This is a genomic window from Leifsonia shinshuensis, assembly GCF_014217625.1.
GTDB lineage: Bacteria > Actinomycetota > Actinomycetes > Actinomycetales > Microbacteriaceae > Leifsonia > Leifsonia shinshuensis_A.
The window spans coordinates 1,628,458-1,857,410 of record NZ_CP043641.1 but is presented as its reverse complement, the minus strand read 5'-3'; the positions used below and the strand labels follow the sequence as shown (position 1 = coordinate 1,857,410).

Sequence of the window (228,953 nt, the reverse complement as noted above, 5' to 3'; positions counted from 1 at the left end):
GTCATCCCGACCTGCTCCGCGATGTCGCCGAGCGTGCCGTTGGTGGATCCCTTGGTGCCGAACGTCTCGATCGCCGCCCGCAGGATCTCTTTGCGCTTGCGCTCGGTCTCCGGGCGCGTACCGGTGCTGGTGCCGTTGGTGGCCATTTCCGTCGCTCCTGCCGTGCTGGTTGCGGCCGAGCTTACCAGCCAGTAACCTCACCTCAACCAACTTGCTTTCTGACCAGTAAGCAAGTTACTGTCAGCCGACATTCCGCAGCACCAGGGCACAACGGATGTGCCCGCCACGAAGGAGAAGCAATGAGGCTTAGGAAGTACCTGATCACGGCATCGGCGATCGCCGCCGTCGGCGCACTCGCGCTCACCGGCTGCTCGTCCGACGGCAAGTCCGGCGCGAGCGGCGCCAGCACGGGCTCGCTCACGGTCGCGAAGCCGGATGGCGCGGCCATCCTCGCGACCCAGATCAACAACCCGTTCATCACCACCGGCTCTGGCATGTCGCTCGGCTACGACCGGATGATCTACGAGCCCCTCGCGATCGTCAACCCGGTCGGCAAGAACGAGACCACCCCGTGGCTCGCCTCGAAGGTCGTCTGGAACGCCGACTACACCCAGCTCACCGTCACCCCGCGCAGCAACGTGAAGTGGAGCGACGGCAAGGCGTTCACCGCGGACGACATCGTCTTCACGTACAACCTCATCAAGAACACCCCGGCGCTCGACCTGGGCGGCCTCAAGCTGACCGACGTCAAGAAGGACGGGAACAACGTCGTCCTGAACTTCAGCGAGTCGAAGTTCGTCAAGCAGGGCGACGTGCTGCAGGTCCCGATCGTTCCCGAGCACCAGTGGAAGTCCGTCGCGGACGCCACGAAGGACCCGGTGACCAAGGCGGTCGGAACCGGCCCCTACACGATCAAGACCTTCTCGTCGCAGGGCGTCGTCCTCCAGGCGCGCACCGACTACTGGGGCGGCACCGTCCCGGTGGCGCAGCTGAAGTACCTCGAGTACAACGACAACACCGGCCTCCTCCGCGCGCTGCAGAGCGGCGAGACCGACTGGGCGCAGATCTTCATCACGGACTACCAGAAGAACTACGTGGACAAGGACCCGAAGCACAACGTGTTCTGGGGCGCCAACGTCCTGAGCCCGGACATGATCGTGGTCAACACGGCGAAGGCGCCGTTCAACGACGTCGCCCTCCGCAAGGCGGTCAACATGGTCATCGACCGCAAGGCGCACGCCGTCACGGCGCGCAGCAACGCCGGCCCCGAGCTGACCAACGTCACGGGCATCCCGCAGCCGACCGGTGACCAGTACATCGCGTCCGACTACAAGGACCAGACCTTCAAGATCGACGTCGACGGCGCCAAGAAGGTCCTCACCGACGCCGGCTACACCTGGAAGTCCGGCGCGCTGACCGACCCGTCCGGCAAGCCGGTCTCCTTCACCCTGCAGGACCCGCAGGGCTGGAACGACTACGTCACGGGCATCCAGCTCGTCGCCACGCAGCTCAAGACCACGCTCGGCATCGACGCGAAGGTCGCCACTCCGGACGCCGACACCTGGTTCGCCAACGTCGCCTCCGGCAACTTCGACGCCGTGCTGCACTGGACCGGCTCCGGCTCCAACCCGTGGCACATCTACGACGACACCATGAACAGCAGCTACCTCGACCAGGCCGCCGACGGCAAGGTCTCGGACAACTTCGGTCGCTACAGCAACCCGGAGGCGACGGCCCTGCTCAAGGAGTACGCGCAGGCGTCCGACGACAGCGCCCGGACCGCGGCACTGGACAAGCTGGAGAAGATCTTCGTGGACGACGTCCCGGCGATCCCGATCGGCACCCACCCGCAGCTCGCCCAGTACAACACCCGGAAGTTCGTCGGCTGGCCGAGCGAGAAGGACCAGTACGCGACCGCCGACCCGACCCAGCCGTCGGCCGTCCAGGTGCTGATGAACCTGAAGCCCGCGGGCAAGTAGTCGCCGAGCGCGACCTCACCCCACCCGTCCGGGGTGGACGACGGCCTCGTGCCGCCGTCCGCCCCGGGCGACCCGCGGACAGCATGAAAGCGACGCCATGACAGACTCCCTTCTCTCCGTGCGCGACTTCTCCGTCGTGTACGACGTGGACCCGCCCGTCGCGGCGGTCAAGAACGTCTCCCTCGACATCAAGCGCGGCGAGATCGTCGGTCTCGCCGGCGAGAGCGGCTGCGGCAAGACGACCCTGGCGTACGGGGTCCAGCGCCTGCTCAAGCCGCCGGCCGTGATCACCGGCGGCAGCGTCGTCTTCCACGACGAGGGCGGCGACGACATCGACATCAACGCCCTCGACGCGGAGCAGATGCGCCGCTTCCGCTGGGACAAGACCTCCATGGTGTTCCAGGGCGCGATGAACGCCCTCAACCCGGTCGCCACGATCGGGTCGCAGCTCGAGGACGTCTTCCTCGTGCACCGCCCCGAGATGAGCCGGGCCGAGCGCAAGGCGGCGGTGGCCGAGCTGCTGGAGATCGTCAAGGTGGGCGGCCAGCGGATGCGCTCCTACCCGCACGAGCTCTCCGGCGGCATGCGCCAGCGCGTGATGATCGCCATGGCGCTCGCCCTCCGGCCGCAGCTCATGGTGATGGACGAGCCGACGACCGCGCTCGACGTGCTCGTGCAGCGCGAGATCCTCAAGCAGATCTCCCAGCTCCGCCACGACTTCGGGTTCTCCGTCGTCTTCATCACCCACGACCTCCCGCTGCTGCTGGAGATCAGCGACCGGATCGCGATCATGCGCGACGGCGAGATCGTGGAGCTCGCGACCGCCGAGCAGATCTGGACGAACCCGCAGCACGAGTACACGCAGAAGCTGCTGCAGTCGTTCCCCCGCCTCACGGGAGAGAGAGGAGTGGTCGTCCGATGACCACGCTCGAGTTCAAGAACGTCACCAAGATCTACAACGTCCGTGGCTCCGGGCAGCTGAAGGCGCTGGACGACGTCAGCTTCACGCTGGGCCAGCGGCAGACGATCGGCCTGGTCGGCCAGTCCGGCAGCGGCAAGTCCACGATCGCGAAGATCCTGACCCAGCTGGAGACGCCGACGAGCGGGCAGGTGCTGCTGGACGGCGCCCCGATCCCGCGCTCGGGCAAGCGGCTGCGGCAGTACCGCCAGCAGCTGCGGATGGTCTTCCAGGACCCGTTCGCCTCGCTGAACCCCTCGCACACGATCCGGCACCACATCGAGCGCCCGCTGCGCCTGGACCACGTCGTCCCGAAGGGCGAGGTGGACGACGAGGTGCGCCGCCTGCTGCGCCGCGTCCAGCTGGACGCGGACGCCGTGATCGACCGCCGTCCGCACGAGCTCTCCGGAGGCCAGCGGCAGCGCGTCGCCATCGCCCGCGCCCTCGCCTCCCGGCCGACGCTGCTGGTGGCCGACGAGCCGGTGTCGATGCTCGACGTGTCGCTGCGCGTCGGTGTGCTGAACCTGCTCGCCGACCTGCAGCGCGAGGAAGGGCTCGGGGTGCTCTACATCACCCACGACCTGGCCACCGCGCGGCACTTCAGCGACGAGATCATCGTCCTCAACCAGGGCAGGATCGTCGAGCACGGCCCCGCCGACGACGTGATCCTGCGTCCGAAGGACCCGTACACGCGCGAGCTCCGCGCCGCGTCGCCCGACCCCGAGAAGCACTTCGGTGCTCTGACCGCCCAGACTGCAGGAGGTGCGCAGTGAGTGCCGAGACGACGACGTCCGCCGGCCTGACCTCGGCCGATTCCGTTCCCGTCGACCCGACCCTCGTCGGCACGACCGCGACCAGGGCCGAGGGCCGTGGGCCGCGCGTACCGTGGCGGTTCATCGGCGGCCGCGTGGCCTTCTACGTGTTCACCCTGTGGGCGGCCATCACGATCAACTTCTTCATCCCGCGCCTGATGAAGGGCGACGCCGTCTCCTCCTACATGGCGCGCAGCCAGGGCCAGCTGACCCCGGACGCCGAGAAGGCCCTGCGGCTGCTGTTCGGCGTCGACAAGTCGGTGCCGCTCTGGCAGCAGTACCTCGACTACTGGAACATGCTGCTGCACGGCAACCTCGGGGTCTCCATCTCGACGGGTATGGCGCCCGTGGGCGACGCGATCGCCTCCGCCCTGCCGTGGACGCTCGGCCTGGTCGGCTTCGCCACCGTGGTCTCCTTCCTGATCGGGACGAGCCTCGGCGCGGTGATCGGCTGGAGGCGCGGCGGCAAGCTGGACGTCTTCATCCCGATCACGACGTTCCTCGGCACGATCCCGTACTTCTGGCTCGGACTGATCTTCATCGCGATCTTCTCCAGCACGCTCGGCTGGTTCCCTGCCGGCCACGCGTACGAGCTGGGCGTCGACCCGGGCTGGAACGCCGACTTCATCGGCCAGGTCGTCTCCCACGCCGCGCTGCCGATGGCCACCATCGTGGTCGTCTCGGTCGGCGGCTGGGTGCTCGGCATGCGCAACATGATGCTGACGGTGCTGGACGAGGACTACATCACCGTGGCGCAGGCGAAGGGCATGCCTGACCGGCGCGTGCTGTGGCGGTACGCCGCCCGCAACGCGGTGCTGCCGCAGATCCAGAGCTTCGCGCTCGCGCTCGGCTTCATCGTCAGCGGCACGATCGTGATGGAGATGGTGTTCTCCTATCCCGGCATCGGCCTGCTGCTGCTCAACGCGACCAACGCGAAGGACTACGCGCTCATGCAGGGCATCTTCCTCGTGCTCGTCCTTGCCGTGCTGATCGCGAACATCATCGCGGACATCGCGTACGCCATCCTCGACCCGCGCACCCGCCAGACGGAGGCCTGATCATGACCCTGCCGCAGACTGCATTCGTCCAGGCTCAGACGCCGGAGCCGCTCGCGCCGAAGAAGACCACCTTCTGGTCGCAGCTCAAGGCCTCCCTGGCCATGTTCAGCAACCCGAAGTCGGCCACCGGCCTGATCATCCTGGGCGTGTTCGTGCTGGTCGCGATCTTCGCCCCGCTGATCGCGCCGTACGACCCGGAGGCGCAGAACCTGAAGGAGACCCTGCAGCCGCCGTCGTTCGCGCACCTGCTCGGCACGACCCACATCGGCCAGGACGTCTTCAGCCAGCTCGTCTACGGCACGCGCGGCGTGCTCGTCGTCGGCTTCCTGGCGACGATCATGGCCACGGTCGTCGCGATCGTCGTCGGCGTGACCGCCGGCTACCTGCGCGGCTGGAAGAGCGAGTCGCTGTCGGCGCTGTCGAACGTGTTCCTCGTCATCCCGGGCCTGCCGCTGATGATCATCGTCGCGTCGCAGTTCCAGGACCCGCCGCTGGCGCTCATCGCGGCCGTGCTCGGGCTGACCGGATGGGCGTGGGGCGCGCGCGTGCTGCGCGCGCAGACCATGTCGCTGCGCAACCGCGACTTCATCCAGGCCGCGCGGGCGAACGGCGAGCCGCTGCACCGCGTGATCCTGGTGGAGATGCTGCCGAACCTGCTGGCGATCATCGCCTCCAGCTTCGTCGGCACCATGACCGCCGCCGTGCTCGGTCTGACCACGCTCGCGTTCATCGGTGTCATCCCGGTGTCCAACCTGAACTGGGGGACCATCCTGTTCTGGGCGCAGCAGAACAACGCGTTCCCGGACTACTGGTGGTGGTATGTCCCGGCCGGCCTCTGCATCGCGCTGCTCGGCGTCTCCCTCGCCCTGATCAACTTCGGCATCGACGAGTACGTGAACCCGCGCCTGCGCTCGGCGGGCGAGCGGGCCCGTGCGATGAAGCGCAAGGGCATGAACCTCAACGCCGCCGTCACCCAGGTGCGCACCACCTCGACCACGACAGCCTCGACCCCGGCCGCCTCGGCTGCAGCCTCCCCGGAAAGCAACACTGTATGACCTCGCTCCTCCCGTCCACGACCACCGAACCAGCAGAGGAGACCCTTCCGTACCAGGACCCGTCGCTGACGACCGCCGAGCGCGTCGGCGACCTCCTCGGCCGCATGACGGTGGAGGAGAAGGTCGGGCAGATGCTCCAGCTCGACGCGCGCGACGACCTGGCGGACCACGTCCTGCGCCGCCACGTCGGCTCCATCCTGCACACCTCCCCGGAGCGCATCCTGGAGGCCAACCGGCTCACCGCGCAGACCCGGCTTCGGATCCCGCTGCTGGTCGGCGAGGACTGCATCCACGGCCACTCGTTCTGGCCCGGCGCCACGATCTACCCGACCCAGCTCGGTATGGCCGCGTCGTGGGACGCCGAGCTGATCGAGCGCGTCGCCCGCGCCAGCGCGGAGGAGGTCGCCGTCACCGGTGTGCACTGGACCTTCTCGCCCGTGCTGTGCATCGCCCGCGACCTCCGCTGGGGCCGGATCAGCGAGACCTTCGGCGAGGACCCGTTCCTCATCGGCGAGCTCGCCAGCGCCATGGTCCGCGGCTACCAGGGCAGCGGGCTGGACGACCCGACCGCGATCCTCGCCACCGCCAAGCACTTCGCCGGCTACTCGGAGACGCAGGGCGGCCGCGACGCGAGCGAGGCCGACATCTCGCGGCGCAAGCTGCGCAGCTGGTTCCTGCCGCCGTTCGAGCGGGTCGCCCGCGAGGGCTGCCGCACGTTCATGCTCGGCTACCAGAGCACCGACGGCGTGCCGATCACGGTCAACGACTGGCTGCTCAGCGAGGTGCTGCGCGGCGAGTGGGGCTACACCGGCACGCTCATCACCGACTGGGACAATGTCGGCCGCATGGTCTGGGAGCAGAAGATCCAGCCGGACTACGCGCACGCCGCCGCGGCCGCCGTGAAGGCCGGCAACGACATGGTGATGACGACCCCGCACTTCTTCGAGGGCGCTCTGGAGGCGGTCGCGCGCGGGATGCTCGCGGAGGACGCCTTCGACGCCGCGGTCGCCCGCATCCTGACGCTGAAGTTCGACCTCGGCCTGTTCGAGGACCCACGCCTCCCGTCGCCCGACCTGGACCTGGTGGTCGGCAGCGCGGAGCATGCCGAGCTCAACCTCGAGATCGCGCGCCGCTCGATCGTGCTGCTGGAGAACGACGGCACGCTGCCGCTGGCCGCGTCCTCGCCCCTCCGCGTCGCGCTCGTCGGCCCGCTCGCCGACGACGCGCAGACCCAGCTCGGCGACTGGGCCGGCGGCTCCGGCCAGGCCGGCTGGCTGGACGGCCAGCCCCGCGAGATGATCACGACGGTCCTCGACGGCCTGAGCGCCATCGGCGGCTGGACCGTCACGCATGCCCGCGGCGCCGACATCCTCACGCTGGAGGACGACCCGCGCGGCTCGACCTTCCCGGACGGCCAGCCACGGCCTCCCGTGGTCGTGCCGTGCGTGCCGGACGAGCGCTTGATCGCGGAGGCCGTCGCCGCGGCAGAGGCGTCCGATGTGGTGGTCGCCGTCGTCGGCGACCGCATCGAACTCGTCGGCGAGGGCCGCTCCACCGCGACCCTGGAACTGATCGGCGGCCAGATCGCGCTGCTGGACGCGGTGATCGCGACCGGGAAGCCGGTGGTGGTGGTGCTCCTGGCCTCCAAGCCGCTCGTGCTGCCGCCGTCGGTCGCGCGTGCCGCGGCCGTGCTGTGGGCCGCGAATCCCGGCATGAAGGGCGGCCAGGCTCTGGCGGAGATCATCGCGGGCGAAGTGGAGCCGTCCGGCCGCCTCCCGATCTCCTTCGCCCGTCACGTCGGCCAGCAGCCGACCTACTACAACCAGATCCGCGGCCAGCACGGCGACCGGTACGCCGACCTCACCCAGTCGCCCACGTGGGCGTTCGGCGAGGGCCTGTCCTACACGACGGTGACGTATGAGGACCTGACGCTCGCCGCCACGTCGCTCGCTCTCGGCGACGTCATCGACGCGTCGGTGACGGTGACGAACACGGGTGCGCGCCCGGTGCGCGAGACCGTGCAGGTGTACGTGCGCGACCAGGTCACGAGCGTGAGCTGGGCCGACAAGGAGCTGAAGACGTACCGCCAGGTCGACCTGGCGCCGGGGGAGTCGGCGCGGGTGCGCCTGACGCTGCCGGTGGCCGAGTGCACGATCGTGGACGCGGCGGGGGAGCGGCGTGTGGAGGCGGGCGGGTTCGAACTGCTCGTGGGGCCGTCGTCGCGGGATGAGGTGCTGCTGGGGGCGGGGTTCGAGGTCCGCTGAGATACGCCCGCGGGCGCGGCGCCGGCCGTCAGGCGCCCGCGGGCGTGCTGGACGGGCCGGCGTCGGGCTCGCCGTCGTACTCGTCCCCGACGCGGACCTCGTCGAACACCCCGTGCGACACGACCGCGTGACCGTGATGGCGACCGTCGTCGATGTCGAGTACCCAGCTGTCCGGGGTGACGACGACGTGCTCGCCGCGGCCGCCGTTCGCGGCGAAGCTGCCGTGCGCGGGCGAGAATCGCTTGGCTGTGATGAGGCCATGCATCCGCGTCGAGCGCCGGATGTTGCGCTGCATGAGCCAGAACACGATGACGCAGAACACGGCGAAGGCTCCGAACGGGATGAGCACCGGGGTCACGGTGCTCACCCTAGCGAGGCCTGACCCCGGCGCTTCCGGACCCGGCGGGACGGTGCTAGCTTACATTTAGTAAGCACGCTGATTACCTGCCTGGAAAGGGACTCGCCGTGACCGGAACCCGCACGCGCTGGCTCGGACTGGTGTTCATCAGCGTCGCCGTGGCGCTCATCATCGTGGACTCCACGATCGTCAACGTCGCCATCCCCTCCATCGTCACGGAGCTGAAGGTCGACTCCACCGGCGTGCAATGGATCCAGGAGTCCTACACGCTGGTCTTCGCCTCCCTGCTGCTGGTGTTCGGCACCCTCGCCGACCGGTTCGGGCGCAGGCGCATCCTCCTCATCGGCGTCACGGTCTTCACGCTCGCCTCCGTGGCGGCGGCGCTGGCGCCGACCGGTGCGTTCCTCATCGGCTCGCGGCTGGTGCAGGGCGTCGGCGGCGCGATGATCCTGCCCACGACGCTCTCGCTGATCAACGCGACGTTCCGGGGTCGCGAGCGGGCGATCGCGTTCGCCGTCTGGGGGTCCACCATCGGCGGGATGACCGCCCTCGGACCGCTGCTGGGCGGCTGGCTGACGACGGCGTTCTCCTGGCGGTGGGCGTTCGGGATCAACGTACCGCTCGGGGTGATCATCGTGGTGGGCGTGCTCGCCACGGTCGCGGAGTCGCGCGACACCGCGCACGCGGGGCGGGTGGACTGGCTCGGTGCTCTGCTGTCGGTGGTCGCGAGCGCGAGCCTGGTGTTCGCGCTGATCGAGGGCCGCACCTACGGGTGGTGGTTCGTCGACACGGCGCCGCGGATCGGCGACTGGACCTGGCCGTTCCAGCTGTCTCCCGTGCCGATCGCCTTCGCCGTCGCCGTGCTCGCGGGGATCGGGTTCGTGCTCCGCGGCCGCGCCAGGATGAAGGCGGGGAAGAGCACGATGCTGGCGCTCGGGCTCTTCCGCATCCCGTCGTTCCGCAACGGCAACATCGCCGCCATGATCGTCTCGCTCGGCGAGTTCGGCATCATCCTCGCGCTGCCGATCTGGCTGCAGAACATCCTCGGCTACAGCGCACTCGACACCGGCCTCATCCTGCTCGCCCTCGCGATCGGCTCCTTCCTGGCCAGCGGTTTCGCCGGAGCCTTCGGCAACCGGATCGCGCCCGTCGTCATCGTCCGCATCGGGCTCGCCGCCGAGATCGTCGGGGTCGCCGGCCTCGGCTTCGTCATCTCGGACGCGACGCCGTGGGGAGCGCTGATCCCCTTCTTGTTCGTCTACGGCTTCGGTGTCGGGCTGGCGACGGCGCAGCTGACCGGGGTCGTCCTGAAGGACGTGCCGGTGGAGCAGAGCGGTCAGGGCTCCGGCACGCAGAGCACCGCCCGGCAGATCGGGTCGGCGCTCGGCATCGCGATCCTCGGCACCATCCTGTTCGGCACGACCAGCCTGGTCCTGGGCGCGAAGCTCGACGACCGCGGCGTCCCCGCGCAGCAGGCCGATCCCCTCGTCTCGGCGGTGGTCGACAGCTCGGGCGCGGCCATCGCCCGGCTGGAGGCCAACCCGCGCACGGCGCCGGTGGCCGCCGACGCCAAGGTCGCGTTCAGCGACGGCACCCGGTACGCGGCGTTCTCGGCCGCCGGATTCCTGGTGGTGGGTCTCCTGGCGACCCTGTCGCTGGGCGGGGCGTCGGGAGGCGGGGCGGCGAGGACCGCCGAACCGGAGGAGCGGGACGATCCGGCCCGCGAGGAGCAGACCACATGAGCGCCGGGCAGGCGGCCCCGCGACCGGCGACAGCCCGTCAGCAGAGCACCGCCGACGACATCGCGTTCGCGCTGGAGCAACTGCTCGATCGGTTGGACCGCCCGCCGACGCTCGAGGAGGTCCAGGCCATCACGGCCGACCTCGGCCGCCGCGAGCGCTCGGTGCTGGCGCAGTTCTTCACCCGGCTGAGCGCCGCGTCGTAGCCGCTCCGGGGCGCCCCGGCGTCAGTCGCGCGCCTCCTGCACGTCGCGTGCCTTCAGCGTCCGGTACGTGGTCACCGGATGCGTGCCCAGCACGATCTTGCCGCGCGCGTGCAGGTTCTGGAGGTCGTCGTACGCCGAGGCGAGCTCGGTCAACGGGTAGTACCCGGAGATGAGCAGGGTGAACGCGTGCTCGTCGGCCAGGTGGGCCAGTCGCGCCAGCAGAGCGGTCGCGTGCGCGACGGAGTCCGGGTCGTCCTGCAGCAGGCTCAGCTCGGTCTCGCGGCGGTCCGCGCTCGACCGGTAGCGCGACGCGGGCACGCCGAGCGCTTCGGCGAGGGCACGGCCGTCCTGCCCGAAGTTGTCGATCAGGACGGTGACGCCGTCGGGGGCCAGCTCGCGGATCCGCTCCTCGATCCCGGCGCCGTATGTCACCGGCCGGATGCCGACCTGCCGGAGGTAGTCGAAGTTGCGCTCGCCGCAGGTGCCGATGACGCGGGCGCCCCGTTGCTTCGCGAGCTGCGCCTCGATGCTGCCCACTCCGCCGGCCGCGGCGGAGATCACCACCGTGTCGCCCGGTCCGACGCGGAGGTCGTCCAGGGTGTCGAGCGCGGTCGCGCCGGCGAGGAACAGGCCGCCTGCGGTCTCCCAGCTCACGCTCGGGGGTTTGCGGACGAGGGCGCCGACGGGGGCGATGACGTGCGACGCGTGCGCACCCTGGCGCAGGTGGCCGATCACCTCATCGCCCCGGCGGAACCGTCCGTCGGCGTCGCCGGCCACGACGATTCCGGCGAAGTCGCTTCCGGAGCCGCGCGGGAACGGCACGTCGGCCCACGCCTCCTCCCGTCCGCTGCGGATGAAACCGTCGATGTGGTTGACGCCGGCCGTCACGACCTCGACGAGGACCTCGTCGTGGCCGGGTGACGGCATCCGCCTGGTGCGCTGCTGAAGGACCTCGACCTCGCCGTTCCGGTCGTACTCGAAGGTCGTCATCTCGTCGTGCCTGCTCACCGTCGCCCTCCTTCGCCGCGGTCGGTCCGTGCACTGCCGAGAATATCGCTAGCCAAGTAAGAATCTATACAATCTACGTTTCTTCACAGCTTGGCCGAAGACGTGCCGTCGTCCGCCGCGAACGGGACGCTCCCGGCGCTGCAGTACGAGCCGGGGCTGTGCACGGTGTGGGCGATCCGCAGCTCGGTCTCGTCGTCGCCGCTCGAGGCGGGGCGGAGGCTGTCGGAGATGTGCCACTGGAACCCGTCGGCGCCCGGATTCGCCCGCTCGTGCTCCCGCAGTGCGACGGGGACGAGCCGCAGGCGCCGGTCGATCCACTCGGCGTCCCAGGGGCCCTCGTCGATGATCTGCCCTGCGGCGCGGAACTCGTAGTAGATCGTGCGCCGCAGGCGGTTGCCGACGACAGCCTCCGACCCGTGGACCACCATCACGTCGTGCACGAGGACGTCGCCGGGCTCCAGTTCGGCCTGGATCACCCCCGGGGCGTCCCAGCCGTACTCCTCCTCGAGCTGGCAGACGTCGACGGGCGCCTTGTGCGAGCCGGGCGCCACGCGCAGCGCCCCTTCGCCCGCGCGCGACGGGTCCAGGTAGACGTCGATGTTGAAGATGCGTCGCGTGCGCGGATGCACGGCGTCCTGGTGCCAGTTGATCGCGGCGCCGTCGCCGGCCTTCTTGAACACCAGAGACTCGTAGGTGGGGACGAAGTCGGGCCCGGCCAGGCTCTCGGCGATGCCGAGCACCGCCGGGGAGCCGAGGAGTTCCAGCGACGCCGCCTGGTTCTTGTTGTGCAGGTAGTCGACGCGGAACATCACACGCCCGGTCGGCCGTTCGGCGTACGTGTAGTCGGCGCCGCGTCCGTCGTCCGCGGGGAGGGCCGCGCCGTCCGCGATCCACTGGTCGGCTGCGTCCTGCAGCCGCGTCAGCAGTTCAGCGGGGATGCGGTTGCGGAGGATCAGGTAGCCGTCCTCGTCGAAGCGGGCGATCTCCTCGTCGGTCAGGTGGTACGGGCGGGTGGGAATCGGTGTCTGGATTGTCATGACTCCGACGGTAGGGAGGATGATCGCAGAGTTCTTCCTATGATCGAGAGCGTGATGTCCGGAAAAATGATGTCCCCTGCCGCTGGAGACCCGTCGTCGTTCGGCTTCTCCGTGTGGCGGGGCGCGCCGGGGTCGATGGAGCGCGCGCACACGCACGACGATGTCGAGCTGAACGTGGCCACCGGCAGTCTGGAGTACGTGATCCGCGGCGAGCGGGTGGTCGTCCCGCCCGGCGTCGTCCTGCTGTTCTGGGCGTCGCAACCGCACCAGCTGGTGGGCTTCGAGCGGGACGCGGAGGTCACCTGGCTCACCGTTCCGCTTCGCACGCTGCTCGGCTGGCAGCTGCCGGCCGGCTTCGTCGAACGCTTCCTCCGCGGCGGGCTCACGCTCGTGGAACCCGGCGCCGGGTCGTTCGACGCCGCAGCCCTGGATCGATGGCGGCACGAGCTCGCGGAGGGCGGCTTCGCAGCCGAGACGGCGCGCAAGGACATCGAGGTGCACGTGCGCCGCGTCGCCGTCTCCGCGGGGGAGGCCCAGCGGGACGGCGGCGCGGGCGCCGACGGCGATCGCGCCGCAGCGGTGGTGGCGCGGATGGCCGCGTTCGCCGCGGAGAATGCGCACCGCAACCCGCGCGTCGCCGAGGTCGCGGCAGCCGTCCACCTGCATCCGCAGTACGCGATGACGCTGTTCAAGCGGGTGCTCGGAGTCTCCATCGGCAGCTATCTGACCACCTGCCGCATCCACGACGCGCAGCGGCTGCTGGTGACGACGACCGATCCCGTCGCGCTCGTCGCCGAGAAGGTCGGCTACGGCTCGCTCAGCCAGTTCTACGACAAGTTCCGCCAGGTGACAGGCTGCAGTCCGGCGGTCTATCGTCGGGGACGGGTCGAGAGCGGCTGAGGAGGCCGCCTCGGCGCACGGAGTCAGATGATGGTCAGCAATACCGAACGCCTCGCCAGCCGGCTGCTGGAGTCCGCCCGCGTGCACGAGCAGGCGTCGCACCGGATCGCGCCCACCGACGACATCGAGGCCGTCCGGGCCCAGATCCGCCGATCCGCCCGGGAGGCCGGCATCCGCATCCGCACCGGGATCGTCGACGGCGCTCTCGTCGTGGTCCGTGCGGACGCCGCGCTGTGGCACGAACCCACGTCGGTCATGCGGGCGAAGCTGACTCCGGGCGACTAGCGCGCCGCACGGGGCAGCGGCCGGCTCACGCCGAGCGCCGCCACACGACGGTGGTGCCGAGGATCGTCCCGTCGGCCGGTGTGTCGAGTCGAGCGATCTGGTCGAGGACGAGCTGCGCCGCGGCCCGGCCGAGTTCGGTCGCCGGCTGGTGGACGGTCGACAGCGCGGGCTGGCAGCGGAGGGCCCACGCACTGTCGTCGAAGCCGACCACGCCGATGTCGCCCGGCACGCTCTTGCCCGCCTCACGCAGGGCGTCCAGTGCGCCGGCGGCGATCGCGTCGGAGGCGGCGAAGACGCCGTCGATGTCGGGCTCGCGCTCCAGCAGCTCCCGCATCCCCTCGACGCCGGCGCCGTGGCTGTACAGCGGGAACTCGACGACCAGCTCGGGATCGTAGAGCTCGCCGAGCGCCTCCCGGAAGCCCGCCAGCCGGTCGCGACCGGAGTCGCGGTCGAGCGCGCTGGCGATCATGCCGACCCGCCGGCGGCCGGTCGCGACCAGGCGCTCGCTGATGGATCGCGCCGCGCCGACGTTGTCGATGCCGACGTAGGCGATGCCTTCGATGCCCGGTGGGTGCCCGACGAACGCCGCCGGGATGCCGATCGCGGCGACGGCCTGGCCGATCGGGTCGCCGGCGCGCGCGGAGATGATGATCACGCCGTCCACGAAGCCGCCGCGGAGGTATTCGGCGACGCGGTCGCTGTCGCGCGTCGAGTCGATGATGAGCGTGACGAGCTGGTAGTCGGCCTGGGAGAGCACGGCGTTGATGCCCAGGAGGATGGTGCCGATGTTCGGGTCCTCGAGGAACAGCGAGTGCGGCTCGTGGACGATCAGGGCGACGGCGCCGGACCGGCGCGTCTTCAGGTTGCGTGCTGCCGTGTTCGGCACATAGCCGACTTCCACGATCGCAGACTCGACTGCGGCCCGCGCTTCGGGGGAGACGTACGGCTCGCCGTTGATGACGCGCGACACCGTGCCCCGCGACAGCCCGGCGGCCCGTGCGACATCGTGGATCGTCGCTGCGCGCGGGCGGGCCGCCTCGGAGGTCATACCGTCACTTTAGCTTGACAACGGCACGAGACGGCGCATAGTCTGTGCACGTTCCCAGACCGTTTCGGTTTGTTCAGTTCCGGATGGTCTGGGAACGTTCACAGATTTGACGAGGAGGTCACGATGTCGTCGAGCAGCACGATCGGCTCCGCCCTTGCGGCGCTGACGGCGTCGGGGCGCGCGGAGAGCCGGCTGGCGTTCGGGTGCGACTACAACCCCGAGCAGTGGGACCCGTCGGTCTGGGCCGAGGACATCCGCCTGATGCGCGAGGCAGGCGTGACCATCGTCGCCATCAACGTGTTCGGCTGGGCGCAGATCCAGCCCCGGCCAGACGTCTTCGACTTCTCCGGCCTGGACGCGATCATCGAGCTGCTGCACGAGGCGGGCATCGGGATCAACCTCGGCACCGGAACCGCCTCCCCGCCGCCCTGGCTCAGCACGAAGCACCCCGAGATCCTGCCGGTCGACGCGGACGGCGTGCGGGCGTGGCCCGGCGGCCGACAGGCGTACTGCCCCAGCTCGCCGGTCTTCCGCGCTGCGGCTCAGCGCCTGGCGACCGAGGTCGTCACCCGGTACGGATCGCACCCCGCCGTCCAGCTCTGGCATGTCTCCAACGAGCTCGGCTGCCACAACGCGCACTGCTACTGCGACGTCTCCGCTTCGGCCTTCCGGGACTGGCTCCGCGCCAAATACGGGACGGTCGATGCGCTCAACACGGCGTGGGGCACCACCTTCTGGAGCCAGCGCTACGGAGCCTGGGAGGAAGTCCTCCCGCCGCGGCACACGCTCTCCGCCGGGAACCCGGCCCAGGCGCTCGACTTCGCGCGGTTCAGTTCCGACGAGGTGCTCGAGTGCTACCGGATGGAGGAGCGGATCATCCGCCGGCTCAGCTCCGTGCCGGTGACGACGAACTTCATGGTGACCGCGCACATCCGCAACCAGGACTACTGGCAGTGGGCCCCGTACATGGACGTGATCGCCAACGACCACTACCTCGACCACCGCCTCCCGGACCCGCACCAGGAGCTCTCCTTCGCCGCCGACGCGACGCGCGGTCTCGCGGGCGGAGATCCGTGGCTGCTCATGGAGCAGGCGACCGGCGCCGTCAACTGGCAGCCGCGCAACATCACGAAGGTGCCAGGCGAGCTGATGCGGAACACCTTCGCCCACGTCGCGCGCGGCGCCGACGGAGTCTGCTTCTTCCAGTGGCGGGCCTCTGCGCAGGGCACGGAGAAGTTCCACTCCGCGCTGCTCCCGCACGCCGGCACGGACAGCCGCAAATGGCAGGAGGTCCTGGAGCTGAGCCGGGCGCTGGGCTCCGTGCGTGAGCTGGCCGGCACCCGGGTCGTCGCCGATGTCGCGCTGGTCTTCAGCTGGGAGGCGTGGTGGGCCACCGACCTCGACTCGCACCCCTCGGAGGAGCTGCGCTACCTGGAGCAGGTGCACGCCGCCTATCGCGCGCTCTGGGAGGCGGGCATCACCGTCGACATCGTGCGCCCCGGGGCCGACCTCTCGGCGTACCGGACGGTGGTGGCGCCCTCGCTCTATCTCGTCCGCGACGACGAGGTGAAGGCCGTGACGGACTTCGTCGCGGGCGGCGGAACCGCCGTCATCACCTTCTTCTCCGGGATCGTCGACCAGGACGACCGCGTGCGGCTCGGCGGTTACCCCGGCGCCTTCACGAACCTCCTCGGCCTCCACGTCGACGAGTTCTTCCCGCTCGCCGCCGGCGGCAGCGTGACCCTGGACGACGGGGCCACCGGAACCGTCTGGAGCGAGCACATCGTGCCGGGCGCCGCCGATGTCGTCGCGACCTACGCGGACGGACCGCTCCCCGGCTCGCCCGCGGTCACCAGGAACACCTTCGGCGGCGGCTCGGCCTGGTATGTCGGCACGGCGCTCGACCGGCCCCACCTCAGCGGCCTGCTCGCGCGCGCCGCGCAGGAGGCGGGCGTCGACGTTCCGGCCGACCACGGGGACGGAGTCGAGCAGGTGCTGCGACGCGGGCCCGACGCCGACTACCGCTTCTACATCAACCACAGCGACGAGACCCGGCCTGCCCGGGCCGCGGGACTCGAACTGCTCACCGGCGCGGCCGTCGACGGGCTGGAGCTCCCGCCCGGCGCCGTCCGCGTCGTGAAGACGAAACGCGAAGAGTGAGGAAGGACAGCCGATGACGACGATGTCACCCCCGACGGCGACCACCACGAGCACACGGACAGGACGGTCGCGGCGCCGCACAGCGAGCCTGTGGCGCGCCGTGCTGATCTTCGTGGCCCCGTTCGGGATCCTGTATGCGCTCTTCTACGCGGTCCCGATCGGATACGCGATCTACCAGTCGCTGCTGACCGTGCAGCGGCAGGGCACCTTCGGCCCGGCCACCCAGGTCTTCGGCGGCCTCACCCAGTACGTGCAGGTCTTCCAGGACACGGCGTTCTGGGGCTCCGTCGGACGGGTCCTGATCTTCGGCGTCGTGCAGGTGCCGGTGATGCTGCTGCTGGCCCTGGTCTTCGCGCTGCTGCTGGACTCCCCGCTGCTGCGCGGCAAGAAGTTCTTCCGGCTGGCGTTCTTCGCCCCGTACGCCGTCCCCGGCGTGATCGCGGCGATCATGTGGGGCTTCCTCTACTCGCCGTCGCTGTCGCCGTTCAGCGACCTGACCAAGAACGTGGACTTCCTCGGCGCCGACCTGGTGCTCTGGTCGATCGCGAACATCGTCACCTGGGTCTACGTCGGCTACAACATGCTGATCATCTACTCGTCGCTCCTGGCCATCCCGCAGGAGATCTACGAGGCGGCGAAGCTGGACGGCGCGAACAACTGGCAGGTCGCCGTCCGCATCAAGATCCCGCTGGTGATGCCGGCGATCATCCTCACCGCCGTCTTCTCGATCATCGGCACGCTCCAGCTGCTCGCCGAGCCGCAGACCCTGCGCTCGTTCAGCACGGCGATCAACAGCACGTACACGCCGAACCTCGCGGTCTACACGACGGCGTCGATCCCGAACTACAGCCTGGCGGCCGCGATGTCGGTCGTGCTGGCGCTGTTCACCTTCGTGCTCTCGTTCGTGTTCCTGCGACTGACCAACAGGAGGGCGTTCGCATGACCACCATCACCGAGGCGACCCGCCGCATCAAGCGCAGCGACGCCGCTCCCCGCGGGGCGGGCCGCGAGAACCCGGTCTCCCGTATCGGCGCCATGCTCGTCATGGCCGTGTTCACCTTCTACTTCCTGATCCCGATCTGGTGGCTGCTGGTCTCCTCCACCAAGACCCGCGGGGAGTTCACCACCACCGCCGCGCTGTGGTTCACCCCGAACGGGTTCTCCACGCTGATCGGCAACATCGGCACGCTCTTCACCTACGATTCGGGCGTCTACGTGCACTGGGTGGTCAACAGCGTCCTGTATGCCGGGGTCGGCGCGTTCCTCGGCACCCTGATCGCCGGGATGTGCGGCTACGCGCTGGCCAAGTACCGGTTCCGCGGCCGCGAGGTGCTGTTCAACGTGGTGCTGGCGGGTGTGCTGGTGCCCGCCACCGCGCTGGCGCTGCCGCTGTTCCTGATCTTCTCCCAGGTGCAGCTCACCAACACCTACTGGTCGGTGTTCCTGCCCAGCATCGTGAGCCCGTTCGGGGTGTACCTGGCGCGGATCTTCGCCTCCGCCAGCGTGCCGGACGAGCTGCTGGAAGCCGCCCGCCTCGACGGCTCCGGCGAGGTGCGCACCTTCTTCACCGTCTCGGTGCGGCTGATGTCGCCCGCGCTGGTGACCATGTTCCTGTTCCAGTTCGTCGCGATCTGGAACAACTTCTTCCTGCCGCTGATCATGCTGCGGGACCAGACCCTGTTCCCGGTCACGCTCGGCCTCTACGCCTGGAACAGCTCGATCGGCCAGGCCCCGGAACTGCGATCACTGGTGATCGTCGGAGCCTTCGTGTCGATCATCCCGCTCATCGTCGCGTTCCTGAGCCTGCAGAGGTTCTGGTCCGGCGGACTGGCCGCGGGAAGCGTCAAGTAACCACACCGTTCACAATCACAAAAGGACACATGATGAAAGCACGCACCAGGATGGTCGCCGCCGCCGTCGGCCTCACCGCCGCGCTGGCGTTGACGGCCTGCTCCGGGCAGGGCGCCAGCAGCACGAGCACCGCGGCGTCGGGCGACTGCAAGCCCTCCTCCGGCAAGGTGAACCTCACCTTCACCACGTGGGTTCCCGGAATGGACAAGGTCGTCGACCTCTGGAACAGCAAGAACCCGAACATCCAGGTCAAGTTCCAGACCGGTCCCTCGGGCAACGCCGGCACCTACCAGAACTTCTTCAACCAGATCAAGGCGGGCAATGCGCCCGACCTCGGCCAGGTCGAGTACGACGCGCTGCCGAACTTCCGGGTCCAGGACGGCCTCACGAACATCGCCGCCTGCCAGTCGGTGAGCGGCGCCCAGAGCAAGTTCGTCGACTGGACCTGGAAGCAGGTCACCTTCGGCGAGAACAACGCCGTGTACGCCATCCCGCAGGACACCGGCCCGATCGCCCTGTTCTACCGCAAGGACCTCTTCCAGGCGGCGGGCATCCCGGTGCCGACCACCTGGGACGAGTACGCCAAGGACGCGGCCCTGATCAAGGCCAAGGGCGCCTACATCACCAACTTCCCGAAGACCGACGTCAACTGGTTCGCGGGCATGGTGTGGCAGGCCGGCGGCCAGTGGTTCAAGAACGACGGCAGCACCTGGAACGTCAACCTGACCGACGACAAGTCGACGCAGGTCGCGAACTACTGGCAGAAGCTGATCGACGCGGGCGAGGTCTCGAAGCTCGCCTCGTTCTCCGACGACTGGAACAAGTCGTTCGACGACGGCCAGCAGTGGACGTGGGTGTCCGCGGTCTGGGGTGCCTCGACCCTGGAGACCGGCGCTCCGAACACCGCGGGCAAGTGGGCCGTGGCCCCGATGCCGCAGTGGTCGGCGGGCGACAGCAAGGCCGGTGACTGGGGCGGTTCCTCCACCGCGGTCCTCAAGGGCTCCAAGCACCCGTACGAGGCGGCCAAGTTCGCGATGTGGCTGAACACCGACCCCGAGGCCCTCGCGCTGGAGAACAAGCTCGGCGGTCTGTACCCGGCGGCCAAGTCCGGCGCCGACCTGCCGGCCTTCACCTCCGGCCAGGCCTTCTACGGCGGCCAGAAGATCTACGACGTGTTCAAGCAGGCCTCCAGCCAGGTCGACCCGAACTTCACCTGGGGTCCGACCATGACGCAGACCTACACGGACGTGTCCGACGGCTTCGGCGCGGCGCTCGGCGGCTCCGGCACGCTGCTCGACGCGCTCAAGACCGGTCAGCAGAAGACGATCGACGCGCTGAAGGCCCAGTCGATCCCCGTGAAGGGATAGCCGCTCCCAGCCGCGTATTCCGGCTGCGCGCCGCGGGCGTCGAGGTTCTCCTCGGCGCCCGCGGTTCGGCGTTGCCGCGCCTCCCGCACTGGGGAGCCGGCCTCGGACCGGTCGGCGACCTCGAACCGTGCAGGTGACGGCGGTCGAGGCCGGCTGATACCGCGTCCGGTTCAGCGTCGGTACGGCTCGACCGTCATCCACCGGCCCGCGTGTGCGCCGAGCCGGTCGCTCTTGATCGGCCGGAGCCCGACGGCCGTCTCCGTCGGCGCCACCTGGAGCAGGTACTCCTCCCATTCGGCGGGATCGGACGGCGCGACGAGGTCCGGGTACAGCCCGCGATTGCGGCCGCTGAGCCGGATCGCGTAGCGCCCCCGCTCCGAGGCCGCCAGGTTGGGCGGCCGTTCGGCGGGGTCGACGGGTTCGATGTTGTCCAGCAGCAGCTCTCCGGTCGGGGCCTCGATCACGGCTTCCCCGACGACCTCCCACGCATCCGACCGGCCCGGCGGGAGCTCGCCGCGACCGTAGGCCTGAATCCGGAGCCGGAAGCATCCGAACGCGATCCCGGTGAACGCGAGCAGCGACGTCGTCTGCCGCATGAACACCTCTGAGGTCTCGATCGGCATCGGATCGCCGTGCTCCTCGCCGGTCAGGATCCCGAAGCACCCGCCGTCCACGACGTGGCGGAAGACGCCCTCCAGGTCGATGACCGGGTCGTTCCCGCTGAGATCGGCCACGCGCTCAGGCTACAACCGCGCCGCGATGCACGACCACCACTGGGACGACAAACCGATCTCCGCGCTCCGCGGTCACAGTCCGTAATCTGTGCTGTCTCGGCTCGCCGGGTGCCGCGTATCCTGCCTCGCGATCACCCCCGACAGGCGATGACGAGATGAGGCGCAGTGTCCGATCGAGAAACCGAGCGACGACGAGCCCTGGTGTTCTTCGTGGGTTTGAGTTCGTGTCTCATTCTGGTCGCCGTCGCGAGTCTGACGCTCTCGCCTGCGGCCGCGGCGCCGGGAGTCACCGTCTCTGCGCTGGTGCTGCTGGCCGGGTCCGCCTACGGCTTGGTCGCGTCGATCGTGCTGCTGGCACGGCGCCGCGGCGTTGCGACGTCCGACAGTGGGACGCCGGCGTCGGAAAGCGCGGAGAAGTAGCGGTTCCGGGCGATGGCGACGAGTTCCCAGTCCGTCATCCGGTCGGGGTGGAGCAGGGGCTCCGTGACGATGTCTGCTGCCGACCGCTGGGCGAGCCGGTGAAAGTATCCGGGTGCGAGGAGGTAGCTGGCGGCGACGACGCGTCCCGGGCCGTCGGCCGCAGCCCGGGCGACCGCGCTGTCGAGGGACGGCTGCGCCGCGCTGAGGAAGCCGACGGTCACCGGGCGCAGGCACGCGACGCCGAGGAGCAGGCCGGCTTCCAGCCCGTCGTCGACGCCCGCGCGGTCGCTCGACCCTGCGGCAGCGAGCACGATGCGGTCGTCCCTGCCGAGTCCGGCCTCCTGGAGCCGGCGCCGCAGGATCTGCGCGAGCCGTGGGTCGGGGCCGAGCGCCCCGGCGACGATGGCGCGCTCCCCGAACGGCGCCGCGGCCTTCCGGAGGTCGTGTCCGAGGTGGTAGCCGCGGGACAGCAGGAGCGGCACGATCACGACCGTCGCTTCGGCCGGGAGGGCCGCCAGTGCGGAGGGGACGTCGGGCTGCTGGACGTCGACGAACGCATGGGCGGCGACCTCCGCGTCGACGGCGTCGTGGACCGCCTCGGCGAAGCGCGAGACCGCCCGCTGGCCCAGCGAGTCGGAGGTGCCGTGCGACACGGTGAGAATGGCGATCATGGCGGCTCCGGTGGTCGGGGATGGCGGGGCGGACGCGCCTCGGCCAGGCTCGTCCAGGATGCCTGAGCACCCATACACGATTTCTGGATTGCGTCCATTTATTACCTCCGCCCTTCCGTCGCGTCGTGAGTCCGGCCTAGGTTCCCTACTCGATCCGCCCCGCAGCGGAGGAGGGAATTCCCGTGACGATCTCGGAACAGCACACCGCACGGACGGCCGCTCGGCCGCGCCGGTCGGACGCCCGGCCGAACGGCCAGTGGGCGGTCGACGGGAAAGCGCCGCTGAACGGCAACGAGGCCTGGAAGCAGGAGGACGGCGGTCTGGCCGTCCGCGAGCGCATCGAGCGCGTCTACGCCGACGGCGGCTTCGCCTCCATCGACCCGACCGACCTGCACGGCCGCTTCCGCTGGTGGGGGCTCTACACGCAGCGCAAGCCCGGCATCGACGGCGGCAAGACCGCGACCCTGGAGCCGCATGAGCTCGAGGACGAGTACTTCATGCTGCGAGTCCGGATCGACGGCGGCCAGCTCACGACCGGGCAGCTGCGGACCATCGCGGGGATCTCGACCGAGTTCGCGCGCGACTCCGCGGACCTGACCGACCGGCAGAACATCCAGCTGCACTGGATCCGGGTGGAGGACGTGCCGGAGATCTGGCGGCGGCTGGAGTCCGTGGGCCTCAGCACCACGGAGGCGTGCGGCGACGTGCCGCGGGTCTTCCTCGGCTCGCCGGTGGCGGGTATCGCAGCGGACGAGCTGATCGACCCGACGCCGCTCATCCAGGAGATCGCCGACCGGTTCCTCGGTGACCCGGAGCTGGCCAACCTGCCGCGCAAGTTCAAGACCGCGATCAGCGGCCACCCCAGCCAGGACGTGGTCCACGAGATCAACGACGTCTCGTTCGTCGTGGTCGAGCATCCCGAGCTGGGCGTCGGCTTCGACCTGTGGGTCGGCGGCGGCCTCTCCACGACGCCGCGGCTGGCCGAGCGGCTGGGCGCGTTCGTCCCGGCCGAGCGGGTTCCGGAGGTCTGGCACGGGGTCGTGCAGATCTTCCGCGACTACGGCTACCGCCGGCTGCGCAACAAGGCCCGGCTGAAATTCCTGCTCGCCGACTGGGGAGTGGAGAAGTTCCGCGAGGTGCTGGAGACCGAGTACCTGGAGTCGCCCCTCGCGGACGGCCCGGCCCCGGCGGCGCCGACGACCGCGGGCGACCACGTCGGCGTCCACCGGCAGAGGGACGGCCGCTACTTCATCGGTGTCACGCCGTTCGTCGGCCGGGTCTCCGGCACGACCCTCGGGCAGCTCGCCGACCTCCTGGAGCGGCACGGCTCGACCCGGCTGCGGACCACCCCGCACCAGAAGATCCTGGCCCTCGACATCCCCGAGGACGCCGTCGAGCAAGTGGTCGCCGAACTCGACGACATCGGGCTGAGCGCCAAGCCGAGCGTGTTCCGCCGCGGCACCATCGCCTGCACCGGCATCGAGTTCTGCAAGCTCGCGATCGTGGAGACGAAGGTCACCGCGACCGTCGCCGTCCAGCAGCTGGAGGACCGGCTCGCGGGCCTCGACCTGCCGACGCCGCTCAGCCTGCACGTCAACGGCTGCCCGAACTCCTGCGCTCGCATCCAGACCGCCGACATCGGACTGAAGGGCCAGCTGCTCCCGGACGGGAACGGCGGCCAGGTCCCCGGATTCCAGGTGCACCTGGGCGGCGGGCTCGCCTCCCGCGATCGCGACGAGGCCGGCCTCGGCCGCACGGTCCGCGGCCTGAAGGTGACGGCCGACGGGATCGCCGACTACGTGGAGCGCGTCGTGAGGCGCTTCCTCGCCGACCGCGGCGACACCGAGACGTTCGCCGAATGGGCGCACCGAGCCGACGAGGAGGCGCTGCAGTGACCGCGACCAATCTGGGCAGCCTGCCCGTCCGGCCCGCCGGACTCCGTCAGGTGGACGAATTGCGCACTCTCGCCGAGCGCGGTGCCCGCGAGCTGGAGGACGCGACGGCCGAGCAGATCGTCCGCTGGGTGGCCGACAACTTCGCCGTCGAGCGCACGGCCGTCGCCTGCTCGATGGCCGACGCCGTCCTCCCGCATGTGGTCGCCTCCGCGCTTCCGGGCGTGGACGTGCTGTTCCTCGACACCGGCTACCACTTCGTGGAGACCTACGGCACCCGCGACGAAGTCGCCCGCGCGCTGGACGTGCGCGTGGTCGACCTGAAGCCGAAGCAGACCGTCGCCGAGCAGGACGCCGAGTTCGGCGCCGAGCTGTTCGCCCGCGACCCCAACCTGTGCTGCGCCCGTCGCAAGGTCGAGCCGCTGCAGCGCGCGCTCACCGGCTACGAGCTCTGGTTCACAGGCGTCCGCCGCGAGGAGGCGCCGACCCGCACCGCCACGCCGTTCGTCTCGTGGGACGAGAAGAACGGCCTGGTGAAGGTCAACCCGCTCGCCGCGTGGACGTTCGACGAGCTCCTGGACTACGCGACCGCGAACGCGGTGCCGCTGAACCTGCTCCTGTCCAACGGGTACCCCTCGATCGGCTGCGAACCGTGCACCAAGCCGGTGGCCGAGGGGGAGGACCCGCGCTCGGGCCGCTGGGCCGGGTTGGCCAAGACCGAATGCGGGCTGCACCAGTGAGCGCCGTCCTGAGCGCGACGCCGGCGGCCTCCCTCGACCTCATCGACCAGCTGGAGGCGGAGTCCATCCACATCATCCGCGAGGTCGTCGCGGAGTTCGAGCGGCCGGTGCTGCTGTTCTCCGGAGGCAAGGACTCCGTGGTGGTGCTGCACCTGGCCGCGAAGGCGTTCTGGCCGGCGCGCGTGCCGTTCTCGCTGCTGCACGTGGACACCGGGCACAACTTCCCGGAGGTCCTCGACTTCCGCGACGCGACCGCCGAGCGGTTCGGCATCCCGCTGGCGGTCGCCCGCGTGCAGGACTACATCGACGACGGCCGGCTCACCGAGCGCGCCGACGGCACCCGCAACCCGCTGCAGACCGTCCCGCTGCTCGACGCGATCGAGGCCGGGCGCCACGACGCCGTGTTCGGCGGAGCCCGCCGCGACGAGGACAAGGCGCGGGCCAAGGAGCGCATCCTGTCGCTGCGCGACGGCTTCGGCCAGTGGGATCCGCGCAACCAGCGGCCGGAGCTGTGGAGCCTGTACAACGGCCGGCACACGCCCGGCCAGCACGTGCGGGCGTTCCCGATCAGCAACTGGACCGAGCTCGACGTCTGGCGCTACATCGAGCGCGAGGGCATCGAGCTGCCACCGCTCTACTACGCGCACGAGCGCGAGGTGTTCGCCCGCGACGGGATGTGGCGCGCGATCGGCCCGGTCTCCCCGTCCGACCGCGGCGAGACCGTCGAGCGGCGGCTGGTGCGCTACCGCACCGTCGGCGACATGAGCTGCACGGGCGCCGTCGAGTCCGACGCGCGCGACGTGGCCGCGGTGGTGCGGGAGGTCGCGGCCTCCACTCTCAGCGAGCGCGGCGCCACCCGCGCCGACGACCGCATCTCCGAGGCCGCGATGGAAGACCGGAAACGGCAGGGATACTTCTGATGACTCTTCTCGACGACGACACCCGCACGGGCGCCCACCCAGCGACACCGACGGCGGCGACCGGTGCCGCGACCCGCGGCACGCTCTTCCGCTTCGCCACCGCCGGCTCGGTGGACGACGGCAAGTCGACTCTCGTCGGCCGGCTGCTGCACGACTCCAAGGCGATCCTGTCCGACCACCTCGCGGCGGTCGAGCGCACCTCCCGGGAGCGCGGCTTCGGCGGCGAGGCCGGCGGACTCGACCTCGCCCTGCTGACCGACGGATTGCGCGCCGAGCGCGAGCAGGGCATCACGATCGACGTGGCGTACCGCTACTTCGCCACCGACGCCCGGTCGTTCATCCTCGCCGACTGCCCTGGCCACGTGCAGTACACGCGCAACATGGTCACCGGCGCGACCACCGCCGACGCGGTCGTGCTGCTGGTCGACGCCCGCAACGGCGTGCTGGAGCAGTCCCGCCGCCACCTCGCGGTCATCAGCCTGCTGCGCGTGCCGCACGTGATCGTCGCGATCAACAAGATCGACCTGATCAGCTTCAACGCTGACCGGGTGCGGCAGGTGACGGAGGAACTGGTCGCGGTGACGACGGAGCTCGGCATCGCCGACCTCCACGTCATCCCCGTGTGCGCGGTCGACGGCGACAACGTCGCCGAGCGGTCCGCGCGAACGCCCTGGTACGACGGCCCGGCGCTGCTCGAACTCCTGGAGGCGCTGCCCAGCGCCGACCGGCTGGAGGCTGCGACCGACCCGCTCCGGCTGCCCGTCCAGCTCGTGCTCCGGCCGCAGGGCGCCCTCGCGCCCGGCCTGGACGCGACCGAGTACCGCGACTACCGCTCGGCGGCCGGCCGCATCGCCTCCGGCGCCGTGCACGTGGGCGACCGGGTCAGCGTCCACCCCGGAGGCGCGACCTCGGTCGTGACCCGGATCGACGTCGCCGGCCGCAACGTGGACTCCGCCGTCGCCCCGCAGTCGGTCGCGGTCAGCCTGGCCGACGATCTCGATCTCGCCCGCGGCGCCCTGCTCGGCGCGGCCGGCACCTTGCCGGAGCCGCGCTCGGCGATCACCGCCGAAGTGTTCTGGCTGGACCCCTCTCGCGGAGTCGCCGGCGCCCGGCTGCTGCTGAAGTGGGGGACCGCGACCGTCCAGGCGCGACTCACCGCGATCGAGGGCCGCCGCGACCTGACGTCGCTGCGGGTCGTGGCGGCCGAAGCCCTGGAGGTCAACGACATCGGCCACGTCGCCCTCCAGCTCGCCGAGGCGCTCCCGGTGGAGCCGTACGCGGCCAACCGCGAGACCGGCGCCTTCCTGCTCATCGACCCGCAGTCCGGCGCGACCCTCGCCGCCGGCATCGTCTCCTGAAAGGACCCCGCATGCGCACCTCGCTCCGCACAGCCGCCGTCCTCGCGCTCGCAGCGGCCACCGCCGCCCTCACCGGGTGCGCGGCCTCCGCCGCCAGCGCCGACGCCGCCCCGGCAACGACCATCCGCGTGGGCTACTTCGACAACGTCACCCACGCGCCCGCGCTGGTCGGCATCCACGACGGTCTGCTGCAGGACGCGCTCGGCAAGACGAAGCTGCAGACCACGCAGTTCAACGCCGGTCCTGCGGAGATCGAGGCGCTCAGCGCAGGCGCGATCGACGCCGCCTACATCGGCCCGAGCCCGGCGATCAACTCCTACCTGAAGAGCGCGGGCCAGTCGCTCAGGATCGTCTCCGGCGTCGCGACCGGAGGCGCAGCGCTCGTCGTGAAGAGCACCATCACCTCGCCCGGCCAGCTCCGGGGGAAGACCATCGCGACCCCGCAACTCGGCAACACCCAGGACGTCGCCCTGCGCTACTGGCTGACCAAGCAGGGCCTGCGCACCTCGCTGACGGGAGGCGGCGATGTCACCGTCTCGCCGACCGACAACGCGCAGGCGCTCACCCTCTTCCAGGCCGGGAAGATCGACGGCGCGTGGGTGCCGGAGCCGTGGGTGTCGCGGTTCGTGCTCGACGGGAACGCGTCCGTCCTGGTCGACGAGACGTCGCTGTGGCCCGGCGGCACCTTCCCGACGACCGTGCTCGCGGTCTCCACGGCGTTCCTGAAGGCGCACCCCCAGACGGTGAAGGCGCTCGTGAAGGGCAACGCCGACGCGGTCGCCGCGCTGAAGGACCCCGCCACGGTCGGCAACGACATCAACGCGCAGCTCAAGACGGACACCGGCAAGGAGCTGCCGACCGGTGTGCTCGTCCGGGCGCTCGACCACGTCGCCTTCGACACCGACCCGGACGCCGGCGCGTTCCCGACCCTGGTCGCGCACGCGAACGCGGTCGGACTGGCGACGAAGGGCTCGCTGAAAGGCCTCTTCGACCTGACCGCCCTGAACACGGTCCGCAGCGCCGCCGGCCAGCCGGCGGCCTCGGCAGGCGGCCTGGGGTAGGACCATGAGCGACATCGACCGCGCAGCCGTCGTCCTGACGGGAGTGGGCAAGCGCTTCGGCGCGCACGCGCCCGTCGTGCTCGACGGGGTGGACCTGAGCGTCGGCGACGGCGAGTTCGTCTGCCTGCTCGGCGCGTCCGGCTGCGGCAAGTCGACCATCCTGAACCTCATCGCGGGACTCGAACAGCCGACCACCGGCGACCTCGTCGTTCCGAGCGGTCCCGTCGCCATGATGTTCCAGGATGCGGCACTCCTGCCCTGGCTGTCCGCACGCCGCAACGTCGAGCTGGCCCTCGACCTCACCGGTATGCCCCGCGACCGCCGCCGCGCGCGGGTCGACGAGCTGCTCGCTCTGGTCTCGCTGTCGCACGCCGCCGACCGCCGCCCGCACGAACTCTCCGGCGGGATGCGGCAGCGCGTCGCCCTCGCCCGGGCGCTCGCACAGGACCGGCATGTGCTGCTGATGGACGAGCCGTTCGCCGCGGTCGACGCGATCACCCGCGACCTGCTCCACGTCGAGCTGGAGCGGATCTGGCGGCAGACCGGCCGCACCATCGTCTTCGTCACCCACAACGTCCGGGAGGCCCTGCGCCTCGGGCAGCGCATCGTGCTGCTCAGCTCGCGGCCCGGCCGGGTCGCAGCCGAGTGGGAGGTCCCGGCCGCTGTCCGCGACGGCGCCGACCCGCTGGAGACCGCCCGCCTGGACGACGAGGTCACCCGTCGGCTGCGAGAGGAGCTGATCCGCAATGCCGCCTGAGACGACCGCAACCCCGACCATCGAGCGACCGGGGTCCGAGACCGCCGAGCTGCACGTTCTGGAGGCCGGGCTCGACTCCCTCCAGACCACCCGCGACGCCACGCCGGGCCGCGCCCGCCGGATCGCGCGAGCCGTCGTCCCGACCACCGTGTTCGTGCTCGCCGCACTCATCGCGTGGCAGCTCTACACCGTCATCGCGCACCCGCGCCCCGACCTCTCTCCGGGCCCTGGCGACGTCCTCTCCGCTCTCGGCAGCGCCGCGGCCTCCGGCCATCTGGCCACGGCAATCGGCACGAGCCTCGGCCGCGGCGGCTTCGGCTTCCTGCTCGCGATCCTGATCGCCACCCCGCTCGGCCTGTTGCTGGCCGAGGTGCGCTGGCTGCGCCGCGCCGTCGGCCCGATCCTCTCCGGGCTCCAGGTGCTGCCGTCGGTGGCCTGGGTGCCCGCCGCGATCCTCTGGTTCGGGCTGACCGACGCGGCCGTGTACTTCGTCGTGCTGCTCGGCGCCGTCCCGTCGATCGTGAACGGTCTCCTCGCCGGCATCGACCAGGTGCCGCCGCAGCTGCGCCGCGTCGGCGTCGTCCTCGGCGCGAACCGGCGCCAGCAGCAGACCCGGATCCTCTTCCCCGCCGCACTGCCCGGATACGTCGCGGGCCTCCGGCAGGGCTGGGCGTTCGCCTGGCGCTCGCTCATGGCGGCCGAGATCATCGCGGGTTCGCTCGGCTTCGGGCTCGGGACCATGCTCGAGCAGAGCCGGGAGCTCGCCGACCTGCCGAGCGTGCTGGCGACGATCCTGACCATCCTCGTCGTCGGGATCGTGATCGAGCTGGCTGTCTTCGCACCGATCGAGCGGACGCTGCTGCGCCGCCGCGGCCTGACCGGAGGGACCCGATGAACACGCAAGCCCGCGGCTCCGTCGCCCTGGTCGGCGGCGGCCCCGGCCACCCCGACCTGATCACCGTGCGCGGCCGGCAGCTGCTGACCGCCGCGGACGTCGTCATCGCCGACCGGCTCGGCCCGCGCGCGCTGCTCGACGACCTCGGCCCCGACACCGAGGTCATCGACGTGGGCAAACAGCCGCACCACCACCCCGTCCCGCAGTCGCGGATCAACGAGCTCCTGGTCGAGCACGCGCGCGCGGGCAGGCGCGTCGTCCGCCTCAAGGGCGGCGACCCGTTCGTCTTCGGCCGCGGCGGCGAGGAGGCCGAGTTCTGCCGCGCCGCCGGCATCCCGGTGGAGGTCGTCCCTGGCGTCACCAGTGCCATCGCAGTTCCATCCATCGCCGGCATCCCGGTCACCCACCGCGGCGTCGCCGCCGGGTTCACCGTGCTGTCGGCGCACACCGACATCGACGAGGTGCCAGGCGGCGCCGAGCACACCGTGGTCCTGCTGATGGGCGTCTCCGGCCTCGCGGCCACGGCTGCGACCCTCGCCGCCGGGCGCCGCGGCGCGGACTGCCCGGTCGCGATCGTCGAGGACGGCTACGGCGACGGCCAGCGCGTCACCATCGGAACGCTCGGCAGCATCGCCGCCGACGCGGCCGCGCGCGGCGTGCGCTCGCCGGCCGTGATCGTCGTCGGCGACGTCGTCCGGCTGGCCGATCCGGACCTCCTCCCCATCCCCGCAGCACAGCACCGCACCGTCTAAGAGAGGCACACCCCATGTCCCGACCGTTCCGCGTCGCCGTCGTCGGCGCCGGACCCGCCGGAATCTACGCCGGCAACATCCTGCGCACCCGCGCCGCCGAGTCCGGCATCGACGTCCGCGTCGACCTGTTCGAGTCGCTGCCCGCGCCGTACGGGCTCATCCGCTACGGCGTCGCGCCCGACCACCCGCGGATCAAGGGCATCGTGACCTCCCTGCACGACATGCTCGCCGACGGCTCGGTGCGCCTGATCGGCAACGTGGAGGTCGGCGCCGACATCACCGTGGACGAGCTGCAGTCGCTCTACCACGCGGTGATCTTCGCCACCGGCGCCCAGCGCGACGCGGTCGTCGACCTGCCGGGCATCGAACTCCCCGGCAGCTTCGGCGCCGCCGACTTCGTCTCCTGGTACGACGGCCACCCCGACGTGCCCCGGCACTGGCCGCTCGACGCGACGCAGCTCGCCGTGCTCGGCAACGGCAACGTCGCGCTCGACGTCGCCCGCGTGCTCGCCAAGCACCCGGCCGACCTGCTCGCCACCGACATCCCGGCGAACGTCCACGACGGGCTGCTCGCCTCGCCCGTCGAGGACGTGCACGTGTTCGGCCGCCGCGGCCCGGAGGACATCAAGTTCACCCCGATCGAGCTGCGCGAGCTGGGCGAGGTGCCCGGCGTCGACATCGTCCTCTCCGACGAGGACTTCGACCGCGCCGGCGACGACGTGACGACCGGGGAACGGCGAGCCGCCGGCAACCAGGCCAAGGTCATGGCGCGCATCCTGCAGTCGTGGCGCGACCGCGAGCCCTCGGGCGCGCCCCGCCGCCTGCACCTGCACTTCTGGCACCGGCCGGTCGAGCTGCTCGGCGAGGAGGCCGTCACCGGCATCCGCTTCGAGCGCACCGAGCCGGACGGCGAGGGTGGGATCCGCGGCACCGGCGTTCACGTCGACTACGACGTGCAGGCGGTCTACCGGGCGATCGGCTACCGGGGCACACCCGTGCGGGACGTGCCGTTCGACGAGAGCGCCGGCGTCATCCCGAACGACGGCGGCCGCATCCTGGACGGCGGCGAGCCCGTGCTCGGGCTGTACGCGACCGGCTGGATCAAGCGCGGTCCGGTCGGCCTCATCGGTCACACCAAGGGCGACGCCGGCGAGACCATCGAGAAGCTGCTCGAGGATCACGACCTCCTCGCCGACGCCGTCCGTCCTGGCGAGGACGCGGTGCTCGACTTCCTCGAGTCCCGCGGCGTCCGCTACACCACCTGGGAGGGCTGGCTGGCGCTCGACGCCCACGAGCGCGCCCTCGGGGAGGGCTTCGCCGGCGACGTGGAGCGCGAGCGGGTGAAGGTCGTGCCGCGTGACGAGCAGGTCGCGATCTCCAACCGCGAGGTGATCGTCCGATGACGTATGTGATCGCGCTGCCGTGCGTGGACGTGAAGGACCGCGCCTGTATCGACGAGTGCCCGGTCGACTGCATCTACGAGGGGGAGCGTTCGCTCTACATCAATGTGGAGGAGTGCGTCGACTGCGGCGCGTGCGAGCCGGTCTGCCCGGTCGAGGCGATCTACTACGAGGACGACCTCCCGGAGGAGTGGGCCGACTATCACGCCGCCAACGTCGAGTTCTTCACCGAGCTCGGCAACCCGGGCGGAGCCGCAAAGGTCGGCCCGCAGCCGTACGACCACCCGCTGATCGCGGCGCTGCCGCCGCTGGCCGAGTCGTCGCAGGTGGGCGTGCATGCCTGATGTCGTCGTCATCGGCGGCGGCCCGGCCGGGCTGTCCGCCACCCTGAACCTCGCCCGCGCACTGGTCGACGTCGCCCTGGTGGACGCGAGCCGCCCGCGCAACTCGGCCACCCTCCGCTCGCACGGCTTCCTGACCAGGGACGGCATCCGGCCCACCGAGTTGCGCTCGCTCGCCAAGGCCGAGCTGGCCGTCTACGAGAACGTCGAGCACGTGGAGCGGCGGGCGGTGACCTCCGTGCGGAAGGAGGGGGACGGATTCCTGGTGGAGATCGCGGGCCGGGCGCCGGGGGAGCAGTGCACGGTCTCCGCCGGCGCCGTCCTGCTCACCACCGGCCTGACCGAGACGCTGCCCGCGCTGCCGAGCATCCGCTCGTACTACGGGATGAGCGTCTTCAGCTGCGTCGCGTGCGACGCCTGGGATCTTCGTGGCAAGCCGCTCGCGCTCATCGGCGAGACGCCCGACCTCGCCCGCCGCGCCGTGCACCTGGCGCGCTGGACGACCGAGCTCACCGTCTTCACCAATGCCGCCGGAGTGGTCACCGCCGACGAGGAGACCGCGCTGAGCGCGCTCGGCATCCGCGTCGAGCGCGGTCTGATCGCCGACCTCGAGGGTGAGCGCGGGGCCGTCAGCTCCGTGCTCCTGCACGACGGCAGATCCATCCCGATCGAGGGCGGCTTCGTCCGGCCGCAGTGGACCGTCGCGACGAGCTTCATCGACGACATCCACCCCCAGCAGTCGGCCGACGGCTTCCTGATCACCGACGACGGCGGCAGGACCTCCATCCCCGGTCTCTACGCAGCGGGCGACGTGGCGGCTCCCGGGCCGCAGCAGATGATCATCGCCGCCGGCAACGGCGCGCGCACCGCCGCCGCCATCGTCGACGACCTCCAGGGCGTCACCGCCTTCGCGCCGCGGCCGCTCGCCGGCCGCCCCTGACCACACCCCGCATCCGACACATCCACGAAAGAGAGACCATGCCCACGAACGTCTACGAGGACATCACCGCGGCCGTCGGCCGGACGCCCCTGGTCAAGCTGAACCGGCTTGCTGCCGACGGCGACGCCACCGTGCTGGTCAAGCTGGAGTTCTTCAACCCGGCCGGGAGCGTGAAGGACCGGATCGGCGTCGCGATCATCGACGCCGCCGAGAAGTCCGGCGCGCTGCGCCCGGGCGGGACGATCGTGGAAGGCACCAGCGGTAACACGGGCATCGCGCTCGCGATGGTCGGCGCGGCCCGCGGGTACAAGGTCATCCTCTCGATGCCGGAGACGATGAGCAAGGAGCGGCGCGTGCTGCTGCGCGCGTTCGGCGCCGAGATCGTCCTGACGCCCGGCCCGGAGGGCATGCGCGGGGCGGTGGAGGCCGCTCAGCGGATCGTCGCCGAGACGGACAACGCGATCTGGGCGCAGCAGTTCGCCAACGAGGCCAACCCCGCCATCCACCGCGCCACGACGGCGGAGGAGATCTGGGCCGACACCGACGGCGGCATCGACATCCTGGTGGCCGGGATCGGCACCGGCGGCACGATCACCGGCGTCGGCCGGCTGCTCAAGGAGCGCAAGCCCGAGGTGCAGGTCATCGCGGTGGAGCCCGTCGACTCCCCGATCCTGTCCGGCGGCAAGCCCGGCCCGCACAAGATCCAGGGCCTCGGCGCGAACTTCGTCCCGGAACTGCTCGACACGAGCGTCTACGACGAGGTGATCGACGTGGCGTTCCCCGACTCGATCGAGACCGCCAAGCGGCTCGCGGCCGAGGAGGGCATCCTCGCCGGGATCTCGTCCGGCGCGATCGTCTGGGCGGCGCTCCAGGTCGCGGCGCGGCCGGAGAACGCGGGCAAGACCATCGTCGCCATCGTCGCGGACACCGGCGAGCGCTACATCTCGACGGCGCTGTGGGAGGACCTGCTCGACTAGCTTGTGGGCCCACGCGCACCCTCCTATCGTTGCGGGTGTCGCGCACGGTCGATCTGGGGCGCCCTGCCTCCCGTGCCGGCGGGAGGTGGGTGCGCTGTGGATCAGATGAGCGGAATGATGTCGATGATGAGCGAGTCGGCCCAGGGGCCGATGGCCGGCATGGACATGACGATGATGCAGCGATGTATCGAGGCGTGCTCGGCGTGCGAGCAGGCGTGCACGATGTGCGCGGGCTCGATGTCGATGGACGGCATGTCCGGATCGGCGATGTGCATGAGCTGCGCCGAGATGTGCAACACGATGATGCGCATGATGCTGCGCCCGATGCCGACGAACGGCGGGGACATGGCCGCGATGATGGCGATGCTGCAGGCGACGTCGGCGATGTGCCGGGCCTGCGCGGACGACTGCGGGGGGATGGGCGACAGCGCGTCTGCGACGATGTGCGCTCAGGTCTGCAGGAACTGCGCCGACGCGTGCGACGCGATGATGGCATCCATGAAGCCGATGATGGCGTCGTAGCCCGGGCTACGCGGCTTCAGTCGAGGGCGAGGCGCACATTGAGGAGCTCGTCGCCGGCCGCGAGCACGCCGTAGAGCGTGTGGACGGCGACGGGCGCGCCCGGTGCGAGCACCTCGCGCAGGTCGTCGTAGTGCCAGCCCCGGAGGATGCCGCCGTCGAGGTCGGCGAGCTCGATCCAGCCGTCCTCGCCGGCGGAGACGACGAACACGTCCACCCAGTGCGACGGGGTGGCGATCGCGGCCTGGCGTGCGATCGGGTGCAGGGCGTACCCGTCGTCGAACATGTCCGCGCCCTGCCCGGAGGCGGCCCGGAGCAGGGCGTCCTTCGCGGTGGGGCTGGGCTGACGGGTCACGATGTCCTTCTCACGGTCGGTGGTGTCGCGCGCGGTGCGCGACGTTGCAGCGAGTGTAGGCGGGTACGGCGGCGCGGTCACGGGAGGCCGTCACGCGGCGAAACAAGACGCACCCAGCGGTCGATGCGATGTGGGCCGTGGTGGGCTGCGTCCCGTATCCGGTTCGCAGCCCACCGGTGTGTGTTCAGGCGACGATGACCCCCAGGACCTCGTTGAGGGCCTCGGTGCTGCTGGGGTGGGTGTAGATCGCGGACTTCAGTTCCGTCGCGGTGACCTTCTGCCGCATCGCCAGCGCGACGAGGTTGATGATCTCCTGTGCGTCGATGCTGAGGATGGCTGCGCCGAGGATCTGATCGGTGTCGGCGTCGAGGATGAACTTCATCACGCCGCGGGTCTCCTCCACCGTGTAGGCGCGGGGCATCGCGACGATGTCGGCGACCAGCTCGCGGGCCACTCTGATGTTCCGCCCGTCGGCGCGCGCCTCCCGCTCGGTCAGCCCCACCGTCGCCAGCGGAGGCGTGATGAACAGGGTGCGCGGCACGGCGACACGATCGGCGGTCGACCGGCCGCCCGCCCCGAGCAGCTGGTCGATCACGATGCGCGCGTCGTCGAGCGACACGTACGTGAACTGCGGCCCGCCGTTGACGTCGCCGAGGGCGAAGATGTGCGGCTGGCTGGTGCGCAGGTGCTCGTCGACGACGATCGCGCCGCGGCTCGTGGTGGCGACGTCGGCGGCGGCGAGGTTCAGTCGCTCCGTCGCGGGGCGGCGGCCGGTGGCTGCCAGGAAGGCGTCTGCTGCGACCTCATGTGTGGCGCCGTCCTTGGTGTAATGGATGGTCGCCGCGTCGGCCGTGTCGGTCACGCCGGTGACCACGGCGCCGGTGACGAGGGTGATGCCGTCTCCGGCGAGGATGCCGGTCGCGACGTCCGCGACGTCGTCGTCCTCCTTCGGCAGCAGGCGGTCGGCCGCTTCCAGCACGGTGACCTCCGACCCGAAGTGGCGGTAGATGGAGGCGAACTCGAGGCCCAGGTAGCCACCGCCGATGATGACGAGGTGCTTCGGGAGGGCGCCCGCCTTGGTCAGCTCGGTGCTACTGACGGCGTGCGGGCTGGAGGCCAAGCCCTCGATCGCCGGGACGATGGGCTCCGAGCCGGTGTTGATGAGGATGGTCGGCGCAGTGACGGTGATCTCGTCCTGCCCCTGCCCGACGGCCACGGTGTGGGCGTCGACGAAGCGGGCGGGCCCGGTGATGACCGTGGCGGTGTCCTTGCCGTCGAGCGCCTCGAAGTTGCCTGCGCGGAAGGCCGAGGTGAGCGCGCGCACGCCCTCGATCGAGTTGGCGAAGAACTCCTGCGCCTCGTCCTCCAGCCGCTTGGAGTTGGAGTAGTGCACCAGCATCTTGGTCGGCACACAGCCGACGTTGGGGCAGGTGCCGCCGTACATCTCCTCCGACTCTTCGACGAGGATGACGCGCTTGCCGGCGTCGGTGAGCGCGTGCGCCGCGGTCTTGCCGCCCTTGCCGAATCCGATGACGAGAACGTCCGCTGTGAGAGCTGTTGTGGTGTCCATAGATCTCAGTGTCCCTGGATAGCGAGATACGAATTGGTTCCACAAGCTCAGAAAGATGCTCTAGAGTCTCAGAATGGATGGGATCAGCCGACTCCTGCGCATGGCGCGCCTCGAGGCGACCCTCGACAAGCGCTGCCGGCTGGCCGGGTCGACCCGGATGGAGGTCGATCCCGAGGGGGCGAGGGACATCCCGTTCCATGTGCTCCTGGAGGGGGAGTGCACCCTCGAGGTCGGCGGAGAGCTCTACCCGATGAAGGCGGGCGACGTCGCCGTCATCCCGTCGGGAGGCGTGCACCGGATCCTGACCGCGGGGACCGGGGCGGTCCACGGCACGGTCGAGCGTCGGGGCACCTCGCTCGCTTTCACCTCGAGCGCCGAAGGCGGCAGCCCGGTGATGGATCTGTTCTGCGGCCACTACAACGTCGGGGCCGGCGCAGGCGCGATCCTGTTCGGCTCCCTGCCCACGCCGACGCTCGCCTCCGTTTTCGACTCGGAGGATGGGCGTGCCGCCCTCACGCGGCTGGCGGAGCTGATGCGGTCGGAGGCCGAGCACGACACCGAGGGGTCCGCAGCGATCATGTCGGCCCTCTGCACGGTGCTGATCGCCCTGGTGTTGCGGACGTCGGGCACGGCGGGCGGCCGCGCGCGACTGTGGACGGCGAACCCCGACGACCAGCTCGGCGGCGTCATCCGGCGGATCCTGGCAGAACCGGGCGAGGACTGGTCGATCATCGCGCTCAGCCGACAGCTGGCGATGTCGCGCGCGACGTTCATCCGTCGCTTCTCCGCCGGGACGGGGATGACCTACGGCGTGTTCCTGACTCGGGCGAGGCTGATGACGGCGGCGGACCTGCTGGTCAGCTCTGATTCGACGATCTCCACCATCGCGGCACGGGTCGGCTATCAGTCCGAGTCCGCCTTTTCCCGCGCCTTCCGCACCGCGGTCGGTGAGACGCCCGCCCGGTTCCGGAGACAGCAACGACAGCTCTCGACGGACTCGTCGTGAGGTCGTTGGAAATGTGATTCAAGGAAACTGGCGGAGAATGGGGGATTCGAACTCCCGGACGACGCTGCGCGCGCACCCCGGCGACGCCTCACTCAAAACTGGCGGAGAATGCGGGATTCGAACTCCCGGTGACGCTGAGCGCGCACCCCGGTGATCAAACTGTGGCGGAGAATGGGGGATTCGAACCCCCGAGGGCTTGCACCCAACACGCTTTCCAAGCGTGCGCCATAGGCCACTAGGCGAATTCTCCTGGGTCGCCACCACCCCTGCGGGCGACGGCTCACAATATCTTAGCGGACGCCGGAGGCCCCGATGTGCACGGCCTCCCAGGCGCACCCGCTAGACTGTTCTGCGGCTCCCCACGTGGCGCCATCCAGGCCAACTCCCCCAGGGCGGAAACGCAGCAAGGGTAACCGGGCTCTGGCGGGTGCGTGGGGGGTCTTTTTCGTGTTCAGGCTCCCGTCGCATGCGCCGCGTAGAGTGTGGGCAGCACAGCAGCTGACCACCATCCTCCAGATTGTTCTACGCTTTGTAGAATGACACTCCGACGAGTCGAGGTGCGCGTATGACCGAGCAGGAATCCGTCGAGCACGGGATCGCCGAGCTCGCCTCCGAGGCGTTCGTCGTCGGGTTCCCGCTCGTGTTCGATCTGGAGCAGGTCGGCCGCTTCCTCCACGACGGGCTCGGCGCGGTTCCGCCGACGCCGTTCAACGCCTTCGGGCACGCGCGCACGCTGGCCGGCCCGGAGACCACGTTCGTCTCGGTCAACAACGACACCCTGTACTCGATCGCGCAGCTCGACCTGAGCGTCGGGCCCATCCTGCTCACCGTCCCCGCTGTCGGTGACCGGTACTACGTGCTCCAGTTCGTCGACGCCTGGACGAACAACTTCGCCTACGTCGGCACGCGCGCGACCGGGTCGGTGGCGGGGGAGTTCCTGCTCGTCCCGCCGGGATGGGACGAGGAGCCCGGCGAGAACGCCACCGTGATCCGCTTCCCGACCCGCGTCGGCACGATCGTCGGCCGCTGGGCGGTCGCCGGCGCGGACGACCTCCCCGCCGTGCACGCCCTCCAGGACGCCACCGCGCTCACCCCGACGCTGGAGACCTTCGCACCGCCGGCCGGCATCCCCGCGGTGGAGGCCGGGCCGACGGACGCGCTCACCTTCTTCGAGCGGATGCGGGTGTGGTCGCAGGAGTTCCCTCCCGCGGATCACGACCGCGACGCGCTCGCGACGTACGAGCCGATCGGCCTGACCGGGTCCACGCCCATCGCCGACCTGCCCCAGGAGGTCCGCGACGCGCTGGAGGAGGGCTACGCCGTCGGCAAACAGGCGCTCGAGTCCTCCCTGCACTCGATGGTGCCGACGACGGACGGCTGGCAGGTGAACCTCCACGTCTTCGACTACAACACCGACTTCTTCGAGGTCGGCGCCCTCGACGGCCGGGAGTGGCGGCTCACCGACCCGACCACGCGTTACGCCCGCCGCGCCGCCGCCGCGCTCGGCGGACTGTGGGGCAACCACGCGTACGAGGCCGCATACTTCCCGACCTACGTGGACGCCGCGGGCGAGCAGCTCAGCGGCGCGCACGTCTACCGGCTGCGGCTGAGCCCGACCCCGCCGGTCGGCGCGTTCTGGTCGCTGACCATGTACGACCTCCCGCACTACTACCTGGTCGAGAACCCGATCGGACGCTACTCGATCGGCGACCGCACGCCGGGGATCGTCTACGACGACGACGGCGGACTGACCATCACGATCAGCGCGGCACGGCCGGCCGACGCGACGGCCGCCGCCAACTGGCTGCCGGCGCCGGAGGGGGAGTTCCGTCCGCTGCTGCGGATGTACGCGCCGGGTGCCGCCGTCCTCGACGGCGGCTACCGGCTCGCGCCGATCGAGCGCACAGACAACATGACAAGCACAGACGACACGACAAGCACAGACCGCAACACAGACGAGGAGACCCGCTGAAAGTGGCCCGTTCGCTCTACATCACCTCCGCGGAAGGACACACCGGCAAGTCGACGGTGGCGCTCGGCGTTCTGGAGTCGCTGCGGCACTCCGTCGAACGCGTCGCCGTGTTCCGGCCGATCGCCCGCTCCGCCGTCGAACGGGACTACGTGCTGGAGCTGCTGCTCGACCGTGTCACCGCCGACCTCTCCTACGAGGAGGCGATCGGCGTCACCTACGACGACGTGCACACCGACGCCGACGCCGCGCTCGGCGAGATCGTCCGGCGGTTCCGGGCGGTGGAGGCGCGCAGCGACGCGGTCGTCATCCTCGGCTCCGACTACACCGACGTGGGCAGCCCGACCGAGCTCGGCTACAACGCCCGCATCGCTGCGAACCTGGGTGCACCCGTCCTCCTCGTGCTGGGCGGCCGCATCGGGCAGGGCTTCGGCGAGCGGCTGGGCCAGGCCGAGCCGCGCTCGCCCGAAGAGCTCCGCCAGCTCGCGGAGCTGGCGCTCGCCGAGCTGCGCCAGGAGCACGCCGGCGTCATGGCGGTCATCGCCAACCGCGCGGACGGCGACCGGCTGGACGCGATCGTGGCGGCCGTCAGCAGCGCAGTGAAAGCCGCGGGCCCCGCTGTCGCCTCCGGCCCCGACCTCCCACCGGTGTGGGCGATCCCGGAGGACCTCTTCCTGGTCGCGCCCAGCATCCGCTCGATCATGGAGGTCACCGGCGGCGAGCTGATCGCCGGCGACGAGGCCCTGCTGGCGCGCGAAGCGCTCGGCGTGGTCGTCGGCGGCATGTCGATGAACAACGTGCTGCCGCGGCTCGTGGAGGGCTCGGTCGTCGTGGTCCCTGGCGACCGCACCGAGGTGCTGCTCGCCGTGCTGATGGCGAACGCGTCCGGCACCTTCCCGTCCATCGCGGGCATCGTCTTGAACGGCGGCTTCGACCTCCCGGAGCCGATCCAGCGGCTGCTCGCCGGCCTCCGCTCTCCGCTGCCGATCGTGCGCACCGGTCTCGACACCTACGACACCGTCGTGCGGATCACGCACGCGCGCGGCCGGCTCGCCGCCGACTCGCAGCGCAAGTACGACACCGCGCTCGCCCTGTTCGAGCGGCACGTGGACGCGGAGCGGCTGCTCGGCCTCCTCGACGTGTCCCGGCACGCGGTGGTCACGCCGCTGATGTTCGAGTACGACCTCATCGAGCGCGCCCGCGCGGCCGACAAGCACATCGTGCTGCCGGAGGGGGAGGACGACCGGATCCTGCGCGCCGCCGCCACCCTGCTGGCCCGCGGCGTCGCGCGCCTGACCATCCTCGGCGAGCCGTTCGAGGTGCGCTCGCGCGCGATCGAGCTGGGCGTGGACATCGGCAGGGCGGAGGTGCTGAGCCCGTTCGACGACGTGCTGCGGCTGCGCTTCGCGAACGAGTACGCGAAGCTCCGCGCCCACAAGGGCATCACGGTCGACCAGGCCGCGGACACCGTCACCGACTCCTCCTACTTCGGGACGATGATGGTGCACCTCGGCCTCGCCGACGGGATGGTGTCGGGCGCCGCGCACACGACGGCGCACACCATCCGGCCGGCGTTCGAGATCATCAAGACCACCCCGGGCGTGTCCGTGGTCTCAAGCGTCTTCCTGATGGCGCTGGCCGACCGGGTGCTCGTCTACGGAGACTGCGCCGTCGTCCCCGACCCGACCGCCGAGCAGCTGGCCGACATCGCGATCTCGTCGGCGCGCACCGCGGAGCAGTTCGGCATCGACCCGCGCGTGGCGATGCTGTCGTACTCGACCGGCGACTCCGGAGCGGGCGCCGACGTGGACAAGGTCCGCACCGCGACCGAGCTGGTCCGGGAGCGGGCTCCGCAGCTCGCCGTCGCGGGCCCGATCCAGTACGACGCCGCCGCGGATGCGGCGGTCGCTGCCGCGAAGATGCCCGGCTCGCAGGTCGCGGGCCGTGCGACGGTGTTCATCTTCCCGGACCTCAACACCGGCAACAACACGTACAAGGCGGTGCAGCGCAGCGCGGGAGCGGTTGCGATCGGCCCGGTCCTCCAGGGGCTCCGCAAGCCGATCAACGATCTGTCCCGCGGTGCGACGGTGGACGACATCGTGGACACCGTAGCGATCACCGCGATCCAGGCGGCGCTGTCATGAGCGCCGTGCTGGTGGTCAACAGCGGCTCGTCGTCGCTGAAGTACCAGCTCATCGACGCCGGGAGCGAGGAGGCGCTGGCCTCGGGGCTCGTCGAGCGGATCGGGGAGTCCTCCGGCCACATCCGGCACACGGGCCCGGGCGGCAGGTGGGAGACCACGCTCGCGATCCCGGACCACACCGCGGCCTTCCGGGTGATGCTCGACGCGTTCGAGGCCGAGGGCCCGAGCCTGGACGACAACCCGCTCGCCGCGGTCGGGCACCGCGTGGTGCACGGCGGCAAGCGCTTCTTCGAGCCGACGATCGTCACCGACCTGGTGGAGATCAACATCGAGGACCTCTCCGACCTCGCCCCGCTGCACAACCCGGCGAACCTGCAGGGCATCCGCGCGGCGAAGAAGGCCTTCCCGGACGTGCAGCACGTCGCCGTCTTCGACACGGCCTTCCACCAGACGCTGGCGCCGGAGGCCTACACCTACGCGATCGACGCGGCGCTCGCCGAGAAGCACCGCGTGCGCCGCTACGGCTTCCACGGCACTTCGCACAAGTACGTGTCCGGCGCGGCGGCGGACTTCCTCGGCCGGCCGGTCGGCGAGCTCAAGCAGATCGTCCTCCACCTCGGCAACGGCGCGTCGGTCTGCGCGGTCGACGCCGGCCGCTCGGTCGACACCTCGATGGGGATGACGCCGCTGGAGGGCCTGGTCATGGGGACCCGTTCCGGCGACCTCGACCCGGCGGTGCTGCTGCATCTGGCCCGCCGTGCCGGCCTCGGCATCGACGACCTCGACGAGCTCCTGAACCGGCGCAGCGGCCTGCTCGGACTGTCCGGCCACGGCGACATGCGCGACGTCCGGCATGCGGCGGAGTCGGGGGACGCCGCCGCCCGGCTCGCGCTCGACACCACGGTGCACCGGCTCAAGCACTACATCGGCGCGTACACGGCGGAGCTCGGCGGCCTCGACGTGCTGATCTTCACTGCGGGAATCGGCGAGAACGACGCCCGGCTGCGCGCCGAGGTGTGTGCGGGCCTGGACGTGCTCGGCATCCGGCTCGACCCGGATCGCAACACCGGGTCCTCTCACGATGCGCGCGTCATCTCGGCCGACGACTCCCCGGTCGCGGTGCTGGTCGTCCCGACCGACGAGGAGCTGGAGATCGCCCGCCAGTCGCTGCAGGCGGTGGGCGCGGGCTGAGCGGGGGCGGGTGCACGATGCGGCGGCGCGGCGCGGAAGCCGGGCGGGACGGCGGGACCACCCGGGAGGCCGCACTGCGGCCGTCGCTGCGGCCGGCGCTCGCCGCCTCCCTCGCCGCCGCGCTGGCCGTCGGCGTCGCCCTGACCGGCTGCGCCACTGATGGCGACCAGGTCGGCCCCCGGTTCATCACGCCGCCGCTGATCCGCTACAGCTCGGTGCTGTGGCCCGTCCCGCTGGAGCTGATCGACGCCCAGCCGGGCAGCCGGGTGCGCATCACGGCCTCCCTCGACGCGTCCCGCGGCACCTGGACATCGGCGGCCAGTTACGACGTCGGCGCGGACGGGACCGTCGACCTGGCACGCGACAAGCCGCTGTTCGCACCCTTCGCCGAGCCCGACTCCGCCGGGCTGTTCTGGTCGCTGCGCGGCCCGTCGCTCGGGCCGGTCGACCTCGCTCAGCAGTGGATGCACGACACCAACCCGGTGACGCTGACCGCGAGCGACGGCGACCGGGTCGTCGCCCGGCGCACCTTCCGGCTGGAGGGGCTCGGCGGCACCCTGCGCGGCCGCACCGTGTACACGCACGACCTCGTCCCGGCCGGTGACGGCGCCGCCCTCCCGCCGCACGAGACCCACGAGGACCAGCCGGTCGGCCGGTTCTACGACGCGTCCTCGATCGAGCGGCCGACCGGCCCGGCTGTGCTGATGTTCGACGACCCGTCGCCGGGAGCGTCGGCGGACTTCACTGCCGCGTTGCTCTCGCAGTTCGGCGCCTCGGTGTTCGTCGTGCCGATGACCTCGGCGGACGGCGTGCACGTGTCCACGGTGACCGACGCCGGGACGATCTCCGCGATCCTGGACTGGATGGACCGGCTCGCGGCCGTCGACGCGCGCCACATCTTCGTCTACGGCACGGGAGCCTCTGAGCAACTCGCGATCTGGGCGGCGAACCGGTTCCCGACCCGCCTGCACGGGCTGTTCGCGGGCGCCGGACCGGCCGAGCTCCTCTGCCTCGCCGGCTCGAGCGCGTCGCCGGTGTTCGAGGGCAGCGTCGGCGTGCCCTGCGAGCGCAGCCCGGGCGTCGGGACGACGGCCGCGCCGCCGCTGGTCGGCGTGAACGGGCCGGTGGTGCTGACCTGCGGGGAGGAGGACCGCGTGTTCCCCGGCGCGTGCGACGTGCAGCTGGAGCTCACCGGCACCCGGACGCCGCGCGCGGGCGACAAGCTGCTGGTGGGCTCCCACGCGGCACACGCGGTGACCGTGCCGCCCGGCCTCCCGATCGCCCTGCCGGCGCCGGGCGACGGCTCGGGCGCCGACGGCCAGGCGACGGAGCAGGCGCGGATCCAGTTCTGGAACGCGGTCGGGCAGCTGCTGCTGCAGGCGGTGCTGTCGTGAGCGCGCAGCGCGGGGGAGGGGCGCGTGGAGGCCGGGCACGGGGCCTGCGCGCCGTCGTCGCCGCCGTCGCCCTCCTCGCGATCGCCGCGCTCACCGGCTGTGTCGCCCCGGCCGGCGGCTCCCACATCGTCGTCGCCCGTTTCGGCAACGCCACCGCCGACCCGGTCGTCGTCTCGCTCACCGGACTGAAGCCGGGGGAGGACGTCGTCCTCCGCGCGACCGCGACCACGACGGAAGGCACCTGGACCTCTCGCGCCCTCTACGCGGTGCCGCCCACCGGCCGCGTCGAGCTGTCCTCCCAGCAGCCGATCACCGCCCCCTACGTCCGCCCGGACGCCGCCGCGCCGTTCTGGAGCATGACCGGGCCGTCGCTCAGCCAGTCCCAGCTCGAACGCGCCTGGGCGGAGGGCGCCGTCCGGATCGAGCTGACCGCCGAGCAGCAGGGCGCAAGGGTCGCGGTCGCCGAGGTGCCGCGCTCGCCGCTGGCGGCCCAGAGCGTCGCGCGCGAGGTGTCGGCCGACGATCTCGCCAGGGCGGCGGACTCCGCGGGCGCCGCCCTCTCCGCCGACGAGCGTCAGGCGCTGCCCTCCGGCACCCTGTACACGCCGTTGCCGACGCTCGTGCACCCGCGTCCGGGCGTCGTCCTCATCGACGGCGACGACGACGCGGCGTCCGGCGCCTTCGCCGCGCGCCGCATCGCCGCGATCGGCTTCCCCGTGCTCGTCCTGCCCGCCTTCGGGCCGGAGGGCCAGATCCCCGGCTCGGCCGCCCTCTCGGTGGAGGCCTTCGACGAGGCCCGCGCGTGGCTGGCGCGGAATCCGGGCGTGGATCCGGACCACCTCGTCGTCTACGGCACCGGCCGCGCCGCCCCGCTCGCGCTCTGGTTCGCGGCGAGCGAGCCGCAGAGCGTCTACGGCGCGATCGCCGCGAGCGGGCCGACCGCCGAGCTGTGCGCGTCGTCGTCCGGCGCGCCCACGCTGCTCGACCAGGGCCGCCCTGTGCCGTGCGCAAGCCCGAACAGCCGGATCGCCGACACGCCCATCCTGCCGCTGAACCGCATCCCCGGGCCGCTGCTGCTCGCCTGCGGCACGGCCGACGAGCAGCTTCCGAGTGCGTGCGACTGGACCCGCGCCGGAGCCGACGAACGTGGTCCGCGGGCGGCGGGGGAGACGCTGATCGCCCAGGGCGCGGCGCACGAGCTGACCGCGCCGCCGATGCTGCCGATCGGGCTCGGCGGACTCCCGCCGGCCACGGCGCAGGCAACGGAGGACGCCAGGGTGGCATTCTGGTCGCGGGTGACCGCGCTGCTGGAAGGAGCCATCGGACCGTGAACCCCGGAAGACCCCGCCGTGCCGGAAGGCCCCGCTCCGCCGCGCGCCGCGTGCTCGCGGCGCTGGCCGGCGTGGTACTCGCGGCGGTCGCCCTCGTCGGTTGCGGCGCGCAGCCGGGGACGACGGGGCCGCGCTTCGCGCTGAGCGTTAACCCGAGCCCGGTGTGGCAGCCGGTCGGCATCCAGGTCCTCGCGCTGCCTCCCGGCCAGGAGGTGACGATCCGCGCGTCACTGGTCCCCGGCGGGCTGTGGTCGTCGCAGGCGGTCTATGCCGTCCCCGCCGACGGGGTGGTCGACCTCGCGCGGGACGTCCCCCTTGAGGCTCCCTTCACCGGTGCGGACGGGATGGGGCTGTTCTGGACGATGCGCAGCAGCACGGGGGAGGCGGCGACCTCCGACGTGACCTGGGGCGGTTCGTCCTTCTCGGTCGACCTCCAGGCGACGGTCGGCGGCCGGCGGGTCGCCGAGACACGGGTGCAGCGCACCGGGCTGACCGTGGCGGCGCCGTCGCGCGCGGTCTTCGACGACGGGATCACCGGCGACTACTTCCAGCCGAGCAGCTCGGCGGAGGGCGTGCGCCCGGGGATCATCGTGTTCGACGGCACCGATCCGGGAGAGCCGACCGGCGTGCTCATCTCGGCGACGCTGGCGGCCTTCGGGTTCCCGACGCTCGACCTCTCCACCTACGGCTCCGCGGGGCAGCTCGACCCGCTGCGCAGCCTCCCGGCCGAGCGCTTCCTGTCGGCGGTGAGCTGGCTCCGGGCGCAGCCGGGCGTCGACGACCAGCGCATCTTCGCGTTCGGGACCTCGCGCGGCGCGCAGCTCGCGCTGTGGGCGGCCTCCGCGTACCCCGGCACCGTCTACGGGGCCATCGCGCCGGGCGGCACGACCGGGCTGATCTGCCCGTCGCCGGTGCCGAGCCCGGCCGTGACGGTCGGCGGAGCGTGGGTGCCGTGCACGACGGGCACGCACGACCCAGCGCCCGCTGCGGTGCTCGACATCCAGCGCATCCCCGGCCCGGTCGTGCTCGGCTGCGCGGGACGCGACGAGGAGATCGCCAACGGCTGCGCGTGGCTCGACGCGGCCGCGCGCAAGCGGCCGCTGCGGGAGGGCGACGCCTACTTGAAGGCGGCCGGCGCGACGCACCTGTTCTACCTGCCGCCGTACACGCCGCTGCTGCTGCCGGACGCTCCTGCGGCGCAGCCCACGGAGCGCGCGAGGGAGGCCCTCTGGGCGGACATCATGGCCGCGCTGACGGCGCCGTCGTCGGTGCCGGGGCACTGATCCCGGGCGGTGCGCGGGCCCTCCCGCACGGCATTGCCCGGGAGTCTTCGCCGCACGGCCGGAATGTCGGCGGCGGCAAGTAGCATGTGTGGGTGGTAACCGCTTTGTATCGCCGCTATCGGCCCGACACCTTCGCCGAGATGATCGGCCAATCGCAGGTGACCGAGCCGCTCATGACGGCGCTGCGCACCAACCGGGTGAACCACGCCTACCTGTTCTCCGGGCCGCGCGGCTGCGGCAAGACCACCTCGGCCCGCATCCTCGCGCGCTGCCTCAACTGCGCAGAAGGCCCCACCGACACCCCGTGCGGAAAGTGCGAGAGCTGCGTCGAGCTGAGCCGCGACGGCTCCGGATCGCTCGACGTGGTGGAGATCGACGCCGCCAGCCACAACGGCGTCGACGACGCCCGCGACATCCGCGAGCGCGCCATCTTCGCCCCCGCCCGCGACCGCTACAAGATCTTCATCCTCGACGAGGCGCACATGGTCACGCCGCAGGGCTTCAACGCCCTGCTGAAGATCGTGGAGGAGCCGCCGGAGCACGTGAAGTTCATCTTCGCGACGACCGAGCCCGAGAAGGTCATCGGCACCATCCGCTCGCGCACCCACCACTACCCGTTCCGGCTGGTCCCGCCCGCGCAGATGCTGGAGTACGTCCAGCAGCTCTGCGACAGCGAGGGCATGACGGTCGCGCCGGGCGTGCTGCCGCTGGTGGTGCGCGCCGGCGGCGGCTCCCCACGGGACACGCTCTCGCTGCTCGACCAGCTCATGGCCGGCTCGGAGGGCAGCAGCATCGAGTACGAGCGCGCGGTCGCGCTGCTCGGCTACACGCACGCGTCGCTTCTGGACGAGGTCATCGACGCGATCGCGGCGCGCGACGCGGCCGGAGCCTTCGCCGCGGTCGACCGCGTCATCCAGACCGGGCAGGACCCACGACGTTTCGTGGACGACCTCCTGGAGCGGCTGCGTGACCTGATCGTGGTCGCCGCGACGAGCGTCGACGGGGCGGCCGCTGTGCTGCGCGGTGTCCCGCAGGACGAGCTCGACCGGATGGGCGTGCAGGCGATGAAGTTCGGCGCGGCCGAGCTGAGTCGCGCGGCGGACATCGTGAACGCCGCGCTGACCGAGATGACCGGCGCGACCTCGCCGCGCCTGCACCTGGAGCTGATGATCGCGCGCGTGCTGGTGCCGTCGAGCGACGAGAGCGAGCGCGGGGCGCTGGCGCGCGTGGAGCGGCTGGAGCGCCGGGTCGGGGTGAGCGACGCGGGCGGCGGTGCGCGGGAGGCGGCTGCGCCGGTGGCTGCTGCTGCTCCGGTGGCTGCTGCTGCTCCGGTGGCTGCGCCTGCTTCCGCTCCGGCTGCAGCTCCTGCGCCGGCCGCGCCGGCGACCGCTCCGGTCGCTGAGGCCGCGCCCGTCGCGAAGCCTGCGAAGACCGCGGAGCCGGCTCCCGAGCCCGTCGCCGCACCGGCGGCTCCCGAACCTGCGCCCGCTGCTCCGGCCGCGCCGGCCGCCGTCGGCGCCGTGAGCACGCAGCAGGTCAAGGACTCGTGGCCGCAGATCCTCGACGCGGTCCAGCGCGCCAAGCGCAGCGCGTGGATGGTCGTGTTCACGGCCCAGGTGCGCTCCCTCAACGAGGACGTGCTCACGCTGTCGTTCCCGAGCGACAACGACGTGCAGAGCTTCCGCCAGCCGCAGACGCAGGGCGGTCAGAGCGTGAGCGAGTACCTGCGCCAGGCGATCATCGACATCCTGGGCATCCGGGTGAAGTTCATCGCGCGCGCCGACGGCGCCCCGTCCAGCAGCGGCCCGGCCCGGCCGTCGGCCGGCGCGCCCTCGGCTCCCGAGGCCCCGACCTGGCCCGGCGCCGACGGCGACGGACCGGCTCCCGCCCGCCCCTCGTCGTCGGGTTCCGCGGCGGCGGGTGCCTCGGCGTCGTCGCGGCCCCCCGGCAGCGCCTCGTCGACCATCCCCGCTGCCTCCCCGTCTGCGTCCGCGTCCGTCACCGAGTGGGCGACCGTCGCCATCCCGGCGTCGGCGCCCGCGGCGGTCGCCACGCTGGAGCGTCCGGAAGCCCCCGCGGCTCCCGCCGCCCGCGCTGCCGCTCCCGCTGCGCCGGCCCCGTCGTCCTCCGGGCTGCCCGACGACCTCCCCCCGGACGACCTCGAAGCGCCGGAGGAGACCGAGCCCCCGTACGAGTCGGCCGTCCCTGAGGAGCCCGCGGGCGACTGGTCCGCCGCGCCCGCGGAGTCCGCCGCCGCGCCTGCCCGCGCCGCTGCGCCCGAGCGCCCGGCGGCCGAGCGGCCCCAGGCCCGCCCCACCCAGGAGCGCCCCACCCCGGCCGAGCGGTCAGCCCCGGCCGAGCGCTCCGCCCCGGCCTCCGGCGCCCGCACGCCCACCTTCCAGGCCCCGCAGCGCTACGGCGAGGCGGTCGTGCGCGAGATCCTCGGCGCGCGGTTCCTGGAGGAGCAGCCGGCGCCTCCCATGAACGGCATGAGGTAACGGCGTGTACGAGGGAATCGTCCAGGAGCTGATCGACGAGCTCGGCCGGCTTCCGGGGATCGGGCCGAAGTCGGCGCAGCGCATCGCGTTCCACATCCTGCAGACCGAGAGCTTCGACGTCACCCGGCTGGCGGAGGTGCTGCTGGAGGTGCGCGACAAGGTGCGCTTCTGCGAGATCTGCGGCAACGTCTCCGAGCAGGCCACCTGCTCGATCTGCCGCGACCCGCGCCGCACGCCCGACGTCATCTGCGTGGTCGAGGAGGCGAAGGACGTCGTCGCCATCGAGCGCACGCGCGAGTTCCGCGGGCTCTACCACGTGCTCGGCGGCGCGATCAGCCCGATCGACGGCGTCGGCCCCGACGACCTGCGCATCCGGCAGCTCATGCAGCGCCTCGCCGACGGAACCGTCCAGGAGGTCATCATCGCGACCGATCCGAACCTGGAGGGGGAGGCCACGGCGACCTACCTCAGCCGACTACTGACCACGCTCGAGATCCGGGTCACCCGGCTCGCCTCCGGCCTCCCGGTCGGCGGCGACCTCGAGTACGCCGACGAGGTCACCCTCGGCCGCGCCTTCGAGGGCCGCCGCCAAGTCTCCTGACCCCTCCCTCCCTCTCCCTCTCTCTCCTTCCGCCGAAGGGCACGTAAACGCCCCTAAAACGGCCCGGAAGGGGCGTTTACGTGCCCTTCGGCGTTCCGTCACATGGCGGGGGCGGCATATCTTCGGCCGGTAGAATGGGTGCTTCCGTGAACCCTGGAGTGCCTGTGGCCCTGATCGTTCAGAAATACGGCGGCTCGTCCGTCGCCGACGCCGAGAGCATCAAGCGCGTCGCCAAGCGCATCGTCGAGACGCGCAAGGCGGGCAACGAGGTCGTCGTCGCCGTCTCCGCGATGGGCGACACCACCGACGAGCTGGTCGACCTGGCCCACGAGGTCACGCCGATCCCGGCGCCGCGCGAGCTGGACATGCTGCTCACGGCGGGCGAGCGCATCTCGATGGCGCTGCTCGCGATGTCGATCAAGAGCATGGGCTACGACGCGCGCTCATTCACGGGCAGCCAGGCCGGCATGATCACCGACGCCCAGCACGGCGCCGCGCGCATCGTGGACGTCACCCCTGGCCGCATCAAGGAGGCGCTGGACGAGGGCGCGATCGCCATCGTCGCCGGCTTCCAGGGCTTCAACCGCGACACCCGCGACATCACCACCCTCGGCCGCGGCGGCTCCGACACCACCGCCGTCGCCCTCGCCGCCGCGCTCGGCGCCGAGGTCTGCGAGATCTACACCGACGTCGACGGCGTGTTCACCTCCGACCCCCGCCAGGTCCCGCTCGCCCGCAAGATCGACCGCATCACCAGCGAGGAGATGCTGGAGCTCGCGGCCGCGGGCGCCAAGGTCCTGCACATCCGCGCGGTGGAGTACGCCCGCCGCCACAACGTGACCCTGCACGTGCGCTCCTCGTTCTCGAACCGGGTGGGCACGTACGTCCTCAACGAAGCAGCTGCGGCCGAGGCCGCGAAGAAGGATGGAATCGTGGAAGAGCCGATCATCTCCGGAGTCGCCACCGATCTGAGCGAGGCGAAGATCACCGTCGTCGGCGTGCCCGACGTCCCGGGCAAGGCGGCGCAGATCTTCAAGATCGTCGCGAAGGCCAACGCCAACGTCGACATGATCGTGCAGAACGTGTCCGCTGCGGCCACCAGCCTCACGGACATCTCGTTCACCCTCCCGAAGTCGGAGGGCCAGCGCGTGCTGACCGCGCTGAGCAGCGAACGCGACGAGGTCGGCTACCAGGCCCTCCAGTACGACGACCAGATCGGCAAGCTGGCGCTCGTCGGCGCCGGGATGCGCACCAACTCGGGCGTCTCCGCGAAGCTGTTCGAGGCGCTGTACGTCGCCGGCATCAACATCGAGATGATCTCCACCAGCGAGATCCGCATCTCGGTCGTCACCCGCGCCGACACGGTGGCGGAGGCCGCTCGGGTCGTGCACACCGCCTTCGGGCTGGACGGCGACGAGAAGGCGATCGTCTACGCAGGCACCGGCCGCTGAGCCGCCGCGGGAATGGCACGCACCGCCATCCCGTTCCCTTTCTTCAGACCACGACCCCGAAGGACACACCATGAGCGAGACCACTCCCGGCCTTGACATCGCCGTCGTCGGCGCCACCGGCCAGGTCGGCGGCGTGATGCGCCAGCTGCTGGAGGAGCGCGACTTCCCGGTCAAGAGCATCCGCTTCTTCGCCTCGTCGCGCTCGGCGGGCACGAAGCTGCCGTTCCGCGGCGAGGAGATCACGGTCGAGGATGTCGAGACCGCCGACGTCTCCGGCATCGACATCGCGCTGTTCTCGGCCGGCGCCACCGGCTCGAAGGCGCACGCGCCCCGCTTCGCTGAGGCCGGCGCCGTCGTCATCGACAACTCCAGCGGCTGGCGGATGGACCCGGACGTGCCGCTCGTGGTCTCCGAGGTCAACCCAGAGGCCATCGACGACGCGCGCAAGGGCATCATCGCCAACCCCAACTGCACCACCATGGCGGCCATGCCCGTGCTGAAGGTCCTGCACGAGGAAGCCGGCCTCCAGCGCCTCATCGTGAGCACCTACCAGGCCGTCTCCGGTTCCGGCCTCGCCGGCGCCGAGGAGCTGGCCGGCCAGATCCGCACGGCGGTCTCCGACGAGAACCTGCTCCAGCTGGTGCACGACGGCTCGGCCGTCGCCATGCCCGACCCGGTCAAGTACGTCCGCCCGATCGCGTTCGACGTCATCCCGCTGGCCGGCTCGATCGTGGAGGACGGGTTCAACGAGACGGACGAGGAGAAGAAGCTCCGCAACGAGAGCCGCAAGATCCTCGGCCTCCCGGAGCTGCTGGTGAGCGGCACCTGCGTGCGCGTGCCGGTCTTCACCGGCCACTCGCTGTCGATCAACGCCGAGTTCGCGTCGCCGCTCAGCCCCGAGCGCGCCACCGAGCTGCTGTCCGATGCCCCTGGTGTGAAGCTCACCGACGTCCCCACCCCGCTGGAGGCCGCCGGCCAGGACCCGAGCTTCGTCGGCCGCATCCGTGCGGACGAGGGCGCCCCGGAGGGCCGCGGCATCGCGCTCTTCATCAGCAACGACAACCTCCGCAAGGGCGCAGCGCTCAACGCCGTCCAGATCGCAGAACTGGTCGCCGAGCGCCTCGCAACCCGCGTCGCCGGCTGACCCACCTCCGCCGAAGGGCACGTAAACGCCCCTAAAACTTCGTTTTGAGGGCGTTTACGTGCCCTTCGGCGTCTCTTCGACGCCGAGGCGGCCGGCGGCGACGTCCTGGTGCGCCAAGCGGCGCAGCGCCGCGACCACCGGGTCGTAGAGGGCCGTGCCGAGCACGGCGTAGCCGAGCTGCGCCTCCCGGCCGCCCTCGTCGGGCATCCGGCTGAGGTCGTACTCGGCCATCGCGCGCAGATGCTCGGCGTACACCTGGAGGCGCTCGTCCGTCATCGGGATGCCGCCGGCCTCCACCGCCTCGAGCGCGCGCTCCAGCTGGGCGACGGCGGCGTACCGCTCGTCGTAGACCTGCCCGATCGCCGCGATCGCCGCCTCGGCGCGCGGATACGGCGGCTGCGCGTCCTCCAGGTACGGCGGCAGCGCGGCGACGGCCTGCCCGAGCGCGTCGAACAGCCCTGGCGCGGAATCCTCCGGCCCGTCGATGAGGTCCAGGATCTCCTTCACCCGCCCCAGCGGCAGCCCGGCCACGTCCGACAGCGCCCGGATCAGCCCGACCCGCCGCACGTGCTCCTCGCCGTACTCCGCGCGCGTCGCGCTGACCGCCTCGCCGGCCGGCAGCATGCCCTGCCGCAGGTAGAACTTGACCGTCGCCAGCGGGACGCCCGTCCGCTCGACCAGCTCCGAGATGCGCATCCGATCACCTGCCCCTTGACTCTGGATACTAATACTATCTAGTCTTTGGATACTGACACTATCCAACCTGGCATTCAACTGAGGAGCCGTCATGCTGCTGCAACCCGCCAGCGCCATCACCGCCGGCATCGTCCTGCTCACCGTCATCGGAATCGCCTACGGCGGCACCTTCATGCTGCGCGTCGTCACCGGCAAGCAGGGGGCCAACGACCTCCAGAAGTCGTTCTTCCGCGCCGGCCACGCGCACGCCGGCGTCCTCGTCATCCTCGGCCTCGTCACCCTGCTGCTGCTCGACGCCGCCAAGGTCACCGGCTGGATGCACTGGGGCGCGATCGGCGTGCTGGTCACCGCGATCCTCATCCCGGCCGGGTTCTTCTTCTCACCGCTCGGCCGCGACCCGCAGAAGCCCAACGGAGCGATCGCGCTGGTCTGGATCGGGTTCGGCGTCCTGCTCGTCAGCATGGTCGTCTGCGGCATCGCGCTGATTGTCGCCGGAGCGTCCGCGGCCTGACCGGATGTCTCGATATCGAGACAGATCCCCGCGCGACGACGGGGGATGAGCCCACTCACCGTAGGATTGTCTGGTGAGCACTGACCCCATCGACGTCGTCCTGATCGGCGGCGGCATCATGAGCGCGACGCTGGGCTCCATGATCCAGCGCGTCCAGCCCGACTGGACCATCCGCATCTACGAGTCCCTCGGCGAGGTCGCCCAGGAGAGCTCGAACCCCTGGAACAACGCGGGAACCGGCCACGCCGCCCTCTGCGAGCTCAACTACATGCCGGAGGCCGCCGACGGCAGCGTCGACCCGGCCAAGGCCATCAGCATCAACGAGCAGTTCCAGCTCAGCCGGCAGTACTGGGCCTCCCTGGTCGCCGCGGGCCACCTGCCCGACCCGCGCACGTTCATCAACGCGACGCCGCACATGACCTTCGTGCGCGGGCGCGACAACGTCCGCTACCTCCGCAAGCGCTACGAGGCGCTCAAGGACCAGCCGCTGTTCGAGGGCATGGAGTACTCGGAGGACCCGGCCACGATCGGCGAGTGGACCCCGCTGCTCACCAAGAAGCGCAACGCCAAGCAGCGCATCGCCGCCACCCGCCAGACCGCGGGCACGGACGTCGACTTCGGCGCGCTCACCCGCGCGCTCGTCGACGACCTGGTCGCGAACGGCGCCGACCTGGCGCTCAACCACAAGGTCCTCAGCATCAAGCGCACCGCCGACAAGCTCTGGAAGATCCGCGTGCGGCACGAGGTCGGCCACACGCCGCACGAGGCGCTCGCGCGCTTTGTGTTCGTCGGTGCCGGCGGCGGCGCCCTGCACCTGCTCCAGAAGTCCGGCATCCCCGAGATCAAGGGCTTCGGCGGCTTCCCGATCTCCGGCCAGTTCCTCCGCACCTCCAACCCGAAGATCGTCGCGCAGCACCAGGCGAAGGTCTACGGCAAGGCCGCGGTCGGCGCTCCGCCGATGTCGGTCCCGCACCTCGACACGCGCGTCGTGGACGGCGAGACCTCGCTGCTCTTCGGCCCGTACGCCGGCTTCAGCCCCAAGTTCCTGAAGAGCGGCAGTTGGTGGGACCTCCCCGGTTCGGTCCGCGCGGGCAACCTCGGCCCGATGCTCGCGGTCGCGCGCGACAACTTCAGTCTCATCAAATACCTGGTCGGCGAAGTCCTCGCCAACCGCGCGAAGAAGATGAAGGCGCTGCAGGAGTTCATGCCGACCGCGAAGTCGGAGGACTGGGAGCTCATCACGGCGGGCCAGCGCGTCCAGGTGATGAAGAAGGACCCGAAGAAGGGCGGCGTGCTGCAGTTCGGCACCGAGGTGATCGCCTCCGCGGACGGCTCGATCGCCGGCCTGCTCGGCGCCTCGCCCGGAGCGTCGACGGCCGTGCCGATCATGGTCGACCTGCTCAAGCAGTGCTTCCCCGACCGCTACGCGGGCTGGCTGCCGACGCTGAAGAAGCTCATCCCGACGGTCGGCACCACGCTCAACGACCGCCCGAAGGAGGCCGAGCGGGTTCTCACCGAGACCGCGTCGGTGCTCGACCTGGCGGAGAGCCCCGCCGGTCAGGTCGTCCGGGCCTGACTCCTGGCCGTCCGCAGCCGATCCGTACCCAGCGGTACGGATCGGCTGGACAGCCGTGCCCGCGACCTGTTATGGTCGTGGACGCTATGAAGTAGAACCTCTTCTCGTCCCGCGCCCGAGGCGCCGTTGCACGAGCGACCCCCGAGGTCCTGCGCCGCCTGGTCATCCAGCACCGGGCGCTCCGGCGCACTCGTGACGGAAGTCCGCCCGGCGGGAGCCTGCTCCGTGATGGAGCGCCCGGAAGGTGGTTCACTTTTGCCAACACTCACTCTCACTCCACTGCGCGCCGACGGTGTCTCCGTCAGCTACGGCGACAGGCGCGTGCTCTCGGATGTCTCCCTCACGGTGCCTCCCGGCGCACGCATCGGCCTGATCGGCGAGAACGGCGCGGGCAAGTCCACGCTGCTGCGCGTGCTCGCCGGCGCCGAGATCCCGGACTCCGGGGTCGTGTCCCGGCCGCGACGGGTCGGCTTCCTCTGGCAGGAGGTCCGGTTCCGGCCTGCCGACACGTTCGCCACGCTGATCGAGGACGCCCTCGCCGAGGTGCGCGCCATCGAGCGCGAGCTGGAGGCCGCCGCGACCGCGCTCGCGGGGGACGACCCGGCCGCGCACGCACGGTACGACGCCGCCCTCGCGGCGGCCGAGCTCGCCGAGGTGTGGTCGATCGACGCGCGTCGTGACGCCCTCCTCGACGGCCTCGGTGTCGGCGCCATCCCGCTGGGCCGGCGGCTGGACGAGGTCTCGGGAGGCCAGCGCAGCCGGTTCGCGCTGGCCGCCCTGCTCCTCGGCCGGCCGGAGGCGCTGCTGCTCGACGAGCCGACGAACCACCTGGACGACGCGGCGGCGGCGTTCCTGGAGTCGCAGCTCCTCGGCTGGCACGGCCCGGTGCTCTTCGCGAGCCACGACCGTGCGTTCCTGGACTCGGCGGCCACCGGCCTGCTCGACCTGGACCCGACGCGCACCGGCACGACGGTGTTCGGCGGCGGCTACAGCGCCTACCTCGCCGAGAAGGCCGCGGAGCGGCGCCGCTGGGAGAAGCAGTACGCGGACGAGCAGGCCGAGCTGAAGGAGCTCAAGCACGCGGTCGACGTGACCGCGCGCTCGATCGCGTGGTCGGGCAAGGTGCGCGACAACGACAAGTTCGTGAAGTCGTACAAGGGTAACACCCTGGACCGGCAGATCAGCCGGCGCGTGCGCAACGCGGACGGCCGGCTCGACGAGCTGACCCGCACCCAGGTGCGCAAGCCGCCGAAGCCGCTCGGCTTCTCCGGGATCCCCGCGGGGTTCCAGGCGGCGAGCGAGGAGGGCGGCTCGCTGCTGCAGGCGGACGACCTCCACGTGCCGGGGCGGCTCCGGCTCGACCGGTTCGCGGTGGAGGCGCAGTCGCGGGTGCTCGTCACCGGAGCGAACGGCGCGGGCAAGTCGACGCTGCTCTCGGTGCTGGCGGGGCGGATCGTGCCGCTCGTCGGCACGGTTCAGCGCCGGCGCGGGCTGCGGGTCGAACTCCTCGAACAGGACGTGCGCTTCGCGGACCCGACGCAGACCCCGCGGCGGATCTACGAGCTGGCGCTGGGCGAGCGGCGCGCGGAGACCGTCCCGCTCTCGGGACTCGGCCTGATCGCGCCGCGCGACCTCGACCGGGAGGTCGGAACGCTGTCCGTCGGGCAGCAGCGCCGCCTCGCACTGGCGCTGATCATGGCCCGGCCGCCGCACGTGTTCCTGCTCGACGAGCCGACCAACCACCTCTCGCTCACCCTCGCGACCGAGCTGGAGGAGGCCCTCGGCGGGTACCCCGGCGCCGTCGTGGTGGCGAGCCACGACCGCTGGCTGCGCGAGCGCTGGTCGGGGGAGGTGGTGTCGCTGCGGAGCGCCGCGCCGGGTGACGCTTGACGAAGATTCGAACATACGTTCGAATGGTTCCATGAGGTGGAGCGGGCAGGAGCTGGCGGTGGAGACGCCGTCGGCCCTGCCCGGTCTCGCCCGGCTGAACAACCTGGTGCGATCGGTCCGCACGCCCGAGTTCGCGGGCGTCACCTTCCACGAGATCCTGGCGAAGTCGGCGCTCAACAAGATCCCGGGCGGGGGAGGGCCGATGCCCTTCGGCTGGACGATCAACCCGTACCGCGGCTGCTCGCACGCGTGCGTATACTGCTTCGCTCGTCCCACGCACAGCTATCTGGAGCTCGACCAGGGCAAAGACTTCGACCAGGAGATCATCGTCAAGGTCAACGTGGCCGACGTGCTGCGCAAAGAGCTGACGAAGCCGAGCTGGGGCCACCACGCGGTGGCGCTCGGCACCAACACCGACCCGTACCAGCGGGCGGAGGGGCGCTACGCACTGATGCCCGGCATCATCGACGCGCTGACCGACTCCGGCACGCCGTTCAGCATCCTCACCAAGGGGTCGCTGCTCCGTCGCGACCTGGACCGGCTGGCCGAGGCGGCCAAGCGGGTCCCTGTCGACCTGGCCATGTCGATCGCGGTCTACGACGATGAGCTGCAGCAGTCGGTGGAGCCGGGCACGCCGACGACCAAGGCGCGGCTGGCGACCGTGACCGCCGTGCGCGAGCACGGCCTCGACTGCGGCGTCTTCCTGATGCCGATCCTCCCGTACCTGACCGACACGCGTGCCCACCTCGACGAGGCGCTGCGCCAGGCGAAGGAGGCCGGGGCCACCAGCGTGCTCTACACCGCGCTGCACCTGAAGCCCGGGGTGAAGGAGTGGTACTACCTCTGGCTGGGCCGGGAGCACCCCGAACTGCTGCCGAAGTACCGCAGCATGTACGGCCGCGGCACCTACGCGCCGAAGGAGTATCGCGCGTGGCTGGCCGCGCGCATCAAGCCGCTCATCCGCGCACACCGCCTCGAGCGCGGGCAGGAGGACCCGCTGACCGGGGGCGTGCGGTCCTCGGCGCTCGGGATGCTGCGCGACGGCGAGGGGGAGCGGCGCGTCGTGGGCCGTGCTGCCGGAGACCGTGCTGCCGGAGACCGTGCTGTCGGGGGCCATGCCGCGGCGGATCGCGTCGCACCCGAGGAGGTCGCGCCCGAGGCTGCCTTGGTGACGCTCGGGGTGCAGCCGACGCTGTTCTGAGAGCGAAGCTGCGCGCGGCAGGCGTCTCCCCCACTTCGCGGGGTACAACACGCCGACGCGTCCGGGGTACACAGTGTGCACGATCGCTGCCATAATCCCCACTGGGACGCCGCCGACGCGTGGTTTCCCACCGGCGCCCCCACCGTCGGTTCCTCTCGCGCCGAAGGAGTCCGGTGTCGCTCGGCCTTCCCAGCCACCTCTCCAGGGCGGCGAACTCCCGTGCGCTGGCCACCGCGGCGCGGTGGGCCGCGCTGGTCTGCCTGGTGATGGCGGCGCTCAACGTCGCGGTCTCGACCGTCGGCGGGACGACAGGCGCGGCCTCCTGGATCAGCACGCTCGTCCTGCTGCCGATGATCGCGCTGCTCCTCCTGCTGTCGCGCGGCCGGACCGTCCTGCTCACCCTCGCCTACCTGCTCGTCGGCTCGGTCTGCACCTACTTCTACGTCTACCTGATCTTCGGCAGCACGCCCGCGTACCAGGACACCAACCTGCTCGTCGTCGCCCTCCCCGTCGTCGCGATGACCCTGGTCGGCGGGACGGGGACCGGCTCCCTGGTCGGCGTGCTCTGGGCGACTCTGGGGTTCGCGCTCGCAGAAGCCGCCGTCTTCCTCGGGGCGACCGCGGCGGGGCGCGACTTCCGGCCGGACGCGATCTCGCTGAGCGCCTACCTGCTGCTGATCGGGGTGCTCGCCTTCGACGGGCTCACCCGCGGCTCGCGCTCGCGGACGCAGGGCGCCATCCACCGCGCGGTCCGGGACGCCCGGCTCGTCGATCTGCGCCGTGAACTGCTCGCCGAGTCCACGGCCGACCTCCACGACACCGTCCTCAGCGAACTGGTCGCCGTCGCCGCGACCGAGCCGGGCGAGCTGCCGCCGCGGCTCCGGCAGCGTATCGAGTCCGACCTCCACCGGCTGGGCGTCGCCGGGCTCCCGGCCGACGACCAGGCGCCGCCCGGCGAGGACGCCTGGTACGACAGCGAACTGCGCAGGGCCATCGAGGACGCGCGCGACGAAGGGCTCGCCGTCGACGTCTCCGGCGAGCGGGAGGCCGTCGCCCTGCTCACCCCGGATGCGCGCCGCGCCGTCGGCCTCGCCGTCCGGCAGTGCCTGGTCAACGTGCTCCGCCACTCCGGAAGCGCGACCGCCGAGGTCGCGTTCTCCTGCGGGGACGCCTCCGTCTCCGTCATGGTGGTCGACGGCGGGCGCGGTTTCGCGGTCGCCACCGCCCCCGGCGCCGACCGGCTCGGCCTCCGCCAGTCCGTCCACGACCGTGTCAGCAAGGTCGGCGGCACCGTCACCGTCTACTCCGCCGAGGATGTCGGCACGACCGTGATCATGACCATCCCCGTCGCGGAGGCCGCATGAACCAGGTGCTGTCCGAGACGATCGTCCACTACCGGTCGCTGCCCGTCGAGCGCACGCCGCAGCGCCTGGACCCGCTCGGCGTGCAGTCCGCGTGGCTCCTGGTGCCGCTGCTCGGGATCGTCGCGCTCGCCGACGCGGTGTTCTCGACGCTGCTCCACCACGACCAGCTCCCCCATCACCCCCTCGCGGTGTGGGCCATCGTCGTGCTGCTCGTGGCCGTCGTCGTCGCGGCGATCCGGACGCACCCCGGCCTCGCGCCGGTCGGACTCTGGTCGCACCTGGCGATCGTCGGCGTCGCCCTGGTCGGCGCGTGCCTGTTCGAGGCGGCGGTCTGGGGTCACAACCAGCGCATCCAGGACGACTGGGGGCAGCTCGCTGTCGCGCTGCTGCTGACCGCGATGCCGCTGTACCGGCCGGTCGGCGAAGTGCTCGCGGTCGCCGCCTTCGCGGCGGTCGTGCTCGGCGCGCTCGCCGCGGCGCAGGCCTCCTCGCTCCTGATCGCCAACCAGCCGCTCGTCTACGCCACGGTGGCTGCGACGCCGATCCTCGCCCTCGCCTTCGGCGGCGCGGGCTACGCGTGGACCATGACCGGCGAGACGCTGCGCTGGCGGGAGGTCGCGCGAGCGGGCCAGCTCCGGCTCGACGCGGAGCTGAGGCAGGTCGCGGCGCGGATGGTCGCGCAGGAGCGCACCACGGCGCTGAACGCCGAAGCCGTCCCGTTCCTGACCGAGCTGTCCGCCCGCGGCGTCGTCACCGACGACGACAGGCGCCGGGCGCGGGCGATCGCCGAACGGCTCCGCGCAGCCGCCGTGGAGGCCGTCGAGCGCAGCTGGCTCGCCGAGACCGTCGCCCTGGCACTCGCGCGCCGCGGCGATGGCGCGGAGGCCGGCCAGGCCTCCCGCGTGCACGACCCCGACCGGCTGGAGCAGGTCCTGAGCGACGAACATCGTGCGATCGTCGGCGCGCTCATCGGCACCATCGCCGCCCTCCCCGGCCTCGACCCGCGGACCCTCGCGGTCTCCGTCGCCCAGCCGGGCTCCCCGGTGTTCGTGCTCACCGCACAGGTGAGCGAGCCACGGCGCGAGCTGCGTTCCGACCTCGTCCCGTACCTCAGCGCGCTGCAGTCGGCGTCCATGGTGGCCTCGATGCGCGTTCGCGAGGGCGGCCTCACCGTCCGCTTCGCCTATCCTGAGAGGCGAGCACCATGAGCACCAGCACAGCACATCCCGGATCCACTGCACCTCCCATCCGGCTCGCCATCCTCGACGACCACGAGATCCTCCTCGACAGCCTCGCCGCCTGGATCGAGCGGAACGCCCCCGACTTCGACCTCGTCGTGCGGGCGGGGAGCTGGCTGGAACTCGTCCACAGCGACGCGTTCCCGACCGACCTCGTCATCATGGACCTCCAGCTCCGGGAGTCCGTGTCGATCGGCGCGCGCGTGCGCACCTGCCGCGCGGCCGGGGCGAAGGTCGTCGTCCTGAGCGCCGTCGACACGCAGGAGGACCGCGACGCCGCCCTCGCCGCCGGCGCGGTGGCATACGTCACCAAGACCCAGCCGATGGCCGAGCTCATCGCCGCGGCGCTCGCCGCGATGGGCAGGGACAGCGCCGCGGGGGAGAAGGAGCCGGCGCAGGCCTGGCGCCCCCGCCCGACCGTCCCCGAGGCCTCCCGGCCGAAGCTGAGCGACGGCGAGCGGCAGGCGCTCGTGCTCTACGCGGACGGCCGGACGACCTCCGAAGTCGCCCGTGCGATGAACGTGCAGTACGAGACCGCCAAGACCTACCTGCGCCGGGTGCGCGAGAAGTACGGCAAGGTCGGGAGGCCGACGAGCTCCCGTGCCGACCTCATCCGCCGCGCCGCGGAGGACGGCTACCTCACCTGAGCCTGCGGCGCCCGCATAGGATTGCTCCGTGGCAAAACTGTATTTCCGCTACGGCGCGATGAACAGCGGCAAGAGCACCGCCATGCTGCAGGCGGCGTACAACTACGAGGAGCGCGGGCACCGGGTGCTGCTCGCGAAGCCGGCGATCGACACCAAGGGCGACATGGGCATCCTGTCGCGGCTCGGCGTCACCCGTCAGGTCGACTTCCTGATCGCGCCGGAGACGGACGCGTACGGCCGCTTCCAGCAGCACCGCGAGCGCACGCTGAAGCGGCACGGCCGCGACGTCAGCGCGCTGCTGGTGGACGAGGCGCAGTTCCTCACCGAGGCGCAGATCGACGATCTGCTGCGGATCGCGCTGCTGGACGACGTCCCCGTGCTCGCGTACGGCATCCGCACCGACTTCCAGACGGTCGCGTTCCCGGGCAGCAGGCGCCTCCTGGAGGTCGCGCACAGCCTCGAGGAGCTCAAGACCATCTGCCGCTGCGGCCGCAAGGCGATCTTCAACGCACGCAAGATCGACGGCGTCTTCGTCTTCGACGGCGACCAGGTCGCCATCGACGGCGCCTCGGTGAGCTACGAGGCGCTGTGCGGCAACTGCTACCTGGACGAGAGCCAGGGCGTCCTCAACAACGGCCGCCGGCACTGGCCGGTGTCCGCGACCACCGCCTGCGACACCGAACCGGACCCGGACTTCACCTGATGCGCATCTCCGTCATCGGCGTCGGCTACCTCGGAGCCGTCCACGCCGCAGCCATGGCCGACCTCGGCCACACCGTCGTCGGCGTCGATGTCGACGAGGCCAAGATCGCCGCGCTCTCCGAGGCGCGCGCGCCGTTCTTCGAGCCGGGCCTTCCCGAAGTGCTCGCCTCCGCGACCGCCAGCGGGCGCCTGCGCTTCACCACCGACTTCTCCGCCGTCGCGGACGCGGACGTGCACTTCGTCGCCGTCGGCACGCCGCAGTCCGCGGAGGGCGACGCCGCCGACCTCCGGTTCGTGGACGCCGCGTTCGCCTCCCTGCTGGAGCACGTCTCGCCCGGCGATGTGATCGTCGGCAAGAGCACCGTCCCGGTCGGCACGGCCTCCCGGCTCGCGGAGCTCGTCGCCGAGCGCGTGCCGGGCGCGACGCTCGCCTGGAACCCGGAGTTCCTCCGCGAGGGCTTCGCCGTCAAGGACACGGTGAGCCCCGACCGGCTCGTCTACGGTGTGCCGGAGGGCGAGGATGGCGCACGCGCCGCCCGCATCCTGGACGAGGTCTACGCCGGCGCCGTCGCGAACGGCACCCCGGTGATCGTGACCGACTACGCCACGGCGGAGCTGGTGAAGGTCGCCGCGAACGCGTTCCTCGCGACGAAGATCTCCTTCATCAACGCGATGGCCGAGATCGCGGAGGCCACGGGTGCGGATGTGACGCAGCTCGCGGACGCGATCGGTCACGACGCGCGGATCGGTCGGCGCTTCCTCAACGCGGGCGTCGGCTTCGGCGGCGGCTGCCTCCCGAAGGACATCCGCGCGTTCAGCGCCCGCGCCCGGGAGCTCGGCCGCGGCGACTCCGTCCGGTTCCTGGACGAGGTGGACAAGATCAACCTGCGCCGCCGCGAGCGGGTGGTCGACCTGGTGCGCGAGGAGGCCGGCGGCCTCGACGGCGTGCGTGTCGCAGTCCTGGGCCTGGCCTTCAAGCCGCACTCGGACGACATCCGCGACTCGCCGGCCCTCGACATCGCCGTGCGCTTGGCGGAGGGCGGCGCGGTCGTCACCGCGACCGATCCCGAGGCCATCGCGAACGCGCGCCGCCGTGCGCCGCAGCTGACCTATGTGGAGTCCGCCGCCGAGGCGGCCGCGGCCGCGGATGTCGTGGTGCTGATCACCGAGTGGCCCGAGTTCACGGAGCTCGACCCGGAGGAGCTGGGCGCGCTGGTCTCCCGGCGCCTGGTCATCGACGGCCGCAACGCGCTCGACGCCGACCGGTGGCGTGCCGCGGGGTGGCGGTTCCGGGGCCTCGGGCGCTAGGCGCGCGGCCGCACTAGCGGGCGACGCCCGTTGACAGTGACCTTCGCCCCTCGTTCGGGGGGTCGTCAAAGCCTGGGGCAAAAAGTGAGGATTTGTTATCTTTAGGTCATGTCCAACGGTCTCGCGGAGGACGACGTACCTCCGGTTCGCGAGGAGGAACGGCGCCGCCGCCCGATCCTCGTCGCCGTGCTGCTCGTCATCCTCGTCCTCCTGCTCGGCGCCGCCTGGATCGGCTTCCGCGCGTACCTCGCCCGCGGCGAGCTGAAGGACGCGCTCGCCGACGTCCAAGCCGCCCGTTCCGCCGTGGAGTCCGGCAACACGGCCCAGGCGCGCTCGATCGCGGCCGACCTCTCTCGGCATGCGCGCTCGGCCGCGGACCTGACCAGCGATCCCATCTGGCGCGCGGGGGAGGCCGTACCGTGGTTCGGCTCCGACCTGGCTGCCGTCCGCACCGTCGCCGCCGCGACCGACACGCTGGCGAGCCAGGTCGTCGAGCCGCTCGCCTCGGCCGCGGCCGCGGTCGATCCTCGCCAACTCACGCTCTCCCACGGCCGCATCGACCTCGCACCGCTCATCGCCGCAGGGCCGGCCGTCGAGAAGGCCGAGACCGGTTTCGTCGCGGCGCAGCGCCAGATAGACGCGATCGACGAAGGGCAGCTGGTCAGCCCGGTGAGTCGCGCGGTCACGAAGATGCGGACCATGCTCGACGCGGCGGGAGGTCAGCTGGAGGCGGTCGCCAACACCGCGCGGCTGCTGCCGGGCATGCTCGGGGCCGACGGGCCGCGCACCTATCTCGTGGTCGCACAGAACCCCGCAGAGATCCGGGCCACCGGCGGGCTGATCGGGTCCGTCACGGAGATCCGCACCGACCACGGCGCCATCACCCTGGCCGCGCAGTCCGCGTCGTTCGGGCCGTGGGCGCAGCCCGTCTTCGACGTTCCTGCCCCCACGACGGCTCTGTTCGGCACCGTGGTCGGCCGATATCTGCAGGATGCGAACGTGACGCCCGACTTCGCGCTCGCCGCGCGCACGGCGTCGGCGATGTGGGTGCACGAGCACGGCGGCGTCGTCGACGGCGTCATCGCCCTCGACCCCGTCGTGCTCAGCGGGCTGCTGCGCGCCGCGGGCCCGGTCTCGCTGCCGACGGGCGACACGCTCACGGCCGACAACGCCGTGCAGCTCCTGCTCAGCGACGTCTACCACCGCTATTCCAACCCGGCCGATCAGGACGCGTTCTTCGCCTCGGCCGCCGGAGCGGTGTTCGCCGAGGTCGCCGACGGCGGCGCCTCGGGCTCCGCGCTGGTCGACGTGCTCGCGCAGGCGGGTGCGTCCGACCGCGTGCGGATCTGGAGTTCGCGCCCTGCCGAGCAGCGGGTCCTGGCTGACACGACCCTGGCGGGCGGTCTCCCGGTCTCCACGCCCGACAACGCGGCGCTGGGCGTGTACTTCAACGACGCAACGGGCGGCAAGATGGACTACTACCTCGGGAGCTCTGTCTCGGCCGGCGCGAAGGTCTGCCGCGCCGACGGGAGGGTGACGTCGCGGGTGGAGGTGACGCTGAGCAACCGGGCTCCGGCGAACGCCGCCACGACTCTCTCGGACTACGTCACGGGAGGCGACCTGTTCGGGGTCGCGCGCGGCTCCATCCTCACCAGGATCGCTTTCTACGGACCCCAGGGCGGCCTGCTGGGGGGAGTGCGGAGCGGCGGCGCCGGCCTGCCCTCCGTGACCGGCAGTGACGGAGGCCGCCCGGTGGCGGTGGTGGAGGTGGAGCTCACGCCGGGCGAGTCGAAGACGGTGGACGTCGAGTTCCTGGGCACGGCGCAGAAGCGGCCGGGGGTGACGGTCGCCGTCACGCCCACCCTGAATGGCGATGGAACCACCCCCGTTATGGGGGCACCGAAGGCCATTGGGACCATCGCAGTCCCCTGCACGCCGGGTGTAAAGTGAGAATTAGTCAGTAAAACCACGTACGTCGTCCGAGGGGAACGTGAGCCCGATGCTGAAGAAGATTCTGGCGGCCGCTGTCGTCACCGCGGGACTGCTTCTCGCCGCACCTGCGGCGGCCAACGCTGACGACTACACGAGCGGCGCGCCATGCAGCGTCGACGTCAGCACCATCCAGGCGGGCGACACGGCCACCGTCACCTGCATCCCGGGGACCTGGGCGTCCAGCGAGCTCATCACCTGGACCGGCAGCGGCTTCGACGGCGCGAACATCCACATGGCCAGCTCCGTCACCTTCACCAAGCATGCCAACGCGGACGGGAGCGACGTCCTGCACGTGACGCTGCCGTCGACCGCGAACGGCGTCTACACGATCACCGGCGTCGGCGCCGCGAGCGGCCACGTCTGCTCGGTGTCGGTCACCGTCCTGCCCGCCGACACGACGGCGACGACCGTCAACGACCCGGGCAACTCCGGCCTCGCCGACACGGGCTCCGTGATCGCCGAGTGGTCGATCTGGGTCGGGGGAGGCCTCCTGATCGTCGGCCTCGTGAGCGTCGCCATCGCGGCGTGGATGCGGAAGGTGCGGTCGTCCTGACCCGCAGGGTCCCGTCCCCGACGGAATGACGGGAGGGCGGCAGCGGTTGCCCTCCCTGTGACCTCCACCAGCATCCCGCTCAACGTCCTCGACCTCGCCAGCCGGCCCGCCGGCGGCAGCAACGCCGACGCGGTGGCCGGGACGGTCCGCCTCGCACAGCAGGCGGAGCGTCTCGGCTACCGCCGCTTCTGGGTGGCGGAGCACCACGGGATGCCGGCGATCGCCTCCAGCGCGCCGGCCGTCCTGATCGCGGGCGTCGCGGCGGCGACCGAGCGCATCCGGGTCGGCTCCGGCGGCGTGATGCTCCCCAACCACGCGCCGCTGGTCGTCGCGGAGCAGTTCGGCACCCTCCGCGCCCTGTACGGCGACCGCATCGATCTCGGCATTGGCCGAGCGCCCGGCACCGACGGCGCCACCGCCATGGCGCTGCGGCGGAGCGCGGAGGGCCTCGGCGTCGACGACTTCCCGCAGCAGCTCCTCGACCTCTTCGGCTTCTTCTACGGCGGCATGAGCGACGCGAACCCCTTGCACAGCATCACGGCGGTGCCGGGACTGGGCGACGCCCCGCAGGTCTGGCTGCTCGGCTCCAGCGGCTACAGCGCACAGGTGGCCGCCGCCCTCGGCCTCCCGTTCGCCTTCGCCCACCACTTCGCGGGCGAGAACACGGAGGCCGCCCTGGACCTCTACCGGTCGCGGTTCGAGCCGGGTGAGCAGCTGACGGAGCCGCACGCCATGATCGCCGTCAACGTCGTGTCGGACGACGACCCGGAGCAGGTGCGCGCTCTGTCGCTGCCCGGCCAGCTTTCGTTCCTGCGGATGCGCCGCGGGCTCAAGCCGCAGCCGGTGAGCGTCGAGGAGGCCCTGGCCTACGAGTTCAGCCCGGCGGAGGAGGAGTTCATCGCCGCCCGCAACGCCCGCCAGGCCATCGGGACGCCGGACCACGTGAAGGCCCGCCTGGACTCGTTGATCGCCTCCACCGGCGTGGACGAGCTGATGATCTCCTCCGGCGCTGCGACGGTGGAGGGCCGCATCCGCTCGCTGGAGATCGTGGCGGGGCTGTACCCGCAGGCGTGACGGGGCATTCCCGGACGTAACCGCCTCCATGACGGACCATGACAGCCGGAGGGGCGCTCCGGGAGGGCCGGGGGTAGCGTTGGGCGCATTCCCGACCCCCACCCAGCGAAGGCGGTACCCCGCATGGCACACGCACCCCACGTCGTCGGCGTGAGCGGCAGCCCGACGGCGCCCTCCCGCACGACGGTCCTCGTCGACGAGGTCGCACGCTCGTTCGCCGAGGCGACGGGCGGGACCTCCACGACCATCGAACTCGCACCCCTGCTCGGCGAGCTGGGCGCCGCCCCGTTCCGCAGCGGCCTGAGCCCGCGGGTGCAGGAGGCACTGGAGGCCGTGGAGTCCGCCGACGTCATCGTCGTCGGCTCGCCCGCCTACCGGGCCACCTACACGGGCCTGTTCAAGCTGTTCTTCGACCACATCGGCCAGTACGCCCTGGTGGACAAGCCGATCGTCCTCACCGCGACGGGCGGCAGCGACCGCCACGCCCTGCTGGTCGAGCACCAGATGCGCCCGCTGTTCGGCTTCTTCCAGTCCCTGACCCTGCCGCTCGGCATCTACGCGAGCGAGTCCGACTTCACGGACTACGCGATCTCCTCCGACGACCTCCGCGAGCGGATCAACACGACGGTCTCCCGCACACTGCCCCTCATCCGCTCGCACATCGACCCGGAGTCGCTGTACGCGACCGCGGACTTCGCACGGCCGGATGCGTTCTGAGTTCTGAAACGACAAGAGCCGGTTCGAATTATCGAACCGGCTCTTGCTATTGGGTCGGGGTGACAGGATTTGAACCTGCGGCCTCTTCGTCCCGAACGAAGCGCGCTACCAAGCTGCGCCACACCCCGGTGGCCCGAAGGCCTCATCTAGGATACACGAGCCCGAGGGGTGCAAATGACCACTCGGCTCACTCCGACGCCGTCAGCGTGACCAGCGTCGCCTCCGGCCGGCAGGCGAACCGGACCGGCGCGTAGATCGACGTGCCGAGGCCGGCCGAGACGTTGAGGTACGCCGCCCGGAACGCGTGACGCCAGATGCTCAGGCCCTTGACCTGGGAGCGCGGGATGTCGCAGTTCGTGACCAGCGCGCCGAAGCCGGGCACGCAGACCTGACCGCCGTGCGTGTGCCCGGCGAAGATCATCGAGGCGCCGTAGGTGACGAAGGCGTCCAGCACCCGGCGGTACGGGGCGTGCACCACGCCGAGCGTGACCGTGGCGCGCTCCGAGCGCGGCTCGTCGGCCGGCCACGTCGCGTCGTCGGAGTACGGGTCGTCCTCGCGGAGCTCGTCCAGCGCGCCCGGGATGGCCTCCACCCGGTCGGCGTGGATGTGCGGGTCGTTCACGCCGAAGAACTCGAGGTGCGTTCCGCGGATGTCGAGGGCGCCGGCGGCGTTGTTGAGGTTCAGCCAGCCGAGGCTCTCGAAGTACGCGGTGAGGGCCTTGTCGTCGAGGCGCGGCGCCGTCGACGCGGATCGCTTCGACGGTCCGAGGAAGTACTTGAACGGATTCTTGAGCTGCGGGCCGTAGTAGTCGTTCGAGCCGTGCACGAAGACACCCGGGATGCCCTGGAACGCGTCGAACGCGGCGCGGATGCCCTCCAGGCCGTTCTCGTGGCTGAGGTTGTCGCCCGTGTCCACGATGAGGTCCGGCTGGAACCGGGCGAGCTCCCGCACCCACTCCTGCTTGTCCGCCTGCCACGGCGCCATGTGCAGGTCGGACAGGTGCAGCACCCGGATCGGCTTGGCGCCGCGCGGCAGCACCGGGACGCTCACCTCGCGCAGCGTGAACGCGCGCCGCTCCACGAGCGAGCCGTAGGCGAACGCAGCAGCGCCCGCGCCGGCGAGCACCGCGAGTGCGGCGCCCACCGGCCGGAAGCCCGAAGCCCGCGGCACTAGCCGCCCGCTCCCGGTCCGGGAGTGGGGGTGCTGCCCTTCTGCAGTGTGAGGCTCACCTGGGTGCCGGCCTTCGCGGGCGTGCCCGCGCCGGGATCCATTGCTTGGACGATGTCGTCGGGAGAGGCGCCGCCGCCGACCTTCACGCCGAATCCGGCGTCCGTCAGCGCCTTCTGCGCGTCGGAGAGCTTCTGCCCGACGACGTTCGGGAGGGCGACCAGCGATCCATTGCTGGTGTAGATCGTGACGACGGTGCCCTTGCCGACCGAGGTGCCGGCCGCCGGGTTGGTCGAGGAGACCGTGCCCGCCGGTGCTGCGGAGTCCTGGGGGCCGCCGTCGGCGCTGTCGAGGCCGAGGCCGCTCAGGATGGTCTTCGCCTCGTCCGGCGACTTGCCGGTGAGGTCGGGGACGGCGACCTGCGCGCCCTGCACGAGCTTGCTGCTCGGGGTGGGGAAGGAGTCGCCGCCGTACTTGCCGACCGCCGCCGACATCATCGTGCGCATCACCGCGGTTCGGGCGATGGCCGGGGTCGTGCCGTGCGTCGGATAGATCTTCCGCATGTCCTGGTCGCCGGTGACATTGCCCACCCAGTAGGCGCCGGCGACCTTGGTGGTGGACGCGACGAGCCAGAGCTGGTTGTTGTTGTCGGTGGTGCCGGTCTTGGCGAGCATGTCCTTGCCGGTGGTGTTCATCCCCGCGGCCGTACCGGGGCTGACCGTGACCTTCTGCATCGCATAGGCCATGCCCGCGGCGATGGCGGGATCCACGGACTGCGTGCACTTCGTCGCCGGCGGCTTGATCTCCTTGCCGCCGCCGTCCACGATCTTGTCGATCGCGATCGGTGTGCAGGTCACGCCGCCGTTCGCGATCCCGGCGAACGCCGTCGCCATGGTGATCGGCGCGATCGTGTTGGTGCCGAGCACGCTCGCGGGGTTCGTGCCGAGCGGGTCGTTTGTCGCCGTGTGCACGCCGAACGCCTCAGCGGTGTCGCGGATCTTGCACATGTCCAGCTGCGACGCCATCGAGACGAAGGCGGTGTTGATCGAGAGCTGCGTCGCCTGGATGGCACTGCGCGTGCCCTCCTCGCCCGAGCTGTCGTTCGTCGGCCAGCGAGTGCCCGTCGAGCCGTAGCTGCCGCCCGGGAAGCAGTAGCCCTTGAAGGTGCCGCTCGGGTAGGTGCGGATGTTCGCGTTGACCGTCTCGTAGAGCGAGTGGCCTTCCTTCAGCCACTCCGCCAGGGTGAACGTCTTGTACGTCGATCCGACCTGGAAGCCGCTCGAGCCGCCGTAGTCGCGGTCGGTCGCGTAGTTGATGCTCGTGTACTTCTTGCTCGTGCTGGCGAGCTCCGCGTCCTCGGTGAACACCTTGTTCTGCGCCATGTAGAGAACGCGGCCGGTGCCCGGCTGCACGCCGACCAGCACGCCGCCGATGTCGGTCTTGTACTCCATCGGCACGTACGAGTTGAGGGTGTCCTGCGCGACGTTCTGCAGGTCGAGGTCGAGCGAGGTGTAGATCTTGTAGCCGCCGCGGAGGAAGTTCGCGCTGCGGGTGTCGTCGTCCTTGCCGAACGACGGATCGTTGAGGATGATCTTCTGCACGTAGTCGCAGAAGAAGGCAGCGTTGCCGGCCGTCTGGCAGCCACGGTTCGACGGCGTGATCACCGGCTGGATCGGGGTCTTCTTCGCGTCGTCGTACTGCGTCTTGGTCAGCTTCTTGTACTCGTACATCTTGCCGAGGATGTAGTCGCGGCGATCCTTGTTCGCGGCATAGCCGTTGGCCGCGCCGTTCGTCTTCGAGTCGGGGTTGTCGATCTTGAGGCCGGTCGGCTCGTTGACGATCGCGACCAGGCTCGCCGCCTGGGCGGGCGTCAGCGCAGCAGCCGTCGTGTTGTAGTAGTAGCGGGCCGCGGCCTCGATGCCGTAGACGGTGCCGCCGAAGCCCGCGATGTTGAGGTAGCCCTCGAGGATCTGGTCCTTGGTGTACTTCTTCTCCAGGCCGATGGCGTACTTCATCTCCTTCACCTTGCGGTCGGGAGTGACGCCCGTCGAGTCGTCGACGCAGCTCTGGTACGTCTTCTTCTCCGCGGCGGTCTTGACGGGCATGGCCTCGCACTTCTGCAGCAGCACGTTCTTGACGTACTGCTGAGTGATCGACGAGCCGCCCTGCACGCCGCCGCCGGAGACCGTCGACAGCACACCGCGCATGGTGCCCTGGATGTCGACGCCGCCGTGGCTGTAGAAGCGCGGGTCCTCACCGGCGATGGCGGCGTCCTTGACGGCTTGCGACATCTGGTCGAAGCCGACCGGCAGCCGGTTCTGGGAGTAGAAGGTCGCGAGCGGGACGTCCTGGTCGCCGTTCTTCGCGTAGATGGTCGTCGGCTGGGCGAGCTGACCGACCTGGAGGTACTCGGGAAGACCCTCGAACACACCGATGCCGTTGTTGGCGGCCATGCCGGTCACGGCGATCGCGGGGGTGACGGCAGCGGTGACCAGAAGACCGGCCACGGCACTCATGCCGACGAACGCGCCGACTGCTCCGAGCACACCTCTAGCCTGTGGTTTTTGCGCAGACATAGGATCAATGTAGGCGATGAACCTGTTAAACCCCCCGAATGAAAAGAGCACCATGCTGCGCTGGGAATACCTTACGACTCCTCTCATGATCCATAACACGGCCGCCATCCTCAACAACTGGGGCTCGGAGGGGTGGGAGCTGGTGCAGGTCGTGACCGGCCCCGAGGGCGGTCTGGTCGCCTACCTCAAGCGTCCGGTGCCGGCCGAGGACGCCGCCTGATGGCCGCGATCGAGGCTCGCCTGGCCGAGCTCGGGATCGACCTCCCGGCCGTCGTGCCACCCGTCGCGGCCTACACGCCGGCCGTCGTCGACGGCGGACACGTCTACACCTCCGGCCAGCTCCCGATGGTCTCCGGCGCCCTCCCGGCGACCGGCAAGGTCGGGGACGGGCACGGCCTCGTTCCGGCCGACGACGCGAAGGAGTACGCCCGCATCTGTGCGCTGAACGCGCTCGCGGCCGTCAAGAGCGTCATCGGCTCGCTCGACCGCGTGACGCGGGTCGTGAAGGTCGTCGGCTTCGTCGCGTCCGACCCGTCGTTCACGGGCCAGCCCGGTGTGATCAACGGTGCGTCCGAAGTGCTCGGCGAGATCTTCGGCGACGCCGGCGTCCACGCCCGGTCCGCCGTCGGCGTCGCGGTCCTCCCGCTCGACGCGCCCGTCGAGGTGGAGATCATCGTCGCCTACGAGTGACACCCCCTGACAACGAGAACCGCCGCGGATCGCAGTGATCCGCGGCGGTTCCCGTTCGTGCGTTCTCGTCGTGCCTAGGTGAGCTTCGCCTGGATGGAGCTCATCACCGCGGTGTCGGCGAGCGTGGTCGTGTCGCCGACCTCCCTGCCTTCCGCGACGTCCTTCAGCAGACGTCGCATGATCTTGCCCGAGCGCGTCTTCGGCAGCTCCGTGACGATGAAGATGTCGCGCGGGCGGGCGATGGCGCCGATCTGCTCGGACACGTGTTTGCGCAGCTCCGCGGCGACATCCATCGCCTCGGCGGCCTCCAGCTGGTTCTGCTTGATGATCACGAACGCGACGACGGCCTGGCCGGTCGTCTCGTCCGCCGCGCCGACCACCGCGGCCTCCGCCGTCAGGGGATGCGCGACGAGCGCGGACTCGATCTCCGCCGTCGAGAGGCGGTGGCCCGAGACGTTCATCACGTCGTCCACCCGGCCCATCAGCCAGATCTCGCCGTCCGTGTCGTAGCGGGCGCCGTCGCCGGCGAAGTACTTGTCGCCGAACTTCGACCAGTACGTCTCCACGAAGCGGTCGGGGTCGCCCCAGATGCCGCGCAGCATGCTCGGCCACGGCTCGGTGACGACGAGAAGGCCGCCCTGGTCCTTGCCGACGGGCACGCCGGCCTCGTCGAGGATGTCGATCGAGATGCCGGGCAGCGGCACCTGGGCGCTGCCGGGCTTGAGCGTGGTCACGCCGGGCAGCGCGGACACCATGATCGCGCCGGTCTCGGTCTGCCACCAGGTGTCCACGATCGGGGTGGAGCCTCCGCCGATGACGTCGCGGTACCACATCCACGCCTCGGGGTTGATCGGCTCGCCCACCGAGCCGAGCACGCGCAGGCTCGACAGGTCGAACTTCTGCGGGTGCTGGCGACCGATCTTCATGAAGGAGCGGATGGCGGTCGGAGCGGTGTAGAAGATCGAGACCTTGTACTTCTCGATGATCTCCCACCAGCGGCCCGGGTGCGGCGTCTCGGGGGTGCCCTCGTAGAGCACCTGGGTCGCGCCGTTCGCGAGCGGGCCGTAGACGACGTACGTGTGGCCGGTGATCCAGCCGACATCGGCGCTGCACCAGTAGACGTCGGACTCCGGGTGGAGGTCGAAGACGTTCTTGTGCGTGAACGCCGCCTGGGTCAGGTAGCCGCCCGAGGTGTGCAGGATGCCCTTCGGCTTGCCGGTCGTGCCCGACGTGTAGAGGATGAACAGCGGGTTCTCGGCGGGGAAGGCCTTGGCGACGTGGTCGGCGTCGACGAGAGCGATCTCGTCCTGCCACCACAGGTCGCGGCCCTCGGTCCAGGCGACCTCGTTCTCGCCGCGCTTGACGACGAGGACGTGCTCGACCGAGGACTCGCCGTTCGCGAGCGCGGCGTCGACGGCGTCCTTGAGCGGGAAGACCCGGCCCTTGCGCCAGCCGCCGTCGGCGGTGATGACGAGCTTGGCCTCCGCGTCGTCGATGCGGGACCGGAGCGACTCGGCGCTGAACCCGCCGAAGACGACGGAGTGGACCGCGCCGATGCGCGCGACGGCCAGCATCGCGATGACGGCCTCCGGGATCATCGGCAGGTAGATCGCGACGCGGTCGCCGGCCTGGATGCCGAGGCTCGTCAGCAGGTTGGCCGCCTTCTTCACCTCGGCGGTCAGCTCGGCGTAGGTGATCGAGCGGGTGTCGCCCGGCTCACCCTCCCAGTGGATGGCGACGCGGTCGCCGTTGCCGGCCAGCACGTGGCGGTCGAGGCAGTTGAAGGCGACGTTGAGCTCGCCGTCGTCGAACCACTTCGCGAACGGCGGGTTCGACCAGTCGAGGGTGCGCGTGAACGGGGTGTGCCAGTGCAGGAGGTCGCGCGACTGATCGGCCCAGAATCCGAGCCTGTCGGACGCCGCGCGTTCATAGAGCTCGGCCGTCGCGACCGCGTCGGCGGCGAACTCCTCGGTGGGCGCGAACCGCCGGGCTTCGTGCAGCAGGTTGTCGATTGTGTTGCTCATGGGGAGTCTTTTCGCTCCTTTGCGATGCTGTTGTTCGAGTCGTGGCGCGACAATCCCTGACTCTACAACCCCCAGGTAGCGGCCTCCGAGCAGACTTGCGTTTGCATTGATTCTGCGTAAACTAGGCAGCGGCCGAATGATAATTCTGGCGTGCGGCGCAATCGATTCCCCCCAATCATGCGCCGCAGTGGCCGCACCTGTTCCCCCCAATAGGTGCGGCCCCCCTTTTTTTAACCCGCCGGTTCACAATCTGGTTGTCCGCGGCGGCCTGTGGATGAAGCGGGTTCTCCACTGATCTCCGGCTTCGCCGCCGTGCGCTCTTCGGTCTTCGTAGCGTCGTGGGCATGAGGAATTCGAACGAGTGGAGTACGCCGTCGATCGCCCGGGCGGGGGTGGTCGGTCCGCATGTGCGTGGTGTGAGTGGTGCGCGCGGTGCGCCGGTGAGGGTGCCGCCGAGGCCACCGGTACGCGGGGCTGGGGTGTTGCCCATGGTCTTGCCGCCATCGGGGACCGGGTCGTCACCGATTGGCCCGCCATCGATGAGCGCGCCGCCACCGCGGACGGCGCCGCCTCCCGCGCACACGGCGGCCGCCCCGGACTTCTGGGAGACCTTCGGACCGCTGGCCCCGTACCTGATGCGCGCCGGCGTCACCGACCTCTTCGTCACCGGCGACGGCGTGCTGTGGTCCGACGGCGGCCCGCGCGGGCTCCACCGGGTGGACGGCTGGCCGCCCGACCTCCACGCCGCCCGTCGGCTGGCCACCCGGCTGATCGCCACCGGAGGGCGTCACATCGACGAGGCGACCCCGTTCGTGGACGTGCGAATTCCCGGCGGTGTGCGCGTCCACGCGGTGCTCCCGCCGATCTCGACCGGAGGAACACTGCTGTCGATCCGCATTCCGGCGGCTGCTGCCCTCACCCTGGACGACCTCGTCGGCGCCGGTTCGCTGACCTCCGACGGCGTCGCCCTGCTCCGCGCGGCGGTGACCGCCCGGGCGAACATCCTGGTGACCGGGGCAGGCGGCGCGGGCAAGACGACACTGTTGGCGGCGACCCTGGCCCATGCGCCTCCCACCGAGCGCATCGTGCTCATCGAGGATGTCGCCGAGCTCCGCATCCCGCACCCGCACGTCGTCGGCCTGCAGACGCGCCAGCCGAACCTCGAGGGCGCCGGCGGCGTTGGCCTGCGGCGACTGGTGCGGGAGGCGCTCCGGATGCGACCGGACCGGCTCGTCCTCGGCGAGTGCCGCGGAGAGGAGGTGGCCGACCTCCTCTCCGCGCTGAACACGGGCCACGACGGCGGGGCGGGAACCCTGCACGCGAACTCGCTGGCGGACGTCCCCGCACGGATGGAGGCTCTCGGCGCGCTCGCCGGCCTGGACGACATCGCGACCGCCCGCCAGACGATCAGCGCCATCGGGATGATCGTCCACGTCGAACGGGTCGGCGACCGGCGCCGCGTCGCCGGCTTCGGCCGGTTCACGACATCGCCGGACGGCCGCCTGGCGGTGGTGCCGTATGAGTGAACGACGGAACGCGGCACGCGGCCGGGGCGGCCGTCCCGCCGACGACCTCCTTTCCAGTTCGGTGGAGGCCCTCGCTGTGCTCCTGGACGCGGGCATCGCACCCCGCTCGGCGTGGCAGTACGTGGCCGCGGAGGCCACGCACCCGGCCGTCGCCCGGGCGGCGCGACTCGTCGCGGAGGGGACGGCGCCCTCCGAGGCGCTTGCGGCGGCGGCGCGGCCCGGCGCGACTCCCGGTGCACACGTCGGAAGAGCGGCGTCCGGCGCTGCGGCGCGGCGTGGCCTGGCGCGTGGCGGCTACGGCGGCGGAGCGACGTTCGGGCTTGCCGGGCGGCATGGCCGGGCGTCCGGCGGCCATGCCGAGCACGCGGCGCTCGGCGTTGCGGCGTGGCGCGGCCCGACGTCGGCGCGCGAGCCCGCGGCCACACACAGCACCTCGGCGCAGCAGAGTCACGGAACCGCGGGCGACGCCGGCATGGCCGCGGTGGCGGCGGCATGGGGCGTCGCCGAGTACGCCGGAGCCTCGATCGCGCCCGCTCTGCGCGGCGCAGCCGAGGCCCTGCGCGACCGTGCCGGAGCGGAGCGGGACATCGCGACCGCTCTGGCCGGCCCCCGAGCCACCGCACGGCTGATGTCCTGGCTTCCGGCCGTCGGCGTCGCCATGGCCTACGGGATCGGCGTCGACGTCATCGGCACGCTGGTCACCGGGCCGCTCGGCTGGGTCGCGGCGATCTCCGGCGGCGGCCTGCTCGTCGCCGGGCGGTCCTGGACCCGCAGTCTGATCCGGTCGGCATCGCGGGCGGGGCCGGTGCCGGGGATCGAGCACGATCTGACGGCCATCGCCTTGGCCGGGGGACTGTCGGTGCCGGCAGCCCGGGCGACGATCGCCGACGTCGCACGCCGCGTCGGGCTCGACCTCGTCGCGGAGGGCGACACCTCCGTCGACCGGGTCCTCCGGATCGCGGAGCGGGCAGGCGCGCCCGCGATCGAGCTGCTGGCCGCCGAAGCCAGGCAGGAGAGACGGACCGCCCGCGCCGACGGGCGGCGGCGCGCGGAGCTTCTCGCCGTGCGACTGCTGCTCCCGCTCGGCGTGTGCGTGCTGCCCGCGTTCGTGCTCCTCGGCGTTGTGCCCGTCATCCTGGCGATGATGTCCTCCACCATCGCGGGCCTGAGCTGAGTTGTCCACGGATTCGGGGGCGACGAACACCGCGGAACCGGCGGACGAGACGATCGAATCAGGCCGGCGGAGGTCGGCGGAACCGAACACGAAGGAGAGAGAAATGCGAGAGATCATTCACCGGCTGCGCTGGGAGGACCGCGGAGCGAGCACGGCGGAGTACGCCGTCACGACCATGGCGGCGGTCGCCTTCGCCGGCGTGCTGCTGATGCTGCTGCGCGGCGACGAGGTGAAATCCATCCTCACCGAGCTGGTGCGGCGAGCACTCACGGTCGATGGCTGACGACGGAGAGCGCACGGGCGGTCGACGCGTGCGTCGGGCCGGCGTCGGGTTCGACGGCGGGAGGCCGCACGACGGGAGGCTGCACGGCGAGCGGGGGAGTGTGACGGCGGAGTTCGCGGCGGTCCTTCCCGCCGTCCTGCTGTGCCTGGCGCTCTGCGTCGGCGCGATCCAGGCGGCGGCTCAGCAGGCGCGGCTGCTCGATCACGCGGCGGCCGCGGCGCGCCTCCTCGGACGCGGGGACGCGGCGCCCCGGCCGCCCGAGGGCGCCGCGCGCCAGGTCGGCTCCGCCGGCGGGCTGCTGTGCGTGACGGTCACGGCGCCCAGCGCCGCGGGCGGCCTCGGCGCACTCGGGCTGACGGTGTCGGCCCGCTCGTGCGCGCTCGATGACGCGGCGCCGGATGAAGAGGTGGAGGAATGATGGGGCCACCCGTACCTCTGGGCCGGGGCGAGCGCGGGGCCGGATCCGTCCTCGCGCTCGCCGTGGTCGCGGTCACCGTCACGGTCACGCTCGCGGCCGTGGGTGTGACGGGAGCGTGGGGCGCGAGCCGGAAGGCCGCGGTCGCCGCCGACGCCGCCGCTCTGGCCGCGGCGGACGCGGCGGTGGGCCGGACGGCAGCCGAGCCGTGCGGTCTCGCGGAGACGGTGGCACGTGCCAACGGCGCGACCGTGACGGACTGCGTCCTGGCCGGAGTCGTCGTGCGCGTCGAGGTCGCGGTTCCGTACCACGGCTGGGAGGCGTCCGCGTCGGCCCGGGCCGGACCTCCGGGCTCGCGCTGATCGCGCTGCGCGGCGGCCTCAGCCGGCGTCCCGCGACGTCAGTCGAACACCGTCTCCACGTACCGGTACGCCACCGCGCTCGGGAGCGACGCGCTCGGGTCGTCGGACGCGTACTCCGTCTCCGAGGCGGAGCCGCGGACGTAGAGGTAGTGCTTTCCGCCGGACGGGGCGGCAAGCTTCAGGCGCGGCTGCGGGTCGCCCGAGTCGAGGAAGGAGATCGCGATCGTCTTGCCTTCCAGGGGGCCGTCGATGAGCTTGGCGGTGTACGTCGTCATTGATGTCGTTGCCATGATCACATTGTCCTCCCGGCGCTCCAGGAGCAACAGGCCCCGCGCCCGGAGAGCGCCTCAGCCGCCACTCCGAGACCGTCCCGGCCGCCGGCCCCTCCCTTCCGCTCGGGCGAACGGCGCCGCCGGCGATTAGGCACACAAGCGGCCTAGGTGTGTATGGTTTGCCTGTTGGGCCGTGCGGCCCACGCTCGCCGCCCTCTGTGCGGCGCTCGGGGGAGCGCGCTTCGGACCAGTGAGGTCCCTGCGAACACAGTTGCTATATAAGAGGAGTCAAGTGCCTGGCACGAAGAAGCTCGTCATCGTCGAGTCTCCGAACAAGGTGAAGTCCATCGCCCAGTACCTCGGCGAGGGCTACGAGGTGATGGCATCCGTCGGACACATCCGCGACCTGATCGAGCCCAAGAACCTTCCGCCCGAGCTGAAGAAGGGGTCGCTCGGCAAGTTCTCCGTCGACGTGGAAAACGAGTTCGCTCCCTACTACGTGGTCTCCGACCAGAAGAAGAAGACCGTCGCCGACCTCAAGCGCGCCCTCAAGGACGCCGACGAACTCCTGCTCGCCACTGATGAGGACCGCGAAGGGGAGGCCATCGCCTGGCACCTGGTCGAGGTCCTGAAGCCCAAGGTCCCCGTCAAGCGGATGGTGTTCCACGAGATCACCCGGGAGGCCATCGAGAAGGCGCGGGACAACACGCGCGAAATCGACACCGCCCTGGTCGACGCACAGGAGACCCGCCGCATCCTCGACCGGCTCTACGGCTACGAAGTGTCGCCCGTGCTGTGGCGCAAGGTCGGTCCTGGGCTCTCCGCCGGCCGCGTCCAGTCCGCCGCCACCCGGCTCGTCGTGGACCGCGAGCGCGAGCGGCTCGCGTTCGTCGCGGCCTCCTACTGGGGGCTCACCGCCCAGCTGCTCCCGGAGGACGCCACGGCGTTCGAGGCCAGGCTCGCCCGGCTGGACGGCGAGCGCGTCGCCACCGGGCGCGACTTCGACGACCACGGCCGGCTCACCTCCGGCGCGACGATCCTCGACGAGACGTCCGCGCAGGCGCTCGCCGACGCCGTGCGGCAGCAGACCACGGCCGTCACGGTCTCCAAGGTCGACTCCAAGCCCTACTCACGTCGGCCGGCCGCGCCGTTCACGACCTCCACGATGCAGCAGGAGGCCGCCCGCAAGCTGCGGTTCTCCGCCCGCCAGACCATGAGCGTCGCACAGACCCTCTACGAGAACGGGTACATCACCTATATGCGCACCGACTCCGCGTCGCTGTCGCAGCAGGCGACGAACGCGGCGCGCGCACAGGCGGCGAAACTGTACGGCGCGGAGACCGTCCCGGACAAGCCGCGCGTCTACGCCTCCAAGAGCAAGAACGCGCAGGAGGCGCACGAGGCGATCCGTCCCGCGGGCGAGGTCTTCCGCACGCCGGCCGAGCTCGAGAAGTCGCTCCGCGGTCCCGAGCTGCGGCTCTACGACCTGATCTGGAAGCGGACCGTCGCCTCCCAGATGGCCGACGCCAAGGGCCAGACCGCCTCGGTCACCGTCGAGGCGCGGATCGGCGAGGGGCAGCTCGACGGCACCGTCGCCGAGTTCACGGCCAGCGGGACGGTGATCACCTTCCGCGGCTTCCTCAACGCCTACGAAGAGGGCCGCGACGAGGAGCGCAACGCCGACGCGAGCGGCGACGCGAAGCTGCCGCCGCTCACTCCGGGTCAGACCCTCGGCGTCCAGGACATCGCCGCCGACGGCCACGAGACCACCCCTCCGCCGCGCTACACCGAGGCGAGCCTCGTGAAGGCGCTGGAGGAGCTCGGCATCGGGCGTCCCTCCACGTTCGCGAGCATCATCTCCACGATCATCGACCGCGGCTACGTCACGCAGCGCGGGCAGGCGCTCGTGCCCAGCTGGGTCGCGTTCTCCGTGGTGCGCCTGCTGGAGGACTACTTCGGCGACCTCGTGCAGTACGACTTCACGGCCGAGATGGAGGACGACCTCGACCGCATCGCCGACGGCGAGGCGGAGCGCGTCGACTGGCTGAACAGCTTCTACTTCGGCAGCGACAAGCACAAGGGTCTGCGCCGGGTGATCGACAACCTCGGCGAGATCGACGCCCGCAGCATCAACTCGATCGCGATCGACGACGACGTGACCCTGCGCATCGGCAAGTACGGCCCGTACCTGGAGGTGCAGGAGGCCGGCGCCGCCGAGGACGCGACGCCCCGCCGCGTCAACCTCCCGCCGGACCTCGCCCCCGACGAGCTGACGCCCGCGAAGGCGAAGGAGCTCATCGAGGCTCCGGTCCAGACCGACCGCGAGCTCGGTGTGAACCCGGAGAGCGGCAAGCTGGTCCTCGCCAAGGACGGCCGGTTCGGGCCGTACGTGACGGAGGCGGACCCCGAGCCCGAGCCCGAGGTGGACCCGCAGACCGGCGAGGTCGTCGAGCCGAAGAAGACCGCGAAGAAGGCCGCCGCCAAGCCGCGCACGGCCTCGCTGTTCAAGTCGATGGACCTCGCGACCATCGACCTCGACACCGCGCTGAAGCTGCTCGACCTGCCGCGCACCGTCGGTGCCGACCCGGAGACGGGCACGGAGATCCAGGCCGCGAACGGCCGGTACGGGCCGTACCTGAAGAAGGGCACGGACACCCGTTCGCTGCCGAGCGAGGACGACATCTTCGGGATCGACCTGGCCGGCGCCGTCGAGCTGTTCGCGCAGCCGAAGTACGGCAACCGCCGGGCGTCGAGCGCGCTCAAGGAGTTCGACGCCGACCCGGTCAGCGGCAAGCCGATAAAGATCAAGGACGGCCGGTTCGGCGCGTACGTGACCGACGGCGAGACGAACGCGACCATCCCCCGGGGTGAGACGGTGGACGAGGTCGACTTCGACCGCGCCGTGCAGCTCCTGGCGGACAAGCGTGCGAAGGGACCGGCCAAGAAGCCGGCCGCCAAGCGCACGACCTCGCGGACGAGCGCGGCGAAGACGGCGACCAAGTCGACGGCGGCGAAGACCACGGCGGCGAAGACGACCGCAGCGAAGACCACGGCGGCGAAGACCACGGCGGCGAAGACCACGGCGGCCAAGACCACAGCCGCCAAGGCCAAGGCCGCGCCCAAGACCGGCGCTTCGACCCGCGCGGCGGCGAAGAAGTCCGCCGAGTGAGCGAGTCGCGCACCGGTCTGTTCATCACTCTGGAGGGCGGCGACGGCGTCGGGAAGTCGACGCAGGCCGCCCTCCTGGAGGAGTGGCTGCGCGACCGCGGCCGCACCGTCCTGCGCACCAGGGAGCCGGGTGGCACCGACGCCGGGGTGGAGATCAGGGAGATCGTCCTGCACCACCGCGGCGACATCGCGCCGCGTGCTGAGGCGCTCCTCTACGCGGCGGACCGCGCCCACCACATCGCGACCGTGGTGCGTCCGGCCCTGGAGCGCGGCGAGGTCGTCGTGCAGGACCGCTACATCGACTCGTCCGTCGCCTACCAGGGCGCCGGCCGGGTGCTCGACGCCGGCCAGGTGCGCGACCTCTCGCTCTGGGCTGCCGAGGGGCTGCTGCCGGACCTCACCATCCTGCTCGACCTCGACGAGACCGCGGCCCGCGCCCGGCTGGACACGTCCCGGACCCGCTACGACCGGCTGGAGGCCGAGCGCTCGGAGTTCCACGCGCGCGTCCGCGCGGCCTACCTCGGGCTCGCCGAGGCGGAGCCGCAGCGGTTCCTCGTCGTGGACGCAGCACGCCCCGTCGACGAGATCGCCGCCGACATCCGCAGCCGCTTGGAGGACCGGGTCTGACCGGCGCACCGGCAACGGCGCCCGCATCGGCACCAGCATCGGCCGCCTCGACCCCGGAGCCCGCGCTGTCCTCCGTGCCCACTAGCCTGGAACGCATGGCGGTGTGGGACGACCTGACGGGTCAGGACGAGGCGATCGCCGTCGTCCGTTCCGCCGCGGAGTCGGCCACTGCCACCGGTCCCGCCGCCGAGGCCGCCCGCGGCATGACCCACTCGTGGCTCATCACCGGCCCGCCCGGGTCCGGCCGCTCCAATCTCGCCTACGCGTTCGCCACCGCCCTGCTCAGCCCCGGGAACCCGGAGGGCGACCTCGCCACGCAGCGCCAGGTGGAGGCCCGCACGCATCCCGACCTCGCGGTGCTCAGCACCGAGCGCGTCATCATCGCCATCGAGGAGGTGCGGTCCCTGGTCGCGAGCTCGCAGTTCGCGCCGTCGGTCGGGCGCTACCGCGTCATGGTCATCGAGGACGCCGACCGGATGACCGAGCGCACCTCCAACGTCCTGCTGAAGGCGCTGGAGGAGCCCCCGGAGCGCACGGTCTGGATCCTGTGCGCGCCGAGCGACGCCGACCTGCTGCCGACCATCCGGTCGCGCGTCCGCACCGTGCGGCTGAAGGTCCCGGACGTCGCCGACGTCGCGCGGCTCATCGAGCGCCGCGACGGCGTCGACAGCGCCGCCGCCGAGCGCGCGGCCCGCCACGCGCAGAGCCACATCGGAATGGCGCACCGCCTCGCCACCAACGAGGAGGCCAGGCGCCGCCGCGAGCAGACGCTCGACCTCGCGCTCGGCATCCGCTCCGTCTCCGGGGCTGTGCTCGCCGCCGCGACCTTGCTTGAGGTGGCCGGCGCCGACGCGAAGGCGATCACCGAGGAGCGCGACGCCGAGGAGCGCGAGCACGCCCTCCGCTCGCTCGGCATCGAGCCGGGCGGGGCCATCCCGCCCGCGCTGCGCGGCCAGCTGCGCCAGCTCGAGGAGGACCAGAAGCGCCGTGCGACCCGCAGCCTCCGCGACGGCATCGACCGGATCCTCACCGACCTGCTCTCGCTGTACCGCGACGTGATGATGCTGCAGCTCGGCAGCGGCAGCGAGCTCGTGAACGCCGAGCTGGGCGACCGGCTGACCGCACTCAGCGCACGGACAAGTCCTGCCGCTACGCTCTCCGCGATGGATGCCGTGACGACCGCCCGCGAGCGGATCGACGGCAACGTCGCTCCCGCGCTGGCCCTGGAGGCCATGCTCACGACGATCCTTCGCGGCTCGGCCGCGCGAAAGGGGACAGACCTGTGACCATCCGAGAGGGCCGCCCGGCCCGCCGGCGGGCCGCTCGCACCGTCTTCGTCGCGATCGCCGCCGTCGTCGCGCTGACGCTGACCGGCTGCGTCACCTGGTTCATTCCTGCGAAGTCGTCCACGACCTCCACGCCGGCGCCCGAGAAGGTCGCCGCGGCGCTGAAGCCGTTCTACGAGCAGAAGCTGGTCTGGTCCGACTGCTCCAGCGGCAAGCAGTGCGCGACCGCCAAGGCCCCGCTGACCTGGAACGACCCGTCGGCCGGTCAGGTCTCCCTCGCGCTCATCCGGCAGCAGGCCAAGGGCACCAAGCAGGGCTCTCTCCTGGTCAACCCGGGCGGCCCAGGCGGCTCCGGCTACGACTTCGTCAAGGACTCCGTCGACTACGCGACCGACAAGACGCTGCAGAGCCACTTCGACATCGTCGGCTTCGACCCGCGCGGAGTCGGCCACTCGACCGCGGTCAAGTGCTACAACGCCCAGGAGATGGACACCTACCTCTACGGGATCACCCCCGGACAGCGCGGCTCCGACCAGTGGATCGCCGAGAACACCACCGTCGCCAAGGACTTCGGCGCCGCGTGCGCCACGAACACCGGCGCCCTCCTCGACCACGTCGACACCGTGAGCGCGGCGCGCGACCTCGACCTCTTGCGAGCGGTGCTCGGCGACACGAAGCTCAACTATCTCGGGTACTCCTACGGCACGTATCTGGGCGCGGTGTACGCCGACCTCTACCCGGGCAAGACCGGGCGGCTCGTCCTCGACGGCGCCCTCGACCCGGCGGCGAGCAACTTCGACGTCACGAAGGTGCAGGCGCAGGGTTTCGAGAGCGCGCTCCGCGCTTACCTGAAGAGCTGCCTCGCGAAGAAGGACTGCCCGTTCACCGGCACGGTGGAGGACGGGATGAAGACCATCTCCGACTTGCTGGCCTCCGTGGAGCACAGCCCGATCCGCAACTCGGACGGCCGGGAGCTCGGCGCCAACACGCTCGTGACGGCGATCATCTACCCGCTCTACGACGCGACCGCCTGGTCGTACCTGAGCAGCATGTTCGCCGACGTGATGAAGGGCAACGCGTCCGTCGCCTTCACGCTGGCCGACGGCTACAACAGCCGCAACAGCGACGGCACGTACTCGGACAACTCGACCGAGGCGTTCATGGCGATCAACTGCCTCGACTACAGCTACGACGCGGACCCCGCCACGATGCGGGCGCAGGCGGCCGAGCTCGCCGTCGCGGCGCCGGTGATCGGCCCGTACATGGCCTACGGCGACATCGGCTGCGCCACCTGGCCATACAAGACCACCGTGCAGCGCGGCCCGATCGCGGCGAAGGGCTCGGCGCCCATCCTCGTCGTCGGCACCACCAACGACCCGGCCACCCCGTACGTGTGGGCGAAGAACATGTCGTCCGAGCTGGAGAACGGCCACCTGCTCACCTACAAGGGCGAAGGCCACACCGCCTACAACAAGTCGAACTCGTGCGTGAACAACGCGGTGGACGACTTCCTGGTGGGCGGCACCATCCCGCCGAAGGGCAAGACCTGCTGACGCCCGGGCCCGGGATGCCGGCACCGCCGCCGCGGTGAGTGGTGCAATTTTGCAGACGGTGAAATAATCGGACTCGTGACTGTAGAGATCGGGACCGCGGAGGGCGAGCTGGGCCTCCGCGAGCGCAAGCGCATCGCGACGAGACGCGCGATCCAGCTCGCCGCGCTCGAGCTCGCCAGCGAGCGGGGCTTCGACCATGTCACGGTCGACGAGATCAGCCACGCGGCGAACGTCTCGCCGCGCACGTTCTTCAACTACTTCCCGTCCAAGGAGTCCGCGATCATCGGCGAGCTCCCGGAGCTCCCGGACGAGGAGAGCATCGAGCGCTTCATCGAGGCCGGACCGGCCGAGCCGATCCTGGACGGGATGGGCAGGCTCCTGATCGCCGCGATCGAAACGGGAGGCCTCGACGGCGACCTGGACGGCGCCCACGCCGGCGAGAACGCGGCCAGCGCGAAGGAGCTGCACGCCCTCCGCCGCGCGCTCCTGAAGGGCAACCCGGAGCTGTTCGCGCAGCGGATGGCGAGCATGCACAAGTTCGAGGACGCCCTGAGCGCCGTCGTGCAGCGCCGCCTGGCGCACGACGAGCCAGAGCTCGCCGGCGACGAGGAGGTCCTGCACCAGCGGGCGCGCCTCGTCACCTACGTGGCGTTCGCCGGCATGCGGCACGCCTGGTCGTGCTGGGCCGACCACGGCGGCGTCGAGCCGCTCGCGGACCGCCTCCGCAGCTCGTTCGCGCAGCTCCAGGCCCTCGGCGGCCAGCTCAGCTGACCGGCTCGCGCGGTCCGGGCGGTGGTCGAAAGCACCCCGCGGGATCGGGTAAGCTATCTGACTGTGCCCGGGCGCGAGTCCGGCCACGCCGCCCTAGCTCAGTCGGCAGAGCATCTCACTCGTAATGAGAAGGTCAAGGGTTCGATTCCCTTGGGCGGCTCCAGCAGAACCCCCGGCAAGACGTCGTCTTGACCGGGGGTTTCGTCGTCTGCGGGGTCATCCCGGGGACGCTCCCCGCTCCTCGCCGATTGGCGCTCTCAGGGAACGCCGGTACTATACCCGGATGCGCGAACCGGACCAGCGCGACTCCGGTGTGCCCGACAGCACCGAGTCTGATTCGACGAACACCCCGACAACTGTTCTCCACACCGGGGACTCCTCTGCGACGAGCGAGCCCGGGAGCGGAGCGACCCCTGGAGGCCGTCGTTCGGCGCGTGACGCGCGCGCAGGCGGCGCACTCTCCGGAGCGGCGGCGGGCGTGCTGTCCGCCATCCGCTCGCACCCGACGGCGTGGATCGCCGCCGGCGCCGCCGCGGCGTTCGTGATCCTCGGCGCCGGGAGCGTCGCGCTCGGCGCGACCGTCGGCGCGGCGCCCGCCGGTGCCGCCGCCGCTGCGCCCCCGACGCACTCCGCGACTCCCACGCCCACCCCGACTCCGACGCCCACCGCCGACCCGACGCGGCCCGTGCCCGCGGCGCAGCCGGCCGCGAGCCGCATCCGCACCTGCTCGGTGGCCTCCCTCGCCCAGGACGGCCGGCTCGGCAACCTGGAGGCGCAGGTCGTCAACGCGAAGACCGGCCAGGTGCTCTTCGACCGCAACGGCGGCAAGCCCGGCCCGACCGCGTCCGTGCTCAAGACCTTGACCTCGGCCGCCGCACTCGCGACGCTCGGCCCGGACTACCGCGTGCAGACCACGGTCGTCGCCGGCAGCGTCCCCGGCCAGGTCGTCATCGTCGGCGGCGGCGACGTCACCCTGTCGCGGCTCCCCGGAGGCCAGGGCGCCTTCTACACGAACGCGCCGTCCATCCAGGATCTCGCCACTCAGACCAAGCAGGCGCTCGGCGGTCAGCCGGTGACCTCCATCGTCGTCGACACGTCGCTGTTCGGCGGGCCGATGTGGCAGCCGAGCTGGGACGAGCACGAGGAGCGCGTCGTCGAGGGCTCGACGCCGTACATGTCTGCCCTGATGGTGGACGGCGACCGGGACAACCCCGGCGCGGTCGAGTCGCCGCGCAGCACCGACCCGACCGGTCGCGCTGTGCAGTACTTCCAGCAGTACCTCGGCACCAACGTCCCGGTGACGTCCGGCTCCGCCCCGGCGGGCGCCCGGCAGCTCGCGGCGGTGCAGTCGCAGCCGGTGACGACCCTGATCGACCAGGCGATGACCTACTCCGACAACACGATCATGGAGGAGCTGGCGCGGCTCGTCGCGATCAAGACCGGCGCGGGCAACACCTTCGACGCCGAGAACGCGGGCGTGCTGGCGGGGCTGAAGGGCTACGGCATCGACACGACCGGCATCCACATCGCCGACGGCTCCGGCCTCAGCGCCGACAACGCGGTGCCGCCGTCGTACCTCACCCAGCTCTTCATCAAGGTGCTCAACCGCCAGAACGGGCTGGGCGTCGTCTACGACGGCCTGCCGGTCTCCGGCCGGACGGGGACGCTCGGGCCGGGCTACAGCCGGTTCACCGGGGCGAACTCGGTCGCGGACGGCTCGGTGCACGCCAAGACCGGCTGGATCAACAACGGCTACACGCTCTCCGGAATCATCGACGCGGCCGACGGCACGCAGCTCACCTTCGCTGTGTACGCGCTCGGCCCGGTGAGCGACAATGCCAAGCAGGCGATCGACACGCTGACGACCGGCTTCTACAAGTGCGGGGACAACCTCACCAACGGGTAGCAGGGGTGTCGGCCGAGCCCGGATCAGGCGACCCGGATCCAGCGAACAGGGGAGGCGGCGATGGGCAAGGCGCTGTTCATCATCGACGTGCAGAACGACTTCACCGAGGGCGGCGCTCTCGGCGTGGACGGGGGAGCGGCGGTGGCGGCCGCCATCACCGAGCACCTCCGCGCGCACGCCGACGAGTACGCGGTCATCCTCGCCAGCCGCGACTGGCACGACCGCGACAACGACAACGGCGGCCACTTCGCGACCGACGCCGAGCCGGACTTCGTGAACACCTGGCCCGTGCACTGCGTCGCGGGCACGGACGGCGCGGAGTACCATCCCGCGCTCGACACCTCCCGCGTCGGCTACCACATCCGCAAGGGCCAGGGTGTGCCGGCCTACTCGATCTTCGAGGGCAGGACGGAGGCCGGCTCGTCGGTGCACAACCTCCTGGACGAGCACGGGATCGACACCGTCGAGGTGGTCGGGATCGCGACCGACTACTGCGTGCGGGCCTCCGCGCTCGACGCGCTGAACCACGGCCAGAAGGTGCGGGTGCTGACCGCGCTGGTGGCTGGGGTGGCGGCCGAGTCGTCGGAGGCGGCGCTGGCGGAGCTGGCGCACGCGGGGGCGGAGCTCGTCTAGCGCGCGACCCGCGCGGTGTGCGCCCGGGATACGCACCGGGCCGGATACGCACTATGCTGATTGCTAGCTTGGTTAGCTAATTGCAGAAGGCGAGGGACGCGATGTCGGGGAAGCCGTCGGTGTGGCTGCGGGTGGTGGTGCCGGCGGCGCTCATCCTGGTCTGGCTCGTTCTGGCCGGCCTCGGCGGCCCAACCTTCGGCAAGCTCTCCGGGGTCTCCAGCAACGACCAGGCCGCGTTCCTGCCGGCCAGCGCCGAGTCGACCGAGGTGCAGGACTGGCAGAAGCGGTTCACGGACTCGCAGGCGGTGCCCGCGATCGTGGTCGTCCAGTCCGGGTCGACGATCCCGCAGAGCGACCTCGCCTCGTTCGCGGCGCTGGGCGCGAAGCTCGGCGCAGTGAAGGGCGTGCAGGCTCCGGAGTCCGGGCAGAGCACCAGCGTCGCCGGGCCGATCCCCTCGCAGGACGGTCGCGCCGTCGAGTTCATCGTCCCGGTCAGCGACACCAACAATGTGAAGACGGTCGTCGCCGACCTCCGGAGTGTGCTGAAGAGCGAGCTGCCCTCCGGGACCCAGGGCTGGGTCACCGGCCCGGCCGGCCTCACCGCCGACCTGGTCAACGCGTTCGGCGGGATCGACGGCATCCTGCTCTTCGTGGCCGTGGGCGCGGTCTTCGTGATCCTGCTGCTGGTGTACCGCGCGCTCCTGCTGCCGTTCCTGGTGCTGCTCACCTCGGTGTTCGCACTCTGCGCGGCGATCCTGGTCGTCTACTTCTTCGCGCTCTGGGGCTGGATCAACCTCAGCGGCCAGAGCCAGGGCATCCTGTCGATCCTGGTGATCGGCGCGGCCACCGACTACTCGCTGCTACTCGTCGCCCGCTACCGGGAGGCGCTGGAGGCGAACGAGTCGCGCTGGACGGCCATCGTGAAGGCGTGGCGGGCGGCGTTCGAGCCGATCCTGGCCTCCGGGGCGACGGTCATCCTCGCGCTGCTGTGCCTGCTGTTCTCCGACCTCAACTCGAACAAGAGCCTCGGGCCCATCGCCGCGATCGGTATCGTCTTCTCGCTGCTGTCGGCGCTGACGCTGCTGCCGACCCTGCTCGCGGTGTTCGGGCGGGCGGCGTTCTGGCCGTTCCGGCCGAAGTACGCGGGCGGGGAGCACGCGCATGCCCATGCGCACGAGAACACAGAGCGCGTCGACGGGCTGGAGGGGATCCGCGGCGTGTGGCGGCGCGTCGGCCTCCTCATCGCGCATCGGCCGCGGGTGACCTGGATCGTGTCGTTCGTGGTCCTCGTCGCGTGCGCGTTCGGGTTGACAGGTCTGAAGGCCAACGGGGTCGAGCAGACTGCACTGGTGCTCTCGCAGTCGGACGCGGCCGACGGGCAGAAGATCCTCGCGAAGCACTTCGACGCCGGGTCGGGCGCTCCGGTGCTGATCGTGGCGAAGGAGGCCGACGGGGACGCCGTGCTGGCCGCCGCGAAGAAGAACGACGGGATCTCGTCCGCGACGCTGTACGCGGGGAACGTGCGGCCCGCCCAGGCCGGTCCCGGTGCGGCCCAGAGCGCGCCGCCGCCGGTGGTGAAGGACGGCCGGGTGCTCATCCAGGCGACCCTGAAGGCGCAGCCCGACTCGTCAGCGGCCGAGCAGGTGGTCCGGGACTTGCGCCGCGACCTCCCGGCCGCCGGCTCCGGCGTCCTGGTCGGCGGGGTCACCGCGATCGCGCTCGACACCAACGACACCGCCCAGAGCGACCTTCTGCGGATCATCCCGATCGTGCTGCTGGTCATCCTGCTGGTGCTCATGCTGCTGCTGCGCTCGATCCTGGCGCCGGTGCTGCTGATCGGCAGCGTCGTGCTGTCGTACGCGGCGGCGCTCGGCGTCTCCGCGCTCGTCTTCGACCACCTGTTCCGGTTCCCCGGCGCGGACGCGAGCGTCCCGCTGTTCGGCTTCGTCTTCCTGGTCGCGCTCGGCGTGGACTACAACATCTTCCTGATGACGCGCGTGCGGGAGGAGTCCCTGCGGCTCGGCACCCGGCCGGGCATCCTGCGGGGGCTCGGGATGACCGGCAGCGTCATCACCTCGGCCGGCGTCGTGCTCGCGGCGACGTTCGCGGCGCTCGCGGTCATCCCGATCCTGTTCCTCGTGCAGATCGCGTTCATCGTCGCGTTCGGGGTGCTTCTCGACACCGTGCTGGTGCGCTCGCTGCTCGTCCCCGCTCTGTCGTACGACGTGGGGCGCGCGATCTGGTGGCCGTCGAAGCTGTGGCGTTCACCCGCCGATCCGGGCAACAGGCAGGCTGTACAGCGGTAGGCCGCCGACCGCTGCTCGAATGAGCAGGATGCTCGCCCGTTCGCGCGCGCGTTGCCGCCTCTTCACCTGTCGGTCAGAGTGGCATCCATGACCTCCACGATCCTCGAGCCGGTTCTCGGCGCGTCGATCGGCGGAGCGGGCGCCGACGTCGCCGCACTGCTCCGCCGGCTGTACCGGACCATGGCGACGGTCCGGCGTCTCGACCGCGAGGCCGTCGCCCTGCGCGGCCACGGCGTCCTCCCCGGATACGTCGACTCCCGCGGCCGCGAGGCGATGCAGGTGGGCGCCGCGCTCGCACTGCAGGCCTCGCGCGACCGCGCGTTCCCGACCGGCCACGAGCCGGGGATGGCGATCGCGCTCGGCGCGGATCCGACGGTCGTGCTGCGCTCGGGGCGCGGCCTGGACTCCGCCGAGGGACCGGTGACTCACGCCGTCGGCTGGGCGCTCTGCGCGAAGCTCGACCGCACCGGGGGCTGTGCCCTCGTCCCGCTCGGCGCCGGCGCCGGATCGGCGACGGAGCTGCGCACCGCGGTGACCACCGCGCGGACCTCCGCCCTCCCCGTCGTGTTCCTCTCCAGCTCGGGCCGCACCGAAGGGGCCGGGATGCCGGTCCTGCTGGTCGACGGCGCCGACGCCCTCGCCGTCCATGACGCCACCGTGAAGGCGCTCGAACTCGCGCGGTCGGGCGCGGGGCCCGTCCTCATCGACGCCGTCCTCCCCGCCCCGGCCGCGTGGCCCGCGCGCGACCCGCTCGTGCTCTGCGAGCAGCGGTTGCGGACGACCCGGACGGTGGACGACGGGTACTTCGCAGAGGTCGCCGACACCGCGGACGCCGTCGCCGACCGGCTGCGCGCCCGGCTCACCGTCGGAGCCTGAACCGGCCCGTCATCCGCGAGGATGGTCCCATGCGCATCCACGTCCAACGCCATCCCGGGGCCGACCCGGTCCTGCTGATCCACGGCTTCGCGACCACCGGGGCGCTCACCTGGGAGTCGACGGGCTGGGTGGCCGCGCTCGCGCAGGCGGGTCGCGGCGCGATCGTCCCCGATCTCCGTGGCCACGGTGCGAGCGACGCCCCGCACGACCCGGCCGCCTACTCGCCGGACCTGCTCGCGGAGGACCTGGTCGGCGTCCTGGACGAGCAGGGCCTCGACCGCGTCGACGTGATCGGGTACTCGATGGGGAGCTGGGTCGCTTTGGCCCTCGTCGGCCTGGCGCCGCAGCGCGTCCGGCGGCTCGTGGTCGGCGGTGTCGGCACGGTCGAGCAGTTCGCCCACTGGGGCGTGGAGGCCGTGCAGCGGGCGATCCTGGAGGGTGCGGACACGCTGCCGCCGGACGCCCCGCTTGCACCGCTCCTGGCCTCCCTGCGCGAGGCTCCCGGCGTCGACCGCGCGGCGCTCGCGGCCTGCGCGGCGGGCATGGCGCAGCACCCGCTCCCGCTGGCCTCCGCCGTCCCGACCCTGGTGGTCGCCGGCGACGCGGACCCGGTCGCCGGGGATGCCGACGAGGCCGCCCGGCTACTCGGCGCCGAACTGGTGCTGCTGCCGCGCCGCAACCACATCACGGCACTGAGTGCCCGGGCCTTCAAGCAGGCTGCGCTTCCCTTCCTGGGAGCTTCGGTCAGCCTGTAGGCGACGCGGCCACCCGGTCGTACGATGTGCGAGGAGCAAAGGAGTGCCCGCATGATCGACAGGCTCGACGCCGACCTCATCGCCCTGCTCACGGAGGAGCCCCGGCTCGGGGTGTTCGAGGCGTCGAGGCGGCTCGGGGTCGCGCGCGGCACGGTGCAGGCCCGGCTCGACCGGCTGCAGCGCACCGGCGTGATCAAGGACTTCGCCCCGACCATCGACAGCCTCCGGCTCGGCTTCCCGGTGACGGCGTTCGTCACCGCGGAGATCGCCCAGAGCGACCTCTCCGTGGTGGACCACCTGCGCGGCATCCCCGAGGTGCTGGAGGTGCACACCGTGACCGGCGCCGGCGACCTGCTGATCCGGGTGGTCGCGCGGTCGAACGCCGACCTGCAGCGGGTGATCAGCGGCATCCTGAGCGAGCCGGGCATCAGCCGCACCTCCACGGTGATCGCCCTGGAGACCACGATCGAGCACCGCAGCGTACCCCTGGTGGAGTCCGCGGTGGAGGAGTGACGGACGGCTGCGGCCGCCGAGATGACACGAGACGAGGAGTGACGATGGACGAGAAGACCCTGCTGGAGCGCGTGCCCGACCGCCTGTTCATCGGCGGCGAGTGGCTACCGGGCTCGAACGGCACCCTCAAGGTCTACGACCCGGCGACCGGCGACCTCATCCGCGAGATCGCCGACGCGTCGGTGGAGGACGGGACGCGCGCGCTGGACGCCGCGGTGGCCGCCGCCGACGACTGGGCCGCCACGCCGCCGCGCACCCGCGGCGAGATCCTGCGCCGCGCCTTCGACCTGCTGCAGGAGCGCCGCGACGAGTTCGCCCTCCTGATGACCCTGGAGATGGGCAAGCCGCTGGCGGAGTCCAACGGGGAGGTCACCTACGGCGGCGAGTTCCTGCGCTGGTTCTCCGAGGAGGCCGTCCGCATCGCCGGCCGCTACGCGACCAATCCCGAGGGCACCGGCCGCATGATCGTGTCGCAGCACCCGGTCGGCCCCTGCTTCCTGATCACGCCGTGGAACTTCCCGCTCGCCATGGCGACCAGGAAGATCGCCCCGGCGCTCGCCGCGGGCTGCACGGTCGTCGTGAAGCCGGCCGAGCTGACCCCGCTGACCACGCTGTACTTCGCCCGCCTCCTGGAGGACGCCGGCCTCCCCGCGGGCGTGCTCAACGTCATCACGACCTCCACCTCGGGGAAGGTGTCGGCGCCGATCATCGCCGACGCGCGCCTCCGCAAGCTGTCGTTCACCGGTTCGACGGAGGTCGGCCGCAGGCTGCTGCAGCAGGCGTCCGAGAACGTCCTGCGTACGTCCATGGAGCTCGGCGGCAACGCCCCGTTCGTCGTGTTCGACGACGCCGACCTCGACCGGGCGGTGGACGGCGCGATGCTCGCGAAGTTCCGCAACATCGGGGAGGCCTGCACAGCCGCCAACCGGTTCATCGTGCACGAGGACGTCGCCGACGAGTTCGCGCGCCGCGTGACCGAGCGCGTCAAGGCCATGAAGGTCGGCCGCGGCACCGAGGACGGCGTCACGATCGGCCCGCTGATCAACGCGGACGCCGTGGACAAGGCCGCCGAGCTGCTGGAGGACGCCGTCTCACGCGGAGCCTCGGTGCTCGCGGGCGGGTCGCGGGTCTCCGGCCCCGGCACGTTCTTCGAGCCGACGGTCGTCACCGACGTGCGCGCCGGGAGCGAGATCCTCCGGCAGGAGATCTTCGGCCCCGTGCTCTCGATCGTGCGCTTCCGCGACGAGGACGAGGCCGTGCGGATCGCCAACGACACCGAGTTCGGGCTCGTCTCCTACGTCTTCACGAAGGACCTCGCGCGCGGGCAGCGGATGATCGAGCGGCTGCAGACCGGCATGATGGGCCTCAACGTCGGCGTCGTCTCCAACGCCGCCGCGCCGTTCGGCGGGGTGAAGCAGTCGGGGATCGGCCGCGAGGGAGGCCTGGAGGGCATCCACGAGTACCTCAGCACCAAGTACACCCTGACGCCCGACCCGTTCAGCGTCTGAGTCCGTTCGTCTGAGCAGACCCCGATCCACCACGCACCCGAGCCGAGGAGCGCACCCCATGGCCACCGAAGCCGTCATCGTCGATGTCGTCCGCACCCCCTCCGGGCGCGGCAAACCGGGCGGCGAGCTGTCCGACATCCATCCCGCCGACCTCCTCGCCGGAGTGCTGGCCGAGATCGTGCACCGCAACGGGGTCGATCCCGCGCTCGTGGACGACGTCATCGCCGGCTGCGTGACGCAGGCGGGGGAGCAGGCCGGCAACATCGCGCGCACGGCGCTGCTGAGCGCCGGCTTCCCGGAGAGCGTGCCCGGCGTCACGATCGACCGGCAGTGCGGCTCCAGCCAGCAGGCCGCCGCGTTCGCCGCGCAGGGCGTGATCGCCGGCGCCTACGACATGGTGATCGCCTGCGGCGTCGAGTCGATGAGCCGCGCTCCGATGGGCTCCAACCTGGGCGGCGCCTCGCTCGGCGGCGAACTTCTGCACGCACGGTACCCGGAGGGCCTGGTCAACCAGGGCGTCGCCGCGGAGCTGATCGCCGACCGCTGGGGCTTCTCCCGCGAGGAGCTGGACGCCTTCGCCGCGGAGTCGCACCGCCGCGCGGCCGAGGTGGCGGCCTCCGGGGCGTTCGAGAGCGAGCTCGTGCCGGTGCCGACGCCGGACAGCGGGAGCGTCACGGCGGACGAGACCATCCGGCCGGGGACGACCGCCGAGAAGCTGGCCGCGCTGTCGCCGTCGTTCCGCACTGACCGGCTGGCCGAGCGCTTCCCGCAGCTGGACTGGCGGATCACGCCGGGCAACTCGTCGCCGCTGACCGATGGCGCTTCCGCGGCCCTGATCATGAGCGCGGAGGCCGCGGCGCGGCTGGGGCTGCGGCCGCGGGCGCGCTTCCACTCGTTCGCCGTGGCCGGCAGCGACCCGCTGTTCATGCTCACCGGCATCCTCCCTGCGACCCGCAAGCTGCTCGACCGCAGCGGGGTGACGCTGGACGACATCGCGGCGTACGAGGTCAACGAGGCCTTCGCTCCGGTGCCGCTGCTGTGGCTGCGCGAGTTCGGCGCCGACCCGGCTCGGCTGAACCCGCGCGGCGGCGCGATCGCGCTGGGCCACGCGCTCGGCTCGTCCGGCACGCGCCTGCTCGGCACCCTGCTCAACGAGCTGGAGGCCACCGGCGGCCGGTTCGGCCTGCAGACCATGTGCGAGGGCGGCGGCACCGCCAACGCGACCCTGATCGAACGCCTCTGACCCTCTGCTTCACCCTCTTCTCACCACCGTCTCGAAAGGATCACCATGCAGATCGACGGATGCTCGGCGCTCGTCACCGGCGGCGCCAGTGGACTCGGCAACGCCACCGCCCGCGCCCTCACGGAGGCCGGCGCGCGCGTCGTGATCCTGGACCTGCCCAGCTCGGAAGGCGAGAAGGCCGCCGTCGCGCTCGGCCCGCACGCCCGGTTCGTCGCCGCCGACGTCACGGACGAGGAGCAGGTGCAGGCCGCCGTGGACGCCGCGAGCTCCCTCGGCCCGCTGCGCGTCGTGGTCAACTGCGCCGGGATCGCGACCGCTCAGAAGGTCATCGGCCGCGACGGCGTCCTCCCGCTGGAGAGCTTCGAGCGCGTCATCCGGGTCAACCTGATCGGCACGTTCAACGTGGTGCGCCTCGCCGCGGTCGCGATGGCGGAGACGGAGCCGGTCGGCGAAGAGCGCGGCGTCATCGTCAACACCGCCTCCGTCGCCGCGTTCGACGGCCAGATCGGCCAGCCGGCCTACTCCGCGTCGAAGGGCGGCGTCGCCGCGATGACACTGCCGCTCGCCCGCGAGTTCGCCCGCAGCCTCATCCGCGTGGTCACCATCGCCCCCGGCATCTTCGAGACGCCGATGATGGCCGGCCTCCCGCAGGCCGCCCAGGACTCGCTCGCCGCGCAGGTGCCGCACCCCTCCCGCCTCGGCCGTCCCGCGGAGTACGCCCAGCTCGTGCGCTCCATCGTGGAGAACCCGATGCTCAACGGCGAGACCATCCGCCTCGACGGAGCGATTCGGATGCAGCCGAAGTAACCCACATTCGTGACGAATCGCGCGATAAACGCCGCCAAACGCGACATTCGTGACGAATCGCCAGAGGGCGATTCGTCACGAATCGCGCGAATGGCGGCGCCATTCGCGACATTCGTGACGAATGGCGCGGGGCTCAGGCGCCGGAGTGCGCCTCCAGGAACGTGTACACGTCCGAGTCGTCCACTCCCGGGAAGGACCCGGACGGCAGCGGCGACAGGATGTGCGCGTGCAGGCGCGCGCTCGGCCACGCCTTGCCCGTCCAGTGCCCGGTCAGCTCGGTCGCCGGCCGCTTGCAGCACGACTCGTCCGGGCAGCGGGACTCGGCGCGCGCCGTCGTCTCCCGGCCGCGGAACCACTTGGCCTGGTCGAACGGCACGCCGACGCTGATCGAGTAGCCGCCGTCGGCCGTGCTGCCGGTCTGGGTCGAGCACCAGTACGTCCCCGCGGGGGTGTCGGTGTACTGGTAGAACTCCGTGGTGCGGTTGGTGCGCGCGAACGCGTTGCGTGCGCCCCACTTGCGGCAGACCACCTGGCCCTCGATCGAGCCGGTGACATCGGTCGGGAGCGGGAGGCCGTCGTTCTCGTAGCCCTTGTAGAGGGTGCCGTCGTCGCCGACGCGGAGGAAGTGCAGCGGCATGTCCAGGTGCCTGGTCGCCAGGTTGGTCAGGCGCAGCGCGGCGGCCTCGTGGGTGACGCCGAACGCGTCGCGGAAGTCCTCGACGGCGAGGTCCTTCTCCTTCTTCGCCTGCTGCAGGAACGCCACCGCCGCCGCCTCCGGCATCAGCGCGCACGCCGCGAAGTAGTTGATCTCCAGCCGCTGCCGCAGGAAGTCCGCGTAGCTGGCCGGGCGTTCGTGGCCGAGCAGGCGGTGCGCCATCGCCTGCAAGGCCATCGAGCGGAGGCCGTGGCCGCCCGGGATGGAGGCCGGCGGCAGGTAGATGCGGCCGTTCTCCAAGTCGGTGATGGAGCGGGTCGAGCGCGGGAGGTCGTCCACGTAGATCAGCTCGAAGCCCAATTGCTCGGCCATCACGCTGACCTCGCGGTGCGTGAGCGCGCCGCGGACGTGGCCGGACGCGCGCACGCGCTCCTCGGCGAGCACCTCGATGTCGGGGATGTAGTTGTTCTGCCCGCGCATCCGCTCGCGCAGCTCCGTGTTCGCGCGCCGGGCCTCCTCGGGCGTCGCGATCGCCTCGTTGGCGCGGCGGGCGAGCTCGCGGTGCAGGCCGACCAGGGCCTCCAGCGTCTCGGTCGGCGTGCCCTTGGTCGGTTTGACGGCGGGGAGGCCGAGGGAGCCGTAGAGCGAGCCCTTCTGGGCGCGGGAGAGCTCGATCTCCAGCGCGGCGCGCGCGTCCGGCGGCTCGGCGGACAGCAGCTCCGCGAGCGGGACGCCCAGCGCGGCGGCGAGCGTGCCGAGCAGCGAGACGCGCGGCTCGCGCTTGCCGTTCTCGATCAGGGACAGCTGGCTGGCGGCGACACCGGCGGCGGCGCCGAGCTCGTCCAGCGTCAGCCCGCGCTGGGTGCGGAAGTGCCGGATGCGGTGCCCGAGGGTGGCGACGTCGGCGGTCGCCGCCTCGGTGGCGGTGGAGTCCATCCCTTCACAATAGCGAAAGAATCGCGATTCTTTACGGGCAATTTGTCACCCAAGCTCCTGATTCCTATCCGATCCTGGATTCACAACCGATCTTTCCTACCGAGAGGACGACGGAATGTCCATCGCCGAGCTCCCGCTGACCGACCAGGCACACGACGCCGACGCCGACCACGAGACGCACGCGTACCCCGCGGCCTCCACCCCGGCCGCACGCCAGGCTCCGGCCGCCGAACCGGCGCGCCCGACCGGCCTCGCCGGCCTCCGCGCCTGGGTCGCCGAGATCGCCGAACTCACCCAGCCCGAGAGCATCGTCTGGTGCGACGGCACGCCGGGGGAGGCCGACCGCCTCACCAAGCAGCTCGTCGCCGAGGGCAAGCTCATCCGGCTGAACCCGGAGTGGCGCCCGAACAGCTTCCTGGCGCGCACCGACCCGGGCGACGTCGCCCGCGTCGAGGACCGCACCTTCATCTGCTCCGTCGAGGAGGCGGACGCCGGCCCGACCAACAACTGGCGCGAGCCGGAGGCCATGCGCGCCGAACTGCGCGGCGTCTTCGCCGGCAGCATGCGCGGCCGCACGATGTACGTCGTCCCGTTCTCGATGGGACCGCTCGGCGGCCCGATCTCGCAGGTCGGCGTCGAGCTGACCGACTCCGCCTACGTCGCGGTCAGCATGGGGCTGATGACCCGCGTGACCAGCCGGGTCCTCGACCTGATCGACGCCGGCCAGCCCTGGGTGCCGACCGTGCACAGCGTCGGCGCTCCGCTGATCGACGACGCCGGAGTGCGTCACGACGACGTGACCTGGCCGTGCAACACCACCAAGTACATCGTCCAGTTCCCGGAGACCCGGGAGGTCTGGTCCTACGGCTCCGGCTACGGCGGCAACGCCATCCTGGCCAAGAAGTGCTTCGCGCTGCGGATCGCCTCCGCGATGGCGCGCGACGAAGGCTGGCTGGCCGAGCACATGCTGCTGGTCAAGGTCACCTCGCCCGAAGGCCGCGACTTCCACTTCGCCGCGGCGTTCCCCTCGGCGTGCGGCAAGACGAACCTCGCCATGCTGAAGCCGACCATCCCGGGCTGGAAGGTCGAGACCATCGGAGACGACATCGCCTGGCTCCGGCAGGGCGCTGACGGGAGGCTGCGCGCCATCAACCCCGAGGCGGGCTTCTTCGGCGTCGCGCCGGGGACGGGCGAGCTGACCAACAAGACCGCGGTCGACACGCTCTGGGGCAACACGATCTTCACGAACGTCGCGCTCCGGGACGACGGCGACGTGTGGTGGGAGGGCCTCACCGAGACCCCGCCCGCGCACCTCATCGACTGGCAGGGCAACGACTGGACGCCCGAGAGCGGGCGCCCGGCGGCGCACCCGAACTCCCGGTTCTGCGTGGCGGCCGACCAGTGCCCGAGCATCGCGGACGACTGGGACGCGGTCGACGGCGTGCCGATCGACGCCATCCTGTTCGGCGGACGTCGCGCGACCAACGTGCCGCTGGTGGCGCAGGCCCGCGACTGGAAGCACGGCGTATTCATCGGCGCGACCATCTCATCGGAGAAGACCGCCGCGGCCGAGGGCACGGTCGGCGAGCTGCGCCGCGACCCGTTCGCGATGCTGCCGTTCTGCGGCTACAACATGGCCGACTACTGGGGCCACTGGCTGGAGGTCGGCGAGCAGCTCGGCTCCAAGGCGCCCGCTGTGTTCCAGGTGAACTGGTTCCGCAAGGGCGACGACGGCCGCTTCCTCTGGCCCGGGTTCGGCGAGAACTCGCGCGTCATCGAGTGGATCGCCCGCCGGGTGGAGGGCTCGGCCGGCGCCGCGTCGACGCCGATCGGCCGCCTCCCGCTGGTGGAGGAGCTCGACCTCGACGGCCTCGACCTGCCGCAGGCGGACGTCGAGGAGCTGTTCGAGGTGGACCCGGCCAGCTGGCTCGCCGAGTGCGACCTCACCGAGGAGTTCTTCGGGCAGTTCGGGAACCGCGTCCCCGCCGCCCTCCGCGCCGAGCTCGCCTCGCTGCGGTACCAGTTGAAGGCGTAACGAGAGCCACAGCAGGAGAGCCGCCGCGATCATCGATCGCGGCGGCTCTTCCGCGTCCGGCGGCTAGACCAGCAGCTGGTGCTTGGCCAGGTCGCGGTAGAGCGGGGTGCTCGCGACGAGCTCGGAGTGCGTCCCGACGCCGACCACGCGGCCGTGGTCGAGCACGACGATCTGGTCGCTGTCCACGACGGTGGAGAGCCGGTGTGCGATGACCAGGAGTGTGCGGTCCTCGGCGACGGCGTCGATGGCCTCCCGCATCAGCTGCTCGTTGCGGCCGTCGAGGCTGGAGGTGGACTCGTCCAGCAGCAGCACCGGCGGCGCGGCGAGCAGGGCACGCGCGATGGCGAGGCGCTGGCGCTCGCCCCCGGAGAGCATGATGCCGTCCTCGCCGACGGGCGCGTCCAGGCCGAGGTCGCTGCGCTCCAGCACCTCGGTGAGGTTGACCGCGTGCAGGACGTCCACGCACTGCTCGTCGGTCGCCTCCGGCGTCGCGAGCCGGAGGTTGTCCCGCAGCGACCCGGCCAGCACCGGGGCGTCTTGCTCGACGTAGCCGATGTTGGAGCGCAGCGCGACGCGGTCGAGCGTGCGGACGTCCATCCCGCCGAACCGCACCTGGCCGGCTTCCGGGTCGTAGAACCGCTCGATCAGCGCGAGGATGGTCGACTTGCCCGCGCCGGACGGGCCGACCAGGGCCGTGCGCTTGCCGCGCGGAACCGTGAAGCTGACCCCGTGCAGCACGCCCCCGTGTGCGGCGGCCGGTGCGTCGGCGCCGAGGCCGGCCGCGGCCTCCGCCTCGGCGACGACATCCGCGCCGCCGAGAGCGCCGAGGGCGATCCCCTCCGTGCCGGCGGGCGCGGACCCTGCGGGCGACGGCTCGTCGCGCTCCGGGTTCGACGGGTAGGCGAACTCCACGTCCACGAACTCGATCGCCGGGGCGTGCGGGGCGAGGCCCTCGTTGGCGACACCGACGGTCATCCCGAGCGGCGCGATGTCGCGGTCGAACTGGTCCTCGGCGGGGAGGTCGAGGATCTCCTGGATGCGGCCGAGCGCGCCGAGCGCCGAGTTCACGGCGGTGATCGCGCCGAAGGCCTGGCCGAGCGGCAGGATCATCATGAACAGGAAGAGGATGAACGCGACCAGGTTCGCCACGGTGATCGCGCCGCTGGCGACCCGGAAGCCGCCGACGCCGAGCACGACCAGGAACGACACCTGCATCGCGATGCCGGCGACCGGGACGACGAGGGCCGAGATCTTCGCGACCTGGATGCCCATCTTCCACGCGCCGGTCGCGTCGGCGTCCACCGCCGCGATCTCGCGGTCCGTCGCGTTCGCCGCGCGGATGGTCCGCACCGAGCTGATCGCGCGCTCGACCGCGGCGGCGAGGTCCCCGACCTTGGTCTGCGCCTTCTGGCTGGCGACGCGGATGCGGCCCGACAGCAGCGTGACGACGACGATGGAGACTGCGACGACGAGCACGGTCAGGCCGAGCAGCACCGGGTCGATGATCAGCATGGCGATGAGCGCGCCGATGAACGTCAGCGCGCCGCCGATGGCCTCCACCAGGCCCTGGGTGAGCACCGCGCGCAGCAGCGTGGTGTCCGAGCCGACCCGGGAGACGAGGTCGCCTGTGCGTCGGGTGTCGAACTCGCTGATCGGCAGCCGCAGCATCCGCGCCACGAGCTTGCGGCGCGAGGACAGCACGACGCCCTCGCCGGTGCGCTGCAGGAGGTAGTGCTGGTAGCCGGAGATGAGCGCGGAGACCACCACGAGCGCGACCAGTCCCCAGACGATCCCGTTCAGCGGCTCGCCCTTGCCGACGATGGTGATGACCTGGCTGACCAGCAGCGGCTGGGCGAGGCTCGCGGCCGCGCCGAGCACGCTCAGCACGACGACGAACGAGAGCACGCCGCGGTGCTCGAGCAGGTAGGGGAGGAGCTGGCTGAACCGCGCGCGCGGTCCGCTGTCCGCCTCCCGCCGCGCGAAGGGCGAACGGCGGCGTGGAGCGGTGGTGTCGGTGCTCATGGGGTTCCTTCGACAGGAGTTCGGGATGCTGCTTCGACCGTACTTCCTGCGGGCTGCCGGTTTGCTGACACCGGCGGAATGTCCGTGGTCCGGGCTACAGTGCTGAACTATGCCGACGTCCGTCATCACCGCCGCCGACCTGGTCAAGAAGTACAAGGACTTCCCGGCCGTCGACGGGATCAGCTTCGAAGTCGAGGCGGGGGAGTCGTTCGGCCTCCTCGGCCCCAATGGCGCGGGCAAGTCGACCACCATGCGGATGATCGGCGCGGTCTCCACGCGCACGGCGGGCGAGCTGAGCATCCTCGGGCTCGACCCCGACCGGTACGGGCCGGAGATCCGGTCGCAGCTGGGCGTCGTGCCGCAGTCGGACAACCTCGACACCGAGCTGCGGGTGCGGGACAACCTCATCGTCTACGGGCGCTACTTCGGCCTCCCGTCCGCGCGGGTGCGACAGCGCGCCGACGAGCTGCTGGCGTTCGCGCAGCTGGAGGACAAGGCCAAGGCGAAGGTGGACGACCTCTCCGGCGGCATGAAGCGCCGGCTCACCATCGCGCGTGCCCTGATCAACGACCCGCGCATCCTGCTGCTCGACGAGCCGACCACCGGACTCGACCCGCAGGCCAGGCACATCCTCTGGGACCGGCTGTTCCGCCTCAAAGAGCAGGGGACGACGCTGGTGCTCACAACGCACTACATGGACGAAGCCGAGCAGCTCTGCGACCGGCTCGTCGTGGTCGACAAGGGCACGATCATGGCCGAGGGGACGCCGGCCTCCCTCATCCGGCAGTACTCGACGCGCGAGGTGCTGGAGGTCCGCTTCGGCTCCGAGCGCAACGCCGAGGTCGCGCCGCGGCTCGACGGGATCGGCGAGCGCGTGGAGGTGCTGCCCGACCGCATCCTGGTCTACAGCGACGACGGCGAGGCCGAGCTCGCGCGGCTGACGGAGCGCGGCCTCCACCCGCTCACCAGCCTGGTGCGCCGGTCCAGCTTGGAGGATGTCTTCCTGCGGCTCACCGGACGGAGCCTGATCGAATGAGCGCGGCGGTCGACGAAGGCACGCGGGCGGCGCTCGCCGCCTCCGCACGGCCGCGCCGGTTCGGCGCCTGGTACGTCGCGGAGCACCGCTTCCGGGTGATGCGCTCGTACCTGCAGACGCTGCTGGTCACCGGTTTCGGCAACCCGTTCCTCTACCTCTTCGCGATGGGCGTCGGGCTCGGGAGCCTGGTGAGCGCTCACATGGGTCCGACCGCCGTCAACGGCGTCAGCTACCTGGCGTTCGTCGCGCCCGCCCTCCTCTGCACGGCGGCGGTCACGGTGGCGAGCGAGGAGTTCACCTACCCGGTCATGCTCGGGTTCAAGTGGAATCCCACCTTCATCGGCATCAGCGCGTCCCCGATCGCCCCGGGGCAGATCATCGACGGCGTCGTCATCTCGGTGGTGGCGCGGCTGCTCGGCACGAGCATCGTCTACTACGTCTTCATGCTGCTCTTCGGTGCGGTGCCGAGCCCGTGGGGGTGGCTCGCCATCCTGGTCGCGACGCTCGGCGGGCTGGCCTTCGGCGCGCCCGTGATTGCGTACGTCGCGACTCTGGAGCAGGACACCGGCCAGATCGCGATGCTGATGCGCTTCGTGCTGCTGCCGATGACGCTGTTCTCCGGCACGTTCTTCCCGCTGGCCTCCATGCCGGTCTACCTGCAGTGGATCGGCTGGATCTCGCCGCTCTGGCACTCCACCGAGCTCGCCCGCGTCTTCGCCTACGGCTACGCCGAACCGCTCTGGCTCAGCCTCGTGCACGCTGTCTACCTGCTGGCGCTGTTCGTCGTGTTCTGGCGCTGGGCGCGCCGCATCGCGGGACGGAGGCTGACCAAGTGACCACCACCCGCGACCCGCTCGTCGAGACCGTCTTCCGGTCGCGTCCGCTGCGCGCGCTCTACGCCGGCAACGCCCGGTCGGTCATGCAGCGCGGCTGGTCGGCGACCCGCAGCACGAACTGGCTGGTCATCGTCTCCGGCTTCTTCGAGCCGATCTTCTACCTGCTCTCGCTCGGCGTCGGCTTCGGCGCGCTCGTCGGCACCGTGACGACCGCCGGAGGCCAGCAGGTCCCCTACGCGGCCTTCATCGCTCCCGCGCTGCTGGCGACCGCCGCGATGAACGGCGCGGTGTACGACTCCACCTGGAACGTGTTCTTCAAGATGCACTTCGCCAAGCTGTACGAGGGGATGCTGTCGACCTCCCTCGGCCCGCTCGACGTCGCGCTCGGCGAGATCCTGCTGGCGCTGCTGCGCGGCGCCCTCTACGCGGTCGGCTTCATGATCGTGATGCAGGTGCTGGGGCTGAACCTGTCCTGGTGGGCGCTGCTCGCCCTCCCGGCTGTGCTGCTGATCGCGTTCGGCTTCGCGAGCTTCGGGATGGGCATCACCAGTTACATGAAGACCTTCCAGCAGATGGACTGGATCAACTTCATCCTGCTGCCGATGTTCCTGCTGTCGGCGACCTTCTACCCGATCACCGTCTACCCCGGCTGGATCCAGTCGATCATCATGGCGTTGCCGCTGTGGCACGGGGTCGAGTTGGTGCGCGGCCTCACGACCGGCGCCGTCGACGCGGGGATGCTGTGGCACGTGCTGTACTTCGCGGTGATGATCGTGCTCGGGCTGGTGCTCACGACGCGGCGCCTCAGGGCGTTGTTCCTGGACTGAGAACGGGCGCCCACCGCCGTGGCGGGCGCCCGGTCGGCCTCAGCTGACGTTCTCGTCGAAGTCGATGTCGCGGGTCTCCGTGGAGAGCAGCAGCGCGATGAGCGTCAGCACGCCAGCCCCGGACAGGTAGACGCCGACCCAGACGGTGCTGCCGCCGCCGATCGTCCACAGCCACACCGCGATCGTGGGCGCCACCGCCGCGCCGAGCACGCTGGCCAGGTTGTACGCGATGGCGGAGCCCGTGTAGCGGACGTTCGTCGGGAACAGCTCCGGCAGCTCGGCGCCCATCGGCCCGAAGGTCAGTCCCATGAGCGTGAAGCCGACGATGAGCAGCGCCATCGTGCCGATCGTGCCGCCGGCGAACAGCGGGACGAACAGCAACCCGAACAGGATGATGCCGAGGGTCACCCAGATCAGCGTCTTCCGGCGCCCGAAGCGCTCCGCGAGCGGGCCGGCGACCAGTGTGAAGACTCCGAAGAACACCACACCGATGATGAGCATGACCAGGAAGTCGTTGCGCGCGTAGCCGAGGCCGGGCACGAACCCGGCGGCCGAGAACGTCTTGCCGGCCTTCTCGGCGGCGGACTGGGCGGCCTCCGGGGTCGCAGCGGTCGTCCCGTAGGTCAGCGTGAACGCCGTCATCAGGTAGAAAAGCACGTAGGTCGCGAGCATGATGAACGTGCCGAGCACGATCTGCCGCCAGCTGGTTCTGAACACCCGCGCGAGCGGGAGCTTCGCCACTTCGCCGGTGTCGACGACTTTCTGGAAGGCCGGGGTCTCCACCAGCTTCAGCCGCACGTACAGGCCGACGATGACGAGCACCGCGCTCAGCAGGAACGGGACGCGCCAGCCCCACGCCGCGAACTGCTCGGCGTCGATCGAGAGGCTCAGCACCAGGAACAGCAGGTTCGCGACGATGAACCCGATGGGCGCGCCGAGCTGCGGGAACGTCCCGTAGATCGCGCGCTTGCCGGCCGGTGCGTTCTCCGTGGCGAGCAGCGCAGCGCCGCTCCACTCGCCGCCGAGGCCGAGTCCCTGGCAGAACCGCATCACGACGAGCAGGAACGGAGCCCAGAACTCCCAGCCGGGCACGTGCGCGGTGGGCAGGCAGCCGATCAGGACGGTGGCGACACCCATGGTCAGCAGGGAGCCGACCAGGGTGCCCTTGCGGCCGATCCGGTCGCCGAAGTGGCCGAACAAGATGGAGCCGACCGGACGCGCGATGAACGCGACGCCGAAGACGGCGAACGACGACAGCAGTGCGGCCGTCGGGTCCTCGCTGGTGAAGAACAGCGAGGGGAAGACGAGGACGGCGGCGGTGGCGTAGACGTAGAAGTCGTAGAACTCGATCGAGGTGCCGATGAGGCTGGCGAGGATGACGCGACCGCGGGTGTTGACGGGGGCGGGAGGGGTGACGGAGGCCGTCGTGGACATGCGTGAAGAACTTCCGGTGACGTGACGAGCAGCCGCAGAGCGTGGGCGTCGGTCGGGCGTCGCGCGGGCGGTGAAGAAGGAACGGGACGCTTGTGGCGTCCGTTTCACCCTATGCCGCCGATGGAGGCCGGACCGAATCGGGCCCGGCCGGGCCGGGCCACGCCGATCGATAGGCTGAGGGCATGGAAACCCTCTTCGCCGTGCTGCATGTCGTGTCCGCCGTTTTCATCGTGGGGCCGATGGCCATCCTGCCGATGACGGCGATGCGCGCCGTGCGCGCGGGGAACGCGGGCCAGGTGGAGGTGCTCGCGAAGTCGACCAACCTTCTTTCGCTGCTCTCGCTGCTGGTCGTGTTCTTCGGGTTCGGCGTGATGGGACTCGCGGACAAGAAGTACGACCTGAGCATCGTGACGCCGTGGATCCTCTGGTCGATCATCCTCTACGTGGTCGCCCTCGGCCTGACGCTGTTCCTGGTCGTGCCGACCATGCGCCGCGCCGGCGAGGCCATCCGCGCGGGCGAGACCTCGAAGTACCCGGCCATCGCCGCGGGCTCCGGCGTCGCCAGCCTGCTGCTGGTCGCCGTGGTCGTGCTGATGGTGTGGAAGCCGTAGCCTCCACACCACCGGCCGTTACGCGCGCAGCGCCCGCAGCGCGATCGCGGTCACGAGCGCCGCGTGCGCGGCCTCCTCGCCCTTGTCCTCCTTGGAGCCGGGGAGGCCGGCGCGGTCGATGCCCTGCGCCTCGTCGTCCAGCGTGAGGACGCCGAAGCCGACCGGCTTGCCGGTGTCGAGCGCGACCCGGGTGAGGCCGTCGGTCGCCGCCGACGAGACGTACTCGAAGTGCGGGGTGCCGCCGCGGATGATCACGCCGAGCGCGACCACGGCGTCGGCGCCGGACTCCAGCGCCGCCTTGCTGACGACGGGGAGCTCGAAGCTGCCGGGGACGCGCACGAGCGAGAACTCGGCGCCCGCGGCCTCCAGCGTCCGCGTGGCACCCGCGATCAGGCCGTCGGTGATCTGGTCGTGCCAGGTGCCGGCGACGATGACGACCCGCAGGCCGCTCCCGTCGACGGCCTCTGCTGCGTTGGGCGCTCCGGCTCCGCTCATCGTGCTGTCCTCTCCGCCGCGATGGCGTCCTCGTCATCCGTTTCGATGTCGTCGATCACGTGACCCATCCGGTCGCGCTTGGTCTCGAGGTAGCCCTCGTTGAACACCCCGACGCCCACGACGAGCGGCACGCGCTCCTGGACTTCGATGCCGTGCTCCTCGAGCTGGCGCACCTTCTCGGGGTTGTTGGTCAGCAGGCGAACGGACTCGATGCCGAGGTCCTGCAGGATCGCCGTCGCCGCGCCGTAGTCGCGCGCGTCGATCGGCAGGCCCAGCGCCAGGTTGGCGTCGAGGGTGTCGAGGCCGTCCTCCTGGAGCTTGTAGGCGCGCAGCTTGTTGATCAGGCCGATGCCGCGGCCCTCGTGCCCGCGCAGGTAGACCACGACGCCGCCCTCCCGCTGGATGGTGGCGAGCGCCGCGTCGAGCTGCGGCCCGCACTCGCACTTGAGCGAGCCGAACGCCTCGCCGGTCAGGCACTCCGAGTGGACGCGGACGAGCGTGCCCTCGGCCGCCGGCCTGCCGGAGACGATGGCGACGTGGTCGGCGCCGGTCATCCGGTCGCGGTAGGCGCGCATCCGGAACGAGCCGTTCGTGGTCGGGACGGTGGTCTCGACCTCGAAGATCACCCGCGACGACTCCGGGATGGGCGCGGGGGAGCCGAGCTGCTGGTCGCAGTGGAACTCCTGCAGGTACGCGATCAGCGCCTCGATCGTGATCACGAGGACGCCCTCGCGCTCGCCCAGCTCCAGCAGGCCGGGGAGGCGCATCATCTCCCCGTCGTCGGCGACGATCTCCGAGATGGCCGCGACCGGGGTGAGTCCGGCGAGCTGCATCAGGTCGACCGCCGCCTCGGTGTGGCCGTCGCGCTCGCGCACGCCGCCGTCCACCGCGCGCAGCGGCATGATGTGGCCGGGCCGGTGCAGGCTCGCGGGCGTGGACTCCGCGTCGGCGAGCACGCGCAGGGTGTGCGCGCGGTCGGCGGCGCTGATGCCGGTCGACAGCCGGTTGGCGGCGTCCACGCTGACGGTGTAGTTGGTGCCGCGTGCGTCCTCGTTGTGCGCGACCATCACCGGCAGCTCCAGGCGGTCGGCGATCTCGTTCGTCATCGGCGCGCAGATGAAGCCGGAGGAGTTCTTCACCGTCCAGGCGATCCACTCCTGGCTGGCGAACTCGGCGGCGATCACGACATCGCCCTCGTTCTCGCGGCTCTCGTTGTCGACCACGATGACGGGCCGGCCGGAGCGCAGCTCGGCGAGGGCCTCGGGGATGGTGGCGAGCGTCATGACGCACTCCGTTCTGTTGCGGTCTCTGCGGGTTCGAAGCGGGCGGCGAAGTCGGGCTCGAGCGCGAGCATCCGCTCGACGTGCCGGGCGAGGATGTCGGTCTCGATGTTCACGCTGTCGCCGGGGACGCGGTCGCCGAGCGTGGTGGCGGCGAGGGTCTCCGGGATGAGCGAGACCTCGAACCAGCCGTCCTCGCGGCCGCCGCCGACCTCGCTCACCGTGAGCGAGACGCCGTCGATGGCGATGGAGCCCTTGCGGGCGACGAGGGGCGCGTGCGCCGGGTCGAGGCTGAGCCGGACCACGCGCCAGGCGCTGCCGTCCTCGATGGAGAGCACGGTCGCCGTGCCGTCGATGTGGCCCTGAACGATGTGGCCGCCGAGCCGGTCGCCGACCTGCGCGGCGCGCTCCAGGTTCACCCTGCGGCCCGGCGCGACGTCGTCGAGCGTGCTCATCGCGAGGGTCTCCGCCATCACGTCGGCCGTGAACGTCTCGGCGTCCTGGCCGATCACGGTGAGACAGACCCCGCTGACCGAGATGGAGTCGCCGTGCCCGGCGTCGCTGACGGCGAGCGGGCCGCGCACGGTGATCCGCATCGCGTCGGCGTCGCGTTCGACGGCGACGACCTCGCCCAGCTCTTCGATGATTCCGGTGAACACGCTCACGCCTCCTGGTGGGTGGTCGGGACGGGCACGGCCCGCAGGTACAGGTCGACGCCGAGTCGTTCGACGTCGAGGATGCGCAGCTTGCGCTGGTCGCCGATGGTCTCGGCCCCGATGTCGCCGAGCGCGAGCTTCGGGCCGCCGAGCAGCGACGGCGCGAGGTAGATGGCGTACTCGTCCACGAGCCCCGCGGCGACGAACGCGCTCGCCAGGGTCGGGCCGCCCTCCACGTACACCCGGCGGAAGCCGCGCTGGTGGAGGTCCGCGACGACCTCGTGGAGGTCGTGGGTGCCCTCGAAGATCACGGGGTGCGGATGGCGGAACACAGCCGCGTCCTTCGGAACGGCGCGCGTTCCGACGACGACGGGCGTCGGCTGCGTGGCGAGGAGTTCGCCGGCGTCGCCGCGTGCGGTCAGGCTGGGGTCGTCGGCGAGCACGGTGCCGGTGCCGACGACGATCGCGTCGGAGGCCTCCCGCTGCTCGTGCACGCGCTGCCGGGCTGCGGCGCCGGTGATCCACCGGCTGGTGCCGTCGGCGGCGGCGGTGCGGCCGTCGAGCGTGCTGGCCCACTTGACCGTGATGTGCGGCCGGCCGAGGCGCGCGGCCGTCAGCCAGTCGCCGAGGAAGGTCTCCGCCTCGTCCGCGAGCACGCCGCCGACGACCTCGACGCCGGCCTCCCGCAGGCGCTCGGCGCCTCCGCTGGAGTGGCGGCCCGGATCGGCGACCGCGTAGACCACGCGGGCGACCCCGGCGGCGATCAGCGCCTCCGAGCAGGGGCCGGTGAGACCCCAGTGGTTGCACGGCTCCAGGGTCACGACGGCCGTCGCTCCACGGGCGCCGCCCTCGGGGAGGCTGCTGAGCGCGTCGACCTCGGCGTGCGCGGTGCCGGCTCCGCGGTGGAAGCCCTCCGCGATGGCGTTGCCGTCGGCGTCGAGGATCACGCAGCCGACGCGCGGGTTGACGCCGGCGGCCGGGCCGCCCTCGGCGAGCCGCAGCGCGGTGTGCATCGCCGCTTCCCAATCTCCAGTCCGGGTCATCCGGGCGTCGTCCTGTCTCTCGTTGCCGTCGAGACGTGGTGCCGGGGTCGCTGGAGCCGAAAGCTCGCGTTCGCGGCGGTCGAAAACGCGGACCGCCGACGTGCGCCTCCCATCCGGACTGAGCGCCCAGGCTCTCGCCTGCACGCATTACCGTCGGTACCGGAATTCCACCGGTTCAGCAGGGGGCTCTCGCCTCCCGCTCGCGGACTGTCACCGCCGGTTCGGACTCTCACCGACCCCGGAGCACGTTCTTCTGTTGTCGAGTCTAGATCAACGCCGGTTCGGGCGAACTATTCCCGGACGTTGTGTGACGTCAGGCGGCGTGCTCGACCGAGGCGGCGGCCTCGCCCGGCTCCACCAGATCCGCCAGCGCGCGTGCCGTCCCCTCGTCCACGATCAGGTCGGTGATCAGCCCGGCCGCCAGCGCGCCGCGGAGGCTGTGCACCTTCGACGGGCCCGAGACGATGCAGACCCGGCGGGGCACGCGCTTGATCAGGTCGATGTCCGGCCCGCTGGCCCGCTCGTTCAGCGGGATGCCGTGGTGGCTGCCGTCCTCGCGGAAGAACACCGTCGCCACATCGCCGACGACCCCGGAGGCGTCCAGCGACGCGTAGTCCTCCGCGTCGAGGTAGCCGCCCGCGTACACGTGCGAGCGCACCTCCGAGAAGGGGGAACCCAGGCCGAACAGCGCCACGTCCATCCGCTCCTGGATGTCGAGGATGCGCCGGGTGCTGCGCTCGCGCCACATGGCCTGCTTGGTCTGCGGGTCGTCGAACAGCGCGGGCACCGGGAATTCCTGGATCGTCCCGGCGTAGGTGTCGCCGAACCGGCGCAGGATCTCGGACGCGTACAGCACGCCGGTCGTGTAGGTGTTGCCCGCGCCGTTGAGCTGCACGAACTCCACGTTGTGCAGGTCCTTCGGGATGAGGTGCCTGCTAAGCGCGCTCATCGTCGAGCCCCAGGCGACCCCGACGGTGGTGTTGGAGTCGATGAAGCGGTCGAGAATCCGTGCAGCGGAGATCGCGACGCGCTCGAGCCGGTCGACGTCGCTGATCGCGCTCGGCATCGGCACGATGTGTGCGCCGATGCCGTAGCGGGCGTGCAGCTCCTGCTGGACGCGCGTCGCGCCCTCGTGGGGCTGGGCGATCTGGATGGTGACCAGCCCGGACGCGCGCGCATAGGAGAGGAGCCGGGAGACGCTGGACCGCGAGGTGTGCATCTCGTGGGCGATGGCCTCCATCGTGAGGTCCTGCATGTAGTACAGGTGCCCCGCCTTCAGGGCGTCGCGGACCTTCTCGGGGAGGTTCTGGGTATCGGGTGCGGACATTCGGGGACCGCTTTCTGGTTTCGGGTACTGCTGCCTGGGTTCGGGTGGCGCTGCACGTATGTGCATCCGGCTTGATCGAAGTTGTGCCGACATCGAAGACTATAGCGAAACCCACCGCCGTTCAGTAGAAGCACCAGGAGTCAACCGTGACGACGAAGTCGAATGCCCGCCCCGAGATCCAGCAGCTCCGCGAGCGCCCGCACGCCCAGGTCGTGATCGTCGGCGGCGGGATCAATGGGCTCGGCACCTTCCGCGACCTCGCCCTGCAGGGCGTCGACGTCGTGCTCGTGGAGCGCAACGACTTCGTGTCCGGCGCGTCCGCAGCCTCCAGCCACATGATCCACGGCGGCATCCGCTACCTGGAGAACGGCGAGTTCCGCCTGGTCAAGGAGTCGGTGACCGAGCGCAACGGCCTGCTGAAGATCGCGCCGCACTACGTCAAGCCGCTGCAGACGACCATCCCGATCTACTCCACCTTCTCGGGCATCCTCGCTGCGCCGCTGCGCTTCCTCACCCACAAGCAGGGCAAGCCGAAGGAGCGCGGCGCCTTCCTGATCAAGACCGGCCTCACGATCTACGACACGTTCTCCCGCGAGGGCGGCACCGTGCCGCGGCACAGCTTCCACGGCCGGCGGAAGTCGCTCGAGACCCTCCCGAAGCTGAACCCGGGGCTGAAGTACACCGCCACGTACTTCGACGCGTCCGTGCACGACCCGGAGCGCCTGGCGCTCGACGTCCTCGCCGACGGTCTGGCCGCCGGCCCGCATGCCCGGGCGGCGAACTATCTGGAGGCCGTCGGAGCACAGGACGGCGGCGTGCTCGTCCGCGACCGGGAGACCGGCGACGAGTTCACGGTCACCGCCGACGTCGTCGTCAACGCCTCCGGCCCCTGGACCGACCTCACCAACGCCGCCCTCGGCCGGGCGACCGAGTTCATGGGCGGCACCAAAGGCTCGCACATCGTCCTCGACAACCCGGAGCTGCTGGAGGCGTGCGACGGCCGGGAGATCTTCTTCGAGAACAACGACGGCCGCATCGTCCTGATCTACCCGCTCAAGGGCAAGGTCATGGTCGGCACGACCGACCTCGAAGCGGACATGTCGGTCCCCGCGGTGTGCACCGAGGACGAGATCGACTACTTCATCGAACTGGTCGCGCACGTTTTCCCAACGATCCCGGTCACCCGCGAGCAGATCGTCTACAGCTTCTCCGGCGTCCGCCCGCTGCCGCACCACGACGACACCGCGCCCGGTTTCGTCTCCCGCGACTACCGGATCGTGCCCGGCACGATCGCCGGTCTCGGCGACACCACCGTGCTCAGCCTCGTCGGCGGCAAGTGGACGACGTTCCGCGCGCTGAGCGAGCACCTCGCGAACGAGACGCTGGAGGCCCTGGGCATGACCCGCACGGTCGCCACCCTCGGCCTCCCGATCGGCGGCGGCGCCGGCTTCCCCACGACGCCGCAGGCCGAGCGCGACTGGGTGGCCCGCTACGGCGCCGACGTGGGCGCCGCCCGCGCGAGCGTGCTGCTGCACCGCTACGGCACCAAGGCCGCGTTCGTCATCGACGCCATCGCCGGCTGGGACGGTGAGGACGCCCCTCTCGCCGCCGCCCCCGACTACTCCCGCGCGGAGATCGACCACCTCGTGCGCACGGAGCGGGTGGCCCACCTCTCCGATGTCTTCCTGCGCCGCACCAGCCTCGCGTTCACCGGTTCGGTCTCGATCCCGCTGGTCCACGAGATCGGCGAAATCGTCGCAAACGCGCTCGGATGGTCGCCAAATCGGCGCGCGGAGGAGGAAGATGCGTTCCAAGCGGAACTGGCAGCCGCCCACCGGGTGAACCTGGCGTCGGGGGACGGGAGCGAAGCCGCGGCGCTCCGATAATGCACGAACGTGCATAGAACGGTCCTTGCCCGGGCGGACCCGACCGCAATAGCGTTCAAAGGCCCACCCTGGCGAGAGCCACACCATCGCACGACAGGGTGCGGGTCAACTGAACAACTGGAAGGTCAACGTGGACAATATCGGTATTGATTTCCTGTCAGAGTTGTGCGGAACGGCAATGCTGGTGCTTCTCGGTACCGGTGTCGTCGCGAACGTCGCCCTGATCAAGAACAAGGGCTTCAACGGCGGGTTCCTGATGGTGAACATCGGCTGGGGCATCGCGGTCTTCTCGGGTGTCGTCGTCGCCTACAACTCGGGCGCGCACCTGAACCCCGCCGTGACGCTCGGTCTGGTCGCCAACGGCGCCAAGGCGTTCGGCAGCGCCGCCGGGCACACGCTGGTGCCGGTCAACTTCGTGACAGTGCTCCTCTATATCGTCGCGCAGCTGATCGGTGCGTTCATCGGCGCCGTGCTGACGTTCCTGGCGTACAAGAAGCACTTCGACGAGGAGCCGGACCCGGGCAACAAGCTCGGCGTCTTCTCCACCGGCCCTGCGATCCGCAGCTACGCCTGGAACCTCGTCACCGAGATCATCGGCACCTTCGTGCTGGTGTTCGTCGTGATCGCCTTCGGCCACCAGCCCGGCACCGCGGCGGGCCTCGCCGCCCTCGGCGCCCTGCCCGTCGCCCTCCTGGTGATCGGCATCGGCGCGAGCCTCGGTGGTCCGACCGGATATGCCATCAACCCGGCTCGTGACCTCGGCCCGCGCATCGCTCACGCCGTCCTGCCCATCAAGGGCAAGGGCACCAGCGACTGGTCCTACTCCTGGGTGCCGGTCGTCGGCCCGATCATCGGCGGTCTGCTCGCCGGCTGGCTCGCGCTGCTGCTGCTGCCCATCCTCACCAAGTAACACCCGGGGGCCGGCCGGGGGAGACCCCGACCGGCCCTCTTCAGTCCCACCCCCAAAACAAAGGAGTTACGTATGGCCGACTACGTCGTCGCTATCGACCAGGGCACGACCAGCACTCGGGCGATCATCTTCGACAAGTCCGGGTCGATCGTGTCGAGCGGACAGCTGGAGCACGAGCAGATCTTCCCGAAGGCGGGATGGGTCGAGCACAACCCGGTCGAGATCTGGAACAACACGCGCGAGGTCATCGGCCAGGCGCTGTCGAAGGCCGACCTCACCCGTCACGACATCGCGGCGGTGGGCATCACCAACCAGCGCGAGACCGCGGTGGTCTGGGACAAGAACACCGGCGAGCCCGTCTACAACGCCATCGTCTGGCAGGACACCCGCACCCAGCCGATCGTCGACCGCCTCGCCGCGGACGGCGGCGTCGAGCGGTTCAAGCAGGATGTCGGCCTCCCGCTGGCGACCTACTTCTCCGGCACCAAGATCACCTGGATCCTGGAGAACGTCGAAGGCGCCCGCGAGCGCGCCGAGCGCGGCGACCTGCTGTTCGGCAACACCGACGCGTGGGTGCTCTGGAACCTCACCGGCGGCCCCGACGGCGGCGTGCACGCCACCGACGTGACCAACGCCTCGCGCACCATGTTCATGGACCTGGAGACGCTCACCTGGCGCGACGACATCCTCGAGGTGTTCGGGGTCCCGAAGTCGATGCTCCCGGAGATCAAGAGCTCCTCCGAGGTCTACGGCACGGTGGAGTCCTCCAGCCTGCTGCGCGAGGTGCCCGTCGCGGGCATCCTGGGCGACCAGCAGGCGGCCACGTTCGGTCAGGCGGCGTTCGATCCGGGCGAGTCCAAGAACACCTACGGCACCGGCAACTTCCTCATCTTCAACACGGGTGAGGAGATCGTCCACTCCAAGAACGGCCTCCTGACGACGCTCGGCTACAAGCTGGGCGACGACAAGCCGCACTACGCCCTGGAGGGCTCGATCGCCGTCACCGGTTCGCTGGTGCAGTGGCTGCGCGACAACCTCGGCATCATCTCCAGCGCCCCCGAGATCGAGGACCTGGCGAAGACCGTCGAGGACAACGGCGGCGCGTATTTCGTGCCGGCGTTCTCCGGCCTGTTCGCGCCGTACTGGCGGGCGGACGCGCGCGGCGCCTTGGTGGGCCTCACGCGCTACGTCAATAAGGGTCACATCGCCCGCGCCGTCCTGGAGGCCACGGCCTTCCAGACCCGCGAGGTGCTGGACGCGGTCAACGCGGACTCCGGTGTCGAGCTGTCGGAGCTGAAGGTGGACGGCGGCATGATCGCCAACAACACCCTCATGCAGTTCCAGGCGGACATCCTCGGCGTCCCGGTCGTCCGTCCGGTCGTCGCGGAGACGACGGCGCTCGGCGCCGCCTACGCCGCGGGCCTCGCCGTCGGCTTCTGGAGCGACCTGGACGACCTGCGCAAGAACTGGCAGGAAGACCGTCGCTGGACGCCGGACATGGACGCCGCCGAGCGCGACCGTCAGCTGCGCCTGTGGAAGAAGGCCGTCACGAAGACGTTCGACTGGGTCGACGACGACGTGAAGTAACCTCCACGCAGTGCCACCGAGCGCCGTCCGGCTTCCGCCGGGCGGCGCTCGTGCGTGTTCGCGGGTCAGGTCCGCCGCCCGGCTGTGGATCCTTGCAGGTTCCTCATCCGCGGGAAAGGTTTCCCGCAGTTTGCTCCCCTAACGTCGAAGCATGAGGCATTCGACGGTCGCGCGACCGACCCCGGTGCGGCACGGCCGCCTGCCGGTCCGCCGCGCCCGCGGACCGGTCGCGCGGCTGCTCGCGTCGATCGTCGCCGTCGCCGTCATCTCGACGGGCGCCATCGCCGCGTATGCGGTGCAGGACACCGTCCGCTCCCTGAAGCCCGCCGTCCACCTGGTCTCCGCCGCGGGCAAGCCCGTCGCGGTGCCCGCGGTCGGCGCGGAGTCCGGAGCTGTCAACATCCTGCTCGCCGGAACGGACACCCGCACCGGCCAGGGCGGCCAGTTCTCCAGCGCTCAGGAGCTCGCGGGCAGCTCGGGCGCGGGCAACAACGACGTCACGATGGTCCTGCACCTCTCCGCGGACCACCAGCACGCGACCGTGATCAGCATCCCGCGCGACCTGATGGTGCCGATCCCGTCCTGCCCGACCTCCGGCGGCGGCTCTACCTCGCCGCAGGACAGCGCGCAGTTCAACACCACGCTGTCCACCGGCGGCCTGTCCTGCGTCGTGCTCACGGCGGAGGCGCTCACCGGCCTCAGCATCCCGTACGCGGCGGAGATCAGCTTCGACGGCGTCTCGGCGATGTCGAACGCGGTCGGCGGCGTGACCGTCTGCCTCGCGACGCCGCTGACCGATCCGTACGTCGGGCTAAACCTGCCCGCCGGCCAGCAGACCCTGGTCGGCGCCCAGGCGCTCGCGTTCGTCCGCAGCCGGCACGGCGTGGGCGACGGCAGCGACCTCGGCCGGATCAGCAACCAGCAGCTGTTCCTCTCGGCCCTGCTGCGCAAGGTGACCAGCGCCGGTGTCCTGGGCAACCCGCTGACGCTGTTCACGCTGGCGAAGGCTGCGACCTCCAACCTCACCCTGTCGGACACGATGGCCTCCCCGACCACTCTGGTCTCGATCGGCCTCGCGCTGAAGAGCGTGTCGCTGAGCGACTTCGTGTTCCTCCAGTACCCGTCGATGACGGACCCCGACAACAACAACCGCGTCGTCCCGGAGCCGACGGGTGTCGACGCGCTCAAGCAGGCGCTCTCCACGGACACCCCGGTCCAGCTCACCGGAACGACCGGGAACGGGACGGAGGCGGCCACGCCGACGCCGTCGGCCACCGCGACGCCGTCGAGCACGCCCACCGCGGCCGCGACGCCGGCGCCGAGCGCGACGTCGAGCGCGGCGAGCGGCAGCACGCCGGCTCCGACATCGTCGGCGGTCAGCCTCCCGTCGAACGTCACCGGTCAGACCGCCGCGCAGCAGACCTGCACCAAGGGGAACTGAGGCAGGACGCCGCCGCCCGGCGCGAGAAATCTCAGGTATAGCATCGCAGTCATGCCTGGCTACACCCTGTCCTACGAGGTCGTCGAAGCGCTGTACTCGATGCGCGGTCACGAGTGGAGGAGCGCGCAGTCGAGCGTCGAGAACTTCCTCGACCAGCTGTGCGAGGAGATCCTCGCCGGGGAGGACCGGTCGCGGCTGAAGGTCGCCCCAGGCCGGGTCAAGGACGTCAAGCGCACGCTGGAGAAGGCCAAGCGCAAGCTCGGGCCTGACGCCACCGTCGCGGAGCTCGACGACATCGCTGCAACGGTCAAGGACATCGTCGGCGTCAAGCTCGTCTGCAAGACCCTGCGCGACTCCGCGCTCGTGACGGAGGAGATCGAGAAGCGCTGCGGCGATCCGAAGAGCAACCTCCGGTTCCACGACGTCACGGAGAACAAGGACTACATCGCCGGCCCGAAGGCGAGCGGGTACCGCGCGCGGCATTTCCTCTTCGAATTGGACGTGCCGGGGAGCGGGAAGAGGCCGGTGATCGTGGAATTGCAGGTGAAGACGATGCTGCAGGACTCGTGGAGTGAGCTCACCCACGAGGACCTCTACAACTTCGGCGCGCTCGCTCCCACGGAGCACAGGGCCGACCTGGCGCGCACGATGGCCGGGCTGCTGTGGGAGGTCGACCTGCTCGCCGACATCATCGCGAACCAGGCCGACAGGAAAGTGGACCCGAGCCGTGACGAGATCGCGCCGAACGCCGCCACGAGCAACAGCGACCGGGTCGTGACGGTCACCCACACCGGCCCCCGCTTCGCTCTCGCCACGGACGACGACGGCAAGCGCGGGCTGATCCCCGCGGTCGGCGTGCGCGACCTGGTCGAGGCGCGCGGCACCGTCAAGGTCGACGACTTCGTCCGGAAGGGCGCCCGCCTCACCGTCCACGCGGTGGAGACGGAGGGCGGCTACTACTTCCACCCGCTGCGGCGCGAGGAGCTCGCGGGGGATCGGCTCGCGGGGGATCGGCTCGCAGCGGACTAGCCGCCCAGCGCCCCCACCAAGCCAGCCAGCCCGCTCAGCTCGATCACGCCGACCTCCGCGGCCTCCGCCGCGTCGTCGGCCGTCGGCACATCCCCGCGACGGTTCAGCCACACGCCGGTCAGCCCGGCCCGGGCGGCGCCGATCGCGTCGGTGCGGAGGCGGTCGCCGACGTACACCGCCTCGGCGGGACGTGCCCCGAACACCGAGCAGGCGTACTCGAAGATCCGGGAGTCCGGTTTCGCGACGCCGACCTCGCCGGAGGCGATCAGGTGCTCCATGCGGGAGTCGAGCCCGACGGCCTCCACCTTGCGGCGCTGGAACGCCAGGTCGCCGTTGGTGATGAGGCCGAACCGCACGCCGGGGAACGCCGCGTCCAGCGCGTCCAGGCAGGGGAGGGCGTCGTCGTGCAGCGACCAGGCCGCGACGTAGTGCTCGAAGTAGTCCGCGAACCAGGCGCTCGCCTCGGTGTCGCTCAGCTCGACGCCGTGCCGGGAGGCGAAGTCGCGGGCGCGCGCCTGGCGCTGGCCCTCGAAGTCGAGCCGGCCGGCGAGGTAGGAGTGGTAGTGCTCCTCCTCCAGGTCGTGCCAGAGCGCGGTCAGGTCGACGGCCGCCATCGTGCCGTACGGCTCGCCGAGCTGGTCGGCGTAGCGCTGGATGCCGGCCGACACCGCCGCGCGGTGCGCGAAGAGCGTGTCGTCGAGGTCGAAGAGCACGACGCGGGGTGCGGACTCCCGCGTCACAACGCCGCCTGCGCGGAGGTGAACGCGGGCCAGCCGTCCGCCGGCGTCCGCGGGTCGCCGGGCAGGAGCGCGGCCTGCCAGTCGTCGCGCCGGACCCCGCGGTGCGGCGCACCCAGCCGGGCGACGCCCTCCCACTGGAAGCCGGCCCGGCGGGCGACGGCCGCGCTCGCGACGTTGCCCGCGAACGCGTGCCAGACGACGCGCTGGAGGCCCAGCCCCGCGGAGCCGTCGAAGGCGTGGTCGAGCACCAGGTCCACCGCCGCGGCCATCCAGCCGCGCCCGCGGGCGCCCTCGGCCAGCCAGAAGCCGATCTCGCCCTCGCCGTCGTGGAGGTGGTGCAGCCCGATCATCCCGTGCAGCAGGCGCGTCTGAGCGTCGCGCAGCGCCCACGTGAGCTCCTGCCCGCTCGCCCAGCCGTCCGGGACGATCCCGGTCACGAACTTCACGGCGTCCGCGCGGTCGTAGGGCGAGGGCACCGTGGTCCAGGCGGCGACCTCCGGATCGCGGCAGAACTCCGCGATCCGGTCGATGTCGGCCTCCGCCGGAACCGACAGGAGGACAGGGCCGCCCGCCAGCTCCACCGGGGCCGGAGGCATCAGCGCGCCCGTCGCAGCAGACCGATCGCGTTGAAGGCCTTGGCGAGCGTGCGCTCGGCGACCTCGCTCGCGCGCTCCGCGTTGCCCGCGAGGATTCGATCGAGCTCGGCCGGGTCGGCGAGCAGGTCGAGGGCGCGCTCACGGACCGGGCCGAACGTCTCCACGACGACCTCCACGAGGCCCTTCTTGAAGTCGCCGTAGCCCTTGCCGTCGTACTCCAGCTCGATGTCGGCGACCGCGCGGCCGCTGAGCGCCGAGTAGATGCTGAGCAGGTTGGAGATGCCCGGCTTGCCCGCGCGGTCGAATGAGACGACCCCGTCGGTGTCGGTGACGGCGCGCATGATCTTCTTGCGCGTCACGTCCGGCTCGTCGAGCATCCAGACGATCCCGGCGCCCGACTCGGCGGACTTGGACATCTTCGACTCCGGGTTCTGGAGGTCGTAGATGCGCGCGCCGTCCTTGAGGATCATCGCCTGCGGCACGACGAACGTCTCGCCGAACCGGCTGTTGAACCGCTCCGCGAGGTCGCGGGTCAGCTCGACGTGCTGGCGCTGGTCGTCGCCGACCGGGACGACCTCCGCGTCGAACAGCAGGATGTCGGCGGCCATCAGGACGGGGTACGCGAACAGCCCGACCGAGGTCGCGTCGGCGCCCTGCTTTGCGGCCTTGTCCTTGAACTGGGTCATCCGGGCGGCCTCGCCGTACCCGGTGATCGTGTTAAGCAGCCAGGCGAGCTGCGCGTGCGCGGGCACGTGCGACTGCACGTAGAGGGTGGAGGCCGACGGGTCGATTCCGGCGGCGATGTACTGCGCGGCCGTGCGGCGCGTCTTCTCGCGGAGCTCCGCCGGGTCCTGCGCCACGGTGATGGCGTGCAGGTCGACCACGGAGAAGAACGCGTCGTGGGTGCTCTGCAGCTCTTTCCACTGCAGGAGGGCGCCGATGTAATTGCCGAGGTGGAGGGAGTCCGCCGACGGCTGCATGCCGGAGTACAGGCGGGGGAGTGTGCTCATGTCACTGCTTTCGGGTCGAGAAGGATGCGGATGCTAGAGGGCGTAGTCGACGACCACGGGAGTGTGGTCCGACCATCGCTCGTCGTAGGCGGCCGCACGGTCCACCGCGTAGTTCTTCACCTTCGCCGCCAGCGCCGGGGAGGCGAGCTGGTAGTCGATCCGCCAGCCGGTGTCGTTGTCGAAGGCCTGCCCGCGCCACGACCACCAGGTGTACGGGCCGTCGACCTCGCCCGCGGCCTTGCGGCCGACGTCGACCCAGCCGAGGCCGGCGCCGTCGTTGTAGCGGGCGTCGTCCTCCGCGCCGAGGAAGCGGTCGAAGTACGCCCGCTCCTCGGGGAGGAAGCCCGCCTTCTTGACGTTGCCCTTCCAGTTGCGGATGTCGAGCTTGCGGTGGCCGACGTTGAGGTCGCCCATGACGACCGCGTACTCGCTGTGCTTCACCAGCTGCGGGAGGCGGGCCTCCATCGCGTCGAGGAACGCGTACTTGGCGTCCTGCTTCTCTGTGCCCGCCTCGCCGGAGTGCACATAGGCGCTGACGACGGTGACGACGTGGCCGTCGACCTCGTAGTCGGCCTCCAGCCAGCGGCCGGCGCTGTCGAAGTCGGGAGCGCCGAGCTCGACGCGGTGGATCTCCGCGCGGGGGTGCCGGCTGGCGATCGCGACGCCCGCGCGGCCCTTCGCCGTCGCGGGGTCGTGCACGATGTCCCACTCGTCGCCGAGGAGGCCCTGCAGGTCCTCCGTGGAGGCGCGCACCTCCTGCAGTGCGAGGATGTCGACGTCCCTGCTGTCGAGCCAGGCGCCCATACCCTTGCGGTAGGCGGCCCGAATGCCGTTGACGTTGACCGTCGCGATGCGCAGGGGTTTCGAGGGCATGCCTCCAGCCTAGCGGCGCGCGCCGACGCTGCTCTCGTCGAGCAGGTCGTTGAGCCGGTGCTCGGCTTTCTCGACCCGGCGCTGGGCGCCCAGCCGGGCGAGGAAGCGGGCGTGCGCCAGTTCGTCCCGCGCGGTCTGGAGCTCGGCCTTCGCCACCAGCACCCGCGCCTCGTACTCGGCGGCGGCCCGCTCGGCGGCAGCCTGCTCCGGCGAGATCATCCGCGGCGAGAGCCCGCTGTCGAACATCCCGACCGCGATCCAGGAGGCCGACAGCAGGATGACGCGGGAGACCAGGTTGAACCAGATCAGCAGACCGACGAAGACCGCGAAGGTCGCCAGCAGCGGGTTCTTGGTCGCCCCGGTCAGCAGCAGGCCGCCGAGCGCGCTCAGCCCGGCGAGCACGCACGCGCCGAGCAGCACGCCGAAGAACAGGTTGCGCCACGGGATGGCGACCCGCGCCATCACGCGGAACATCGCGCCGAGCGTGAAGATGTTGAGGATCACCGAGATGAGCAGGCCGGAGAACCGCGTGATCGCGTCGGTCCAGAAGGTGTCGGAGCTGAGCCCGACGAGCTGGAGGAAGAACGCCAGCGCCTGCGTGCTGATGATGGAGATGAGAGCGGAGAACACCAGCACCAGCCCGAACCCGAGCGCGAGGAACAGGTCGCGGATCTTCTGCAGCACGTAGTTCGTGGTGTCCCTGCTCAGCCCGAACACCGCGCGCACCGCCTGGCGCGTGTAGTACAGCCAGCCGATCGCCGTCCACAGGAGGCTGACCGCCGCGACGATGCCCGACCACCCGAACGCCGTGGCGGACTCCAGCTGCTCGGCGTTGATGACGCCGGTCGTCGTGTCCGTCGAGATGAGCCCGGGGATCGCCCGGTTGATGATGTCGACGATCGAGTCGAAGATGTCCTGGTTGCCGCTGAGCCAGACGCCGGCGGCGGAGAAACCCAGCCAGACGGCGGCGAACACGGCGAACAGCGACTGGAACCCCATCCCGGCCGCCCGGAGGTTGCCGTCGGAGTGCGAGAAGTTGATGTAGACGCGGTACGGCCGCAGCGATTGGACCCACTTCGCCCACCGGGAGACCCGCGCGACGGGTTTCTCGAGCCGCTCCTTCAGTGGTTCCGCGGCGTCGAGGATGCGCTCCTTCAGCGTCTCCTCCGGCTCGACCGTGCCCTCGGCGCGCTGAAGCGCCGGATCGGGCTGCGCCGTCACCGTGCCCTCCCCGTGTCGCGACTTCCTGGCCACGCGGCAAGGATATCGACTCGGCCGGGGGTGCGCGGTGGCCCACCGTCGCCGCGGCCCGGAGTGGCAGCGCGGCCGCGCCGGGGTTCCGCGGAGAGCCGGGTGAGTGGAATCGGGTGAAGTTGTAAGTGGCGAATCGCGTCTGATAGGTGCTACGTTGCGTGTTGTACATTTTACAGCGGCCTGAAAGGTGCCATCTCTTGAACGGCGTTACCCCCCCCCCCCCCCCCCCCCCCCCCCCCCCGCAACACCACTCGTAAGTAGGCGCACGGTCGCGAAGACCGCCGCGTGGGCCGCCCCTGCCATCGTCATGGCCACAGCGTCCCCGGCGCACGCGACGTCCACGCCGCTGGGCAGCATCCTGTTCGATCGCGGCACGTACGAGGTGCCCGCGGGGGGCTCGATCGAGATCACGGGAACGCTGCAGGCGGCGACCGGTGAGACCGTTCCGGCCGACATCGCCCTCGTCGGCGCGTTCGCCAACGGTTCCGGATACTCGGTGGAGGCCGGACCGACCGTCTCCGGAAGCACGTTCTCGCTGACCGTCTCCGCCGCTGCGGGTGCGGGTCCCGCATCGTTGACCGTCTCGAGCCCGAACTACCGCAGCTACCTCGCGGGCAGCGTGCCGGTCTCCCTCGCGCCCGTGCGGGCGGGCACGATCCAGTTCGGCGCCCCCTCCTATGACATCCCCGCCGGTGAGTGGGCGACGATCACGGGCACCGTGTCGCACGATGGTGGGACGGCTCCGTCCGGGTTCACGCTGTCCGCGAGCTTCAGCGATGACACGGCGTTCCGTGTCGTGAGCGGACCGGTCCTGACCGGAGACGCCTTCGAGCTCACCGTCGAGGCGACGCAGCCGGGCGAAGTGACCGGGTCCATTCAGGTCGCGAGCTCCAGCCATCCCCAGTACGCGGCGGCGACGGCGTCCCTCACGGCGCTAGAGCCCGGATTCATCGAGGCTGGGTTCGGCATGGTCCCTGTCACCGTTCAGTGGGAGCGGCTGACGACGGCTCCGGAGGGCAGCGACCCCAACGTCCGCTGGTTCCGGCCGAAGGGCAACGTCCCCATCGTGGGGCCGCCCCTCAACACCCCGTGGCTCGACCTCCGGTTCCACCTGAACGACTCGAAGACGGACTACCAGAACAACTTCGGCAACCCGATCTGGGGCGATGCGTACGTCACGGGTGGCTTCCCGCAGCCGTGGACGGACCTGGACACCAAGACCGAGGTGACCGTGAAGAGCTTCACGCTCAACGGGGCGACCGTGAACAACCCGGCCCAGGCCATCGGGGTCGTACTCGGCCAGAAGAGCGTTGTCGGAGACGGCGAGCTCCGTGGTAAGGCCATCTTCAAATCCGACAGCGGTTTCCTGCCGAACGTCGACCCCCTCGGAAATCCGTTCACGCAGGCGCCGCAATACCGGAAGGCGTTCCACGCGTTCGTGCCGCCGGGACTGCAGCCGGGCCACCAGGCCGTCGTCGAGATCGTGACCTCGCTGATCCGCAAGGACGGCTCCGCCTCGAAGATCGGCTACATCGTGACCTACAAGAAGTAGGTCGACGCCACAGGGGCGGGCGCAGCGGTGCCGCCCGCCTCTGTGGGGCGATTCCGGGGTCGGGGCCCCTCGATGTGCAATCGAACAGCTTAGCGGGTAACATTGGCGTGAGAAATTTCAGCACCGCCGAAGAAAGGCTTTCTCTCGTGAATGACACACCCGACTCCGAGGCCCCACGCCTCGTCTCCCGACGCACCGTCGCCAAGACGGCGGCCTGGGCCGCCCCGGCGATCGCGCTCGCGGCTGCTTCGCCCGCCCACGCGACCTCCGATGGCACGGATCCGGCCGGCTACATCGAGTTCAACGAGTCCTCGTACGAGTTCACCCCCGGCGGGAACCGGATCGTCTCCGGAACGATCGTCGCGACGAACGGCGTGCCGGTCCCCGCCGACATCCGTCTCGGCTTCGACTTCAAGATCGGCGGCGCCGGCGGCTTCGGGGCTGTCATCCCGGTCCCCGTCGTCTCCGAAGGTAATCGCTTCGAGATAGCCCTCAAGGGCGCCAGCGCGCCTGGAATGGAGGACATCCTGCGGGTGAGCAGCCTGAACTACCCGGAATACACGCCCGGCGAGACCAGGCTGACGGTCGCCGGCGATGTCGCCCCCACGGGCCGGCCGAGGCTCGTCTTCGATCAGCCGTACTTCGACACCGACGTCCCGAATGAGCCGATCCTCCTCACGGGAACGATCGAGCTGCCGCCGGGGATGCCGTTCCCCGCCGACATGACGGAGCCCGGCATGGTCGCGATGTTTTCCGGTATCGAGGGCTGGGACTTCGGTCAGCCGGTGGTGTACCCGGACACTCGCACATTCGCGGTGACCGTGCAGTACACGAAGTCCTCGCCCGCGCGAATCGGTGAATTCATGGTCGGGTACAGGAATCCCGACGATGGCCCGAACTGGGATGTCGCGCACACGTACACGATCAATGCGAAGCTGCCGAACTAGCAGACGGCACGACGAAGGCGCCCCCGGTCTCCCGGGGGCGCCTTCGTCATTGGGGCGGGGCTCAGGCCGTGAGACTCACGCCTTGCCGCGCATGATCGCCTGCTTGACCTCCGCGATGGCCTGCGTCACCTGGATGCCGCGCGGGCACGCGTCGGTGCAGTTGAAGGTCGTGCGGCAGCGCCAGACGCCCTCCTTGTCGTTGAGGATGTCGAGGCGCACCTGCGCGTTGTCGTCGCGCGAGTCGAAGATGAAGCGGTGCGCGTTGACGATCGCCGCCGGGCCGAAGTACTGGCCGTCGGTCCAGAACACCGGGCAGGACGACGTGCACGCGGCGCACAGGATGCACTTGGTGGTGTCGTCGAAGCGCGCGCGGTCCGCGACCGACTGGATGCGCTCCTTGTCCTTCGGCGGCGTGCTGTTCGCGACCAGGAAGGGCTGCACCTCGCGGTAGCTGGCGAAGAACGGCTCCATGTCGACGATGAGGTCCTTCTCCAGCGGCAGGCCCTTGATCGCCTCGACATAGATCGGCTTGGAGATGTCCAGGTCCTTGATCAGCGTCTTGCAGGCGAGGCGGTTGCGGCCGTTGATGCGCATCGCGTCCGAGCCGCAGATGCCGTGGGCGCACGAGCGGCGGAAGGTCAGCGAGCCGTCCTGCTCCCACTTGATCTTGTGCAACGCGTCCAGGATGCGGTCGGTCGGGAACATCTCGACGTCGAAGTCCTGCCAGCGCGGCTCGGTGTCCACGTCCGGGTCGAACCGGCGGATGATGAGCGTGACGGTGAAGGACTGGACCGGGGCCTCCGGGGCCGGGGGAGTCTCGAGCACGGCGCTGGACATCAGTACTTCCTCTCCATCGGCTGGTAGCGGGTCACGACGACCGGCTTCCAATCGAGCGTGATGTGGTCTGCCGCGTCGGCGGAGTGCGGGTCGCCGGTGAGGTAGGCCATCGTGTGCTGCATGTAGTTCTCGTCGTCGCGCTTCGGGAAGTCGTCGCGCATGTGGCCGCCGCGGGACTCCTTGCGGTTGCGGGCCGAGAACACGACCACCTCGGCGAGGTCGAGCAGGAAGCCCAGCTCGACGGCCTCCAGGAGGTCGGTGTTGAAGCGCTTGCCCTTGTCCTGCACCACGATGTTCTTGTAGCGCTCGCGCAGCCGGTGGATGGTGCCGGTGACGTTCTCGAGCGACTCGTCGGTGCGGAACACCTGGGCGTTCCGGTCCATCTCGTCCTGCAGCTCCTTGCGGATCGCGGCGATGCGCTCGGTCCCGGTGGAGTTGCGCAGCCCGTCGATCATCTCGCGGACGTTCTTGGCCGGGTCCGCCGGCAGCGGGACGGCCGTCGCGGTCTTGACGTACTCGACCGCGTTGTTGCCGGCGCGCTTGCCGAAGACGTTGATGTCCAGCAGCGAGTTGGTGCCGAGACGGTTGGAGCCGTGCACGGACACGCACGCGCACTCGCCGGCGGCGTAGAGGCCGGGGACGACGGTGGTGTTGTCGCGCAGCACCTCGGCGTTGTTGTTGGTCGGGATGCCGCCCATCGCGTAGTGCGCGGTCGGCATGACCGGCACCGGCTCCACGACCGGGTCGACGCCCAGGTACGTGCGGGCGAACTCGGTGATGTCGGGGAGCTTGGTCTCCAGGACCTCCGCGCCCAGGTGGGTGCAGTCGAGGAGGACGTAGTCCTTGTGCGGGCCGGCGCCGCGGCCCTCCGCGACCTCCTGGACCATGCAGCGGGCGACGATGTCGCGCGGCGCGAGGTCCTTGATGGTCGGGGCGTAGCGCTCCATGAACCGCTCGCCCGAGGCGTTGCGGAGGATCGCGCCCTCACCGCGGGCGCCCTCGGTGAGGAGGATGCCGAGCCCGGCCAGGCCGGTCGGGTGGAACTGGAAGAACTCCATGTCCTCCAGCGGGAGCTTCTTGCGCCAGATGATGCCGACGCCGTCACCGGTGAGGGTGTGGGCGTTGGAGGTCGTCTTGTAGATCTTGCCGAAGCCGCCGGTCGCGAAGACGATCGCCTTCGAGTGGAAGACGTGCAGCTCGCCGGTGGCCAGCTCGTACGCGACGACGCCCGCGGGCTGGTCGACGCCGTCCACCTCGTTCATGATCACGTCGAGGACGTAGAACTCGTTGAAGAAGTTGATGCCGAGCTTGACGCAGTTCTGGAACAGCGTCTGCAGGATCATGTGGCCGGTGCGGTCGGCCGCGTAGCAGGCCCGGCGGACCGGCGCCTTGCCGTGGTCGCGGGTGTGGCCGCCGAAGCGCCGCTGGTCGATCTTGCCCTCGGGCGTGCGGTTGAACGGCAGGCCCATGTTCTCGAGGTCGATGACCGCGTCGATGGCCTCCTTGGCGAGGATCTCTGCGGCGTCCTGGTCGACGAGGTAGTCGCCGCCCTTGACGGTGTCGAAGGTGTGCCACTCCCAGCTGTCCTCCTCCACGTTGGCGAGCGCCGCGGCCATGCCGCCCTGCGCCGCGCCGGTGTGGGAGCGGGTGGGGTAGAGCTTCGAGATCACCGCGGTCTTGGCGTGCGGGCCGGCCTCGATCGCGGCACGCATGCCCGCGCCGCCTGCGCCGACGATGACGATGTCGAACTCGTGGTAGTGGACGCCGTCGATGACGGTCGATTCGGTGGTTTCAGTTGTCACAGCTGTTGTTTTCCGTCAATCAGTCACTTGGCCGGGCAGAACGAAGGCAGGTCGGCCGCGTGGGCTCCCGCCGGGCACGGGTCGAACGTGAAGATCACGAGCGTGCCGAGCACGATCAGCACGACGACCGCTGCGAGGACCGCCCACTTGAGGATGCGGTTGACCATCACGTTGTGCGCGTAGTCGTTGATCAGGGTGCGCATGCCGTTGCCGCCGTGGATGAGCGCGAGCCACAGCATCAGGAGGTCCCAGACCTGCCAGAACGGCGTGGCGTACTTGCCGGCGACGAAGGCGAAGTCGATCTGCTTGACGCCGTCGCCGAGGACGAGGTTGATCAGCAGGTGGCCGAAGATGAGGATCACCAGCAGGATGCCGGAGAGCCGCATGTAGATCCAGCCCCACTTCTCCCAGTTGACGCCCTTGCGTGCCGGTCGGGCCGGCGTGCGCGGAGCCTCGATGGTCGTCACGTCAGTTCACCTCCGAGAAGATGTGGATGAGCTGGGTCGGGACGAAGCCGGCCATCAGGATCACCCAGAGGACGATGACGATCCAGAACATGACCTTCTGGTACTTGACGCCCTTGCTCCAGAAGTCGATCAGGATGATCCGGATGCCGTTGAAGGCGTGGAAGATGATCGCCGCGACGAGCGCCATCTCCCCGAATCCCATGATCGGGTTCTTGTAGGTGCCGATCACCGCGTTGTAGGCCTCCGGGCTGACCCGGATGAGCGAGGTGTCGAGGATGTGGACGAGAAGGAAGAAGAAGATGGCGACGCCGGTGATGCGGTGAAGCACCCACGACCACATGCCCTCACGGCCGCGGTACAGCGTGCCGCCCGGCCTCGATTTCGTCGGTTGCAGGGTCCCTGCCGCTTGCTCTGGCACGAACAACCCTCCCTGGTTGCGATCGCTGAAAGAAGGCGCACGAAGCGCGTGGCAAGTCTATGCCGCGGGGCGGTTCCGCGCTGCTTAGGGTGCCCTTGGTTATCTCGACGTCGAGATAAACGCCGTGCCGAAGCCCGGTTGACCCTGCCGTCCCGCGGCGTACCGTCCGCCCTATGACGCAGGACGAACCGATCATGGAGGGCAGCGGCGAAGCCGGTCGCGACGCGAAGATCGCCGGGATCGTCGAGCAGATGCGCGCGGACATGCAGCTGCTGCCCCTGGAGGACAGCGAGCGCGTGCTCCGCCAGCGGCTGGGGGACGCGGGGATCGAGGCGAGCGACGAGGAGATCAGCCGGATCGCACGGGACGTGCAGGCCGGGCCCTCGGTCGTCGACTGACCCCGGCTCGACGGGGAAGCCGGCTCAGAGCACGTCGGTCGAGCCGGTGACCTTCAGCGCGTCCACCACCGACTTCACCCGCTGCGCGTTGTCCGTGGTCGTGACGAGGAGCGCGTCCGGCGTGTCGACGATGACGATGTCCTTCACGCCGATCAAGCTGATGACCCGCTTGGTCTGGCTGACCACGATGCCGCTGGAGGCGTCCGCGAGCACGCGCGCGTTCTCGCCGAGGATCGCCAGGTCGGTGGTGCGGCCTCCCGAGTTCAGCTTGGACAGCGAGGCGAAGTCGCCCACGTCGTCCCAGTCGAAGTAGCCGGGGATGACCGCGAGCCGTCCGGCCGCCGCGGCGGGCTCGGCGACCGAGTAGTCGATCGCGATCTTCTCGAGGTTCGGCCAGATCCGGTCGACCGCGGGGCCGCGGGTGGCCGGGTCGTCCCAGGCCTCCGCGAGCTCGAGCAGCCCGGCGAGGAGGGCCGGCTTGCTGCGGCCGATCTCCTCCAGGAGCAGGTCGGCGCGCGCGATGAACATGCCAGCGTTCCACAGGTAGGAGCCGCTGGAGAGATAGCCCTCGGCGGTCGGCAGGTCGGGCTTCTCCACGAACGACTGCACCGCGAGCGCGCTCGGGGCGCCGGTCACCGGCAGCTCGCCGCCGCAGCGGATGTAGCCGAACCCGACCGCCGGCTCGGTGGGCTTGATCCCGATGGTCGTGATGTAGCCGGCGTCGGCGGCGGCGACGGCCTCCTTCACCGTGGACGCGAACAGCCGCGTGTTGCGGATGACGTGATCGGCGGCGAACGAGCCGATGATGACGCCGGGCTCGCGGCGCTGCAGGATGGCCGCGGCCAGCCCGATCGCGGCGGTGGAGTCGCGCGGCTCGGACTCCAGGACCACGTTGGCGTCGGCGAGCGCCGGAAGCTGCGCTTCGACGGCGGCCCGGTGGGCGCGCCCGGTGACGACCATGATCCGCTGCTCGCCGGAGATGGGGGCCAGCCGGTCCCAGGTGTTCCGCAGCAGCGTCTGCCCCGACCCGGTCAGGTCGTGCAGGAACTTGGGGGCGTCGGCCCGGGACAGCGGCCACAGCCGGGAGCCGATCCCGCCGGCCGGGATGATGCTGTAGAACCGGTCGAGCGCGCCAGGAGAAGTCATGGCGAAAGGATACCGAGCGGTTCTGGACACCTTCCGTTCACGGTCGGGACATTCCCGGCCGCGACACTGTGGTCATGCGGGTCGCCGTCGTCAGCGAGAGCTTCCTCCCCACAGTGAACGGGGTGACCACCAGCGTCCTCCGGGTGCTCGATCATCTGGCCGCGGAGGGGCACGAGGCCATCGTGATCTGTCCGGAGGCCGGGGCGCCGGACGAGTATGCGGGCTACCGCATCCACCAGGTGCCGTCCATCGCGTACCGGCAGTTCCCGGTCGGGCTGCCGAGCCCGCAGGTGCAGCGGATCCTCGCCAAGTTCGAGCCGGACGTGCTGCACGCCGCCTCTCCCTTCTTCCTCGGCGCGCAGGCCATCGCCGCCGCCAACCGGGTCGGCGTGCCCTCCGTCGCCATCTACCAGACCGATGTCGCCGGGTTCGCGCGCCGCAACGGGCTCGGGATGACCGCCGCCATCGCCTGGAAGTACGTCCGCTGGGTGCACGAGGGCGCCGACGTCACGCTGGTGCCGTCCTCGGCCAGCGAGTACGACCTCCGGGAGGCCGGCGTGCGGCGCCTGGCCCGCTGGGGTCGCGGCGTGGACCTGGAGCGCTACCACCCCAACAACCGCCGCACTCCGGAGGCCGTCGCCCTCCGCGAGCGGCTCTCGCCCGACGGCGAGGTCGTCGTCGGCTACGTCGGGCGGATCGCCCCCGAGAAGCAGGTCGAGCGGCTGCGCGTGCTGCGCGGGCTGCCCGGGGTCTCGGTCGCCGTCGTCGGGGACGGGCCGGCGCGGGAGGCCGTCGAGCGGCAGCTGCACGGCGTCCCGACCACCTGGCTCGGCCGGCTCGGGGGAGCCGACCTCGCCGCCGCCTACGCGGCGTTCGACGTGTTCGTGCACACCGGTTCCGAGGAGACGTTCGGTCAGACCGTCCAGGAGGCGCACGCCTCCGGCCTCCCGGTGGTCGCGCCGCGCGCCGGCGGCCCGATCGATCTGGTCGAGCACGGCGTGGACGGGCTTCTCTTCCCTCCGGCCGACGACCGCGGCCTGCGCGCCGCCGTCTCGATGCTCGCCACCGACGCCCCGCTGCGGCTGCGGATGGGGGAGGCCGGCCGCCGCCGCGTGCTCGGCCGCGGCTGGGACGTGCTCTGCTCCGAACTCGTCGGCCACTACGAGAAGGTCATCCTCGACGCCTGCACGGACGTCCGCCGCGGCGGGGCCCAGCGCACCGGCGGCCTGCGCGCGTACAGTTAGGTGGCGCTGCCGCCCGGGATCCGGGCGCTGCACGGGCCACCTCACGTATCCGCACGCACCAGGAGGTGAACCATGGCGAACCTGAACCGACGCGGCATTCCGATGCCCTTCGTGTCCCGAGCCCGGCGGGTCGATCCTCCCAGTTCGCCTGCGCCCGTCCTGACCGAGCCGCAGCGCTCGTCGCGGTCCAGCATGGTGGACAGCGCCATCTACGCCGACGGCGTCCGCGTCGCCTCGCCGCGCACCCTGGCCGAGACCTACCGCGCGCTGGACGACACCCCCGGCGGCGTCGCCTGGATCGGCCTCTACCGGCCGACGGAGCAGGAGCTGATGTCGCTGGCGTCGGAGTTCAGCCTCCACCCGCTGGCGGTCGAGGACGCGATCGTCGCCCACCAGCGGCCCAAGCTGGAGCGCTACGACTCGGTGCTGTTCGTGGTGCTGAAGGCGGCGAACTACCTGGACGCGCCGGAGGAGGTCGACTTCGGCGAGCTGCACCTCTTCGTCGGCCCGAACTTCGTCATCACGGTGCGCCACAGCGAGTCGCCCGACCTGTCGACGGTGCGGCACAGGATGGAGCGCGAGCGCGACCTCCTCGCGCTCGGCCCGCAGGCCATCCTCTACGCGATCATCGACGCGGTCGTGGACGCCTACAGCCCGGTCGTCGCGGGACTCGCGAACGACATCGACGAGATCGAGACGCAGGTGTTCGGCGGCGACGCGCTGGTCTCCCGGCGCATCTACGAGCTGTCGCGGGAGGTCATCGACTTCCAGCGGGCCACGCACCCGCTCTCCTCGGTCATGGTCGCCCTGGAACGCGGCTCGGCGAAGTACGGCGTGACCGAGGAGTTGGAACGGCGCCTGCGCGACGTTGCGGACCACCTCACGCAGGTGAACGAGCGGGTGGACGGATTCCGCTACCTGCTGCGCGACATCCTGACGGTGAACTCGACCCTCGTGGCCGAACGCCAGAACGAGGAGATGACGCGGCTCGCGCACTCCACGCACCGGCAGGGCGAGGAGGTCAAGAAGATCTCCTCGTGGGCGGCCATCCTCTTCGCGCCGACGCTGATCGCGGGCATCTACGGGATGAACTTCCACAACATGCCGGAGCTGGCATGGCCGCTGGGCTACCCGCTGGCGGTGCTCGCGATGGTGGGGCTGAGCACGCTGCTGTACGTGGTGTTCAAGAAGCGCGGGTGGATGTAGCGGGCGGTCTGCACCCTTAAGAGGCACGCGGGCGCGCGCAGTGGAAGGCAGCTGCTCAAATGAGCAGTCGCCAACCGCGCGCGCGTTTGTAACGCTTGCATGAAGAACCCGAATTTTCGATCAGAGCCGTTCGTCACATTCGGTAACGTGCAATGCATACAGTGGCCGTCCGGCACCCGAGGCGGCCTGCATCTTGGAGGACAACCTTGACAATCACAGCTCGTAAGGCCGGCCTCGTCGGCCTTGCGGTGACCGGCGTCGTCGCGCTGCTCGCCGCGTGCTCGGCCGCCCCGTCGTCGACCTCGACGACCGGCGCCGCCAACAGCAAATTCCTGCCCTGCATGGTCTCCGACTCGGGCGGTTTCGACGACCACTCGTTCAACCAGCTCGGCTACGAGGGCCTCCAGCAGGCCGCCGGAACCCTCGGGGTCAAGTACAACAAGGCCGAGTCGAAGAGCGAGAACGACTTCGCTCCGAACATCCAGAGCATGGTCGACGCCAACTGCAACCTCGTCGTGACCGTCGGCTTCCTGCTCGCCGACGCCACCAAGAAGGCCGCTGCGGCGAACCCCGACGTCTCGTTCGCCATCATCGACGACAGCTCGATCACCGCGAAGAACGTCAAGCCGATCATCTTCGACACCGCGCAGGCCGCCTTCCTGGCCGGCTACGCCGCGGCGAGCTACACGAAGACCGGCATCGTCGGCACCTTCGGAGGCATGCAGATCCCGACCGTCACCATCTTCATGGACGGCTACGCGGACGGCGTGAAGTACTACAACCAGCAGAAGGGCAAGTCGGTCAAGGTCGTCGGCTGGGACGTCGACAAGCAGAACGGCTCCTTCACCGGTGGCTTCGACGCCAACGAGACCGCGAAGAACACCGCTCAGGGCGTCATCGACCAGAACGCGGACGTCATCATGCCCGTCGGCGGCCCGATCTACCAGTCGGCCGCGCAGGCCATCCGCGACTCGGGCAAGCCGATCGCGATGATCGGCGTCGACGCCGACGTCTACCAGTCCGACCCGACCGTGAAGGACCTGCTCCTCACCTCGGTCATGAAGGGCATGAAGCCGGCCACCAACGACGTGGTCACCCAGGCCGCCAAGGGCAAGTTCGACAGCACGCCGTACGTCGGCACGCTGAAGAACGACGGCGTCGGCATCGCTCCGTTCCACGACTTCGCCTCGAAGGTGGACAAGGGCCTGCAGGGCGAACTCGACAAGATCAAGGCCGGCATCATCGACGGCTCGATCAAGGTCACCTCGCCGTCGTCGCCGAAGCAGTAATCGGCGCGACGAACACTCGACGGGGAGGTCAGCGCACGCTGGCCTCCCCGTCGCACGTCCACCCGCACGCTCGCCCCGGCACCTTGTCGAAGGTGCTCGTTTGAGCACACACTGACATATGTGCAGAAAGGTAGGGTGATGATGCGCATCGAGGCCACCAGCGCTATTCGCGTGCCATCACCCTCACTAGGCTCTGTGCTCACCCCGGGCGAGTAGAGAAGGAACCCACCCGAATGAAGCTCGAACTTCGCGGCATCACCAAACGGTTCGGTGCCCTGGTCGCCAACGACCACATCGATCTGACCGTCGAACCCGGCGAGATCCACTGTCTGCTCGGCGAGAACGGCGCAGGCAAATCCACCCTGATGAACGTGCTGTACGGCCTGTATCAGGCCGACGAGGGCGAGATCCTGCTCGACGACGTCGTCCAGCACTTCTCCGGCCCCGGCGACGCCATGAAGGCCGGCATCGGCATGGTCCACCAGCACTTCATGCTCATCCCCGTCTTCACCGTCGCGGAGAACGTCATGCTCGGCCACGAGCAGACCAAGCTCGGCGGCCGCCTCGACCTGAACGCGGCCCGCGCGAAGGTGCGCGAGATCTCCGCCCGCTTCGGCTTCCACGTCGACCCGGACGCGCTCGTTGAGGACCTCCCGGTCGGCGTCCAGCAGCGCGTCGAGATCATCAAGGCGCTGTCGCAGAACGCGAAGGTCCTGGTCTTCGACGAGCCGACCGCGGTGCTGACCCCCCAAGAGACCGACGAGCTCATGGCGATCATGCGCCAGCTCAAGGAGCAGGGCACAGCCATCGTCTTCATCACCCACAAGCTCCGCGAGGTGCGAGAGGTGGCCGACCGCATCACGGTCATCCGCCTCGGCAAGGTGGTCGGCGAGACCGAGCCCACCGCCACCAACGCGGAGATGGCCTCCATGATGGTCGGCCGCGCGGTGTCCCTGACGGTCGAGAAGGAGGCCGCGAACCCTGGCGCGCCCGCGCTCGTGGTCGAGGACCTCTCGGTGATCGATCCGATCGGGCAGCTCGTCGTCAACAAGGTGAGCTTCGAGGTCCGCGCCGGCGAGATCCTCGCGATCGCCGGCGTGCAGGGCAACGGCCAGACCGAGCTGACCGAGGCGATCCTCGGCCTGCAGCCGCGCGTGGAGGGCAGGATCCTGCTCGACGGCGCCGAGATCCAGGGCCACAGCCCGCGCAAGGTGCTCGACGCCGGCGTCGGCTTCGTGCCCGAGGACCGCAACGAGGACGGGCTGGTCGGCGAGTTCAGCATCCAGGAGAACCTGATGCTCGACCGCTCGACGGGCGCGCCGTTCGTCAAGGGCGGCAGCATCCAGTTCTCCTACCTCAAGCAGTTCGCCGAGGAGAAGGTGTCGGAGTTCGACGTCCGCACCCAGTCGATCGACCAGAAGGTCGGCCGGCTCTCCGGCGGCAACGCGCAGAAGGTCGTGCTCGCCCGCGAGCTGAGCCGCGAGCTGCGGCTGTTCGTCGCCGCGCAGCCGACCCGCGGCCTCGACGTCGGATCGATCGAGTTCGTCCACAAGCGCATCGTCGCGACCCGCGACGCGGGCGTGCCCGTGATCGTGGTGTCCACCGAGCTCGACGAGGTGGCGGCGCTCGCCGACCGCATCGCCGTGATGTACCGCGGGGGGATCGTAGGAATCGTGCCGGGGGACACGTCGCGTGACGTCCTCGGCCTCATGATGGCCGGCGAGTCGCCGGAGCAGGCAGGAGCAGCAGCATGACCGCCCCCACGCCCAGCCAGTCGGCGGCGCCGGCCGCGCCCGCGCCGCAGGGACAGCCGACGGCCAAGCCGGAGAACGACGACCGCTGGAACAAGGCGATCCGCGACATCATGGGCGGCCCAGTGGTCATCTCCATCCTCGCCGTCGTGCTCGCGCTCATCGTCGGAGGCATCCTGATCGCGCTCACCGACCCCGGTGTGCAGAAGGCGTCGGCGTACTTCTTCGCACGCCCCGGCGACACGTTCTCCGCCATCTGGACGTCCGTGTCCAGCGCGTACACCTCGATGTTCCAGGGCGCGATCTACAACTTCGGGCGGCCGACCTTCGCCGCAGGGATCCGCCCGCTGACCGAGACGCTGACGTTCGCCACCCCACTGATCGTCGCGGGCCTCGGCGTCGCGCTGGCGTTCCGCGTCGGCCTCTTCAACATCGGCGGTCAGGGCCAGCTCCTGATCGGCGCGGCGGCCGCCGCGTGGGTCGGCTTCTCGTTCGACCTGCCGCCGGTCATCCACCTGGTCGTCGCCATCCTCGCCGGCATCGCGGGCGCCGCGATCTGGGCGGGCATCGTCGGCCTCCTCAAGGCGAGGACGGGCGCGCACGAGGTGATCGTGACGATCATGCTCAACTACATCGCGTTCTACCTCATCTCCTACATGCTGCGCACGAAGGGTCTGCTCCAGGCGCCTGGATCGAACAACCCGAAGGCGCCGCCGATCCACGCGAACGCCGTGCTGCCCCCGCTTCTCGGGGTGCAGTACAACCTGACCTGGGCGTTCGTCCTCGTCATCGCGGCGACGGTGTTCGTCTGGTGGCTGATCAACCGCTCGAGCCTCGGCTTCCGCTTCCGCGCGGTGGGCGAGAACCCGAACGCCGCACGCGTCGCGGGCATCAACGTGAAGAACATCTACGTGTACGCCATGCTCCTCGCCGGAGCGCTCGTGGGCGTCGCGGGCGCGAGCCAGGCGCTCGGCGTGTTCCCGGCCGGCATCAGCTCGGGCGTGGACGCCGGCATCGGCTTCGACGCGATCACGGTCGCGCTGCTCGGCCGGTCCCGGCCGTGGGGCGTCTTCGTCGCCGGCCTGCTGTTCGGCGCTCTGAAGGCGGGCGGCTACACGATCCAGGCCGGTGGCATCCCGATCGACATCGTGCTGATCATGCAGTCCCTCATCGTGCTCTTCGTCGCCGCCCCGCCGCTGGTGCGCGCGATCTTCCGCCTGCCGACGCCGGGGAGCGCGCCCCGGAGACAGCGTCCCATCGTCACGAAGGAGGTGGCGGCCAAGTGAGCACCGCAGCCCCCGTCATTCCCGACTCCTCGCCCATCGTCCTCGAGAAGGCCGAGGTCCGCTCCTGGAAGGCGCCGATCGCCCTCGCGGTCTTCGTCGTCATCAGCATCGTGCTGTTCTTCGGCTTCGCCCGGCACGGCCAGAGCACCTTCCGGTTCTCCGAGTCCTCCGACGCGATCAAGCTGCCGAACCTGACCGTCGACACGTTCACGACCACGACCGTCGTGACGATCCTGCTCCTGCTGATCACCGCGTACAGCGCCTGGCTGTCGTGGAAGGTGCGCAAGACGCCGATCTGGCTGGTCATCGTCTTCGCGCTGCTTTTCATGTTCGCGTTCCTCGCGTGGGCGGGCTCGGGCCAGCTCCCCGTGCCGGTCACCGGCCTCCTTCTCGGGACGATCAGTCTCTCGGTCCCGCTCGTGTTCGGCGCTCTCGGCGGCGTCATCTCGGAGCGTGGCGGCGTGGTGAACGTCGCCATCGAGGGTCAGCTCCTGGCCGGCGCGTTCGTCTCGGCCATGACCGCGACGATCACCGGCAGCTGGCTGGTCGGCCTGTTCGCCGCGATGGTCGCCGGCGTGCTCGTGTCCTTCGTGCTCGCGGCCTTCTCGATCAAGTACCTGGTGGACCAGGTGATCGTGGGTGTCGTCCTCAACGTGCTGGTCACCGGCCTCACGAGCTTCCTGTACTCGGCGGTCCTCGCCGGCGACCCGCAGGTGCTCAACCACCCGCCGCGGCTCCCGGACTGGCCGATCCCGATCCTCAGCGACATCCCGATCATCGGCAAGGTCCTGTTCGACCAGACGATCATCGAGTACCTGATGTACATCGCGATCTTCCTGGTGTGGTTCGGGCTGTTCAAGACCCGCTGGGGCCTGCGCCTGCGCTCGGTCGGCGAGCACCCGGAGGCCGCGGACACCGTGGGCATCAACGTCAACGGCACCCGGTTCTGGAACGTCTCGCTCGCGGGAGCGGTCGCCGGACTCGGTGGCGCGTACTTCACGCTCGGCTCGGTCGGCGCGTTCTCCAAGGAGATGACCGCAGGACAGGGCTTCATCGCCCTCGCGGCCGTCATCTTCGGTCGCTGGGACCCGATCCGCGCGACCCTCGCGGCCCTCCTGTTCGGCTTCGCGACGAACCTGCAGAACGTGCTCGGCATCATCGGCTCGCCGGTCCCGAGCGAGTTCATGCTGATGCTGCCCTACGTGGTGACGATCTTCGCGGTCGCCGGCCTCGTCGGTGTGTCCCGCGCCCCGGCCGCGGACGGCAAGCCGTACATCAAGTCATGACCGCGCCCATCGACTGGCCCGCGTTGCGCGCGGCCGCGAACGAGGCGATGACGCACGCCTACGTGCCGTACTCGCAATTCCCGGTCGGCGCCGCGGCGCTGGTGGACGACGGCCGCGTCGTCAGCGGCTGCAACGTCGAGAACGCCAGCTACGGCGTCACCCTGTGCGCGGAGTGCGGCCTCGTGTCGTCGCTCGCGATGACCGGGGGAGGGCGCCTCGTCGCGTTCACCTGCGTGAACGGCGACGGCGCCACGCTGATGCCGTGCGGCCGCTGCCGGCAGCTGCTGTACGAGCACTCGGCCGAGGGGATGCTGCTGGAGACGGTCTCCGGCATCCGCACGATCGACGAGGTGCTGCCCGACGCGTTCGGGCCGCGCCAGCTCGCCGCCTACGCGGAGGAGCACGGGGCGGCGGAGTACGACGAACACCACACGACCGACTGACACCGACACCGACACCGACGACTAAGAGGGTTACATCTTCGTGAGCACCGCAGCAGCGGTCGAGGCGTTCGACGCCGTCGACCTGATCAGGACCAAGCGCGACCATGGCGAGCTGACCACGGCGGAGATCGACTGGCTGGTGGACGCGTACACGCGCGGCTACGTCGGCGACGAGCAGATGTCGGCGATGACCATGGCGATCTTCTTGAACGGGATGACTCGTCGCGAGATCCGGGACCTCACCCTCGCCATGATCGCGTCGGGCGAGCGGATGGACTTCTCCGGCCTCGGCAAGCCGACCGCCGACAAGCACTCCACCGGCGGCGTCGGCGACAAGATCACCCTCCCGCTGATGCCCCTGGTCGCGTCGTTCGGCGTCGCGGTGCCGCAGCTCTCGGGCCGCGGCCTCGGCCACACCGGCGGCACGCTCGACAAGCTGGAGAGCATCCCGGGCTGGCGCGCGAACCTCAGCAACGAGGAGATGATTGCCCAGCTGCGCGGTCCGGGCGGCGTGATCTGCGCCGCAGGCTCCGGGCTCGCGCCCGCGGACGGCAAGCTGTACGCGCTGCGCGACATCACGGGGACGGTGGAGGCCATCCCGCTGATCGCGTCCTCCATCATGTCCAAGAAGATCGCGGAGGGCACGAGCGCCCTGGTGCTCGACGTGAAGTTCGGCTCCGGCGCGTTCCTCAAGGACATCGACAAGTCGCGTGAGCTCGCCCGCACGATGGTGGAGCTCGGCAAGGACGCCGGCGTCGCGACCTCCGCCCTCCTCACCGACATGAACGTGCCGCTCGGCCTCGCCATCGGCAACGCCAACGAGGTCCGCGAGTCCGTCGAGGTCCTCGCCGGCGGCGGCCCGGCCGACATCGTCGAGCTGACCGTCGCGCTCGCCCGCGAGATGCTGACGCTCGCCGGACAGCCGGACGCCGACGTGGAGGCCGCGCTGAAGGACGGCCGCGCCATGGACAAGTGGCGCGAGACCGTGCGCGCGCAGGGCGGCGACCCGGACGCGGCGCTGCCGGTCGCCCGCGAGACGCACACCGTCGTCGCGGAGTCGGACGGAGTGCTCGTGGAGCAGCAGGCCCTGCCCTTCGGCATCGCGGCCTGGCGGCTCGGAGCGGGCCGCGCCCGCAAGCAGGACCCGGTGCAGCACGCCGCCGGCGTCGACCTGCACGCCAAGCCGGGCGACGAGGTGCGCGCGGGCCAGCCGCTGTTCACCCTGTCCGCGGACGAGCCCGCGCGGTTCGAGCGGGCCCTGGAGGCGCTGGAGGGCGCGTACCGGATCGCGCCGGTCGGCACCCCGTTCACGCGGACCCCCCTCGTCGCCGAGCGCATCGGCTAGATAGATTGAGACCCATGACCTCGAACGAGAACAGCACCTACACGCTCGCCGACGGGACCGACCTCCGGGCGCTGCCCAAGGTCTCCCTGCACGACCACCTGGACGGCGGCCTGCGCCCCGCCACGGTGCTGGAGCTCGCGGACGGCATCGGCCTCCAGCTCCCGGCCGACGACCCGGAGGCGCTCGGCGCCTGGTTCGCCGAGAAGTCCAACTCGGGCTCGCTGGTCGAGTATCTCAAGACCTTCGACATCACCACCGCCGTCATGCAGACCCGTGAGGGCCTCGGCCGGGTCGCGCGCGAGTTCGTCCAGGACCTCGGCGCCGACGGTGTCGTGTACGGCGAGATCCGCTGGGCGCCCGAGCAGCACCTCAGCCGCGGCCTGACCCTGGACGAGACCGTGGAGGCGGTGCAGGAGGGCGTCGAGCAGGGCATCGAGGACGTGCGCGCCGCCGGCGGCCGCATCCGCGTGGGCCAGCTGGTGAGCGCCATGCGCCACACCGACCGCAGCCTGGAGATCGCCGAGCTCGCCGTGCGCCACCGCGACCGCGGGGCCGTCGGGTTCGACATCGCCGGGCCGGAGGCGGGCTTCCCGCCCTCGAACCACCGGGCGGCGTTCGACTACCTCGCCGCGCAGTTCTTCCCGGCCACCGTGCACGCGGGCGAGGCCGACGGCCTGGACAGCATCCGCAGCGCCCTCCTCGACGGCCGTGCGCTGCGTCTCGGCCACGGCGTGCGCCTCGCGGAGGACATCACGATCGAGCGCCAGGACGACGAGAACACCTACGTGACGCTCGGCACGCTGTCGCAGTGGGTCAAGGACCGCGAGATCGCGCTGGAGACCAGCCCGACCTCCAACCTGCAGACCGGCGCGATCGCGGCCTGGGGCGACGACATCCTCGACCACCCGTTCGACCTGATGTACCAGCTCGGCTTCCGCGTCACGGTCAACACCGACAACCGGCTGATGAGCGGCACGACGCTGACGCGCGAGCTCAGCATCCTCGCCGACGCGTTCTCCTACGACCGCACCGACCTGGAGATCTTCCAGCTCAACGCCGCGGCCGGGGCCTTCCTCCCGGTCGAGCAGCGTGAGGAACTGGCCGAGATCATCACAGCAGGTTTCGAGGGTTCGTGACCCGCTAACGCGTACGCTGGACCCATGCCGCTGCCACCGTTGCCCGACACCGCTGTGACCGTCGGAGCCCACGCCTCCGACTGGCGCGACGCGGTCGGCCTCGCGGGGGAGGCGCTGGCCCGCTCCGGTGCGACGGAGGAGTCGTACAGCGCGCGGATGGTCCAGGTGATCGAGGAGTTCGGCGCCTACATCGTGATCGCGCCGGGCCTCGCGCTGGCGCACGCGCGGCCGGGGCCCGACGTGAACCACGACGGGCTGTCGGTGGTGACGCTGGACGACCCCGTGGTGTTCGGCCACCCGCACAACGATCCGGTCTCCGTGGTGATCGGCCTGGCCGTGACGTCGCCGGAGGCGCACGTCACGAGCGTCGCCGAGCTGGCCAACGTCTTCAACCACCCCGAGTCGATCCCGGCGCTGGCCGCCGCGGGCGACGTCGCGGAGGTGCAGCGCATCCTCACGCTGAGCGAAGAGGAAGCGGCACGTTGAAGGGGACCACGCTGTGAAGATCGTCGCGATCTGCGGTGCCGGGATCGGGACCTCCGGCATCCTCAAGGTGAACGCCGAGCGCGTGCTCGACCGGCTCGGGCTCGACGCGGACGTGACCGCGGCGGATGTCGCGAGCGTGGGATCCGCCTCCAGCGACGCGCAGATCATCCTCACGTCGCCCGAGCTGGTCGACCGGCTCGGGCCGACCAACGCGGACGTGATCGTGGTGCAGAACTACTTCGACCTGGACGAGCTGGAGCAGAAGCTCGACGAGGCCCTGGGCTGAGCCCGCGTCGATATTCGTCACGAATGTCGACTCTCGCCAAGCCAAAAGCGACATTCGTGACGAATGTGTGTGCGCGACGACGCGGCGACATTCGTCACGAATGTCGACTCTCGCGCGGCGAAAGGCGACATTCGTGACGAATGTGCGGGCGGTTACGCCGTGAGCGCCCGCATCGCGTCCGCGAGGGCGGCGACGCGCGCGGTCGCGGTGGCGCGGCGCGCGGCCACGTCGCCCTCGTCGCTCGACGCGTCGATGTAGATCTTCAGCTTCGGCTCGGTGCCGGACGGGCGGACCATGACGCGCGAGCCGTCCGCGAGGACGATGCGCAGCACGTCGCTCGGCGGCAGCGCGCCGAAGCCGTCGCGGAGGTCGTCGATGTGATCGACGGCGACCGCGCCCAGGCTGCTCGGCGGGGTGGCGCGCAGCGCGGCCATGATCTCGTCGATGCGGGACAGGTCGGTGACCCGGAGCGAGATCTGGTCGCTGGCGAAGTAGCCGAAACGCTCCGCGAACGCGTCCAGGTGGTCGGCGATCGTGCGGCCGGAGGCGGCGAGCTCGTTCGCGAGGTCGAGGAACGCCGTGGCGGCCGAGATGCCGTCCTTGTCCCGGATCGTCTGCGGGTTGACGAGGTAGCCCAGCGCCTCCTCGAAGCCGTAGATCAGCCCGGGCGCGCGGGAGACCCACTTGAACCCGGTGAGCGTGTCGGCGAAGTCGAGGTGGTAGGCCGCCGCGACGGCCGCGAGGGCCGGTGACGACACGATCGAGCAGGCGAGTGCGCCGAAGGCGGCGCCCGCCGTCGAGTTCCGCTCGGCGAGCTCGGCGGCACGCCAGCCGAGCAGCGCGCCGACTTCGTTGCCGCTGAGGCGGCGGAAGCCGTCGGCGGAGTCGTCCGGGATGGCCACGGCCAGCCGGTCGGCGTCCGGGTCGTTCGCGATGACGAGGTCCACCCCCGCGGCGCGGCCGGTCGCGAACGACAGGTCCATCGCTCCCGGCTCCTCCGGATTCGGGAACGACACCGTCGGGAAGGCCGGATCGGGGTCGCGCTGCTCGGCCACCACGACGGGCGTGCTGAACCCGGCGCGCTCGAACACCGCCTCTGCCGTGCGCCAGCCGACGCCGTGCATCGCCGTGTATGCGAAGGTGACCGCATCCCGCGGCGCGGCCGTGGTCGCGACGGCGGCGGTGGCCTCGATGTAGGCGGCCTCCACGTCGCCCGACGCGATCTCGAACTGCTCGGAGCGCGGGAGGTCGCCGATGTCGCCGCGGGCGACCTCCAGGATGTGCGCCTCGATCTCCGCGTCCGTCGGCGAGACGATCTGCGAGCCGTGGTTCTCGCCGCCCAGGTAGACCTTGTAGCCGTTGTCCTGCGGCGGGTTGTGGCTCGCCGTGACCATGACGCCAGCGCTCACGTCGAGGTGCCGGACGGCGAACGCGAGCACCGGGGTCGGCAGCAGCCGGGGGAGCAGGATCGCCCGCACCCCGGCGCCGGCCATCAGCTCGGCGGTGTCGCGGGCGAAGACGTCGGAGTTCTTGCGGCCGTCGTAGCCGATGACGACCGACGGCTTCCCGCCCTCGGCGTGCTCCACCAGCCAGCGCGCGAAACCGGCGGCGGCCTGGGAGACCAGGACGCGGTTCATCCGGTTCGGGCCGGCCTCGATCCGACCGCGGAGGCCGGCGGTGCCGAACTCGAGGCGGGCGTCGAAGCGCGAGTGGAGGTCGTCGACGGCCTCCGCGGAGCCCGCCTCCGCTGCCACGATCAGCGAGTCCAGCTCTTCGCGGGTCTCCGGATCGGGGTCCTGCGCCAGCCAGGCGCGTGCCTGTTCGAGGAGTCGGGGAGTGTCTGCTGCGTTTCCGTCTGCTGGGGTCACAGGGCCTCCACGATCCGGGCCAGAAGGGCGCTGATCACCGGCTCGGCCTCCCGGCCTGCGTCGATGACCTCCTGGTGGCTGAGCGGGGTCTTCTGGATGCCGGCGGCCAGGTTGGTGACCAGCGACATCCCGAGGATCTCCATGCCGGCCTGGCGGGCGGCGATGGCCTCCAGCGCGGTCGACATGCCCACGATGTGGCCACCGATCGCCTTGGCCATCTGCACCTCGGCCGGCGTCTCGTAGTGCGGTCCGCGGAACTGCGTGTACACGCCCTCGTCGAGGCTCGGGTCGATGGTCTTCGCCAGGTCGCGCAGGCGCTTCGAGTAGAGGTCGGTGAGGTCGATGAATGTCGCGCCCTCCAGCGGGGAGTCCGCCGTCAGGTTGATGTGGTCGCTGATCAGCACGGGGGTGCCGGGCTTCCAGTGCTCCTTGATGCCTCCGGCGCCGTTCGTGAGGACCATCGTGGTCGCCCCCGCGGCCGCTGCGGTGCGGACGCTGTGCACGACCCGGCGGACGCCGTGGCCTTCGTAGTAGTGGGTGCGCGCGCCGATGACGAGCGCGTGCTTGCCGTTCGCGAGCCGGAGCGAGCGCAGGGTGCCGGCGTGGCCCTCCAGCGCCGGCTTGCTGAAGCCGACGACATCGTGGGCCGGGATCACCGCGACGGTCTCGCCGATCAGGTCGGCGGCCTTGCCCCAGCCGCTGCCGAGGGTGAGGGCGATGTCGTGCTTCTCGACGCCGGTCTTCTCGGCGAGCTGCGTGGCCGCCTCCCGGGCGACCTCGAACGGGTCGGTCGCAGGGTCGTCGAGCGGGTTCTGGGTGGTTTCGAGCATGAGCCAACTCTACTGAGCGGCACCCGGCGGTACAGCGTCCGCCCGGATGCGCATCGGTGCACCGGGATACGGAAGAATAAGAGGCATGGCCTATGAATTCGAGCGCAAGCAGCGGATCGCCGTCCTCGGCGGCGGACCGGGCGGTTACGAGGCGGCGCTCGCCGGCGCGCAGCTCGGCGCGGACGTCACGCTCGTGGAGCGCTCCGGAGTCGGCGGCTCCGCCGTCATCACCGACGTGGTCCCCTCCAAGAGCCTCATCGCCACCGCGGAGGCCACCAACTCCATCGCCGAGGCGACCGACCTCGGCGTCCAGTTCTTCTCGCGCGGCGAGAGCGGCAAGCCGGTCCGTCCGGAGATCGCCGTCAACCTCGCCGCCGTCAACAAGCGCCTGATGGGCCTCGCCCGTCAGCAGTCGGAGGACATGCGCGCCGAGCTCGTGCGCGCCGGCGTCCGCATCGTCACCGGCGAGGGCCGGCTCGACGGCGACGGCGCGATCATCGTGTCGACCGGCACGGGCGCCGCCGGCACCGACTTCGACCGGGTGGAGGCCGACACGATCGTGATCGCGGTCGGCGCGAGCCCGCGCATCCTCTCCTCCGCCGTCCCGGACGGCGAGCGCATCCTCACCTGGACCCAGCTCTACGACCTCTCCACCGTGCCGGAGCACCTGATCGTGGTCGGGTCGGGCGTCACCGGCGCCGAGTTCGCGTCCGCGTACACCGCGCTGGGCTCGAAGGTGACGCTGATCTCCTCGCGCGACCAAGTCCTCCCGGGCGAGGACGCCGACGCCGCGCGCGTCATCGAGAACGTGTTCAAGCGCAACGGCATGCAGGTGCTCGCCAAGTCGCGCGCCGAGTCGGTGGTCCGCACCGAGAACGGCGTGGTCGCGACACTCACCGACGGCCGCACCGTGGAGGGCAGCCACTGTCTGATGGCGGTCGGCTCCATCCCGAACACCGCAGGGATCGGCCTGGAGGAGGCCGGCGTGCAGCTGACGCCGTCGGGTCACATCCGGGTCAACCGGGTCGCGCGCACGTCCATCCCGAACATCTACGCGGCAGGCGACTGCTCCGACCTGCTGCCGCTGGCCTCCGTCGCCTCCATGCAGGGGCGCACTGCGGTCTTCCACGCGATGGGCGACGCGGTCAACCCGATCGAACTGCGCAACGTGACCTCGAACATCTTCACCCAGCCGGAGATCGCGACCGTCGGCTGGAACCAGAAGCAGATCGAGGAGGGCATCGCGCAGGGCGACATCTACAAGCTCGCGCTGAAGTCCAACCCGCGCGCCAAGATGCTCGGCATCCGCGACGGCTTCGTGAAGCTGTTCGCGCGCACGGGTTCGGGTACTGTGATCGGCGGCGTGATCGTCGCGCCCCGGGCCTCCGAGCTGATCTTCCCGCTCGCGCTCGCGGTGGAGCACCGGCTGACGGTGGACCAGGTGGCGAGGGCGTTCACGGTGTACCCGTCGCTCTCCGGATCGATCTCGGACGCGGCGCGGGCCATGCACATCGTGCTCTAGACGGGAACGTGCTCTAGACGGGAGGCCACGGGATGGAGGAGGTCCTGGTCGTCGGCGTCCTCGCCGTGCTGACCATCGCGGCCGCCACCGTCTACGGGCAGCGTTTCGGGGTGGCGTCGCCGCTCATCCTCGTCGTGTTCGGCATCCTGGTCTCGTTCCTGCCGTTCGTGCCGGTGCTGGAGGTGCAGCCCGAGTGGATCATCGCGGGCGTGCTGCCCCCGCTGCTCTACTCGGCGTCGGTGTCGATGCCGTCGATGAACTTCCGGCGGGAGTTCGGCGCGATCGGCGGGCTCTCGGTGGTGCTCGTGATCGTGAGCTCTGTGTTGCTCGGGATCTTCTTCGCGTGGGTCATCCCGGGGCTGGGGCTCGCGTGGGGCGTGGCGCTCGGCGCGATCGTCAGCCCGACCGACGCGGTCGCGACCGGGATCGTGAAGCGCGCAGGGGTCTCGCCGCGTGTTGTCGCGATCCTGGAGGGCGAGAGCCTCCTCAACGACGCCACCGCGCTCGTGCTGCTGCGGGCAGCGGTCGCGGCGGCGGCGGTGGCCTCCTTCACGCTCGGCGCGGTGACGCTGTCGTTCCTCTACTCGGTGGTCGTCGCCGTGGTGTTCGGCTGGGTGGTCGGGCGGCTGAACCTGATCGTCCGGGCGCGGGTCAAGGATGCGACGGTCAACACGGTGCTGTCGTTCACGGTGCCGTTCCTGGCCTCCATCCCGGCCGAGGCGCTGGGTGGGTCGGGCCTGGTGGCGGCGGTGGTCGCCGGCCTCATCACCGGCAGCCGCGCGCCGCGGGTGCTGTCGCCGGAGCACCGGCTGTCGGACACGCAGAACTGGCGGACGGTCGAGCTCGTGCTGGAGGGCATGATCTTCCTGACGATGGGCCTGGAGCTGTTCGGCATCGTCCAGAAGGTGCAGAAGGACCACTCCGGTGTGCTGCCGGCGGTCGGCATCGCGGCCGCTGCGCTGTTGCTGACGCTGGTCGTCCGCGCCGCGTTCGTGGCGCCGCTGCTCGCCCTCCTGGCCCGCCGGGGGCGCCGCCGCGAGCGGATGCGGCCGGCGCTGACGAAGCTGCAGGAGCGGCTGGAGGACCCGGAGGCCGCGCGGCGACTGCTGGAGCAGGGGCCGCCTCCGCCGGACGCGGCGCCGGCCCTGCCGGTGGGCGTCGACCTGGCGGAGGACCCGGAGGCGCACGCGGACGTGCTGGCGGCCGACCCAGCCGTCGCGCAGGCGGAGGTGGCGAAGGTCGCGGGGGTCCCGGAGGCCGCAGCCGTGACGCGCGACCGGATCGGGGCGACGCCGTCGGGGTGGCGTGGGCGGCTGATCCGGCGGCAGCGGCAGCGGCAGAGGGCCTGGACGGTGGAGAACATCGCCCGGTTCGGCACGCGGCTGCGGCGGGTGCTGGCGGACATCGACTACTTCACGGGGACGCCTTTGGGTTGGCGCGAGGGCACCATCGTGGTGTGGGCCGGGATGCGCGGGGCTGTCACGGTGGCCGCCGCGCAGAGCCTCCCGTCGGACACGCCGGGCCGGTCGGTGCTCGTGCTGATCGCGTTCCTCGTCGCGGCCGGGTCGCTGCTTCTGCAGGGCGGGACGCTCGGGCTGGCGCTGCGCTGGGTGAAGCCGACGGCCTCCGACCCGCAGGCCGAGAAGGAGGAGCGGTTGCGGCTGCTGGAGTTGTTGCACGAGGCCGGGCAGGCGGTACCGCAGCCGGAGACGACGGAGCGGACCCCGGAGGCCTTCAACCAGCACAAGGCCGCGCGGCTGAAGCGCATCCGCGCCCAGCGCGACGCGCTGCTCGACGCCCGCGACGACGGCACCTTCAGCGCCGACGTGCTCGCCGGCGCCCTCAGCAACCTCGACGCCGACGAAATCAGCATCGACCTCAAAGGCGACCCCACCGAGGCCACCGGCTAGCCCGCCCCCGCCCCTGCTCCCGCCGCCAACCGAGGACTTCCCCCCTCCACCCACTCCGATCTCCTCCGTTGACTGCGATTCCCGGGCGTGTCGTCGCGAATCTCCTCCCCTCCCAACCGACACATTGCGGTGGGTTATCCACAGATCCGGCCACGGAGGCCCGGCGGAGGTGGAGGACTCGCAGGGTGGAGGGATGAACTGGCAGAACATTCGTGTGCGGGGCGGGGCGGTGACCCGGCGGGAGTTGCGGGAGGACGGGGTCAGCGATCGAGCGCTGACGGCGGCCGTCGAGGAGGGGCGCCTCTTGCGACCCCGTCGCGGGGTCTACGCCCTGCCCGAGCTGTCGCGGGAGGCGCAGGCGGCCCTGGCCGCGGGCGGGAGACTGTCGTGCGTGTCTGCCGCGCGGAGCTACGGACTGTGGGGAGGGCAGGACGGGCGGCTGCACCTGAGCGTCCATCCGCATGCCGGGAGGACGGCTGACGACGCCGTGCGCCACTGGGATGCCCAGGGCGTGTACCCCGAGCTGTGGCGGGTCTCGCTGGCGGACTGCCTCCGCTCGGTGGTGGACTGCGCCGACGCGGAGACGGCTATCGCCGTGCTCGATACTGCGATCGCCGCGCGTGCGGTGACAATGGTCGGGCTGCGCGGGGTGTTCGCGCACAGTCCGGCGCACGCGCGGGCGGTCGCCGCCTGCGCCCGGCCCGGATCGGACTCCGGGGTGGAGTCGATCCTCCGCCAGCGCCTCACCGCCCGTGGTCACGTCGTCGAGCAGCAGGTGGCGATGCCTGGAGTGGGGCGCGTCGATGCGAGGGTGGACGGTTGCCTGTTCGTGGAGATCGACGGTTACGCGTTCCACTCCGGCCGGGAGGCGTTCGAACGGGACCGCACACGCGACACCGCGCTCGCGCTCCTCGGCGCGCGACGGCTGCGGATCCCGGCGCGGGACGTTCTCGCGGACGCCGACGGCGTCGTCGCGACGATCGAGGCGGTGTTGGCAACGGAGGAGATCCGCGCGTGAAGGACCTCAAAACGCAGCCAACGGAGGAGATCGGGGCCCGGGGAGGGGGGATCTCCTCCGTTAGCGGAGGTGGGTGGAGGGGGTTAGAGGATGTTGAGGAGGAGGTGGCCGGAGGAGACGGTCTCGCCGACGGTGGCGTTGATGCCGGCGACGGTGCCGTCCTTGTGGGCGGTGAGCGGCTGCTCCATCTTCATGGCCTCCAGGACCAGCACCAGGTCGCCCTTGACGACCTCGTCGCCGTCGGCGACCGCGACCTTCACGACCGTGGCCTGCATGGGCGCGGTGACCGAGTCGCCGGTGGCGGTGTCCACGGCGTGGGCGCCGGAGCGGCGGCGCGGGGCGGGAGCCGCGGCCTCCGCCGGACCGCCGCCGGAGAGCAGGCGGGCTGGCAGCGACACCTCGATGCGCTTGCCCTCGACCTCGACCACGACGTTGCTGCGGCGCTCGGAAGCGCCGCCGTCGCCCAGCTCGCCCGCCCACGGCTCGACGCCGCCGGCCCACTCGGTCTCGATCCAGCGCGTGTAGATCGAGAACGGCTCGCCGTCCTGCGGGGCGAAGGCGGGGTCGCGCACGATCGCGCGGTGGAAGGGCAGAACCGTCGGCAGGCCCGCGACCTCGAACTCGTCCAGGGCGCGGCGGGAGCGCTCCAGGGCCTCGTCGCGGCTGGCGCCGGTCACGATGAGCTTCGCGAGCATCGAGTCGAACGCGCCGGAGATGACGTCGCCCGCCTGGATACCGCTGTCCACGCGGACACCGGGGCCGCCCGGCGCCTTGAACACGTGCACGGGCCCGGGGGAGGGGATGAAGTTGCGGCCGGCGTCCTCGCCGTTGATGCGGAACTCGAAGGAGTGACCGCGAGGAGCCGGGTCGGCGTAGTCGAGTTCACCGCCCTCAGCCAGGCGGAACTGCTCGCGGACGAGGTCGATGCCCGTGACCTCCTCGGAGACCGGGTGCTCGACCTGCAGACGGGTGTTGACCTCCAGGAACGACACGGTGCCGTCCTTCCCGATCAGGAACTCGCAGGTGCCTGCTCCCTGGTAGCCGACCTCCTTGAGGATGGCCTTCGATGCGCTGTAGAGCTTGTCCAGCTGCTCCGGGGTGAGGAACGGCGCCGGCGCCTCCTCGACCAGCTTCTGGTGGCGGCGCTGCAGCGAGCAGTCGCGCGTGGAGACCACGACGACGTTGCCGTAGGCATCCGCGAGGCACTGGGTCTCGACGTGGCGCGGCTGGTCGAGGTACTTCTCGACGAAGCACTCGCCGCGGCCGAAGGCGGCGATCGCCTCGCGGGTGGCGGAGTCGAACAGCTCGGCGACCTCGTCGCGGGTGCGGGCGACCTTGAGGCCGCGGCCGCCGCCGCCGAACGCCGCCTTGATGGCGACCGGGAGGCCGTACTCGTCGACGAAGTCGAGCACCTCGGCCGCGTCGGCGACCGGGTTGAGGGTGCCGGGGGCGAGCGGCGCGCCGACCTTCTCGGCGACGTGGCGGGCGGACACCTTGTCGCCGAGGCGCTCGATGGCCTCCGGCGACGGGCCGATCCAGGTCAGGCCTGCGGCGATGACGGCGCGGGCGAAGTCCGCGTTCTCGGCCAGGAAGCCGTAGCCCGGGTGCACGGCGTCGGCGCCGGAGCGGCGGGCGACCGAGAGGATCTTGTCGATGACCAGGTAGGTCTCCGCGCTGGTCGTGCCCTCGAGGGCATACGCCTCGTCGGCGAGGCGGACGTGCATGGCGTCCCGATCCTGGTCGGCGTAGACGGCGACGGAGGCGATTCCGCTGTCCTTCGCGGCACGGATGACGCGGACGGCGATCTCGCCGCGGTTGGCGATGAGGACCTTCGAGATACGGGGCACAATTCCCTAGCCTATTCCGGGAGCCGGACCAGCTTTTGGACGATCCCCACAAAAAAGCCTGTGCGCCACGTCAGAGGGTCGACAAGTGACAGCGCGGCCGGGTCATGCCCGGTTCCACAGCTCCGTCCACTCCACGCCCAGCCGGCGCACCAGGTCGCGCAGGGTGGACAGCGACAGTCCGACGACCGTGCTCGGGTCGCCCTCCACGCGTGTGATGAACGGGCCGCCGAGACTGTCGATCGTGAACGCGCCCGCGACCTCCAGCGGCTCGCCGCTCGCCACGTACCCGTCGATCTCCGCGTCGGTGACGTCGGCGAAGGTGACGGAGGCCACGGCCGTCGCCCCGACCGCGCCGTTCTCGCGGCCGTCGCGGTGGTCGATCAGCCAGTGCCCGGAGTGCAGCATCCCGGTGCGGCCGCGCTGCTGGAGCCAGCGCTCGCGCGCGACCTCCGGCAGGTGCGGCTTGCCGTGGATGCGGTCGTCGATCGCGAACGCCGAGTCGCCGCCGAGGATGAGGCCGTCGATCGGCTCCCCGTCGAGCGTGCCGCGGACGGCCTCCGCCTTGAGCCGCGCGAGCAGCTGCACCATGCCCTGCGGCGAGAGCGGCCCGTGCTCGGCCTCCGCCGCCGCGACGGCCGCTGGCTCGTCCACGTGCGACGGCACCACGATCGGCTCGACGCCGGCCGCGCGCAACAGGGCGAGGCGGGCGGGGGAGGTGGAGGCGAGGTAGAGGCGCATGGTCACCTGTGGGATGCTCGAGGGATGCCCCAGAAGGACGAGGTCGAACTCGACATTATCAATGTCGCGCACGGCGGCGTGTTCGTCGCCCGCCACGAGGGCCGCGTGGTCTTCGTGCCCGACACCATCCCGGGGGAGCGCGTCCGCGCCCGCGTGGCCGACCGCGCGCACGACCGGTTCTGGCGCGCGGAGCTGCTGGAGGTCCTGGAGCCGGCGGCCGAGCGCCAGGAGCACGTCTGGGCCGCCGCGTCCGCGAGCCGCGCCCCCGAACAGAGGGCGGGCGGCGCCGAGTTCGGCCACATCCGGCTGGACCACCAGCGCGAGCTCAAGCGCCGCGTGATCGTCGACGCCCTCCAGCGCACGGCGAAGCTCGACGCCGCCACCATCGAATCGCTCGGCGCCGACGGCGGCCCCGTGGTGGAGGCCGTCGCCGGCGAGACCGGGGATGGCACCGGCTGGCGCACGCGCGTGCGCCTCCAGGTCGGCGAGGACGGCGCGATCGGTCCGTACGCCGCCCGCACGCACACCATCGTCCCGGTCTCCGACCTTCCGCTCGCCACGGCCGCCGTCGAGGAGTCGGCCCCGTTCGGCCAGCGGTTCTCCGGCGCGGAGTCGGTGGACGTCGTCGCGACAGGCGACGGCGCGACCCACGTGCTCGTCAACGACCTCCCGGAGCGGCGCGGCAAGCGGCTGATCCGTCCGCGCCGCCGTCCGGTGCCGATCCGCGAGCGGGTGGGCGAGCGGGAGTTCCGGCTCGACGCCCGCGGGTTCTGGCAGGTGCACCGCCAGGCGGCGGCGACCCTGACGGAGGCTGTCCGCTCGGCGGTGGACGAGGCGCTGTTCGACCCGCGCGCGGCGAACCTCGATCTCTACGGCGGCGTCGGCCTCCTCGCCGCAGCGCTCGGCGACCGGTTCGGCCCGACCCTCCGCATCACCTCGGTGGAGGCCGACGAGGCTGCGACCGACGACGCCGCGGAGAACCTCGCCGAGTGGGTCGGCGCCGCCGCCGTCACCGCACGCGTGGAGCGCTTCGTCACCGGGCTGGCCGCCGAGGCCACCGCGGCCGAGCGGTCCCGGCTGCGCGCCGCGACCGTGGTGCTCGACCCGCCGCGCTCGGGCGCAGGGCGCGAGGTCGTCGACGCGGTCGCGTCGATGCGGCCAGCGCAGGTCGTCTATGTCGCCTGCGACCCCGTCGCCCTCGCGCGGGATGTCGCCTACTTCGCCGAGTGGGGCTACCCGCTGCGCACCCTGCGGGCATTCGACCTGTTCCCGAACACGCACCATGTGGAGGCCGTCGCCACGCTGACCCCGTGATCGACCGGAATACCTGCACCCGCGCACTACGATGGTCAGCATGGTGCGAGTGGCAATCGTCGACGATCACGAGTCCGTGCGGCTCGGGCTCAAAGCGGCCTGTCAGGACGCGGGCTACGAGGTCGTGGTCACCGCGGCGACGGTGGACGACTTCGTCCAGCAGCTCGGCGCGCAGGAGTGCGACGTCGTCGTCCTCGACCTGTCGCTCGGCGACGGCTCCAAGGTGACCGACAACGTCAAGCGCGCGCAGGCCACCGGCGCCGCCGTGCTCGTCCACAGCATCGCCGACCGGGTGGCCAGCGTGCGCGAAGCGCTCGCCGCGGGCGCCGCCGGCGTCATCCCGAAGTCCTCTCCGACCACGACGGTCATGAACGCGATCGCGACCGTCGCGCGCGGCGACGTGCTCAACAACCTGGAGTGGGCCACCGCCATCGACGCGGACAGCGACTTCGCGAAGGCGCAGCTCGGCCGCCGCGAGCGCGACGTGCTGCACCTCTATGCCTCCGGCCTGCCGCTCAAGGCGGTCGCGGCCCAGCTCGGCATCGCCAACTCGACGGCGCGCGAGTACCTCGACCGCATCCGCGTGAAGTACGTGGAAGTCGGCCGTCCCGCCCCGACGAAGGTCGACCTCCTTCGCCGCGCCGTGGAGGACGGCATCCTGCCCGGGCTCGACCCCGACACGGGCAATGAGCGCGCCTAGCGCTCCGCGCTCCGCCTCCGGAGCACCCGTCGAGTCGGCCAAGCCTCGCAACCCGCTCAGCAGAGCCAGGATCGAGCGGATCTCGGACCGCACCGTGTCGGCCTTCGGCCTCGTGTTCGGGCTCCAGACCTTCCCGACCGCGCTCGGGCAGCTCGGGGCGTTGCGCAGCCCGTGGGGCGTCATCATGCTGGTGCTGGTCTTCGGCGGGCTCGCCTTCACCGTGCTGCTGGCGATCTTCGCGCAGCGTTTCGTGAAGGTCACGATGGGCGTGCTGTCCGTCGTGTACTTCGTCGCGATCCTCACCTGGCCGCTGCTCGTGGCCGACCCGAAGGCGTTCACGACGGACAAGCCGTGGGTCTGGTTCCTCTGCTCCGTCTTCACCGCGTTCGCCGCCGTCGCGTACCCGCTGTGGCTGGCGATCGCGTACACGTTCATCACCCCGATCGCGTACGGCATCGTGCGCGCCCTGCCCTCGGGCGGCGGGGTCGGCGCGGAGCTGGCCGGCCTCGACGCCGTCTACGCGATCATCCTCGGCGGCGTCATCCTCGCCATCATCGCGATGATGCGGCAGGCCGCGACCGCCGTCGACGTCGCGCAGAGCCAGGCGCTCGCCAAGTACGGCAACGCCGTGCGCCAGCACGCGACGGAGGTCGAGCGCGTGCAGGTGGACGCCATCGTGCACGACAGCGTCCTGACGACGCTGCTGTCCGCCGCCAGCGCGCGCACGCAGGAGCAGAAGGACCTCGCCGCGCGGATGGCCGCCGACGCGATCGGCCACCTCCACGCCGCGGAGGCGTCGGGTCCGGAGGATCAGACCCAGGTCGGCGTCGAGCAGCTCTCCGACCGCCTGGTGACCGCCGCAAAGGCGTTCTCCTCGCCGTTCGACGTGGACGCGCGCGACCACGACGAGCTGCACAGCCTCCCGGTCAACGTCGCGGAGGCCGTCTACTCGGCGGCCGTGCAGGCGATGGTCAACAGCATGCAGCACGCCGGCGGCGACGAGGTCCGGCGCAGCGTGATCGTCCGCGGCGGCGAGCACGGCGCGGCGGTCCGGGTGATCGTGACCGACGACGGCCGCGGCTTCGACGCCGACGAGGTCCCGGCCGAGCGGCTGGGCCTGCGCGTGAGCATCCGCGAGCGGCTGGCGAAGGTCGGCGGCCGCGCGAACGTGGAGTCGGCGCCCGGCCAGGGCACCACCGTCACCATCGTCTGGCCCGCGGGCGAGCACGGCTCGCTCGTGGAGCGCGAGCAGGAGGCCGCCGGATGATCACCCTCAACCGCGTGCTGTTCCTCGGCCTCGGTGCGCTCTTCTCGGCGTACCACCTGTTCCTCGGGCTGTCGTCGCTGTCCATCCCCGGCTCGCCGGGACCGGCCATCGTCGCGATGGCGCTGTACGCGGTCGCGACCGTGATCAGCCTGTGGCCGACCAGCCCGACCAAGATGCCGCTCTGGCTCGCCGCCTTCGACCTCGCCGTCTGCGTGGTCATCCCGATCCTGGTCACCAGCGAGCTGAACCCGGCCAAGGACAACGGCTACGCGACCTGGTACGTCGCGGCGGTCGGCACGCTCATGACGATCGCGGCCGTCCGCCGTCAGCAGTTCGTCGCGTGGGTCGGCGTCGGCTTCCTGGCCGTGCAGACCGTGGTCTGGGCGGGTCCCGGCGCGCTGGCCGGGCTGGGGGTGATCGGCTCGGTCGTCTGGGTCGGCGTCGCCGTGGTCATCTCCGGCTCGCTCGCCAAGGCCGGCCGCGACGCGCTCCAGTTCGCGCGGGCCGAGCGCGAGGCCACCGAGTGGCAGGCCGCGCAGGAAGCCCACGTCATGGAGCGCCAGCTGCGCCTGCGCCAGACCTACCGGGTGGCCGCGCCGATGCTCGCCGAGATCGTGCGGCGCGGCGGCGACCTCACCGAGGCGGAGCGGCGCGAGTGCCGCTACCTGGAGGGCGCCATCCGCGACGAGATCCGCGGCCGCCGCCTGCTCAACGACGACGTGCGCCGGGAGGTCATGGACGCCCGCCGCCGCGGCGTCGTCGTGAGCCTGCTCGACGAGGGCGGCATCGACGACCTCGACCAGACCGGCCTGGAGACCGTGCTGCGCCGCCTGGCGGACGCCATCCGCGGCACGACGACGGACAAGCTGATCGTGCGGACCGTGCCCCGGTCGTCCAAGACCGCCGTGACGGTGGTGGGCCTGCGGATGTCCGACGACGGCGCCGCGAACGCGCTCGGCGCGGAGTCGGAGGACGACGAGGTCGACCTCTGGCTGGAGATCCCGCGTCCGCTGGTCGACGCCGTCCGCTGACCCGCACCCGCTCCTTCGCCGAAGGGCACGTAAACGCCCCTAAAACGCACGTTTAGAGGCGTTTACGTGCCCTTCGGCGGAAGCGACATAGGGGTTAACGGATGAAAGGGGCCGACACCCGAATTTGTCGGCCCCTTTTCAAACCCCGAGTCAGGACGACAACCCGAATATCGTCCTGACTCGCCCCCAAAGCACTCGCCCGCTTACCCTAGTCGGCGAGTGATTGGCGGTGTAACTCACGAGGAGAGACACCTAGCAATAACAATATTGTCGGCAGCGGCGAGAAATACATAGTCGTCATTTTGGGGGACCCGCGGGGGACACTTTCCGGGACCCCCGTGAGCGCCCGTGGCGGATTGCCGCGTGTCCCGCGAGTGGGGGACACGCCCGTCGGGGTACAAACGCCGTTTCGGGGTACGCGCGGCGCGCGTCAGCCCGAGAACGACCGCCACACGCCGGGTCCCGGCGTGAGCGGCTTCCGGAGGCCGCGCTGCGAGCGCTCCCAGCCGTCCGGTCCGCGCTGCGGGCGGGCGTCCCGCGCGGCCGCAGCGGCCTCCGCCGCGGCCGTCGCGAGCACGGCCGTGACCGCCGCGATCTCCTCGGGCGTCACGCCCTTGGTGAGGAATCGCAGCTGCGACGGGTCGAGCGGGGACGGGCCGGCCGATGCCTCGTGCGCGCCGGTCACAGCGGGATGTTCCCGTGCTTCTTCGGCGGCAGCGACGCGCGCTTGGTGCGCAGCGCCCGCAGCGCCTTGATGACCGAGATGCGCGTGGCGGCCGGCTCGATCACGCCGTCCAGCTCGCCGCGCTCGGCCGCGAGGAACGGGCTGGCGACGTTGTAGGTGTACTCGCTGGCAAGCCGGGCGCGCACGGCGGCGACGTCCTCGCCGGCCTCCTCGGCGCGCTTGATCTCGCCGCGGTAGAGGATGTTGACCGCGCCCTGGCCGCCCATGACCGCGATCTCGGCCGTCGGCCAGGCGAGGTTCATGTCGGCGCCGAGCTGCTTGGAGCCCATCACGATGTAGGCGCCGCCGTAGGCCTTGCGGGTGATGATCGTCACCAGCGGCACCGTGGCCTCCGCGTACGCGTAGAGCAGTTTCGCGCCGCGCCGGATGACGCCGGTCCACTCCTGGTCGGTGCCCGGCAGGTAGCCGGGGACGTCCACCAGGGTGAGGATCGGGATGCTGAACGCGTCGCAGAACCGCACGAAGCGCGACGCCTTCTCGCCCGCGTCGATGTTGAGCGTGCCCGCCATCGAGCTCGGCTGGTTGGCGACGATGCCGACCGAGCGGCCCTCCACGCGGGCGAAGCCGATCACGATGTTGGGCGCGAACAGCGGCTGGATCTCCAGGAACTCGCCGTCGTCGACGATGCCCTCGATGATCGTGGTCACGTCGTACGGCTGGTTGGGGGAGTCCGGGATGATCGTGTCGAGCCGGCGGTCGGCGTCGGTGATCTCCAGCTCCGGCTCCGCCTCGAACACCGGCAGCTCGGCCAGGTTGTTCTGCGGCAGGTAGCTGAGCAGCGTGCGGGCGTAGTCGAGCGCGTCCTCCTCGTCGCTCGCGAGGTAGTGCGAGACGCCCGAGATCTTGTTGTGCGTGAGGGCGCCGCCGAGCTCCTCGAAGCCGACGTCCTCGCCGGTGACGGTCTTGATCACGTCCGGGCCGGTGACGAACATGTGGCTCGACTTGTCGACCATGATCACGAAGTCGGTGAGGGCGGGGGAGTACACCGCGCCGCCCGCCGCCGGGCCCATCACGATCGAGATCTGCGGGATGACGCCGGAGGCCGCGGTGTTGCGGCGGAAGATCTCGCCGTACTTGCCGAGGGCGACCACGCCCTCCTGGATGCGCGCGCCGCCGGAGTCGAGGATGCCGATCATCGGCACGCCCGTCTTGAGCGCGTGGTCCATCACCTTGATGATCTTCTCGCCGGCGACCTCGCCGAGGCTGCCGCCGAAGATGGTGAAGTCCTGGCTGAAGACGGCGACGTTGCGGCCGTGGATGGTGCCGACGCCCGTGACGACCGCGTCGCCGTACGGGCGCTTGGCCTCCATGCCGAACGCGTGGGTGCGGTGGCGCACGAACTCGTCGAACTCCACGAACGAGCCCTGGTCGAGGAGCAGGTCGATGCGCTCGCGGGCGGTCAGCTTGCCCTTCGCGTGCTGCTTCTCGATCGCGGCCTGGCCGCTCGCGGTCACGGCCTCGTGGAACCGCTCCTTCAGGTCGGCGAGCTTGCCGGCGGTCGTGAAGGGATCGGGGGTCTGACGTGCTTCGGTGTCGGTCACGCCGTTCACTCTACCTGCCAGCCGAACAGCGATGCCGTCTACGGATTCCTACAAATCCGCGCGCGTTCGCTGGCAGAATTGAGCAATGAACTTCCGTCGCAGCCGGGCTGTCGTCCCCGTCCTCGAGGTGCTGCCGGAGGCCGCATCCACCAACGATGTGCTGCAGGCGCGCGCAGGAGACCTGCCCGACCTCGCCGTCGTGGTCACCGACAACCAGACCGGAGGCCGCGGCCGGCTCGGGCGGGTCTGGGTGTCGCCTCCCGGCAAGGCGCTCGCCATCTCGGTGCTGCTGCGGCCGGAGGGCCTCGCCCCGGAGGCGCTGGGCTGGTTCCCGCTGCTGGCCGGGGTCGCGATGAGCCGCGCGCTCTCGGGTTTCACCGACAGGGAGGTCGCGGTCAAGTGGCCGAACGACGTGCTGATCGAGGAGGCCAAGGTCTGCGGCATCCTCTCGGAGCTGCTGCCGGGCATGGACGGCGTGATCGTCGGCGCCGGGGTGAACCTGACGCTGGAGCAGGACGAGCTGCCGACGCCGACCTCCACCTCGCTCGCCCTCGCCGGCGCGCACGACGTCGACCCGGACGCGGTGCTGGCCGCCTACCTCACTCAGCTCAGCGTGCTCTACCGCGAGTTCGTGGCCGCGGGCGGCGACCCGGTCCGCAGCGCCCTGCGCGACGAGGTGGTGGAGGCCTGCCACACGATCGGCCGCTCGGTGCGGGTCGAGCTCCCCGGCGGCGACGTGCTGCTCGGCACGGCCACGTCGATCGACGAGTCCGGCAGGCTGATCGTGGACTCGGATGACGGTCCGACGGCGGTGGCGGCGGGCGACGTGACGCACCTGCGGTATTAATGGGATACATGAGCAGTTCGCCGGAGGGTACGCCCGCGCCGCCTCCCGAGCGGGTCATCGCCCGCCTCCGGTCGAACGCGCGTGCGCTGTTCTGGCCGAGCCTCGCTCTGATCGCCGCGGCCGGCGCCGTCGGCTTCTTCGCCGGGCGCGTCTCCGAGGTGTGGGAGATCGTGCTGGTGTGGAGCGCGGCCGCCGTCGCCGTCCTCCTGCTGTTCCTGCTCCCGCTCGCCGTCTGGCTGAGCAGGCGCTACACGATCACCACGCGCCGGCTCATCATCCGGCACGGCTTCTTCGTGCGGGTGCGGCAGGAGCTGCTGCACAGCCGCGGCTACGACGTCGCCGTGCGGCGCACCTGGCTGCAGAGCATGTTCCGCTCCGGGGACGTGCGGATCAACTCCGGCCTCGACCACCCGGTGGTGCTGCGGGACGTGCCGAAGGCCGACCAGGTGCAGCGCGCGCTCAGCGAGCTGATGGAGCACGCGCAGACGGTCGTGGCGGTGCGCAGGCAGCAGTCGGAGTCAGTCTCCGACGAGACCACCGTCTGGGGTTCGCGCTAGCGTCGAGCCCGTCGTCGCGGCCGGCTCGGCGGTGGTCGTGGTGGTGGCGCCGACCGTTGCCGCCGTCTCGGCCTTCGCCTTCGAGCGGGCCGCGCGTGCGGGGGAGAACACCCACCAGCGGTACAGCGCGAAGCGGAACAGCATCCCGACCGCGAGGCCGACGACGTTCGCCGAGATGTTGTCGGCGACCGGGCCGACCATCCCGAGCAGGTAGTGCGAGATCCACACGCAGACCAGCGGGATGCCGGTGCCGGTGGCGAGGCTGACGGCGAAGAACTCGACACCCTCGCGTGCGGCGTTGTCCTGGCGCTGGCCGGAGAACGCCCAGTAGCGGTTGCCGATCCAGTTGGTCAGGATGGCGATGACCGTGGCGATGATCGTCGAGTAGATCGTCGCGTGCTGCACGTTGCGCAGCACGATCAACAGCATCACGTTGAAGACGACGAGGTTGACGCCGAAGCCGACGGCGCCCACCGCGCCGAACTTGATCAGCTGCGGGAGGATGCGCGCCGCGCGGTGCGCTGTTGTCGTCTCGGTCGTCATGCTCCAGCCTGGCTATGCGGGAAGATAGGGAGTGCGTTCGCCACATTACGCGGCCCGGGTGTCCGGTATCTGGGAGTTGCCCGCGCACCGTGTGAAGAGTATCGAGGAGAGACATCGGAGATGGCCAGGAACAAAGTCGGTGTGATCGGCGGCGGACAGCTGGCCCGGATGATGATCCCTCCCGCGGTGGAACTCGGCATCGACATCCGCGTGCTGGAGGAGGCCGAGGGCATGAGCGCCGACCTGGCCGCGACCGGCGTCGGCGACTACCGCGACCTCGACACCGTGCTCGCGTTCGCCGAGACCGTCGATGTCGTGACGTTCGACCACGAGCACGTGCCGCCGGCGATCCTGCGTGAGCTGGTCGGCCGCGGCATCCCGGTGCACCCCGGCCCCGACGCGCTGCTCTACGCCCAGGACAAGCTGCAGATGCGCGCCAAGCTCAGCGAGCTCGGCCTCCCGGTGCCGGACTGGGCCGCGGTGGAGTCCGCGGACGAGCTCGGCGCGTTCCTCGCCGACCACGGCGGCCGCGCGGTCGTGAAGACGGCGCGCGGCGGCTACGACGGCAAGGGCGTGCGCGTGGTGTCGGAGGCCTCCGGGGCCGACGACTGGTTCCTCGCGCTCGCCGAGGACGGCCACGGCGGCGCGCTGCTGGTGGAGGAGCTGGTGGATTTCCGCCGCGAGCTGGCGCAGCTCGTCGCCCGCCGCCCGTCCGGCGAGATCGCAGCGTGGCCGGTGGTGGAGACGGTGCAGCGCGACGGCGTCTGCGCCGAGGTGATCGCCCCCGCGCCCGGCGCGGCCGGCAAGGTGGCCCAGGTCTCCGCCGACATCGCCCGCCGCGTCGCAGAGGGCCTCGGCGTCACCGGCGTGCTCGCGGTCGAGCTGTTCGAGACCACCGACGGCCGTGTGCTGATCAACGAGCTGGCGATGCGCCCCCACAACAGCGGCCACTGGTCGATCGAAGGCGCCGTCACGGGTCAGTTCGAGCAGCACCTGCGTGCCGTCCTCGACCTCCCGCTCGGCTCGACCGCGCCCCGCGAGGAGTGGTCGGTGATGGTGAACATCCTCGGCGGCCCGGCGTCCGGCTCGCTGCAGGACCGCTATCCGGCGGCGCTGGCTGCGCACCCGGAGGCGAAGTTCCACGGCTACGGCAAGGCGCCGCGGCCGGGCCGGAAGGTCGGCCACGTCACTGTGGGCGGCGACGACCTGGACGACGTCGTCTACCGGGCGCGGGCGGCGGCGGCGTTCTTCGAGGGCTGAGCCCGCCCCACCCCGCGCGCCTAACCGTTCCACCCCGCACGCCCGACCTATCCTGGGTCCCATGCCCGCACAGCCTCAGCCCCTGGTGTCCGTGATCATGGGCTCCGACTCCGACTGGTCGGTGATGCAGGAGGCCGCTACGGTCCTCACCGAGTTCGGTGTCGCGCACGAGGTGGAGGTCGTCTCTGCCCACCGCACGCCGGAGAAGATGATCGCCTTCGGCCAGGAGGCCGCCGGCCGCGGCGTGCGCGTCATCATCGCAGGCGCGGGCGGAGCCGCGCACCTGCCCGGGATGGTCGCCGCTGTCACCACGCTGCCCGTGATCGGCGTCCCGGTGCCGCTCGCGCGGCTGGACGGGCTGGACTCCCTGCTCTCCATCGTGCAGATGCCCGCCGGCGTCCCCGTCGCCACCGTCTCCATCGGCGGGGCCCGCAACGCCGGGCTGCTCGCCGTCAAGATCCTCGCCACCTCCGACCCGGAGCTGTCCGGCGCTCTGGCACGCTTCGCCGCCGACCTCGAGGCGAGCGTGGAGGAGAAGAACCGGGCGCTGCAGTCCCGGCTATGAGCGCGGCCACCCCGCTCCGCCATCCCGACGCCTCGTCGCCGGGGGAGATGACCGCGCGCGGCTGGTGGCTGGTCGGCCTCAACATCCTGCTGCCCGGCACACCCCAGCTGGTCGCAGGCAACCGGGTGCTCGGCCGGGTCGGCATCTTCGCGACCCTGCTGCTCTGGGTGCTCGGGATCGTCGCCCTCGTCCTGATGCTCGTGTCGCCGTCGTCGCTGTACACGTTCGCGACTCAGGCCGGGAGCCTCACCGTCGTGCAGCTGCTGCTCATCGGCTACGCCATCCTGTGGGTCGTCCTCACCCTCGACACCCTGCGGCTCGTGCGGCTGGTCAAGGCGCGGGCGAACATGCGGGGCTGGATCGCCGCGTTCTCCGTGCTCGTGCTGGTCGGGCTGGCGGGGACAGCCGCCTACGGCTCCGCGGTCGCCGGCTCGGCGCGCGGGGCGCTCGGCGACATCTTCGCCGACAGCGCTCCCGTCGCCCCGGTGGACGGCCGCTACAACATCATGCTGCTCGGCGGCGACGCCGGGCCCGACCGCCAGGGGCTTCGCCCGGACAGCATGTCCATCGTCAGCATCGACGCGAGCACCGGGAAGGCCGTCACGATCGGCCTGCCGCGCGACCTGAACCCGGTGCCGTTCTCGGCCAAGTCCCCGATGCGCACCCTCTATCCGGACGGCTACGGTTACCACGACAAGTGCGACGTCGACGTCTGCCAGCTCAACTCCATCTACACCGAGGTCGAGCTCTATAAGGCAGGCCTCTACCCGAACGCCAAAAAGAACCAGAGCGAGCCGGGGATCGAGGCGATGCGCGACGCGCTGGAGGGCGCGACCGGGCTGACCATCCAGTACTACGTGCTCATCGACATGCAGGGCTTCGCCGACCTCATCGACGCGCTCGGCGGCGTCGACATCACCGTGACGGAGAAGGTGCCGATCGGCGGCGACGAGAACCTCAACGGCGTCGTGGAGTGGATCCAGCCCGGCCAGCACCACATGGACGGCTACCACGCCCAGTGGTACGCCCGGGCGCGGCACGGGACGAGCGACTACGACCGGATGGCCCGCCAGCGGCAGCTCCAGGACGCGATCCTGAAGCAGTTCAGCCCGCTGAACGTGGTCACCAAGTTCCAGGACATCGCCAAGGCCGGCGCGCAGGTGATGAAGACCGACATCCCGCAGTCGATGCTCGGCTACTTCGTCGACCTCGGCATGAAGACGCGCGCCCAGCCCGTCGACAAGCTGGAGCTCGTGCCGCCTACGATCCCCGACCCGACGAAGCCCGACTACACGCAGATCCATCAGCTGGTGAAGCAGGCGCTGGCGCCGTCGACCGCGACCCCCACGCCGTCCGGCCACTGAGCCGGAATCCGCGGAATTCCGCGCTTCGAACCGCGCCATCGCTCCCAGGTGACCCCTGAACAGGTCACAGGAACCCCCCAGCGCAACCCGGTACCGTCGCCCGCCTATGACGGGTACTGGTGGAAGCGTGGACGAGAAGACGGTGACGAAGAACGGTGGACGACTGACAGCCCTCGACGGGCTCCGCGGACTCGCGGCGGTCGTGGTCCTCTTCCACCACGCCCTGTACACCAACCCCGAGTTCCCCGGGGCGCCGGGCGGCGGTCACGCCCCCGTCGGCTCCTTCATGTGGTGGATCAGCTACACGCCGCTCAAGCTGGCCTCGGCCGGTGTGGAGTCCGTGATCGTGTTCTTCGTGCTGTCCGGGCTCGTGGTGACGCTGCCTGTCGTGCGTCGTCGCGGCTTCGACTGGGTGGCCTACTTCCCGCGCCGCGTGGTGCGGCTCATGGTGCCGGTCGCGGCGTCGGTCGTGCTGGCGGCGGCGTGGGTCGCCGCCATCCCGCAGGTGAGTACGCAGCCGAGCGGCACCTGGCTCAGCAACTCCTCGACCCCGAACTTCTCGTGGGAGTACATCGTCAAGGCGATCGACCTCCTCGGCGGCGACGGCCAGATCAACAACCCGCTGTGGTCGCTGCGCTGGGAGCTCGCCTTCTCGCTGCTGCTGCCGGTGTTCGCGATCGCGGCGCTCGCTGTGCGCAAGTGGTGGATCGGCGGTCTGGCGCTGGCCTGCGCTCTGACCTGGCTCGGCGCGCACGCCGGGTCGGGCGAGCTGGAGTACTTCCCGGCCTTCTTCGTCGGCGCGATCATCGCGGTGCGCCTCGACGTCGTCCGCAACGCCGCCGACCGGATCAACAGGCGCTGGTTCCGTCACCCGCTATGGGCGGGGCTCACCGTCGGGAGCGCGCTGCTGCTCATCGCGCCATGGCTCGTCGGGCCGGGCGTCGGGAGCATCCCCGAGCTCGACAACGTGCTGAAGGGGCTCGTCCCGCTGGCGGCGGCGGGCCTGGTGGTCGCCGCGCTCGGCTGGAAGCCGCTGCGCGTGGTGTTCGAATCGCGCCCGTTCCAATTCCTCGGCGCCATCTCGTTCAGCCTGTACCTGGTGCACGTGCCGATCATCCTGTTCAGCACCTACCTGTTCGCCGGGCAGGCCTGGTACGTGCCGCTGCTGTTCGCCATCCCGCTCGCGGTGCTGGTCGCGGTCGGCTTCATGTGGCTGATCGAGAAGCGCAGCCACGGCTGGTCCAAGGCGGCCGGCGAGTGGGCGTCTGCCCGCTACCGCGCCTGGTTCGGCCGCGAGGAGGACGCCGAGCGCGAGCCCGCGTCTGCGGCCACATCCACCCGCGCCTGACCCGCACACATTCGGCACGAATCGCGCCTTTCGCGCGCGCATTCGCGACATTCGTCACGAATCGCGTGGCGCGACATTCGTGACGAATCGCGGGAATGGCGCGCGGATTCGCGACATTCGTGACGAATGGTGCGTCAGAGGTCGGCGTGCAGCTGCCAGACCCGCTCCGCGGAGTCGCGCCAGCTGAACGCGCGTGCGCGGTCGGACGCGAGCACGCCGAGCCGGCCGCGCAGGTCGCCGTCGTCCAGCACGCGGCCGATCGCGCCGGCGAGGCGCTCGCTGTAGCCGCCGTCGTCCTCCGCGGAGGCGGGACGCTCCACGACCAGGCTCGCGCCGGCGGCCACCTCCACCAGCGCGGGGTCGTCGGAGTGGATGACCGGGAGGCCGAACTTGAAGGCCTCCACGATCGGGAGGCCGAAGCCCTCGGCCAGGCTCGGGTAGACGAACAGCGTCGCCCGGTCGAGCACGACGGCGAGGTCGGCGTCGTCCAGCCGGCCGAGCGCGCGCACGCGGTCCTCCGGGAGTCCGGCCGCGGCGGCGACGCCGGTCGCCGTGCCGTCGCCGTAGCGGTCGGGGCCGGCGATGAGCAGCGGGATGTCGTGGGCCTCCGGCCGCGCGACGGCGCGGATGAGCGGCGCGATGCCCTTGCGCGGCATGATCGAGCCGAGCGTGAACGCGTACTCCGGCGGCAGGCCGAGCCGCGCCGCGCGCTCGTCGGCGTCCGCCGGGAGCCGCAGGGTGGTGGCGGGAGCTCCGCCGATGACCCGGATGCGGTCGCCGAAGTCCAGCGAGTCGGCGAGGCTGTTCGCGACCGCGTGGGTGGGGACGACGATCGCGTCGGCGTGCTTGCGTGCGCGCTTGGCCATCGACTTCGTCCACATGACCGTGGTGGCGCCCAGCGACTCGGGGTGCGTCCAGGCGAGCGCGTCGTGGATGGTCACGGCCACCTGGTCGCCGTCGTTGAGGGTGTCGTGCTTGCGCAGCGGCGCGAGGAGGCTCGGCGCGTGCACCATCCCGCGGACGCCGCCCACGGCGATGCCGGACTGCCAGGCGAGCGAGAGCTCGCGCCGGGCGAGCGGCAGCCGCACGAGGTCGGCGAGGCCGGGGAGCGCGGCGCGCAGCTCGTCGAGCTGTTCGTCGGGGACGTTCGACACGTACGCGCGCACCTCGCAGCCGGCGGGTGCGGTGGCGATCAGCTGACGGGTCAGCTCCTCGGTGTACCGGCGGGCTCCGCCGGTCTCGGCCGAGGTGAGCTCATCGACCACCACGCTGAGTGTCGTCATTCGTCTCCAGGTCCAGGACTCCCTGCCGTGCGGCGTCTGCCAGGGCGGCCTCCCACGACCGCATCGGCGTCAGTCCGGCCTTCGCCCAGGCCCCGTGAGCGAGCACGGAGTAGGACGGTCGGGGGGCGGGACGGACGAACGTCGCGCTGTCGGTCGGTGTGACCCTATCAGGGTTCAATCCGGCCGCGCTGAAGACCGCCTTCGCGAATTCGAACCAGCTGGCCTGGCCGGAATTCGTGCCGTGGTAGACCCCGGAGGGGGCGTCGGACTCGAGGAGGGCGACGATCTGGTCGGCGAGGTCTCCGGTCCACGTCGGCTGGCCGAGCTGGTCGGCGACGACGCTCACCGTCTCGTGGCTGCCGGCGAGCTTCACCATGGTCCGCGCGAAGTTGGCGCCGCCCGCGCCGTAGAGCCAGGCGGTGCGCACGATGTAGGTGCCGTCGGGGTGGGCCGCGAGCGCGAGCTCCTCGCCTGCGGCCTTGGTGCGGCCGTACGCGTTGATCGGATCGCGCGGGGTGTCCTCGGCGTAGGGCTCGCCGGCGTGGCCGTCGAACACGTAGTCGGTGGAGACGGTCACGTAGCGCGCGCCGGCCGCCGCGGCGGCGACGGCGAGGTTCTCCGTGCCGAGCGCGTTGATCGCGTAGGCCTCGTCCTCGTGCGTCTCGGCGTCGTCCACCTTGGTGTACGCGGAGGCGTTGACGACGGCGTCGTGACCCGCGACCGCGGCGATCGCCGCGTCGCGGTCGGTCACGTCGAGCTCGGCGCGGCCGAGCGCCGTCACCTCGTGGCCGTGCGCTGCCAATGCCTTCTGCAGGTCCTGCCCGAGCTGTCCGTTCGCTCCCGCGACGAGGACGCGCATCAGTTGTCCAGGGCGGCGCGGGCCTTCAGCGGCTCCCACCAGTCGCGGTTGTCGCGGTACCACTGCACCACGTCGGCGAGGCCCTGCTGGAACGGGACCAGCGGCTCGTAGCCCAGCTCGTTCTGGATCTTGGAGATGTCGACCGAGTAGCGCAGATCGTGGCCGAGGCGGTCGGCGACGCGGTCGACGTACGACCAGTCCTTGCCGGTCGCGTCGAGCAGCAGCTGGGTGAGCTCCTTGTTGGTGAGCTCGGTGCCGCCGCCGATGTTGTAGATCTCGCCGGCACGGCCGTTCACGAGGACCATCGCGATGCCGCGGGTGTGGTCGTCGACGTGCAGCCAGTCGCGGATGTTGTTGCCCTCGCCGTACAGCGGTACGTGCTTGTCGTCGATCAGGTTGGTGACGAAGAGCGGGATGACTTTCTCAGGGAAGTGGTACGGGCCGTAGTTGTTCGAGCAGCGCGTGATCGACAGGTTGAGGCCGTGCGTGCGGAAGTAGCTGCGGGCCAGGAGGTCGCTGCCGGCCTTGGAGGCCGAGTACGGCGAGTTCGGCTCCAGCGGGCGGTCCTCCGCCCAGGAGCCCTCTGCGATCGAGCCGTAGACCTCGTCGGTGGAGACGTGCACGAAGCGCTCGACCTTGTTGCGCAACGCCGCGTCGAGGAGCTGCTGCGTGCCGAGCACGTTGGTCTCGACGAAGATCGACGCGTCGCGCACCGAGCGGTCGACGTGCGACTCCGCGGCGAAGTGCACGACGGCGTCGATCGTCGGGAACAGCTCGTCCAGGAGGCCGCCGTCGCGGATGTCGCCCTTGATGAAGGTGTAGCGGGGCGAGTCGGCGACCGGGGCGAGGTTCGCCAGGTTTCCGGAGTAGGTCAGCGCGTCCAGGACGACGACCTCGGCGCCCTCCAGGCCCGGGTAGGCGTCCTGCAGGGTGCGGCGGACGAAGTTGGAGCCGATGAACCCGGCGCCACCGGTGACGAGAATCTTCATGCGGATGGGCTGCTTTCTGTCGGTGAACCGGCGTCGAGTCTACCGTGAGCCCGCATTGGTAGACTCCCGGGGTGCAGATCCGAGAGCTTTCGATCCCCGACGCGTATGAAATCACCCCAGTGCAGCACGCGGACGACCGCGGCCTGTTCTTCGAGTTCTACCGGTTCGACCGGCTGGAGGAGGCCGTCGGCCACTCCCTCGACCTCAAGCAGGGCAACACCTCGGTGTCGCGCCGCGGGTCCGTCCGCGGCATCCACTTCGCCGACATCCCGCCCAGCCAGGCCAAGTACGTCATGGCTCCGCGCGGTGCTGTGCTCGACTTCGTGATCGACATCCGGGTCGGCTCCCCGACGTTCGGGAAGTGGGACTCCGTGCTGCTGGACGACACCGACCGCCGGGCGATCTACGTCGCGGAGGGCCTCGGCCACTGCTTCGTCGCCCTGACCGACGACGCCACCGTGAGCTACCTGGTGACCGACGTCTACAATCCGGGACGCGAGCACGGGATCGACCCGCTGGACGGCGATATCGCCCTCGAGTTCCCCGTGCCCGCGGAAGACCTCCTGCTGTCCGCCAAGGACACCGACGCCCCCGGCCTCCTGCAGGCGAAGGAGAGCGGGCTGCTTCCCACCTGGGACGCGGCGCGCGCCTTCTACGCCTCGCTGGACGACAAGTAAGGACGACCACTCACCATGCGCGGAATCATTCTGGCCGGCGGCTCCGGCACGCGACTCTGGCCGATCACCAAGGGCATCTCGAAGCAGCTCATGCCCATCTACGACAAGCCGATGGTCTACTACCCGCTGTCGACCCTGATGATGGCGGGCATCAACGAGATCCTCATCATCACCACCCCCGAGTACAACGAGCAGTTCCGCGCCCTCCTGGGCGACGGCTCGCAGCTCGGCATCCGGCTCGAATACGCCGTGCAGGCGTCGCCGGACGGGCTGGCGCAGGCGTTCATCATCGGCGAGGAGTTCATCGGCGACGAGTCGGTGGCGCTCGTGCTGGGCGACAACATCTTCCACGGCACCGGCCTGGGCTCCGCACTGCGTCAGCACACCAGCATCGACGGCGCTCTCATCTTCGCTTACCAGGTGAGCGACCCGACCGCGTACGGCGTCGTCGAGTTCGACGACAACTTCACCGCGCTGTCCATCGAGGAGAAGCCGGCCGAGCCGAAGAGCAAGTACGCCGTCCCCGGCCTCTACTTCTACGACAACTCGGTGGTGGAGATCGCGAAGACGATCGAGCCGAGCGCGCGCGGCGAGCTGGAGATCTCCACGGTCAACGAGCGCTACCTCCAGGCCGGCAAGCTGCAGGTGCAGGTGCTCGACCGCGGCACCGCGTGGCTCGACACCGGGACGTTCGAGTCGATGATGCAGGCGTCGGAGTACGTGCGCGTCATCGAAGACCGGCAGGGCTTCAAGGTCGGCTGCATCGAGGAGGTCGCCTGGCGAGCGGGCTGGATCGGCGACAACGAGCTGCGCGCTCTGGCGCAGCCTCTCCTGAAAAGCGGTTACGGTAGGTACCTGGCCGCCCTCGTCTGATCCGCCCCTCTGCTTCGTTGCGGCCGAAAAGGAGACGTTGATGTCCTGGCCCCGCGTTGGTCGGCGTGTGCTCGCGCTGGCTCTCCTCGTCGTCGTTCTGGTGACCGTCGCCGGTTCGATCCTCGCCGTCGTTCTCCAGACCGACGCCTGGCTCACCGCGGCGCTGGCAGTCGACCTCGTCGTCGTCGGCGCGGTGCTCACGCGTTCGCAGCACAACCTGGCCAACGAGCTGGCGCAGCGCCAGGTCGAGCGCGACAGCCGGCTCGAGGCGGCGCTGGCAGGGCTGTCCGCCGTCGTCGCGGAGCACGTCGCCTATGAGCCGGGCAAGCCGCTCGACCTGTTGCGCCGCGACGTTCAGCGCGACGTCTCTGCCATGCTCGCGCTGAGCCGGCTGCTCCCCGACGCCGGCGCGGTCCCCGCGCCGGGAGGGTGGGCTGCGACCCCGGAGACGCTGCTCGCGCTGGTCGGCCGCATCCTCGACGCCGAGGACATCGACACGGTCGTCGAGTGCGGCAGCGGGACCTCGAGCGTGTGGATCGCGCTCGCGCTCGCGCAGCGGGGCTCCGGCCGGTTGATCTCCCTGGAGAACTCTCCCGAGTACGCCGACGCGACCCGGACAGCGCTCGACCGGCTCGGCCTGTCCGCCTGGGTCGACGTCCGTGTCGCCCCGCTGGAGACCGTGTCGCTGGATGGCGAGGACGTCCTGTGGTACTCGCCGGAGGCCCTCGGCGGCATCGATGACGTGTCCGTCCTGTTCGTGGACGGGCCGCCCGCGCACTTCGGAGAGCGAATGCGCTATCCGGCCGTCCCTCTGCTGGCCGACCGGCTCGCGGACGGCGGGTGGGTCCTGCTCGACGACGTCGACCGGCCGGACGAGCAGGAGATCGAGGCGGACTGGCTGGCTCGGCCGTGGAGCGGAGCGACCTTGCGCCGGGTATCGGCGACGGATCGTGCCGCGGTGCTCGAGGTCGAGCGCGCCTCCGTCAACGCCGACGTCTGAGGCTTCTTCGCAGCGCCCGGCGTGGCGCCGGCGCTGATCAGTCTTGAAGCCCGTCGGCCGCCGCTTTCCGCACCCGGCCGGTGAGCCAGTGCGCTCGAACGCGGAGCCCCGCTTTGAGCGCGACACGAAGCGGCGCGAGCCACGGGCCCGAGTACACCTCGGACAGGTAGAGGTAGGCGCTGTCGTGGTGGGCCGCATCCATCGACGCGCTCGCGCCGGAGGTGGAGTGGCCTCCGTGATGCGTCGCCCGGGCGGCCGGGACGTAGAGGTTCTGCGCGCCGGCCAGACCGATGCGCCGGCCGAGATCGACATCCTCGAAGTACATGAAGTAGCGCTCGTCGAAACCGTGAACGCGTTCGAAGACCGTGCGCCGGGTCAGCAGGCACGCACCGGAGAGCCAGCCCACGGCGTGCGGGCGCCCGTCGGCGAGAGTCGAGCGGTAGCTGCGGGTCCACGGGTTGGAGGGCCATGCCCGCGAGAACAGCGCATGGCCGATCCCGGTGCCGAGCGAGGGGAGCGGTCTCGCCGACGGGTACAGCGTGCCGTCGTCGTTGAAGATCGAGGGGCCGAGCGATCCCGCCATCGGCGTCTCCTCCGCGACGGCCAGGAGCCGGCTGAGCGAGTCGGGCGCGAAGACGAGGTCAGGGTTGACCAGCAGGTAGTAGTCGGCCGGCTCGCCGCTGGCGACCCCGCGGTTCATCGCGCTGCCGTAACCCACATTCTCGGCCAGGGGGAGCACCCGCGCTCCGAAACGGTCCGCGATCGCCCGCGTCGCCTCGATGTCGCGCGACGCGTTGTCCACGACCACGATCTCGGAGGGGACGACACCGGCGCCCGCGAAGGAGGCGAGGAACTCTTCGAGCACGCCCGACGAGTTGTACGTCACCGTGACGACCTTGATCGTCACGCTCATCGCGATACGGACTCCCCGGGACCGATGGCGGTGAACTCGGGCTCCAGATAGGAGGTGCCGGTGGCCTTCGGATAGTAGGCGACGTTGAAGGCGACCGCTTGAGGGTGGTCGGCCAGGTGCCGGTTCGAGCGGTCCAGCATCGAGACATTGATGAAGTACTTGCCGGTGCCCAGCTGGACGTTCCGCAGCGTGAACTCGACCGTGTACTGGCCCTCGAACGGCTCCAGGTCGACACCGATCAGGTCGCTCCTGGTGCCGAAGACCACCTGACCTGACGCATTGTCCATCTGGATGGCGGCGATCCATTCCGGGCTGTGGCCCGGGTGCTCGAAGGTCGTCCGGACGACGAGGTCGTCGCCGTGCTCGACGGCGTCGTCCTTCGAACGCCCCACCGCGTGCACCGACGTCTCGACCACCCGCGGCACCTCGACCTTCGTCTCGGGGGAGACGTGGCGCTGGAGGTCGTCCATCCGGCGCTCCTCCAGGATGTCCCGGAACCGGGCGACCGCCTCGTGCGCTTCGCCGTTGTAGACGACCTCGCCGCGATTGAGCAGGATCGCCTGGTCGCACAGCTCCATCACCTGGCCCAGCGAGTGGGTCACCAGGATGATGGTGCGGCCCTCCTGCTGGAAGCTGCGGATCTTGTCGAGGCACTTGCGCTGGAACGCCTCATCGCCGACGGCGAGCACCTCGTCCACGAGCAGGATGTCGGGATCGGTGTGCACGGCGACCGCGAAGGCGAGACGCACGTACATGCCGGACGAGTAGAACTTGACCTGCGTGTCGATGAAGTCGCCGATGCCGGAGAACTCCGCGATGTCGTCGAAGCGCTCCTCGGTCTCCTTGCGGGTGAGGCCGAGGATGGCGGCGTTGAGGAACACGTTCTCGCGGCCGGTGAGGTCGGGGTGGAATCCGGCGCCGAGCTCGAGGAGCGCTGCGATGCGGCCCCGTCGCGAGACCGTGCCGCTCGACGGGTCGATGATCCCGCCGATCACCTTGAGCAGCGTGCTCTTGCCGGAGCCGTTGTGCCCGATCAGCCCGATCGTCGTCCCGGCCTTGATCTTCGCGGACACGCCGCGGAGGGCCCAGAAGTCCTCGCGGTGCTTGCGCCCGGCGCGGCCGAGCGTGACCAGCCGCTCCTTGAGGGAGTTGTCCTTGCGGATGATGAAGCGCTTGGTCACGTCATCGAGCACGATCACGTCGGGGCGCCCGCTCAGCGCCTCCGGGGTGCGTCCAGCCATTGTCCTGTCGCCTGTCTGCGTGCCGTCCGTCATAGCGCCTGCGCGAAGTTTCCCTGAAGGCGTGTGAAGACGCGGTGGAAGATCACGATCAGCACCAGCCCGATCACGGCGGCGATCGCCAGGCGGAGCATGAGGCCGGCGGGGTACTCGGCCGTGCCCTGGCCGCCGATCCAGAGCGATCGCTGGAAGCCGAGCACCGACAGGGTGATCGGGTTGTTGGTGTAGATCTCGAGGAGCCACGGCGACTTGATGACGCTCTTCACCATCTTCCAGGAGTAGACGATGGGCGACGCCCACATCAGCACCATCAGCGCGACGTCGACGAGGTACTGGATGTCGCGCATGTAGACGTTGAGCGCCGCCAGCAGCAGGCCGAACGCGAGCGAGTAGATGACGATCACCAGGAACGACGGCACGAGATAGACGATGTCGGGCGTGATCGGGAACCGTCCGAGGACCAGCGTCGCGACGAGCAGGATGCCGAACTGGATGGCGAAGTTGAAGAGGGCCGAGCCGAGGCTGGCGAGCGGGAAGATCTCGCGCGGAAGGTAGATCTTCTTGATCAGCCCCGAATTGCCGACGATCGAGCCGGTGGAGCCGTTCACGACCTCGCTGAACAGCGTGTACGCCGTCAGGCCGGAGAAGATGTAGATCGCGAAGTCCGGGATGCCGCGGGCGGCGCCGAGGAACTGCCCCATCACCACGTAGTAGATGAGCAGCTGGGTCAGCGGGCGCACCAGCGACCAGAGGAAGCCGAGCGCGCTGTCCTTGTAGCGGGCCTTGAGGTCGCGGCGGATCAGCAGGTCGAGCATCTGCCGCTGGCTCCAGATCTCGCGCAGCGAGCCCCACGACGCACCGAACGACGGCCCGCTCGAGCCGACGGTCTGCAGGGGCATCGACTCGAGGGATGCGTATCGAGCGCGACGCTGCTCAGCGTCGGAGAGGGATGGAGTAGTCATGGGCAGCAGACAGCTTACCTCGACCGATCCTGGCTATCCCCTGCGCGCTCGCGCTCACAGGGGACGGCGTACCCGGCGATCGATCCAGTTCATGGCCTTGATCACTTTGCGGTTGCGCTCGAGGTCGAGCTCGTGCGCGAGCTCGGCGATCCGGGAGTCGCGCTCCTGCACGTCGGCGAGGAGGCCGTCGATGCGCTGCTTGCCCTCGTCCACGTAGCCGAGGAGCTCCGCCTCGCGCCCGCGCGCGGCGTCCGCGGCCTCCGCCGCGCGGATGTCGAGCCCGGCGATCACGGGGCCGTACTCGGCGGCCGCGCGCAGCTCGGCCGCGTCGAGCGGCGAGTCCGGCACCGGCGAGACGGCGGACAGGCTCACGCGATCGTCGCGGACGAGCTCTCCGGACTCCAGCCCGCGCGCCGTCTCCTCGGCGTCCGGGTGGCGCAGCACGTAATAGGCGAACAGCGTGCCGGCCTTCAGCCGCGCGTACTCGCGCATTCCGTGGTGGTTCGGGCTCGGGAGGAGATCGGGGTTGGCCTCGTACGCGCGCCCGGCGTTCTCGACCTTGGTCGCGAACTGCGACCACGAGCGCCACGGGAAGTGCAGCACCTCGAGAGCGAGCCCGTCCGGCACCGAGCCTGCGCCCTTCAGGTTGACGAAGTGATTGCCCTGGGCGACCTCCACGTCGGCGGACCCGATGTGCACGGCGTCCGGGGTGGAGTGGTCCCTGAGCCCGATCCGACGCAGCCGCTCGACGGGGCGGAGGTCGCGCACGGTCAGCCGCTGCAGGCCGCTCCCCGTCGCCGCCGGGTCGCCGGTCATGTCGATCACGGGAACGGTGAAGGTCGTCAGCGCGGGGTCCAGAGCCGCGAACGTCTCCGCGAGGGACGCGGCGGCGCCCGCGCGGGGGAACCAGAACTCGTCGGCGTCCGCGTTGACGACCCAGTCCGCTCCGTACCGGGTGTACGCGTCGCGAGCCATCCCGGTCACCACGGAGAACTGCTGCTTGCGGTGCACCGGGTCGTGACGGAGGTCGATCGCCGAGCCGAACGACTCGAGGATCTCGGTCGTCCCGTCCTTCGAGCCGTTGTCGGTGACGATGATGCGATCGATGCCCTGGGCGAGGTGGTGCTCGATCATCGGGCCGATGATGTCCGCCTCGTCGCGAACCATCACCGTCATGCACACAGTTGTCATGTTGGGTCGAGCACCTTTTCTGTCGGGTGACTCAGATTCTCTCATGATGCCTGCTCCGCCGGTTCACCGCGGAGGGAGCGTTGGTAGACTCCGGGACGGTTCGAAAGACGACAAGCCACGGAAAACATGAGGTTCGGAGACAGATGAAGAAGCGGCGCACTGGTGTGGTCTCGGTGGTCCTTGTCAACTTCCGCGGAGCGGACGACACCATCGAGTGCGTCACCCGCCTGCGCGAGACCGACTGGCCGTCCGAACTGCTGGAGATCGTCGTCGTCGAGAACGGCTCGGGCGACGACAGCCTGGAGAAGCTGCGGGCGCTGGGCGACGACATCGTCCTGATCGACTCCGGGGCCAACCTCGGCTTCACGGGAGGCTGCAACCTCGGCGTCTCCAAGTCGACGGGCGAGTTCGTCGCGTTCCTCAACAACGACGCGAAGCCGCACAGGGAGTGGATCCGGACGGCGATCGAGACGTTCGGGACCGGGCGCGACATCGGGGCCGTCGCCAGCAAGGTCCTCGACTGGGACGGCGCCGACGTCGACTTCGTCGACGGCGCGATCACCTGGTACGGGATGGGCTACAAGCCGCACGCCGGTGAGCAGGACCGCGGCTCGTGGGACGTCGAGAAGGACGTGCTCTTCGGGACGGGCGCGGCGATGTTCATCCGCGCGGAGGTCTTCGAGCAGCTCGAGGGCTTCGACGACGACTACTTCATGTTCTACGACGACGTGGACCTGGGCTGGCGGCTGAACCTCGCCGGCTATCGCTTCCGCTTCCAGCCGGCGTCGCTCGCGTACCACAAGCACCACGCGTCGATGAACAAGTTCGGCAACTTCCGCGAGGAGTACCTCCTCGAGCGCAACGCCCTCTACACGCTGTACAAGAACCTCGGCGACGAGCTGCTGGACGACACCTTCGCGGCCGCGCTGCTCCTCGCCGTGCGGCGCGCCGTCGGCCGCGGGCAGCTCGACTCCACGCAGTTCGACCTCCGCAACCCGGGCGGCGACGACCAGCGCACCCTCGACGTCCCCAAGTCGACGATGGCCGGCGTCTTCGCGATCGACCGGTTCGTGGAGCTGCTGCCGCAGATGACCGAGAAGCGACGGGCGATCCAGGCGTCGCGCCAGCGCACCGACCGCGAGCTGCTGAAACTCTTCGGCAAGATCGACGAGCCCGCGTACCCCATCGAGTCCTACCTGGATGGCTACGCGAAGATCGTCGACAGCCTCGAGGTGCTGGAGAACGCGGGCCGCCGGCGCCGGGTGCTGGTGATCACCGGAGACCCGATCGGGGTCCGGATGGCCGGGCCGGCCATCCGCTCGTGGCACATCGCGGGGGAGCTCGCGCAGGAGCACGACGTCCGCCTGCTGTCGATGACCTCCGTCGCGCCGATGGACGCCCCGTTCGAGCTGGCCACGATCTCGCACCACCACCCGTCGAGCGTGTCCGAGCACGAGAAGTGGGCCGACGTCATCGTGCTGCAGGGGAACGCGCTCGCGCTCTTCCCGGCTCTGGCCAAGACGAAGAAGATCCTCGTCGTCGACGTCTACGACCCGATGCACCTGGAGCAGCTCGAGCAGGGCAGGAACAACACGTTCCGGCAGTGGAACAAGCAGATCGGCGACGCGACCACCACGCTGAACCAGCAGCTCGAGCAGGGCGACTTCTTCCTCTGCGCGAGCGACAGGCAGCGGCACTTCTGGCTCGGGCAGCTCGCCGCGCTCGGCCGCATCAACGCGTACACCTACTCCCGCGACCCCGAGCTGGACTCGCTGATCGCGGTCGCGCCGTTCGGCATCCCATCCGAGGACCCCGAGCAGACCGAGCACGCGATCCGCGGAACGGTCCCGGGCATCGGCGAGAACGACAAGGTGATCGTCTGGGGCGGCGGCATCTACAACTGGTTCGACCCCCAGACGCTGATCCGTGCCGTCGGGTCCCTCTCGGAGCGGCACCCCGACATCCGGCTGTTCTTCATGGGCGTGAAGCACCCCAACCCCGACGTCCCCGAGATGGAGGCCGTGGCGCAGGCGCGTGCGCTCGCGCAGCAGCTGGGCCTGCTGGGGACCCACGTCTTCTTCAACGAGAGCTGGGTCCCGTACGAGCAGCGTCAGAACTACCTGCTGGACGCCGACCTGGGCGTCTCGACCCACTTCCAGCACGTCGAGACCACCTTCTCGTTCCGCACCCGCATCCTCGACTATCTCTGGGCCGGGCTGCCGATCGTGACCACGAGCGGCGACTCGTTCGGCGACCTCGTCGCCCAGGAGGGGCTGGGCGCCGCGGTTCCCGAGCAGGATGTGGACGCCCTCTCGGACGCGATCGAGGAGTACCTCTTCGACGCGGAGGCCGTCGCCTCGGCGCGCGCCGCCGTCGCGCGGGTCCGCGAGGACTTCCGCTGGAGCCGCGCGCTGGCGCCGCTGATCGAGTTCTGCCGGCGCCCGGTGCGCGCCGCCGACAAGGAGGTGGAGGCGAAGTCCCACACCGGCGCGATCAAGAAGGTCCAGATCACGCCGCGCACGGGCATCCGCCGCGACTTCGACCGGGCGGCCTACTACCTCCGCGAGGGTGGTGTCTCCGCCGTCGTCGAGCGCTACCGGGCCAGGGTGGAGCGGCGCAGGCAGTCGGCGCAGCCCTGATCCTCGCCCCCCGAAACGGGGGCGACGCGCTCGGCGTGTGCGGGCCTTGAAATGCAAGTAATCAGCGCGCGGAGCCCTAGGGTGAAAGAAAGCTTTCGTCCTGCGGGTCTCACTGGGGCCATTCAGCTCACCGGGTGAGGAGAACCGGAATGACGCCCAAACGCGTCCTCGCGTGCTTCGTCGCGGTCCTCCTCGTCGTGTCCGCGGCCGTCGCGGGCGGCTGGGGCCCATCCGAACGGGCGAGCGCCCTGGACGGCTCCCAGTTCGATCCCGGTCTGATAATCTCCGACGCGAACTTCTACGACGGCAACGCCATGAGCCAGGCCGACATCCAGACGTTCCTGAACGGCAAAGCCGGGTGCGGCAACAGCCTGTGCCTGACGTCCGGGCAGTTCGCCTCCTCCAGCAAGGCCGCCGACGCGATGTGCCAGGCGTACTCCGGCGGGGGCACCGAGTCGGCGGCGGCCATCATCTTCAAGGTGCAGCAGGCGTGCGGCATCAGCGCCAAGGTGATCCTCGTCACCCTGCAGAAGGAGCAGGGTCTCGTCACCACCTCCGCGCCGTCGACGAACCAGATCTACAAGGCCATGGGCTACGCGTGCCCGGACACGTCGGCGTGCGACACCGCCTATTACGGTCTCTTCAATCAGGTCTACAACGCCGCGCACCAGTTCGTCCGGTACGGCAACCCGCCGGGCACGTCGAACTACTTCACCTGGTTCCCGGTCGGCACGCCCACGGTCGTGCCGTACAGCTCGACGCCTCCGCCGGGGTGCAAGGCGGCGCCGGCCATCACCATCAAGAACAAGGCCACCGCGGCGCTCTACTACTACACGCCCTACCAGCCGAACGCAGCGGCGCTCGCCAACCTGTACGGCGGGGGCGACGACTGCTCCAGCTACGGCAACCGCAACTTCTGGGTCTACTACAACGACTGGTTCGGCGACCCCGTCGGCTCCCACGATCCCATCGGCAACGTCGAGCTCCTCACCGGAGCACCCGGCACCGTGCGGGTCGCCGGCTGGGCGCTCGACCCCGACACGTCGTCGCCGATCGCGGTGCACGTCTACGTCGGATCGGTCGGGACACCGATCTCGGCGGACCGGACGCGCACCGATGTCGGCGCGGCGTATCCGGGCCTCGGCGACCAGCACGGCTTCGACGCCACATTCCCCGTGACGCAGAGCGGGCCTCAGCAGGTCTGCGTCTACGCGATCAACTCCGGACGCGGCGGGACCGTGATCCTGACCTGCCAGACGCTCACGCTGTACGGCGGATCGCCGCTCGGCCAGGCGGACGCGGCAACGCTGAACTCCGACGGCACGGCGACGGTGACCGGCTGGGCGTTCGACCCTGACGTCGTCGCTCCCATCCCGGTGCACCTGTACGTCGACGGCGTCGGGACGCCGTACACGGCAGACAAGAGCAGGCCGGACGTCGCCAAGCTCTACCCCGCCTACGGCGCGAACCACGGCTTCCAGCTCACGACGGCGGTCCTGACGCCGGGCAGGCACACGCTGTGCCTGTACGCGATCAACACCGGCTCGGGCGGGAACGTCGCGCTCGGCTGCCAGGACGTCGTGCGTCCCGGCGCCATCCCCGACCTCAACCGCGCGCCGGTGGGCGGAGTGGAGCTCGTCTCCAGCACCGGCTTCAGCATCCGCGCGGCGGGCTGGGCACTCGACCCGGACACCGCGGCCCCGATCGCCGTCCACATCTACGTGGACAGCCAGGGGACACCGGTCACCGCCGACCTCGCCCGGACCGACATCGGACGGCTGTACCCGGACAACGGGCCGAGGCACGGCTTCGACGCGACCGTCACGACGACCGCGGGCAAGCACTCCGTGTGCGTCTACGGCATCAACAACGCAGCGGGAGGCAACAGTCTCTTCGGCTGCACGACGGTCTACGTCCAGGGCGCCGTCACCGAGCAGCAGCGGGCGCCGATCGGCAACTTCGAGGCGGCGACCGCCGGCGGAGCGGGGATCAACGTGGCCGGGTGGGCGATCGACCCCGACACCGTGGCGCCCATCCCTGTACACATCTACGTCGACGGCGCGGGAACCCCGTACACCGCGGACAAGACGCGCACCGATCTGCCGCGGGTCTACCCGGACTACGGCGGCGACCACGGCTTCTCCGAGACCGTCCCCGCCGGGAGCGGCTCCCACAACGTGTGCGCGTACGCGATCAACAACGGAGCGGGCGGCAACACCTTCCTCGGCTGCAAGACCGTCGTCGTGCCGGTGACGACGGTCGACCGCGGGCGCCCCCCGGTCGGCAACCTCGAGCTCGTCCAGGCGTCCGCCGGCAAGGTGCGCGCCGCCGGCTGGGCGCTCGACCCGGACACCGCCGACTCGATCAGCGTGCACATCTACATCGACTCCGCGGGCACCCCGATCACGGCGAACCTGTCACGGACCGATATCGCGGCCGCGTACCCCGGGTACGGGCCCCTGCACGGCTACGACGCCACCGTGCCGGCCTCCGCGGGCCGCCACACGGTCTGCGCGTACGGGATCAACACAGGTCCGGGAGGACATACTCTTCTGGGCTGCGGAACGGTCACGGTCCCATGACGAAGGCGGACACCCGAACCGGTAGGGTACATATGCGCCGCCGTGGCCGCGCGACCTCTTCGCCCACCCTTCCACCCGTCCAGAACGAGCAGCCTCCGATGAATCCCACTTCGCGCCGTCGCGCCTCGAGTATCGTGCGACTCGCGTTGATCCCCGTCCTCGCCCTGATCGCCCTCGCCGGGTGGGCGCTGGCCTCGCCCGTCGGCGCGTCGCCCGACGACGACTACCACCTCACCAGCATCTGGTGCGCAGACGGCCTCCAGAACGGTGTCTGCGAGAAGGCGGCGACGCCGGACGCCCGCGAAGTGCCGTATCTGGTGGCCAGGCCCACGTGCTACGTCTTCCACGCCGACGTCAGCGCGTCCTGCCAGCTCGTCAAGCACCCCCTGGACGCCAGCACCACCCGTGGCAACTTCGAAGGGCAGTACCCGCCCTTCTTCTATGCGACGATGCGCACGTTCGTGACCAGCGACGTCCTGTCGTCCGTGGTCACCATGCGGATCGTGAACAGCGTCCTCTTCGTCGGCCTGGCCTCCCTGGTCTGCTGGCTGCTGCCACCCCGGAGGCGGACGACGCTGTTCTGGGGGATCGCGGGCTCGATCGTCCCACTGGGCATCTTCATCATCGCCTCGGTGAACCCGAGCAGCTGGGCGCTCCTGTCCGGCGGCGTCCTCTTCGTCGCGACGGCGGGTTACCTCGAGTCCGCGGGATGGCGCAAGATCGGGCTGGGAGCGACCGCTGTCGTGACCGCGTTCATGGGCGGCGGCGCCCGCTCGGACGCAGCGATCTACGCCGTGATCGCCGTCGGGGCCGCAGTGCTCGTGACGGTCCAGTGGAACAAGCGTTTCTGGCTCTCCGCGCTGCTTCCCCTCGGGATCGCCGCGATGTCGGCCGTGCTGTTCCGGCTCGGCAGTCAGGTCGAGGGCGCGATCAGCGGGGCGTGGGGACCACCGCACATGCAGGGATCGACGCTCAACGTGGCCTTCCGCACGCTCATCCAGCTGCCCTCCCTGTATGCGGGCTCGTTCGGCGTGAACTGGGGATTGGGCTGGCTGGACACGATCATGCCCGCGATCGTGTGGTTCCCGGCTTTCGCCGTCTTCCTCGCGCTCATCTTCGCCGGGCTGCGCTCGATGAACCTGTGGAAGGGCATCGCCCTGTCCGGCGTCGCCCTCGTCCTCTTCGTCATCCCGTTCTACCTGCTCGTGCACGGCCGATTCCCGGTCGGGGAGCAGATCCAGCCGCGGTACCTCACCCCGCTGATCATGGTCCTGCTCGCCGTCGCCCTCTGGCAGGTGGGCGGCACGGTCTTCCGGCTGACCCGTGTCCAGTGGTGGGCGATCGTGGTGAGCCTCGCCGTCGCGAACTCGATCGCGCTGCACGAGAACATCCGCCGCTACGTCACGGGCACGGACGTGCCCGGCTTCAACCTCAGCTCCCACGTCGAGTGGTGGTGGCCGATCTCGCTCTCGCCGATGTGGGCCTGGGCCATCGGCTCGGTCGCGTTCGCGGGCGCGCTGGTGCTCGCGCTCCTGGAGTTCAGCCCGGAGGCGCGCTTCCGCATCGGCCGCCGGCGCGTCGACGGGACGGCGCCGGAGCCGCACGAGGAGCTGCGGCCCGTCGAAGCTCTGTAGAGGAGTCCTGCGCGACGGGAGCCCCGCTGCCGGCCCTCCGCCGACGGCTGAGTGATCTCTCACCTTCCGACGCGCTGAGGCGCTGGGGTAGACATTGCGGTCTCACCGTTTAGCCTTGGCTGGAGCCGGTGATCGAGGACGTGACCCGGTCCCCGACGCGCTCTCGCCGTCGGCCGCATCCGATCCCGACCGACCAGCCCATAAAGGAGCGACGATGCGCGGACGCCACATCCTGCCCTCTTCACGAACGACGGCCCTCCTGCTCGTCATCGCCACCGCCGTCGCGCTCGGCAGCATGGGCGCGGACGGAGGACTGCCCGCCCGCGCGGCGACGACGGCTCCCGCGGCGACCCCAGCGGCCACCCCCGCGGCGACTCCTGCGGCGGCGACCGCCTCCCCGTCCCCGTCGCCGACAGCGTCGCCCAGCCCGTCAGCCACATCGACTCCGGCGCCGTCCGCCTCGAACACGGACCCCTCGCTCGCCACGATGAACGCGGCGGGCAACCACTCCATGGGATCCACCATCGCCGCGAACGACCCCAGTGCGGTGAGCACGCCCGCCCCCGGCGCGCGCAGCTTCGCGCTGACCGCGCCGCTCGCGAGCCAGTTCCCGCCGGGAGTCCCCGGGCTCGACGTGAGCGGCTGGCAGACGCTCACTCGCTCCGACTGGACCACGATCGCCAACAACGGCGCCAAGTTCGCCTACACGAAGGCCACCGAGAGCACGGACTACGTCAGCAGCCAGTTCAGCGAGCAGTACAACGACTCCTACGCCGCCGGCCTCATTCGCGGCGCCTACCATTTCGCGACGCCCAACACGTCCTCCGGCGCCGCCCAGGCCAACTACTTCGTGAACAACGGCGGCGGCTGGCTCAACGACGGCCGTACGCTGCCCCCGCTCCTCGACATCGAGTACAACCCGTACGGCGACACCTGCTACGGCATGGCCGGCGCCGCGATGGTGAACTGGATTCGGGACTTCTCCAACACCGTGCTCGCCCGCGTCGGCAGGCTGCCGGCGATCTACTCGACGACCGACTGGTGGACGCGGTGTACGGGCAACGACGGCAGCTTCGGGGCGAACCCGCTCTTCATCGCGCGCTACCCGAGCAACATCTCATCCGGAGCCGGAACCCTTCCCGCCGGGTGGTCGAACTACACGATGTGGCAGTACGCCGACTCCGGGGTGTTCCCCGGCGACCAGGACACGTTCAACGGTACGGTGGCCGACCTCGCGGCTTTGGCGTCCAATGGACCGAACGTGCAGCCGCTGCCCAGTCCGCTGATCGGCGTCGGCGACTTCAACGGCGACGGCAAACCGGACTTCATCGCGCGGCGGTCGGACGGGACGCTCTGGTTCTACGCCGGAACGGGCTCGGCGACGAGCTACAACGACCCGGGCTACGCGCCTGCCGTCCAGATCGGCACCGGCTGGGGGGTCTACAACGCGCTCGTCGGAGTCGGCGATCTCAACGGGGACGGCAAGCCGGACCTTGTGGCCCGGCGTCCTGACGGCTCCGTGTTCGTGTACACCGGCACCGGGAACGCCGGCGTCGGCGGAGCCGAGGGCTACAACGCCGGGGTCCAGGTCGCCAACGGATGGAACGTATACCAGGACATCACGGCCGTCGGCGACTTCGCCGGCGACGGCAAGCGCGACCTGCTCGCCCGCAAGACGGACGGGACGCTGTGGCTGATCGAGTCGACCGGGACGGTGACCTCCGGCGGCACATTCAGCGCTCCTGTCCAGATCGGCACGAGCTGGAACGTCTTCCAGACGCTGCTCGGCATCGGCGACCTCAACGGCGACGGCAAGCCGGATGTCATCGGCATCGACTCGAACGGCGCGGCGACCTACTACGCGGGCGCCGGAGCGGCGAACGGGTACTACAAGCCCGGAGTGGCGATGTCGATCCCGGGAGCCTCGCCGACCGATGTCTTCGCGACGCCGGGCGATCTCGACGGTGACGGCATTCCCGACCTCCTCGACCGGAACCTCAGCGGCAACCTCTACCTTATCAAGGGCTCCCGGATGCGCGCCGAGGGCTACACGAGCGCTCAACCGGGTGGCGGGGTCTGGACGACGATCGCACAGACGGTCGCGCCGGGCGACTTCAACGGCGACGGAAAGCCGGACATGCTGACCGAGGCGTCGGACGGGACGCTGTGGCTGAGGGCGGGAACCGGCGGCTCCAATCCCTCGTTCGGGCCGGCCACCAAGATCGGCTGGGGCTGGAACATCTACAGCAAGATCATCGCGGCCGGTGACCTGAACGGCGACGGCAAGCCCGACCTCCTCGGCATCAAACCGGACGGCACGCTCTGGTTCTACGCCGGCACCGGCACCGTGAGCGCCACGGACACGGGCTACCGGGCCGGCATCCAGGTCGGCTGGGGCTGGAACACGCTCGCGGGCGTCCAGGGCGTCGGCGATGTCACCGGCGATGGCAAGGCCGACCTGCTCGCGTACCGCTCGGACGGCACCCTCGTGCTCTACAGCGGAACGGGTGTGATCGACTCGACGCACCAGGGATACAACGCGGGCGTGACAGTCTCGCAGTCCGCCCCCGGCGCCATGGAGATCATCGCTCCGCGCGACTTCGACGGCGACGGCAAGCCGGACGTGATCATCCGCAAGACGGACGGCACGCTCTGGATGTACCCGGGCACCGGCAGCTCGGCCGGGGGAGCCGTCTTCGGCACGCCGTACCGGATCGGGACGGGCTGGTCGATCTTCCAGACGGTCACCAGCCCGGGCGACCTCGACGGCAACGGCACGTCGGACCTGTTCGCGTTCCAGTCGAACGGCAGCGCGTCGTTCTACGAGGGGACAGGCAAGGCGGGAGCCCCCGGCCAGCCCGCGTTCGCCTCGCCGATGCTGAACGGGACGTCCTGGGGCGCGTACCGCTGATCCACGCCGCCACCGCCTGGGCTGTGCTCAGGCGGTGGCCGTCGCCGGCAGCCGCCGGCTGCGGAAGAGGATGACGAACGCGGTGATCGCCCGCACCCCGTAGGCGCCGAAGGTCGCCCAGAGCGCGCCCTCGACGCCGTAGCCGGGGATGATCACGGCGCACAGCACGAAGCTGGTGATGGCGGCCGCGGCGCTCAGGATGATGCCCTCGGCGTACAGGTTGCGCACGGTCAGGCCGATCGCGCCGAAGAACACCGCAGGGGTGGACAGGATGCACACGGCGAGCGGGATGAGCTCGCCGAGGGACATCGTGTACACCGGCCCGAACACGAGCGGCATCAGGAACCACATCGCAGCGACGCCCACGATCGTCAGCGGGATGAAGAAGGCGGTCCAGCGAGCCGAGACGACGGTGACGGCGCGCGCGAAGTGGCCGACGCTCTCGCCCGCCGACCAGCGTTCCCGCGCAGTCGGGATCCACGACTGGGAGAGCGCGTTGAGGAAGAGCTCGACGGCGGCGAGCACGTACAGGATGATGGCGAACCGGCCGACCTCGGTCGGGCCGTGCGTGGGGGCGAGGAAGTACTGCGGCATGGTGGCCACGAGGGAGAGCATCGCCCACGAGACCCCGGTCGGAAGCCCGGCACGGACGATCTCGGTGAGCTCCGTGCGTCGCGGGCTGGGCTCCAGGTCGCGCTCCGCCACCCGGACGAGCTTGTGCGCCGGCCGCCACATGATGATCGCCACGATGGTCGACACGACCAGCAGGGAGGCCAGCGCCGCGTTGAGGCTGCGGGTCTGCCAGAGGGCGACTGCCACCACCGCCGTTCCGAGGATGGCGCCAACCAGATAGCCCCGCATGATCTTCTCTGCCGCGTTGTACTTCTGCAGTGGAGCGGAGAACAGGTCGGACAGCGAGTCCATGAACTTCACGGCGGCGACGAGCACGATCGAGACGCCGATCTCCAGCGGGAAGAACAACGACACGATCGCGCCGACGACGAACGCGCCGCCGATCATGGACACCCGGACGGCGATGTACGACGAGAAGCGGTACTCGCGCTGCAGCGTCAAGTAGACCGTCCGCATGCCGAACTCCGCGAACGTGAAGATCGGCGTGTTGATGGCGAGCGCGAGCGAGTAGTGCCCGACGCTTTCGCTGTTCGTGAACCGCGCCAGCAGGACGAGGATGGCGATCAGGCCGAGATTGCGGAACAGGTTCGCGAAGAGGAGCCAGGTCGTCATCTTGAACCAGGAGCTCTCGGCGGGGAGATCCTCTGTCACAGGCGTCGGCTTCCTTTCGGTCGGGTGGTGGGTTCGGAGCGCGTGCGCCTCCTATAGCGTAGTCAGGTGACATCATCGATGAACTCGGCATCGCCTCAGACGGAGGCTGCCGCGACTCAGCACGTGCTCTTCGTGGTCAACAACTACCCGCCGCGGGTCGGCGGCGTCGAAGTCCACGTCGCCTCGCTGGCGCGGGAAATCGTCCGGCGCGGGCACCGCGCCACGGTGCTGACCCTGTCCGACGCGGAGTCCGAGACGATGGAGCACGGCATCAGGGTCATCCGGATCCCGCAGGGGCCGTCGGTCGGGGGCGTGTTCGCATTCCCGAAGCGCGCGGCATATCGCCGTGCGGCCGCTCGGCTGCGCGGTGACGGCATCACGATCGTCTCCACCCAGACTCGGTTCTTCCCGATGACCTGGAAGGGCATCGCCACGGCCCGCTCCCTCCGGGTCCCCGTCGTGCACACGGAGCACGGGTCCGACTTCGTCGCGGGAGTCCCCCTGGTGGTCGGCGTGGCGAGCAGGCTGGTCGATGTCACGTTCGGCCGGCGCGCGCTGCGCCAGGCCGACCGCGTGCTCGGCGTCTCCGAGCGCGTCGTCGCGTTCGTGAGCAGGCTCGCCGGCGTCGACGCGCGGATCTTCTACAACGCCACCGCGGTCCCGCCGGTGGAGCCGCACGAGCCGCCCCACAAGCCGGACTTCGTCGTCGTCGGCCGGCTCGTCGCCGGGAAGGGCGCCGACCGCGCCATCGCGGCATTCGCGCGGATCGCCGCCGACCACCCGGGATCACGCCTGGTCATCGTGGGCGACGGACCGCAGCGGGATTCCCTCGTCGCAGCAGCCGCAGGCCTCGGGATCGCCGACCGCGTCGAGTTCCGCGGCCGGATCTCGCAGGAGGCCGTGATGCACGAACTCGCGGGAGCGGTGCTGGTGAACCCGAGCACACTCTCCGAAGGTTTTCAGACGACGTTGATCGAAGCAGCGGCGAGCGGCGCGCAGATCGTGACCTACCCGCTGGCCGGCGTGACAGCGCTCGACGCTGCCGGAGCACCTGTGCACCTCGTGGAGTCACTCGCCGACGACGCGCTGGCGACTGCCATGGCTGCTGCGCTCGACCGCCCCAGACCGCGCTGGACCGCAGAGGCGGCCGAGGCGTGGACCTGGCCCGGTCGCGCGGGGGAGTATCTCGAGATCCTCCAGGACGTGAACGGGCGCACTCCGGCGCATCGCCCATAGCCCGGCCGCCGGACGGCGTTCTCGTAGACTTGCCTGCATGAGAGTCTTGGTCACCGGTGGAGCCGGGTACATCGGGAGCCATGTCGTGCGGCTCCTCCGTGACCGGGGCGACGACGTCACCATCGTGGACGACCTCGAGACAGGAGACCCTGGCCGCGTCCCGGGTGTGGACCTGATCTCCCTCCGGCTGGACGACACTGCGGCGATCGACACCCTCGCGGCGACTCTCGCCGGTCACGACGCGGTCATCCACTTCGCGGCCCGCAAACGCGTGGACGAGTCCGTGCGCCGGCCGGCGTGGTACTACCAGCAGAACGTCGGCGGGATGGCGAACCTGCTCCTCGCCATGGAGGCGGCGGATGTCCCCGCCCTCGTGTTCTCGTCGTCCGCGGCCGTCTACGGCGCCGCGGCGGGCGAGCGCCTGGACGAGTCCACCCCGACCGTCCCGATCAACCCCTATGGCCGTACCAAGCTCATCGGCGAGCAGATGCTGGACGAGGCGCGGGCGGCGACCGGCCTCCGCGCGGCGAGCCTGCGGTACTTCAACGTCGCAGGCGCTGGTCGCCCCGAACTCGGCGACACGGCCGTGCTCAACCTGGTGCCGATGGTCTTCGAGAAGCTCGATCAGGGCCTGGCGCCCGTCATCTTCGGCGACGACTATCCGACGCCGGACGGCACCTGCGTGCGCGACTACATCCACGTGACCGATCTCGCGGAGGCGCACCTGGCCGCGCTCGACCTGGTCGCCCGTGCGGACGAGCCGCGTCATCACGTGTTCAACATCGGAACGGGCAGGGGGAGCTCTGTGCGCGAGATGGTGGACATGATCCTGGAGGTGTCGGGAATCGACATCGAGCCGGTCGTCGCACCGCGCCGCGCGGGCGACCCGGCCGCTGTCGTGGCCGATCCGGCGAGGGCACGGGACGAGCTCGGCTGGACGGCACGGCTCACCCTCCGCGACATCGTGGAGTCGGCCTGGGAGTCGCACACCCGCTTCGCGAACGCGGCGAATGGCTGACCGCCCGCGCATCTCGGCCGTCCTGTGCACGCACAACGGCGCCGCGCATCTGGAGAGTCAGCTGCGCTCCATCCTGGCCCAGACGCGGCCGGTGGACGAGCTCGTGATCTCGGACGACGCCTCCACCGACGGCACCAGGGCCCTGCTCGAGGCGTTCGCCGCGCAGGCTCCGGAGGGGCTGGACGTGCTCGTGGAGTTCCGCGAGCAGGCCCTCGGCGTCACGGCCAATTTCGAGGCTGCCATGGCGCGGGCCACGGGCGAGGTGATCGTCCTCTGCGACCAGGACGACGTCTGGGAGCCCGGCAAGGTCGAGGCTTTCGGTGCTGCGCTCGGCGGCTCCGGGCTTCGGCTGGTGTTCACCGACGCCCGCCTCATCGACGACTCCGGATCCGTCCTTCCCGGCACGCTCTTCGGCAACCTCCGGGTGTCCGCGGCCGAACGCGGTGCGATCGCGTCCGGACGCGCGCTCGACGTTCTGCTGAGGCGGAACATCGTCACAGGGGCCACAGCTGCGCTCCGCGCGGAGCTCCTCGCGGCCTCGACTCCGTTCCCGGCCTCGTGGGTCCACGATGAGTGGCTCGCCGTGACAGCGGCCGTCCTCGGCGCCGTGGAGCTCGGCCCGGAGCCGCTGACGCGCTACCGCTTGCACGGCGCGAATCAGATCGGCGCGCCCAAGTTGACCCGGTCGACCGCGCTGTCGCGCTTCACGCAGCCGCGCGGACCGCGCAACGCGCGTCTTCTCGAACGGGCTCGCGCTCTCGCGGAACGGTTCGAGGTCGATGTCGCCGTCCCCGTCCAGGTCCGTCACGCGCTCGCCGAGAAGCTTCAGCACGAGATCGTGCGGTCGGACTATCCCGGTTCCCGCGTACGTCGTCTCCTGCCGATCCTCGCTGAAGCGCTGAGGGGACGCTATCGACGCTACGGCCTGGGCGTGCGCGACATGGTAAGGGACCTGGTCCAGCCGGCCTGACGGCGCGGCCCGAGTCGTCGGCCGCTCGGAGCGGCCGCTACTGGTTTCTCTCGTCTCGCAGCGCTGTGATGGTCCGCTCGAGCTCCTCGATGCGGAGCTCGTGCAGGGAACTCCGCTCAGCGAGCGTGCGAGCCTTGCTCTCCAGTGTCGTGAGCTCGCTGCTGTGCTGGATGCAGACGAGGAACAGCACCGCGATGCTCACGAAGAACACCAGGTTCACGGGCACTGCGACGCCGAAGACGGCGCCCGCCCAAGTGAGAGTGCTCGGGAAGACTCCGATGATGAGCGCGAGGGTCCCCGCGACCAGCCACCAGATGGCGTGACGCTCGCGCATCCGGCCGCGGCGGAGCATCTCGATCACGACGCCGAGGGTCAGGAGCGCTGCGAGGATACCGAAGATGTAACTGGTGATGGACATGTCAGGCTGTGGCCGTCTCTTTGCTGGCGGTTCGAGGGCGGATCAGCGCGACGGCGAGTGCGACGAACGCGCGAGCCAGATACACGGCGGCCTTGACCGGATTGTGCGACGGCTGTCCACCGGCGCGTGGCCGCATGGCCACAGGCACCTGAGCGATCCTGAGGCCGGCGCGGGCGGCGATCACCAGCGCTTCGACCGTGTCACCGAGATACTCGGCCGGGAAGGATCGCGCGAAAAGCTCGACTGCGCGCGGTCCGTTCGCCTTGAACCCGCTGGTCGTGTCGTTGAGCGGCACACCGGCCACGCGGCCGAGGACGCCGGACAACACGTTCATCGCCCACCGCCGAGGTCCGCGCACCTCGTAGTCCCCGACGCCGGAGAACCGTGCGCCGATCACCAGATCGGCCGATTCGAGCGCCTCCAGCAGTGCGGGGACGTTGGACGGGTCGTGCTGGCCGTCGGCATCGATCTGGACCACCACGTCGAAGTCGTTCTCGCGGGCGTACTGGAATCCGAGCCGCATGGCGCCGCCGACGCCCATGTTGTACGGCAGAGTGGCGACGGCGGCTCCCGCCGCACGCGCGACCTCGGCCGTGCGGTCGGCCGACCCGTCGTTGACGACGAGGCACGTCGCATCGGGCAGTTTGAGGGCCACTTCGCGGACGACATCGCCGACGGACGCCTCTTCGTTGAACGCGGGCATCACGATGAGGGTGCGGGCGAGGCGGAATGGCACGAACACACGATACCCGACGAGGCTCCGTTGCCGCTCAGCGTGCCGGCCGGTTCGTGAACACGTGGCGGACGAGTTCGTTCGTCCCCGGGCGATAGTCGTGCAGGAGCGAGGCGGGAAGCTTGGTCAAGGCGTTGAGGCGGGAGGTGACGTGGAATTCCGCCGCCTTCGCCGCCTTCGTCCAGCCCATGTCGTGCAGCCGAGGGGCGACTTCGAGGAACAGCTCACGCTCCTCCGCGAAGCGACTGCCGTATTTCGCCGCCTCTTCCGAGACGCTGCTCTCGTGGCGACGGTAGCGGAAGGTCTCGCCCGGGAGGAGGGCCATGGTCGCGCCGCTCATCAGAAGCTCCAGCTGGAGGGCGAGGTCGAGCACGATCGAGTACTTCGGATCGAACCCCCGGGGCTGCACGTCCGCGGTGCGCCAGCAGATGGACGGGAAGTAGGTCCAGTTCCCGCGCAGGAGGCTCGCCGTCAGTTTCTCGCCGCCGAGCTCGACGGAGACCTTCGGGTGCGGACGGCTCCAGTCCTTCACGCGATCGGCCAGCGGCAGCAGTCTCTCACCGTCGTCGCCGATGATCGAGACCGCCGGCTGCAGGTAGCTGGCGCGCGGGTGGTCGTGGATCGCCTGGTGCATCTGACGGACGTAGTCCGCGGTGAGGAGATCGTCGCAGCCCATGATCACGAAGTGATCGTGTTCGACGAGCGTCACGCAGCGATTGAAGGCGCCGTTGATCCCGAGGTTGACCGGGTTGCGGAGGAAACCGACCCTCTCGTCCTCGATCGTCGCCGCCCAGCTCCCCGGCGCCGGGTCTGGGTAGGCGTCGTCGACGATGGTCAGTCGCCATCGCCCGTCGGACTGGGCGAGCACACTCCCCACCGCGGCCCGGAACTGTCCCGGGTCGCCATAGAAGGGCATCAGGATGTCGATCGTCATGGCATGCGTCACATCGTGGTGGTTCCTGTCCAGTGCGCTGGGTGCGCTCATCTTGGCACGAGCCTGCGCACGCGGGTAACCCCCGAGAAAGCCCGCGCGAAGGTCTTCCGGTCGTGAGCGCCCTCAGGCCCCGTCGCGGTGCGGCAGCCGCAGCCGCCAGCTCATCCCCTGGGACGCCTTCACCGTGCAGATCACCAGCAGCATCCAGCCGGACTCGATGAGGATCGAGCTCTCGAACACACTCGTGACCAGCAGGGCCACCATCACCAGCGGTGCCCACGCGTAGACGACGCTGCGCCGGTTGGAGGCGAGCAGCCAGGAGCGGCCGAAGGCCAGGGCGATGAGCGCGATGAAGATCAGCAGGCCGATGAAGCCGACCTGCAGGTAGACGTCGAGGTAGGCGTTCAGGCCGTCCGGGTGATACGTGCCGGTGGCGTCCTGGATGGCGTTGAACGGGTAGAGATCGGTCGGCCAGGCGCCCACCCAGCCCCAGCCGGCGATCTGGTTGATCGGGATGAGCTCCCAGATCTGGATCCAGAGCTTGTAGCGCACCTGGAAGTCCGCGCGCGCGTTGAGCAGGTCGATGACGCGGGTGCGGTAGATGTACGCGGTGACCAGTACCGCGATGGTCAGGACAGCGAGCGCCCACTGCACCAGCGTCCTGCGGTTGGCCGGGACCTTCCGCAGCAGGTAGAGCGCGAGCGTGGCGAACCCGACGACCACGGACACCGCGGCGATGACGGGGGAGTGCGCGAGCAGGATGCAGAGCGCGGCGAGCGTGATCGAGAACGCGGCCAGCGTCGGCCGCACGGAGCGCGTGCGCAGTTCCACGAGGAAGGTGACGAAGGCGATCAGCGCGACGATGCTGAGCTGGTTGCGGGTGCCGAACAGACCCTGGATCGGGCCTCCCGCGGCGATGTTGCCCGCGATCCCGAGGAAGCGGATCGGCAGGTCGAGCAGCAGCCCGCTCAGGACCTCTAGCGCCAGCGAGACGGTCAGCAGCACGCGGAGGGCGTCGCCGACGACCCGGACGATCTGGATCGCGTCGCGCACCAGGGCGATGTAGACCGCCAGGAACGCGAACAGCAGCTGGTAGAGCACCCCGGCGACCGTGGCCCACTGGTAGTCGCTCCAGATGATGGACAGCGCGCACCAGCCGACGAAGAGCAGGGCCGAGATGGGCAGGAGCCCGTGCCACTCGATGAGCTTGCGCTGGGCGATGAACGACATCGCCGCGAGCAAGGCGATCGTGCCGAGGACCCCGATGAGGCCCGGCCAGCCGATCACCGCGCGGATGGCGTGCGTCGAGAAGCCGGTCACCACCGCCAGCAGCGCGAGGGTCGAGTTGAATCTCGCCGATCCGAGGAACTCGGTGACCGCTGGCGGCACCAGGGTTCGACGCGGTTCGGCCATGAACAGAATCCTACGTGGCGGACTGCTTGGTCTTCAGGGAGAGCAGCGCGAAGAGCGCCCAGCCGCCCTCGATCAGGATGCGGCTCTCGGCGAGGCTCTGTGCGAGCAGGGCGGCGAGCAGCAGCAGCGGCAGGAGGGCGAGGGCCGTGTACGGCAGGTCGTCGGCCACCGCGACCCGCGGGCGGTCGACGGCCAGGAACCACGACCGCCACAGCGTGCTCAGCACCAGGAGGGCGAAGATCACCAGCCCGACGATCCCGAGCTGCAGCCAGACGTCGAGCCAGGCGTTGTGCGCCTGCAGGTAGACGACGCCGCTGCGCACGGCGAGGTTCTTGAACGGCGCCACCCAGGGCGCCCAGTAGCTCACCCAGCCCCAGCCGAACGCCGGGCGCTCCTGGGCGAGGTGGATGACCGAGTCCCAGATCGTGAGCCGGCCGGTGAGGTCTTCGCTCTTGCCGAGCAGCACGGGGATGCGGGAGGCGAACAGCACCACGGACACGACTACCACGATCGCGAGCGCCGCGGCGGCGAGGTACACCGGCCGCCTCCGTTCCGGGCCGGCGCGGCGCGTCCAGAGCGCGAAGCCGAGCACGACCGCCGTGAACACGGCGGCGACGAACACGGTCGACGACCGGGTCAGCGCGAATGTCACGACGGCGACGACCAGCCAGGTGATCGCCGTGCCGCGGCGGACGCTGCGGTCGGCGAACTGGATGCCGAACACCACGAGACCGAGCAGCGCGACCATGGCGAGCAGGTTGCTGTTGCCGACGATGCCCTGGATCTGGCCGCCGTGGAAGAGCAGGTCGCGGCTCCAGTAGAACGCCGACGGGATGTGGCTGGACGGCGCCGGCTGCGCGGGCGTGAGCGGCAGGATGGGCCTGCGCACGAAGATCGCGACGACCAGCTCGAACAGCAGCGAGAGCCCGAGGATCCAGCGGAACGCGTTCGCCAGGGCGGTCAGCAGCGACTTCCAGCTCAGGCAGAAGGCCAGGAACACGGCCGCGGCGGTCGTGGCGAACTGGGCGATGAGTCCCAGCGCGGTGGCCCCGGGGTACGCCGACCATGCCAGCGAGACGACGGCGTAGGCGAGGAAGAGCACGAGCGACTTCGGGAGCTTCCGCCACCGCACGACCGGCCGCATGCGCACCAGGAGGACGACGCTCCCCACCGCCAGCGCGCCGGCGAGGACGAAGTACCCCGGCCAGCTGATCAGGTTGCGCCAGAAGTCCCCGGCGAACAGCGTGAACAGCAGCAGCACCGCGAAGACGGAGGCTCCGGTGCCGGACGCGCCGCGGGCGGCGTCGACGCGGTCGCTCAGCGAGACGGATCCGGTTGCCGGTCGGGAGGGCTTGCTCACCCCCGCAGGATAGCTCACCGGTTCGGGGTCGCCAGGAAGAGTGTGCCGCCGCCGGAATATACGGTCAGCTCCCGCTCGTCGGCCGTCACCACGGCCGCCTCGCCGCGGGTGAGCCGCAGCGAGCCCGTCGCTCCGCGCAGCTCGACGTCTCCGGCCGTGCAGAGCGCGATGGCCGTGCCCGGCAACTCCACGGGAGCGGACGGCACATCGCCGCCGACCTCCACGCGAGCGAGCCGGAAGTCGGGGACGTCGGGGACGAACTCCTCGACGCCGGGCGCGGGCCGCTCCCGGACCATCGGGGTCACGGCGAACGGCGCGAAGTCGAGGATGCTCACGAGCTCGGGCACGTCGATCCGCTTCGGGGTCAGCCCGCCGCGCAGCACGTTGTCGGAGGCGGCCATGAGCTCGACGCCGAGGCCGCGGAGGTAAGCGTGGATGTTGCCCGCCGGGAGGTAGAGCGCGTCGCCCGGGCGCAGCGCCACCCGGTTGAGCAGCAGGGCGAGCACGATGCCGGGGTCGCCGGGGAAGGCCGCCGCGAGCATCCGGACGGTGCCGGCGTCGACGCTGTCGGCGGAGGTTCCCTCTGCCGCCTGCGCGGCCGCCACCACCGCGTCCACGACCGCCGCGACCTCCGGCGCACCGCCCAGGAGCCACTCGGTCGCGCGGCGCAGCGCTGCCTCCGGTTCGCCGTCGAGTGTCGCCGCGAACGCGGCCACCGCCGGGTCGCCGCCGGCCAGACGCTCCAGTGCGGCGCGGCTCTCTGCGGGCTCGCGGAAGCCGCAGAGGGCGTCGAACGGGTCGGACAGCGCGAAGATCATCTCCGGCTTGTGGAACGGGTCCTTGTAGTTGCGCTCGGGGGAGTCCGGGGCCAGGCCTTCTGCGTTCTCGCGCTTGAACCCGGCACGCGCCTGCGCCGACGACGGATGCGCCTGCAGCGACAGCGGTCCCGCGGCCGCGAGCACCTTGAGCAGGTAGGGCAGTCTCCCCGCCGTCTCGCTCCAGTGCGCCAGGTCGGCGGCGCCGCCGGTCTGGGCGGGGTCGAGGATGCGCGCGGGGGAGCCCGGGTGCGCGCCCAGCCACAGCTCGGCCTCCGGGGCCCCGCTCGGCGTCGTGCCGAGCAGGTGGGCGATGGCGGTGGTGGAACCCCACGCGTAATCGCGCGGGGTGTTGCCGATGCGCACAAACATCCGTCGTGTTCCCTTCGATCCGGTTAGACCAAAGTACCAATCGCTTTGCCGCGCTCCTGGCCGCTCCCTAGGCTGGCGGTCTCTGCCGACCGCATGCACTGGAGCACACATGGCCTTCGAATCCCTCGCCAGCGACTTCTACGGCTTCGAGAACCTGCTGACCGAGCGCGAGCGCGACTTCATCGCGAACCTGCGCGCAGCGCTCGAGTCGGAGATCAAGCCGATCGTCAACGAGTACTGGGAGCGCGCGGAGTTCCCGCATCAGATCATCGACGTCCTGCACAGCAACGGTGCGATCGGCCTCGGCTTCGCGGAGACCGCACCGTTCGAGAACTCGGCGGTGTTCCGCGGCTGGGTCGCCCTGGAGCTCGCCCGCGTCGACGCCTCCGTCAGCACCTACGTCGGCGTGCAGAACGGACTGGCGCTCGGCGCGATCGGCGTCTGCGGCTCCGAGGAGCAGCGCGCGGAGTGGCTGCCGAAACTCGCCAGCGGCGAGGTGCTCGGCGCCTTCGGGCTCACCGAACCGGAATCCGGGTCGGACTCCGCCCAGGGCCTGCGCACGGTCGCGACCCGCGACGGCGACGACTGGATCCTCAACGGCTCCAAGCGGTGGATCGGCAACGCCACCTTCAGCGACATCACCGTCATCTGGGCCAAGAGCGCGGAGGACGGCCAGGTGAAGGGCTTCATCGTCCCGACCAGCACGCCCGGGTACACCGCGACCAAGATCGAGGGCAAGCAGTCGCTGCGCATCGTCCAGAACGCGGACATCACGCTCGAGAACGTGCGCGTGCCGGAGTCGCTGCGCCTGCAGAACGCGAACAGCTTCCGCGACACCGCAGCCGTGCTGCGCCTCACCCGCGCGGAGGTCGCCTGGGCGGCCGTCGGCGTCGCGGTCGGGGCCTACGAGGCGGCGCTGCGCTACGCGAAGGAGCGCGTCCAGTTCGGCAAGCCGCTCGCCAAGCACCAGCTCATCCAGGACCACCTGGTGAAGTCCATCGGAGACATCACCGCCTCCATCGCGCTCTGCACCCGGGTGTCGCAGATGCTCGACGACGACGAGCAGCGCGACGAGCACTCGGCGCTGGCCAAGGCGTTCGCGACCTCGCGCATGCGCGAGACCGTCGCCCGCTGCCGCGAGCTGATGGGCGGCAACGGCATCGTCATCGACTACGACGTCGCCCGGTTCTTCGCCGACGCGGAGGCCCTGTACTCGTACGAGGGCACCCGGGAGATGAACACCCTGATCGTCGGCCGGGCGATCACGGGAGAGGCCGCCTTCGTCTGACCGGCCCGCGGAAGGGCCCCGATCGCTCCGAACGCTAGGGTTGCAGTGAATCCCTCGTTCCGTTCGAAGCAGGAGGACGCCCGTGGCGTGGTTGGTGACTGGAGGGGCCGGCTACATCGGCTCCCATGTGGTGCAGGCGTTCCGTGCGGAGGGCATCGACGTCGTCGTGGTCGACGATCTCTCCAGCGGGCATGAGGAGTTCGTCCCGGCCGACGTTCCCTTCTACCGCGGCACCATCCTCGACGGGGCGCTCCTGGAGCGGATCTTCCGAGAGAACACCATCAGCGGCGTCGTGCACGTCGCCGGCTTCAAGTACGCCGGCGTCTCGGTGCAGCGGCCGCTGCACACCTACGAGCAGAACGTCACCGCCACCGCCGTGCTGCTCGCCGCGATGCAGGAGGCGGGGGTCGACGCGATCGTCTTCTCCTCGTCCGCCGCGGTCTACGGCACGCCGGATGTGGACATCGTCACCGAGGCGACCGCGAAGAACCCCGAGTCGCCGTACGGCGAGTCCAAGCTGATCGGGGAGTGGCTGCTGCGCGACCAGGGCGTCGCCGCGAGCCTGCGCCACACCTCGCTGCGCTACTTCAACGTCGTCGGCTCCGGCGACCCCGCGTTGCGCGACACCAGCCCGCACAACCTCTTCCCGCTGGTCTTCGACGCGCTCGTCGCCGGCCGCACCCCGCGGGTCAACGGCGACGACTACCCGACGCCCGACGGCACCTGCGTGCGCGACTACATCCATGTCGCCGATCTCGCGATCTCGCACGTCGCCGCGGCCAAGCGCCTCGACGCGGGCGAGCCGATCCAGGCTGTCTACAACCTGGGCAGCGGCGACGGTGTCAGCGTCGGCGAGATCATGTCCACGGTGGCCCGCGTGACCGGAATCGCCTTCACCCCAGAAGTGGGGCCTCGACGTCCGGGGGACCCAGCCCGCATCGTTGCCTCAGGAGAGCTCGCCGCGCGCGATCTCGACTGGAAGATGCGCCACTCCCTCGAGGAAATGGTAGGCAGCGCCTGGGAAGCACGGCAGGCGGCGTCCTGACCGCTCGACCGATGGGGGTAGACAGGTCGGGCGTGTCGCGATTGTTGTCGAGCCCCGGCGCGTCGTGAAGTCTCGACCAGGCGTTAAGGCTTTACGATTCGCGACTTGACGGAAGCGAATGACAACGGTGTAATTATTGCGACACGACAAGCGTGTCGACGGCAGTTAAGGGTGGGGAGACCGATATGGCAATTCCTGAATATCGTTCTGGGGTACCCGACGACTGGTTCATCGATCCGGTGCGACTCGGGGTTCCGGGAGTCCGGGCGGGTGTCGACGACGACAACCCTCTCGCCTGGCAGTCCGACGCCCTGTGCGCACAGACGGATCCGGAGGCGTTCTTCCCCGAGAAGGGCGGCTCCACTCGCGATGCCAAGCGGATCTGCACCTCGTGCGAAGTCCGGTCCCAGTGCCTCGAATACGCGCTCGCCAACGACGAGCGGTTCGGGATCTGGGGCGGGCTCTCGGAGCGCGAGCGCCGCAAGCTCCGCAAGCGCGCGGGCTGACCGGGTCGAATACGCGCCGCGCCCGACGCACTACCGGGATCGGCGCAGCCCCAACTTAGGCTGACTCCCGATGTATCCGAGAGTCACCGCCATCGTCGTCGCCCCGAGCGGCGGCCCCAGCCTGCAGCGCACTCTCGACGCCCTCGCGGCACAGACCCGACAGCCGGACGCCGTGATCGCCGTCGACTGCGCGAGCACGGACGACGCCGCCCGCCTCCTCGCCGACGCCAAGCCCACCCAGCTGCTCCGGAGCCCGGAGAAGCTGCCCTTCGGCACGGCCATCGCGACCGCTGTGCGCGTGCTCCCGCCGACGAGCTCCTCCGACGAACTGCTCTGGCTGCTCGCACACGACACCGCTCCGGAGCCGGAGACCCTGGCGGCGCTGCTCGGCGCGCTCGAGGTCTCCCCGTCGGTCGCCGTGGTCGGCCCCAAGCTGGTCGACGCCGAGGACGCCGCGTTCATCCGCGAGTTCGGCGAGTCGATGACGCCGTTCGGCGCCTCCCTCCCGCTGGTCGAGAACGAGCTCGACCAGGCCCAGCACGACGGCCTGAGCGACGTGCTCGCCGTCTCCTCGGCGGGGATGCTCGTGCGCCAGCCGGTCTGGGACGCCCTGGACGGCTTCGACCCGGCCCTGCCCACCATCGACGACGGTCTCGACTTCTGCACCAGGGCGCGCCTGGCCGGGTACCGCGTGACGCTCGTCGCCCAGGCCCGCGTGGCCGTCGGCGGCGACGGGGTCGCCGGACCGAACCTCTCGCGCAAGTGGTCGGTGCGCCGGAAGCTCGCGGGGGAGCGGCGCAGGGCGCAGCTCCACCGGCGGATGGTCTACGCGCCGGGCTGGGCGCTCGTGCCGCACTGGCTGACGCTCGTGCCGCTGGCGATCCTGCGGTCGATCCTGCGCCTGCTCCGCAAGGAGCCGGGGTCGGTCGGCGGCGAGCTGGGCGCGGCCTTCCGGGTCGCGTTCTCCGGCATGGCCGTCGGCAGCGCACGCCGCCGGCTCTCCCGGGCGCGCACCGTCGGCTGGGCGGCCATCGCCCCGCTGCGGCTGCCGTTCGCTGAGGTGCGCCGCGGCCGGGCGCTCAAGCGCGAGGCGGCCATGGTGCGCCAGCAGGGCGAGCGCCAGGAGCTCGACTTCTGGGGCACAGGAGGCGGCTGGACCGTCCTCGCGATGCTCGCCGTCGGCGTCCTGCTCTTCTACCCGCTCGCCGGTTCCGGTGCGATCACCGGCGGTGGGATGCTGCCGCTGAACAGCTCGGTCGGCGAGCTCTGGTCGAACCTCGGCTACGGCTGGCGCGACATCAACCTCGGCTTCACTGGCGCAGCCGACCCGTTCTCCGCGGTGCTCGCCGTGCTCGGCACGCTGACGTTCTGGCAGCCCAGCGTCTCGCTCGTGGCGCTCTGGCTGCTCGCCCTGCCGCTCGCGGCCCTCGGCGCCTGGCTCGCGGCAGCGCGGCTGACCGTGCGGCCGACGCTGCGCGCCTTCGCCGCCGTGGTCTACGCGCTGGCGCCGACGCTCTTCGTCGCGCTGCAGGGCGGCCGGCCGGGCGCCGTGCTCGCGCACATCCTCCTGCCGTGGCTGTTCTTCGCCGGCCTCGCCGCGCGCCGGTCCTGGACGGCCAGCGCCACGACGGCGCTGATCGCGGCGGCGACGGTCGCCTGCGCGCCTGTGCTGATCCCGGCTCTCGTGATCGCCTGGATCGCGGCCATCGTGTTCGCCGGCCGCCGCGCAGCGCGCATCGTCTTCATCCCACTGCCCGCCATCGTCCTGTTCGCGCCGCTGGTCTGGCAGCAGGCCTCCCGCGGGGCGTGGCTGTCGATCTTCGCCGACCCCGGCGTTACGCTCGACGCGCGCCGGACGCCCGCCTGGCAGCTCGCGCTCGGCTTCCCGGACGGCGCCCTCGGCGGCTGGCACGCCCTCGCCCAGGCGTTCGGGCTCAGCGCGCTGCCCAGCACCATCATCGTGCCGATCCTGCTGGCGCCGCTCGGCATCCTCGCGATCCTCGCGCTGTTCCTGCGCGGCACGGTCCGCGCGGTCGTGGCGCTGCTGGTGGCCCTCGCCGGCTTCCTCACCGCGGTCACCGCGCTGCATGTCCAGATCGCGGTCTCCGGGTCGGCGGTCGTCCCGATCTGGCCGGGCAGCGCGGTCAGCCTGTACTGGCTCGGCCTCATCGGCGCCGCCGTGCTCGCGCTTTCTGCGCTCCGCCGCGGCGCGCTCGCCCCGGCCTGGGTCGCGATGGTGACCATCGCGATCGCGGCAGTGCCGTCCGCGCTGGCGACGCACGACGGCCAGGCCGCCGTGACGGCGAGCGACGGGCGGACGATGCCGGCAGTGGTGACGGCGAAGGCCGCGACGCAGCCGCGCACCGGCACGCTGCGGATCACGCCGCAGCCCGACGGCGGCATCCAGGCGGAGGTCATCCGCGGGAGCGGGCAGACCCTCGACGTCCAGACCACGCTGAGCTCGACCGAGCGTTCGCTGTCGTCCGGCCAGCAGGAGCTCGCGACGCTCGCGGGCAACCTCGCCTCGCGCAGCGGCTTCGACGCTTCCGGCGAGCTCAAGCGGCTCGGCATCGACTTCGTGCTGCTCACTCCGCCGGCGACGGCGCTGGACGAGCACGTCGGGACCAAGCCGGACACCACGGCGGCCGACGCCACCCGGGCGCGCGCGAGCGTCGCGATGGACGCGAACTCGCTGCTCGCGCCGGTCGGCCAGACCACGACCGGCTCGCTCTGGGCCTTCGACCGCGGGACCGCCGTCGAGCCTCCCGCGGCGATGATCCCGCCGGACGCGGGCGGGATCTGGCGCCTGATCGTGCTCCTCGTCCAGGGGCTGATCATCGGCTTCACACTGCTGCTGGCCATCCCGACCACCCGGTCCGCCGACCGCGTCTCCGAGCTGAACTCCCGCCGTCCCGCCCGCAAGCACGGCGGCGAGCCTCCCGCCATCGAGCCGGACGACGAGCCGGACCCGCCGTCGGACGGCGACGTCCCCGTCGCAGGCGAGAGCCTCGACGAGTGGGACGCCGAGCCGGAGGACGAGGCCCTGGTCGAGTCCGCCGACGAGGACGAGGCGCGCGAGGCGCGTCCCGAGCCGGAGGAGACCACAGGCCCGCAGCCCGACCGGGAGTCGGCGGTCCTGGCCGCGCCGGAGCCCGCGCTCCCGGAGTCCGCGTTCGCGGAGCCCGCTCTCGCGGAGCCCGCTCTCGCGGAGCCCGCGCCGCCGGAGCCGGAACTCCCAGAGTCCGCCCTCCCGGATCCCGCCACCGGCGGGAACGCCACCGCGCACGACTTCGCCCTCCAGGCCGCCGTCTCGTTCGACGCCCCGACCACGCTGGAGGACGGCCTCGACGAGACCATCATCCGCACCCGTCCGTCCATCGAGAGGAGCGACCGTGGCTGACCGCCGTGCCCTCGCCCAGGGCGGCGTCCGCGCGATCGGAGGCCTCGTCGGCGTCGGGATCGCCGCCGTCGTCATCGCGGGCGCGACCCTGCTCCCGCTGTCCGGGTTCGCGATCGACGCGCCCTCGAAGACCGTCCACCCGGTCCCCGCCGACCAGCAGCGGGTGTGCCCTGGGCCGGTGCTCGCCCTCGCCGCCGACGCAGGCCAGGCCTCGCAGCCCAGCGCCCTCGGGCAGTCCACCGCCGTCTACGGCACCGACGGCCCCGCCACCCAGACCAGGAACCTCAAGCCGGACGCGTCCACCGACTCGGCCGACCAGTCCCCGCTGGCGCTCACAGCCGCAACCCCCCAGGGCGCGACCCGTCCTCCGCTGTTCGCGGGCGCCCAGGTCCAGAGCGTCGCCAGCCCGGATCTCGCCGGACTCGCCGCAGCCTCCTGCGCCGAGGCGAGCGCCGACAGCTGGCTCGTCGCGGGCGCGACCACGCTCGGCCAGACCAGCCTCGTGCTGCTGTCCAACCCGACCTCCGTCGACGCGACCGTCAACCTCGACATCTACACCGAGACCGGCCGGGTGGCGGCTCCGGGCGCGACCGGCATCGTCGTCCCCGCCGGAGCGCAGAAGGTCGTCCCGCTGGCCGGCCTCGCGCCCTCCGCCACCGCTCCGGTGGTCCACGTGACCACCACCGGCGGCGCCGTCGTGGCCACCATGCAGCAGAGCTTCGAGCAGGGCATCGACCCGCGCGGCGTCGAGCTCGCCGGCGCGACAGGAGCGCCGTCGCGGGTGCAGACGATCCCCGGGGTCGCGATCGCCTCGCTCGCCGCCATCACCGCCGCGCAGTCCGCGGAGAGCGTCAGCGTGGAGTTCCCGACGGTGCGTATCTTCGTGCCGGGGACCCAGGACGCGCAGATCACGATCGGCGCCGTGGGGGAGGCCGGCACGGCAGCGGGCAACTCTCTCGCGCAGACCGTCAAGGCGGGCAACGTCGCCGAGATCCCGCTCGACCACCTCAAGGACGGGTACTTCACCGTCACCGTCCGATCGAGCGTCCCCGTGGTCGCGGCGGTCCGCACGTCGACCATCGGCGCCAAGACGCGCGACTTCGCGTGGTTCGCGTCCACACCGCCGATCACGGACTCCCAGCTCGTCGCTGTGCCGCCGGGGCCGGCCCCTCGCCTGCACTTCGCCAACGGCGGGGACAAGGACGCCAAGGTGAAGATCCAGCCGGCGTCCGGGAAGCCGATCGCGCTCACCGTGCCCGCGGAAGGCGGCGCGAACGCGGCGGTGCCGACCGGACGCTACACGATCACCGGCGGGGACGGCCTGGAGGTCTCCGTCAGCCTGCAGGCCGACGGCCAGGCGAGTGCGTTCGCGGTCTCACCGGCCGGACCGCTCGCGTCGGCGATCGAGGTCTACCCGCACTGACGGGAGCCGCCTCCGCGCGGGTGCTCCTCCGCGGCTCAGAAGTGCCGGAAGCGGTCGGGCGCCAGATCCCACGGGTCTTTGCCGAGCAGCTCGGCGACAGCGCGGAACACGCAGCCCTCGATGTACATCCGGCGGTGCAGGTCGTCGTCGCGGTGCAGCTTCGTCAGGCGCTGGATGGGCACGCGGTACAGCACGATGCGCCGGCGCGCGTGGTCGACGTACCAGCGGTCGACGCCGTCGCTGCCGGTGTTGCCGACCGGCGTGGCCGCGACCTCGAAGTGCACGTCCGCCAGCTCGTCCGGCCAGACGCCCTTGAGGTAGTCGGCGGTGGAGGCCACGGTCATGTCGAAGAAGTCGATGCGGTTCTGCAGCATCGGCAGATGCGGCCCGGTCACCGGTCCGCGCGCTCCGCGCCCGTGACGGCTGCGCCACCGGCTGGTCGCCGGAGGGTTGCTGCTGGTGCGGCGGTTGCGGGGCATGTCGCAATCCTACGTCGGCGGGGCTCCGGTAGTCTGAGCCCGATGTTGAGCCGCCCGTGTTCCCGTGTCGCGTGTCCGCGCGACGCCGTGTCGACGTTGACGTACGTCTACGCGGACTCGATGGCGGTGCTCGGCCCGCTCAGCCTCCACCACGAGCCGCACTCCTACGACCTCTGCGCCATCCACGCCGAGCGCCTGTCGGCGCCGCAGGGCTGGCAGATCGTCCGCCACGAGGTCTTCGGCGAGATCAAGTAGGGTGACCGGGTGCACACAGCTGACTCGATCGACGACTACCGTGACGCCCTCTCCGGGGTCATCAAGACCTACGATGTCCGCGGTCTGGTCGGCAGCGGCCTGACCCCCGAGATCGTCACCGCGATCGCGGCCGCCTTCGTGGACGAGATCGGCGCGGCGGGCTCGGACGTCGTGGTCGGCCACGACATGCGCGACTCGTCGCCGGAGTTCGCCGCCGCGTTCGCCCGCGGCGCGCAGGCCCGCGGCGCGGACGTCGTGTCGATCGGCCTGTGCTCGACCGACGAGTCCTACTTCGCCTCCGGAGCGTTGCAGGCGCCCGCCGCGATGTTCACCGCGAGTCACAACCCCGCCACGTACAACGGCATCAAGCTCTCCCGCGCCGGCGCGCAGGGCCTCAGCTTCGACACCGGACTCGCCGCCATCCGCGACCGGGCCGCCGTCTACCTCGCCGAGGGGCTGGAGCCCGTCGCCGAGCCCGGCTCGTATCGCGAGCAGGATGTCCTGGCCGACTACGCCGCCTACTTGCGCGGCCTGGTCGACCTCAGCGACATCCGCCCGATCAGGATCGTCGTGGACGCCGGCAACGGCATGGGCGGGCTGACCGTCCCCGCCGTGCTGGGCGAGGCCGCTGGGCTGCCCGCGCTGCCCATCGAGATCGTCCCGCTCTACTTCGAGCTGGACGGCACCTTCCCGAACCACGAGGCGAACCCGCTGGAGCCGGCCAACCTGGTCGACCTCCAGGCCGCGGTCGTCGAGCACGGCGCGGACCTCGGCCTCGCCTTCGACGGCGACGCGGACCGCTGCTTCGTCGTGGACGAGACCGGCGGCGCGGTGTCGCCGTCCGCGGTCGCCGCGATCGTCGCCCTCCGTGAGATCGACCGGGCCCGCGCCGAGGACCCGGACGCCCCGATCACGGTCATCCACAACCTGATCACGTCCAACATCGTCCCGGAGACGATCGAGGCGGCGGGCGCGATGCCGTACCGCACCCGCGTCGGCCACTCGCTGATCAAGGCGGCCATGCGCGAGACCGGCGCCGTCTTCGGCGGCGAGCACTCGGCGCACTACTACTTCCGCGACTTCTGGAGCGCCGACAACGGGATGCTGGCCGCGATGCACATGCTGGCGGAGTTCGGCATGCAGGAGCGCCCGCTGTCCGAGCTGGCGGCGGTGTACACGCCCTACTCGCAGTCCGGAGAGATCAACTCCACGGTGGAGGACGTCCCCGCCGCCTACGCGCGGGTGGTGGAGGCCTTCACCGGCCGCGCCGAGTTCGACGAGCTGGACGGCCTCACCATCACGGGCCTGACCGATGAGACCGAGCCGTTCTGGTGGTTCTCGGTGCGCCCGTCCAACACGGAGCCGCTGCTGCGCCTCAACGTGGAGGGCGCCGACGCCGCCACGATGACGCGCATCCGCGACGAGGCGCTGGCGCTCATCCGCGCCGAATAGGCCTCCTGCCCGTCATCCCACTGGCGTGACGCGGAGCGCATGGGAGAATAACCTCATGCCTTCCGCCGTCACTGACACGTCCCTGCCGTTCCGCGTCGCCGACCTCTCGCTCGCCGAGGCGGGCCGGCACCAGATCCGGCTCGCCGAGAACGAGATGCCGGGCCTGATGGCCCTCCGCGAGGAGTTCGGCGCGTCCAAGCCGCTCACCGGCGCCCGCATCGCCGGCTCCCTGCACATGACCGTGCAGACCGCCGTGCTGATCGAGACCCTGGTGGCCCTTGGCGCGCAGGTGCGCTGGGCGAGCTGCAACATCTTCTCCACGCAGGACGAGGCCGCAGCCGCCATCGCCGTCGGCCCGACCGGCACGCCTCAGGCCCCGGCCGGTGTCCCGGTCTTCGCCTGGAAGGGCGAGACGCTTGACGAGTACTGGTGGTGCACCCAGCAGATCTTCGACTGGAGCACGGAGGCCGCCGCGGCCGGCGCCGACTGGACCGGCCCCAACCTGATCCTCGACGACGGCGGCGACGCCACCCTGCTGGTCCACAAGGGCCGCGAGTTCGAGCTCGCCGGCGCCGTGCCGGACGACGCCGAGGGCGACAGCCACGAGTACCGCGTCATCCTCGCCGCGCTGCGCGCCTCCCTCGCGACCTCGCCCGACCGCTGGACGCGCGTCGCGGACGGCATCCTCGGCGTCACCGAGGAGACCACCACCGGCGTCCACCGCCTGTACGAGCTGGCCAAGCACGGCGAGCTGCTGTTCCCGGCGATCAACGTCAACGACTCGGTCACCAAGAGCAAGTTCGACAACAAGTACGGCATCCGCCACTCGCTGCCGGACGGCCTCAACCGCGCCACCGACGTGCTCATGGGCGGCAAGGTCGCCTTCGTCGCCGGCTACGGCGACGTGGGCAAGGGTGCCGCGGAGGCTCTGCGCGGCCAGGGCGCCCGCGTCATCGTCAGCGAGGTCGACCCGATCAACGCCCTCCAGGCGGCGATGGACGGCTTCCAGGTGACCACGCTGGAGTCCGTCATCGACCAGGTGGACATCCTCATCACCGGCACGGGCAACGTCAACGTCGTCACGCTCGACCACATCCTCGCCATGAAGCACCTGGCCGTGATCGCCAACGTCGGCCACTTCGACAACGAGATCGACATGGCCTCCCTGGAGGTGCTGCCCGGCGCCGAGAAGGTGGAGATCAAGCCGCAGGTGCACGAGTGGCGGCTGCCGAACGGCCGCAGCGTCCTGGTGCTGTCCGAGGGCCGCCTGATGAACCTCGGCAACGCGACCGGCCACCCGAGCTTCGTGATGAGCAACTCGTTCGCCAACCAGGTGCTCGCCCAGCTCGAGCTCTTCGTCTCGACCGAGAACTACCCGATCGGCGTCTACGTGCTGCCGAAGCACCTGGACGAGAAGGTCGCGCGCCTCCACCTCGACGCCCTCGGCGTGCAGCTGACCACCCTCACGGACGAGCAGGCCGCCTACATCGGCGTGCCGGTCGACGGCCCGTACAAAGTCGACCACTACCGCTACTGATGGCGCTCGACTTCGCAGACCGGGAGCTCCCCGGCGGCCTCCTCCTGCGCCTGCGCCGGGAGGAGGACGCCGCGGCGCTCGCCGCCGCGTACCTCCGCAACCGCGGCCACCTGGCGCCGTGGGATCCGACGCGCTCGGAGGAGTTCTTCACCGAGGCCGGCCAGCGCACGCGCACGCTCGAACTGCTGGCGCTGCGCTCGCTGGAGACCGCGGTGCCGCTGGTGATCGTGGACGGCGACGAGATCGCCGGCGGCATGGACCTCTCCAACATCGTCCGCGGCGCCTTCCAGAGCGCGATGGTCGGCTACTGGCTCGACCGCGACCACACCGGCCGCGGCCTCGCCTCTGTGGCGCTGTCGGCGCTCGTGGACGCTGCCCGCGACGACTACGCGCTGCACCGCGTGCAGGCCGCGACACTGCTGGCCAACCACGCCTCCCAGTCGGTGCTCACCCGCGCCGGCTTCGAGCGCATCGGCGTCGCGCCGGACTACCTGAAGATCGCGGGGCGCTGGCAGGACCACGTGCTGTTCCAGAAGATCCTGCACGACTGAGGGGGGATCCGGACGGGTGACCCGGTCGCGGCCTCACACCTCGGCGAACGCCCGCACCGGGAACGTCCCGAACCCCTCGACCGCCGGCGGAGCCGCCGTGAAGCGCGCGCCGCGGGCCGGGAGGTCGCCCAGCCGGGTCAGGTGCTCGACCACGTGGATGCCGTGGGCGAGCAGGATGCTGTGCGCCGGCCGCGAGCCGCCGCTCTCCGTGTCGTCGATGTTGAGCGAGTCGATGCCGACCAGTGTCACGCCCGCGTCGGCCAGGTGCTGCGCCCCGGCCTCGGTGAGGTAGGGCGCGCCCGTCGCGTAGGCGGGCGTCCCGAAGCGGGTGTCCCAGCCGGTGTGCAGCAGCACGGCCGTGCCGGCCAGGTCGCGGTCGAAGAACACCGAGGCGGGGATGCCGCGCTCGGCGGCGTCCTCCAGGTGGAACACCTCGGCGCGCAGGCCGACCAGCGTCGACAGGTCGAGCGACGCGAGGTCGCCGCCGTCCGCGTAACGGTGGTACGGGCTGTCGAGGTAGGTGCCGGTGTTGCCGATCATCGTGATCATGTCCATCGCGAACTCGGTGCCGGGGGCGTAGCGCTCGCGCGAGTCCTCCCGGGTGAGGTGCGGGGTGATGACCGGGGCAGGGAGGCCGGGATAGGTGACCAGCCCGGCGCGGATCGGGTGGCTGAGGTCGACCACGCGGCGGGACGCAGGCTCCGATCCCATCGGCGGCTCGATCACTCCGCGGCTGCCGCGGTGCGGCTCCGCCACGATCCGCAGGTCGTTCAGCTCGACGGCGCCCACGAGCGCGAGGCCGAGGTGCCGGACGAAGAGCTCGGCGACCTCCGCCTCGCCGATCGACTCGGACGGCACGTCCAGGCGGAAGCCCTCCGCGGTCAGGCCGCCGCCGTTGACGAACGACACGCTCGCGTCGAAGTGGGCACGGTACTCGGTCATCGGCGCTCCCGGGGTGTGAGGGATGTGACGGGTGAGTGACGGTCCGGCCGGATCACCGGTCGGGGAACGAGTGCGGCAGCGCGTCGAGGACCGGTTCCAGCCGCTGCAGGCGCTCGGCCTCCAGGGCCAGGCCCGCCGCGTCCCGCTGCCGCCGCAGCACGGCGACCGCGACCAGGAACGTCTCGGCGTCCACCTGCGGCAGCGGCGACACGTACGGCGCCGCCTCGCGCGCGAGCTCGGTGCTCAGCCCGTAGCGGGCCGCGGCGGTGAGCTGCGGGGCCTGGCGCACGAACTGCGCGATGCGGCGGGAGAGCCGGTCGGGCAGCCTCCCGACGTCGGCGTTCACCGCCCAGCCCGCGAGCTGCGGCGGCAGGGACAGCGCGAGCGGCTGCGGGCGCGGCACGCGCTCGAGCTGGCTGTATGTTCCTGCCAGCAGGTCGCCGAGGCGCTTGGACCGGGAGTTCAGGAGGCCGGTGAGCGCGGCGATCCCGCCGAAGGTCAGATAGATCTCGAGCACGCCGGCGAGGGCGCGGATGAACGAGTGCCGGAATCCGATCGCGCCGCCGTCGTCGCGCACGATGCGGGCGCCCACCGCGAGCCGGCCGAGCGAGCGGCCGCGGGTGAGCAGCTCCATCCCGATCGGGAGGATCACCGTACCGAACACGAGGATGAGGATGATCAGCGCGCGGATCAGCGCCTCGTCGAGCCCGCCGCCGGTGGCCACCAGGAGCAGGATCAGGCCGAGCATGACCAGCATCGAGAACAGCCAGTCGATGATGGTCCCGCCCGCGCGGAGGATGTAGCTCGCCGGCTTGACGTCGAGGGTGACGGCCTCGCCCGTGACCAGCTCGCGGTCGCCGCCGTTCGGGGCGCCCGCGACCGCTGGGCCACGCGCATTCGAAAGGCCCCCGCTCGGGAGGAGGGGCGCGGATCCCGTCATGGCTATCATTCAAGCAGATGGATCTCGACGCATACACTGCCGCGCACAGCGCCGACTGGGAGAAGCTCTCCCGGCTGGCCGCCCGACGCCGTCTGGACGGCCGCGACGCGGACGAGCTGATCGACCTGTACCAGTCCGGTGCGGCCGACCTGTCGGCCATCCAGACCAGCGCCGGGTCCACCGCGGTGGGGGACCGCCTGTCGGTGACGCTCGCGTCGGCGCGGCTGCGTTTCACGGGAGCCGGCTCGAACCTGTTCTCGCAGATCCCACGCTTCTTCGCTCTCCAGCTGCCCGCTGCGCTGTACCGCATCCGCTGGATCGTGCTGGCCGTCGCGGTCGCCACGGTGATCGTCTCGACGCTGTACGCGCTGTGGATCACCGGCAACCCGGACGTGCTGCGCAACCTCGGCGACGACGCCGACCTGAAGCAGTACGTCAACCACTCGTTCGTCGACTACTACTCGAACAACCCGGCGGCGTCGTTCGCCGGCCAGGTGTGGACCAACAACGCCTGGATCGCCGCCCAGTGCATCGCGTTCGGGATCACCGGGGTCTGGGTGCCGTACGTGCTCATCCAGAACGCGGTCGGCATCGGCACGGCGGCCGGCGTCATGTTCGCCTACGGCCGCGGCGACGTGCTGTTCTCGTACATCCTCCCGCACGGCCTCCTGGAGCTGACCAGTGTGTTCGTGGCCGCAGCTGCCGGCCTGCGGATCTTCTGGTCCTGGATCGCGCCGGGCGCCCGCACGCGCGGTCAGGCGCTCGCCGAGGACGGCCGCGCCCTGTTCACGGTCGCAGTCGGCTGCGTGATCAGTCTGTTCGTCTCCGGCCTGATCGAGGGCTTCGTGACGCCCTCGGCGCTGCCGGTCTGGCTGAAGATCGCCATCGGCGCGCTCGCGCTCGGGGCGTACCTCTTCTACATGCTGTTCGTGGGCGGCCGGGCCGTCCGCGCGGGCGAGACCGGCGATCTCACCGAGTTCGAGGCGGGCGACCGCCGCGTCGTCGCCGGCTGACGCCGACCGCGACATTCGCCACGAATGTCCACTATCGCGGCGCGTTTCGCGACATTCGTCACGAATGCGTGGCTCGCGCAGATCCGACATTCGTCACGAATGTGGGGTTTCGCGGCGCGTTTCGCGACATTCGTCACGAATGTGAGGTCAGCGCGGTCGCGACATTCGTGACGAATGTGTGCGCGTGCGCGACGCGCTCAGAGCCGGCCGGCGGCCTTCAGCGCCAGGTAGCGGTCCGCGAGGGCGGGCGGGAGGTCGGCGGGGGAGCCCGTGACCACCTCGCCGCCGAGACGACGCACGGCTGCCGACACCCGCGCGACGTCGAGCAGCGCGCGCTCGGCCGAGGCGGCGCGGTAGACGTCCTCGCGGCGGCCGCGCTGCGCCGTGGCGGCCTCCGTGTCGGGGTCGGTCACGCTGGCCACCAGCACGAGGTGCTTGCGGGTGAGCTGCGGCAGCACCGAGAGGAGGCCGCGCGAGCCGCCGGGCGCGTCGAGCGAGGTCAGCAGCACGACGAGCGACCGCTGACTGGTCAGCGTGCCGACCTGTGCGGGAACCGCCGACCAGTCCATCTCGATGAGCGCCGGCTCGATGCCCGCCATCGTGTCCACCATCCGGGAGAGCAGCTCAGCGCCCGCCGCGCCCTGCACGCGGCCGCGGGCGACCCGGTCGTACGCCAGCAGGTCGACGCGGTCGCCCGCGCGGGAGGCGAGCGCGGCGAGCAGCAGGGACGCCTCGAACGCCGTGTCGATGCGTGGCTCGTCCGCGATCCGCGCCGCCGAGGTGCGGGCCGTGTCGATCACCAGGACCACGCGCCGGTCGCGCTCCGGCCGCCACGTACGCACCATCACCCGCGCGCCGCGGCCCCCGGTCGGGTCGTGCCGCCGGGCGGTGGCGCGCCAGTCGATCGAGCGCACATCGTCGCCGCGCACGTACTCGCGCAGGGAGTCGAACTCGGTGCCCTGGCCGCGCAGCATCACGCTCGTGGTGCCGTCCAGCTCGCGGAGCCGCGCCAGCCGCGACGGGAGGTGCTTGCGCGCGTTGAACGGCGGCAGCACGCGGATGCGGCCCGGCGCGGACAGCGTCGCCTGCCGTGCCCAGAGGTGCAGCGGGCCCCACGAGCGCACGGTGACCTGCTCCACCCGGCGCTCGCCGCGCCGCCATGGTGTCAGCGACACCACGACGCGGCGACGCTCGCCCGGCGGGATGCCGATGGCGGTGCGGCTCGGCTCGGCCCCGGCCGACGGCTCCCACCCGTCGCGGAGCACGCCGCGCAGCGTGCGTGTGCCTGTGTTCGTCACGAACAGCTCGCTCGCGGCCTCCGCGCCGAGCCGCACGCGGGCGGGCAGCTCCCGGCTCAGCCGCAGCCGGCGGGGGGAGGCGGCCAGCGCGAGGTCGACCGACCCCAGCACCAGGCAGAGCACGATCCAGCCGACGAGGGCGGCGTAGGCGGGCGCCGCCTCGCCGCCGAGCAGCACGACGGGGACGGCGCCCAGCGCGAGCAGGGCGACGAAACGTCCGGACACGGTCATCGGCGGGGCCTAGATCGGGACCTGGACCTGCTGCACGATCGAGCGCAGCACGGCGTCGGCGCCCACGCCCTCCAGCTCCGCCTCCGGGCGCAGCTGGATGCGGTGCCGCCAGACCGGGACGAGCATGGCCTGCACGTGGTCGGGCGTGATCGAGTCGTAGCCGGACAGCCAGGCCCAGGCCTTGGCAGCGGCGAGGAGTGCCGTCGTGCCGCGCGGGCTGACGCCGAGCCGGACCGACGGGCTGCGCCGGGTGGCGCGGGCCAGGTCGACGATGTAGGCCAGCACGTCCTGGTTCGCGCCGACTGCGGCGGCGGCGGCCCGCGCGGCCTCCAGCTGCTGGGCGTCGAGCACCCGCGTCACGCCCGCTCCGGCGAGGTCGCGCGGGTTGAACCCGGTTGCGTGCCGGCGCAGCACCTCCACCTCAGCTTCGCGCTCCGGCACGTCGAGCGTGAGCTTGAGCAGGAACCGGTCGAGCTGGGCCTCCGGGAGCGTGTAGGTGCCCTCGTACTCGATCGGGTTCTGCGTGGCGGCGACGATGAACGGGTCGGGGAGCCGGCGGCTCACGCCGTCGACGCTGACCTGGCGCTCCTCCATCGCCTCCAGCAGCGCTGACTGGGTCTTCGGGGGCGTCCGGTTGATCTCGTCGGCGAGCAGGATGTTCGTGAAGACGGGACCCTCGCGGAATACGAAGCCGCCGGTCTGCGCGTCGTAGACGAGCGAGCCGGTCACGTCGCCCGGCATCAGGTCGGGGGTGAACTGGATGCGCGTCGTCGACAGGCTCAGCGCCTCGCTGAGGGAGCGCACGAGCAGCGTCTTCGCCACACCCGGCACGCCCTCCAGCAGCACGTGGCCGCGCGCGAGCAGCGCGATGATCAGCCCGGTGACGGCGCCTTCCTGGCCGACGACGGCCTTGCCGACCTCGGCGCGGACCCGCGCCAGCGCGTGCCGCAGATCGGAGGAGCCGGGCGAGGACGGTGCGGCTGCGCCGTCCGGTGCTGCCGAGGCCGAGTGGGAGCCGGTCGTGAGGTCGGTCATGGTTCCATTCTTCCGGTCGTTCGCGGGGTGTTCGGCGAGGCGGCGTCAGCCGTCGCGCGTTCGAGTTCGGCCAGCCGGTCGGAGAGCTCGAGGAGCTCCCGGTCGCTGTTCGGATGCTGCTCCAGCAGCAGGTAGAGGATGCCGCCGCGGTCGCGGCCGGTGATCGCGGCGACGGCGTCGGCGACCTCCTCGGTGGTCGCCGCGCGCGGGAGACCGACCTGGGCGGCCAGGCGCCCGATGGCGCCGATGCGCAGCGCGTCGGCTGCGCGGAGCCGGGCGGACGACCGCTGGTAGAGGCGCGCGCGTCCCTCACGGGTCTCGCCCGCGCGCACGACGACGGGCAGGTGCTCGACCACGAGCGGCCCGAAGCGCCGGCCGCGCCACACAGCCGCGGCGATGAACACCAGCGTCAGCAGCAGGAGGACCGGAGTGACCCAGCCCGGAGTGAGCTTCGAGAGGTCGGGCGGTCCGGTGACCGGTCGGTCGAGCAGCCCGGGCACGTACCAGACCAGCGTGCGGTGCTCGCCGAGGAGGCCGAGGCCGAGGGCGGCGTTGCCGAGCCGGTCGACGCCGTCGTTCATCAGGGTCGCGGCCGAGCCGAGCAGGTAGACGGTGCGGCCCTGATAGGTCGTGCGCACCAGGGAGGCCCGGCCTCCCGACGCCTCGAAGCACGCGGTCGCGTCGCCGGTGGCGCGGAAGCTGCCGGGTGCGGCGTAGTCCTTCGTGTTCGCAGTGGTCCGCGGATCGATCCGCTCGGCGCGCCGGGCGACGGGGAGGTCGCAGCCCGCCGCGGCCGTAGCGCCGGGATCGCCCGCGGCGCGCACGTCAGGGGCGAGGGCTTGCAAGGCGGCGAAGTCCGGCTCGACCAGCACGATCGTGCTCGCGATCGAGCTGAGCTGCTCGTAGCCCTGGCGGTCGAGGTTGGACTCCGGGTCGTAGACGAGCACGGTGGTGTCGTCGCCGGCGGCGCTGCGCACCTGGTCCAACGTGCCGGCCGTGCGCACGGTCACGCCCTGCTGCCCGAGCACCTGGGCGAGCGCCTTGCCGCCGACGGGGCCGGGATTGGTGGCGCTCAGCGGGTCGCCACCGACGTTGCGGCCTCCGTTCAGGAGCACGCCGGACAGCCCGACGATCACCGCGATGACGGCCAGGACGATCCACGGGACGGCGCGGCGCGCGGTGCGGCGGACGGTGGGGGAGACCGCGGTGGCGTCGGCAGGGCCGGCCTCCGGTGCAGGCTGCCGCGGGGTCTCGGGCGCGAGCGTTCCGGTCATACGTTCACGGGCTCCAGGGCGGGGCGCAGCTTCCGGAGCCGCCCGTCGAGGTCGAGGAGGTGCCGGTAGCCGGCTTCGGAGCCGGGCCGGTCGAGGTAACGCACCTCGTCGAAGGTCCGCGCGGCCTGGCGCAGCTCGGCGGCCTCCGCCGGTGCGGTGCGCGACGCCTGCGCGGCGAACTCGGTCGCGGTGGTGCCGGGCCGGACGTCCACCAGGGTGCGCTCGTCCAGCGCGGCCGCGATGGCACGGAACTGCTCCTCGATCGCCAGCGGCCAGTCCTCGGCGCGGGCCGCGTCGGCCGCCGACCGCCGCAGCTCGTCGGCCGAGCGGGCGTCGCCGGCGCCGAACAGCGCCCGCGGGCCGGAGGCCGCCCGCCGGTTGACCCTCGGCCGGCCGAACACGATGAAGGCGACCACGATGATCGCCACGAGGATCAGGACGACCACGACGAGGAGCACGGGCCCCGCGTCGCCGGTCGGACCCTTGAACAGCGACGCCAGCCAGTCCTGCACGGCCTTCGAGGCGATGTCGAACCAGGTCGGCTTCGCGGTCTGGTACTCCGGCTTGGCGAGCTCGTTGCGGATCCAGTCCTGGGCCTGCGGCGAGCTCGGATCGACCGGGATGTCGAGGCGCACGCTCAGATGCCCGGCCAGGTCGCGCTCGGCGCCGGCGCGGCAGGGGCGGGCTCCGCGAACGGGTCGGGGAGCTCCTGACCGGTCTGCCGGGCCTCCACGAACCGCACGAGTTCGAGGTCGAGGCCCTCCTTGCGCATCCGGAGGTCGATGTAGATGAGGCCGATCGCCGCGGACTGGACGACACTGCCGATCGCTCCCACGATCGCGCCGACGATCGCCGACAGCCCGTTGACGCCGAGCTGGCTGACGATGAGCTGGTTGAACGAGCTGGGATCGGCCGAGCTGAGCGAGGTCGGCGCGAAGATCCCGCCGAGCATGCCGCCGATGATCGCGAACGGGATCGAGATCACCTGCGTCACCGCGTAGATGATGATCGCGATCAGGACGATCAGGCCGAATGTCCGCCAGAAGTAGCCGGAGGTGAGCCGCCACGATCGCGGGACCGCGCTCCGCAGCGGAAGGCGCTCGATCACGAGCGCGCTCGGGACGAGCGAGAGCTTGGTGTTCAGCCAGACGTAGAGCACGAGGAGCCCGAACCCGCCGCCGAGACCGGCGAGCACGCCGCCGATCACGCCGGCCGTGCCGCCGAGCGCGGCGAGGGCGACCACGATGCCCACCACCAGCGCGACGGCGAGGAGCCAGCCGAGGGAGAGCAGGAAGGTCCAGCCGATGAGCGCGCCGAACCGGCTGCGGACGCGCTGCCAGAGCGCACGGAAGTTCAGCTTCTCGCCGAGGGTCTCCCGCGACACCTCGGTGACGACGATGCCCTGCAGCAGCGCGCTGAAGACGGTCGAGATGACGATGGCCAGCACGCCGAGCACGATCGTTCCGCCGATCGCGCCGGCGGCGATGGTGCCACGGTCGGCGGCGTCGGCGTTCTCGACCCGCGAGAAGAAGAGGTACACCCCTCCGCCGATCAGCGCCGTGACGACGATGCTGGGGACGCCCTGGAGCAGGAGGGCGGCGCCGACGGTGATCTTCGGGTTGCGCCGCAGCGCCTGGAACGGCGCGCCGAGGAGGTTCCCGAACGACAGCGGACGCAGCGGGATGAGCCCCGGCTTCGGCGGCGGAGCCCACCCGGGCTGTGCGCCGTTGGCGGCGTATGGCTGCTGCCAGCCGGGCTGCTGCTGCCAGCCGGGCTGCTGCTGCCAGGCCTGCTGCTGATAGTCGTACGGCGCGCCGGGCTGCTGGTAGCCGGGCTGCTGATAGGCCTGCTGGGGGTAGCCCGGCTGCTGCGGATACCCCGGCTGCTGCGGATACCCCGGCGCGTACTCCCCGTACCGCGGCTGCTCGGGCACCGGCCCGCCGGCCTGTCCCGCCGACGCGGCTCCCGAGCCCTCGCCCCCGCTCACGGACCCCGATGACCCTGAGGCCCCCGCCCCCTCCGCATCCGGCTCCCCGGACGCGCCCGGCGCCCGCCAGCTCTGGTCGTCGCTCACGCCGTGCCTCTCATCCCCCGTCTGATGCGGTGCTCCCATGCTGGCACATCCGTCGCCGGAGCGATGCCCCGCCCACAGGGCACGTGGACAACCCGTTCATCCACAGTCTCGACGTGCCCACAGCCCGCACCGGGCCGGCATACAAGGCTCGTGCAGCCACCTCGACTACGCTTGTCCCGTTACTGCTGCGGCGCGCGCCGCCCGAGAGGGGTTCAGGGGATTCTTCGGACATGACTAGTCGCATCCTGGTGGTCGACGACGACACCGCCCTCGCCGAGATGATCGGCATCGTGCTCCGCACCGAGGGATTCGACCCCGTGTTCTGTGAGGACGGCGCCCAGGCGCTCGACATCTTCCGCGCTGCGAAGCCCGACCTCGTCCTCCTCGACCTGATGCTGCCCGGCCTCGACGGCATCGAGGTGTGCGGCCGCATCCGCGCCGAGTCCGGCACGCCCGTCATCATGCTGACCGCCAAGTCCGACACCGCCGACGTCGTCAAAGGCCTGGAGTCCGGCGCAGACGACTACATGGTCAAGCCGTTCAACCCCAAGGAGCTCGTCGCGCGCATCCGCACCCGGCTGCGCCCCGCCCCGACCAGCCCGCCCGCCGAGCAGCTGCGCGTCGGCGACCTCGTCGTCGACGTCGCCGGTCACGAGGTCCGCCGCGGCGACTCGCGCATCGCGCTCACCCCGCTCGAGTTCGACCTCCTGCTCGCCCTGGCCTCCAAGCCGCAGCAGGTCTTCACCCGCGAGATGCTGCTGGAGCAGGTCTGGGGCTACCACTACAAGGCCGACACCCGCCTGGTGAACGTGCACGTCCAGCGCCTGCGCGCCAAGGTGGAGCAGGACCCGGACAACCCCAAGATCGTCATGACCGTGCGCGGGGTCGGCTACCGCGCCGGCGCGGCGACGTGACCGGGAGGCCGCGATGCGCTTCCGGTGGCCCGACAGGGAGTGGTGGCGGCAGGTGCCGTCCGACCTGGCGCGCCTCTGGAGACGCTCGCTGCAGCTGCGCACCGTCGCGATCACGCTGGTCCTGACCGGCGTCGCGATCCTCGTCACCGGCGTCTACATGGCGCTCAGCATCAGCAACGACCTCTACCAGTCGCGCCTCGACCAGGCGCTCCGCGACTCCAGCCGGGCCACGACGGCCGCGCAGTCCACGCTCAACGCCTCGGACGTGTCCTCCGGCGACAGCGGCAAGAACCTGCTCAACTCGACGCTGCAATCCGTCCAGGCCTCGACCTCCAGCCGGCTGATCGCGGCGTATCGCGTGCCCGGCCAGGACACCAGCGTGCTCGCACCTCCGGACCGGGGCAGCCCCGCGCTCAACCCCGTCATCTCGCAGGAGCTCCGCACCGCCGTCGAGAACGGCGGGACCAAGCAGTTCTACCAGTCGGTCGCCCTCCCGGCGTCCTCCGACTCCACCGATCCGGGGATCGTCGTCGGCACGCAGCTCACGCTGCCGTCGTACGGCCGATACGAGCTCTACATCGGCTACAACCTGCGCGACTCCGAGAACACGCTGCTGTTCGTCCAGAACACCCTGCTGCTCGCCGGGCTCGCGCTCATCGTCCTCATCGGCGCGATCACCTGGCTGATCGTGCGCTTCGTCGTCGAGCCGATCCGGGTCGCCGCGCGCACCAGCGAGCGGCTCGCCGCGGGCGACCTCGCCGTGCGCATCCCGGAGAAGGGCGAGGACGTCTTCGCGTCGCTCGCCCGCTCGTTCAACGGGATGGCCGACAGCATGCAGAGCCAGATCAACCAGCTCGCCACGCTGTCCCAGCTCCAGCAGCGGTTCGTGTCGGACGTGTCGCACGAGCTGCGCACGCCGCTGACGACCATCCGGCTGGCCGGCGATGTGATCTACGACCAGCGCGGCTCGTTCCCGCCGGCGACCTCCCGCACCGCCGAGCTGCTGCACACCCAGATCGAGCGGTTCGACCGGCTGCTCTCGGACCTCCTGGAGATCAGCCGGTACGACGCCGGCTCGGTCGCGCTCGACCCCGAGCCCACGAACCTCGTGCGCCTGGCGGAGGAGGTCGTCGACGAACTGCGGACGCTCGCCGAGCAGAACGGCTCCGAGCTCCGGCTGGAGGCGCCGGGAGGCTACTTCGACGTCGGCATGGATCCGCGCCGCATCCGCCGTGTCGTGCGCAACCTGATCGGCAACGCGATCGAGCACGGCGAGGGAGCGCCGGTGGTGGTCACCGTCGACAGCAACGAGACGGCGGTCGCGCTCGCCGTGCGCGACTACGGCATCGGCATGAACCAGCAGGACGTCAACCACGTCTTCGACCGGTTCTGGCGGGCCGACCCGTCCCGCAAGCGCACCCTCGGCGGCACCGGGCTCGGCCTCGCCATCTCGCTGGAGGACGCCACCCTCCACTCCGGCTGGCTCCAGGTCTGGTCGATGCCAGGGCAGGGATCGTGCTTCCGGCTCACACTGCCGCGGTTCACCGGCAAGGGCATCATCGCCTCGCCGCTGCCGCTGCCTCCGGCCGACGCGGGCACGAAGCCGGGACGGCCCGAGTCGTCGTCCGAGGCGGCGTCCTCCGCGCAGTCCGGGGCCGACGACACCGGCGCCCTCGACCGCGGAACGGCCGCCCTCGATCCCGCGCCGCTGCCTGGAAGCGAGGCCCGCGCATGATCCGGAGGACGTCCCGCGGCCTCGGCGTCCCCCTCGCCGCGGTGCTCGCGCTGGTGCTCGCGGCGTGCGCGAGCATCCCCGACACCGGCCCGGTGCGCCAGGGCGGTCCCGTCGCGCAGGTCAACGACCAGCTCGACCTCGACTTCAACCCGTCACCGCCCGAGAACGGCGCCACCCCGCAGCGGATCGTGCAGGGGTTCATCGACGCGGCCTCCAGCCCGAAGAACAACTTCGGGATCGCCCGGGAGTACCTCACCCGCTCGATGGCGGCCTCCTGGAACCCCGACGAGTCGGTCACGGTGGACGACGGCCGCAGCCGCACGTTCGACCACTCCGGCGACCAGTGGTCGGTCGACGTCACACCGGTCGCCAACGTGGACAGCGCCGGGAGCTACCACCCGGTGGGGAGCAAGGCCCCGGTCGGCCTCAGCTACGAGGTGACGAAGGAGAACGGCCAGTGGCGCATCTCCGTCGCCCCGGACGGCGTGGTCATCGACGACCCGACCTTCCGCGCCGTCTTCAGCCAGCAGACGCTCTACTTCTACAACGCGGACTACTCCTACCTGGTGCCGGACGCCCGCTGGTTCCCGGCCCGCGTCGCGACGGCGGCCACACGTGTGGCCAGCGCGGTCCTCGCGGGACCGGCCAAGTGGCTGAACGGCGCGGTGACCAGCGCGTTCCCGGCCGGCACGCAGCTCGCCGTCCCGTCGGTCACCACCTCGAATGGCACAGCGCACGTCGACCTGAGCTCCGAGGCGGGCAGGGCGGACCAGTTGCAGCTCCAGCGGATGCAGCTCCAGCTCGAGCAGAGCCTCGGCTCGCTGGCGTCGTCCGTGCAACTCTCGATCGAGGGTAACCAGCAGCAGGTGCCGCCGCTGCCGGACGGGTCGGTGCCGCTGCAGGACCCGCCGGTGGACTCGCACGCCGTCGTCCTCCGCGGCGAGTCGTTCGGCCTCCTGAACGGCTCGACCATCACACCGTTGAGCGGGCTCAGCGACAAGGTGGTGGCGCTGCAGCCCTCGGCGGCGACGGTGAACGCGACGCGTGACGAGGTGGCGGTGCTGTCGCACGGGGCGGCCGTGCTGGTGCGGAAGTCCGGGGATCCGGTGCACCTGGACGCACGCCCCGGGCTGATCGCGCCCGCGCTGGACAACCAGGGCTGGCTCTGGAGCGTCCCGGCGGCGTCCCCGAACGCGCTCCAGGTCGCCAGCGCGAACGGGCAGCCGCACCCGGTCAAGGTGGATTGGCCCGGCGCTGTCGGCATCGTCGCCCTGGCCGTCTCGCGCGACGGGACCCGCGTGGTCGCGATCCTGCACACCACCACCGGCTACTCCGTCGTCGCAGCGGGCGTCGTGCGCGGCTCGGACGGCCTGCCGAGCGCCATCACGGCCCCGATCGAGCTCGCGATGGGAGACGGCATCCCGACCTCCATCGCGTGGACGGGCGAGCTTACGGTGGTGGTGCTCAGCTCGACCAACGGAGACGCGACCGGGATCGCGGAGCAGACGATCGGCGGGACCACGTCGACCACCACCGGCCCGACGACCGGACGGACGATCGTGGGAGCCGGCGGCCTGTCGCGCTACCTGGTGCTCGCGGGCGACGGGACGCTGCAGGCGCCCACCGGGAGCGGATGGCAGACGCAGACCGACAAGGTCGGAGCGGTCGCGGTGCAACTCGGGCAGCCGTGAGGGTAGTGGGCACGCCGCGCTGCGAGCGGACCTGATGCTGTCCTCCACAGCGTCGCGCTCACGCGGACTTCTCCACTGATCCCTCCGCGGCGCGCTGCACGGGGCTCGCCGCCGTGAGGCTGGGTGCATGACGATCACCACTGGCTCCCTCCGTTCCGACTTCCGCTCCGGCCGCCGTTCCGGCTTCCGCTCGATCATCCGTGACGCCGTCCTCGACGCCTCCGCCGTGCTGCTCCCGGTGAGCTGCGCCGGATGCTCCGCGCCCGACCGGTCGCTCTGTGCCGACTGCGCACGAGCCTTGACTCCGGAGGTGCGCCGCCATACCGCAGCCGGCGTGCCCGTGTGGTCGGCGCTCGACTACGACGACATCCCGCGCACGGTGCTCCTGGCCTACAAGGACGGCGGACGGGTGGACGCGGCGGCCGCCCTGGCCCGCGCGCTGCGGCCGGCGCTCGCCGCCGCGGCGGGGACGCACCGGTCCGCGGTGGTGCCCGTCCTGATCCCGTCGACGCGCGCGGCCTGGCGCCGGCGCGGCTACCACCCGACCGGGATGGTGCTCGCGCGTTCCCGGGCGCTCGCGCCGCCGCTCTGGCGAGCGCTCCGGCTGACGCGGCAGACCGCCGACCAGGCCGCGCTCGGAACCGTGGAACGTGCGGGCAACCGTGCAGGCAGCCTGGTCGCGTCCCCGCGGCTGCGCGGGCGGAGGTGCGTGATCGTCGACGACATCGTGACGAGCGGGGCCACCATCGCGGAGGCCGCGCGGGCGATCAGAGCGGCCGGCGGGTCGATCGCCGGAGCTGCCGCCGTGGCCCGTACGCCGCGACGAAGGCCGTGACCAGTCCCGCGCGACGCGACTCAGCGAACGTCCAGCGGAATCCTGGAATTCACCTGCCGATCACGGTTCCGTAACGCGCGGGGGAGCACTACGGTAGTCGAAAAGGCGCGAGCGATCCGCCCTTCGTGATCCGGGCGGACGTCACGCCGGATCAGGGAGGTCTCCATGGACATCAACATCGTCGGACGCAACCTGGGAATCACTGATCGCTTCCGTGAATACGCGACCGAGAAGGCAGACAAGGTCGCGCATCTCGCCGAGCGGGCCATCTCCTTCGAGATCAAGGTCAGCAGGCACAACGAGAAGCTGGGATCCCAGAACGGCGACGACCGGGTCGAGCTGACCCTGGTCGGACCGCGAGCCGTGGTCCGGTCCGAAGCGACCGGAACCGACAAGTACGCCGCGTTCGACATCGCGCTCGGGAAGCTTCTCGAACGTGTCAGGAGGGCCAAGGACAGGCGCAAGGTGCATCGCGGGCAGCACCGCCCCACCTCGCTGCGCGAGGCGAGCACGGACGGCTTCAGCGCCGTGGGACTCGCGGCGGCACCCGTGTCGGTGCTCGACCAGGTACGCACGGGCAGCGTCCCGGCCGTCACGGACGAGTCGGCGGAGTCCGCGGAGGCCGAGGAGGAGTACAGCCCCGTCGTGATCCGCCAGAAGGTCTTCGCGAGCATCCCGATGACCGTCGACGACGCCCTCTATTACATGGAGCTCGTAGGCCACGACTTCTACCTCTTCGTGGACCAGGAGACCAAGCGGCCGAGCGTCGTCTACCGCCGCAAGGGCTGGGACTACGGCGTGATCGCCCTCGACGACGACGCCGAGGAGTTGCAGGAGGTTGCGACCGCCAGCCGCAAGCTCGGCTGAGCAGATTCGCTAGCGCCGATGGCGTGCGCCCAGGCGGCGTACGCCATCGGCGTTCCGCTGCCCGACGGGGTATCCCGTTCACCGGTCTCGCAGCGCCCTCCCAGGGAGCACGGGACGACCTCCGGGGCGGACCAAGTACGATGTTCTCTATCGTCGGCGGAGTGTGCCGTGCGGCGTGCGCCCGCCGGGGCGCGGGCATCATCGGCCCGACCGAGCAAAATGGAGTGCATCAGTGGCCTCAGTTCTTGAAAAGGTTCTCCGCGTCGGCGAGGGACGCACCCTCCGACGCCTGGAGGCGTACGCGAAGGCGGTCAACGCCCTCGAGGACGACTTCAGCGAGCTGACCGACGACGAACTCATGCACGAGACCGTCGAGCTGCGCGAGCGCTACAGCAACGGCGAGTCGCTGGACGACCTCCTCCCCGAGGCGTTCGCCGCCGTGCGCGAGGCGTCCAAGCGGACGTTGGGCATGCGGCACTTCGACGTGCAGATCATGGGTGGCGCCGCCCTCCACCTGGGCAACATCGCCGAGATGAAGACCGGTGAGGGCAAGACGCTGGTGGCGACCACCGCGGCCTACCTCAACGCGATCGCCAGCCGCGGCGTCCACGTCATCACCGTCAACGACTACCTGGCGAGCTACCAGTCGGAGCTGATGGGCCGCGTCTTCCGCGCCCTCGGCATGACGACCGGGGTGATCCTGTCGGGCCAGACCCCGGAGGAGCGGCGCGAGATGTACGCCGCCGACATCACCTACGGCACGAACAACGAGTTCGGCTTCGACTACCTGCGCGACAACATGGCGTGGCAGGCGAGCGACATGGTCCAGCGCGGCCACTACTTCGCGATCGTGGACGAGGTCGACTCGATCCTGATCGACGAGGCCCGCACCCCGCTCATCATCTCCGGCCCGTCCTCCGGCGAGGCCAACCGCTGGTTCAACGAGTTCGCCAGCCTCGCCACCCGCCTGACCCCCGAGGTCGACTACGAGGTGGACGAGAAGAAGCGCACCGTCGGCGTGCTCGAGCCGGGCATCGAGAAGGTCGAGGACTACCTCGGCATCGACAACCTGTACGAGTCGGCGAACACCCCGCTCATCTCGTTCCTCAACAACGCGATCAAGGCCAACGCCCTGTTCAAGCGCGACAAGGACTACGTCGTGATGAACGGCGAGGTGCTGATCGTCGACGAGCACACCGGCCGCATCCTGGTCGGCCGCCGCTACAACGAGGGCATCCACCAGGCGATCGAGGCCAAGGAGGGCGTGGAGGTCAAGGCCGAGAACCAGACCCTCGCCACGGTCACCCTGCAGAACTACTTCCGCCTCTACAAGAAGCTGTCCGGCATGACCGGTACCGCCGAGACCGAGGCGGCCGAGTTCATGAGCACCTACAAGCTCGGCGTCGTCCCGATCCCGACGAACAAGCCGATGCAGCGCAAGGACCAGCCGGACCTCGTCTACAAGAACGAGAAGGCCAAGTTCGACCAGGTGGTCGAGGACATCGCCAAGCGCTACGAGAAGGGCCAGCCGGTCCTGGTCGGCACGACGAGCGTCGAGAAGAGCGAGTACCTTTCGCGCCTGCTCGCCAAGAAGGGCGTCCGCCACGAGGTTCTGAACGCCAAGAACCACGCCCGCGAGGCGGCGATCGTCGCCCAGGCCGGCCGTCTCGGATCGGTCACCGTCGCCACGAACATGGCCGGCCGTGGAACCGACATCATGCTCGGCGGCAACGCCGAGTTCATCGCGGTCGCCGAGATGAACGCGCGCGGCCTCTCGCCGGTCGAGACGCCGGACGAGTACGAGGCCGCCTGGGAGGGCGTCTTCGACGAGGTGAAGTCGAAGGTCTCCGAGGAGGCGGAGAAGGTCATCGACGCGGGCGGCCTCTACGTGCTCGGCACCGAGCGCCACGAGTCGCGCCGCATCGACAACCAGCTCCGCGGCCGTTCCGGCCGCCAGGGCGACCCGGGCGAGAGCCGGTTCTACCTGTCGCTGACCGACGACCTGATGCGCCTGTTCAACGCGGGCGCCGCCGAGAGCCTGATGGGCCGCACCAGTGTCCCGGACGACATGGCGATCGAGTCCAAGGTGGTCAGCCGCGCCATCCGCAGCGCCCAGTCGCAGGTGGAGGCGCGCAACGCCGAGATCCGCAAGAACGTCCTCAAGTACGACGACGTCCTGAACCGTCAGCGCGAGGCGATCTACAGCGACCGCCGGCACATCCTGGAGGGCGACGACCTGCACGAGCGCGTGCAGAAGTTCCTGACGGACGTGGTGGACGACATCCTCGACCAGCACACCGGCGAGGGCAGCGGCGACGACTGGGACTTCGACGCCCTGTGGGCCGAGCTCAAGACGCTGTACCCGGTCGGGGTCTCGATCGACGAGGTCATCGCCGAGGCGGGCAACAAGGGCCGCATCAACCGCGACTTCATGCGCCGCGAGATCATGTCGGACTCCAAGATCGCGTACCAGAAGCGCGAGGAGTCGATCGGCTCCCCGGCGATGCGCGAGCTGGAGCGCCGCGTGGTGCTCTCGGTCATCGACCGCCGCTGGCGCGACCACCTCTACGAGATGGACTACCTCAAGGACGGCATCGGCCTGCGGGCGATGGCGCAGCGCGACCCGCTGGTCGAGTACCAGCGCGAGGGCTACGCCATGTTCCAGCAGATGATGGGCGCGATCCGCGAGGAGACGGTCGGCTTCCTCTTCAACCTCGAGGTGGAGGTCAACCAGGCCCCGGACGAGGTCGCGCCCGCTGTGGCGGCGAAGGGCCTCAACCGCGGAGACTCGGAGGCCCGCCTGAGCTACTCGGCTCCGGGCGAGCAGGGCGACGTCGAGGTGCGCAACCAGCGCGGCCAGCTGGAGAAGGCGGCCACCGACCGCGCCCAGCGCCAGCAGCGCCAGGCGGCCCCCGCGCAGTCGGCCCCGCCGACCCAGGGCGCGACCCAGCGCGGCGCCTTCGGCCAGCGCGTCGAGGACGGGGACGAGGCTCCTGTGAACCGCGCGGAGCGCCGGGCCCAGGCCAAGAAGCGCTGACCCCGGAGGCGCTGACCCAGAGGCGCTGAGCGCAGCTCCCCGAACGGCGGGGCGGTCAGACGACCGCCCCGCCGTTCGTCGTCTGCGCGGTGCCCCTACAGGACCGTGATCGCCGTCGCGCGCCAGCGTGCCCGGTGGCGCTCCAGCCGCAGCGCCACCGCGCGGGACCGCGCCGGCTGGTGGATCATGACAACCGCCTCGACCACCGAGTCGCCGAGGCGGTTGAGTAGTGGCTCGCCGACGCGGACGCGTGGTCGCCTGGCCTCGTCGCCGGTGACCTCCCGGGAGCGCGCGGCGATGACGGTGCGCCGCAGCAGCTGGATGAAGACGGAGTCGCTGACCCAGCGGCCCAGCTGATCGAGCGGGCGCGCGCCCGCCAGGATCTCGATGACGCAGAGCGCGAGCTTCGCGCAGAGCAGGCGGGCGTCCTCGCCGATGCCGGAGTCCGTCCGCAGTTCGTCGTCGGCGGCCTCCAGCTCGGCGTCGAGCGTCCTGGGTTCGAAGGCGGGCAGGTCCGGCGGCGGCACAGGCCGGGACGGAGGCGCCACGCGCGGCGGGACGAGCCGGAGCGGCGGCCGCGCGGCGGTCGGCCGTTCCCGCGTCGGCCGCTCCAGCGCGGGCCGGTCCAGGACTGGGGAGAGGAGTGCGTTCATTGCTCGTGGTGCTCGATTCTTTCTCGTCGACGGTGTTCGTCGGTGCGTGGTGAACACTCAATCAGCGCGCCTCGCGGGTGGTCCAGGGCCTGAACGCGGGTGTGGACAACCGGTGCCGTGCGGTCTGTCTATAGTGGGGGAGTGTCGACGCTCAGTGATCTCGTCCATGCCCAAGGTCGTTCCTCCGAGGCGGACGTGGAGTGGCTCCACAGCCTCGTCGGCGACTGGCAGCTCCTGGCCGACCTGGCCTTCGCCGACATCGTGCTGTGGGTGCCGACGACGGACGACGACTTCGTCGCGGTCGCGCACGCTCGTCCGTCGAGCGCCGCGACGCTGTTCTACCGCGACTTCGTCGGCCAGCGGATCAAGCCGGAGTGGCGCCAGCAGGTCACGGACGCCTACCTGACCAAGCAGATCATCGACACCTCCGCCCCGGACTGGTACGAGGAGACGCCGACGCGCGTGCGCGCCGTCCCGGTGATCCGCCGGCTCAGCGTCCACTCCCCACAGACGGCGGATGAGCCCGTCGCGGTCATCACCCGCCACACGAACCTCAGCGAGGCGCGCACCCCCAGCCGCCAGGAGCTGACCTTCAACGACTGCGCCAACGATCTGTTCGCCATGATCGCGACCGGAGACTTCCCCGACCTGGGCGCGCCCGCCGCTCCCCGCCGCGGCGCGCCGCGCGCCGCGGACGGGCTGATCCGGCTGGACGTCGACGGCATCACCACCTTCGCCAGCCCGAACGCGCTGAGCGCCTTCAACCGGATGGGCTTCACCGGCGAGCTGGAGGGCGAGTCTCTGGCGACGGTCACGACCAAGCTCCTCGCGGGAACCATCACGGCGGACGAGTCGCTGCCGCTGGTGGTCACCGGCCGCGCCCCCTGGCGCACCGACATCGAGGCGCGCGGCGTGACGGTGTCGCTGCGCACCATCCCGATCCGCAACCGCGGCGAACGCGTCGGCGCGATCGTGCTGTGCCGCGACGTCTCTGAGCAGCGGCACCAGGAGCGCGAGCTGATCACGAAAGACGCGACGATCCGCGAGATCCACCACCGGGTGAAGAACAACCTCCAGACGGTCGCCTCGCTGCTGCGCATCCAGGCTCGCCGCACCCACTCGGAGGAGGCGCGGGAGGCGCTCAGCCAGGCCATGCGCCGTGTCGCCGCGATCGCGGTCGTGCACGACACGCTCTCGACGGGCCTCGCGCAGATCGTGGACTTCGACGACGTGTTCGACCGGGTGCTGCTGCTGGTGGCGGAGGTCGCGGCCAGCCACACGACGACGGTGCATCCCAAGAAGTCGGGCACCTTCGGCTCCCTGCCGAGCGAGTACGCGACGCCGCTCGCGCTCGCGCTGACCGAACTGGTCACGAACGCGGTCGAGCACGGCCTCGCCGGACGGGAGGGCCAGGTGGAGATCGTGGCGAACCGGACCGACGACTCCCTCACCGTCAAGGTCGTCGACAACGGCTCCGGCCTGCCTGAGGGCAAGGTCGGGTCGGGCCTCGGCACGCAGATCGTGCGGACGCTGATCCAGGGTGAGCTCGGCGGAGCGATCGACTGGCACACGATGATGGGCCAGGGCACCGAGGTCACCATCGAGGTCCCCCTGCGCTACCTCACCACGGTCTGACCGCCGAAGGACCGCCGAGGGGCACGTAAACGCCCCGAAAACCGCGGTTCAGGGGCGTTTACGTGCCCTTCGATGCACTGCGTGCATGAGAAACGCCGAGGGGCGCTTCCGGACGGTGACGTCTGCTAGGTGTTCGGAAGCGCCGCCTCGGCGGCGATAATGCTGTGATTCGGGATGGATCGCTGTGTTGCGTGCGCGGCGTTGGTCAGGACGCGCGACGGGCGCGGGCGGCGCGACGCTTGAGAGCGCGGCGCTCGTCCTCGGAGAGACCGCCCCAGACGCCGGAGTCCTGACCGGTCTCGAGGGCGTACTGGAGGCAGATCTCGGTCACGGTGCAGCGCGCGCAGACCGCCTTCGCCTTGTCGATCTGGTCGACCGCGGGTCCCGTGTTTCCGACAGGAAAGAAAAGCTCGGGGTCTGCGGTCAGGCAGGCGGCTTTGTCGCGCCAATCCATGAAGATATGCTCCTTGTTCGCTGGATGTTTCCTGGCCCGAGGGGCCTAGAATGCAGGTAAGCAGCCGCGTTACAGGGTTCTTCAGATCCATGGGGAATGAGACCTGCCCACCACCCTGTGAGCACTAACTCGGCCTTGAATATGCTCCCATAGCAGTTGATTCGGATCAATAGTTCTGCATGGGATAACGCTGTGAACACTCGCTCGAAACGTCAGGATGCTATAGTGCCCGACCCCGTTGTGCCCGGTTCTTCTGCGCACGATGCAGCGCCAGAACCGGCCCGCTCGCGGCCTCCACTGCTGGTCGCTCTCGCGGTGATCCTCACGCTCGAGGCGCTGCTGGTCACGGGGCTCGCGGTCTGGCTGCTGTACGAGCTTCTCACGACGACCCCCTATTCGTACACCACTTCGGTCGCGATCACCGTCCTCGTCGCCCTCGGCGCAGCCTGGCTGATCCTCACGCTGGTCGGCATCCTCCGGCTGCACGCCTGGGCGCGCGCCTCGACCGTCACCATCCAGATCCTGATGATCGCCGTCGCCGTCGGAAGCTTCCAGGGCCTCATCGGGGGAGGTCCGGCCATCGGCTGGGCGCTCCTCGTGCCTGCCGTGCTGGCCGGTGTGCTGGCGCTCGCGCCGTCGGTCGTCCGCGCCACCGCGCGACCCGACCTGGACGACGCCGACGAGGACGACGCGGACGCGGATCGCAACACGGGGTCACACGAATAACGTGACGTCGGGAACAAGGCGCACACTCGCACTGTTATGGCCGATATCGTGACTGAACTCTCCGCTCCGGCGCTCGCCTCCCCGTCCACCATCCGTTCCGCCGAGGCCGGCTACGCCGACTGGCGCGCCTGGCGGCTCTCGTCCGTCGCAGCCCCGACCGGCAACCTGGCGCTCATCGAGACGCGCTGGCTGCCCGAGGGTGACGAGACCACCGCGGAGCAGGCGCTCGCCGGGCACCCGGAGACGGTGACGGCCACCGAGCTGAGCCGCCGCAACCTCGACACCGGCGCGCCCGAGCGCGGGATCCGGCTGTGGGATGCGGCTTCGCCCGCGATCCGCGCGTTCGAGACGATCGACGCGTTCCCGTTCGACCCGTCCTGGATCGTGGAGG

The 228,953-nt window shown here is 70.8% G+C and carries 202 protein-coding genes, 3 tRNA genes, 1 other RNA gene and 1 riboswitch (2 of these 207 only partly in view); of the genes, 140 read left to right on the top strand and 66 right to left on the bottom strand.

What is annotated here, in order from left to right:
* A protein-coding gene (locus tag F1C12_RS08900) for a TetR/AcrR family transcriptional regulator (RefSeq protein ID WP_185278396.1) crosses the window boundary here: on the bottom strand, positions 1–146 show its start. Its footprint begins 502 nt before the window's first position; only the first 146 of its 648 coding nucleotides appear in the window; the start codon lies at positions 144–146; its stop codon lies off the left edge, out of view.
* 153 nt (positions 147–299) lie between these two features.
* Here F1C12_RS08900 and F1C12_RS08895 point away from each other — a divergent pair, with 153 nt between their 5' ends.
* The 6 genes from F1C12_RS08895 to F1C12_RS08870 all read left to right on the top strand — a co-directional run bounded on the left by F1C12_RS08895 (position 300) and on the right by F1C12_RS08870 (position 8,126).
* Positions 300–1,979 carry an ABC transporter substrate-binding protein gene (locus tag F1C12_RS08895; RefSeq protein WP_185278395.1) on the top strand — a complete coding sequence of 560 codons (1,680 nt, stop codon included), beginning with the start codon at positions 300–302 and terminating at the stop codon, positions 1,977–1,979.
* A 97-nt stretch (positions 1,980–2,076) separates the two neighbouring features.
* Positions 2,077–2,901, top strand: a complete 825-nt coding sequence (locus tag F1C12_RS08890; protein ID WP_185278394.1) for an ABC transporter ATP-binding protein — start codon at positions 2,077–2,079, stop codon at positions 2,899–2,901.
* The gene (locus F1C12_RS08885) at positions 2,898–3,710 is read left to right on the top strand and encodes an ABC transporter ATP-binding protein (protein ID WP_185278393.1); all 813 of its coding nucleotides are present in this window, start codon (positions 2,898–2,900) and stop codon (positions 3,708–3,710) included. Before F1C12_RS08890 ends, F1C12_RS08885 begins: the two co-directional genes overlap by 4 nt.
* Entirely contained in the window at positions 3,707–4,807 is a 1,101-nt protein-coding gene (locus F1C12_RS08880) for an ABC transporter permease (RefSeq protein ID WP_374939563.1), read from the top strand. Before F1C12_RS08885 ends, F1C12_RS08880 begins: the two co-directional genes overlap by 4 nt.
* 2 nt (positions 4,808–4,809) lie before the next feature.
* Positions 4,810–5,862, top strand: a complete 1,053-nt coding sequence (locus tag F1C12_RS08875) for an ABC transporter permease (protein WP_185278392.1) — start codon at positions 4,810–4,812, stop codon at positions 5,860–5,862.
* The gene (locus F1C12_RS08870; protein WP_185278391.1) at positions 5,859–8,126 is read left to right on the top strand and encodes an exo-beta-d-1,3/1,6-glucosidase; all 2,268 of its coding nucleotides are present in this window, start codon (positions 5,859–5,861) and stop codon (positions 8,124–8,126) included. Before F1C12_RS08875 ends, F1C12_RS08870 begins: the two co-directional genes overlap by 4 nt.
* Positions 8,127–8,154: 28 nt before the next feature.
* Here the strand turns inward: F1C12_RS08870 and F1C12_RS08865 are convergent, their stop codons facing one another.
* Positions 8,155–8,484, bottom strand: a complete 330-nt coding sequence (locus tag F1C12_RS08865) for a hypothetical protein (RefSeq protein ID WP_185278390.1) — start codon at positions 8,482–8,484, stop codon at positions 8,155–8,157.
* Between the two features lie 107 nt (positions 8,485–8,591).
* On the opposite strand from F1C12_RS08865, the gene F1C12_RS08860 reads away from it, so the two are divergent.
* A complete protein-coding gene (locus tag F1C12_RS08860; protein ID WP_185278389.1) occupies positions 8,592–10,226 on the top strand; it encodes a DHA2 family efflux MFS transporter permease subunit in 1,635 nt (544 codons plus the stop codon).
* Positions 10,223–10,429, top strand: a complete 207-nt coding sequence (locus F1C12_RS08855; protein WP_185278388.1) for a hypothetical protein — start codon at positions 10,223–10,225, stop codon at positions 10,427–10,429. The genes F1C12_RS08860 and F1C12_RS08855 overlap by 4 nt, the downstream gene beginning before the upstream one ends.
* Before the next feature lie 21 nt (positions 10,430–10,450).
* Here the strand turns inward: F1C12_RS08855 and F1C12_RS08850 are convergent, their stop codons facing one another.
* Together F1C12_RS08850 and F1C12_RS08845 are read right to left on the bottom strand one after the other, a co-directional pair.
* On the bottom strand, positions 10,451–11,437 hold the full coding sequence (locus F1C12_RS08850; RefSeq protein ID WP_258046192.1) for an NADP-dependent oxidoreductase: 987 nt from the start codon (positions 11,435–11,437) through the stop codon (positions 10,451–10,453).
* Between the two features lie 83 nt (positions 11,438–11,520).
* A complete protein-coding gene (locus tag F1C12_RS08845) occupies positions 11,521–12,474 on the bottom strand; it encodes a phytanoyl-CoA dioxygenase family protein (protein WP_185278387.1) in 954 nt (317 codons plus the stop codon).
* Between the two features lie 39 nt (positions 12,475–12,513).
* Here F1C12_RS08845 and F1C12_RS08840 point away from each other — a divergent pair, with 39 nt between their 5' ends.
* Both F1C12_RS08840 and F1C12_RS08835 read left to right on the top strand, forming a co-directional pair.
* Complete coding sequence (locus F1C12_RS08840; RefSeq protein ID WP_185278386.1) at positions 12,514–13,374, top strand: helix-turn-helix domain-containing protein; 861 nt, start codon at positions 12,514–12,516, stop codon at positions 13,372–13,374.
* 27 nt (positions 13,375–13,401) lie between these two features.
* Positions 13,402–13,659, top strand: coding sequence for a hypothetical protein (locus F1C12_RS08835; RefSeq protein WP_185278385.1), 258 nt, complete (start codon positions 13,402–13,404; stop codon positions 13,657–13,659).
* A gap of 25 nt (positions 13,660–13,684) precedes the next feature.
* Here F1C12_RS08835 and F1C12_RS08830 read toward each other — a convergent pair whose 3' ends face one another.
* Positions 13,685–14,707: a LacI family DNA-binding transcriptional regulator gene (locus F1C12_RS08830; protein ID WP_185278384.1), complete on the bottom strand. Its 1,023-nt coding sequence runs from the start codon at positions 14,705–14,707 to the stop codon at positions 13,685–13,687.
* Positions 14,708–14,830: 123 nt separating this feature from the next.
* Between F1C12_RS08830 and F1C12_RS08825 the strand changes: the two genes are divergently transcribed.
* Genes F1C12_RS08825 through F1C12_RS08810 form a run of 4 tightly spaced genes read left to right on the top strand, consistent with a single transcriptional unit; the run spans position 14,831 to position 20,085 of the window.
* On the top strand, positions 14,831–16,867 hold the full coding sequence (locus F1C12_RS08825) for a beta-galactosidase (RefSeq protein ID WP_185278383.1): 2,037 nt from the start codon (positions 14,831–14,833) through the stop codon (positions 16,865–16,867).
* Positions 16,868–16,880: 13 nt separating this feature from the next.
* Positions 16,881–17,810, top strand: coding sequence for a carbohydrate ABC transporter permease (locus tag F1C12_RS08820; RefSeq protein ID WP_258046191.1), 930 nt, complete (start codon positions 16,881–16,883; stop codon positions 17,808–17,810).
* Positions 17,807–18,718, top strand: coding sequence for a carbohydrate ABC transporter permease (locus tag F1C12_RS08815; RefSeq protein ID WP_219732694.1), 912 nt, complete (start codon positions 17,807–17,809; stop codon positions 18,716–18,718). Before F1C12_RS08820 ends, F1C12_RS08815 begins: the two co-directional genes overlap by 4 nt.
* A gap of 32 nt (positions 18,719–18,750) precedes the next feature.
* Positions 18,751–20,085: an ABC transporter substrate-binding protein gene (locus F1C12_RS08810; protein ID WP_185278858.1), complete on the top strand. Its 1,335-nt coding sequence runs from the start codon at positions 18,751–18,753 to the stop codon at positions 20,083–20,085.
* Positions 20,086–20,255: 170 nt separating this feature from the next.
* Here F1C12_RS08810 and F1C12_RS08805 read toward each other — a convergent pair whose 3' ends face one another.
* Positions 20,256–20,819, bottom strand: a complete 564-nt coding sequence (locus F1C12_RS08805) for a hypothetical protein (RefSeq protein WP_185278382.1) — start codon at positions 20,817–20,819, stop codon at positions 20,256–20,258.
* Between the two features lie 323 nt (positions 20,820–21,142).
* Positions 21,143–21,910 (bottom strand): sirohydrochlorin chelatase, encoded by a 768-nt coding sequence (locus F1C12_RS08800; RefSeq protein WP_185278381.1) that lies wholly within the window; start codon positions 21,908–21,910, stop codon positions 21,143–21,145.
* Between the two features lie 182 nt (positions 21,911–22,092).
* On the opposite strand from F1C12_RS08800, the gene F1C12_RS08795 reads away from it, so the two are divergent.
* The 12 genes from F1C12_RS08795 to cysK are packed head-to-tail and all read left to right on the top strand — an operon-like array spanning position 22,093 to position 33,943.
* The gene (locus F1C12_RS08795; protein ID WP_374939562.1) at positions 22,093–23,805 is read left to right on the top strand and encodes a nitrite/sulfite reductase; all 1,713 of its coding nucleotides are present in this window, start codon (positions 22,093–22,095) and stop codon (positions 23,803–23,805) included.
* Positions 23,769–24,542: a phosphoadenylyl-sulfate reductase gene (locus F1C12_RS08790; RefSeq protein WP_185278380.1), complete on the top strand. Its 774-nt coding sequence runs from the start codon at positions 23,769–23,771 to the stop codon at positions 24,540–24,542. The genes F1C12_RS08795 and F1C12_RS08790 overlap by 37 nt, the downstream gene beginning before the upstream one ends.
* A complete protein-coding gene (cysD, locus tag F1C12_RS08785; protein ID WP_185278379.1) occupies positions 24,524–25,462 on the top strand; it encodes a sulfate adenylyltransferase subunit CysD in 939 nt (312 codons plus the stop codon). The genes F1C12_RS08790 and cysD overlap by 19 nt, the downstream gene beginning before the upstream one ends.
* On the top strand, positions 25,462–26,820 hold the full coding sequence (locus F1C12_RS08780) for a sulfate adenylyltransferase subunit 1 (RefSeq protein WP_185278378.1): 1,359 nt from the start codon (positions 25,462–25,464) through the stop codon (positions 26,818–26,820). Before cysD ends, F1C12_RS08780 begins: the two co-directional genes overlap by 1 nt.
* 11 nt (positions 26,821–26,831) lie before the next feature.
* Positions 26,832–27,881: an ABC transporter substrate-binding protein gene (locus F1C12_RS08775; RefSeq protein WP_185278377.1), complete on the top strand. Its 1,050-nt coding sequence runs from the start codon at positions 26,832–26,834 to the stop codon at positions 27,879–27,881.
* Between the two features lie 4 nt (positions 27,882–27,885).
* Positions 27,886–28,638 carry an ABC transporter ATP-binding protein gene (locus tag F1C12_RS08770; RefSeq protein ID WP_185278376.1) on the top strand — a complete coding sequence of 251 codons (753 nt, stop codon included), beginning with the start codon at positions 27,886–27,888 and terminating at the stop codon, positions 28,636–28,638.
* Entirely contained in the window at positions 28,628–29,533 is a 906-nt protein-coding gene (locus F1C12_RS08765; RefSeq protein WP_185278375.1) for an ABC transporter permease, read from the top strand. The genes F1C12_RS08770 and F1C12_RS08765 overlap by 11 nt, the downstream gene beginning before the upstream one ends.
* Positions 29,530–30,285: a uroporphyrinogen-III C-methyltransferase gene (cobA, locus tag F1C12_RS08760; protein ID WP_185278374.1), complete on the top strand. Its 756-nt coding sequence runs from the start codon at positions 29,530–29,532 to the stop codon at positions 30,283–30,285. The genes F1C12_RS08765 and cobA overlap by 4 nt, the downstream gene beginning before the upstream one ends.
* Before the next feature lie 14 nt (positions 30,286–30,299).
* A complete protein-coding gene (locus tag F1C12_RS08755; protein ID WP_185278373.1) occupies positions 30,300–31,688 on the top strand; it encodes an FAD-dependent oxidoreductase in 1,389 nt (462 codons plus the stop codon).
* Positions 31,685–32,029: a ferredoxin gene (gene fdxA, locus F1C12_RS08750; RefSeq protein WP_185278372.1), complete on the top strand. Its 345-nt coding sequence runs from the start codon at positions 31,685–31,687 to the stop codon at positions 32,027–32,029. Before F1C12_RS08755 ends, fdxA begins: the two co-directional genes overlap by 4 nt.
* The gene (locus tag F1C12_RS08745; protein ID WP_185278371.1) at positions 32,022–32,966 is read left to right on the top strand and encodes an NAD(P)/FAD-dependent oxidoreductase; all 945 of its coding nucleotides are present in this window, start codon (positions 32,022–32,024) and stop codon (positions 32,964–32,966) included. The genes fdxA and F1C12_RS08745 overlap by 8 nt, the downstream gene beginning before the upstream one ends.
* Positions 32,967–33,004: 38 nt before the next feature.
* Positions 33,005–33,943 carry a cysteine synthase A gene (gene cysK, locus F1C12_RS08740; protein ID WP_185278370.1) on the top strand — a complete coding sequence of 313 codons (939 nt, stop codon included), beginning with the start codon at positions 33,005–33,007 and terminating at the stop codon, positions 33,941–33,943.
* Between the two features lie 101 nt (positions 33,944–34,044).
* On the opposite strand, the gene F1C12_RS22695 is transcribed toward cysK, so the two are convergent.
* Entirely contained in the window at positions 34,045–34,290 is a 246-nt protein-coding gene (locus F1C12_RS22695) for a hypothetical protein (RefSeq protein WP_258046188.1), read from the bottom strand.
* Here F1C12_RS22695 and F1C12_RS22690 point away from each other — a divergent pair.
* Entirely contained in the window at positions 34,289–34,465 is a 177-nt protein-coding gene (locus F1C12_RS22690) for a hypothetical protein (protein ID WP_258046187.1), read from the top strand. The two genes, F1C12_RS22695 and F1C12_RS22690, sit on opposite strands and share 2 nt — an antisense overlap.
* Before the next feature lie 16 nt (positions 34,466–34,481).
* Here F1C12_RS22690 and F1C12_RS08730 read toward each other — a convergent pair whose 3' ends face one another.
* Positions 34,482–34,817, bottom strand: a complete 336-nt coding sequence (locus F1C12_RS08730; protein WP_185278368.1) for a hypothetical protein — start codon at positions 34,815–34,817, stop codon at positions 34,482–34,484.
* Positions 34,818–35,001: 184 nt separating this feature from the next.
* Positions 35,002–36,387, bottom strand: a complete 1,386-nt coding sequence (locus F1C12_RS08725; protein ID WP_185278367.1) for a dihydrolipoyl dehydrogenase family protein — start codon at positions 36,385–36,387, stop codon at positions 35,002–35,004.
* Positions 36,388–36,460: 73 nt separating this feature from the next.
* On the opposite strand from F1C12_RS08725, the gene F1C12_RS08720 reads away from it, so the two are divergent.
* The gene (locus F1C12_RS08720) at positions 36,461–37,393 is read left to right on the top strand and encodes a cupin domain-containing protein (protein WP_185278366.1); all 933 of its coding nucleotides are present in this window, start codon (positions 36,461–36,463) and stop codon (positions 37,391–37,393) included.
* Positions 37,394–37,555: 162 nt separating this feature from the next.
* Here the strand turns inward: F1C12_RS08720 and F1C12_RS08715 are convergent.
* Positions 37,556–37,643, bottom strand: a tRNA-Ser gene (locus F1C12_RS08715).
* 100 nt (positions 37,644–37,743) lie between these two features.
* Here F1C12_RS08715 and ffs point away from each other — a divergent pair.
* From ffs to F1C12_RS08660, 11 genes are all read left to right on the top strand, one after another.
* Positions 37,744–37,840: signal recognition particle sRNA small type (ffs, locus tag F1C12_RS08710), an RNA gene on the top strand.
* A 118-nt stretch (positions 37,841–37,958) separates the two neighbouring features.
* Positions 37,959–39,365, top strand: a complete 1,407-nt coding sequence (locus F1C12_RS08705; RefSeq protein ID WP_185278365.1) for a DUF1254 domain-containing protein — start codon at positions 37,959–37,961, stop codon at positions 39,363–39,365.
* Positions 39,366–39,367: 2 nt separating this feature from the next.
* Positions 39,368–41,506 carry a phosphate acetyltransferase gene (pta, locus tag F1C12_RS08700; protein WP_185278364.1) on the top strand — a complete coding sequence of 713 codons (2,139 nt, stop codon included), beginning with the start codon at positions 39,368–39,370 and terminating at the stop codon, positions 41,504–41,506.
* The gene (locus tag F1C12_RS08695; RefSeq protein ID WP_185278363.1) at positions 41,503–42,696 is read left to right on the top strand and encodes an acetate/propionate family kinase; all 1,194 of its coding nucleotides are present in this window, start codon (positions 41,503–41,505) and stop codon (positions 42,694–42,696) included. Before pta ends, F1C12_RS08695 begins: the two co-directional genes overlap by 4 nt.
* Positions 42,697–42,713: 17 nt before the next feature.
* Positions 42,714–44,090 carry an acyl-CoA thioesterase/BAAT N-terminal domain-containing protein gene (locus F1C12_RS08690; RefSeq protein ID WP_185278362.1) on the top strand — a complete coding sequence of 459 codons (1,377 nt, stop codon included), beginning with the start codon at positions 42,714–42,716 and terminating at the stop codon, positions 44,088–44,090.
* Positions 44,087–45,421: an acyl-CoA thioesterase/bile acid-CoA:amino acid N-acyltransferase family protein gene (locus tag F1C12_RS08685; RefSeq protein ID WP_185278361.1), complete on the top strand. Its 1,335-nt coding sequence runs from the start codon at positions 44,087–44,089 to the stop codon at positions 45,419–45,421. Before F1C12_RS08690 ends, F1C12_RS08685 begins: the two co-directional genes overlap by 4 nt.
* The gene (locus tag F1C12_RS08680; RefSeq protein WP_258046186.1) at positions 45,418–46,704 is read left to right on the top strand and encodes an acyl-CoA thioesterase/BAAT N-terminal domain-containing protein; all 1,287 of its coding nucleotides are present in this window, start codon (positions 45,418–45,420) and stop codon (positions 46,702–46,704) included. Before F1C12_RS08685 ends, F1C12_RS08680 begins: the two co-directional genes overlap by 4 nt.
* Before the next feature lie 92 nt (positions 46,705–46,796).
* On the top strand, positions 46,797–49,202 hold the full coding sequence (locus F1C12_RS08675) for a DNA polymerase III subunit gamma and tau (RefSeq protein ID WP_185278360.1): 2,406 nt from the start codon (positions 46,797–46,799) through the stop codon (positions 49,200–49,202).
* A gap of 4 nt (positions 49,203–49,206) precedes the next feature.
* Positions 49,207–49,803, top strand: coding sequence for a recombination mediator RecR (recR, locus tag F1C12_RS08670; RefSeq protein ID WP_179607817.1), 597 nt, complete (start codon positions 49,207–49,209; stop codon positions 49,801–49,803).
* 164 nt (positions 49,804–49,967) lie between these two features.
* Positions 49,968–51,254 (top strand): aspartate kinase, encoded by a 1,287-nt coding sequence (locus F1C12_RS08665; RefSeq protein WP_185278359.1) that lies wholly within the window; start codon positions 49,968–49,970, stop codon positions 51,252–51,254.
* Between the two features lie 70 nt (positions 51,255–51,324).
* Positions 51,325–52,398: an aspartate-semialdehyde dehydrogenase gene (locus F1C12_RS08660; protein ID WP_185278358.1), complete on the top strand. Its 1,074-nt coding sequence runs from the start codon at positions 51,325–51,327 to the stop codon at positions 52,396–52,398.
* Between the two features lie 54 nt (positions 52,399–52,452).
* On the opposite strand, the gene F1C12_RS08655 is transcribed toward F1C12_RS08660, so the two are convergent.
* On the bottom strand, positions 52,453–53,094 hold the full coding sequence (locus tag F1C12_RS08655; protein WP_185278357.1) for a MerR family transcriptional regulator: 642 nt from the start codon (positions 53,092–53,094) through the stop codon (positions 52,453–52,455).
* Between the two features lie 91 nt (positions 53,095–53,185).
* Between F1C12_RS08655 and F1C12_RS08650 the strand changes: the two genes are divergently transcribed.
* The 13 genes from F1C12_RS08650 to msuE all read left to right on the top strand — a co-directional run bounded on the left by F1C12_RS08650 (position 53,186) and on the right by msuE (position 67,867).
* Positions 53,186–53,605 carry a hypothetical protein gene (locus F1C12_RS08650; protein WP_185278356.1) on the top strand — a complete coding sequence of 140 codons (420 nt, stop codon included), beginning with the start codon at positions 53,186–53,188 and terminating at the stop codon, positions 53,603–53,605.
* Positions 53,606–53,678: 73 nt separating this feature from the next.
* Complete coding sequence (locus tag F1C12_RS08645) at positions 53,679–55,181, top strand: malate:quinone oxidoreductase (protein WP_185278355.1); 1,503 nt, start codon at positions 53,679–53,681, stop codon at positions 55,179–55,181.
* 255 nt (positions 55,182–55,436) lie between these two features.
* A complete protein-coding gene (locus F1C12_RS08640) occupies positions 55,437–57,071 on the top strand; it encodes an ABC-F family ATP-binding cassette domain-containing protein (protein WP_185278354.1) in 1,635 nt (544 codons plus the stop codon).
* Between the two features lie 31 nt (positions 57,072–57,102).
* The gene (locus F1C12_RS08635; protein WP_185278353.1) at positions 57,103–58,272 is read left to right on the top strand and encodes an Rv2578c family radical SAM protein; all 1,170 of its coding nucleotides are present in this window, start codon (positions 57,103–57,105) and stop codon (positions 58,270–58,272) included.
* Positions 58,273–58,445: 173 nt separating this feature from the next.
* A complete protein-coding gene (locus F1C12_RS08630; RefSeq protein ID WP_185278352.1) occupies positions 58,446–59,636 on the top strand; it encodes a sensor histidine kinase in 1,191 nt (396 codons plus the stop codon).
* On the top strand, positions 59,633–60,844 hold the full coding sequence (locus F1C12_RS08625) for a hypothetical protein (RefSeq protein WP_185278351.1): 1,212 nt from the start codon (positions 59,633–59,635) through the stop codon (positions 60,842–60,844). The genes F1C12_RS08630 and F1C12_RS08625 overlap by 4 nt, the downstream gene beginning before the upstream one ends.
* Positions 60,841–61,521 carry a response regulator transcription factor gene (locus F1C12_RS08620; protein ID WP_185278350.1) on the top strand — a complete coding sequence of 227 codons (681 nt, stop codon included), beginning with the start codon at positions 60,841–60,843 and terminating at the stop codon, positions 61,519–61,521. The genes F1C12_RS08625 and F1C12_RS08620 overlap by 4 nt, the downstream gene beginning before the upstream one ends.
* Before the next feature lie 28 nt (positions 61,522–61,549).
* Positions 61,550–62,224: a thymidine kinase gene (locus F1C12_RS08615; protein WP_185278349.1), complete on the top strand. Its 675-nt coding sequence runs from the start codon at positions 61,550–61,552 to the stop codon at positions 62,222–62,224.
* Positions 62,224–63,531 (top strand): UDP-glucose dehydrogenase family protein, encoded by a 1,308-nt coding sequence (locus F1C12_RS08610; RefSeq protein WP_185278348.1) that lies wholly within the window; start codon positions 62,224–62,226, stop codon positions 63,529–63,531. The genes F1C12_RS08615 and F1C12_RS08610 overlap by 1 nt, the downstream gene beginning before the upstream one ends.
* Positions 63,532–63,639: 108 nt before the next feature.
* Positions 63,640–65,481, top strand: coding sequence for a DUF4012 domain-containing protein (locus F1C12_RS08605; RefSeq protein WP_185278347.1), 1,842 nt, complete (start codon positions 63,640–63,642; stop codon positions 65,479–65,481).
* Between the two features lie 49 nt (positions 65,482–65,530).
* Positions 65,531–66,076, top strand: coding sequence for a hypothetical protein (locus tag F1C12_RS08600; protein WP_185278346.1), 546 nt, complete (start codon positions 65,531–65,533; stop codon positions 66,074–66,076).
* 57 nt (positions 66,077–66,133) lie between these two features.
* The gene (locus F1C12_RS08595) at positions 66,134–67,150 is read left to right on the top strand and encodes an LLM class flavin-dependent oxidoreductase (RefSeq protein WP_258046185.1); all 1,017 of its coding nucleotides are present in this window, start codon (positions 66,134–66,136) and stop codon (positions 67,148–67,150) included.
* 123 nt (positions 67,151–67,273) lie between these two features.
* Complete coding sequence (msuE, locus tag F1C12_RS08590) at positions 67,274–67,867, top strand: FMN reductase (RefSeq protein ID WP_185278345.1); 594 nt, start codon at positions 67,274–67,276, stop codon at positions 67,865–67,867.
* 54 nt (positions 67,868–67,921) lie between these two features.
* Here the strand turns inward: msuE and F1C12_RS08585 are convergent.
* The 3 genes from F1C12_RS08585 to F1C12_RS08575 form a co-directional block, all read right to left on the bottom strand.
* Positions 67,922–67,995: transfer RNA gene (locus F1C12_RS08585), tRNA-Pro, on the bottom strand.
* Positions 67,996–68,054: 59 nt separating this feature from the next.
* Entirely contained in the window at positions 68,055–69,011 is a 957-nt protein-coding gene (locus tag F1C12_RS08580) for a metallophosphoesterase (protein WP_185278344.1), read from the bottom strand.
* A gap of 26 nt (positions 69,012–69,037) precedes the next feature.
* Positions 69,038–71,581: a transglycosylase domain-containing protein gene (locus F1C12_RS08575; protein ID WP_185278343.1), complete on the bottom strand. Its 2,544-nt coding sequence runs from the start codon at positions 71,579–71,581 to the stop codon at positions 69,038–69,040.
* Between the two features lie 82 nt (positions 71,582–71,663).
* Here F1C12_RS08575 and F1C12_RS22590 point away from each other — a divergent pair, with 82 nt between their 5' ends.
* Both F1C12_RS22590 and F1C12_RS08570 read left to right on the top strand, forming a co-directional pair.
* Positions 71,664–71,831: a DUF4177 domain-containing protein gene (locus F1C12_RS22590; protein WP_219732693.1), complete on the top strand. Its 168-nt coding sequence runs from the start codon at positions 71,664–71,666 to the stop codon at positions 71,829–71,831.
* Positions 71,831–72,301 carry a RidA family protein gene (locus tag F1C12_RS08570; RefSeq protein ID WP_185278342.1) on the top strand — a complete coding sequence of 157 codons (471 nt, stop codon included), beginning with the start codon at positions 71,831–71,833 and terminating at the stop codon, positions 72,299–72,301. The genes F1C12_RS22590 and F1C12_RS08570 overlap by 1 nt, the downstream gene beginning before the upstream one ends.
* A 74-nt stretch (positions 72,302–72,375) precedes the next feature.
* Here the strand turns inward: F1C12_RS08570 and acs are convergent, their stop codons facing one another.
* Positions 72,376–74,325, bottom strand: a complete 1,950-nt coding sequence (gene acs, locus F1C12_RS08565) for an acetate--CoA ligase (RefSeq protein ID WP_185278341.1) — start codon at positions 74,323–74,325, stop codon at positions 72,376–72,378.
* 539 nt (positions 74,326–74,864) lie between these two features.
* Between acs and F1C12_RS08560 the strand changes: the two genes are divergently transcribed.
* The 5 genes from F1C12_RS08560 (at position 74,865) to F1C12_RS08540 (ending at position 78,085) form a co-directional block, all read left to right on the top strand.
* Positions 74,865–75,851, top strand: coding sequence for a TadA family conjugal transfer-associated ATPase (locus F1C12_RS08560; protein ID WP_374939561.1), 987 nt, complete (start codon positions 74,865–74,867; stop codon positions 75,849–75,851).
* Positions 75,844–77,025 carry a type II secretion system F family protein gene (locus tag F1C12_RS22685; protein ID WP_258046183.1) on the top strand — a complete coding sequence of 394 codons (1,182 nt, stop codon included), beginning with the start codon at positions 75,844–75,846 and terminating at the stop codon, positions 77,023–77,025. The genes F1C12_RS08560 and F1C12_RS22685 overlap by 8 nt, the downstream gene beginning before the upstream one ends.
* A 103-nt stretch (positions 77,026–77,128) precedes the next feature.
* A complete protein-coding gene (locus F1C12_RS08550; protein WP_185278339.1) occupies positions 77,129–77,308 on the top strand; it encodes a DUF4244 domain-containing protein in 180 nt (59 codons plus the stop codon).
* Positions 77,301–77,726: a hypothetical protein gene (locus F1C12_RS08545; protein ID WP_258046182.1), complete on the top strand. Its 426-nt coding sequence runs from the start codon at positions 77,301–77,303 to the stop codon at positions 77,724–77,726. Before F1C12_RS08550 ends, F1C12_RS08545 begins: the two co-directional genes overlap by 8 nt.
* Entirely contained in the window at positions 77,723–78,085 is a 363-nt protein-coding gene (locus F1C12_RS08540) for an Rv3654c family TadE-like protein (RefSeq protein ID WP_258046181.1), read from the top strand. Before F1C12_RS08545 ends, F1C12_RS08540 begins: the two co-directional genes overlap by 4 nt.
* A gap of 38 nt (positions 78,086–78,123) precedes the next feature.
* Here F1C12_RS08540 and F1C12_RS08535 read toward each other — a convergent pair whose 3' ends face one another.
* Positions 78,124–78,375 (bottom strand): hypothetical protein, encoded by a 252-nt coding sequence (locus F1C12_RS08535; RefSeq protein WP_185278338.1) that lies wholly within the window; start codon positions 78,373–78,375, stop codon positions 78,124–78,126.
* 274 nt (positions 78,376–78,649) lie between these two features.
* Between F1C12_RS08535 and topA the strand changes: the two genes are divergently transcribed.
* From topA to F1C12_RS08460, 15 genes are all read left to right on the top strand, one after another.
* Entirely contained in the window at positions 78,650–81,526 is a 2,877-nt protein-coding gene (gene topA, locus F1C12_RS08530) for a type I DNA topoisomerase (protein ID WP_185278337.1), read from the top strand.
* Positions 81,523–82,152 carry a dTMP kinase gene (gene tmk / locus F1C12_RS08525; protein WP_185278336.1) on the top strand — a complete coding sequence of 210 codons (630 nt, stop codon included), beginning with the start codon at positions 81,523–81,525 and terminating at the stop codon, positions 82,150–82,152. Before topA ends, tmk begins: the two co-directional genes overlap by 4 nt.
* 95 nt (positions 82,153–82,247) lie before the next feature.
* On the top strand, positions 82,248–83,438 hold the full coding sequence (locus F1C12_RS08520) for a DNA polymerase III subunit delta' (RefSeq protein ID WP_185278335.1): 1,191 nt from the start codon (positions 82,248–82,250) through the stop codon (positions 83,436–83,438).
* Positions 83,435–84,991: an alpha/beta hydrolase gene (locus tag F1C12_RS08515; protein WP_185278334.1), complete on the top strand. Its 1,557-nt coding sequence runs from the start codon at positions 83,435–83,437 to the stop codon at positions 84,989–84,991. The genes F1C12_RS08520 and F1C12_RS08515 overlap by 4 nt, the downstream gene beginning before the upstream one ends.
* Before the next feature lie 75 nt (positions 84,992–85,066).
* The gene (locus F1C12_RS08510) at positions 85,067–85,762 is read left to right on the top strand and encodes a TetR/AcrR family transcriptional regulator (protein WP_258046180.1); all 696 of its coding nucleotides are present in this window, start codon (positions 85,067–85,069) and stop codon (positions 85,760–85,762) included.
* A gap of 87 nt (positions 85,763–85,849) precedes the next feature.
* A tRNA-Thr gene (locus F1C12_RS08505) sits at positions 85,850–85,925 on the top strand.
* Positions 85,926–86,045: 120 nt separating this feature from the next.
* Positions 86,046–87,668, top strand: a complete 1,623-nt coding sequence (locus F1C12_RS08500) for a D-alanyl-D-alanine carboxypeptidase/D-alanyl-D-alanine-endopeptidase (protein WP_185278333.1) — start codon at positions 86,046–86,048, stop codon at positions 87,666–87,668.
* Between the two features lie 60 nt (positions 87,669–87,728).
* Positions 87,729–88,301, top strand: a complete 573-nt coding sequence (locus F1C12_RS08495; RefSeq protein WP_185278332.1) for an isochorismatase family protein — start codon at positions 87,729–87,731, stop codon at positions 88,299–88,301.
* A gap of 101 nt (positions 88,302–88,402) precedes the next feature.
* Positions 88,403–90,607 carry an MMPL family transporter gene (locus tag F1C12_RS08490; protein ID WP_185278331.1) on the top strand — a complete coding sequence of 735 codons (2,205 nt, stop codon included), beginning with the start codon at positions 88,403–88,405 and terminating at the stop codon, positions 90,605–90,607.
* Positions 90,608–90,694: 87 nt separating this feature from the next.
* A complete protein-coding gene (locus F1C12_RS08485) occupies positions 90,695–91,483 on the top strand; it encodes a thiamine pyrophosphate-dependent enzyme (protein WP_185278330.1) in 789 nt (262 codons plus the stop codon).
* A gap of 29 nt (positions 91,484–91,512) precedes the next feature.
* The gene (locus tag F1C12_RS08480) at positions 91,513–92,238 is read left to right on the top strand and encodes an alpha/beta fold hydrolase (protein ID WP_185278329.1); all 726 of its coding nucleotides are present in this window, start codon (positions 91,513–91,515) and stop codon (positions 92,236–92,238) included.
* A 51-nt stretch (positions 92,239–92,289) separates the two neighbouring features.
* Positions 92,290–92,751, top strand: a complete 462-nt coding sequence (locus tag F1C12_RS08475; RefSeq protein WP_185278328.1) for an Lrp/AsnC family transcriptional regulator — start codon at positions 92,290–92,292, stop codon at positions 92,749–92,751.
* A gap of 44 nt (positions 92,752–92,795) precedes the next feature.
* The gene (locus tag F1C12_RS08470) at positions 92,796–94,259 is read left to right on the top strand and encodes an NAD-dependent succinate-semialdehyde dehydrogenase (protein ID WP_185278327.1); all 1,464 of its coding nucleotides are present in this window, start codon (positions 92,796–92,798) and stop codon (positions 94,257–94,259) included.
* Between the two features lie 58 nt (positions 94,260–94,317).
* The gene (locus F1C12_RS08465; RefSeq protein ID WP_185278326.1) at positions 94,318–95,502 is read left to right on the top strand and encodes a thiolase family protein; all 1,185 of its coding nucleotides are present in this window, start codon (positions 94,318–94,320) and stop codon (positions 95,500–95,502) included.
* Positions 95,503–95,547: 45 nt separating this feature from the next.
* Positions 95,548–96,309 (top strand): 3-hydroxyacyl-CoA dehydrogenase, encoded by a 762-nt coding sequence (locus F1C12_RS08460; protein WP_185278325.1) that lies wholly within the window; start codon positions 95,548–95,550, stop codon positions 96,307–96,309.
* A 133-nt stretch (positions 96,310–96,442) separates the two neighbouring features.
* Here F1C12_RS08460 and F1C12_RS08455 read toward each other — a convergent pair whose 3' ends face one another.
* A complete protein-coding gene (locus F1C12_RS08455) occupies positions 96,443–97,900 on the bottom strand; it encodes a helix-turn-helix transcriptional regulator (protein ID WP_185278324.1) in 1,458 nt (485 codons plus the stop codon).
* A gap of 115 nt (positions 97,901–98,015) precedes the next feature.
* Here F1C12_RS08455 and F1C12_RS08450 point away from each other — a divergent pair, with 115 nt between their 5' ends.
* Positions 98,016–99,935 (top strand): phosphoenolpyruvate carboxykinase (GTP), encoded by a 1,920-nt coding sequence (locus tag F1C12_RS08450; RefSeq protein ID WP_185278323.1) that lies wholly within the window; start codon positions 98,016–98,018, stop codon positions 99,933–99,935.
* 63 nt (positions 99,936–99,998) lie between these two features.
* On the opposite strand, the gene F1C12_RS08445 is transcribed toward F1C12_RS08450, so the two are convergent.
* Positions 99,999–101,957 (bottom strand): ABC transporter ATP-binding protein, encoded by a 1,959-nt coding sequence (locus tag F1C12_RS08445; protein WP_185278322.1) that lies wholly within the window; start codon positions 101,955–101,957, stop codon positions 99,999–100,001.
* 109 nt (positions 101,958–102,066) lie between these two features.
* Here F1C12_RS08445 and F1C12_RS08440 point away from each other — a divergent pair, with 109 nt between their 5' ends.
* Genes F1C12_RS08440 through F1C12_RS08430 form a run of 3 tightly spaced genes read left to right on the top strand, consistent with a single transcriptional unit; the run spans position 102,067 to position 104,656 of the window.
* Positions 102,067–102,993 carry an ABC transporter ATP-binding protein gene (locus tag F1C12_RS08440; RefSeq protein ID WP_185278321.1) on the top strand — a complete coding sequence of 309 codons (927 nt, stop codon included), beginning with the start codon at positions 102,067–102,069 and terminating at the stop codon, positions 102,991–102,993.
* Positions 102,990–103,829, top strand: a complete 840-nt coding sequence (locus tag F1C12_RS08435) for an ABC transporter permease (protein ID WP_185278320.1) — start codon at positions 102,990–102,992, stop codon at positions 103,827–103,829. Before F1C12_RS08440 ends, F1C12_RS08435 begins: the two co-directional genes overlap by 4 nt.
* Positions 103,826–104,656: an ABC transporter permease gene (locus F1C12_RS08430; RefSeq protein ID WP_185278319.1), complete on the top strand. Its 831-nt coding sequence runs from the start codon at positions 103,826–103,828 to the stop codon at positions 104,654–104,656. The genes F1C12_RS08435 and F1C12_RS08430 overlap by 4 nt, the downstream gene beginning before the upstream one ends.
* Before the next feature lie 39 nt (positions 104,657–104,695).
* Here F1C12_RS08430 and F1C12_RS08425 read toward each other — a convergent pair whose 3' ends face one another.
* Complete coding sequence (locus F1C12_RS08425) at positions 104,696–106,090, bottom strand: MFS transporter (RefSeq protein WP_185278318.1); 1,395 nt, start codon at positions 106,088–106,090, stop codon at positions 104,696–104,698.
* Between the two features lie 182 nt (positions 106,091–106,272).
* Here F1C12_RS08425 and F1C12_RS08420 point away from each other — a divergent pair, with 182 nt between their 5' ends.
* Positions 106,273–106,701, top strand: coding sequence for a DUF2269 family protein (locus tag F1C12_RS08420; protein ID WP_185278317.1), 429 nt, complete (start codon positions 106,273–106,275; stop codon positions 106,699–106,701).
* A gap of 18 nt (positions 106,702–106,719) precedes the next feature.
* On the opposite strand, the gene ribH is transcribed toward F1C12_RS08420, so the two are convergent.
* From ribH to F1C12_RS08395, 5 genes are all read right to left on the bottom strand, one after another.
* Positions 106,720–107,196: a 6,7-dimethyl-8-ribityllumazine synthase gene (gene ribH, locus F1C12_RS08415; RefSeq protein ID WP_185278316.1), complete on the bottom strand. Its 477-nt coding sequence runs from the start codon at positions 107,194–107,196 to the stop codon at positions 106,720–106,722.
* The gene (ribA, locus tag F1C12_RS08410; protein ID WP_185278315.1) at positions 107,193–108,479 is read right to left on the bottom strand and encodes a GTP cyclohydrolase II; all 1,287 of its coding nucleotides are present in this window, start codon (positions 108,477–108,479) and stop codon (positions 107,193–107,195) included. The genes ribH and ribA overlap by 4 nt, the downstream gene beginning before the upstream one ends.
* Positions 108,476–109,135 carry a riboflavin synthase gene (locus tag F1C12_RS08405; protein ID WP_185278850.1) on the bottom strand — a complete coding sequence of 220 codons (660 nt, stop codon included), beginning with the start codon at positions 109,133–109,135 and terminating at the stop codon, positions 108,476–108,478. Before F1C12_RS08405 ends, ribA begins: the two co-directional genes overlap by 4 nt.
* A gap of 2 nt (positions 109,136–109,137) precedes the next feature.
* The gene (ribD, locus tag F1C12_RS08400) at positions 109,138–110,145 is read right to left on the bottom strand and encodes a bifunctional diaminohydroxyphosphoribosylaminopyrimidine deaminase/5-amino-6-(5-phosphoribosylamino)uracil reductase RibD (RefSeq protein ID WP_185278314.1); all 1,008 of its coding nucleotides are present in this window, start codon (positions 110,143–110,145) and stop codon (positions 109,138–109,140) included.
* Positions 110,146–110,272: 127 nt separating this feature from the next.
* A riboswitch (FMN riboswitch) is annotated at positions 110,273–110,425 on the bottom strand.
* A gap of 63 nt (positions 110,426–110,488) precedes the next feature.
* Positions 110,489–111,502, bottom strand: a complete 1,014-nt coding sequence (locus tag F1C12_RS08395) for a sugar-binding transcriptional regulator (protein WP_185278313.1) — start codon at positions 111,500–111,502, stop codon at positions 110,489–110,491.
* A 146-nt stretch (positions 111,503–111,648) separates the two neighbouring features.
* Between F1C12_RS08395 and F1C12_RS08390 the strand changes: the two genes are divergently transcribed.
* The 5 genes from F1C12_RS08390 (at position 111,649) to F1C12_RS08370 (ending at position 118,355) form a co-directional block, all read left to right on the top strand.
* Positions 111,649–113,388: a glycerol-3-phosphate dehydrogenase/oxidase gene (locus F1C12_RS08390; protein ID WP_185278312.1), complete on the top strand. Its 1,740-nt coding sequence runs from the start codon at positions 111,649–111,651 to the stop codon at positions 113,386–113,388.
* Between the two features lie 178 nt (positions 113,389–113,566).
* Positions 113,567–114,298, top strand: a complete 732-nt coding sequence (locus F1C12_RS08385; protein WP_258046179.1) for an MIP/aquaporin family protein — start codon at positions 113,567–113,569, stop codon at positions 114,296–114,298.
* 72 nt (positions 114,299–114,370) lie between these two features.
* Positions 114,371–115,885, top strand: coding sequence for a glycerol kinase GlpK (gene glpK, locus F1C12_RS08380; protein WP_185278310.1), 1,515 nt, complete (start codon positions 114,371–114,373; stop codon positions 115,883–115,885).
* A gap of 151 nt (positions 115,886–116,036) precedes the next feature.
* Positions 116,037–117,326: an LCP family protein gene (locus F1C12_RS08375; RefSeq protein ID WP_185278309.1), complete on the top strand. Its 1,290-nt coding sequence runs from the start codon at positions 116,037–116,039 to the stop codon at positions 117,324–117,326.
* 51 nt (positions 117,327–117,377) lie between these two features.
* Positions 117,378–118,355, top strand: coding sequence for a GTP pyrophosphokinase (locus tag F1C12_RS08370; protein ID WP_185278308.1), 978 nt, complete (start codon positions 117,378–117,380; stop codon positions 118,353–118,355).
* Here F1C12_RS08370 and F1C12_RS08365 read toward each other — a convergent pair.
* The 5 genes from F1C12_RS08365 to F1C12_RS08345 are packed head-to-tail and all read right to left on the bottom strand — an operon-like array spanning position 118,352 to position 122,828.
* Positions 118,352–119,095, bottom strand: a complete 744-nt coding sequence (locus F1C12_RS08365) for an HAD family hydrolase (protein WP_185278307.1) — start codon at positions 119,093–119,095, stop codon at positions 118,352–118,354. The genes F1C12_RS08370 and F1C12_RS08365 overlap by 4 nt on opposite strands.
* Positions 119,092–119,691, bottom strand: a complete 600-nt coding sequence (locus tag F1C12_RS08360; protein ID WP_185278306.1) for a GNAT family N-acetyltransferase — start codon at positions 119,689–119,691, stop codon at positions 119,092–119,094. The genes F1C12_RS08365 and F1C12_RS08360 overlap by 4 nt, the downstream gene beginning before the upstream one ends.
* The gene (trpS, locus tag F1C12_RS08355; protein WP_185278305.1) at positions 119,691–120,701 is read right to left on the bottom strand and encodes a tryptophan--tRNA ligase; all 1,011 of its coding nucleotides are present in this window, start codon (positions 120,699–120,701) and stop codon (positions 119,691–119,693) included. Before trpS ends, F1C12_RS08360 begins: the two co-directional genes overlap by 1 nt.
* A 33-nt stretch (positions 120,702–120,734) precedes the next feature.
* Positions 120,735–121,574, bottom strand: a complete 840-nt coding sequence (locus tag F1C12_RS08350; RefSeq protein WP_185278304.1) for an exodeoxyribonuclease III — start codon at positions 121,572–121,574, stop codon at positions 120,735–120,737.
* Between the two features lie 9 nt (positions 121,575–121,583).
* Positions 121,584–122,828 (bottom strand): YihY/virulence factor BrkB family protein, encoded by a 1,245-nt coding sequence (locus F1C12_RS08345; RefSeq protein WP_185278303.1) that lies wholly within the window; start codon positions 122,826–122,828, stop codon positions 121,584–121,586.
* Positions 122,829–123,135: 307 nt separating this feature from the next.
* On the opposite strand from F1C12_RS08345, the gene F1C12_RS08340 reads away from it, so the two are divergent.
* Both F1C12_RS08340 and F1C12_RS08335 read left to right on the top strand, forming a co-directional pair.
* Complete coding sequence (locus tag F1C12_RS08340; protein ID WP_185278302.1) at positions 123,136–124,380, top strand: hypothetical protein; 1,245 nt, start codon at positions 123,136–123,138, stop codon at positions 124,378–124,380.
* A 146-nt stretch (positions 124,381–124,526) separates the two neighbouring features.
* Positions 124,527–125,327: a hypothetical protein gene (locus tag F1C12_RS08335; RefSeq protein ID WP_185278301.1), complete on the top strand. Its 801-nt coding sequence runs from the start codon at positions 124,527–124,529 to the stop codon at positions 125,325–125,327.
* Between the two features lie 75 nt (positions 125,328–125,402).
* Here F1C12_RS08335 and F1C12_RS08330 read toward each other — a convergent pair whose 3' ends face one another.
* From F1C12_RS08330 to sdhC, 4 genes are read right to left on the bottom strand one after another with little or no spacing between them, the layout of a single operon-like run.
* A complete protein-coding gene (locus F1C12_RS08330) occupies positions 125,403–126,164 on the bottom strand; it encodes a succinate dehydrogenase iron-sulfur subunit (RefSeq protein ID WP_185278300.1) in 762 nt (253 codons plus the stop codon).
* Positions 126,164–127,966 carry a succinate dehydrogenase flavoprotein subunit gene (gene sdhA / locus F1C12_RS08325; protein ID WP_185278299.1) on the bottom strand — a complete coding sequence of 601 codons (1,803 nt, stop codon included), beginning with the start codon at positions 127,964–127,966 and terminating at the stop codon, positions 126,164–126,166. The genes F1C12_RS08330 and sdhA overlap by 1 nt, the downstream gene beginning before the upstream one ends.
* Before the next feature lie 23 nt (positions 127,967–127,989).
* Entirely contained in the window at positions 127,990–128,433 is a 444-nt protein-coding gene (locus F1C12_RS08320) for a succinate dehydrogenase hydrophobic membrane anchor subunit (protein ID WP_185278298.1), read from the bottom strand.
* Position 128,434: 1 nt separating this feature from the next.
* Complete coding sequence (gene sdhC / locus F1C12_RS08315; RefSeq protein WP_243767922.1) at positions 128,435–128,773, bottom strand: succinate dehydrogenase, cytochrome b556 subunit; 339 nt, start codon at positions 128,771–128,773, stop codon at positions 128,435–128,437.
* A gap of 251 nt (positions 128,774–129,024) precedes the next feature.
* Here sdhC and F1C12_RS08310 point away from each other — a divergent pair, with 251 nt between their 5' ends.
* The gene (locus tag F1C12_RS08310) at positions 129,025–129,249 is read left to right on the top strand and encodes a hypothetical protein (protein ID WP_185278296.1); all 225 of its coding nucleotides are present in this window, start codon (positions 129,025–129,027) and stop codon (positions 129,247–129,249) included.
* A 24-nt stretch (positions 129,250–129,273) separates the two neighbouring features.
* Here the strand turns inward: F1C12_RS08310 and F1C12_RS08305 are convergent, their stop codons facing one another.
* The gene (locus tag F1C12_RS08305) at positions 129,274–130,395 is read right to left on the bottom strand and encodes a mannose-1-phosphate guanylyltransferase (RefSeq protein WP_185278295.1); all 1,122 of its coding nucleotides are present in this window, start codon (positions 130,393–130,395) and stop codon (positions 129,274–129,276) included.
* Between the two features lie 74 nt (positions 130,396–130,469).
* Between F1C12_RS08305 and F1C12_RS08300 the strand changes: the two genes are divergently transcribed.
* The 11 genes from F1C12_RS08300 to F1C12_RS08250 all read left to right on the top strand — a co-directional run bounded on the left by F1C12_RS08300 (position 130,470) and on the right by F1C12_RS08250 (position 142,153).
* Positions 130,470–131,639: a glycosyltransferase family 4 protein gene (locus F1C12_RS08300; RefSeq protein WP_185278294.1), complete on the top strand. Its 1,170-nt coding sequence runs from the start codon at positions 130,470–130,472 to the stop codon at positions 131,637–131,639.
* Positions 131,640–131,711: 72 nt separating this feature from the next.
* Positions 131,712–132,845 (top strand): magnesium and cobalt transport protein CorA, encoded by a 1,134-nt coding sequence (locus F1C12_RS08295; protein ID WP_185278293.1) that lies wholly within the window; start codon positions 131,712–131,714, stop codon positions 132,843–132,845.
* A 206-nt stretch (positions 132,846–133,051) separates the two neighbouring features.
* Positions 133,052–134,134 (top strand): BMP family lipoprotein, encoded by a 1,083-nt coding sequence (locus F1C12_RS08290; RefSeq protein WP_185278292.1) that lies wholly within the window; start codon positions 133,052–133,054, stop codon positions 134,132–134,134.
* A 233-nt stretch (positions 134,135–134,367) separates the two neighbouring features.
* A complete protein-coding gene (locus tag F1C12_RS08285; protein ID WP_185278291.1) occupies positions 134,368–135,888 on the top strand; it encodes an ABC transporter ATP-binding protein in 1,521 nt (506 codons plus the stop codon).
* On the top strand, positions 135,885–137,171 hold the full coding sequence (locus tag F1C12_RS08280) for an ABC transporter permease (RefSeq protein WP_185278290.1): 1,287 nt from the start codon (positions 135,885–135,887) through the stop codon (positions 137,169–137,171). The genes F1C12_RS08285 and F1C12_RS08280 overlap by 4 nt, the downstream gene beginning before the upstream one ends.
* On the top strand, positions 137,168–138,457 hold the full coding sequence (locus tag F1C12_RS08275; protein ID WP_185278289.1) for an ABC transporter permease: 1,290 nt from the start codon (positions 137,168–137,170) through the stop codon (positions 138,455–138,457). Before F1C12_RS08280 ends, F1C12_RS08275 begins: the two co-directional genes overlap by 4 nt.
* Entirely contained in the window at positions 138,454–138,900 is a 447-nt protein-coding gene (locus F1C12_RS08270; RefSeq protein ID WP_185278288.1) for a cytidine deaminase, read from the top strand. The genes F1C12_RS08275 and F1C12_RS08270 overlap by 4 nt, the downstream gene beginning before the upstream one ends.
* 40 nt (positions 138,901–138,940) lie before the next feature.
* Positions 138,941–140,245, top strand: a complete 1,305-nt coding sequence (locus F1C12_RS08265) for a thymidine phosphorylase (protein ID WP_185278287.1) — start codon at positions 138,941–138,943, stop codon at positions 140,243–140,245.
* A gap of 14 nt (positions 140,246–140,259) precedes the next feature.
* A complete protein-coding gene (locus tag F1C12_RS08260) occupies positions 140,260–141,381 on the top strand; it encodes an adenosine deaminase (RefSeq protein WP_185278286.1) in 1,122 nt (373 codons plus the stop codon).
* 24 nt (positions 141,382–141,405) lie between these two features.
* Positions 141,406–141,867 carry a PTS sugar transporter subunit IIA gene (locus F1C12_RS08255; protein WP_185278285.1) on the top strand — a complete coding sequence of 154 codons (462 nt, stop codon included), beginning with the start codon at positions 141,406–141,408 and terminating at the stop codon, positions 141,865–141,867.
* Between the two features lie 13 nt (positions 141,868–141,880).
* Positions 141,881–142,153 (top strand): PTS sugar transporter subunit IIB, encoded by a 273-nt coding sequence (locus tag F1C12_RS08250; RefSeq protein ID WP_185278284.1) that lies wholly within the window; start codon positions 141,881–141,883, stop codon positions 142,151–142,153.
* Positions 142,154–142,305: 152 nt separating this feature from the next.
* On the opposite strand, the gene F1C12_RS08245 is transcribed toward F1C12_RS08250, so the two are convergent.
* Positions 142,306–144,021, bottom strand: coding sequence for a phospho-sugar mutase (locus F1C12_RS08245; protein WP_185278283.1), 1,716 nt, complete (start codon positions 144,019–144,021; stop codon positions 142,306–142,308).
* Positions 144,018–144,851 carry a purine-nucleoside phosphorylase gene (locus F1C12_RS08240; RefSeq protein ID WP_185278282.1) on the bottom strand — a complete coding sequence of 278 codons (834 nt, stop codon included), beginning with the start codon at positions 144,849–144,851 and terminating at the stop codon, positions 144,018–144,020. Before F1C12_RS08240 ends, F1C12_RS08245 begins: the two co-directional genes overlap by 4 nt.
* 85 nt (positions 144,852–144,936) lie before the next feature.
* Between F1C12_RS08240 and F1C12_RS08235 the strand changes: the two genes are divergently transcribed.
* The 3 genes from F1C12_RS08235 to F1C12_RS08225 all read left to right on the top strand — a co-directional run bounded on the left by F1C12_RS08235 (position 144,937) and on the right by F1C12_RS08225 (position 149,301).
* Positions 144,937–146,373, top strand: a complete 1,437-nt coding sequence (locus F1C12_RS08235) for an NAD(P)H-quinone dehydrogenase (protein ID WP_185278281.1) — start codon at positions 144,937–144,939, stop codon at positions 146,371–146,373.
* A 32-nt stretch (positions 146,374–146,405) separates the two neighbouring features.
* The gene (locus F1C12_RS08230; RefSeq protein ID WP_185278280.1) at positions 146,406–148,283 is read left to right on the top strand and encodes a cation:proton antiporter domain-containing protein; all 1,878 of its coding nucleotides are present in this window, start codon (positions 146,406–146,408) and stop codon (positions 148,281–148,283) included.
* Between the two features lie 193 nt (positions 148,284–148,476).
* Positions 148,477–149,301 (top strand): AbiEi antitoxin N-terminal domain-containing protein, encoded by an 825-nt coding sequence (locus F1C12_RS08225; protein WP_185278279.1) that lies wholly within the window; start codon positions 148,477–148,479, stop codon positions 149,299–149,301.
* 83 nt (positions 149,302–149,384) lie between these two features.
* On the opposite strand, the gene F1C12_RS08220 is transcribed toward F1C12_RS08225, so the two are convergent.
* Both F1C12_RS08220 and F1C12_RS08215 read right to left on the bottom strand, forming a co-directional pair.
* Entirely contained in the window at positions 149,385–151,148 is a 1,764-nt protein-coding gene (locus tag F1C12_RS08220; protein WP_185278278.1) for an acetyl/propionyl/methylcrotonyl-CoA carboxylase subunit alpha, read from the bottom strand.
* A 102-nt stretch (positions 151,149–151,250) separates the two neighbouring features.
* Positions 151,251–151,886, bottom strand: coding sequence for a Maf family protein (locus F1C12_RS08215; RefSeq protein WP_185278849.1), 636 nt, complete (start codon positions 151,884–151,886; stop codon positions 151,251–151,253).
* Between the two features lie 24 nt (positions 151,887–151,910).
* On the opposite strand from F1C12_RS08215, the gene F1C12_RS08210 reads away from it, so the two are divergent.
* Genes F1C12_RS08210 through F1C12_RS08195 form a run of 4 tightly spaced genes read left to right on the top strand, consistent with a single transcriptional unit; the run spans position 151,911 to position 156,198 of the window.
* Entirely contained in the window at positions 151,911–153,200 is a 1,290-nt protein-coding gene (locus F1C12_RS08210) for a class I SAM-dependent RNA methyltransferase (RefSeq protein WP_185278277.1), read from the top strand.
* A gap of 40 nt (positions 153,201–153,240) precedes the next feature.
* Entirely contained in the window at positions 153,241–153,900 is a 660-nt protein-coding gene (locus F1C12_RS08205; RefSeq protein WP_185278276.1) for a response regulator transcription factor, read from the top strand.
* Positions 153,887–155,167 (top strand): sensor histidine kinase, encoded by a 1,281-nt coding sequence (locus tag F1C12_RS08200; RefSeq protein WP_185278275.1) that lies wholly within the window; start codon positions 153,887–153,889, stop codon positions 155,165–155,167. Before F1C12_RS08205 ends, F1C12_RS08200 begins: the two co-directional genes overlap by 14 nt.
* Complete coding sequence (locus F1C12_RS08195) at positions 155,164–156,198, top strand: hypothetical protein (RefSeq protein ID WP_185278274.1); 1,035 nt, start codon at positions 155,164–155,166, stop codon at positions 156,196–156,198. The genes F1C12_RS08200 and F1C12_RS08195 overlap by 4 nt, the downstream gene beginning before the upstream one ends.
* A 430-nt stretch (positions 156,199–156,628) precedes the next feature.
* On the opposite strand, the gene F1C12_RS08190 is transcribed toward F1C12_RS08195, so the two are convergent.
* Together F1C12_RS08190 and F1C12_RS08185 are read right to left on the bottom strand one after the other, a co-directional pair.
* Entirely contained in the window at positions 156,629–156,883 is a 255-nt protein-coding gene (locus tag F1C12_RS08190) for an acyl-CoA carboxylase epsilon subunit (RefSeq protein WP_185278273.1), read from the bottom strand.
* Entirely contained in the window at positions 156,880–158,493 is a 1,614-nt protein-coding gene (locus F1C12_RS08185) for an acyl-CoA carboxylase subunit beta (RefSeq protein ID WP_185278272.1), read from the bottom strand. The genes F1C12_RS08190 and F1C12_RS08185 overlap by 4 nt, the downstream gene beginning before the upstream one ends.
* A gap of 76 nt (positions 158,494–158,569) precedes the next feature.
* Here F1C12_RS08185 and F1C12_RS08180 point away from each other — a divergent pair, with 76 nt between their 5' ends.
* The gene (locus tag F1C12_RS08180; protein ID WP_185278271.1) at positions 158,570–159,331 is read left to right on the top strand and encodes a biotin--[acetyl-CoA-carboxylase] ligase; all 762 of its coding nucleotides are present in this window, start codon (positions 158,570–158,572) and stop codon (positions 159,329–159,331) included.
* Positions 159,332–159,339: 8 nt separating this feature from the next.
* A complete protein-coding gene (locus F1C12_RS08175; protein ID WP_258046178.1) occupies positions 159,340–159,888 on the top strand; it encodes a PH domain-containing protein in 549 nt (182 codons plus the stop codon).
* On the opposite strand, the gene F1C12_RS08170 is transcribed toward F1C12_RS08175, so the two are convergent.
* Positions 159,850–160,431 (bottom strand): GtrA family protein, encoded by a 582-nt coding sequence (locus F1C12_RS08170; RefSeq protein ID WP_185278270.1) that lies wholly within the window; start codon positions 160,429–160,431, stop codon positions 159,850–159,852. The genes F1C12_RS08175 and F1C12_RS08170 overlap by 39 nt on opposite strands.
* 120 nt (positions 160,432–160,551) lie before the next feature.
* Between F1C12_RS08170 and F1C12_RS08165 the strand changes: the two genes are divergently transcribed.
* From F1C12_RS08165 to F1C12_RS08150, 4 genes are all read left to right on the top strand, one after another.
* On the top strand, positions 160,552–161,691 hold the full coding sequence (locus F1C12_RS08165; protein WP_185278269.1) for a 5-(carboxyamino)imidazole ribonucleotide synthase: 1,140 nt from the start codon (positions 160,552–160,554) through the stop codon (positions 161,689–161,691).
* A 61-nt stretch (positions 161,692–161,752) separates the two neighbouring features.
* A complete protein-coding gene (gene purE, locus F1C12_RS08160) occupies positions 161,753–162,256 on the top strand; it encodes a 5-(carboxyamino)imidazole ribonucleotide mutase (protein ID WP_185278268.1) in 504 nt (167 codons plus the stop codon).
* Positions 162,253–163,620: an LCP family protein gene (locus F1C12_RS08155; RefSeq protein WP_185278267.1), complete on the top strand. Its 1,368-nt coding sequence runs from the start codon at positions 162,253–162,255 to the stop codon at positions 163,618–163,620. The genes purE and F1C12_RS08155 overlap by 4 nt, the downstream gene beginning before the upstream one ends.
* Positions 163,621–163,726: 106 nt before the next feature.
* Positions 163,727–164,968, top strand: a complete 1,242-nt coding sequence (locus F1C12_RS08150) for an acyltransferase family protein (protein ID WP_258046177.1) — start codon at positions 163,727–163,729, stop codon at positions 164,966–164,968.
* Positions 164,969–165,102: 134 nt separating this feature from the next.
* Here F1C12_RS08150 and F1C12_RS08145 read toward each other — a convergent pair whose 3' ends face one another.
* Genes F1C12_RS08145 through rfbB form a run of 3 tightly spaced genes read right to left on the bottom strand, consistent with a single transcriptional unit; the run spans position 165,103 to position 168,099 of the window.
* Positions 165,103–166,251 (bottom strand): glycosyltransferase family 4 protein, encoded by a 1,149-nt coding sequence (locus F1C12_RS08145; protein ID WP_185278266.1) that lies wholly within the window; start codon positions 166,249–166,251, stop codon positions 165,103–165,105.
* Positions 166,223–167,110 (bottom strand): dTDP-4-dehydrorhamnose reductase, encoded by an 888-nt coding sequence (gene rfbD / locus F1C12_RS08140; RefSeq protein ID WP_185278265.1) that lies wholly within the window; start codon positions 167,108–167,110, stop codon positions 166,223–166,225. The genes F1C12_RS08145 and rfbD overlap by 29 nt, the downstream gene beginning before the upstream one ends.
* Positions 167,110–168,099 carry a dTDP-glucose 4,6-dehydratase gene (gene rfbB, locus F1C12_RS08135; protein ID WP_185278264.1) on the bottom strand — a complete coding sequence of 330 codons (990 nt, stop codon included), beginning with the start codon at positions 168,097–168,099 and terminating at the stop codon, positions 167,110–167,112. Before rfbB ends, rfbD begins: the two co-directional genes overlap by 1 nt.
* A gap of 71 nt (positions 168,100–168,170) precedes the next feature.
* Between rfbB and F1C12_RS08130 the strand changes: the two genes are divergently transcribed.
* The 3 genes from F1C12_RS08130 to F1C12_RS08120 are packed head-to-tail and all read left to right on the top strand — an operon-like array spanning position 168,171 to position 170,649.
* Entirely contained in the window at positions 168,171–168,776 is a 606-nt protein-coding gene (locus F1C12_RS08130) for a dTDP-4-dehydrorhamnose 3,5-epimerase family protein (RefSeq protein ID WP_185278263.1), read from the top strand.
* A gap of 15 nt (positions 168,777–168,791) precedes the next feature.
* The gene (gene rfbA / locus F1C12_RS08125; RefSeq protein ID WP_185278262.1) at positions 168,792–169,649 is read left to right on the top strand and encodes a glucose-1-phosphate thymidylyltransferase RfbA; all 858 of its coding nucleotides are present in this window, start codon (positions 168,792–168,794) and stop codon (positions 169,647–169,649) included.
* 40 nt (positions 169,650–169,689) lie between these two features.
* Positions 169,690–170,649 (top strand): class I SAM-dependent methyltransferase, encoded by a 960-nt coding sequence (locus F1C12_RS08120; RefSeq protein ID WP_185278261.1) that lies wholly within the window; start codon positions 169,690–169,692, stop codon positions 170,647–170,649.
* Between the two features lie 37 nt (positions 170,650–170,686).
* Here F1C12_RS08120 and F1C12_RS08115 read toward each other — a convergent pair whose 3' ends face one another.
* The 4 genes from F1C12_RS08115 to F1C12_RS08100 all read right to left on the bottom strand — a co-directional run bounded on the left by F1C12_RS08115 (position 170,687) and on the right by F1C12_RS08100 (position 174,938).
* A complete protein-coding gene (locus F1C12_RS08115) occupies positions 170,687–171,562 on the bottom strand; it encodes a glycosyltransferase family 2 protein (protein WP_185278260.1) in 876 nt (291 codons plus the stop codon).
* Positions 171,559–172,803 carry an ABC transporter ATP-binding protein gene (locus tag F1C12_RS08110; protein WP_258046176.1) on the bottom strand — a complete coding sequence of 415 codons (1,245 nt, stop codon included), beginning with the start codon at positions 172,801–172,803 and terminating at the stop codon, positions 171,559–171,561. Before F1C12_RS08110 ends, F1C12_RS08115 begins: the two co-directional genes overlap by 4 nt.
* 29 nt (positions 172,804–172,832) lie before the next feature.
* A complete protein-coding gene (locus F1C12_RS08105; RefSeq protein WP_258046175.1) occupies positions 172,833–173,699 on the bottom strand; it encodes an ABC transporter permease in 867 nt (288 codons plus the stop codon).
* A gap of 117 nt (positions 173,700–173,816) precedes the next feature.
* The gene (locus tag F1C12_RS08100; protein ID WP_219732692.1) at positions 173,817–174,938 is read right to left on the bottom strand and encodes a glycosyltransferase family 2 protein; all 1,122 of its coding nucleotides are present in this window, start codon (positions 174,936–174,938) and stop codon (positions 173,817–173,819) included.
* A gap of 158 nt (positions 174,939–175,096) precedes the next feature.
* On the opposite strand from F1C12_RS08100, the gene F1C12_RS08095 reads away from it, so the two are divergent.
* From F1C12_RS08095 to F1C12_RS08080, 4 genes are all read left to right on the top strand, one after another.
* Positions 175,097–177,592, top strand: a complete 2,496-nt coding sequence (locus F1C12_RS08095) for a glycosyltransferase (RefSeq protein ID WP_185278257.1) — start codon at positions 175,097–175,099, stop codon at positions 177,590–177,592.
* A 149-nt stretch (positions 177,593–177,741) separates the two neighbouring features.
* Positions 177,742–180,174, top strand: coding sequence for a hypothetical protein (locus tag F1C12_RS08090; RefSeq protein ID WP_185278256.1), 2,433 nt, complete (start codon positions 177,742–177,744; stop codon positions 180,172–180,174).
* Positions 180,175–180,320: 146 nt separating this feature from the next.
* Positions 180,321–181,808 (top strand): DUF2142 domain-containing protein, encoded by a 1,488-nt coding sequence (locus F1C12_RS08085; RefSeq protein WP_185278255.1) that lies wholly within the window; start codon positions 180,321–180,323, stop codon positions 181,806–181,808.
* A 214-nt stretch (positions 181,809–182,022) separates the two neighbouring features.
* Positions 182,023–184,719: an FG-GAP-like repeat-containing protein gene (locus F1C12_RS08080; RefSeq protein ID WP_185278254.1), complete on the top strand. Its 2,697-nt coding sequence runs from the start codon at positions 182,023–182,025 to the stop codon at positions 184,717–184,719.
* Positions 184,720–184,746: 27 nt separating this feature from the next.
* Here F1C12_RS08080 and F1C12_RS08075 read toward each other — a convergent pair whose 3' ends face one another.
* Positions 184,747–186,003, bottom strand: coding sequence for a lipopolysaccharide biosynthesis protein (locus F1C12_RS08075; protein ID WP_185278253.1), 1,257 nt, complete (start codon positions 186,001–186,003; stop codon positions 184,747–184,749).
* Positions 186,004–186,069: 66 nt separating this feature from the next.
* Here F1C12_RS08075 and F1C12_RS08070 point away from each other — a divergent pair, with 66 nt between their 5' ends.
* From F1C12_RS08070 to F1C12_RS08060, 3 genes are read left to right on the top strand one after another with little or no spacing between them, the layout of a single operon-like run.
* The gene (locus tag F1C12_RS08070; RefSeq protein WP_185278252.1) at positions 186,070–187,239 is read left to right on the top strand and encodes a glycosyltransferase family 4 protein; all 1,170 of its coding nucleotides are present in this window, start codon (positions 186,070–186,072) and stop codon (positions 187,237–187,239) included.
* Between the two features lie 37 nt (positions 187,240–187,276).
* Entirely contained in the window at positions 187,277–188,257 is a 981-nt protein-coding gene (gene galE / locus F1C12_RS08065) for a UDP-glucose 4-epimerase GalE (RefSeq protein WP_185278251.1), read from the top strand.
* A complete protein-coding gene (locus F1C12_RS08060) occupies positions 188,250–189,227 on the top strand; it encodes a glycosyltransferase (protein WP_185278250.1) in 978 nt (325 codons plus the stop codon). Before galE (F1C12_RS08065) ends, F1C12_RS08060 begins: the two co-directional genes overlap by 8 nt.
* Positions 189,228–189,264: 37 nt before the next feature.
* On the opposite strand, the gene F1C12_RS08055 is transcribed toward F1C12_RS08060, so the two are convergent.
* From F1C12_RS08055 to manA, 6 genes are all read right to left on the bottom strand, one after another.
* Positions 189,265–189,645, bottom strand: a complete 381-nt coding sequence (locus F1C12_RS08055; RefSeq protein WP_185278249.1) for a DUF2304 domain-containing protein — start codon at positions 189,643–189,645, stop codon at positions 189,265–189,267.
* 1 nt (position 189,646) lies between these two features.
* Positions 189,647–190,381 carry a glycosyltransferase family 2 protein gene (locus tag F1C12_RS08050; protein WP_258046174.1) on the bottom strand — a complete coding sequence of 245 codons (735 nt, stop codon included), beginning with the start codon at positions 190,379–190,381 and terminating at the stop codon, positions 189,647–189,649.
* A gap of 34 nt (positions 190,382–190,415) precedes the next feature.
* Positions 190,416–191,363 (bottom strand): glycosyltransferase family 2 protein, encoded by a 948-nt coding sequence (locus F1C12_RS08045; protein WP_258046173.1) that lies wholly within the window; start codon positions 191,361–191,363, stop codon positions 190,416–190,418.
* 72 nt (positions 191,364–191,435) lie between these two features.
* Complete coding sequence (locus F1C12_RS08040; RefSeq protein ID WP_185278248.1) at positions 191,436–192,725, bottom strand: O-antigen ligase family protein; 1,290 nt, start codon at positions 192,723–192,725, stop codon at positions 191,436–191,438.
* A gap of 10 nt (positions 192,726–192,735) precedes the next feature.
* Positions 192,736–194,085: an O-antigen ligase family protein gene (locus F1C12_RS08035; RefSeq protein WP_185278247.1), complete on the bottom strand. Its 1,350-nt coding sequence runs from the start codon at positions 194,083–194,085 to the stop codon at positions 192,736–192,738.
* Positions 194,086–194,099: 14 nt separating this feature from the next.
* On the bottom strand, positions 194,100–195,272 hold the full coding sequence (gene manA / locus F1C12_RS08030; protein WP_185278246.1) for a mannose-6-phosphate isomerase, class I: 1,173 nt from the start codon (positions 195,270–195,272) through the stop codon (positions 194,100–194,102).
* A gap of 109 nt (positions 195,273–195,381) precedes the next feature.
* Here manA and F1C12_RS08025 point away from each other — a divergent pair, with 109 nt between their 5' ends.
* The 5 genes from F1C12_RS08025 to F1C12_RS08005 all read left to right on the top strand — a co-directional run bounded on the left by F1C12_RS08025 (position 195,382) and on the right by F1C12_RS08005 (position 202,934).
* On the top strand, positions 195,382–196,560 hold the full coding sequence (locus F1C12_RS08025; protein WP_185278245.1) for an acyl-CoA dehydrogenase family protein: 1,179 nt from the start codon (positions 195,382–195,384) through the stop codon (positions 196,558–196,560).
* An 82-nt stretch (positions 196,561–196,642) separates the two neighbouring features.
* Positions 196,643–197,605 (top strand): UDP-glucose 4-epimerase GalE, encoded by a 963-nt coding sequence (galE, locus tag F1C12_RS08020; protein ID WP_185278244.1) that lies wholly within the window; start codon positions 196,643–196,645, stop codon positions 197,603–197,605.
* A gap of 185 nt (positions 197,606–197,790) precedes the next feature.
* The gene (locus F1C12_RS08015) at positions 197,791–198,111 is read left to right on the top strand and encodes a WhiB family transcriptional regulator (protein WP_179607589.1); all 321 of its coding nucleotides are present in this window, start codon (positions 197,791–197,793) and stop codon (positions 198,109–198,111) included.
* A 70-nt stretch (positions 198,112–198,181) separates the two neighbouring features.
* A complete protein-coding gene (locus F1C12_RS08010; RefSeq protein WP_185278243.1) occupies positions 198,182–201,511 on the top strand; it encodes a glycosyltransferase family 2 protein in 3,330 nt (1,109 codons plus the stop codon).
* Entirely contained in the window at positions 201,504–202,934 is a 1,431-nt protein-coding gene (locus F1C12_RS08005) for a DUF5719 family protein (protein WP_185278242.1), read from the top strand. Before F1C12_RS08010 ends, F1C12_RS08005 begins: the two co-directional genes overlap by 8 nt.
* A 35-nt stretch (positions 202,935–202,969) precedes the next feature.
* Here the strand turns inward: F1C12_RS08005 and F1C12_RS08000 are convergent, their stop codons facing one another.
* On the bottom strand, positions 202,970–203,413 hold the full coding sequence (locus tag F1C12_RS08000) for a metallopeptidase family protein (RefSeq protein WP_185278241.1): 444 nt from the start codon (positions 203,411–203,413) through the stop codon (positions 202,970–202,972).
* 87 nt (positions 203,414–203,500) lie between these two features.
* On the opposite strand from F1C12_RS08000, the gene F1C12_RS07995 reads away from it, so the two are divergent.
* From F1C12_RS07995 to F1C12_RS07980, 4 genes are read left to right on the top strand one after another with little or no spacing between them, the layout of a single operon-like run.
* Positions 203,501–203,668, top strand: coding sequence for a DUF3499 domain-containing protein (locus F1C12_RS07995; protein ID WP_258046172.1), 168 nt, complete (start codon positions 203,501–203,503; stop codon positions 203,666–203,668).
* Between the two features lie 9 nt (positions 203,669–203,677).
* Positions 203,678–205,120, top strand: a complete 1,443-nt coding sequence (locus tag F1C12_RS07990; RefSeq protein WP_258046171.1) for a phosphomannomutase/phosphoglucomutase — start codon at positions 203,678–203,680, stop codon at positions 205,118–205,120.
* A 55-nt stretch (positions 205,121–205,175) separates the two neighbouring features.
* Entirely contained in the window at positions 205,176–206,657 is a 1,482-nt protein-coding gene (gene ahcY, locus F1C12_RS07985; protein WP_185278240.1) for an adenosylhomocysteinase, read from the top strand.
* Positions 206,657–207,208 (top strand): GNAT family N-acetyltransferase, encoded by a 552-nt coding sequence (locus F1C12_RS07980; protein ID WP_185278239.1) that lies wholly within the window; start codon positions 206,657–206,659, stop codon positions 207,206–207,208. Before ahcY ends, F1C12_RS07980 begins: the two co-directional genes overlap by 1 nt.
* A gap of 33 nt (positions 207,209–207,241) precedes the next feature.
* Here the strand turns inward: F1C12_RS07980 and F1C12_RS07975 are convergent, their stop codons facing one another.
* The gene (locus F1C12_RS07975; RefSeq protein ID WP_185278238.1) at positions 207,242–208,150 is read right to left on the bottom strand and encodes a cyclase family protein; all 909 of its coding nucleotides are present in this window, start codon (positions 208,148–208,150) and stop codon (positions 207,242–207,244) included.
* A gap of 52 nt (positions 208,151–208,202) precedes the next feature.
* Positions 208,203–209,090 (bottom strand): RDD family protein, encoded by an 888-nt coding sequence (locus F1C12_RS07970; protein WP_185278237.1) that lies wholly within the window; start codon positions 209,088–209,090, stop codon positions 208,203–208,205.
* A 17-nt stretch (positions 209,091–209,107) separates the two neighbouring features.
* On the opposite strand from F1C12_RS07970, the gene F1C12_RS07965 reads away from it, so the two are divergent.
* On the top strand, positions 209,108–210,103 hold the full coding sequence (locus F1C12_RS07965) for a stage II sporulation protein M (RefSeq protein WP_185278236.1): 996 nt from the start codon (positions 209,108–209,110) through the stop codon (positions 210,101–210,103).
* Between the two features lie 197 nt (positions 210,104–210,300).
* Here F1C12_RS07965 and F1C12_RS07960 read toward each other — a convergent pair whose 3' ends face one another.
* The 5 genes from F1C12_RS07960 to F1C12_RS07940 are packed head-to-tail and all read right to left on the bottom strand — an operon-like array spanning position 210,301 to position 216,015.
* Positions 210,301–211,632 (bottom strand): DUF58 domain-containing protein, encoded by a 1,332-nt coding sequence (locus F1C12_RS07960; RefSeq protein WP_185278235.1) that lies wholly within the window; start codon positions 211,630–211,632, stop codon positions 210,301–210,303.
* Positions 211,633–211,641: 9 nt separating this feature from the next.
* Complete coding sequence (locus tag F1C12_RS07955) at positions 211,642–212,667, bottom strand: AAA family ATPase (protein WP_258046170.1); 1,026 nt, start codon at positions 212,665–212,667, stop codon at positions 211,642–211,644.
* Positions 212,664–213,941 carry a DUF4350 domain-containing protein gene (locus F1C12_RS07950; protein ID WP_185278234.1) on the bottom strand — a complete coding sequence of 426 codons (1,278 nt, stop codon included), beginning with the start codon at positions 213,939–213,941 and terminating at the stop codon, positions 212,664–212,666. Before F1C12_RS07950 ends, F1C12_RS07955 begins: the two co-directional genes overlap by 4 nt.
* Entirely contained in the window at positions 213,938–214,576 is a 639-nt protein-coding gene (locus F1C12_RS07945) for a DUF4129 domain-containing protein (RefSeq protein WP_258046169.1), read from the bottom strand. Before F1C12_RS07945 ends, F1C12_RS07950 begins: the two co-directional genes overlap by 4 nt.
* A gap of 2 nt (positions 214,577–214,578) precedes the next feature.
* Complete coding sequence (locus F1C12_RS07940) at positions 214,579–216,015, bottom strand: hypothetical protein (protein ID WP_219732691.1); 1,437 nt, start codon at positions 216,013–216,015, stop codon at positions 214,579–214,581.
* A gap of 230 nt (positions 216,016–216,245) precedes the next feature.
* On the opposite strand from F1C12_RS07940, the gene mtrA reads away from it, so the two are divergent.
* The 6 genes from mtrA (at position 216,246) to secA (ending at position 225,094) form a co-directional block, all read left to right on the top strand.
* Positions 216,246–216,929 carry an MtrAB system response regulator MtrA gene (mtrA, locus tag F1C12_RS07935; RefSeq protein ID WP_179607562.1) on the top strand — a complete coding sequence of 228 codons (684 nt, stop codon included), beginning with the start codon at positions 216,246–216,248 and terminating at the stop codon, positions 216,927–216,929.
* Between the two features lie 13 nt (positions 216,930–216,942).
* Positions 216,943–218,664, top strand: a complete 1,722-nt coding sequence (gene mtrB, locus F1C12_RS07930) for an MtrAB system histidine kinase MtrB (protein WP_185278232.1) — start codon at positions 216,943–216,945, stop codon at positions 218,662–218,664.
* On the top strand, positions 218,661–220,355 hold the full coding sequence (locus F1C12_RS07925) for an LpqB family beta-propeller domain-containing protein (RefSeq protein WP_185278231.1): 1,695 nt from the start codon (positions 218,661–218,663) through the stop codon (positions 220,353–220,355). The genes mtrB and F1C12_RS07925 overlap by 4 nt, the downstream gene beginning before the upstream one ends.
* Positions 220,356–220,482: 127 nt before the next feature.
* Positions 220,483–221,190, top strand: a complete 708-nt coding sequence (locus tag F1C12_RS07920) for a ComF family protein (RefSeq protein WP_185278230.1) — start codon at positions 220,483–220,485, stop codon at positions 221,188–221,190.
* 165 nt (positions 221,191–221,355) lie between these two features.
* On the top strand, positions 221,356–222,057 hold the full coding sequence (hpf, locus tag F1C12_RS07915; RefSeq protein WP_185278229.1) for a ribosome hibernation-promoting factor, HPF/YfiA family: 702 nt from the start codon (positions 221,356–221,358) through the stop codon (positions 222,055–222,057).
* Positions 222,058–222,289: 232 nt separating this feature from the next.
* The gene (gene secA / locus F1C12_RS07910; RefSeq protein WP_185278228.1) at positions 222,290–225,094 is read left to right on the top strand and encodes a preprotein translocase subunit SecA; all 2,805 of its coding nucleotides are present in this window, start codon (positions 222,290–222,292) and stop codon (positions 225,092–225,094) included.
* Positions 225,095–225,189: 95 nt separating this feature from the next.
* Here the strand turns inward: secA and F1C12_RS07905 are convergent, their stop codons facing one another.
* The gene (locus tag F1C12_RS07905; protein ID WP_185278227.1) at positions 225,190–225,747 is read right to left on the bottom strand and encodes an Rv3235 family protein; all 558 of its coding nucleotides are present in this window, start codon (positions 225,745–225,747) and stop codon (positions 225,190–225,192) included.
* 141 nt (positions 225,748–225,888) lie between these two features.
* On the opposite strand from F1C12_RS07905, the gene F1C12_RS07900 reads away from it, so the two are divergent.
* On the top strand, positions 225,889–227,382 hold the full coding sequence (locus F1C12_RS07900; RefSeq protein ID WP_185278226.1) for a sensor histidine kinase: 1,494 nt from the start codon (positions 225,889–225,891) through the stop codon (positions 227,380–227,382).
* 205 nt (positions 227,383–227,587) lie between these two features.
* Here the strand turns inward: F1C12_RS07900 and F1C12_RS07895 are convergent, their stop codons facing one another.
* Positions 227,588–227,836: a WhiB family transcriptional regulator gene (locus F1C12_RS07895; protein WP_018190103.1), complete on the bottom strand. Its 249-nt coding sequence runs from the start codon at positions 227,834–227,836 to the stop codon at positions 227,588–227,590.
* A gap of 225 nt (positions 227,837–228,061) precedes the next feature.
* Here F1C12_RS07895 and F1C12_RS07890 point away from each other — a divergent pair, with 225 nt between their 5' ends.
* Complete coding sequence (locus F1C12_RS07890) at positions 228,062–228,562, top strand: hypothetical protein (protein ID WP_258046168.1); 501 nt, start codon at positions 228,062–228,064, stop codon at positions 228,560–228,562.
* Between the two features lie 36 nt (positions 228,563–228,598).
* A protein-coding gene (locus F1C12_RS07885) for a DUF1684 domain-containing protein (protein ID WP_185278225.1) crosses the window boundary here: on the top strand, positions 228,599–228,953 show its start. It continues 401 nt past the right edge of the window; 355 of the gene's 756 nt are visible here — the first part of the coding sequence; it begins with the start codon at positions 228,599–228,601; its stop codon lies off the right edge, out of view.

Bases quoted from the DNA above. Each gene is read 5' to 3' on its own strand.
- F1C12_RS07950 (WP_185278234.1), bottom strand. From the start codon at position 213,941: ATGACCGGAACGCTCGCGCCCGAGACCCCGCGGCAGCCTGCACCGGAG.
- trpS (WP_185278305.1), bottom strand. From the start codon at position 120,701: ATGAGCACACTCCCCCGCCTGTACTCCGGCATGCAGCCGTCGGCGGAC.
- F1C12_RS08350 (WP_185278304.1), bottom strand. From the start codon at position 121,574: ATGCCCTCGAAACCCCTGCGCATCGCGACGGTCAACGTCAACGGCATT.
- F1C12_RS08255 (WP_185278285.1), top strand. From the start codon at position 141,406: ATGCCGCTGCCACCGTTGCCCGACACCGCTGTGACCGTCGGAGCCCAC.
- F1C12_RS08790 (WP_185278380.1), top strand. From the start codon at position 23,769: ATGGGCGCACCGAGCCGACGAGGAGGCGCTGCAGTGACCGCGACCAAT.
- F1C12_RS08490 (WP_185278331.1), top strand. From the start codon at position 88,403: ATGTCGGGGAAGCCGTCGGTGTGGCTGCGGGTGGTGGTGCCGGCGGCG.
- F1C12_RS07970 (WP_185278237.1), bottom strand. From the start codon at position 209,090: ATGACGGGATCCGCGCCCCTCCTCCCGAGCGGGGGCCTTTCGAATGCG.
- F1C12_RS08105 (WP_258046175.1), bottom strand. From the start codon at position 173,699: ATGCCCCTGCAGACCGTCGGCTCGAGCGGGCCGTCGTTCGGTGCGTCG.
- purE (WP_185278268.1), top strand. From the start codon at position 161,753: ATGCCCGCACAGCCTCAGCCCCTGGTGTCCGTGATCATGGGCTCCGAC.
- F1C12_RS08690 (WP_185278362.1), top strand. From the start codon at position 42,714: ATGCGGCGGCGCGGCGCGGAAGCCGGGCGGGACGGCGGGACCACCCGG.
- F1C12_RS08660 (WP_185278358.1), top strand. From the start codon at position 51,325: ATGAGCGAGACCACTCCCGGCCTTGACATCGCCGTCGTCGGCGCCACC.
- F1C12_RS22695 (WP_258046188.1), bottom strand. From the start codon at position 34,290: ATGTCCCCGCCGTTCGTCGGCATCGGGCGCAGCATCATGCGCATCATC.
- ribH (WP_185278316.1), bottom strand. From the start codon at position 107,196: ATGAGCGGAGCCGGAGCGCCCAACGCAGCAGAGGCCGTCGACGGGAGC.
- F1C12_RS08495 (WP_185278332.1), top strand. From the start codon at position 87,729: ATGGGCAAGGCGCTGTTCATCATCGACGTGCAGAACGACTTCACCGAG.
- F1C12_RS08500 (WP_185278333.1), top strand. From the start codon at position 86,046: ATGCGCGAACCGGACCAGCGCGACTCCGGTGTGCCCGACAGCACCGAG.
- F1C12_RS08095 (WP_185278257.1), top strand. From the start codon at position 175,097: ATGAAGAAGCGGCGCACTGGTGTGGTCTCGGTGGTCCTTGTCAACTTC.
- F1C12_RS08215 (WP_185278849.1), bottom strand. From the start codon at position 151,886: ATGCGCCTCTACCTCGCCTCCACCTCCCCCGCCCGCCTCGCCCTGTTG.
- F1C12_RS08090 (WP_185278256.1), top strand. From the start codon at position 177,742: ATGACGCCCAAACGCGTCCTCGCGTGCTTCGTCGCGGTCCTCCTCGTC.
- F1C12_RS08455 (WP_185278324.1), bottom strand. From the start codon at position 97,900: ATGGACTCCACCGCCACCGAGGCGGCGACCGCCGACGTCGCCACCCTC.
- F1C12_RS08765 (WP_185278375.1), top strand. From the start codon at position 28,628: ATGCCGCCTGAGACGACCGCAACCCCGACCATCGAGCGACCGGGGTCC.
- F1C12_RS08755 (WP_185278373.1), top strand. From the start codon at position 30,300: ATGTCCCGACCGTTCCGCGTCGCCGTCGTCGGCGCCGGACCCGCCGGA.
- F1C12_RS08180 (WP_185278271.1), top strand. From the start codon at position 158,570: ATGAACTTCCGTCGCAGCCGGGCTGTCGTCCCCGTCCTCGAGGTGCTG.
- F1C12_RS08155 (WP_185278267.1), top strand. From the start codon at position 162,253: ATGAGCGCGGCCACCCCGCTCCGCCATCCCGACGCCTCGTCGCCGGGG.
- F1C12_RS08600 (WP_185278346.1), top strand. From the start codon at position 65,531: ATGCTGAAGAAGATTCTGGCGGCCGCTGTCGTCACCGCGGGACTGCTT.
- ribA (WP_185278315.1), bottom strand. From the start codon at position 108,479: ATGACGCTCGCCACCATCCCCGAGGCCCTCGCCGAGCTGCGCTCCGGC.
- F1C12_RS08625 (WP_185278351.1), top strand. From the start codon at position 59,633: ATGAACCAGGTGCTGTCCGAGACGATCGTCCACTACCGGTCGCTGCCC.
- F1C12_RS08465 (WP_185278326.1), top strand. From the start codon at position 94,318: ATGGCCACCGAAGCCGTCATCGTCGATGTCGTCCGCACCCCCTCCGGG.
- F1C12_RS08720 (WP_185278366.1), top strand. From the start codon at position 36,461: ATGGATGGGATCAGCCGACTCCTGCGCATGGCGCGCCTCGAGGCGACC.
- F1C12_RS08240 (WP_185278282.1), bottom strand. From the start codon at position 144,851: ATGCTCGAAACCACCCAGAACCCGCTCGACGACCCTGCGACCGACCCG.
- F1C12_RS08295 (WP_185278293.1), top strand. From the start codon at position 131,712: ATGGCGAACCTGAACCGACGCGGCATTCCGATGCCCTTCGTGTCCCGA.
- F1C12_RS08475 (WP_185278328.1), top strand. From the start codon at position 92,290: ATGATCGACAGGCTCGACGCCGACCTCATCGCCCTGCTCACGGAGGAG.
- F1C12_RS08485 (WP_185278330.1), top strand. From the start codon at position 90,695: ATGACCTCCACGATCCTCGAGCCGGTTCTCGGCGCGTCGATCGGCGGA.
- F1C12_RS08440 (WP_185278321.1), top strand. From the start codon at position 102,067: ATGCCGACGTCCGTCATCACCGCCGCCGACCTGGTCAAGAAGTACAAG.
- F1C12_RS08745 (WP_185278371.1), top strand. From the start codon at position 32,022: ATGCCTGATGTCGTCGTCATCGGCGGCGGCCCGGCCGGGCTGTCCGCC.
- F1C12_RS08175 (WP_258046178.1), top strand. From the start codon at position 159,340: ATGAGCAGTTCGCCGGAGGGTACGCCCGCGCCGCCTCCCGAGCGGGTC.
- F1C12_RS08225 (WP_185278279.1), top strand. From the start codon at position 148,477: ATGAACTGGCAGAACATTCGTGTGCGGGGCGGGGCGGTGACCCGGCGG.
- F1C12_RS08330 (WP_185278300.1), bottom strand. From the start codon at position 126,164: ATGTCCAGCGCCGTGCTCGAGACTCCCCCGGCCCCGGAGGCCCCGGTC.
- F1C12_RS08360 (WP_185278306.1), bottom strand. From the start codon at position 119,691: ATGCCTCCGGCCCCGGTGGAGCTGGCGGGCGGCCCTGTCCTCCTGTCG.
- F1C12_RS08205 (WP_185278276.1), top strand. From the start codon at position 153,241: ATGGTGCGAGTGGCAATCGTCGACGATCACGAGTCCGTGCGGCTCGGG.
- F1C12_RS08770 (WP_185278376.1), top strand. From the start codon at position 27,886: ATGAGCGACATCGACCGCGCAGCCGTCGTCCTGACGGGAGTGGGCAAG.
- F1C12_RS08545 (WP_258046182.1), top strand. From the start codon at position 77,301: ATGGCTGACGACGGAGAGCGCACGGGCGGTCGACGCGTGCGTCGGGCC.
- F1C12_RS08060 (WP_185278250.1), top strand. From the start codon at position 188,250: ATGGCTGACCGCCCGCGCATCTCGGCCGTCCTGTGCACGCACAACGGC.
- F1C12_RS22690 (WP_258046187.1), top strand. From the start codon at position 34,289: ATGGCCGCGATGATGGCGATGCTGCAGGCGACGTCGGCGATGTGCCGG.
- F1C12_RS08080 (WP_185278254.1), top strand. From the start codon at position 182,023: ATGCGCGGACGCCACATCCTGCCCTCTTCACGAACGACGGCCCTCCTG.
- manA (WP_185278246.1), bottom strand. From the start codon at position 195,272: ATGTTTGTGCGCATCGGCAACACCCCGCGCGATTACGCGTGGGGTTCC.
- F1C12_RS08110 (WP_258046176.1), bottom strand. From the start codon at position 172,803: ATGGCTGGACGCACCCCGGAGGCGCTGAGCGGGCGCCCCGACGTGATC.
- F1C12_RS08460 (WP_185278325.1), top strand. From the start codon at position 95,548: ATGCAGATCGACGGATGCTCGGCGCTCGTCACCGGCGGCGCCAGTGGA.
- F1C12_RS08445 (WP_185278322.1), bottom strand. From the start codon at position 101,957: ATGAGCACCGACACCACCGCTCCACGCCGCCGTTCGCCCTTCGCGCGG.
- rfbB (WP_185278264.1), bottom strand. From the start codon at position 168,099: ATGAAGATTCTCGTCACCGGTGGCGCCGGGTTCATCGGCTCCAACTTC.
- F1C12_RS08280 (WP_185278290.1), top strand. From the start codon at position 135,885: ATGACCGCCCCCACGCCCAGCCAGTCGGCGGCGCCGGCCGCGCCCGCG.
- mtrA (WP_179607562.1), top strand. From the start codon at position 216,246: ATGACTAGTCGCATCCTGGTGGTCGACGACGACACCGCCCTCGCCGAG.
- F1C12_RS08300 (WP_185278294.1), top strand. From the start codon at position 130,470: ATGCGGGTCGCCGTCGTCAGCGAGAGCTTCCTCCCCACAGTGAACGGG.
- F1C12_RS08395 (WP_185278313.1), bottom strand. From the start codon at position 111,502: ATGTCCGCACCCGATACCCAGAACCTCCCCGAGAAGGTCCGCGACGCC.
- F1C12_RS08870 (WP_185278391.1), top strand. From the start codon at position 5,859: ATGACCTCGCTCCTCCCGTCCACGACCACCGAACCAGCAGAGGAGACC.
- F1C12_RS08450 (WP_185278323.1), top strand. From the start codon at position 98,016: ATGTCCATCGCCGAGCTCCCGCTGACCGACCAGGCACACGACGCCGAC.
- F1C12_RS07895 (WP_018190103.1), bottom strand. From the start codon at position 227,836: ATGGATTGGCGCGACAAAGCCGCCTGCCTGACCGCAGACCCCGAGCTT.
- F1C12_RS08385 (WP_258046179.1), top strand. From the start codon at position 113,567: ATGCTGGTGCTTCTCGGTACCGGTGTCGTCGCGAACGTCGCCCTGATC.
- F1C12_RS08340 (WP_185278302.1), top strand. From the start codon at position 123,136: ATGGCCACAGCGTCCCCGGCGCACGCGACGTCCACGCCGCTGGGCAGC.
- F1C12_RS08810 (WP_185278858.1), top strand. From the start codon at position 18,751: ATGAAAGCACGCACCAGGATGGTCGCCGCCGCCGTCGGCCTCACCGCC.
- rfbA (WP_185278262.1), top strand. From the start codon at position 168,792: ATGCGCGGAATCATTCTGGCCGGCGGCTCCGGCACGCGACTCTGGCCG.
- F1C12_RS07965 (WP_185278236.1), top strand. From the start codon at position 209,108: ATGGATCTCGACGCATACACTGCCGCGCACAGCGCCGACTGGGAGAAG.
- F1C12_RS08570 (WP_185278342.1), top strand. From the start codon at position 71,831: ATGGCCGCGATCGAGGCTCGCCTGGCCGAGCTCGGGATCGACCTCCCG.
- hpf (WP_185278229.1), top strand. From the start codon at position 221,356: ATGGACATCAACATCGTCGGACGCAACCTGGGAATCACTGATCGCTTC.
- ribD (WP_185278314.1), bottom strand. From the start codon at position 110,145: ATGCACACCGCGCTGCGGCTCGCCGAGGGCGGCCCGGCCGCCGGCGTC.
- F1C12_RS08855 (WP_185278388.1), top strand. From the start codon at position 10,223: ATGAGCGCCGGGCAGGCGGCCCCGCGACCGGCGACAGCCCGTCAGCAG.
- F1C12_RS08470 (WP_185278327.1), top strand. From the start codon at position 92,796: ATGGACGAGAAGACCCTGCTGGAGCGCGTGCCCGACCGCCTGTTCATC.
- F1C12_RS08875 (WP_185278392.1), top strand. From the start codon at position 4,810: ATGACCCTGCCGCAGACTGCATTCGTCCAGGCTCAGACGCCGGAGCCG.
- F1C12_RS08235 (WP_185278281.1), top strand. From the start codon at position 144,937: ATGGCCTATGAATTCGAGCGCAAGCAGCGGATCGCCGTCCTCGGCGGC.
- cysK (WP_185278370.1), top strand. From the start codon at position 33,005: ATGCCCACGAACGTCTACGAGGACATCACCGCGGCCGTCGGCCGGACG.
- F1C12_RS08550 (WP_185278339.1), top strand. From the start codon at position 77,129: ATGCGAGAGATCATTCACCGGCTGCGCTGGGAGGACCGCGGAGCGAGC.
- F1C12_RS08120 (WP_185278261.1), top strand. From the start codon at position 169,690: ATGTCCTGGCCCCGCGTTGGTCGGCGTGTGCTCGCGCTGGCTCTCCTC.
- F1C12_RS08655 (WP_185278357.1), bottom strand. From the start codon at position 53,094: ATGCGCATCTCGGAGCTGGTCGAGCGGACGGGCGTCCCGCTGGCGACG.
- F1C12_RS08000 (WP_185278241.1), bottom strand. From the start codon at position 203,413: ATGCCCCGCAACCGCCGCACCAGCAGCAACCCTCCGGCGACCAGCCGG.
- F1C12_RS08845 (WP_185278387.1), bottom strand. From the start codon at position 12,474: ATGACAATCCAGACACCGATTCCCACCCGCCCGTACCACCTGACCGAC.
- F1C12_RS08635 (WP_185278353.1), top strand. From the start codon at position 57,103: ATGAGGTGGAGCGGGCAGGAGCTGGCGGTGGAGACGCCGTCGGCCCTG.
- rfbD (WP_185278265.1), bottom strand. From the start codon at position 167,110: ATGCGCGTCCTCGTCGCGGGAGCGAACGGACAGCTCGGGCAGGACCTG.
- F1C12_RS08165 (WP_185278269.1), top strand. From the start codon at position 160,552: ATGGCCAGGAACAAAGTCGGTGTGATCGGCGGCGGACAGCTGGCCCGG.
- F1C12_RS08145 (WP_185278266.1), bottom strand. From the start codon at position 166,251: ATGACGACACTCAGCGTGGTGGTCGATGAGCTCACCTCGGCCGAGACC.
- F1C12_RS08705 (WP_185278365.1), top strand. From the start codon at position 37,959: ATGACCGAGCAGGAATCCGTCGAGCACGGGATCGCCGAGCTCGCCTCC.
- F1C12_RS22685 (WP_258046183.1), top strand. From the start codon at position 75,844: ATGAGTGAACGACGGAACGCGGCACGCGGCCGGGGCGGCCGTCCCGCC.
- F1C12_RS08520 (WP_185278335.1), top strand. From the start codon at position 82,248: ATGGCGGTGTGGGACGACCTGACGGGTCAGGACGAGGCGATCGCCGTC.
- F1C12_RS08195 (WP_185278274.1), top strand. From the start codon at position 155,164: ATGATCACCCTCAACCGCGTGCTGTTCCTCGGCCTCGGTGCGCTCTTC.
- F1C12_RS08560 (WP_374939561.1), top strand. From the start codon at position 74,865: ATGAGCGCGCCGCCACCGCGGACGGCGCCGCCTCCCGCGCACACGGCG.
- F1C12_RS08170 (WP_185278270.1), bottom strand. From the start codon at position 160,431: ATGACGACCGAGACGACAACAGCGCACCGCGCGGCGCGCATCCTCCCG.
- F1C12_RS08825 (WP_185278383.1), top strand. From the start codon at position 14,831: ATGTCGTCGAGCAGCACGATCGGCTCCGCCCTTGCGGCGCTGACGGCG.
- F1C12_RS08610 (WP_185278348.1), top strand. From the start codon at position 62,224: ATGCGCATCTCCGTCATCGGCGTCGGCTACCTCGGAGCCGTCCACGCC.
- F1C12_RS07960 (WP_185278235.1), bottom strand. From the start codon at position 211,632: ATGACCGTGTCCGGACGTTTCGTCGCCCTGCTCGCGCTGGGCGCCGTC.
- F1C12_RS08015 (WP_179607589.1), top strand. From the start codon at position 197,791: ATGGCAATTCCTGAATATCGTTCTGGGGTACCCGACGACTGGTTCATC.
- mtrB (WP_185278232.1), top strand. From the start codon at position 216,943: ATGCGCTTCCGGTGGCCCGACAGGGAGTGGTGGCGGCAGGTGCCGTCC.
- F1C12_RS08800 (WP_185278381.1), bottom strand. From the start codon at position 21,910: ATGATCGCCATTCTCACCGTGTCGCACGGCACCTCCGACTCGCTGGGC.
- F1C12_RS07980 (WP_185278239.1), top strand. From the start codon at position 206,657: ATGGCGCTCGACTTCGCAGACCGGGAGCTCCCCGGCGGCCTCCTCCTG.
- F1C12_RS08895 (WP_185278395.1), top strand. From the start codon at position 300: ATGAGGCTTAGGAAGTACCTGATCACGGCATCGGCGATCGCCGCCGTC.
- F1C12_RS08775 (WP_185278377.1), top strand. From the start codon at position 26,832: ATGCGCACCTCGCTCCGCACAGCCGCCGTCCTCGCGCTCGCAGCGGCC.
- F1C12_RS08260 (WP_185278286.1), top strand. From the start codon at position 140,260: ATGACCTCGAACGAGAACAGCACCTACACGCTCGCCGACGGGACCGAC.
- F1C12_RS07925 (WP_185278231.1), top strand. From the start codon at position 218,661: ATGATCCGGAGGACGTCCCGCGGCCTCGGCGTCCCCCTCGCCGCGGTG.
- F1C12_RS08650 (WP_185278356.1), top strand. From the start codon at position 53,186: ATGCTGCTGCAACCCGCCAGCGCCATCACCGCCGGCATCGTCCTGCTC.
- F1C12_RS08210 (WP_185278277.1), top strand. From the start codon at position 151,911: ATGCCCCAGAAGGACGAGGTCGAACTCGACATTATCAATGTCGCGCAC.
- F1C12_RS08040 (WP_185278248.1), bottom strand. From the start codon at position 192,725: ATGGCCGAACCGCGTCGAACCCTGGTGCCGCCAGCGGTCACCGAGTTC.
- acs (WP_185278341.1), bottom strand. From the start codon at position 74,325: ATGAGCAACACAATCGACAACCTGCTGCACGAAGCCCGGCGGTTCGCG.
- F1C12_RS22590 (WP_219732693.1), top strand. From the start codon at position 71,664: ATGCTGCGCTGGGAATACCTTACGACTCCTCTCATGATCCATAACACG.
- F1C12_RS08285 (WP_185278291.1), top strand. From the start codon at position 134,368: ATGAAGCTCGAACTTCGCGGCATCACCAAACGGTTCGGTGCCCTGGTC.
- F1C12_RS08780 (WP_185278378.1), top strand. From the start codon at position 25,462: ATGACTCTTCTCGACGACGACACCCGCACGGGCGCCCACCCAGCGACA.
- F1C12_RS08890 (WP_185278394.1), top strand. From the start codon at position 2,077: ATGACAGACTCCCTTCTCTCCGTGCGCGACTTCTCCGTCGTGTACGAC.
- F1C12_RS08815 (WP_219732694.1), top strand. From the start codon at position 17,807: ATGACCACCATCACCGAGGCGACCCGCCGCATCAAGCGCAGCGACGCC.
- F1C12_RS08605 (WP_185278347.1), top strand. From the start codon at position 63,640: ATGTCCAACGGTCTCGCGGAGGACGACGTACCTCCGGTTCGCGAGGAG.
- F1C12_RS08820 (WP_258046191.1), top strand. From the start codon at position 16,881: ATGACGACGATGTCACCCCCGACGGCGACCACCACGAGCACACGGACA.
- F1C12_RS08425 (WP_185278318.1), bottom strand. From the start codon at position 106,090: ATGTCCACGACGGCCTCCGTCACCCCTCCCGCCCCCGTCAACACCCGC.
- F1C12_RS08480 (WP_185278329.1), top strand. From the start codon at position 91,513: ATGCGCATCCACGTCCAACGCCATCCCGGGGCCGACCCGGTCCTGCTG.
- F1C12_RS08540 (WP_258046181.1), top strand. From the start codon at position 77,723: ATGATGGGGCCACCCGTACCTCTGGGCCGGGGCGAGCGCGGGGCCGGA.
- glpK (WP_185278310.1), top strand. From the start codon at position 114,371: ATGGCCGACTACGTCGTCGCTATCGACCAGGGCACGACCAGCACTCGG.
- F1C12_RS08010 (WP_185278243.1), top strand. From the start codon at position 198,182: ATGTATCCGAGAGTCACCGCCATCGTCGTCGCCCCGAGCGGCGGCCCC.
- F1C12_RS08230 (WP_185278280.1), top strand. From the start codon at position 146,406: ATGGAGGAGGTCCTGGTCGTCGGCGTCCTCGCCGTGCTGACCATCGCG.
- msuE (WP_185278345.1), top strand. From the start codon at position 67,274: ATGGCACACGCACCCCACGTCGTCGGCGTGAGCGGCAGCCCGACGGCG.
- F1C12_RS08830 (WP_185278384.1), bottom strand. From the start codon at position 14,707: ATGACCTCCGAGGCGGCCCGCCCGCGCGCAGCGACGATCCACGATGTC.
- cysD (WP_185278379.1), top strand. From the start codon at position 24,524: ATGCGGGCTGCACCAGTGAGCGCCGTCCTGAGCGCGACGCCGGCGGCC.
- F1C12_RS08150 (WP_258046177.1), top strand. From the start codon at position 163,727: ATGACGGGTACTGGTGGAAGCGTGGACGAGAAGACGGTGACGAAGAAC.
- cobA (WP_185278374.1), top strand. From the start codon at position 29,530: ATGAACACGCAAGCCCGCGGCTCCGTCGCCCTGGTCGGCGGCGGCCCC.
- ahcY (WP_185278240.1), top strand. From the start codon at position 205,176: ATGCCTTCCGCCGTCACTGACACGTCCCTGCCGTTCCGCGTCGCCGAC.
- F1C12_RS07905 (WP_185278227.1), bottom strand. From the start codon at position 225,747: ATGAACGCACTCCTCTCCCCAGTCCTGGACCGGCCCGCGCTGGAGCGG.
- F1C12_RS07955 (WP_258046170.1), bottom strand. From the start codon at position 212,667: ATGACCGACCTCACGACCGGCTCCCACTCGGCCTCGGCAGCACCGGAC.
- F1C12_RS08025 (WP_185278245.1), top strand. From the start codon at position 195,382: ATGGCCTTCGAATCCCTCGCCAGCGACTTCTACGGCTTCGAGAACCTG.
- F1C12_RS08725 (WP_185278367.1), bottom strand. From the start codon at position 36,387: ATGGACACCACAACAGCTCTCACAGCGGACGTTCTCGTCATCGGATTC.
- F1C12_RS08695 (WP_185278363.1), top strand. From the start codon at position 41,503: ATGAGCGCCGTGCTGGTGGTCAACAGCGGCTCGTCGTCGCTGAAGTAC.
- F1C12_RS08270 (WP_185278288.1), top strand. From the start codon at position 138,454: ATGACCGCGCCCATCGACTGGCCCGCGTTGCGCGCGGCCGCGAACGAG.
- F1C12_RS08310 (WP_185278296.1), top strand. From the start codon at position 129,025: ATGACGCAGGACGAACCGATCATGGAGGGCAGCGGCGAAGCCGGTCGC.
- F1C12_RS08305 (WP_185278295.1), bottom strand. From the start codon at position 130,395: ATGACTTCTCCTGGCGCGCTCGACCGGTTCTACAGCATCATCCCGGCC.
- sdhC (WP_243767922.1), bottom strand. From the start codon at position 128,773: ATGTGGTCGTGGGTGCTTCACCGCATCACCGGCGTCGCCATCTTCTTC.
- galE (WP_185278251.1), top strand. From the start codon at position 187,277: ATGAGAGTCTTGGTCACCGGTGGAGCCGGGTACATCGGGAGCCATGTC.
- F1C12_RS07975 (WP_185278238.1), bottom strand. From the start codon at position 208,150: ATGACCGAGTACCGTGCCCACTTCGACGCGAGCGTGTCGTTCGTCAAC.
- F1C12_RS08435 (WP_185278320.1), top strand. From the start codon at position 102,990: ATGAGCGCGGCGGTCGACGAAGGCACGCGGGCGGCGCTCGCCGCCTCC.
- F1C12_RS08200 (WP_185278275.1), top strand. From the start codon at position 153,887: ATGAGCGCGCCTAGCGCTCCGCGCTCCGCCTCCGGAGCACCCGTCGAG.
- fdxA (WP_185278372.1), top strand. From the start codon at position 31,685: ATGACGTATGTGATCGCGCTGCCGTGCGTGGACGTGAAGGACCGCGCC.
- F1C12_RS08045 (WP_258046173.1), bottom strand. From the start codon at position 191,363: ATGAGCGCACCCAGCGCACTGGACAGGAACCACCACGATGTGACGCAT.
- F1C12_RS08620 (WP_185278350.1), top strand. From the start codon at position 60,841: ATGAGCACCAGCACAGCACATCCCGGATCCACTGCACCTCCCATCCGG.
- F1C12_RS08375 (WP_185278309.1), top strand. From the start codon at position 116,037: ATGAGGCATTCGACGGTCGCGCGACCGACCCCGGTGCGGCACGGCCGC.
- F1C12_RS08840 (WP_185278386.1), top strand. From the start codon at position 12,514: ATGATCGAGAGCGTGATGTCCGGAAAAATGATGTCCCCTGCCGCTGGA.
- F1C12_RS08535 (WP_185278338.1), bottom strand. From the start codon at position 78,375: ATGGCAACGACATCAATGACGACGTACACCGCCAAGCTCATCGACGGC.
- F1C12_RS08835 (WP_185278385.1), top strand. From the start codon at position 13,402: ATGATGGTCAGCAATACCGAACGCCTCGCCAGCCGGCTGCTGGAGTCC.
- F1C12_RS08370 (WP_185278308.1), top strand. From the start codon at position 117,378: ATGCCTGGCTACACCCTGTCCTACGAGGTCGTCGAAGCGCTGTACTCG.
- F1C12_RS08100 (WP_219732692.1), bottom strand. From the start codon at position 174,938: ATGACGGTGATGGTTCGCGACGAGGCGGACATCATCGGCCCGATGATC.
- F1C12_RS08115 (WP_185278260.1), bottom strand. From the start codon at position 171,562: ATGAGCGTGACGATCAAGGTCGTCACGGTGACGTACAACTCGTCGGGC.
- F1C12_RS08420 (WP_185278317.1), top strand. From the start codon at position 106,273: ATGGAAACCCTCTTCGCCGTGCTGCATGTCGTGTCCGCCGTTTTCATC.
- F1C12_RS08885 (WP_185278393.1), top strand. From the start codon at position 2,898: ATGACCACGCTCGAGTTCAAGAACGTCACCAAGATCTACAACGTCCGT.
- F1C12_RS08055 (WP_185278249.1), bottom strand. From the start codon at position 189,645: ATGTCCATCACCAGTTACATCTTCGGTATCCTCGCAGCGCTCCTGACC.
- F1C12_RS07920 (WP_185278230.1), top strand. From the start codon at position 220,483: ATGACGATCACCACTGGCTCCCTCCGTTCCGACTTCCGCTCCGGCCGC.